We start from the raw sequence: 223,945 nt of genomic DNA, 5'->3' as shown, positions 1-223,945 counted from the left end.
CTCTCTTGCGACAGAGGAGGTTGGCGCATTACGTCAGACGACCCCCTCTGTCGCCTTCGGCGACATCTCCCCCTCAAGGGGGGAGATCAGCAGCTTCGACTTCGCCCACACGCTGGTGATTGGCGAAGGCGCCGATGACGGCCAATCTCCCCCCTTGAGCGGGAGATGCCCGGCAAGGCAGAGGGGGTCGGTTCGACTGGGCGCGGCCTCCTGCGGCAGATCAAGGCTGGCGCTTTACGCGCGGCGACCCCCTCTGTCGCCTTCGGCGACATCTCCCCTCAAGGGGGGAGATCAGCAGCTTCGGCCTCGGCGAGCAGCGCCTCGACCTCTTGCAGCGTCGGCATCGACGGCGCCGTGCCCGGCCGGGTGACCGAGATGCCGGCGACGGCGCAGGCGAAGCGGACTGCTTGCAGCGGTTCCACGCCTCTCGCAAGTGCTGCGGCTAGGCCGCCATTGAAGGCGTCACCTGCGCCGGTTGTCTCGACGACGGTGCCGGCATTGATCGCGCCGACATGGTCGGATCGGCTGGCCGTGTGCAGCAGCGCGCCCTGTTCGCCGAGCGTCACGATAATCGCGCCGGCGCCTTTTCCAAGCAAACGATCGGCGGCGCGGCGGGCGTCGTCGATGGACGACACCTTGATGCCGGTCAGTTCCTCGGCCTCGGTCTCGTTGGGCGTGACATAGTCGCAGAGCGTGTAGATGCGCTCGGGCAGGCTTGCCGCGGGCGCCGGGTTGAGGATGGTCGTCACCCCTGCCCCGCGCGCGATCTCCAGCGCCCGCATCGCCGCCTCGATCGGCTGCTCGAGCTGGGTTACGAAAACGCCGGCCGAGCGGATCAGGCCGGCGTTAGCCTCGATGTCGTCGGGCGAAATCAGCATGGCCGCACCCGGGCTGACGATGATGGCGTTGTTGCCGCTCGTCTCCTCGACGAAGATATAGGCCGCACCCGTATAACTCTCCGGCGTGTCGATGACGTCGCTCTTCACCCCGGCCTGCGTCCAGGTTTGCCTGGCCATGTCGGCAAAGGGATCGACGCCAAGGCGCGTCAAAAAAGTGATGTCGGCGCCGAGACGGCCGGCCGCGACCGCCTGGTTGGAGCCCTTGCCGCCCGGGCCGAGGGTGAAGGATGTTCCAAGGATCGTCTCGCCCATGCGCGGCTGGCGGGCGGCGCGGTAGGCGGTGTCGGCGACGAAGACGCCCAATATGACGACAGGCTTGATGACGACAGGCTTGCCTGGCATCCCGCTACTCCGCGTCCGGCGGAACGACGCCCTTGCGGAAGGCAAAACAGCCATAGAAGCGGCGCTCGCCGGTCTGGATGACGCAATAGGCCTTTTTGGCACGTTCGTAGAAGGCGTAGCGCTCGACCGAAATCATCGGCCAGGCCTTGCCCTCCGCAGCATCGATCTCGCTTTGCACTTCTTGCTGCACGGCGGGGATCTCGTCCGGCTTGCCGACGATCTCCATGCGGGCGGCGGCATCGTCGACGAAAGTGTCCAGCGGATAGAGCGACAGCACCGCCTTGACCACGTCAGCGGCCGGCGCATCGATGCGCAGCAGCCGACCGAGCACCGTCTGGCGCGCCACCGAATCGGAGGGGAAGTTGGTGTCGGCGATGATCAAATCGTCGCCATGGCCCATCGCCCGCAACGCCTGGAGCACGTCGGCATTGAGCAGCGGATTGATCCCTTTGAGCATAGTTGCCTCCCGAACGGGCTTTTTGATGCGAAGCCTGGCGCATGATCCCGAAGCGCTGTCGGTTTTCGGACAAGATCATGCGCAATTCAAAGTGTTTTAGAGACGATTGCCGGTCTCTGCGTCGAAGAGATGGACCTGGTCGAGCCGCGGTTTCAGATGCAGCGTGTCGCCCGGCTTAAAGTCGTGGCGCTCGCGGAACAGCGCCACCATCTCGCCCTCGCCGAAACGCAGAAACACCAGCGTTTCGGAACCGGTCGGCTCGACGACGGAAATCTTCGCCGGCACGCCGCGGGGGTGGATTTCGAGATGCTCGGGCCGGACGCCGTAGACGACATTGCGCCCGTCCTCCACCTTGCTGCTCGCAGCCATCGGGAACGGCGTCCCTGCGATCTCGACGATGGGCTTGTCGCCCTTGCGCACCACGCCCTTGAGCAGGTTCATCGACGGCGAGCCGATGAAGCCGGCGACGAACAGATTGGCCGGCCGGTCGAACAGTTCCAGCGGCGCGCCGACCTGCTCGATGCGGCCGTCGCGCATCACGACGATCTTGTCGGCCATGGTCATGGCCTCGATCTGGTCGTGCGTGACATAGATGGTGGTGGTCTTCAGCCGCTGGTGCAGTTCCTTGATCTCGGTGCGCATCTGGACGCGCAGCTTGGCGTCGAGGTTAGACAGCGGCTCGTCGAACAAAAACACCTGCGGGTTGCGCACGATGGCGCGACCCATGGCGACGCGCTGGCGCTGGCCGCCCGAGAGCTGGCGCGGATAGCGCTTGAGATAGGGGTTGAGATCGAGGATATCGGCGGCGCGCTTGACCCGCTCGGCGACATCGGCCGGATCGGTCTTGCGCAGTTTTAGCGCAAAGGCCATGTTCTGCTCGACCGTCTTGTGCGGATAGAGCGCGTAGTTCTGGAACACCATGGCGATGTCGCGCTTGGCCGGCGGCAGATGGTTGACGACACGGTCGCCGATGGCGATCGTGCCGCCGGAAACGGTCTCCAGCCCCGCCACCATCCTGAGCAGCGTGGACTTGCCGCACCCCGAAGGGCCGACCAGCACCACGAACTGCCCGTCGGCGATATCGACGCTGACACCGTGCAGGACCTTGACGGTTCCGAACGCCTTGGCCACATTGCTGATCGCGACTTGAGCCATTGGCCCCCCTTTCGTTGCGGTGAAGCTAAACAACGCAAACAGCGAGGGCAAGTCAGTCTTTTATAGATAAAAAACTCTGTTCGCGTTTGACACGGCACCTGGTTGTGAGAATAGTGAAAGGGCTCGGGTTTTGACCCTGTTCCGGGCGCGCCGGCACGGTGGTCGGACCACGGAAGTCGAAGCGTTGCGGAGGAAAACTTGGGCCGCTATTTCTGGGAGCCGCTGTTGTTGGGGAACATTTCCAGCGCTCCAAACACCCGAACAATCACCATAGAGATTCTGGGAGGAACGAAATGAAAGTCAGCCTTTACAACCAATTCATGCGCGCGGGAGCCACGCGCCGCGATGTCCTCAAGGGCGCGGCCAGCATGGCCGCGGTCGCAGCGGCATCCGGCGCCGGGCTTGGCGCGCTGACGCGCCCGGCTTCCGCGGCAAGCGAATTGCGCGCGCAGATCCTGCAGATCCCCGGTGTCGGCAAGGGCCAGCCGACCGATGCCGACTTCCAGCAGGTCGGCGAGCTTTGCCTGGAGGCGACCAAGGCCAGCGTCAAGGAAGGCGAATTCGCCGGCGTCCAGCTCACCTTCATGGGGCTCAACAACCAGAACCTGCACAATGTGCTGTTTCGCGGCTTCCTGAAGCCGTGGGAGACCTATACCGGCGCCAAGATCAACTGGATCGACCTGGCGCAGGCGGACTACAACGCCCGCCTGCAGCAGTCGATCGCCACCGGCACCGTCGATTTCGACATCATCGAGATGGGCGCGCCGTTCGAAGGCGACGTCTGCGGCAAGGGCCTCACCTCCGAAATGCCGGACTGGGTCAAGGACCAGATCGACATGAAGGACGTCGTGGCCTATCTGCAGCCACCGGTCGGCACCTGGGACGGCAAGCAGTACCGCGTGACCGTCGACGGCGACGCGCACAATTTCAACTACCGCACCGACGTGTTTGCCGATGCCGACCTCGCCAAGGCGTGGAAGGACGGCGGCGGTGGCGGTGAATGGGGCGTGCCGAAGACCTGGCAGCAGGTGCAGGCGGTGACAAAGTTCCTCAAGGGCAAGCAGTTCCAGGGCCAGGACGTTTTTGGCTATCTCGACGCGCCCAAGGCGTGGGGCGGCTTCGGATTCTATTTCCTCGGCAGCCGGGCCAGCGCCTATGCCAAGCATCCCGACGACAAGGCCTGGCTGTTCGATGCCGATACGATGAAGCCGCGCATCAACAATCCGGCCTGGGTGCGGGCGATCCAGGACGTGATCGACGCGCTGCCGTCCGAGCCTGCCGACCAGATCAACGCCGACCCGAACACCACCGCCTTCCAGCAGTTCCTGGCCGGCACCGGTTCGATGGTCACCTGGTGGGGCGACGTCGGCTCCAACGTCAAGACCAACGACAGTTCTGTCGTCGGCGACGTCACCGGCTTCTCGATCCTGCCTGGCTCGGACGACGTCTACAATTCCAAGACCGGCCAGTGGGACAAGCTCGCAAGCGGCCCGAATTATTCGCCGAACTGCGCCTATCTCGGCTGGGGCGTCTACGTCATGGCACGGGTCGACAGCGACGAAAAGAAGAAGAAGGCGGCCTGGTCTGCCGCTGCCCATCTCGGCGGCAAGGACCTGTCGCTCTGGTGCGCAGCATATCCGTCCGGCTTCCAACCCTACCGCAACTCGCATTTCGACATTCCGGAATGGGTGGCGGCCGGTTACGACGAGGCTTTCATCACCTCGTATCTGAAATCGGAGGCCGACAGTTACAACCATCCGAACGCCGCGATCGAGCCGCGTATCCCCGGCATCTTCCAATATTACAGCGCCGCCGAAGACATCCTGGCCAACACCTTTGCCGGAAAGATGACGGCGCAAGAAGGCGCTGACGCCATCGCAGCCGCCTGGGAGAAGCTGACCGACCAGATCGGTCGCGACAACCAAATCAAGCTCTACAAGGCCTCGCTCGGCATGTAGGTTGAGATTTTGGGAACCGCGGTCCGGCGACGCAAAGCCGCCGGACCCTAGTTTGATCGGCCAGCCGGTCATAACAGTTTGACCGGCCAGCCGGTCATAACAACTTGACCGGCCAGCCGGTCATAGCAGCCTTCAGTGAACGGACGAGACGCGTGGCAGACCAGACTTTGCCCACCAGTGCGTGGCCGGCAAACGCCGCTCCATCCGATCTGATATCGCCGGGCCGCAGGCGGCTCGGCCGGGCGTTGATGGCCGTTGCGACGCTCGGCCTTCTGGCCGTGATCGCAGTTCAGATCCTTTACAAGTCAGAGGTCAACACGATCGGCTTCGAGACCTGGCGGCCGGTCGTCTATGCCTACGTGCTGTGGGGTATAGCACTCGGCATCGGCCAGGTGCTGACGCGCGGCGAAGACGGCCAGCGCGCGCTGTTCCTGCTGCCGGCGCTGCTGTTCACCATCGCCATGGTGATCTTCCCGACGCTGTTCGGCTTCTACATCGCGCTGACCGACTGGAATCTCAGTTCCTTCTCCGGCCGCAAGTTCAACGGGCTCGACAATTTCTGGCAGATGCTGGCCGATCCCTATTACCGCAACGCGCTGTTCAACATGGTGCTCTATGTGCTGGCGGTGCTGGTCGAATACGTCATCGCCTTCGGCCTCGCTTTGCTGCTCAACGCACAGATCCGCGCGCGTAAATTCTTCCGTGTCGTCTTCCTCATGCCGTTGATGCTGTCGCCGGTCGCGGTGTCGTGGATGATCGGCAAGTCGCTGATGGAATACCGCTTCGGGCCGGCCGCCGCGCTGGCGCGCCAGCTCGGCTGGGAAAACCCCGCCTTCTTCTCAAACCCGATCACCGCCCGCATCTCGATCATGGTGCTGGATGCCTGGACGTTCATCCCGTTCATGATGATCATGCTGCTCGCCGGGCTTCAGGCAATGTCGCGCGAGGTGCTCGAGGCGGCCAGGGTCGACGGCGCCAATGCCTGGCAGACGTTCTGGCAGGTCACGTTTCCGCTGATGCTGCCGGTATCGGTGACGGCGATCATCCTGCGCATCATCTTCAAGCTGAAGCTGGCCGACATCATCATCACCGTCACCTCGGGCGGCCCGGGCGGCGCGACCGATTCCGTGTCGAGCTTCATCTACCGCGAGTATCGCGACCGCTCGAATGTCGGCTACGGCACCATGCTGGCGATGGCCTACCTCATCATCATCATCGTGTTCGTGACGTGGCTGTTGAAATTCGCCAATCGCTTCGTGCGCAACGTCAATTGACAGGCGGCCAGATGAGCGTCCAGACCACCGACTATGCCGCTTCCGAAATCCGCTCGCCGGCGAGCTTTTTCGCCAACCGCGTCTTCATCTATGGCGCGCTGGTGTTCTGGGCCTTCATCTGCCTGTTCCCGATCTACTGGACGATAACCACCTCGTTCAAGACCGCGGTCGACGTCACCCAGGGCCATCTCATCCCGTTCGTCGACTTCCGGCCGGACTGGAAGGGCTGGCGCTCGCTCGGCCTGTCGCCGGATGCGATCTTCCGGACCTCGACGGTGCGCGACGAGTTCATCAAGCGCTTCATGAATTCGGTCATCACCTCGGTCGGCGCATCGAGCCTCGCTATCGTCATTGGCAGCCTCGCCGCCTACGGCCTCACCCGCTTCCGCTATCACTTCGCCTGGTTCAAGAACGAGGACATCTCCTTCTTCTTCCTGTCGCAGTTGATCCTGCCGCCGGTGGTGCTCGCCCTGCCCTTTCTCGTGCTGTACCGGGAAGTCGGCATGCTCGACACGCGCATCGGGCTGATCCTGCTCTACACGCTGATGGTGCTGCCGATCGTTATCTGGATCATGCGCGACCAGTTCAACTCGATCCCGGTCGAACTGGAGGAAGCAGCCCTCGTCGACGGCCTGTCGATCTGGGGCGCCTTCTTCCGCATCGTCATGCCGATCGCGCTGCCGGGCATGGTCGCGGCGTTCATCCTGGCGATGGTGCTGTGCTGGAACGAGTATTTCTTCGCCGCACTGCTGACCTCGACCGACGCAAAAACCATTCCCGTGATGGTGGCGAGCCAGACCGGCTCGCAGGGCATCAACTGGTGGTCGATGGCCGCACTCGCCACCGCCGCGATAACACCGCTCGCCGTCATCGGCATCGCGCTGGAGCGCTACCTCATCATGGGCATGACCGCAGGCGCGGTGAAGTAGCGGTTGCTTCTTCCCTTCTCCCCTTGTGGGAGAAGGTGGATCGGCGCGCAGCGCCGAGACGGATGAGGGGTGCTGGAAGAAATGAGGCGTTGGCGTTCCCTGGAACACCCCTCATCCGTCCGCTTCGCGGCCACCTTCTCCCACAAGGAGGGTTTTGCACAGAGATTCTGTTCACGAGACGTCTCAGAATCAGACGCGAACAAACCAGAATCGAAGACGGAACCTTGTTCTTCTGTGCAAAGCCCTCACAAGGGGAGAAGGAAGAACCGCGCTAGAAATAAGGAAACGGCAGCATATGAAGACACGGCATTTCGACCGCATCGGCAATGGCGGCATCAGTTTCACGGAACTCGGCTTCGGCACGGCGCCGCTCGGCAATCTCTATCGTGCCGTCTCCGACGAGGATGCCAACGCCACCCTGGAGGCTGCATGGCGGGTCGGCTGCCGCTACTACGACACCGCACCGCTCTACGGGCTTGGCCTGTCGGAAACGCGGCTCAATCCGTTCCTGCGCTCGAAAAGGCGCGACGACTATGTGCTGTCGAGCAAGGTCGGCCGCATCATGCGCGCCTGCCCGCCGGACCAGCGCACCGGCATCGGCAAGTTCTTCGACACGCCGTCGCGCCGCGAGGTCTACGACTACAGCTATGACGGGGTCATGCGCTCCTTCGAAGCCTCGCTGGAACGCCTCGGCGTGGACCGCATTGACATCCTTTTCGTGCATGACGTCGACGTCTTCACGCATGGCAGCAAGGAGGCCGCGGACCAGCGCATCGAGGAGTTCATGCGCTCGGGCTATTACGGGCTGCTGTCCCTGCGTGACCAGGGCATCATCAAGGCGTTCGGCGGCGGCATCAACGAATGGCAGGTTGCCCAGACGCTAGCCGAGCGCGGTGACTTCGACCTGTTCCTGCTTGCCGGGCGCTATACGCTGCTGGAGCAGGAGGCGCTGCAATCCTTCCTGCCGCTATGCCAGAAGCGCGGCATCGGCATCGTTCTCGGCGGGCCGTATAATTCCGGCATCCTGGCAACCGGTCCGAAGCCCGGCGCCTACTACGATTATACCGAGGCGCCGCAGGACATCATCGACCGCGTCACGCGCATCGAGGCTGTCTGCAAGCGCCACGGTGTGCGCCTGATCGAGGCGGCACTGCAATTTCCGCTGCTGCACCCTTCGGTCGTGTCGGTGATCCCCGGCGGCCAGCGGCCGAGCGAGGTCGAAAGCAATCGGTCGCTGCTCGACGCGAAGCTGCCATCGGCACTCTGGGCCGATCTCAAGCAGGAAGGGCTGATGCGCGCCGATGCACCGACGGCATAGAGCCCGCCAAAGTGGGCGCGAAAGAAAAGCCGGGCATGCCCGGCTTTTCTGGTCTCTGAAAAGGGTACGAAGGCGCTTAGTTGACTGCGTCCTTGAGGCCCTTGCCGGCTGAAAACTTCGGCACGGTGCGCGCCGGAATCTGCACTTCGGCGCCGGTCTGCGGATTGCGGCCGGTCGAGGCAGCGCGTTTTGACACGGTGAAATTTCCGAAGCCGACAAGCCGGACATCGCCGCCCTTCTTCAGTTCGCCGGTGATGACGGAGAACACCGCATCGACCGCCGACTGCGCGTCACCCTTCGAAATACTCGCGGCGTCGGCGACAGCGGACACCAGTTCGTTCTTGTTCATAAAAATTCCCTTCCATGAGAAACCGGAACATACGACTCATCCGGCAGGAAACGGACTTTAGAAAGAAGCGCTTCCGCAACCAAGTCGAAAAGCGTCAAAAGAGTCGAAAAAACCCCGGAATTCCGGGGTTTTTCACATGAAAGAGCCGGGCTCTAGGCCCGGCTCTCCGTTGTGCATTGCAACTTTAGCACGAGCTAATGCGTGACCCCGAAAACCGGTTTCGGTTTTCGGAAAGGATCACGCATAGACTCAATAGCGTTAGAGCGTCCTTTGCGCGTCCAATTGGACGCGCGGCGCTCTAATGAGCTAGCGACTTGCCGGCGTCGTCTCCGGCATCCACCGCAGCCGGCGCATTGACCGGCTCGACCCACTCGATCGCCTCCGGCATACGCACAAGCGCATGGCGCAAGACTTCACCGACCCGCCCGACCGGAACGATCTCCATACCGTTCTTCACGTTGTCCGGAATCTCCGCTAGATCCTTGGCGTTGTCTTCCGGGATCAGCACCTTCTTGATGCCGCCGCGCAGTGCTGCAAGCAGCTTCTCCTTGAGCCCGCCGATCGGCAGCACTCTGCCGCGCAGCGTGATCTCGCCGGTCATTGCCACGTCGGCCCTGACCGGGATGCCGGTCAGCACCGAGACGATCGCCGTCGCCATCGCCACGCCCGCCGACGGTCCGTCCTTGGGCGTTGCGCCTTCGGGCACGTGGACGTGGATGTCGCGCTTGTCGAACAGCGGCGGCTCGACGCCGAAATCGAGAGCCCGCGAGCGGACGTAGGAGGCCGCCGCCGAGATCGATTCCTTCATCACGTCGCGCAGATTGCCGGTCACCGTCATGCGGCCCTTGCCGGGCATCATGACGCCTTCGATCGTCAGCAGCTCGCCGCCGACTTCCGTCCAGGCGAGCCCGGTGACGACGCCGACCTGATCGTCGGCCTCGACCTGGCCGAAGCGGAAGCGCGGAACACCAAGGTAATCGGCGAGATTGTCCGCCGTGATGTCGACCGTCTTCTTCTTCGTCTTCAGGATCTCGGTCACCGCCTTGCGGCCGAGCTTCATCAGCTCGCGCTCCAGACTCCTGACGCCCGCCTCACGGGTGTAGGTCTGGATGATGCCGCGGATCGCGTCCTCGCCGACGGAGAACTCCTTCGGCTGCAGCGCGTGATCGCGGATCACCTTCGGCATCAGGTGGCGCTTGGCGATCTCGATCTTCTCGTCCTCGGTGTAGCCGGCGATACGGATGATCTCCATGCGGTCCATCAAGGGCGCAGGGATGTTCAGCGTGTTCGCCGTCGTCACGAACATCACGCTCGACAGGTCGTATTCGACCTCGAGATAATGGTCCATGAACGTCGAGTTCTGCTCGGGATCGAGCACCTCGAGCAACGCCGACGACGGGTCGCCGCGGAAATCCTGGCCCATCTTGTCGATCTCGTCGAGCAGGAAGAGCGGGTTGGACTTCTTCGCCTTCTTCATCGACTGGATGACCTTGCCAGGCATCGAGCCGATATAGGTGCGCCGGTGACCGCGGATCTCGGCCTCGTCGCGCACGCCGCCCAGCGCCATGCGGATGAACTCGCGGCCGGTCGCCTTGGCGATCGACTTGCCGAGCGAGGTCTTGCCGACGCCGGGAGGTCCGACGAGGCACAGGATCGGCCCCTTCAGCTTCTTCTGGCGGCTCTGCACGGCGAGATATTCGACGATGCGGTCCTTGACCTTGTCGAGGCCGAAATGGTCGGTGTCGAGCACGTTCTGCGCGAAGGCCAGATCCTGCTTGACCTTGGAGTTCTTGCCCCACGGTATCGACAGGATCCAGTCGAGATAGTTGCGCACGACGGTCGATTCAGCCGACATCGGCGACATCGTCCGCAGCTTCTTCAGTTCGGCTTCCGCCTTTTCGCGGGCCTCCTTGGAGAGCTTGGTCTTCTTGATGCGCGCCTCGATCTCGGCGGCCTCGTCGCGGCCGTCCTCGCCCTCGCCGAGTTCCTTCTGGATCGCCTTCATCTGCTCGTTGAGATAGTATTCGCGCTGCGTCTTCTCCATCTGGCGCTTGACGCGCGAGCGGATGCGCTTCTCGACCTGCAGGACGGAGATTTCGGCTTCCATGAAGCCCATCGCCTTTTCCAGCCGCTCCTTGACCGAAAGCGTGGCCAGCATCTCCTGCTTCTCGGGGATCTTGATGGCAAGATGCGAGGCGACCGTATCGGCGAGCTTGGAATAGTCGTCGATCTGGCTGGCGGCACCGACCACTTCGGGCGAGATCTTCTTGTTCAGCTTGACGTAGTTCTCGAAGTCGGTGACGACGGAACGGGCCAGCGCCTCGACCTCGACCTCTTCCTCATCCGGTTCGACCAGTGCTGCGGCGCGGGCCTCGTGGAAGTCGGGACGGTCGGTGAACGAAACGATTTTCGCGCGCGAGGCGCCTTCGACCAGCACCTTGACGGTGCCGTCCGGCAGCTTCAGCAACTGCAGCACATTGGCGAGCGTGCCGATGTCGAAGATCGCATCGGACTCGGGATCGTCATCGGCGGCATTCATCTGGGTCGCAAGCAGGATCTGCTTTTCCTGACCCATCACCTCTTCCAGCGCCTTGATCGACTTTTCACGCCCGACAAAGAGCGGAACGATCATGTGCGGGAACACCACGATGTCGCGCAGTGGGAGGACTGCGAAGACGCCGTCGCTGGGAGCCTTGGATATTTTGGCCATTGTCCAACCTTTCATGTCGCGACCGCCAATCGGCCAACCGCGATTCTCATATTAACGACCGGGGATGGTTCCGCCTACCACCGTTTGTGACGGGAGTTTTACAGCACAGAATTCGGCGCCACGGCCTTCTTCCGTTAGTTGGAGGCACGCGAGGCAAAGATCAAGGGTCGACACGAAACCGTTCATCCAATCCGTCATAATTCATTCATCACAAGTCGGGCCGTTCATCATAGCCTGCCCATCCGCAAACGGCAAAACGGCGCCTTGCGGCGCCGTTTGAAGAACTCCACTACAGGACTGACGTCAGGCGCTGACGTTGCCCTTCTTTTCCTTCTGCTCGGAATAGATGTAGAGCGGCCTGGCGTTGCCGGACACCACCTCTTCCGAAATAACCACTTCGCGCACGCCTTCCAGCGCCGGCAGTTCGAACATCGTGTCGAGCAGGATCGCTTCCATAATCGAGCGCAGGCCGCGCGCGCCGGTCTTGCGCTCGATGGCGCGCTTGGCGATCGCCGACAGCGCATTCTCGTGGAAGGTCAGGTCGACATTCTCCATCTCGAACAGCCGCTGGTACTGCTTGACCAGCGCGTTCTTCGGCTCGGTCAGGATCTGGATCAGCGCCGGCTCGTCGAGATCCTCCAGCGTTGCCAGGACCGGCAGACGGCCGACGAACTCGGGAATGAGGCCGAACTTCAACAGATCTTCCGGCTCGACCAGACGGAAAACGTCGCCGGTGCGGCGATCCTCGGGCGACGCGACGGTGGCGCCGAAGCCGATCGAGGTCTTGCGGCCGCGATCCGAGATGATCTTGTCCAGCCCGGCGAAGGCGCCGCCGCAGATGAACAGGATGTTGGCCGTGTCGACCTGCAGGAATTCCTGTTGCGGATGCTTCCTGCCGCCCTGCGGCGGCACGGAAGCGACCGTGCCTTCCATGATCTTCAACAGCGCCTGCTGGACGCCCTCGCCCGACACGTCGCGGGTTATCGAGGGATTGTCCGACTTGCGCGAAATCTTGTCGATCTCGTCGATGTAGACGATGCCGCGCTGGGCGCGCTCGACATTATAGTCGGCCGACTGCAACAGCTTGAGGATGATGTTCTCGACGTCCTCGCCGACATAGCCGGCCTCGGTCAGCGTCGTCGCATCGGCCATGGTGAACGGCACGTCGATGATGCGGGCCAGCGTCTGCGCGAGCAGCGTCTTGCCGCAGCCGGTCGGGCCGATCAGCAAGATGTTGGACTTCGCCAGTTCGACGTCGTTGTTCTTGCCGGCATGCGCGAGGCGCTTGTAGTGGTTGTGGACGGCCACCGACAGCACGCGCTTGGCGTAGGGCTGGCCGATGACGTAGTCGTCGAGAACCTTGAGGATCTCCTGCGGGGTCGGCACACCCTCGCGCGACTTCACCATCGAGGTCTTGTTCTCCTCGCGGATGATGTCCATGCAGAGCTCGACGCATTCGTCGCAGATGAACACCGTCGGGCCGGCGATCAGCTTGCGCACTTCGTGCTGGCTTTTGCCGCAAAACGAGCAATAAAGCGTGTTCTTGGAATCACCGCCGCTGTTGCCGACCTTGCTCATTTTCATGTCCTTTCATAGCCGCCCGCCGATGGTCTGGTTGAAAGGGCGCATAACTCAATCTATCGCGGGAAATCGCCGCCGCCAGTAGTCCGGCTCCCGCAACGCATTCCATACGAAACACATATCAGAAAACGTCGCAATGATTCGCATCAACCCCGCACAAAGCTAAGCCGTCGAAAATCAACATAGGCTTAACGTAGGCAATCGCTCCCGTCGAGGGAACAGCCAATTGTGGCCGAAATGCCGCAAGCGGCATCAAAAGCGTGTTTTCCCGCTATCCAACTGCCACCGGGCTTATGTGGCAAGACCCTCGATCGGCTCACGCGACGAAATGACCTTGTCGATGAGGCCGAAATCCCTGGCCTCGTCGGAGGTCATGAAATGGTCGCGGTCGAGCGTCCTTTCAATCTCGTCGTAGCTCTTGCCGGTGTGCTTGACATAGACCTCGTTGAGACGGCGCTTCAGCTTGATGATGTCCTGGGCGTGGCGCTCGATGTCGGAAGCCTGGCCCTGAAAACCACCGGAAGGCTGGTGGACCATGATGCGGGCGTTCGGCGTGGCGAAGCGCATGCCCTTCTCGCCGGCGGTGAGAAGGAGGGAGCCCATCGAGGCGGCCTGGCCGATGCACAGCGTCGCTACCGCCGGCTTGATGAACTGCATGGTGTCGTAGATCGCCATGCCCGAGGTGACGACGCCGCCGGGCGAATTGATGTAGAGGTTGATTTCCTTCTTCGGATTCTCCGCTTCGAGGAACAGGAGCTGCGCGCAGACCAGCGTCGCCATGCCGTCCTCGACCGGACCGGTGATGAAAATGATGCGCTCTTTCAGGAGCCGCGAGAAAATGTCGTAGGCCCGCTCGCCGCGATTGGTCTGCTCGACCACCATCGGAACGAGGTTCATGTAGGTTTCGACGGGGTTCTTCATGGACTATCCCTTATTGAAGATGGGATTCCGGCGCCGGAGATGAGCAAGTCGGGCAGAATCGGTTCTGGATCGTTATCCCTGTAAATAGGATGTCGGCTCACCCTAGCGCAAGGCCGCCCGTCCTAGCCATCCGGTTAAGTCGAATCAAGGTTTCTGCACAGAATTCGCCCGAAGCTGCGCCGGCTGCTGTTGAAGCGGTGCGGCTGCGCTGCCGGGTAACAGTTTCTTAACCGCGTCGCTTAACGAAATGTGCCGAAACTGCTTTCCCGGGACACGGCTTCCCCTACAATTCAACGTTGAGCTTGCGTGGAAAGTTCAAACTGGGGGGAGTGCAATGATCGGGAAAACGGCTTCCTCGGCCATCGCCAGCCTCGCCGTCCTCGGCATGGTGTCCGAAACGGCTGCCGGCGGGCGCCCCGTCGAGTGCTACGAGCAGGTCAACAGGCCGGCCGTCTACGAGACCGTCTACGAAAACGTGCTCGTCAGCCCGGCCGGTCAGCAGGTGGAATCCGTTCCGGCGATCTACGGAACGCGCGAGCGGGTGGTGCAGATCGCACCGGCGCGTGTCGGCTACGAGATCGTGCCTGCCATCACCCGCACCATCTACCGCACGGTGAAGGTCGATGACGGCGGCTACTCCTGGGAATGGCGCGTCATCAACGGCCGCAAGGTGCTGTGCAAGGTCAGGCACAAGGCGCGCTATCAACGGGTGGCCGAGACCGTGGTGGTGCAGCCGGAGCGCCAACGGCGCGTCGTCAGCCCCGCCGAGTACGAGAGCGTCGCCGAAGAGGTTCTGGTGCAGCCGGAGCAGCGGCGGATCGTCAATTTTCCCGCCACCTACCAGACAGTGGCGCGCCGGGTTCTGGTCCGCGAGGGCTCGTCGCGCTGGCGGCAGGTGCGTATTGCGCGGCACTGCCGGTTTTAGGCTTCCGCCCGCAGCCACGCTTTCAAGCCGCCGACATCGCCATTGCCGACGGTCGCTGCGACACGCCTGCCGACCGCCGCGCCGAACTTGTAGCCGTGGCCGGAGCAGGCCGAGACGACAAGGCATTTGCCCTTCTCATGCGCCAGGAACTTTTCGTCGGCGGTGAAGGTGTAGGCACAGGTGACGACCTCGGTGACCTTGTATTCTTCGACACGGGCGATCGGCGGCGAAAACAGGTCGCGGATCGCCTCGCCCTCGCCCGCCACCGGCTGGCGGTTCCAGTCGGCATCGCTGGTCGGCACCCTGTGCAGCCCTGAGCCGAATTTCATGCCGGCACCGCCGGACGGCGGGATCACGTAGCCGTCGACGACGCCGCCGACATCGAGGATGACCGGGGCTGAATGCCATGCTGCTTGCAGATCCGCCGGCGGTTCGACATAGGCTAGCGCGGTGCGCCAGGTCTTCAGGTCGCCGCCCAGCTCCGGAAACAGTTTCAGCACCCAGGCGCCTGCGGCGACGACGATGCGGTCGGCCTGCATCGTCTCGCCGCTTTCAAGCACGAGGCGGCCAGCCTCGGCGTCGACCTCCGTCACCTTGCTGTTTTCGTAGACATTGGCGCCGGTTCTCCGCAGCCATTCGGCGAGGCGGGATGCAATCTTGCGACAATGCAGCGCACCACCCTCCGGCGAAAAATACGCGTAGCGGAACGAGCCGGGCTGCAGGAAGCGCCAGCGCTTGGCCGCGGCGTCCGGCTCGAACAGCTCGATCGGGTAGTTCCCGGCTTCCATGCCCTCGCGGTATTCCTCGGCTTCGTCTCCCGGCTCGCGCGAAATGCAGATGAAGCCGCGCGGGTCGAGATGGTTCTCGCCGAGATCGGCCCACATCTCGTCCCAGGCCGCATAGGCTTCGGTGATCAGCCGGCCATAACCCGAGGCTGTGCCATAGGCGCGGCGGATGACGCGGTGATGGTCGCCCGAGGCGGCAAGCGGATTGGGAATCGGTCCCTGCTCGACAATCGAGACCCGGTGCCCGGCCTTGACCAGCGACCAGGCCGTCGACAGCCCTGCAATGCCTGCGCCAACCACGATCACATTCATCAAGTCAGTCTTTCCGCAGCCGCGCCGGCTGGCCAACACGAAGGATCACCGGGCGCCAACATACGGTCTGGCGTCAAGCTGGCAAGCCGCGCTAATGATCCACAATGACCGATTTGGTGCCACCGACTTACCTGGCCTTCAATCCGGCCACCCGCCATGTGCGGCTCGATCCGCACGAGGCGGCTTTCTTCCAGAACCCCTACGCGGCCTATGCCTTCATGCATGGCGCATCGAATGTCTTCTTCTGGGAAGAGTTCGGCTTCTGGTGCTTTGGCGGCTTCGACGACGTCAGCCGGCTGCTGCGCGACCGGCGCTTCGGCCGCTACAACCCGGTCGGCATCCCTGACAGAAGCGCCGTCGGCGAGGATCGCAGCCATCTCGGCAGCTTCGACGGCATCGAGGCCAATTCGATGCTGGAGCTGGAACCGCCCGTTCACACTAGGCTCAGAACGCTGGTCACCCGCGCCTTCGTCTCGCGCCAGGTCGAGCGGCTGAGGCCGCGCGTCGAGGCTCTGGCCAACGAGCTGATCGACCGTTTCGAGCCGGGCCAGGTCGACCTGCTGCCAGCCTTCGCATCGCCTTTGCCGATCACCATCATTGCCGAAATGCTCGGCGTGCCGGTCGAGATGGGACCGCAACTCCTCGACTGGTCGCATCGGATGGTCGCCATGTACATGCACGGCCGCACCCGCGAAACGGAAGAGACGGCCAATCGCGCAGCACATGATTTTTCGGATTTCCTGCGCGGCCATGTTGCCGAGCGGCGCAAAAAACCCGGCGACGATCTGCTGTCGCTGCTGATCTCGGCGCAAGACGATGGCCAAAGACTCTCTGAGGACGAGCTGGTGTCCTCGGCGATCCTGCTGCTCAATGCCGGCCACGAGGCGACCGTCCACCAGACCGGCAATGCGGTGCGCGCTATACTCGCGCAAGGCGGCGACCCGCGCCGCTTCTTCACCTCGCCGCAAACGACCACTGCCACGGTCGAGGAATGCCTGCGCTTCGACGCGCCGCTGCACATGTTCACGCGTTATGCCTATGAAGAGATCGAGGTCGGTCCCGGTATCATCGTGCGGCCGGGCGAGACGATCGGCCTGCTGCTCGGCATGGCCAATCACGACCCGGCGGCCTTTGCCGAACCCCTCGCCTTCCGGCCGGATCGCGCCGACCAGAAGAACGTCTCGTTCGGCGCCGGCATTCATTTCTGCATCGGCGCGCCGCTCGCCCGGCTCGAATTGCAGGTATCGCTGAAAACCTTGTTCGACCGGCTGCCGCGGCTGCATCTGGCCGAACAGCCGCGTTTTCGCGACACCTATCATTTCCACGGGCTGGAAAGGCTCGTCGTGCACACCGGGCAATGATCAAAGCTTGATCACATACTCCTTGCGTGTCGTTTCAAGCACTTCCCAGCTTCCCTTAAAGCCTGGCCTGAGCACGAAACTGTCGCCGGCCCTGACGGTGCGCGCCTCGCCGGCGTCGTCTGAAATCACCGAGACGCCCGACAGGATGTGGCAGAACTCCCACTCGTCATATTCGATGCGCCATTTGCCCGGCGTCGCCTCCCAGATGCCGGCATAGAGGCCACCGTCGCGTTCCTCGACATTCCAGGTGCGGAACTTTGGATCGCCTGAAATCAGGCGATCCGGCGCCGGCGCGCCAGGTTCCGGCTCGGCGCTTTCAATATCGACGGAGAGAAATTTCGGCGCGGTCATGGAAACTCCTTGCAGCGGGGATCAGACGTTGGCGAGAGCCTGTTCCAGATCGGCGACGATGTCGTTGACATCCTCGATGCCGACCGACAGCCTGACCGTATCCGGCCCAGCGCCGGCCGCGACCTTCTGCTCGTCGGACAGTTGCCGATGCGTGGTCGATGCCGGATGGATGACCAGCGACTTGGTGTCGCCGACATTGGCGAGGTGCGAGAACAGTTCGAGCGCCTCGACGAATTTGATGCCCGCCGCATAGCCGCCCTTCAGGCCGAAGGTGAACACGGCACCGGCGCCAAGCGGCGAGTACTTCTTCTGCAGCGCATTGTTGTTGTCGCTGGGCAGGCCGGGATAGGACACCCAGGCGATTTTTGGGTGGTTGGACAGCCACGCGGCGACGGTGACCGCATTGTCGCAATGGCGCTGCATCCTGAGCGGCAGGGTTTCCAGGCCGGTCAGGATCAAGAACGCATTGAAGGGCGAGATCGCCGGGCCCATGTCGCGCAGGCCGAGCACGCGCGCGGCAATGGCGAAAGCGAAATTGCCAAATGTTTCGTGCAGGACGAGGCCGCCATATTCGGGGCGCGGCTCAGACAGCATCGGATATTTGCCGGATTTCGACCAGTCGAAGGTACCGCCGTCGACAATGGCGCCGCCGATCGAATTGCCGTGGCCGCCGATGAACTTGGTCAGCGAATGCACGACAATGTCGGCGCCATGCTCGATCGGCCGCACCAGATAGGGAGAGGCCAGCGTGTTGTCGACGATCAGCGGCAGGCCATGCTTGCGGGCGATGTCGCCGATCTTTTCGATGTCGACGAAGACACCGCCCGGATTGGCCAGGCTCTCGATGAAGATGGCCTTGGTCTTTTCGTCGATCTGGCTTTCGAAGGTCGAGATGTCGTTGGTGTCGGCCCAGCGCACCTGCCAGCCGAAATTCTTGAAGGCGTGGCCGAACTGGTTGATCGAGCCGCCGTAAAGCCTTGTCGCGGCGACGAAATTGTCGCCGGGCTGCATCAGGTTGTGGAACACGAGCACCTGCGCGGCATGGCCCGACGCGACGGCCAAACCCGCGGTGCCGCCTTCGAGTGCCGCGATACGCTCTTCCAGCACCGCCTGCGTCGGGTTCATGATCCGGGTGTAGATGTTGCCGAAGGCTTTTAGCCCGAACAGCGAAGCGGCATGGTCGGCATCATCGAAGACAAAGGAGGTCGTCTGGTAGATCGGCGTGGCACGCGCGCCGGTCGCCGGATCGGGCTTGGCGCCGGCATGGACGGCGAGCGTGTTGAAACCGGGCGTGCGGGTCATGGATTACCTCCCCTGAATGCTGAATGCTGAATGCTGAATGGTGAATGGTGAATGGTGAATGGTGAATGGTGAATGGTGAAGGCAAGGTCGGCCAGCCCCATCCTGATTGCAAGCGGCTCATATGCCGCTGTGGCCGCCTTCCGGAAAAATCCTTCTATTCACCATTCACTATTCACTATCACCATTCACCACCTACTTCCGGCGGACGCCAAAACTCTGGAATCCCGGCCGCATCAGCGGCTTCTTCGACGACAGCACGCCTGAGTTGACGCCGGTCCAGCCGATTTCGCCCGACAGCTTGCCATATTCGATCTTGGGGCAGCGGTTCATCACCACCTTGATGCCGGCGGCCTCGGCGCGTGCGGCTGCCTCGTCATGGCGCACGCCAAGCTGCATCCAGATGACGTTCGGCAACGGATCGAGCCGCAAGACCTCGTCGACAACGCCCGGCACCGCCGCCGAGCCGCGAAACACGTCGACCATGTCGATCGGCTCGGGAACATCGGCGAGCCTGGCATAGGTCATCCGGCCAAGGATTTCCTTGCCGGCCTGGCCGGGATTGATCGGGAACACCGAAAAGCCCTTGCCCAGCAGGTATTTCAGCACGAAATAGCTCGGCCGCACATCGTTGGCGGACGCGCCGACCATGGCGATGGTCTTCACCGAATTGAGGATTCCGGCGATATAGGCATTGTCGTAGGCGTCATGGTTCATGCCTCTTCCTCATACAGAGCCTCGGCGAGAAAACCATCCGGATCGTTGCAGAAAACTGCGCATCATGCGGAAATGATCGGTATCGTCGAAAGCGGTGGGAAACGCGCTCAACCCGGCAGCGAGATGCTGCCGTCTTCCGCGATCGGAAAAGCCGGATTGTGCGCCACTTCCCAGACATGCCCTTCGGTGTCGGCGAAATAGCCATACCAGCCGCCCCAGAAGGCGCGGCCGGCCGGCTTGACGATGCGGCCGCCGGCCTTCTCGGCCATCGTCAGCACGTCATCGACCTCCGCGTCGGAGCGGGTGTTGTAGGCGAGGTAGATCGCCGACGGCGCCGTGCCGAAGGTGATGCCCGAATCCTCTTCGGCGCTTGCGCGCGGGAACAGGCCGAGAATGACGCCGCCCATCTGGAAGAAGGCGACGCCGTCGGTGATGCCGGCATGGCGGGTCAGGCCCATCGCCTCGTAGAAGCGTGTGGCGCGCTCGAGATCGTCGACGGCGATGGTGATGATGGAGATGCGGGCTTCCATATCTAGTCGTCCGTCCATTCGGGCTTGCGCTTGCCGATGAAGGCGCCGATGCCTTCTTCTGCGTCGCGCGCCAGCATGTTGTCGACCATGACGCGGCCGGTATAGGCGTAGGCCTCGGCCAGCCCCATCTCGGCCTGCGCGTAAAAGGCTTCCTTGCCGGTCTTGACCACCAAAGACGATTTGGCAGCAATGGTTTGCGCATATTTGGTGACAATCTGATTCAGATATTCGCGCGGCACCACGCGATTGGTGAGACCGAATTCCTTGGCCGTCGCTGCATCGATGGTCTCGCCGGTCAAAAGCATCTCCATCGCATGCTTGCGCGAGACGTTGCGTGACAGCGCCACCATCGGCGTCGAGCAGAACAGGCCGATATTGACGCCCGGCGTGCAGAAGGTCGCCTCGTGCGAGGCGATGGCGAGATCGCAGCTCGCCACCAGTTGCGCCCCGGCCGCCGTTGCCAGACCGTCGACCTCGGCGATGACCGGCCTCGGATGGCGCACGATCGCCTGCATCAGTGCCGCGCAAGCGGAAAACGTCTCCTCGAAGAATGCCTTGCCACGATCGGCGTCGGCGCGGCGCGCGGTCATTTCCTTGAGGTCGTGTCCGGCGCAAAACACCTTTCCGGCCGCAGCCAGAATGATGACGCGGACGGATCTGTCTGATTTCGCGCGGTCGAGTTCCGCCATCAGCGCCGCCATGACCGCCAGCGACAGGGCATTGGCCGGCGGATTGGCGAGCGTCAGGCGCAGGATGCCCTCGTCCAGTCTCGCGATAACAGGACCTTCGGCAACAGCCGGCTTGATGGCGACGATTTCGGCCATGGTCTCCAACCTCTTCATCGGCCGGCGGCATCGGATTCGCCGGCCATGGAACAAAAGAACTAGCACGGTGCCGATTGAAGAACAGCCTTAGGACGTGTTTTCTCGGCGGTGCAGCCTCGGCCAAGCGCCCTCGCCTTGAAAACCGCCGGCTATGCCGACGCCACAAACAGGAAACCGCTTATGCCTGCCCAAAACAATCTCAAGCCGGTGCTGACAGCAGAGCAAGTCAACGCGCTGATGGAGACCGTCTACCCGCAGCTCAACGACCAGTTCACCATCTACGAGGCGATCGAGGTGTTTGCGGGCGGCTGCACGGTGCGCCTGAATGCCGACGAGCGGCATTTGCGCCCCGGCGGAACCGTTTCCGGCCCGTCGCTGTTCACTTTGGCCGACATTGGCGGCTATGTCTGCGTACTTTCGCATGCCGGGCCGGATGCGCTTTCGGTCACCACCAATCTCAATATCAATTTCGTCCGCAAAGCCGAGGCAGGCCCGATCGACGGCCATTGCCGCATCCTGAAGCTGGGTAAGAGCCTGATGGTGTTCGATATCGACATCATCGCTGGAGCGGACGGACACACGGTAGCGCACGCGACGGGAACCTATTCGATCCCGCCGAAGAAGAGCTTTCAATCGCAGGCCTGATTTGCAGGACGGATACGTGTTTCCGCTCGTTCCAACGGAACGAAATGTCGGACAACACGTTCGCAGGTCCAATCAGGTCTGCAAAAACATGCCCGAACTTCCCACTTATTTGGCATTCCTGGTCGCTGTGCTCGGCTACCAACTGTCCGGTCCGGGGCCGGACATGCTTCTGGTGATCAGCCGCGGTATCGGACAGGGTTGGCGGGCAGCACTGGCAACGGCGACCGGCTGCGTTTTCGCGGGCGTGATCCAGATTCCGCTGTTGGCAATGGGACTTGCATCGCTGGTCACGTCCTCGCCTGTCGCGTATGGCCTGCTGCAACTGCTCGGAGCGGCGTACTTGATCGCAATCGGGACGAAGTTCTTGCTCACGCGCAAGAGGGCCGAAACAACCAACATCGTCGCAGCCAAAGAGGGAGGTTTGGCAGGTGCCTTTCGGCAAGGCATGATCTGCAACCTGACTAACCCTACCGCACTGGTTTTCATGCTCGCAGTACTGCCGCAGTTCGTTCATTCCTCCACAGGATCGCCGGCGATGCAATTTATCGTGCTCGGGGCCACCATGAAGGCTACGGGCCTTCTGGTCCTGGGAGCTGTAGCCTTGGCCTCAGGCGCGGTCGGCCACTGGCTGGCACGCTACGCCGGTTTTCTTGTCTGGCAAGAACGCCTGGCTGGTACGATCATGATTGCTGTCGGGATCAAACTGCTGCTGGCTGCGATTATTCCGGGACGGCGCTAGTCAAATTGTCGGAGTCATACGTGGTATAATAATACCTCAAAACTAACCTCTTGTTTTAGCAAGGCAATCCTTCCGAGGTGGCCAGATATGCAACTTGACTGGCTAATTCCCCTCGCCTATAAGCCCTCACGGAACAGCGGCCCGCCAAAGGCCGCCGTTTTGTTATTGGCGGCGGGCGAGCGCCCGGCGTCAAGTCAAGCAACAAGAAACGCCTTCCCTTTTCGTTCGTGAATGGGGGAAGGTCCGAACCGAAAGCAACAAATCCATGACAACCTTTTCGCAGAAGCCTGCGGATGTGGTGAAGAAGTGGGTGCTGATCGACGCCGAGGGTCTCGTCGTCGGCCGTCTCGCCACTGTCATCGCCAACCATCTTCGCGGCAAACACAAGCCCACCTTCACCCCGCATGTCGACGACGGCGACAACGTCATCGTCATCAATGCCGACAAGGTGGTGTTCACCGGCAAGAAATTCACCGACAAGGTCTATTACTGGCACACCGGCCACCCCGGCGGCATCAAGGAGCGCACCGCGCGCCAGCTGCTCGAGGGCCGTTTCCCCGAGCGTGTCGTCGAGAAGGCCGTCGAACGCATGATCCCGCGTGGTCCGCTCGGCCGTCGCCAGATGAAGAATCTCCGCGTCTATGCAGGCACGGAACATCCGCATGTCGCCCAGCAGCCCGTCACGCTCGACGTGGCCAAGCTGAACGCCAAGAACAAGAAGGTTTCGTAAAATGGCTGAGCTTTCCTCGCTCGCAGAACTCGGAACTGCCACCGGCAACACCAACACGCAGCCGGCTGCACCCGTCCACGTCCAGAAGCTCGACAAGTCGGGCCGCGCCTATGCCACCGGCAAGCGCAAGAACGCCATCGCGCGTGTCTGGGTGAAGCCCGGCTCCGGCAAGATCGTCGTCAACGACAAGGTGTTCGCCGAATACTTCGCGCGCCCGGTCCTGCAGATGATCCTCAACCAGCCGATCATCGCCGCCAACCGCGCCGGCCAGTACGATATCGTCGCCACCGTCATCGGCGGCGGCCTTTCCGGCCAGGCCGGTGCCGTGCGCCACGGCATCTCCAAGGCGCTGACCTATTACGAGCCGGCGCTGCGCGGCGTGCTCAAGAAGGGCGGCTTCCTGACCCGCGACAGCCGCGTCGTCGAGCGCAAGAAGTACGGCAAGGCGAAGGCCCGCCGTTCGTTCCAGTTCTCGAAGCGCTAAGCACTGCTTCAGCTTCAGACAGTCGAAAAGGCCGCCTCCGGGCGGCCTTTTCTTTTGGTGCCGAGCCCACCCGCGCCTGCGGCGCGACCTCCCCATCAAGGGCCATCAAGGGCAGGTAGAAGGTCGGGGCAGCTTCCCGCCCCTTGAGTCTTCTAGGGCCCGACGGGCGCCGGAACGATGGTCTGAGTAGGGCGCGATGAAGCCGGGCACCGTGGAACAGGATTGCTGGCAGACGATACACGCATTCGAGAACTGTCCGAGGAGCGGGAAAGACAACCCGGCTCGCGCCTACAAGGCAGAAAGTCGCAAGGCCGCCGATTGCCGAGGTCGGCGTCACGGCCTGTTCCCCGGAACGCGCCGGCTTTCGCGCGGTGTTCAAGGATCTGGTCGTCGGGCCGCCTATCGCGCGCAATCTGCAGGCGGACTGAGGAGGCCTGGAGTCTCGCTCGCAAAAGCGAATGGTGCCCAGAGCATGAACCCGACAGGTTGCAGGCCCTTTCAGGAAGGCATCCTTACTCAAACTCAAGCACCATGCTGGGGGGGGCGTCGAACTCGGTCACGTCATGCCACTCCCTTGCGTCCACCTTCGACATGTCGACCCTTCCCAGCTTATCCCCGAGGTACGTACCCCACTGTCTATGTGGGGTATACTCGCCTGGTTGTCCCTCCCCCCAGTTGGTGAATTTCAGTTTCTCGCCGTTCTGCCAGCCCCAGCCGCCACGGGGCTCGCGCGCTCCCTCAGCCTGCTCAAGTCCTATCCACGGGCCGATCTTCCAGCTGTAGCCGCTCCTGGTGTCGAAGCCTGATATGAACATCCGGTCATCCGCGGCGAAAAGATCATAAACGAAGTCGTTCTCAGCCTTGGAGCCGATCGCGACGAGGTAAGCCTCGCACCCCTTTGCCAGTTGCTTGGCGGCATCGATCCGTATGCTGCGGGTGTAGGCTGCGACGTAGAGGTGTCCTTCGAATTCCCCATAGATGATTTCTTTTCCGGCCAGGCATTGCGCCGCGCGAATGACCCGCTCATCCGTTTCGAGACCCTTCAGATCGTTGGGATCGAACGATCTGGCTTCATCGGACGAGATGACGGAATCGGATGAGGAAATGCCGACGAGCTCGAGGCGATTTGCCATCACACGGTTGATGTAGCCGGTCTCCGACAGACCCATCGCCTTCTGGTACCGGGCGATCTCACGCCGTGTCTTGAGGCCAATCGTTCCGTCGGCCGATCCGATGTCGTAGCCAAGGTCGGCAAGCGCGAGCTGGATTTCCTTGCGTTGTGCCTGAGTGAGCTTCAGCTTCGCTTCCGCTTCCTTCGGCGACACCAACTCCTCCGATCCTCCCTGAAGCAGTCGCAGGGCGTCGCGCGCGCTGTCGGCGAATGCGCCGCTCTGGTATTTCGCCAGGTATAGCTGCCACCCGCGAGCGGTCGAGATCCGCTCCGCCTTCTCGAAATCGATCTGGGCAAGCATGAGCGAAGCCGCTTCGTCGCTAGGGGCGCTTTCGTTGAAATAGAATTCGGCCGCCAGATTGGAGACGATCTGCGGCGACTGTTCGTTGCCGGTCTTGACGCGCACATCCCGAATGACCCGCTTGAAGGCCGTTCCGACCTCCAGTGAAGGACTTGCCAGATGCTCGATCAGGGCCATGGTGAAAGGCGAGTTCGTGCCGCCGCCATCATAGGCAACCTGACCGGGCGAGGCCGCGAAGGCGATCATGGTGCCTGATCCCGTCGAACTGACCGGCGCCAGGCCTTTCACGGTTCCGCCGCGGGTCGCGCCCTCCACCGCTATGTTCAGCCGATCCGCGATCGGATTGTTTCGGCAGGCATCGATGAAGATCAACGACAGCGACGCCTTTCTCTCCATCGTCTCGATAATGGAATTGAGCGAGACCGTTTCGGCATCGACGTCGAATTCGGACTGCAACTCGGCATCCAGGCCGAGCAGGAAGTTCTCGCCCTTCAACTGCATGCCGTGTCCGGCAAAATAGAAGAGCGCCGTGTCCTCGGGGCTGAGCTTTTTCGAGAAGTTGGACAACCCCTTGGCGAATTCCGCGCGGCCGACATTCACCAGATTGTCGACCTCGAACCCGTTTTCGGCCAGAAATTTGGCGAACTCCCTTGCGTCGTTCGCGGCATTGAGCAGCGGGGTCACAGACAGATAGGACGAATTGCCGATGACCAGTGCGACCCGCTTTCCGCCGGCGGCAGAGGCGGATCCCGCAGCGACCGAAAGGCAAAATAGCGTCACGGCGAACATGCGAGGCACTATCGGCGGCATGATATCCCCCAAATACTCCTACTCCGCGATCTTGGGCCCGGAAGGACGTTAGGTCAATCGGGCGTCCGGGTGAGCGGCATCGAGAAGAAGGGGAACCTGAAGCGAACTCTTATGTCAGACAGGTACCGCGAGTTGCCCTGGCCGGATGATGCTGGTTCTCCACGTCGCCCCCTCTGTCCTGCCGCCCCCCAAGTGGTCCTCAAGGGGGAGATTGGCCGTCATTGGCGCTTTCACTCCATCGCGGACGCTCGAAAATATGGCCGATTGCGGCGAAGCTGCCGATCCCCCGCTTGAGGACCGCTTGAGGGGGGAGATGTCGGCAAGACAGTGGGGGCGACGTGGAGAAACGCAATCTTCGCTACGCGCTAGGCGCTCGCCGTCATCGCCGCATAAGGCCGGGACGAGTTCCGCACGACCAGCCTGCCCTGCAGCACCAGTCGACGCGGCGCGGGGTCGGCGTTGCCGCAGAGACGGCTGAGCATGAGATTGGCCGCCTGCTCGCCGATCGCCTGCACCGGCTGCGCGACGGTCGTGAGTTGCGGGCGAAAAACGTCCGCCCACGGAAGTCGTCGAAGCAGGGCGACCAAAATGTCTTCCGGGCATGACAGGCCGAGGTCGCGGATCGCCTTCATGGCGCCGACCACCATTGGTTGCTAGCCGAGAAGATGGCGGTCGGGCGATCATGCAGCGACAATAGCTGCATGGCGGCCTTATAGCTGCCCTACCTCCCCTCGATGGGCCTCGATGGGAAGGTCGGCGCGCAGCGCCGGTGGGGTGACGGTGCCGGGCACAGTTCATGCCTGACGCAGGCCTCAGGTCCGGCTGTCCCTGATGAAATCGATAAACGCCCGCAACGGCGCCGGCACGAGACGCCGGCCGGGATAATAGAGGAACGGCCCGGGGAAGCTCTGCCACCAAGGTTCGAGGACGGGTTCGAGCGCACCGCTCTTAAAGTGAGGGCGAAGCCAGTCCTCGAACAGGCTGACAATGCCGGTACCGGCGATGGCAGCATCGACGGCGAGATCGGCCGCTCCGCCCAGGGTCACAAGAAGCGGCCCCGTCGGATCGACCCGCACCACCTCGCTGTCGCGCTCGAATTCCCATGGCGGCATCGCCCCGCTGGCGAAGCGGCCGCGCAGGCAGGCGTGGCCGAGCAGATCGCGCGGGTGTTGCGGCCGGCCATGGCGATCAAGGTAGGCAGGGCTGGCGGCGGTGGCAAAGCGCTGCAGGCGCGGTCCGATCGGCACCGCGATCATGTCCTGTTCCAGCCGCTCGTCGTAACGGATGCCGGCATCGCAGCCTGCCGCCAGGACGTCGACAAAGCTCTCCTCGGCGATCACATCCAGCCGGATGCCGGGATAGGCAGCGAGAAATCCCGGGACGATGCTGGGCAGCACCAGCCGCGCCGCGCTGACCGGCACGTTGAGGCGCAACGTACCTGTCGGCCTGTCGCGGAAGCCATTCACAACGTCGAGGGCCGATTCCACCTCGGTCAAGGCAGGGCCGAGCCGGGCCAGCAAGCTCGCGCCCGCTTCGGTCAGGACGACGCTGCGGGTCGTCCGGTTGAGCAGCCTGACACCGAGCTGCGTCTCGAGGCGGCGCACCGCCTCGCTCAAGCCCGACGCACTGCCGCCGCTGGCGCGGGCGCCATCGCGAAAACCCTTGGCCCGCGCTACGGCGACGAAGGCGTTGAGGTCTCCGAGGTCGATCTTCATTGTTCGACGTTCCGTACAGCCCGTGCGGAATGTACCCAATTATCGTGAGATCGGACAGCGCCTCTCAACCTCATCCTGAACGGAGATAGACCATGTCCAGCATTGACCTTTCCGGCACGTTCACTCTCGGCGACCGCACCGTGAAGCGGCTCGGCTACGGCGCCATGCAGCTCGCAGGACCCGGCGTCTTTGGTCCGCCCAAGGACCATGGCGCGGCATTGGCCGTGCTGCGCGAAGCTGTTGCGCTTGGGGTCAATCACATAGACACCAGCGATTTCTACGGCCCGCACGTCACCAATCTACTCATCCGTGAAGCGCTCGCGGCCTATTCCGACGATCTGACGATCGTCACCAAGATCGGTGCCCGTCGCGGCGCGGATGGCTCGTGGCTCCCGGCCTTCTCGCCCGAAGCGCTGACGGAGGCGGTGCACGAAAATCTGCGCAATCTCGGGCTCGACGTGCTCGACGTCGTCAATCTCAGGATTGTGTTCGACGCGCATGGCCCCGCCGAAGGGTCGATCGAGGCGCCGTTCACTGTGCTGGCCGAGCTTCAGCGACAGGGCCTGGTGCGTCATATCGGGCTCAGCAGTGTCACGCCGGCACAGATCGAAGAGGCGCGACGGATCGCCCGGATCGTCTGCGTGCAGAACCAATACAATCTGGCGCACAGGGGCGACGATGCCTTGATCGACAAACTCGCCCGCGACGGCATCGCCTATGTGCCGTTCTTTCCGCTCGGCGGCTTCAACCCGCTGCAGTCGTCTACCCTGTCCCGCGTCGCTCAGCGCCTGGACGCCACGCCGATGCAGGTCGCGCTCGCCTGGCTGCTTGATCGCGCGCCCAACATCCTGCTCATCCCCGGCACGTCTTCCGTTGCGCATTTGCGGGAGAACCTCGCCGCGGCCGAACTCGATCTGCCGGAGGACGTCGTCAGGGAGCTGGACGGCGTGGCGATGGCTGCATGAGGATTGGCGAAAGCGGCAACGAGCCAATCTCCCCCTGATCGAAAGGCTGGCGGGACAGCGCCCCCCTCTGCCCTGCCGGGCATCTCCCCCACAAGGGGGGAGATTGACAGCTTCGCGGACAGCGCCCTTTTTGCAAGGTTGGTGGTTGGCGAAACCAGTGATGAAGGCCAATCTCCCCCCAAGTGGGGGAGATGCCCGGCAGGGCAGAGGGGGGCGCGAAGGATCGCTACAGAGCGCTTTTATTCTGAGCCGCTGCATTCTTCGGCGGATGTCACCGAATGGATCCCAGGGTCTGCGCCGCGTCGCTTCGCTCCTTGCTCCGCCTTGGGATGACGAAGGCGCGGGGGCTTACGGCTAATCGCAGACTTTGGAGATTGGCAGTTGCAGGCCGGCCGGCAGCGCGACCGCCGGTCAAAGAACCAAATCCACGGTGCAGAGGAACTAATTGATGCTCGCCGTATTCGCCGGGCGCGCCTCATCAGAATAGGGCACGCGGTAGCCGTTTGCCGCCAGCCAGTCGATCGCCGCTTTCGGCTCGTCGGTCTGGATGATGGTGGCGCCGCGTTCGGCCCAGAAGCCGTAGGTCTCGCGCGGCAGGCTGGCGAACACCGCCAGTTCATCGCCGCGACCGCCGGCAAGGAAGCCGCCCGGCTTGTTGACGATGGCGTAGGTATTGGCCCAGATGTGCCAGCCGCCCCTTATCGCCGCGGCGCGCATGCGCGGGCTGAACAGCGGACCGCCGGTCTCGGTCAGCGTCTCGGCGCCGTCCCGCCAGTTGATCATCTCGACCGCGCGCGGCGAAAAGGCGCCGCTGACCTTCTCGGCAAAACCGGCGTCGCGAACCGCGTCGTCGGCAATGATCGGCATGAATTGGAAACCGCTGCCGATCGCGCCCATGGCTGCCTTGACAGTGGTGATCCTGGCCGGGTTCCACAGGTTCTCCTTGACGATCACCTGTTCGGCCATGCCAAGGTCACGCGCCACCGCGATCATGCCGGCCAGGCTGTCGACGTCGAGCTTGTTGTCGATGTTGACGAGGATTCTGTCCCTGGTCGCCATCAGCATCTCGCGCAGCGTCGAAACCGGCTCGTCGGTGACGGCGCCGGTGCCTTCGATCACCAGCCTGCAGGTTTTGAGTTCGGCCAGCGTGCGCTTGACCACCTCGCCCTTGCAGTTCGTCGTGCGGTCGAGCCAGCTGTCATGCATGACGACGAACTGGCCGTCCTTCGAGCGCCTGACATCGACCTCGACGATTTCGGCGCCAAGCGCGATCGATGCCTCGAGGGCGGCGATCGAGTTCTCCGCAAACAGCGTCTTGCGGGCCTGCAGGCTGCCGGCGCGGTGCGCCGCCACCATGACATGGTCGCGCCATTGGTTGGCGTGTTCGAAACGGTCAAGAATCTGCCTGGCGCGTGTTTCGCCAGCCAATGCCGAGCCAGTGAACAGCACCGAGGCGGCGGCAAGCACAAGGTTCAGCCAGGTCGTTCGCATGAGAATCGCTCCTACCGGATGCAAACCCGGATAAGCGACGCGCGTGACAGCCCAGTGAACGAAGCCGGCTTCGCAAATGCCGGAAAGTCAGGTCAATGCCGGCTGAAGCGGCTGTTCTTCAATCTCGACTTGCCGAGATCGATGCCGCCGTCCTGGCGGTCGGTGGCCGGCTTGGCGTGCTGAAATCTGCTGCGTTCCCCGGCTGACAACCATCCCGTGCAAGGACGGCTGGCTACTGTCGGTTGTATTCATGCATATCTACGCAAATTCCGGGTTGGCCATTCGGGCTCACCTGGCAAGCAAGAAGTTGTGACCGAGTTCGAACGGCCATGGCCCTCGGAAGGGGTCGCATTTGTTGCAATTATATCCAATAAGGTTGCGCCTCGACGCACAGGAGACCGCTTCATGCCGAACACCAACATCGATCACGCCTTCACCGCCCGAGCCAGGACGGGTGCGTCCTTCGAGCCGACCTATGCCGGCGCGCTGTCGTTCATGCGACGCAAATACTCGAAGGACGTGAAGGGCGCGGACGCGGTGGTGTGGGGCATCCCCTTCGACGCCGCCGTCACCAACCGGCCGGGCGCGCGTTTCGGACCGCAGGCAATTCGCCGCGCCTCGACCATTCTCGACAACGACCCGCAATACCCGTTCTCGCGCGATCTGTTCGAACATCTCGCCGTGGTCGACTATGGCGATTGCCTGCTCGACAGCGGCAACCACCAGAAAACGCCGGGGACGATCGAGCGCGAGGCGGCAAAGATCCTGAAATCCGGCGCCTTCCTGCTATCGCTCGGCGGCGACCATTTCGTCACCTGGCCGCTGCTCAAGGCGCATGCCGCCATCCACGGTCCGCTGGCCCTGGTGCAGTTCGACGCCCACCAGGACACCTGGCCGGACGACGGCAAGCGCATCGATCACGGCTCCTTCGTCGGCCGCGCGGTCAAGGAGGGGATTATCGACCCCGACCGTTCGATCCAGATCGGCATCCGCACCCATGCGCCCGACAGCTTCGGCATCAAGATCCTGTACGGCCACGAAATCGAGGACATGCGCGCGTCCGATATCGCCTATGCCATCGTCGACCGCACCGGCGGCAAGAAGGCCTACGTCACCTTCGACATCGATTGCCTCGACCCGGCCTTCGCCCCCGGCACCGGCACACCGGTCGCCGGCGGGCCGTCCTCGGCAAAAATCCTGTCGGTGCTGCGCCAGATCAATCAGCTCGACATCGTCGGCGCCGATGTCGTCGAGGTTGCGCCGGCCTATGATCACGCCGAGATAACGGCAATTGCCGGGTCGACGGTGGCCATGCACTATCTCGGGCTGCTGGCGGAACGAAAGGCCCGGCTCGAAGAGCTGAACAACGGCAATCACATTGTTGCCGGATTGAACCAGGCAAGTGGCATATAATTTCGAACTATCAGGGAATTCAGGCAGGCAAATGAAACCGAAAATCTTCATCGACGGCGAGCACGGCACCACCGGTCTCCAGATCAGGGCGCTGCTTGCCGAGCGCGGCGACCTGGAGATCATCTCGATTCCGACCGAGCGCCGCAAGGAACCGGCAGCCAGAGCCGAGTACCTCAACGCCGCCGATGTCGCGATCCTGTGCCTGCCGGACGCAGCCGCGAAAGAAAGCGTCTCGCTGATCAGCAACGACACGACAAGGGTTATCGACGCCTCGACCGCGCATCGCGTGGCAGAAGGTTGGGAATATGGTTTTGCCGAAATGGACAAGGCTCAGGCGCGCAAGATCGCTTCGGCGAAGCGCGTCACCAATCCAGGCTGCTGGCCGCAAGGGCCGATCGCGACACTGAGGCCGCTGGTCGCGGCCGGGCTGTTGCCGCCGGATTTTCCGGTCACCGTCAACGGCATTACGGGCTATTCGGGCGGCGGCCGGCCGATGATCGAGGACTATGTCGCCAAGGGCGAGGAAGCGTCGGAATTCCTGCCCTACGGGCTGACCCTGCAGCACAAGCATGTGCCGGAGCTCAGGACCTATGCGAAGCTGTCGCATGATCCGATCATGCAGCCGGCGGTCGGCAATTTCGCGCAAGGCATGATCACGGTGGTGCCGCTGCAGCTCGGCGGCCTCGACTATGTGCCGACCGGCGCCGAGCTTCATGCGGCGATCGCCGACCATTTCGCCGCCATCGATGGCGGCGTGGTCGAGGTGGCGCCCTATGCGCATCTCGAGCGCGTGCCGGAGATCGATCCCGAAGTCTACAACGGCACCAACCGGATGATGCTCCATGTCTTCGCCAACGACGACAGGGCCCAGGCGCTGCTGTTCGCCGTCTACGACAATCTCGGCAAGGGCGCCTCGGGTGCTGCCGTGCAGAACATGGATCTGATGCTCGGCCTCAAGCACTGAATGGACGCTCCGGCATTCCCAGGCCGCTGGAAGGTCAGCGCGCCAGAACTGATTGCCGAGACGTTCAGCAGCCGCATCTGGAAGGTTGTTCGCGAGGACGGTTCGCCGGCGGTCGTCAAGGCCCTCAAGGCTTTCGACGACGTCGAAGACGAGTTGCGCGGCGAGCATTTCCTCGCCTGGCGGCGCGGCGAAGGCGCGGTACGGCTGCTCGGCCGCGACGGCCACTGCATGCTGCTCGAATATGCCGGTGAAACCTTGCTGTCACAGGTTCTCGCCGAGCAGGGCGACAATGCCGCTACAGCCATCGCGGCCGAAGTGATGGCAAGACTGTTCTCGCCATCCGACCACCCTGCCCCACCAGACCTTCAGCCGCTGCGGGTGCGGTTTTCCAGTCTGTTCAACAAGGCGAAGATCGATCGCGACGCCGGCGAAAAGAGCTTTTACGTCGAAGCGGCTGCGACCGCGGAACGGCTGTTGGCCAATCCTGTCGAGGTGCTGCCGCTGCATGGCGACCTGCATCACGACAACATCATGCTGGGAGCGCGCGGCTGGCTGGCGATCGACCCGAAGGGCGTTCTCGGCGATCCCGGCTTCGACGCGGCGAACATGTTCTACAATCCGCTCGGCCGCGACGAGCTTTGCCGTGATCCCCGGCGGATTGCCGACATGGCCGAGATTTTCGCCAGAACGCTCGGCCAGACGCCGCCAGCCATTCTGGATCACGCCTTCGCCTATGGCTGCCTGTCGGCGTCATGGCATCATGAAGACGGCAATGCGGTCGAGAAAAGCCGCGAATTGTCCATTGCCACTGATATCAGGGCGGTGCGGCTCAGCCTCTGACGGCGATCTGGTTGGGCATGGGATAGGCGCCTTTGGTGCCGCGCCAATGCGCTGCGGCAAAGCCCAGCAGGACAAGCGCGAAAGCCTGATGCATCAGCGCCATGTGCAGCGGCACCTGCATCAGCAGCGTGCCGATGCCGATCAGGGCCTGCAGCAGCACCAGCACAAACAGCAGCGTCGCGCGGCGCGCATGGGTGGTGCCGGGCTGGCGCCGGTGGGTCGCGATCATGTGCCAAAGTGCTGCGACTGACATAGCGTAGGCGCCGAGCCGGTGGATGAACTGGACCGTCTTCGGGCTCTCGAAGAAGTTGCGCCATGCCGGCTCGAGGATTAACAGGTCGCCGGGGATGAGCTTGCCGTCCATCAGCGGCCAGGTGTTGTAGCTCAGGCCGGCATCGAGCCCGGCGACCAGCCCGCCGAAATAGATCTGGATCAGCGCCAGCAGCACCAGAAAGCCGGCCAGACGCTGGGTCGAGCGGTCGGCCGCGGGCTCGGAGTGCGGCGCCAATCCACGCGCGACCACCATGGTCGCGGTGAAGATCAGCGCGGCCAGCGTCAGATGCGTCGCCAGCCGGTATTGGCTGACGGAGACCCGGTCGACCAGCCCGGACGCCACCATCCACCAGCCGATCGCGCCCTGCAGGCCGCCGAGAAGAAGAATGCCCAATAATTTCGGACCAAGACCGCGTTCGATGCGGCGCGTCGCCCAGAAAAACACCAGCGGCACGGCAAAAACCAAGCCGACACCGCGCGCCAGGATCCTGTGCAGCCATTCCCACCAGAAGATCGACTTGAACGCTTCGATGCTCATGCCCTTGTTGAGTTCGGCATATTGCGGGATCTGCTGGTAGCGCTGGAATTCCTCCTGCCATTCGGCGTCGTTGAGCGGCGGGATGACGCCGTGGATCGGCTTCCATTCGGTGATCGAAAGCCCGGATTCGGTGAGCCTGGTGGCGCCGCCGACCAGCACCAGCACAAACAGCACCAGGAGCACGACGTAGAGCCAGCCGCGTACCAGCGCCCGGTTGCGCAGGTCGCGGTCGCGGGCCACGAAAGGCGCGGCAGCTGATATGGCAGCCATGGTCTTGTCCCGGCAGGTTGCAGTCGCGGATTGGTGAACCATCGCAATCCAACTGGCAAGACCGGACAGCGCGGCACGCCGTCGCGCCGCTTCTTGGCTGTTGCGTGCCTCTTCCGTTGGGCCTAAGCGATAGGCATCAACCGGATCGCGAAATGCCCATTCGCCTGAAAAAGCTGATCGGAACAATCCTGCTGGTGGCGCTGGTCATCGTCTATGCGCTGGTCGCATCGATCGTGGCGGTTGCCCAACTGGCGGAATCGGGACCGTGGGCGCATTTCCTGTTCTTCCTGCTCAGCGGCATGCTCTGGGTGCTGCCGGCCATGGGCATCATCAAATGGCTGATCCTGGAGCCGCCGCGGCCGAAGAACTGAGGCTCGCTCGCCGCCGCGGTGAAAGCCTGACGCTTGCTACCCGAGGTGTAGGGCAGCTCAGGTGGTTTTCTGCCTTCCGTGTCGCCGATCGGAACGCGCCGGCGGCGCCAGAAGCGGCAGTTCGCCCCGGTCGGGTTGCTCGTCTGCTAAGCGTCCATGAGCCGACCATCAGACTCAGATCCGCATAACAAAGCCGGTGCTAGCTAGGCAGCTAAACAACGGGACTGGGTAGCACCTGAGCTGTGGAATCATCGGACGCGGGATAAAGGACCGAATGGCCAAGCTTCTCCAAAGTTCGGGTTGAGGTCACTTGGAATGAGGAACTCACGGACGATAACGATCATCGCCTTGGATTCTCTTCCATGATCCAGTGGCCGGATTCGGGAACCACTCCTTCAGTCACGTCGCTGGCGGCAAAGCGCATGACGGTCGCCATCATCGGCCCAAGCAGACCGAGCGCCGCCGCGGGCAGATGAGCCGTTTCCCCACCATCACCAAGACTGCAGGCCGGTTCATTTGGCGCATTCCGCGAAGCAACGAAAAGAGCCAGCAGTCTTCTCACTTGGGATACTGTGCGTCGCTTACATGTTCAGCCACTCGACGGCCTTGCCGTCCAGTGCCTCGGCAACGGCAACATGCGTCATGCCGGCCGTGCGACTAGCACCATGCCAGTGCTTCACGCCGGGCGGGATCCAAACGACATCGCCGGGCTCGATCTCTTCAATCGGCTCTCCCCATTGTTGGACAAGACCCTTGCCGGCGGTGACGATTAGCGTCTGGCCCAAGGGGTGGGTATGCCACGCGGTTCTGGCACCGGCCTCGAAATGAACCGTTCCGCCGCCGACGCGCGCCGTCTCGTCAGCCTTGAACGACGACTCAACTCGAACCGAGCCGGTAAAGTGATCTGACGATCCCGTCGTTGACTTGGCGGGATCATATTTCTGCACACGGATTGCTGCGCCGGAAGACCCGCGGGCAGCCTGCTCCGCGAAGGCCGTGCGCAAGGCAGGCATCGCTGCCATCGCCTTCGGCCACCCTGCATAGAAGGCCAGGTGGGTGGGAACCTCAGCGATTTCCGTCTGCGTCAGGCCATTGTCCAGCGCTTGCTTGACCTGGAATGGCAACTGGTCAACGTCCCCTGAAGCGAGAAGCGCGGCTATGGTGGCAAGACTGCGATCCCGCCCGGAAAGGCCCGGCCGGCGCCAAAGATCGCCAAACAGCACCCGATTGGTGTAGGCCGCCAGTGCGGGAGCCACCGGCGCCACCGTGTCGTCAACAGTAGCGGCTCGCGCCGCTTCGGCGGCGGCGTTGGGCTCAAGTGGTCCGGCCGTGCTTGCCTCAACTTCGCCGATGCCGCGCCGGTCGAACACGTCCTTTGTCGCCTGAACTGCGGAAATTGCGTTCGGCCAGCCCGAGTAGAAGGCGAGATGGGTGATGATCTCGCCAATCTCCCCTGGCGTGACTCTGTTGTCCAGCGCCCGGCTGACATGTCCGCCCACCTGCGCGATGCGACCTGAGGCGATCAGCGCCAATACCGTAACAATGCTCCGGTCCCGGGGCGCGAGCTCCTTACGCAGCCAGACATCGCCGAACAGGAGATTGTCGGTGTAGTCCCCAAGACCGGGTGCTACGACATAGACGTCCGGGGGTGCAATCCGACCTGCAGGACGTTCCTGTGCGTCTGCGGCCGAGGCCGCGAGTGTTGCCGCCACCAGGGAGGCTGAAAGGCTTTTCATGTTGCGCGTCTCTCTGTAGCTGGATGAAGTCAGAGCTCTTGGCCGGTCGGCCGGAACAGGATTTCGTTGACGTCCACGTCCTCCGGCTGGCTCATGGCGAAGGCCACCATGCGGGCAAAGCTGTCGGCAGGGATCGCAACGGCCTCATAGAACTGCTTGATGCCCTGGGCGACATCAGCTTCCGTGATGCTCTGGGGCAGCTCAGTGGCGACAGCTCCAGGCGAGATGACAGTGGTCCGGATGTTGTAGGGTTTGACCTCCTGGCGCAGCCCCTCCGAGATCACCCGCACGGCGTGCTTGGTGGCGGAGTAAACGGCACCGCCCTTTCCAACCTTGTGGCCGGCAACGGAGGACACATTGATGATGTGGCCGCTCTTTTGCTTGGTCATATGCGGCAGTGCCGCCGCGATGCCGTAGAGAACGCCCTTGATGTTGACGTCGATCATGCGGTCCCAGTCGTCGACCTTGCCGCGCTCCAGCGGCGAATGCGGCATGAGCCCCGCATTGTTGATGATGACGTCGAGACGGCCATGCGTTTGCACCGCGTGGTCAACGAGGCTCCTAACCTGATCGACCTGGGTGACGTCGATCTGGACGACCGCCTCCCTATCTAGACCAAGCTCTGTTGCGAGCGCCTGGAGACGATTGATGCGGCGAGCGCCAAGCACCAGCTTGGCTCCATCTGCGGCAAGCCGCCGTGCTGCCGCTTCACCGAGGCCGCTGCTGGCGCCGGTGATGACGACGACTTTGCCTTGAATCCCTTGGGTCATGTTGTTCAGTCCTTATCTGGTCGGTGCCTCGGATCGCGACGCCCAGGGTTTGCAGCCAAGGCTACCGGCGTATCTCGACGCTCCCGAGCCACTGTGTGACCTCTCGAAGCGTCTCGCGCTCCTGGTCGCATTCTTTGGAAAACCCTTCGATCGGACGAGCGCCGGGTGCATGCTCGGCGACCACGGCAAGGCTGTTGCCGAGCCCATAGCCACCATGCGTGATGAACGGCACCAGCGTCTTGCCCGAAAGGTCGTGCTGCGACAGGAACGAGCGGATGACGGAAGGCGCGGTCATCCCCCAGATCGGAAAGCCCAGAAACACGGTCTTATAGGAGCTCAGATCCGGCACCGTCGCCTGCAACGGCGGCTCGTAGCCGCGCTGCCGTTCGTCCTCTGCCTGCGCGACCTGTGCCTCGTAGTCTTCCGGATAGGCCGCCGCCGGCACGATCTGAAACTGCGTTGCTTCGAGTGCGCGGGCGATCTGGGTGGCGATCAGGCGCGTGTTGCCGGTCCGGGTAAAGTAGGCCACCAGGACCGTGGCGCTGCGACCGGCCGCAGCAGGTTCAGCGCTTGCCGCCGCCGAACTCACTCCCGCCACCAAAGGCAGCAGGAGTGAGCGTTGCAGGGCCTGCCGGCGCGAGATGGTTGTAGTCGAAATCATCCAGGGCTCTCGTTATGGCCAGTGAATGCGATCAGACTTTCGGAGGCGCTTCCACGCCCGAGAAGACCAGCACTTGGTCAGGAAGGCGCGCGCCCCTGATCTCGATCGTGGCCACGGCTGCATTGAGCTCCGCCACTTCTGCGGGCGTGAACTGGACTTCGGCCGCGCCGATGTTCTCGATCATGTGCGGCATCTGTGTCGACCCGGGGATCGGCACGATCCACGGCTTCTGCGCCAGCAGCCAGGCAAGCGTGATCTGGGCCGGTGTGGCCTGCTTCCGTTCGGCCCAGCTCTTCACCAGCTCCACCAGTGCCAGATTGTGTGGCAAGTTGTCCGGCGAGAAACGGGACTCGATCCCGCGGATGTCGCCTTCGGCAAATCGGGTCCTGGCATCGATGGCGCCGGCCAGGAATCCTACCCCAAGCGGGCTCCAGGGCACGAAGCCGATGCCTAGCTCTTCGCAAAGTGGAATGACTTCCTTCTCAGGCCCGCGCCACAGCATCGAGTATTCGTTCTGAACTGCGGTGACAGGTAATGCGGCATGAGCACGACGCAGCGTCTTAAGGCCCATCTCGGAAAGGCCCCAATGCAGAACCTTCCCCTCCGTCATCAGGTCCTTGATCGCGCCGGCGACGTCCTCGATCGGCACTTCAGGGTCGACGCGGTGCTGATAAAGGAGATCGATGCGGTCGGTGCGAAGGCGCTTGAGCATGCCCCCGACCACGCGTTTGATGTGGTCCGGGCGGCTGATGAGCCCCGGCCGACGTTCGCCCGTCTCCTGATCGATGTTCCAGCCAAACTTCGAGGTAATCACAACTTGGTCGCGAAACGGCGCGATGGCTTCGCCGAGGATCCGCTCGCACTCATGCGGCCCGTAGGCCTCGGCGGTGTCGAAGAAGGTGACGCCATGGTCGTGGGCAGCTCGGATGATGTTCAGCATCTCGGGTCGGGTGGGGACCGTCGTCTGGTAGGTCCGGCGCATGTTCTGGACACCGAGGCCGACGCTCGAGACTTCCAGCTGGCCCAGCTTTCGCCGCCCGCTCGCCCGGGCTGCGCTCTCGCTGCCAGAACCAGTTGCCTGAGCGAAGGCCTGCGAACCCGTTCCTGCGAGCAGTGGCGCAGCGGCGAGAGTTGCCGCTGCTCCCAGAAAACCACGTCGTCTCAATGTTATGCGTTCGGTTGTCATCTCAATCGTCCTTTCTTCGGGGCTCGGATTCGTCTCGATCCGAGGGGGATTTCTTATCGATGGTCTCGCTTAGCTTTGGGTATCAGGCGCGGTTCAGCGGTTGACGAAGCGCTGAAGCGAGGCGGGGTAGCGATCGCCCTTCACGTCGACGCTGGCGAGCGTCCGCTCGATGCGGGCGAGATCGTCAGCCGTCAGTTCCACGTCCGCGGCGCCGAGATTCTCCTCCAGCCGGTGGAGCTTCGTGGTGCCGGGGATCGGCGCGATCCAGGGACGCTGGGCGAGTAGCCAAGCGAGAGCGATCTGCGCGGGGGTCACACCTTTGGCCGAAGCGATCGATTCGATGAGATCGACGAGTGCCTGGTTCGCCTTGAGCGCCTCGGGCGAGAAGCGTGGCACGATGCGGCGGAAATCACTTTCACCGAAGGCGGTGTTCGGGTCGATCTTGCCGGTCAGGAAGCCCTTGCCGAGAGGACTGAACGGCACAAAGCCGATGCCAAGCGCTTCGAGCGTCGGCAGGATTTCTTTCTCGGGCTCGCGCCACCATAGCGAATATTCGCTCTGAAGCGCGGCGACCGGCTGAACCGCATGGGCGCGGCGGATCGACTCGGCGCCGGCCTCCGACAGACCGAAGTGTCGGACCTTGCCTTGGGCGATGAGATCGCGAACGGTGCCGGCGACATCCTCGATCGGCACAGTCGGGTCGACCCGGTGTTGATAGAATAGGTCAATCACATTAGTTCGCAGACGCTTCAGCGCCTCGTCCGCGACCTGTCGGATTCGCTCAGGTTGGCTGTCGAGACCATTCGCCGGAATGCCGTCCTTGAAGCCGAACTTGGTCGCGATTACCACCTGGTCACGAACAGGCTCAAGCGCCTCGCCCACAACCTCCTCATTGATGCCAGGGCCATAGGCCTCGGCGGTGTCAAAGAACGTGACGCCTCGATCATGGGCAGCGCGGATGAGCTTGATGGCCTCACCGCGATCGGTGGCCGGCCCGTAGCCGTAGCTCAGGCCCATGCAGCCGAGACCAATTGCTGATACGCTCAGACCGTTCCGCCCTAATGTTCGTTTCTGCATGATCGTCCTCTCGCTGGTGGTCGGCATCGCAGCGCCTTCGATCCGGAGAAGATATGCCCTCCGTGTCCTAGCGATTAGACAGGGCAAGTCGCATGGGCTTATGACTCCGTGTCATCAATAGCGGAGTGACCGGCATGCGACGTGAGGATCTGGGCAGTTTGGCAATGTTCCTGGCGGTCGCCGAAGAACAGAGCTTCACCAGAGCAGCTGCAAAGCTTGGCATCTCCCAGTCGGCGCTCAGCCACGCGATGCGGCGGCTGGAAGCCAAGCTGGGCCTGCGCCTGCTGACCCGCACGACGCGCAGTGTTGCGCCGACCGAGGCTGGCGAGCGGCTGGTCGAGACCCTCCGGCCTGCGCTGGACGACATCGACGCCAAGCTTGCCGCGCTGACAGAACTGCGCGAGCGACCGGCCGGCACAATCCGGATCACCACGTCGGAACTCGCTGCTCAAACGGTCCTCTGGCCGGTGGTCAATCGGCTTACAGCCGCGCATCCCGATATTCAGGTCGAACTCAACATCGAGTCGGGCCTGACCGACATCGTCGCCGAGCGCTACGACGCGGGCGTTCGCCTTGGCGAACGATTAGAGAAGGACATGATCGCGGTTCGGATCGGACCCAGGTTGCGGATGGCCGCAGTTGGCTCTCCGGCCTACTTTGCGCAGCACGGGCGGCCGCTGACGCCTCACGATCTGGCGAAGCATCCCTGCATCAATCTCCGCATGGTGAGCGGGAGCATCTACGCTTGGGAGTTCGAGAAGGACGGGCGCGAGCTGAAGGTCAAAGTCGAGGGTCAGCTGACGTTCAATAACGTCGAACTTATCCTTGCTGCCGCCGTCGCAGGGCATGGCATTGCTTTGTTGGTCGAGGACCGCGCAGCAGCGTTGCTGGCCGAGGGAGCTTTGGTCCGTGTCCTTGAAGACTGGTGCGAGCCGTTCGACGGCTACTATCTTTACTACCCCAGCCGGCGGCAGCCATCGCCGGCCTTCAGCCTGCTTCTGGAAGGTCTACGCTTCAGAGATTAGGACGAGCTACGTCGTGCCCCCCGGGGATGCGTGTGTGTCTCATGCCGACGGGCCGAAGCAGCGAACGAGTGAAGATGCCGCGAACGACCGGAATTGGCCGAAGCCGCCATTCGTCCTGCGGGAGACGAAGGCCGCCTTGGGTCACGACGTTCCCTTGACCTCCCATCAGGGATGGTCCGCAAAGGGTTTGCCGTCCACCGGAGTGTCAGACCACTAGATGGTGACGAGCATCTTGCCGGCGTTGGCCAGCGGCGTCGTCACGCCCGACAGCATCGTGCGGATATGGGCAACGCTCTGATAGCGACCGTTGATCGAAATGCGCGGCAGCGCGTGCAGGAAGCCGGCATGTTCGGCGCGCAGCACGCCGTGGCGTGTCGTCACCGCCGAGACATAGCCGGCGTCGCGGGCAAAGCCGACTTCGCGGTCACCAACGGCGCTGGCATAGCCATAGGGATAGGCGAAATGGCGCGGCGCCTCGCCGAGTTCGGCCTGCAATATGCGCCTGACGTCGTCGACCTCGTGCCGCGCATCGGCTTCGGAAAGCCGCTTCAGATTGCGATGATTGACGGTGTGCGCGCCGATCGTCACCAGCGGATGCCCTGCCATGGCGCGGATCTCGTCCCAGTTCATCAACAGGTTCTGGCGCGCGCCCAACTCGATACCGTTCGACCGCGCCAATTCGCGCAGCACCGCGCGCTGGTCCTCCTCGCGGACCTCCAGCGTCAGATAATCGTGCAGGCGCGCAAAGGCCTGGATTTTCTTGCCCGGGGTCGAGCAGTCGATCGTCACCGGACCGTTCGGTGTCGTCAAAACCAGCCGGTTGCGCGCGCTGACGATGTCCTCGACCACCTCCCACCATAGATCGGCGGCGCCGTTTATCAGCCCCGGCGCGACATAGATGGTGATCGGCGCGCCGTGCTTTTCCAGCACCGGCAGCGCCTCGGTCATGTTGTCGCGGTAGGCGTCGTCGGCGGTGATTGCCGCGAACTGGCCAACCTTGCCGCCGGCCTTGATGCGCTTGATCGCCTCGTCCAGGGTGACGAATGCATAGCCGTGCGCCTTCATGTCGGCGATGACAGCGTCGAGGAACTCAGGCGCGATGTTGAGATGCCGGTTGACGCTATCAGGCTTTTCCGGCGTGGCGGTTACCCGATGCAGCATCAGGATGGCGCCGATGCCGCCGACGAACGGTTTGGCCAGCGGGGCAAGACCGGTATAGCGCACGACGTTGAGCGCCAGCTTCCGGATTGCCTCACCCCCGTCGATCATTCATTCACCTTTTGCGCCTAGGCTCATCCAAGCACGAAATGCGCCTATGCGCGCCCCAATCGCGGTGAATACGCCCTAAAGGATTGAGGTATGGTTGACGCCACCGCGTCATTTGACGGCAATCGGCTCGAGGCCATGCAGGCGGCGCCGCGCGCGGTGCCTGCGGATCATGCCGGCCTGTCGGTGTCGGTCGCCGACGGTGCGGCACTTGCGGCTTATGCCGAGTTCTGCGGTTCGGCGCTGTTCGCGCCGGCGCAGAGCCCGGCCTGGATCCTGAACTGGGCCAGACATGCCGAAGCGGACACCGTCTTGGCGACGCTGAGCGCTGACGGCCGGCCGGTTTTTTGGTTGGCGCTGGAAGTCACCAGCCGCGGTCCGTTACGCGTCGCCCGTTTCATGGGCGGCCGCCATGCCAACGGCAATTTCGCCGCCGCCGACCCGTCCTGGCTGACCAGGGCGGATGGCGCGGCGATCCGCTCGATGCTGGCGGCGATCGCCAGGGCGCGGCCGGACATCGACCTCGTCTCGCTGGAACGGCTGCTGCCCGATCTCGACCGCGTTGCCAATCCGCTTCTGTCCCTCCCGCATTTTCCCAGCCCCAACCTGTCGCTGGCCGTCGACCTGGCGGGAGGTTTTGATGCCCTGCTCTCCCGCGCCAGCGGCAAGCGCAGGCGCAAGAGGCACCGCTCGCAGGCGCGCAAGTTTGGGGCCGTCGGCAGCCACCGCCGCATCGAGGCCCGGACGGCGGACGAGGTGAACAGGCTGCTCGATGCGTTTTTCGAGATGAAGGAGTTCCGCTTCCGCAAGATGGGCATCGCCAACGTCTTCGGCGAGCCACAGGTTCGTGCTTTCTTCCGCGCCTTGTTCGTCGAAGCGCTCTCCGACGACACGCCGTCCTTCGTGCTGCATGGGCTCGAAGTCGCCGGCAAGCTTCGCGCCGTCACCGGATCGAGCCGCTCGGGAAAACGCCTGATCTGCGAATTCGGAGCGATCGCCGACGACGACCTCGCCCATGCCAGCCCCGGCGACTTCCTGTTCTTCGACAATATCGAGGAAGCCTGCGAGAAGGGGTTCGATGTCTACGATTTCTCGGTCGGCGACGAACCCTACAAGCGGCTGTGGTGCGATATCGAAACCCGGCATTTCGAGGTCCTGGTTCCGCTGACGACAAAAGGCCGCGCGCTGGTGTTTGTCCTGCGGCAGGGCGCACGCCTGAAAGCCTTCGTCAAGAACAGCCCGACGATCTGGAAGCTGACCAAGATGCTGCGCCGCAAGACGGCCGGACAGGCTGTGCCAGCAGAGGACGACAGCTGAACGCTGCCGAGATTCCGGGAAGTAAGTGATTTAGCTCCCCTAGGGGCGACGGGCTGATGCGGCATCGGGCGAGATCACCCGGCGTTGGCGCTCCGTCCAGCACCATCGTCACGCAAATCGCTGACGTTCGCGATTGGCTCCCCCTTCTCCCCTTGTGGGAGAAGGTGGCCGAGCGAAGCTCGGCCGGATGAGGGGTGTTCCAGCTTGGCACCAACAGCGATCCGGCCAACACCCCTCAACGGTCTCGGCGCTGCGCGCCGATCCACCTTCTCCCACAAGGGGACCCACAGGGGGAGAAGCAAGAGCGCGCTATTGCCGCCACTGCTGCAAACTCTGGTCGACAACGTTCAAGAGAATTATCGAACTGTCTCAGGCGGCGGAGCGCCGTCCGGGTAGCGGCGTCCCTGGCGTCTGATGGCCGACCGGCGTCACCAGCGTCAGGTCGGGATAGCCGCTCTCGATCAGCTCGACCGCGGCCTGCGCCACCTCGTCGTTCGGCTCCAGCAGCGACAGGAAGACTTCTGTGCCCTCGCCGACAAGGCGGCTGATGCCTTGCGCGTCGGTGGGTCCGCATTCGACCACGACCAGATCGTAGGCGGTGGTCAACGACTGCATGATGATCGGCAGCCGGTCGGCGGCGCGCATGGCGCGAACCGGATCGGCGTTGCCGACGGGAATGACGTGGCAGTCCGAATAGAGATCGGCATGGATCACGTCGCTGAACTGCGCTTCGGAGGCGAGCAGATCGGTGATGCCCGGGAAAAGCCTGCTGTCCAGCGTCGGTCGCGAGGCGGCGCCCGAAGCGGTGAGATCGAGCAGGAGCACGCGCAGGCCGGTGTCGGAAACCTCACGCGCCACCAGCACCGCCGAGGCGGCCGCCTCGTCGCCTTCCGGCGACACGAATATGGCGCGTGCCGCACCGCTTGTGATCAGTTTCTCCACCGCCTTGTCGATTTCGACCTCGCCAAGGCTGCGGCGCGCCGGCCCGACGTCGTCACCAGTTGCCGGGCCAGTTGCTGGCGCCGCGGCAGCCGCTTGCGGCTCTGCCTGGACTTCCGCCGTCCGGTCCCCAAAGTCTTCGATATCGGCCGGTTCCTGATTGGGCGGCTCGTGATCGGGCGGTTCGTGATCGGACGGTTCGTGATTGGGCGGTTCGTGGGCAACCGGCATCGCGACCTGTTCGATCCGCTCGAAGCGGGCGCCGGCGGCCGGCCGCATGGCGCGACCCGAAAACAGCTCTTGCAGAAGCGTCACGATCGCCATGACCAGCAGCGAGCCGACGAAGGCCGCACCGATGATCGGCAGGATTTTTGGATAGTAGGGTTGGGACGGCGCCACCGCGCGGGAAAAGACACGGGCGTCGACCGGCGGATAGTTGCTGTCCTTGCGCGAAGACGCCTCACGATAACGGGTCAGATAGGTTTCGAGCAGCTGGCGCTGGGCGGTCGCTTCGCGCTGCAGCGCGTCCAGTTCGACCTGCTGGTCGCCGGCGCGCGCCGATGCGGCCTTCAGCGTGTTGACGTCGGCGACAAGCTGGTTTTCGCGGGCCTGGGCGGTCTGCGCCTGCGTCATCAGCCCTGTCATGATCTTTTCCGCCTCGTTGCGGATCTGGCGGTCGAGATCGGCAAGCTGCGACCTCAGCGCCCGGATTCGCGGATGATTGTCGAGCAAGGAGGTGGAAAGGTCGGCGATGTTGGTCTTGAGCTCGACCTGCCGCTCGCGCAGCCGCTGGATCAGTCCGGACGACAGCACCTCCGGTACCGCATCCAGCGAGCCGCCATTCTGCAGCGCCCTGCGCACGCTGTCGGCAGTCGCTGCCGCCGAGGCGCGATTGGCCCGCACCCGCGACAATTCGCTGGACAGTTCGGAAAGCTGTTGCGTGGCGAGCACCGAATTGTTGCCGCCCATCAAAAGATCGGACTGGGCGCGGTAGCTTGCCACCTTGGCCTCGGCATCCTTCACCCGCTTCGACAGGTCGGCGATCTCCGGCGCAAGCCAGTCGGTTGCGGCGGAATTCGATTCGATATTGGCATTGCCCTGGACGGCGATGTAGGCGTCGGCGATGGCGTTCGGGATTGCGGCGGCGAGCCGGGGATCTTCCGAGGAGAATTCGATGACGATAACGCGAGATTTTTCAACGCGATAGACGTTGAGCTTCTCACGCATCTTCGTCAGCACGCGTTCTTCCGGCGGAATCTCGTTGGGGTCGCTCTTCAGGCCGGCGACGACAAGCAGACGGCTCAACGCCGGCATATCCGCCGTCTCATCGAACTCGGGCAGGCGCGACAAATCAAGCTTCTGCGCCACCTGCTTGAGGATGTCGGTCGAGGAAATGACCTCGACCTGGCTGGTCACGCCTTCCTCGTCGAGTATAGGCTTGTCGTTGTCATTGGTGCCGTCAGGGCGCGTGTAGACCGATTCGCGGGTTTCGATCAAAAGCCGGGTTTCGGCCCGGTAATGCGGCGTGGCGAGCCAGGTGAGCGCGAACGCCAGACCGGTTACGACAAGCGCGACGACAAGAATGCGCAGCCAATTCCTCGCAAGGCTGGCGAAGAGCTGCCTGAGATCGACGTCGACATCTGCGGCCGCGGATTGAACGGACATGCATCCTGCTCCGGTATTTTAGTCAGTATACACCGTAAACAAATATGGTAACTCAGCCGTTAATATTGCGGTAAGCAACCTGTCAGGTTTTACGCGCACGCGGCAGCTAAAAGCACCGGAACCGGCCGCCTGTTGTCGGTTGCCGTCGCTTCGGCCGCCCGCCTTTACCGGCCATTAACCCTAACCGGATGATAACGGGCCTCGATCTCCAGCGTTTGCCGCGGTGCAGCGGCGGCCAGTCGAAGGTACATGTCCGGTCATGAAAAGCACTGCTTCCCTGTTCCGTGCGCTGCTCGCCGTGTCATTGCTTGCCGGTTGCTCCAGCTACCGGCCGGCGCCGGCGGCCTTTCATAAAATGCTCGATCAGCCCTATCGCCTCGGCGCCGGCGACCGGGTCCGCGTCACCGTATTCGAGCAGGAAGGATTGACCAACGTCTACAGTGTCGACCAATCCGGCTATCTGTCCATCCCGCTGGTCGGCGCCGTGCCGGCGCGCGGCCACACCGCACAGCAACTCGAAGGCGAGATCGCCGACAAACTACGCCAGGGTTATCTCCGTGATCCGGACGTTTCGGTCGAGATCGACCGCTACCGGCCGATCTTCATCATGGGCGAAGTCGGTGCTGCGGGCCAGTACTCCTATGTTCCCGGCCTGACCGTGCAAAAGGCGATTGCCATCGCCGGCGGTTTCAGCCCGCGCGCCAACCAGGGAAGCGTCGACATCACCCGCGACATCAACGGCAAGGTCATGACCGGCCGCGTTGCCACCTCCGACCCGCTTCTGCCCGGCGACACGGTCTATGTTCGCGAACGCCTGTTCTAGACCACGTGGCGGACACACTCAGGATCGTCCACTGCTTTCGCTCACCTGTCGGAGGGATTTTTCGTCACGTGCGCGACCTGACCGAGGCGCAGGTCGCCGCCGGGCATGCCGTCGGCATCGTCTGCGATTCGACGACGGGCGGCGACTTCGAGGAACATCTGTTCGAACAGATGAAGGGCATAATGGCGCTCGGCATCCATCGCACGCCGATGCAGCGGCATGTCGGACCCGGCGACCTCGCCTCGGCCTGGCGCACATTTGAGATCATCAAGGAATTGCGGCCGGACGTGCTCCACGGGCACGGCGCCAAGGGTGGCGCCTATGCCCGCCTGTTCGGCTCATTGTTGCGGGCATCAAGGTCTCGCGTAGCCCGCCTTTATTCGCCGCACGGCGGCTCTCTTCACTATGACGAGACCACCGCCACGGGGAAGCTGTTCTTCGCGCTCGAGCGGTTCATGGCGCGCTTCACCGACTATCTTCTGTTTGTCTCCGACTATGAAAGGCAGACCTATCGCAGGAAGGTCGGCGAACCACCGATCCCGAACAACCTTGTCTACAATGGACTGAGCGCCGCCGAGTTCGAGCCGGTGCGAACCGAGCCGAATGCGGCCGATGCCCTCTATATCGGCATGATGCGCGACCTCAAGGGACCGGACATCTTCATCGATGCGCTGGTTCTTGCCGGAACACGGCTCGGCCGCCCGGTGAATGCGGTGATGGTCGGCGACGGCGACGACCTGCCGCGCTACCATGCGCAAGTGAAGCGGCTCGGGCTCGAAGGCCATATGCGCTTCCTGCCGCCGATGCCGGCGCGCAAGGCCTTCGAGTTGGCCGAACTGGTTGTCGTGCCCTCGCGCGCGGAAGCCATGCCCTACATCGTGCTGGAGACGCTCGCCGCCGGCAAATCGATGATCGCCACCGGCGTCGGCGGCATCCCGGAAATTCTTGGCGCCGGCTCCCCCGCCCTGATCCGGCCCGATCCGCGCGAGCTCGCCGACAAGATGAGCGCGGCGCTGGCCGACCCCGACGCCTATGGCAGGCTGATGCCCGATACCGCCGACCTCAAGGCGCGATTCGGCGCCGACGTGATGGCCGCCGCGATCGAGACGGCCTATTTCGCGGCGCTCAAGCGCTAACCCGAAATGGGCGCTAACCCCAAAACGGCGCTGACCTCAAAGCTTCTCCAAAACCTATTTGTTGTTTCAAGGGTTTCTTAGCTCTATTTCGCTATTCACTTGCGTGAAGCTTTGCGGATGCATCATGAGCGACTTCGATCCCAAACGCCGCTTTTCGAAAGACGCGGTGCGCAATTTCAACGGCCCGGCCGCTGACGATAGCCCCGGCGGCATGAACGACGTCGCCCGTCAGGTCGCGTCGCAATACCGGCGCGACACCATGTCGCCGATCATGGTCAGCGGCGTCTTGCGGATGGTCGAATTCGCACTGCTGTTCCTGTCGGGCCTGTGCATCTATTTTTACTATGTCGGCTTCTTCAACCATCTCGCCTGGCAATATCCGCTGGCGATCGCCGCCGCTTCGTCCCTCGCCGTGGTGCTGCTCGACCTCACCGACTGCTACCAGATCGTCTCGTTTATGCGGCCGCTCGCCAATTTCGGCCGTCTGCTGATGGCCTGGGCCGGCACCTTCGCCTTGATGGCGCTGACGGCATTCGCCATGAAGATGTCGCAGGACTATTCGCGCCTGGTTTTCGGCACCTGGTTCGTCGTCGGCTTCATGCTGATCTTCGGCCTGAGACTGCTGATGTCGAAGCTGATCCGGCGCTGGGCGCGCGACGGGCGCATGGAGCGCCGCGCCGTCATCGTCGGCGGCGGCACGGCCGCGGAAGTCCTGATCCGCTCCGTCGAAAAGCAGCCCTACAACGACATCCGCATCTGCGGCATCTTCGACGACCGCGGCGACAAGCGCTCGCCGCCCATCGTCGCCGGTTACCCAAAGCTCGGCACCGTTTCCGAGCTCATCGAGTTCGCCCGCATCGCCCGTATCGACATGCTGATCGTATCGCTGCCGCTGACCGCCGAAACGCGCGTCCTGCAGCTTTTGAAGAAGCTGTGGGTGCTGCCTGTCGACATCCGGCTCTCGGCGCATTCGAACGCGCTGCAATTTCGGCCGCGCGCCTATTCCTACATCGGCTCGGTGCCGATGCTCGATATTTTCGACAGGCCGATCAACGACTGGGATTCGGTCGCCAAGCGCGCCTTCGACATCGTCTTCTCGATCATCGGCATCATCGTGTTCTCGCCGGTCATGCTGGCGACCGCGATCGCCATCAAGCTCGACAGCAAGGGACCGGTGCTGTTCCACCAGAAGCGGCATGGCTTCAACAACGAGATCATCGAGGTCTACAAGTTCCGTTCGATGTACACCGACAAGGCCGACCCGACCGCCAAGCAGACGGTGACCAGGAACGACCCGCGCGTCACCCGCGTCGGCCGCTTCATCCGCAAGACCTCGATCGACGAGTTGCCGCAGTTTTTCAATTCGCTTTTCGGTTCGCTGTCGCTGGTTGGCCCGCGCCCGCACGCCATTGCCGCCCAGTCGCACAACCTTCTCTACAATGAGGTGGTCGACGGCTATTTCGCACGCCACAAGGTCAAACCCGGCGTCACCGGCTGGGCGCAGATCAATGGCTGGCGCGGCGAGATGGATACCAACGAGAAGATCCGCATGCGGACGGAATACGACCTCTATTATATCGAGAACTGGTCGCTGCTGTTCGATCTGAGGATCCTGTTCCTGACACCGATCCGGCTGCTCAATACGGAAAATGCCTATTGAGCGCAGTCGCGCATGAACTGTCGCCGGCTGCGGTCAACGCCAAGCTGATCGCGCTGATTGCGTCGGGCGCGGTTTTCCTCGGCGTCTTCCTGTCCGGCTTCGTCATCGCCGAGCCGGCGCCATACGACCTCTATATGGTCGCGCTGATGGCGGTGTGGGCCCTGTTCGGCCTGCGCATATCGCGCGCGGCGGCGCCGCTGCTGGTGCTGCTGGTGGTCATGAACATCGGCGGCATGATCGCGATGACCCAGATGTCGGATATTGCCGGCACCCCGCTCTATCTCGCCGTGTCGCTGTTCCTGGCGTTTACCGCGGTGTTCTTCGCCTCGGTGACATCGGTCCAGCCAAATCTCTACCGGGTGATCTTCCGGGCCTATGTGATGTCGGCGGTGCTGACCTCGCTGCTCGGGATCGCCGGCTATTTCCATGCCTTCCCGGGGGCGGAGATCTTCACCAGATACGACCGCGCCACCGGCGCCTTCCAGGATCCGAACGTGTTCGGGCCGTTCCTGGTGCTGCCCGGCATCTACCTGCTCCATCTCCTGCTGACCGGCCCCGTCTCACGCATGCCGTTGCTGGCGATGCCGCTGCTGATCATCACCGCCGGGATTTTCTTCTCGTTTTCGCGCGGCGCCTGGGGCATGTTCGGCGTTTCGGCGATCCTGCTCACCGGCGCCCTGTTCCTGCAGAGCGCCAGCGGAAAATTCCGGCTGCGTGTCGTCGTCATGACCATCGCCGCCATTTCGCTGCTGGTCATCGCGATGCTCGTCATCCTGCAGCTGCCGGGCGTCTCGGAAATGTTCTCCAGCCGCGCCCAGCTGGAACAGAGCTACGATACCGCCCGCCTCGGCCGTTTCGCCCGCTATATCTTCGGTTTCCAGATGGCGCTGGAGCATCCGCTCGGCATCGGCCCGCTCGTCTTCGGCACGATTTTCGGCGAGGATACGCACAACATCTGGCTGAAAATGCTGCTGGACTATGGCTGGCTCGGCTTCGTCTCGTTCCTGACGCTGACCTGCTGGACGATGGCAGCCGGCTTCCGCATTCTCCTGCGCGACAGGCCGTGGCAGCCCTACCTTCTGTGCGCCTATGTCGCCTTCATCGGCAATATCGCGCTGGGCACCTTCATCGACATCGATCACTGGCGCCACGTCTATCTGCTGCTCGGGCTGATCTGGGGCGCGATCGCTCTCGAATATCGCCATCAGCGGCAGTTGCGGCCGGCGGCGCTGTGTTCGCCGGCGGCTGGGGCATGATGGATTTCTGGGGGCAAGTCTAAGTCCCTTGAAAATGGTCGGAGGTCCAGCACGTGGGCGTAGCGAGTGGTGGTCTTAGCCACTGCCGTCGAATATGGCGGGAACTCGCTGCAGGGCTGGTGATGGGCATAGGCATAGCCGTCGGCATGGCGCTGGCCGGATGAACTTAGGCGAGCGTGGCGCAATCTAACGTATGGGCGGCAACGCCATCACTACGACCGCGGCAACGGCCGTATCCGGGGGCGAAACGTTGATCGTCATCTAAGCAACCCACCAACGATGGCTGCACACAGCAAAAACACGAGCGTGGCACACGCGATGAACATACCTCTTCGCGTTCGCCACCTTGGCGGCTCAGCCGGCACAAGCCTGAACCGCTGGGCATGCTCCGTTGCGATTTTCAGTAGGGCTGCAGCCGTTTCGCGCGGCGTCCACCCCTTCGCTTCCGAGGCAGTCACCAAGGCTGCAAATGCGGCTTCCAAGGCGACTTCACAGTTGACGTCCCGATCTGGGCTACCCTTTGGCAATATGGGTGGTTGCACGGCTTGGGACATGCAAACAAAGCGGCTCGCGGATGAAAGGTTCCCGCGTTTCGAGCCCTTCACTTTCGAAGGTCGGCTTCCAGGTGCAGTTCGAGGCGTAGTGGGTGGCGCCACCGGGCGCCCTGCGCCGATGCGTCGGCGAAGTTTGAGGCCACTGATAACCTGCCGTACGTGCGGCATGGGCAACCAAGCCCCTCGCGCTACGGTGTCGATGACATCGCGCGCCGAGATGCGGCGGTCTTTCATTTCATGGGAATCCTGAATTGAAGGTCGTCAAAGGAGCCGCTCGCCCGAAGGCGGCGGCTTTTGAATTGGTCCCGCCCGGCCTACTTAGCCGAAGACGGGTTGCGCACGATGATAACGAGGCGTCGAGCGCAAAACATAAGGGACGCCGAAGCGCCCCGATCGTTGCTGTTGCCCTATAGGTTTTTGCGGCCACGATTTGGCACCAGGCCTCTAGGCACATCTCGGCTATAGGCTATGACTAAAACTGATGGGTAACCTGGACGAAGCTAACATGCCTGCTGTGACTTCATCGCTCGTACGGCACGATCATCGCGCGATTGTGATCTTTGCGTTCCTGTGGGTCGGGGGGTTGGTCTGGATCGGTGTCAACACACTTCTTAATCGCCAAGATGCGGGCACCGTTATCTACTCGAGTACCGAATACCGATGCATCGCCGCAGTCACCGGCAAAAAGGTAAGGGTGCGTTGGAGCACCCTTAAAAATCTACGGGATCCCAGCACCGGTTTTACTGTTGGGACGATCATCGAAAAATCGGGCATGAACTGCATCTCTGATGGAGATGCAGTCTCGTATGCAATGCTTCCTTTGAGCGGCGGTACTTCACTCTCCGCCATCCGCATAAAGGGCGAAGAGGTGAAAGCTGAGTTCCGGCAACCCGGCTTGTGGGCCGATATCACGGACGCCACAGGGACCGAGCGATGGCGAAATGACGGGAACGGCTATCGCATGATCAGCCCCTAAAAGGCTGCTAAGCTGCCCTTATCCGGTGACCATCATTCGCCACCGCCAACTTTGCCCATCTGCCGGCAGCGAGTAGTTCTGCGCTCCCGCGCCGGTCGGCGTATCCGCCCTTTGCCCCAAAGGCCTTGCCAACGTCGGCAACGTTGCCTCCCGAAAGGATCACCTCGATGACCGTCTCAACGTCGCCGGGTGGGGCAGACGGAACTGATCCGGCAACCATCCGAACATCACCGCGGCTGAAGCGCGTTGCGCCTGTGAAAACGGCGTCCGGATATAACCAGTCCTGTGATTTTATACTGACGCCGCGCGAGACCGCATCCCAATTGCCTGTTCTCGCCGGCTCTGGTTCCGGGTCGCCTAGCCGGGGTTTTACGGCAGGCAATGCCAGGTACGCATCTAATGATGCGCGGATCCGGATTCTTGCCTCTCGGCCTTCCGTCCTTTCGGCTTCGGTCGATGTTGAGGCCAGCTTCAGTTGGCAGGTTGTCGTTGGCGGCCTGCGGCAACCGTTGCCGAGCAATCAGCCACAGGCAGGCGGCGCCTTTCTGGTCATGCTTCCTTAGCCAGTTCCAGGCCGGACGGCCGCCACGGTATCGAATGCGCGTTGTCGTGCTTTTCTCAGGGTTGGCTTTCAGAATGGCGTCGGCTGCAGCAAGCATTTCCTTGCGGGTAGTCATGGTCATGGGTGGTCATCCCATCTTGAGAAACCGGCTTGGCCGGGCAGTGCCGAACCGCAATGTGCGGGGCGGTAGAAAAATCAAAGATAATCAAAAAATGTCTGAGTGAGATTGCAGCGGGTGCGCCTGAATGCCCCCGGCTGGAGATCGAAAGCCCCCCTTAGTCGTCTTTTTTTAAGTCCTTGGCCTCGTCTTTGATCTTCGCCCAATCGTTGCCGTGCTTGCGTAGGAGGCCTCGCGCCTGGTTGGGCGACAAATCCGTAACTTCCGTCAGGTGTTCAACCTCTAGCTCTGCACCCTTCTTAACTCGGCTGGTGTCGCTGTTCTTTTTGACTGCCATGTGTTGCGTCCTTCTTGGCCCACGGTCTGTGGCAACGAGTGTTGAACGTTGAGGTTCCGCCCATGTGGAACAAACCGCATGCCGTGCGGTTTCTACCGCCGAAGGGAGACCACACTATGCTTAGATTCTTGATCGGCCTTGGCGCGCTGTTCGCAGCATTTCAAATCGGCCGTGAGTTCGGTCGCACCGAGGCGGAGGCCATGCAGCTTCCGCCTGTCGATGACGAGCGTCGGCTGGCGGCAAGAAACGAGGCAGAGTTCGGTGAGCCGACTTAGGCGTTTGCTCATTATCGTTCGCCGGCCGCAGGTCGGGCCGCAGGCGATAAAACTCGGCCCAACTGATGCGGCGTACCTGTACCGTTTCGGCGCCAATGGTGACGGTACGGGCTGTGGTCATATGGCGTCTTCAGGAAAGGGCGCTCGAGACGCGGTTTCAGCTAGTCGTTGCTAGCGCGTCGCCACATTGGGTCGACGTCGAGAGCCATGCAGTCGCAAGACTCGAATAACCCAACTTATAGGCGTTTTCGCCTTGTGTGTCAAGATGATGCGGTCAAGAGGCGCTGGATCTCCATATCTTGTGTTGAAATTTCTAAATGCCTGCGGCGGAGCGAAAAGAAAAAGGGCACCCCGTTTCCGAGATGCCCTTCCTTCATCAGAACAGTCTGGCGAAAACTGCTAACCACGAAACCAAGGGCAAGGTAATGCCCATGGCCAGGCGGCGTGTAGTCCCGTTCGACTGGCTGGTTTCGATAGCGAGGAAGACCGTCATGTGGCGGCTTCTCCTTCTACCTTGCACGGGCCTCTTGATGAGCCGAACGCCGCGCACAAGACCAGCAGTGGGATCGTTTCAGACCTTAAATCAGCGGTGCGGTGATCCCAAGCCTTCGGCTGACCCGAGTTGAACAGGAGATGGTTGTGCCGACGCACCACTGCAAGGGAAAGGCTAGAAAAAACTAGATTCTCGTGCGTCGCTCCTTTTATGGCTAGCCCCGCGCAATGACTACCAACTCAAATTACGATAGGCAGCTACGTCGTCACTTTCGCCATCACGAACCAGATTGTCATTCGCTGCGTCCGGAAAGCGATACCATTTATCCGTCTCTGTGCCGTCGTCGGCGATGTGAAAATTGGCGAGCACGCGGCGGTACAGAATATCGTCAGCGCAACTGGCGTCTAGGTCGCGCAACATTTACTCGAACGCAGCCTTTGACATGGCGAGGGCACTTTGTTTTTTCTCACCCACCCGCGCATCGTTCCACCTGAACGTAACTAGATAAAGCCGTCCGTCAAACTCCACGTCTTCAATTTCCGCATCCCGCCTGGTGGCGCCCGGCCTCTTGCGAGGCATCTTGACGACTGTCGGGATCTTACGATCGGCTTCGTCGTACTTCTCATCGGCCAACCATTTTTCGAAGGGCATGCGCTTCTGGCCAGGTCTTGCTGAGGCGCACCACGAGGCAGCACGCGCCGCTATCTGGTCCACATCCGGATTCTGGATGGTTGCCCACGCGGCTTTAGAGGCAACCTTGCTGCCGTACTTGCCATAAGAGCACCAGCATTTGTCAAATCCCGCGGCGGCGCCCGGCGCGACAGCAGCCGGTGCGTCCGCAGCCGCGGATACTTCATTACTGTTTACTTCTAACCCGGTCTTTAGCCGGGTAGAAGTAAACAGGTCTTCGTCACCTGCAGGGTGAACGCTATCGAGGCTTGCGTCACCTACAGGGTGAACGCTAGATTCAATTTCGCTAGCGTCACCCTGTAGGTGAACACTAGGCGGGAAGCGGCCAGATGCCGCCAGCGCCAGCAAATCCCAATTTATGGAAAAACGAGAGGCTTTGGTGCCTTTGCCTTTTTCAAGCTCGCGCATGTATCCCCACGCGCACAGGTCGCGATTGCCTTCGTTGATATGCTGAATCGACATGGTCTTGCCGAATGGGCTTCGCTCTTTGAACGTGTCCCGGATCCTCCGCACGCTTGCCAGCGACGTATGTTCGTAATCGGCATGCGACCAGCCAAGATGGAATTCCCAGAGCATCTTGTACTTATAGGTCGCCCTCGCGTCGTAGTTCATTAGGTCGGAGAGCTTGATTTTGCCGACGGGATCTCGTGGGTCTTTCACGTTCTTGGTCCAGTAGGAGAGACCGGTTCAGATTCCGACATTGGCTGCACGGCCTCCGTGAAAAGCCGCAGTCGCTGCGGCCGTGATAGCCTTGGCAAAGCCGGGAGAGAATGTGGCGCACCTTTTCGCTCCGGCGGACGGAGCGTAGGTGAGGTATCTCCCGTCTGGAGAGTCGCATTCCGTACATTCGGATGTCGGCTGTTATCTCTGCATCGAATTTGGCGGCGCACGGAAAGCGTCCATCGCCAAGGTCTACGGTGGGCACAATGGAAAGGATACGCATCGCGGGTTCCTTTAGAGAGGGTTTGGTACCGAATCCGGAATCGCCGAGGCGCACGAATGCAGAACATTCGCGCGTCCGCTTCGGGGCTTTTTCGGGACTCCGGGTTCCGAAACGGGCGATTTGAGCGCCTTTCATTCCGAAAATGGAAAAAGGCGCCAGAGGGCGCCTTCAATAAGACGTAGGGATTTCAAGGAATTAATGGTCGGAGTGGCCGGATTCGAACCGACGACCCCTTGACCCCCAGTCAAGTGCGCTACCGGGCTGCGCTACACTCCGGACCGGTCGCGATGTATCGTGATAACGCGGTTCGGGTCAACCGAATTCGGCGGCCATCACGCCGATGCCCGGCATGGTGGATTTGAAGTTCCTGCTCTGGTGGATGTCGTCAGCATTCAGGAACTTCAAATCCAGAACACACCTCGCTTGTTGGCTTGATCCTCTGGCGTCGCTGCTATGAGACGGGTCTTGGATTTTCCACGGATTGTGTCAGCGCGGCCGTATCGATCAGCGCGCTTTCCGGAAGCCGGAGCGCAGAGGCTATTCGCCTGAGCTTCGACAAATCGGCATTCCTGCCGTTCTCGATGTCGGCGATCTCATCGACCGACAGTCCGCACGTCAGGGACAGCTCTTCCATGCTGTATCCCCTGGTTTCTCGGATGGCCTTAAGGGCGCTGTGGTCGGGCGCAGCTTCGGTCGCCGACAGTTCGGAAAAAGCTTCGCTTGTTGCTATTTGGGGCATTTGGCAACTCCGTGGATTTAAAGAGTTTGATCAAATCAAGAAGTTGCCTGAGACGGCGCAGAGAATGCCCTCTCGATAGTGATTTGCCAAGCGCCAAAAACGCCGTCACGGCATCGTGATTCCGATCGGCGCAGCCCGGCACAGGCCTCGGCGGCACCGGCACGGGACCGTCATCTCGATCGGGGTCTTTGACTGGCCGATCGCCGAATTGTTCGACGGTTCTGAGCCGCTCCCTTGTCAAGCGGCTGTAGGATCGAATCTCAGCAGCGGGAGCCGGAGCACGCAGAACGCGTCAGGGGCTGCGAATTTTCTTGAACCGACGCGTGAACCTTTTCTCTCCGGGCCGCACCAACACGGCATGGACGCCACAAAGGCCGTCCCAACCGGAAGGACGCCCTGACGGCGATCCTCGATCAAGAGAAGGAAATGCTCAAATGACCAACATCTCGAACTTCAAGCGCCTGTCGCTCACCGCTGCCATCGTCGTCTCGGCCTTCGGCTCGATTTCACTGCCGGGCTCGGCCTTCGCCAACGGCACGCATCCGAGCGGCGGCGGCGCGGTTTGCAAGGGCGCGGGTCACTGCCTGGTGCTGCAGCTCGACTGCAAGGGTACTTATACGGACGCCACCGACTCCAACGGCACCGTCTACGGCAAATGCAGCCAGACCGCGCAGGTCAGCCCGAAGAACAAGCTCAAGCTCGCGCGCTGATCGACCTTTTGGTCAACGAAAATGGCGGCCGTCCGCGCCGCCATTTTCTTGTCTCAACGTGCCGATCTCGATCTCGTTCGCGACGTTTTCTGCTGGCGGCTGAGGAACAGGCTGGCGACGAGCCCGACCACAACCAGACCGACTGCGGCCGCTGTCGCGGGATGATCGCGCGCCGTCTTCTCTATCACCCTGCCATGCCTCCTGATCGCAGGCAGAGCGTCACTAAAACGCTCGGCGAGGTCCGAGTAATAGTCCGACGCGGTGTCACGCCCGTCCTCGTAATAGGCGCTGCCGCGCCTGGAAACGGCTTTCCTCAGCGCCGCCAGTTCCCTGGAGAGGGCCGCGACCTGTTTTTCAAGATCGATGTCGGAGAGGGTCGAAAATGATACCATGACAGGCTTCCTTCTTTTGCGAAGGAACGCACGATCGCAAAACCGGTTCCGGTTTTGCCGCGACCGATCGGGCCCCAGAGCGCGTCGCGTCAGAAGCGATTCATGCGACCCGCGTGAAGTTCTATGCAGTCGCTATCCCGGGGCCATGCGCTAGCGCACCTGATCGAGCAGGCGCTTGCATTCCAGAAGGTCGAACAGCGCCTCCTGCAGCAAAGCGCGATTGTCGCGCGAGAGTTTCGACGTGCCCGGCTGCACCGGGCCTTCGTCGTCGGTCTTGCCCAGGCCGAAGAAGCGCCGGCTGGGTTTCACCTTGGGCTCGCCGACCAGCATCTCGTCATCGGCGCCGCGCGGCTGGGCCGCCGGCGTCAACGGCACCGCATCGGCCTGCCGGCGCTGCGAGATCGCCTCGACGGCCGCCATGTCGCCATTGCCGATGGCGACCAGGAAATGATTGCCGTTCTCGCGCAACAGCTTCTGCACGCCCTTGATCGTGTATCCCTGATCGTAGAGCATGTGGCGGATGCCCTTGATCAGTTCGACATCCTGGGGCCGGTAGTAGCGGCGGCCGCCGCCGCGCTTCATCGGCTTGATCTGGTTGAAACGCGTTTCCCAAAAACGCAGCACATGCTGCGGCAGGTCGAGATCTTCTGCGACCTCACTGATGGTGCGGAAAGCGTCGGGGCTCTTGTCCATGGGCGAAATCCTCACGCTGGAGCATGGTCCCGAAAAGTGGGAAAACGGTTTTCGGCCAGGATCATGCTCAACAAAGAGTCATTCCGATCCGGCTTGTTGTGCCGAATCGAGCCTTATTTCAGCGGTTTATGAAACAATATTCAAGCCCGGCGTCAAAGCAGGCGACCGTTTTCAACCGGGCTTAGAAGCGCAGGCGCTATTTGCTGCCCTTGGCCTTGCTGATCTGGTGCGCGCGCAGGATGCGGTTCTTCAGCACATTCGACGATTTGAAGGTCATCACGCGGCGCGGCAGGATCGGCACTTCCTCGCCGGTTTTGGGGTTGCGCCCGATGCGCTCGTTCTTGGAGCGGACATGGAAGGTTGCGAACGACGACAATTTCACCGTCTCGCCGCGAACGATCGCCTCGCAGATCTCGTCCAGAACCGCTTCGACGAGCTCGGCCGATTCAGTACGCGACAGGCCAACCTTGCGATAAACGGCTTCAGCAAGATCGGCGCGCGTAAGTGTCTTTCCCCCCATGCGAACCGTCCCCATCAGCTCAAAAAACATAACTCTATATAAGCAAAGATAGAGCCTAAGTAATTGATCCGGCAAGGTCAAGGACCGAACCGGTCCGTTCGGCACTTACCAGCGAACCAGGACCGCGCCCCAGGTGAAGCCGCCGCCCATCGCCTCGATCAGCACCAGATCGCCCTTCTTGATGCGGCCGTCGGCGACCGCCACCGACAGCGCCAGCGGCACCGAGGCAGCCGAGGTGTTACCGTGCAAATCGACGGTAACCACCACCTTTTGTTCCGCTATCCCGAGCTTCCTGGCGGAAGCGTCGATAATCCGCTTGTTGGCCTGATGCGGCACGAACCAGTCGAGATCTTCAGCGGTGATCCCGGCAGCTGAGAACGTCGCTTCGATGACGTCGGTGATCATGCCGACCGCGTGCTTGAACACTTCGCGGCCTTCCATCCTGAGATGGCCCACCGTTCCGGTGGTCGAAGCTCCACCGTCGACGAACAGCTTGTCCTTGTGAGCCCCGTCGGAGCGCAGGCTGGCAGCCAGCACGCCGTGGTCGGCAATGCCGCCCGCCCCCTCGCCTGCTTCCAGCACCATCGCGCCGGCGCCGTCGCCAAACAGCACGCAGGTCGAGCGATCGCTCCAGTCGAGGATGCGCGAAAAGGTTTCGGAGCCGATCACCAGCACGCGTTTGGCGAGGCCGCCGCGGATATAGAGGTCGGCCGTCGTCACCGCGTAGACGAAGCCCGAGCACACCGCCTGCATGTCGAAGGCGAAGCCGTGATGCATGCCGAGCCGGTTCTGGATGTCGACGGCGGTCGCCGGAAAGGTGTTGTTGGGAGTCGAGGTCGCCAGCACGATCAGGTCGATATCGGCCGGCGTCAGGCCGGCATTGTCGAGGGCTGCGCGCGCCGCCGCCTCGCCGAGCGAAGCCGTCGTCTCGTCGTCGGCCGCGATATGGCGCTGGCGGATGCCGGTGCGCTGGGCAATCCATGCGTCTGACGTCTCCACCATGCCTTCGAAATCGGCATTCTTCATGATGCGGCGGGGCAGCGCGGAGCCTGTGCCGCGCACGACTGATCTGATCAAGGCTCTTTCCTATTCCTCTGCGTCGGCAACGACGTCGGATTTCCTGGATGTCTGGGCATGCGGATTGCGCGCATGGAACAGATCAAGATCGGCTTCGATGCGATCGAGCAGATTGTTGCGCACCATGTCGTAGCCAAGCTCGATCGCCGCCGCGAAGCCGTCCGAATCGGCGCCGCCATGGCTTTTCACCACGACGCCGTTCAGACCCAGGAAAACCCCGCCGTTGGAGCGGCCGACATCCATCTTTTCGCGCAGGCGATCGAAGGCGCCCTTGGCGAATACATAGCCGATCCTGGCCATCAACGTGCGGTCCATCGCGGCGCGCAGGTAACCGGCGATCTGCCGTACCGTGCCTTCCGCCGTTTTCAGCGCGATGTTGCCGGCAAATCCTTCGGTGACGACCACGTCGACCGTGCCCTTGCCGATGTCGTCGCCCTCGACGAAACCATGGTAGTTCATCGAGGCCATGTTGGCCTCGCGCAACATGCGGCCCGCCTCCTTGACCTCTTCCTGGCCCTTGATCTCCTCGACGCCGACATTGAGCAGACCGACGCTCGGCCGTTCGATGCCGAAAACCGAGCGCGCCATGCCAGTGCCCAGAATGGCAAAATCAACCAGTTGATGCGCATCCGCGCCGATGGTGGCGCCGACGTCCAGCACCACGCTTTCGCCACGCAATGTCGGCCACAGCGCCGCGATCGCCGGACGGTCGATGGTCGCCATGGTGCGGAGGCAGAATCTCGACATCGCCATCAGCGCGCCGGTGTTGCCGGCCGAGATGCAGGCGTCGGCAGTGCCTGCCTTGACCGCCTCGACCGCTTTCCACATCGACGACTTCCAGCGGCCATGGCGCAGCGCCTGGCTCGGCTTGTCGTCCATCCGGACTGCTATCTCGCAGTGGATGAACTCGCTGACTTCCGCCAGCTTGGGCAGCTTTGCGAGTTCGGGGCGCACTGCCTCCTCGCGACCATAGATGACGAAGCGGATGTCGGGACGCCGGGTCGCGACCGTCATGAGCGCCGGGATGACCACGCTTGGTCCGTGATCGCCGCCCATGGCATCGATGGAAATCCTGATCACGCGGTGTTCATCTCACAGTTTGCTTGAGCGAGCGCCTGGCGCCGGCAACGGGTTTGGGGCTCGCGAAGGTTCGGCGAAAATAGCGTTTTTGGGCTGCCGCACAACCGGCTTTCTCCGATTGGGTCGGGTTTTCAGGATTTCCCCAGCAGGGAACGCAGCTTTTGCTGAAATTCGCTTTCCGCAGTCCCGGCATCGTCGGCAGCCTCCATCGAAACGCCTTGCTTGCGCGGATAGGGATCGATCGCCAGTCCAAAGAACTGTTCGGCGAGCGCCCCGACATCGATTGAATTGCCGGAAAATGTTTCCGGGCTGTCCGGCCCTTCGGCATCCAGCATTATCTCGCCACCGCCCTCGAAACCCTGCCGCCCGAGCTTCGACTGCTCCGGCAGGAACAGTGCGTCGACCGCCTCGTCGATATGCGCCTCGATCGGGTCCAGGGTGACGATGCAGGCCTGGGTGATATCGGCCTCGACGCGGCCGCTGACCTTGACGCCGTTGCGCTTCCATGGCGCCACCAGCAGTTCGGCGCGATAGTTCTCGACCGACAGCAACTCGTGCTCGCCTGCCAGCGCGGCGCGCTGCGCGGCGTCGGCCTCGATCAGCACCGGCAGTCCCTTTTGCGGCAGCCGGGCGACGTTGGCCACGAAGGACACGGAGCTCTGGCGATCGGGGCTCTGGGAATCGGCGTGTTTCATATTTTCCTTTAAATAGGCTTGTTTTCTTAAATAGGTTTGGCCGCGGGGAATGCCACAGTGCCGGAAACAATCGATTCGGTCGGCTGTTCCGCGAGTCGCCTGGAGACATCGGCGACGTAGCCGGCCAGATGCGTCGCCTGCGGCCAGGTGCCGGCATCTGGCCTGACATTGCGGGCAAGCGCCGCGACGAGTGCGTCATGGTCGTTTCGTTCCAGCGCATCGTCATACGCGGCGGTGCGGCCATAAAACATCTTCGCCAGTTTCTTCATGCGCTTCGGCACGCCGACGTCGCCGATGCCGAGTTCGCGCAGCGAATGCTCGATATCCATGAAGAACTCGTCGATCAGCACCTGCGCGACCTCCCCGGCAACACCACCCTCGCCGCGCAGCCGGTGCTGGAACAGGAACATGTGCAGCGACAGCATCTCGAAGCGGCCAAGCGGCGTGTCCGGTACATCCCAGTCGGAATAAAACACGGTTTGCCGCGCCGCTGCCACGATTTGTGCGTAAAGCGCCTCGGTGATAGCGCGGTTGGCGTGACGTTCGCGACCAAAAAGGCGCTGGAACATTGAGGGTGGTCTCCCGGGGACCGTTTGTTGAATTGGCCTTGTTGCATCGGCGAGCAAGCTGGTTTACCGGTTTTGCGGCCCAGCGCAAGTTGCGGCCAGCTAATGGAGTTGTAGTTGCGCGCGCTGAAAATCAAGTCGACTTTTCTGCCCAGGTCCGCTTTTCCGAGATCCGCCGGCGCGATCTCGCTGCTGGTGGCAGCTTCGGTGCTTTGCGGCTGCAACTCGTCAAAGATGATCGGTGATCTCAATCCGAGCGAGACGCTGACGCAGGGCTACGTCATCGACCAGCAGGCGATCGACCTGGTGCCGGTCGGCTCGAGCCGCGAACAGGTGCTTCTGGCGCTCGGCACCCCGTCGACCAAGGCGACTTTCGACAACGAGGCCTTCTACTACATCTCACAGACGCGCAAGCGTTACGTCGCCTTCGACAAGCCGAGGCTGGTCGACCAGAAGGTGCTGGCCGTCTATTTCGGCGAGGACGGGCGCGTTACCCAGATCGCCAATTACGGCCTGAAGGACGGCAAGGTGTTCGACTTCATCTCGCGGACCACGCCGACCGGCGGCAAGGACCAGAACTTCCTCAGCCAGATCATGGGTGGCGCCAGCAAGCTGGCGCCCGGCCTCCCCGGCGGCGGCGGCGCCTCGCCCGGCACCTGATCAATCCCGGCAGAATCGGCTTCTCATCCTTTTTTGCTTCCCTTCTTTTAACTTCGAGGGGAAGCAGCAACATCTCAGGCGACCGAAAACCCGCGGGAGCGATCCCGCGGGTTTTTGTTTTGAGACAGAAAGCCATTGTCGCAGGCTGCGGGCCGCAGACGACTTGAACGCGAGCTTTTGGAGTTGTCACGGGCGTCAATTCCCTGATGCCGGACGTCCAAAATAGACGAACCCGCGGGATCGCTCCCGCGGGTTCGGTTGTGGATCTCGGCCTCGGAAGGCCAAGCCGCCTCAGCCGTGCGCGAGCACGGCCAGCAGCAGCAGGGCGACGATGTTGGTGATCTTGATCGCCGGGTTGACTGCCGGACCGGCGGTGTCCTTGTAGGGATCGCCGACCGTGTCGCCGGTCACCGAGGCCTTGTGCGCCTCGGAGCCCTTGAGATGCTTGACGCCGTCCTTGTCGGTAAAGCCGTCCTCGAACGATTTTTTCGCATTGTCCCAGGCGCCGCCGCCGGAGGTCATCGAGATGGCGACGAACAGGCCGTTGACGATGACGCCGAGCAGCGAGGCGCCAAGGGCTGCAAAGGCGGACGCCTTCGAGCCCGAGATCAGCAGCACGCCGAAATAGACGACCAGCGGCGCCAGCACCGGCAGCAGCGACGGAATGATCATTTCCCGGATCGCCGCCTTGGTCAGAAGATCGACCGCACGCGCATAGTTCGGCTTCGAGGTGCCGGCCATGATGCCCGGATCCTCGCGGAACTGCTTGCGCACCTCCTCGACGATGGCGCCCGCCGCACGGCCGACAGCCGTCATGGCGATGCCGCCGAACAGATACGGAATCAGGCCGCCGAAGATCAGACCGGCGACGACGTAAGGGTTGGACAGGTCGAAAGAGACGTCGCCCATGCCCTGGAAGTAAGGATATTTGTCGCTATTGGCGGCAAAGAACTTCAGGTCGTTGGAGTAGGCCGCAAACAGCACCAGAGCACCGAGACCGGCCGAACCGATGGCGTAACCCTTGGTCACCGCCTTGGTGGTGTTGCCGACGGCGTCGAGCGCATCGGTCGACTGGCGCACTTCCTTGGGCAAGCCGGCCATTTCGGCAATGCCGCCGGCATTGTCGGTGACCGGGCCGAAGGCGTCGAGCGCGACGATCATGCCGGCGAGGCCGAGCATCGTGGTGACCGCGATCGCCGTGCCGTAGAGGCCGGCGAACTGGTAGGTCGATATGATGCCGCCGACGATGACGATCGCCGGAAGTGCCGTCGATTCCAGCGAGACCGCAAGGCCCTGGATGACGTTGGTGCCGTGACCGGTGACCGAGGCCTGGGCGATGGAGTTCACCGGGCGCTTGTCGGTGCCGGTGTAGTATTCGGTGATCACCACGATGAGGCCGGTCACCGCGAGACCGATCAGGCCGCAGATGAACAGGTTGGTGCCGGTGATGACCATGCCGGCGACCGTGCCGATTTCGCCCCAGCCCAGCGTTGCCGAGGTGGCGATGCCGAGGCCGACGATCGACAGCAGGCCGGTGACGATCAGGCCCTTATAGAGCGCGCCCATGATCGAGCCGTTGGAGCCGAGCTTGACGAAGAAGGTGCCGACGATGGAGGTCAGGATGCAGGCGCCGCAGATGGCCAGCGGATAGAGCATCGTGGCGCTGAGAACGGCGGTGCCGCCGAAGAAGATGGCGGCGAGTACCATGGTGGCGACCACGGTCACCGCATAGGTCTCGAACAGGTCGGCGGCCATGCCGGCGCAGTCGCCGACATTGTCGCCGACATTGTCGGCGATGGTGGCCGGGTTGCGCGGATCGTCTTCGGGAATGCCGGCTTCGACCTTGCCGACGAGATCGCCGCCGACGTCGGCGCCCTTGGTGAAGATGCCGCCGCCGAGACGGGCGAAGATCGAGATCAGCGAGGCGCCGAAGCCGAGCGAAACCAGCGAGTCGATGACGACGCGGTCGTTGGGCTGGAGGCCGATGAATTGGGTGAGGATCAGATAATAGATCGAGACGCCGAGGAGGGCCAGGCCAGCGACCAGCATGCCGGTGATGGCGCCCGATTTGAAGGCGATCTCGAGGCCGGCTGCGAGGCTGTTGGAAGCCGCTTGCGCGGTGCGCACATTGGCGCGCACCGAGACGTGCATGCCGATGAAGCCGGCGGCGCCCGACAGAACGGCGCCGATCAGGAAGCCGATGGCGGCGGTGATTGAAAGCAGCCACCAGGCGAGCAGCAGGACCACGACGCCGACGATGGCGATGGTGGTGTACTGGCGCGCCAGATAGGCCTGCGCGCCTTCGCGGATGGCCGCGGAAATTTCCTGCATGCGTGCATTGCCCTGATCGGCCGCGAGGACCGATTTTGTCGCCCAGATGGCGTAAAGGACTGAAAGCAGACCGCAGGCGATGACAGCTAAAATTATGGTCATTGCCGGATTTTCCTCGATTGATGACCCAAAAGAACCCCTCCCTGGGCCGTTGAGACGGGGAGCGGATTCCGCGCGCCGAATCCGCTCCCCTCGCATCGGCTTATGCGAAACAGGGCTGCGAACGTCAAGATATTGTTCGGTTTTTGCCCGGCTTTCGCCCAAAAGCCCCCGGCTTTCGCGCAAAAGCAATGGCGGCAACACGCTCGCCAGCGCCGCCACCCGATCAGATCGATTGAAATCGGCTGACGGTCGTCAGCCTCCGCGCAGGTCGCCGTCCAGTTCGACCACGAAGGGCAGCACCGCCCGCATGGTCATGGAGAACATGAAAGCCTTCTGCTGGCCGTTGCAGACGTTGGACTGCCAGTGCCGGCAATTCCCGGCTGCGCGACCCAGGGTGAAGCCTTGGACGAACTTGTCGAGAACTTGCGTGAAGCAATCGAAGGCTGCCTCTCGGCAGAGCCGCTGTCTTTCACTTCAGAACCCGGCCGGGTCATGGAAATCGCTGTTTGAAGTCCATTTCCGGCAAGGAGCTTGCGCGTGCCATCGAGCGGCAAGGCTGGAGGCTTTTGCGTGTTGCCGGCAGTCATCACATCTACGGCAAGGAAGGCAGCATCGTGCGCCTTTCGATCCCGATTCACGGCAACAGGCCGCTCAAACAGGACTCTTGCGACATCTCTTGGCGCTGGCCGAGACGAGCGAAGGCGATATCTGAGTTTTGCTAATTACGCCGTCTCCTGCCCCATGCGGCGTGCGGTGTAGCGCTCGATCGCCGACAGCGCGTCATAGATCAGCACGGCAAGCGCGGCGACGATCAGCCCGCCCTGCAGGACAAAGGCGAGATTGTTGGACAACAGACCGGCGATGATCACCTCGCCGAGCGTCCTGGCCGCCACGGTCGAGCCGATCGTCGCAGTGGCGAGGCTGATGACCACCGAAAGCCGGATACCGCCGAGAATGATCGGCGCGCTGAGCGGCAGCTCGACCTTGACCAGCCTTTGCCAGCCGGTCATGCCGGCGCCGCGCGCCGCCTCGACCACATTGGCCGGCAGCGTCGTCAGCCCGGTCAGCGCGTTCTCGAAGATCGGCAGCAGGCCGTAGAGAAACAGCGCGATCAGTGTCGGCTTCTCGCCAAAGCCGACGGCCGGCACGGCCAGCGCCAGCACCGCCACCGGCGGAAAGGTCTGGCCGATATTGACCAGGCTGCGCGACAGCGGCAGGAATTCGACGCCGGCCGGCCGGGTGACCAGGATGGCGAGCGCCACGGCAACGATGGTTGCCGCCACCGTCGCGATCAGCACGGTCCTCAGGTGCAGCAGCATCAGCGTCAACAGGCTGCCCTGGTTGTAGATTGCCGGCGCGTTGCTCTCGGTCAGCGGCTTCAGCAGCGGCTCGAACCAACCCGGATTGGTCACGAACGCAATGAGCAGCACCACCAGGGCAAGCCTGAGCAGTGACGGAAGCCAGGCTTTTACACCGGCCTCTTTCATGCCGGCCTCGCCGCGCGTTTCACCAGCCCATCCACAGTCACGCGGCCGAGCGGCTTGCCATCCGCGCCTGTCACCGGCAACGCCGGGCGTCCCGACCACAACAGTTCGGCCAGCGCATCGCGCTGGCTGGCGTCGGCGGGGATCGCCTCGCCTTCGGCGGTGCCCGTCTCCACGGCGTCGCGCACCCGGCCGAGCGACAGCAGCCTGAACGGTTTTTCGCTGGCGCCGACCAGGGTCTCGACGAAGGCGCTGGCCGGCTTCGCCAGGATCTCGGCGGGCCTGGCATATTGCACCAGCTTGCCGGCATCCATCACCGCGATCTTGTCGCCCATACGCACCGCCTCCTCCATGTCATGGGTGACGAGGATGATGGTGGTGCCGAAGCGCTTCTGGATCGCCCGAAGGTCCTCCTGCGCCTTGTTGCGGATGATCGGGTCGAGCGCGCCGAACGGCTCGTCCATCAACAGCACGTTCGGCTCCGCGGCAAGTGCCCTGGCGACGCCGACGCGCTGCTGCTGGCCGCCGGAGAGCTCGTGCGGATAGCGTGGCCCGAACGCCTGGGGATCGAGCTGGTAGAGCGTCATCAACTCGTCGACACGGCGCTTGATGCGGGCCGCGTCCCAGCCGAGCAGCACCGGCACGGTGGCGATGTTCTGCGCCACGGTGCGATGCGGAAACAGTCCATGGCCCTGGATGGCGTAGCCGATGCTGCGGCGCAGTTCGTAGCCGGGCAGCGAGCGGTTGTCGGCGCCGTCGAGCCTGATCACGCCGGCGGTCGGCTCGACCAGCCGGTTGATCATGCGCAGCAGCGTCGTCTTGCCGGAGCCGGAGGTGCCGACGATGACGGCGATGGTGCGCGGCTCGATCACCATCGACACGTCGTCGACGACGGTCGTCGCGTCATAGCGCTTGGTAATGCCTTCGATCTCGATCATGCCGGTTGTGCCTCGCGTCGCCTGGTGGAGGTCATTTCGATCACCGCGTCGAGAATGATGGCGGCAGCAAAGGCCAGCGCCACCGTCGGCACGGCGCCGAGCAGCACCAGGTCCATCGCCGTCTGGCCAACGCCCTGGAACACGAACACGCCAAAACCGCCGCCGCCGATCAGCGCGGCAATGGTGGCAAGGCCGATGTTCTGGACCAGCACGATGCGGATGCCGGTGAGGATCACCGGGAAGGCCAGTGGAAATTCGACGCCGAACAGGCGCTGGCGCTCGGTCATGCCCATGCCGCGCGCGGCGTCGTTGGCGGCGCGCGGCACACCGGCAAGGCCGACCACGGTGTTGGCCACCACCGGCAGCAGCGAATAGAGGAACAGGGCGACGAAGGCGGGCGCGGTGCCGATGCCGCGAATGCCGAGGGAGGCCGCGCCGGGCACATGCGTGGCGACCCAGCCGAGCGGCGCGATCAACAGTCCGAACAGCGCGATCGAGGGAATGGTCTGGATGATGTTCAGCACGTTGAGCACGCCGGCCCGCAATTTTTCGACGCGGTGGCAGAGGATGCCGAGCGGCAGGCCGACTAACACCGCTGCTGCCAGCGAGCCCAACGCCAGCGTCACATGTTTGGAGCCTTCGGCCCAAAAACTGTCGGCACGGTTGGCATATTCCTTGAGGATCGACAGACTGTTCCAACTGCCCGAGACCAGCAGCATGCCGATCGCCGCTGCCGCGACGACGAGCACGCCGATCCGCGCCGATGGCGACAGGTTCAGCCTCGTCAGCCCATCGGCGAGCAAAAGCGTAAAGGCGAAGATGAGCAGCCAGAAACCCGAAGCCGGCGAGATGCGGGCAAAGCTGTTGCCCTCAGGCGTCAGGAAGCTGCCGGCGACGCCGATCAGCAGCGCCAGTGCGGCAAGCGCGACCACGCTGGCGGCCAGGCGCGGTACCAGCGGCGTTTTCAGCAAGGCGACGACCGCCGCAACGACGACGACTGCAAGCAGCAGTGGCCCCAGCGTCGGCGGCAGCGCTTCAAGAATCGAGCGCGCCTCGCCCGGCACGATGCGATTGGCGCGCAAGGTGGCAAAGGGCGCCGCGAAGGCGGCATAGGCAACGATCGCGGCGATGACCACGCCGAGCTTGTCGAAGCGGGTGGTCATGGCGCGCCTCGCACCGGCGTCATTTCCAAACGGGCTGACTACTTCAAAAACCCGTTCTTCCTCAAAAAGTCTTCGGCGACGCCTTTGACCGGCTCGCCGCCGACCTGAACGCGGCCGTTCAGTTCCTGCAGGGTGACGAGGTCGAGCTTGGCGAAGACCGGCTTCAGCAGCGTCTCGATTTCGGGATGCTCCTTCAGCACCGCCTCGCGGATGATCGGCGCCGGCTGGTAGACCGGCTGCACGCCCTTGTCGTCTTCGAGCACGATCAGGCCGGACGGCGCGATGCCGCCGTCGGTGCCGTAGACCATGGCGGCGTTGGCGCCGTTGGTCTGGTTCGCCGCGGCGGCGATGGTCGCCGCCGTATCGCCGCCGGAGAGCGTGATCAGCTGGTCCGGCTTAAGCGTGAAGCCATAGGTGGTCTGGAAAGCCGGCAGCGCGGCAGCCGAATTGACGAATTCGGCCGAGGCCGCCAGCACCACCTGGCCGCCCCCGGAGACATATTTGCCGAAGTCGGACAGCGTCGCCAGCTTGTTGGTCTCGGCGACATCCTTGCGCAGCGCAATCGCCCAGGTGTTGTTGGCCGGCGACGGCGACAGCCAGACGATCTTGTTGGCGTCGTAGTCGAGCTTCTTGGCCGTTTCATAGCCCTTGGCGGCATCCTTCCACACCGGATCGTCGGCCTTTTCGAAGAAGAAGGCGGCATTGCCGGTGTATTCCGGATAGATGTCGATCTCGCCGGCGGTGATCGCCTTGCGCACCACAGGAGTGCCGCCGAGCTGGATGCGGTCGGTGGTCTGGATGTTGTTGGCGTTCAGCACCAGCTGGATGATGTTGCCGAGCACGCCGCCTTCGGTGTCAATCTTCGACGACACGACCACCTGAGCGCTCGCCGAGGCCGCGGTGATGCCGAGCGCCAGTGCCGCGCCGGCCAGAACCTTGACTGAAAACATTTCACAAATCCCTTGCTGAGAACCGGACTGCGGCTGCCGCATATGAGCATGGCTTCAATGCCCCGTCGGGGCACACGGTTTCATAAGAAGGGGGATGGGGGCAATAATTTTGTTCGGATGCGGGTGAGTCCGCTGCTGTCTGATCCCGACAGCGTCATGTCACTACAGAACTTTTGATTTGCGCATGATCCTTTCCGAACCTTCGGTTCGGGGTCATGAGCTGGTCGGCCGCGCGGTCATCTTCAGCACGCCCAGCGCCACGAAGCACAGCACCGTCACCGGGAAGATGATCCAGTTCAGCATCTCCCAGCCCCAGGCGTTGTAGACCGCGCCCGACATCAGCGAGGCGAAGGCGACGGAGCCGAACAGGACGAAGTCGTGAAAACCCTGGACCTTGGCCTTTTCCGATGGCCGGTAGCTGTCGGCGACCATGGCGGTGGCGCCGATGAAGCCGAAATTCCAGCCAAGGCCGAGCAGGATCAGCGCCGTCCAGAACTGCCACAGCGCCAGGCCCGACAGCGCCACCACGGCGCAGCCGATCAGCAGCACAAGGCCGGTTGCGACAATCCGTTCGGCGCCGAAGCGATAGATCAGCGAGCCGGTGAAGAAACTCGGCGCGAACATCGCCATGACATGCCAGGAAATGCCGAGCGTGGCGTCGTCCGTCGACAGGCCGCAGCCGACCATGGCGAGCGGCGCGCCGGTCATGACGAAGCTCATCAGCGCATAGCTGCCAACGGCGCAAAACAGCGCCGCAACGAAACGCGGCCTGGTGACGATCTCGGCGAGCGGCCGCGCGTCGCTGTCGGCGATTTCCGCTTTGCCCGTCGCCTTGGCCGGGATGCGCAGCAACGACAGGATGGCAGCGCCGACCGCCGCCAGCACCAGGATGGAGGCAAACGAGCCGGCAAACATCACAGGAGCAAACAATTCGCGGGTGAAGATGACGATCTGCGGCCCAAGGATGGCGGTGACGATGCCGCCGGCCAGCACGAAGGAGATGGCGCGCGCCTTGAATTCAGGCGGTGCGTTGTCGGCGGCGGCGAAGCGGAATTGCTGGACGAAGGCGCCGCCGATGCCGATCACCAGCAGGCCGAAGGCGAAAAGCCAGAAGCTGGCGTAAAATAGCGCCAGCGTCGCGACCAGACCGCCGAGCGCAGTGACGATCGTCCCGGTCATGAAGCCGTCGCGCTGGCCGAGCCAGCGGATGATGGCTGCTGCCGGCAGGGCGCCGAGCGCCACGCCGACGTTGAAGCCGGTGATCGGCGCCGTCGCCAGCGATTTGTCGGAGCCGAGCAGATAATATCCGGCCAACCCACCCACGGAAATGGCGATGGGTGCGGCCGAGCCGATGATCGCCTGCGAAGCGGCAAGGATGAGCGCCGTGCGGCGCGCTTCCCTGCCGGCCTCGGCGATAGCGACGGCCGTCATGAAGCGTCCTTGCCGCGCCCTTCGCCGCGCACCCGGCGCGACACGCGATCGAGCACTGCGTTGACCAGCTTCGGCTCGTCTTCTTCGTAGAACGCCTTGGCGATATCGACATATTCCGAGACGATGACAGCCACCGGCACGTCCTCGCGCTTCATCAGCTCGTAGACGCCGGCGCGCAATATGGCGCGCAGCGTCGAATCGAGCCTGGACAACGGCCAGTCCTCGGTCAGCGCCTGGCGGATGATCGGGTCGATGGTCTTCTGGTTCTCGACGACGCCGGCGAGGATGGCGCGAAACCATTGCGCGTCGGCCTCGCGATAGAGCGCGCCGTCGACTTCCTTGCCGAGCCTGAACGCCTCGTATTCGGCGGTGATCTCGAAGACGCCGCTGCCGGCCACATCCATCTGGTAGAGCGCCTGCACGGCGGCCAGACGGGCTGCACCGCGCTTGTTGGCGTGGCGCACCGCGGGCTGGCCGGGCGATGCGGGTTCGCTCACGACCGCTCTCCCAACTGTTGCTTGAGGGCGATCATGGTCAGCGCCGCACGCGCGGCAAAGCCGCCCTTGTCGCCTTCCGAACGCCTGGCCCGCGTCCAGGCCTGCTCGTCATTTTCGGTGGTCAGGATGCCGTTGCCGATGCAGACCGCTTCCTGCACGGACAGGTCCATCAGGGCACGGCTCGATTCATTGGCGACGATGTCGAAATGATAGGTATCGCCGCGCACGACGGTGCCGAGGGCGACAAAGCCGTCATAGCTCAGCCCGCCTTCGGCGGCGCCGTCGAGCGCGAAGGAAATCACTGCGGGAATTTCGAGCGAGCCCGGAACAGTGACGACGTCGTATGTCGCGCCCGCTTCCTCGAGCGCGCTTGTCGCGCCTTCGAGCAGCGCGTCGGCAAGGTCGTCATGGAAGCGTGCCTCGATGACAAGAAGGTGGGCCTTCTTCTTCGGGCGAATGAACGCTTTGCCGTGTTGGGATGTGCCAGCCATAGATGTCTCCGGGATCGCCGGTGACTTAGGCCGAAGCCGGTTTGATCGCAAGCAGAAGATTGGTGGAGATGCGGACGTGCCTGATTATTGGTTTCCTCCGAAGCCGGCGCTGCCCCTCATTGCCCTGCCGGGCATTTCTCCCCGTAAACGGGGCGAAAGAGGCTGGCCGCATCGCCGGCGCCCTTCTTGCAACGCTGATGATTGGCGAAACCATCGATGACAGCGCCCCTCGCCCCGTTTACGGGGAGAGGTCGCCGGCAGGCGGGTGAGGGGCAGCGCTAACGAAACGGAACAAGGCGCCAATCAGATCCGAGGTGCTCGTCCTGTTCGGACAACCGTATGAGACCACGCCGCTCTCCGGCAGGGCCATCAAAGCCCCTCTTTCGCGGCCTCCGCCAGGCGCGCCGCGTAGCGGGCCATGGTGTCGATCTCCAGATTGACGCGGTCGCCGACATCGCGTTCGCCCCAGGTGGTCACCGTCAGCGAGTGATGGATCAAGAGCACGTCGAAGCGCGTGCCTTCGACCTTGTTGACGGTGAGCGAGGTGCCGTCGAGCGCGACGGAGCCCTTGGGTGCGATGAATTTGGCCAGATCGCGCGGCGCTTCCAGCGTGAAGCGCACGGCATCACCCTCCTCCTTGCGCGCAACGATCTCGGCCATGCCGTCGACATGGCCTGAAACGATGTGGCCACCGAGTTCGTCGCCGATCTTCAGCGCCCGCTCCAGATTGATCCTGGTGCCGGATTTCCAGCCGATCGCCGTCGTCAGCCTGAGCGCCTCCTCCCAGGCCTCGACCTCGAACCAGCGCGCATTGGCGCCGTTTTCCGGCAGCGCCGTCACCGTCAGGCAGACGCCGCCGCAGGAAATCGAAGCCCCAATGGCGATCGTCTGCGGGTCATAGGCGGTGTCGATGCGCAAGCCGACGCCCTCTCTCAACGGCTTCACGGCAGCGACGGTACCAACATCGGTGACAATCCCGGTAAACATCAGATGTCCCTTATCCATTCCGCGTAGCTGTCTTCGCCGAAACGCATGTCGCGCAATTTGCGAAATCCTGCCGGGATATGGTTGGCGTCGATGGGCGATACAATGCCGCTCCTGCCGATCGGCTCCTGCCCCTGGAACAGCACGATGCGGTCGACCAGCCCTTCGGCGAGGAAAGCCTTGGCCACCTTGGCGCCGCCCTCGACCAGCACGCTCGCCATGCCGAGTGCGGCAAGATCCTCAAGCAGTTCCGGCAGCGCAATATCGCCTTCATACGTCTCGGTGCCGATGAAGCGCACGCCGGCGCGTTCGAGCGCGGCGCGCCGGTGCGGATCGGCTTCGGCACAGGCGGCGACATAGAGCGGAACCCGGTCGAGGCCGGCGACCAGTTTCGACGTCTCCGGCAGCCTGATCTGGCGGTCGAGCACGATGCGCGCCGGCGAGCGGTTCTCCAGCCCCGGCAACCGCACCGTCAGCGCCGGATCGTCCTCCAGCGCCGTGCCGATGCCGATCAACACGCCGTCGGCTTCGGCGCGCATCAGATAGACTTCGCGCCGGGCGATGTCGCCGGTTATCGAGACCTGCCCCGCGCCTTCCATGCCGATCTTGCCATCGCTGGAAATCGCAAGTTTCAGGATCACTTCCGGACGTTTTTTCAGAGATCGAATGAGATAGCCGGCCATCTGCTCGGCGGCTTCTGCCACGAGCACCTTTTCGACCACTTCGACACCGGCGGCACGCAGGATCGCATAGCCGTTGCCGGACACGCGTGGATCGGGATCGCTCGCAGCCCCAACCACCCGCGCGACGCCGGCATTGACCAGTGCACTGGCGCAAGGCGGGGTGCGGCCATGGTGGGCGCAGGGCTCCAATGTGACATAGGCGGTGGCGCCGCGTGCGAGCTCGCCGGCCTCCGCCAGCGCCTCGGTCTCGGCATGCGGCCGGCCGCCGACAGCGGTGACGCCGGTGCCGACGATCATCGGCCCGGCGCCGTCGTCGCGCACGATCAGCGTGCCGACGGAAGGGTTGGTCGAGGTCCGCCCGGCGTTTTTCCGCGACAGCCTCAGTGCCGCCGCCATGAAGCGGCGATCAAGAACCTCTTGCTCGGCTTGGCTGCGCCTTGCCATGCTCAGCCGGCGTCCTCTTCCTTGAGCTCGTCACCTTTAAGCTCACCCAGCACGTCGTGAAAATCCTTGGCCTCGCGGAAATTGCGATAGACCGAGGCGAAGCGCACATAGGCGACGTCGTCGAGCGACTTCAGTGCCTCCATCACCAGGCGGCCGACCTCGCCCGAGGCGACCTCGGTCTCGCCGGAGCTTTCGAGCTGGCGCACGATGCCGGTCACCGCGCGGTCGATGCGCTCGGGATCGACATTGCGCTTGCGCACGGCGATCTCGACCGAGCGCAGCAGCTTGTCGCGGTCGAACGGCACCTTGCGTCCGGACTTCTTCACCACAACGAGGTCGCGCAACTGCACCCGTTCGAAGGTGGTGAAGCGGCCGCCGCAATCGGGGCAGACGCGCCGCCTGCGGATCGCCGCGCCGTCTTCGGCGGGGCGCGAATCCTTCACCTGCGTATCTTCGGACTGGCAGTAGGGACAGCGCATGGGCAGCCTTGTGTTCGCGAATCTCGTAGAGCGAAGGCTTAGAGGTTTTTGCCGCGATGGCAAAGTATCGGGTCGCGCCTCAGAGATAGCGAGGCGCGGGGAAAATTGCCAGCATCAACGGCAATACCGGCCGATTACGGCGCGATGTCAGCAGTCGGGAACCCACATGACACGCCGAGGCTGCGATAGGCCTTGGTGAAGCCGTCCATCGATACGGTCGCGACCGGCGTGTCGGCGAATATGACGTCGAGCGCGCTGGCGCGGCGCATGGCACGCAGCAGCGCCAGGCTGATCTCGGGCTTGTTGTTCAACATCCATTTTCCGCCGCCGGCCATGGCATCGACGGTCGCCTTGACCTTGCCGTCGCCATCGCCGAACACCGCCGGAATGTTCTCGCCAGTCGGCAAGTCCTTGTTCTTCATGGCGATGACGAGGGTCGGATAGCCATTGGGCGGCAGTGCATCGCCGTTCGAGATGGCAAGCGTGAGCGTGCCGCTGGTACCGCTCGCGTCGAGAAAGGCGGTCGAGGCGACGCAGGTCTTGCGCAGATCCCCACCGGTATCGATCTCGTCCACAGTGGTGGACCAGTTGCCGAAGGTTTCGGTCTTCGGTGCGGCTGGGGTGGGCGCAGACTGTGCCTGGGCGGCGGACGGCAAGGTGGTCAATGTGACCAACAACACGCCAAGCGCGCCAAAGCCAGCGACACGGAAAATCTGCATCATCGTCAAGGCTCCTGTCCGGACTCCGTCCCCGCTGAAAAAGTGCTTCTCGTCCGGCGATAACGGACGACACCTTGCGTGAGCTCAACCGAGATAGGGATAGAGCGGAAAACGATCCGTCAACGCGGCCACCTTCGCCTTCACCGCTGCTTCGACGGCTGCATTGCCCTCATCGGAATTCGCGGCCTTGAGCCCGTCCAGCACTTCGGCGATCAGCTTGCCGATCTCGCGGAACTCGGCCTGGCCGAAACCGCGCGTGGTGCCAGCCGGCGTGCCGAGGCGCACGCCCGAGGTGACGAACGGCTTTTCGGGATCGAACGGGATGCCGTTCTTGTTGCAGGTGATGTTGGCACGGCCAAGCGCTGCCTCGGCACGCTTGCCGGTGGCGTTCTTCGGCCTGAGGTCAACCAGCATAAGATGGTTGTCGGTGCCGCCGGAGACGATGTCGAGGCCGGTTTCCTGCAGGCTGGAGGCCAGCGCCTTGGCGTTGGCGGCAACGCTCTCGGCATAGATCTTGAAGCTTGGCTTCAGCGCTTCGCCGAAGGCCACAGCCTTGGCGGCGATGACATGCATCAGCGGACCACCCTGCAGTCCTGGAAACACCGCCGAGTTCATCTTCTTGGCGATGTCCTCGTCATTGCACAGGATCATGCCGCCGCGCGGGCCACGCAGCGACTTGTGCGTGGTGGTGGTGACCACATGGGCGTATGGCAGCGGCGACGGATGCACGCCGCCGGCGACCAGGCCGGCGATGTGGGCCATGTCGACCATCAGATAGGCGCCGATCGAATCGGCGATCTCGCGAAAACGCTTCCAGTCCCAGACGCGCGAATAGGCAGTGCCGCCGGCCAGGATCAGCTTCGGCCTGGTCTCGTGGGCGGTCTTCTCGATCGCGTCCATGTCGAGCAGGTGATCGTCCCTGCGGACGCCGTAGGAAACGACCTTGAACCATTTGCCGCTCATGTTGACCGGCGAACCGTGCGTCAGGTGGCCACCGGAATTCAGGTCGAGCCCCATGAAGGTGTCGCCGGGCTGCAGCAGCGCCAAAAAGACCGCCTGGTTCATCTGGCTGCCGGAATTCGGCTGGACGTTGGCGAAGTTGCAGCCGAACAGTTTTTTGGCGCGCTCGATGGCCAGGTCCTCGGCCACGTCGACGAACTGGCAACCGCCATAGTAGCGCTTGCCCGGATAGCCCTCGGCGTATTTGTTGGTCATGACCGACCCCTGCGCTTCCAGAACGGCGCGGGAGACGATGTTTTCCGAAGCGATCAGCTCGATCTCGTGGCGCTGGCGGCCGAGTTCGTTGCGGATCGCGCCGAAAATCTCCGGATCGGCATCGGCAAGCGTGGTTTCGAAGAAGGATTCGAATTTGTTCGACACTGCCGCTGCTGTTGCCATGCTTGAGATCCTTGTCGTCCGGGGGGTCTGCCGCGCCATTAACACAGTTGCTTTCGCCCCGCCACGTTTGCGGCGCGAAATTTGCTGGTCGGATTGCGGCAGCGAGGCGAAGAGCCACCTATTTCCTCGCCTGCCGGCCGTTCAGCAAGCTCGCGCACCACGCGCCATGCGTGGCGCACGTCAAAAAGGCCGCCTCGATGGCGGCCTTTCATCAATTCAATAACATCAATGGCTTAGAGCGCAGAGGTGATCTGCAGCTCGTTGGCTCCGTCGAGCCCGTAGATGTCGTCGCGGAACTGCACGACGCCAGTCCCTGTCGACCAGGCCGAGATGTAGAGGAAAAAGACCGGCACCGGATTGGTGACCTGCACCGGGATGTTCTCGCCGCTCTTGATCGACGCCTCGAAATGCTGGCGGCTCCAGCCCGGCGTGTCCCGCAGGATCCAGGTGACGAGGTCGCGCACGTTCTGGACGCGCACGCAGCCTGAGGAATCGAAGCGCATCATTTTGCCGAACAGGCTCTGCTGCGGGGTGTCGTGCATGTAGACGCCGTCCGGACTCGGGAAATTGATCTTGACCGAGGCCATCGCATTGCCGGCGCCCGGATCCTGGCGAAAGCGGTATTTCTCCGCGTCGTCGGTCGACCAGTCGACGGTCAGTGGATCGACCTCGCTGCCATCCGGTGCGAACAGCCGGATCTTGCTGTCCTTGAGATAATTGGGGTCCTTCCGCATCAGCGGAATGATGTCCTTGCGCACGATCGAGACCGGCGCGTTCCAGTAAGGATTGACGATGATCTCGTTGATCTTGGAATCGACGATCGGCGTCTGGCGATCGATCTTGCCGACAACGGCGGTGTGGCGCAGCACGACGCGGTCGTTCTCGACCGCTTCGATCTGGGCGCCAGGGATATCGACCAGTACATAGCGGTTGCCCAGCGTACCGGCGCGTTCGTTCAGCCGCTGCAGATTGGTCTGCAGCTGGCCAAGCCGGACCTGCGCCGAGACATTCATCGCCGCATAGCTATATTGGCCCAGGGTCCCGTCGGAAGGCAGTCCATGACGCGCCTGGAAGCGCTTGACCGCCGCATCTACATAGGAATCGAAGGCCTCTGAAAGGCCGGCGCTCTGCGCCAGGTCGCCCGAAACCATCAAGCGCCTGCGCAATGGCACCACGTCGGGATCGATGACGCCGAGTTGCAATTTCTTGGTGTCCGGGACCTGCTCCCAGCCGCCTTGCGCGACAATGTTCTGATACTGCACGATAGCCTGCTCGGTGTACGCAACGGTCTGCAGGCTGACGATCGGCAGCGTCGAGGCCACCTTGCCGCCCTCGCTGGCGCGGGCGTCGAACTGGTCGTTCCAGTTGCCGCGGCCCGAGGATTTCAGGATGTCCGCGATCACGTCCTGCGCGCTGGCGCCACCGGCAACCATCGTCGCGGCCAACGCGGAGGCTCCGGAAAGGAAGAAACGGCGACTGGTTCTCATGTACGCTCCAGATAGTCCTGTAACAGTTTTTTCACCGGGCGATCCGCCCGCATGCTAGGCCCGGCCCACTCTAAGGTTGGCGCCCTTAACAATTAGCCAACCATGCCCCACTCGCTTCTGTGCGAGAACGCGCCGGGCGCGACGCGCCTTCACTGAGGCGGTTGGCGGGGAGACGGATTGGCTCGCGCCGCAACATCACCCGCGTTCTCGCTTCCACCGGGAATATGGCGGCAACGTGACCCTGACCGCGATTTGGATCGGCTGGCCTCACGAAACGCAAAGACCGATGCTTTTCGGCACCGGTCTTTTGGATCGCTCTCCGACCGCGCCTGTGGCGCGGTTGCATGCGATGGACATGCTTTACATGCGATAGGCGATGGTGTCGTTCCAGAAGCGGTCGAGGCGCTGCAGGGCGCGGTTCATTTGCTTGAATTCTTCCGTGTTGATGCCACCGACCTGCTCGATCGAGCCGACATGGCGCTCGTAGAGGCCGGCGACGACTTCCGCCACCTCACTGCCCTTCGGCGTCAGCGAGACCCGCACCGAACGGCGGTCGATGCGCGAGCGCTGGTGGTTGATGAAGCCGAGATCGACCAGCTTCTTCAGATTATAGGAGACGTTCGAGCCGAGATAATAGCCGCGCGAGCGCAACTCGCCGGCGGTCAGTTCCGAATTGCCGATATTGAAGAGCAGCAGCGCCTGGATGGCGTTGATATCGGAACGGCCGTTGCGGTCGAATTCGTCCTTGATCACGTCAAGCAGGCGGCGGTGCAGCCGTTCCACCAGCTGCAGCGATTCCATGTACAGCGAACGGATCGCCTCGCGGCGGTCGTCGGATACGTTGGCGGTCTTCGCCGCCGGACGGGAATTGATCATTGTCTTTGCCTCTCGTTTGTCGCCTGGTGATTTTTTGTTTTTCACCTTGATCACGACACTATCGAATACTCATAAAATTCGACTTAAACGCTAGGGCTAACAAGAGCTTACCGGTAATAGGTTTCGAAAGACGCTTAACGAAGGGTCACCCGAACAAGGACGATTAACCTAAAGATTTAGCCAATGAATCCGGGCGGTAATTTGCCCGTCCAACCGGACGCGTGGGTTATTCTTGTTGAGCATCGATCCGATGCTCTATTGCCGGCTCCGGCGCTTCTGCATCCAGATCACCACGCGAAAGACGATGTAGAGCAGCGCCACCGCCGCATGCGAGGCGAGGATCAGCGGCCGGTGGCCGAAGAGCTCGGGAAAGCCGGCATGCATGACGGTCTCAGTCGCCGCGCAGATGAACCAGATCACCGGCCCCCAGGAGGCCAGCATCCACAGACCGGCTGCGGCGAAGGGAAAGAACACGGCGAGCGTCACCGCCGCCACCTGCCAATGCACGGGCATCAAGTCGAAGCGCCACAACGAGCCGGGATAGAAGCCGATCAGCCGGATCCAGTACAAAATCCCGAACAACAGACAGTAGGCTGAGATGACACGCTGAAACCAGGCGAAGGTGACCTCGACCGTCGAGGGCTGGAGCACGACGCGTCTCGACGTGACCTCGCTCACAGCTTGAGTTCCCGTTCGCCGAGCGGAGCGAAATAGGCATCGACGTCGGCAGCACTGACGTCGTCGATGCCTGCCGGCCGCCATTGCGGCGACGAGCCCTTGTCGATGATGGCGGCGCGGATGCCTTCGTAGAAATCGTGGCCGGCAAGCATGCGGTTGAGGATGCGGAACTCCATCCGCATGCACTCGTCCATCGACAGCGTCAGCCCGGCGCTGATCTCGCGCCAGGCAACATGCAGGCTGGTCGGCGAGCGGGTGCGGATCGTCGCCAGTGTCTTTGCCGCGAACGCGTCTGCGGGTGCGGCGCGCTCCAGGCTGCCGATGATGTCGCTCAGCGACGGCTGCGCGAAATGGCGAGCGATGGCTTCCAGTGTCGGACTGTCCGTTTCGCGCCGGGCCGGGACGGAAAAGCCGCGCAGCGCCGCTTCCGGGTCGCCGCTCGCAACCAGCCGGTCGAGAAAGCCGGCCTTGTCCTGCGCCTTGATCGTGTGCGTCGCCAGGCCCGACCACAAAGCGTCGCCATAGCGGATGCGGTTTCCGGTCAGGGCCAGATACATGCCGAAGCTGCCGCCGAGGCCCGGCAGCAGGTGACTGGCGCCGACATCCGGGAAGAAGCCGATGCCGACTTCCGGCATGGCGAACTGGGCGTTCTCGGTCAGCAGCCGATGCGAGCCGTGGAACGAGATGCCGACACCGCCGCCCATGACGATGCCGTCGATCAGCGCGACATAGGGTTTTTCGAACCGCGCGATGCGGGCGTTCAACCGGTATTCGTCGGCGAAGAAATCGACCGGCGGCTTTCCCGCCCGGCCGGCCTCGTAGATGTGGAGGATGTCGCCGCCGGCCGAAAACGCCCTGCCCTCGGCCTTGACGACGACAACATCGACGCCGTCGTCGCGCTCCCAGGCGCGCAGCGCCTTGTCGAGCGCCTTGACCATGCGATGGGTGACGGCATTGAGCGCCTGCGGCCGCGTCAGCGTGACGACGCCGGCGCTGCCCAGTCGTTCGAAGCGGATCTCGTTGCCGCCGCCAAAATCCATCGCCTAAAGAATCCCTCGCCCAATGCCGCCGGGACTGAAGTGCTAAAGCGTGGCGCATGGCTGCGTCAATGCCAAGACGCAATCCTGTCGGGCAACAACGGTCGGGAACTCGTATACCGGTATCCAGCTTGTGCCTGGCACTATCGTGCCGCATTGGTCAGCGGCGGAGGCTCGTGTTAAAAGCCGCCAATCCGGAGTTTTGGCGATGAACAAATTCACCCCAGCAAAGCCTGCCGGCGCGCGCAGCGTCGACGAGATCACCGGCAGTCGCCGTTTGCGCCGCATGCGCAAGGCCGACTGGTCGCGCCGCCTCGTGCAGGAGAACCGGCTCTCCGTCGACGATCTGATCTGGCCGATCTTCGTCGTCGATGGGAACAATATCCGCGAACCGATCGCCGCCATGCCTAATGTCTTCCGCCTGTCGCTCGACCTTGCCGTCAAGGAGGCCGAGCGCGCGGCAAAGCTCGGCATTCCGGCGATCGCCACCTTCCCCAATGTCGAGCTCGGCCTGCGCGACCAGACCGGCTCGCACATCCTCGATCCGGAAAACGTCATCAACCGCGCCACGCGCGCCATCAAGCGCGCAGTGCCCGAGATCGGCATCATCACCGATGCGGCGCTCGATCCCTTCACCTCGCACGGCCACGACGGCATCTTGCGTGACGGCATCATCGTCAACGACCAGACCGTGGAGCAGGTGACGGCGGCTGCCGTCATCCAGGCTTCTGCCGGCGCCGATATCATTGCCCCTTCCGACATGATGGACGGCCGCATCGGCGCCATCCGCGATGCGCTCGACGCCAATGGTTTTCAGGATGTGGCGATCATGTCCTACGCGACGAAATTCGCCTCCGCCTTCTACGGACCCTATCGCGAGGCGGTCGGCACCGCCGGCCTGCTCAAGGGCGATAAGAAGACCTACTATCTCGACCATGCCAATTCCGACGAGGCCGTGCGCGAGGCCGAGCAGGACCTCGCCGAGGGCGCCGACATGCTGATGGTCAAGCCCGGCCTGCCCTATCTCGACATCATCCGCAGGCTGAAGGACGAATTCCGGATGCCGACCTTCGCCTATCAGGTGTCGGGCGAATATTCGATGATCAAGGCGGCCGCCGCCAATGGCTGGATCGACGGCGACAAGGCGATGCTGGAATCGCTGCTCGCCTTCAAGCGCGCCGGCTGCGACGGCATTCTCACCTATTTCGCGCCTGAAGTGGCGGCGATGCTGAAGGGGTGATGCGCATCTGTTGCGCCTGGTCCAAGCGCGCCATGGCCGCCGCAGGGCAAGCGTTTCAGGTTTGCGCTGCCCCTCATTGCCCTGCCGGGCATTTCTCCCCGTATAGTGACGGGGAGAAAGACGCCTTCGCAGAGGATTTCGCCAATCTCCAACATTGCAGAAGGCGAGCCGAGGTTGCGGCCAGCCCCTTCGCCCCGTCACTATACGGGGAGAAGGTGCCGGCAGGCGGATGAGGGGCGGCACCGACATCGACAATTGCTCATTCCAACACGAGTCGAAGCTTCTTTTACTGAATCCCTAACGGCCGCCGGCCACCTCCACTCCTAAAATACCGCTTGCAAAATGCAATCAGTCTGGCTAATTACAACCGCTTGCATTTCACAACTGGATTAGAGGGAGGTCCTCATGTCAAAGCTTCGCGTCAACGCTTTCACCGTATCTATCGACGGCTTCGGCGCCGGTCCCGACCAGGACCTGAAAGAGCCGCTGGGCGTCGGCGGGGAAGCCCTGCACACATGGATGTTCGGCACCCGAACCTTCCGCAACATGTCCGGCGAAGATGGCGGGACCACGGATACCGACGACGCGTTCGTAACGCGCAGCTTCGAAAACACCGGCGCGTGGATCATGGGCCGCAACATGTTCGGGCCGGTTCGCGGCGCTTGGCCCGATTACACCTGGAAGGGCTGGTGGGGAGACAATCCGCCCTACCATGTGCCGGTCTTCGTGCTCACCCACCATCCGCGGGATCCTATCGTCATGGAGGGCGGCACGACCTTCCATTTCGTGACCGACGGCATTCACTCGGCGCTGGAAAAGGCGAAAGCCGCGGCTGACGGCAAGGATGTCCGGCTCGGCGGCGGCGTCGCCACGATCCGGCAATATCTGAGGGAAAAGCTCATCGACGACATGCATCTGGCGATATCGCCGATGCTGCTCGGCTCAGGCGAGAACCTTTTTGCCGGCATCGACATGGTCAAACTCGGCTACCGCTGCAGCGAGCAGGTGGGCACGCCGAATGCCATGCATGTCACCATCGAGCGGGCGTGAGCCTGGTTAAGTTCCCCCTTCTCCCCTTGTGGGAGAAGGTGGCCGAGCGAAGCTCGGTCGGATGAGGGGTGTTCCAGCTTGGCGCACACCTACGTTCAAATCGGGCGCACAGCGCCAGGATCACCAGCGCCTCATTTCTTCCAACACCCCTCTTCCGTCTCGGCGCTGCGCGCCGATCCACCTTCTCCCACAAGGGGAGAAGGAAGAGGCGCGCTCCTCAATACTTCTCCGGAACATACAGCTCGCGCGGCAGCACCTGGCGCTCGTATTCTGGATTGAAGACGCGATCGGGCAGCGTGATCTCTTCGTGCGGCACTTCCTCATAAGGCATCTGCTTGAGGAGATGATCGATGCAGTTCAGCCGCGCCCGCTTCTTGTCGTTGCCCTCGACGATGAACCAGGGGGCTTCGGGAATGTTGGTGCGGGCGAAGGTCTCTTCCTTGGCCTTGGTATACTGTTCCCAGCGCACGCGCGACTGCAGGTCCATCGGCGACAGCTTCCACTGCTTCATCGGATCATGGATGCGCATCTGAAAGCGCATCTGCTGCTCCTCGTCGGTGATGGAGAACCAGTATTTGACCAAGGTGATGCCGGAGCGGACCAGCATGCGCTCGAACTCCGGCACGTCGCGAAAAAACTCCTCGACCTGGTCCGGCTCGGCGAAGCCCATCACACGTTCGACGCCGGAGCGGTTATACCAGGAGCGGTCGAACAGCACGATCTCGCCGCCTGCCGGCAGATGCGGCACGTAGCGCTGGAAATACCATTGCGATTTCTCGCGCTCGGTCGGCGCCGGAAGTGCGACGACGCGGCAGATGCGCGGATTGAGCCGCTGGGTGATGCGCTTGATGACGCCCCCCTTGCCGGCCGAATCGCGGCCCTCGAAAACCACCACCAGCTTCTTCCTGGTGTAAGCCACCCAGGACTGCAGCTTGATCAATTCGGATTGCAGCGTGATCAGGTCGCGAAAATATTGCAGGCGATCCATCGAGGGCGGATGCGCGTTCTTGTAGATCCTGGCGATTTCCAGCGACAGCGCCGGTTCCGACATCTCCAGCTCGTAGTCCTCGTCGAGCGTGTCGGCGAGTTCCGCTTCCAGCCAGTCCCTGGCGGGAGAATTCTGTTTTGCTTCGGTCATTTATGCTGCTCCGCGTGCACGCCCGCGTCGGCCTCGGCCTGCCGGCCGAGATCGGACACCTTGAGCCGACTTGCATATAGGCCCGCAATGACGGTTTTATTGCAGCCGGCCCGCACGCCGGTAGCCCAACTCCGCGAGATGTGATCGATCAGCCTGCCTGGCACGCACGACAAGCGGCTCGAATTGTCCTACAAATGCCAGGTTTCCCCGAGCAACCTTCAAAGCACCCTTTTCAACGCAATCGCGAGGATCTGACATGGAATACCGCACACTCGGCCGTTCCGGGCTGAAGGTTTCGACGCTGACCATGGGCACCATGACTTTTGGCGGCGCTGGCGCATTTTCGGCGGTCGGCAAGACCGATCTCGACGAGGCACGCCGGATGATCGACCTCTGCATCGATGCCGGCATCAATCTCATCGACACCGCCAATGTCTATTCGAACGGGCTTTCGGAAGAGATCATCGGCGAAGCGCTCGGCGGCAAACGCAAGGGCGATGTGCTGATCGCCTCCAAGGCGCGCATGCGGATCGGCGACGGTCCCAACGATGAGGGCCTGTCGCGCTATCATCTGATCCGCGAGTGCGAGAAGAGCCTGAAGCGCCTCAGGACCGACGTCATCGACATCTATTTCCTGCACGAATGGGACGGCACGACGCCGCTCGAAGAGACCATCGCCGCGCTCGACACGCTCGTCAGCCAGGGCAAGATCCGCTATGTCGGCTGCTCCAACTATTCCGGCTGGCAAGTGATGAAGGCGCTGGGGATCAGCGACCGCCAGCACCAGCCGCGCTTCGTCACCCAGCAGATCCACTACACGCTGGAAGCGCGCGAAGCCGAATACGAACTGCTGCCGATCTCGGTCGACCAGGGGCTTGGCGTGCTGGTATGGAGCCCGCTCGCCGGTGGACTGCTGTCCGGCAAATACCACCGCGACCAGGCCACCGCCCGCCAGATCAGCGGCTGGACCGAACCGCCGATCCGCGACGAGGACCGGCTGTGGCGGATCGTCGACGTGCTTTCCCATATTGGCGAGAACCATGGCGTTTCGGCGGCGCAGGTGGCGCTTGCCTGGCTGCTCGGCCGGCCCGCGGTCAGTTCGCTGGTGATCGGCGGACGGACCGAAGCGCAGTTCAAGGACAATATCGCCGCAGCCGGCCTGGTGCTGACCAGCGATGAGCGCGCACGCCTCGACGCTGTGAGCCGCCCGCCCGTTCTCTACCCCTATTGGCACCAGCAATTCACGGCAAAAGACCGGTTTGGTCCGGCCGATCTGGTTCTTGACCGGGAGGACATCTGACAACGATCCGGATCAGGTCGAAGTCGCCGCGGGCTTAGCCTGAAATAAAACGCCAGATCTCGGGATCAGGCTCGATCTGGCCGCTGAGCACGAAATATTTGTAGAGCACGAGCAAGCAGATCGCCTGCTCGGCCCGCTCGTCGGCGAACTTGCGGCAATAGGCGTTGGCGGCGGCAACGATGCGTTCGGCCTCAGTCGGATGGCGTTCGAGATATTGCACCCGCTCGGCAAGATCCGTGAAATCAGGTTCGAGCGGCACATAGTGAACACCAGCCACGAGTTCGCTTTCGGCGAACCATGTCTCATATGTCGGCGGTGGCATCAGGCACAGCGAATTCGAACTCATGACCCATTTCAAGTTGGTCGCCACATCGTTGCCTTCGAGCGAAATGATGTAGCGACAGCGCCGCTGCTGGTCGATGCTCAGATAAGACTTGCGAAATTCCGGCGCTGCCGTCGGTTTGGGCGTTCCGACATCGCAAAAGGGCAGATCGCGCGCAACCTCCAGAAGCAAGGTCCTTATCGGGTTGTTGAGCTCGCCGCGCCACACTGCAACCGGAAGCTTGTCCGCGAAGGCTACATCGTCGGCGGGCATGTGGAAGTGGCGGAACTTGTTGAGCTTGAACAGCACCCCATTGCTGTTGTCGCCGGCGATCGGCCGATCCTTGACGATCGACGGCATCGCAGGCACGTCGACGACGTCGCCGAATTCGAGATCGATGCGCAAATCGGGATCGAAGTAGCGGGTAAATTCCTTCAGATCGTAGTAATACATGCTCCGGCCTCTCGGTGGCCGGCTGACCGGCACGGCCCCGCCGCTCGGCGCGAAAGCGTCCTGCAATCTGTTGTAGCAGTTGAGACGCGCGCGGACCGATCCGTCCGAAAGCCTGGCCTGATCGAGCAACCCGGCGAGCCTGCGGCGGAACAGCGCCTGCGGTGCGATATCGCGCACGGCATTGCGCGCATAGTAGAATAGCTTCTGTGCGTTTCTTTGAAGGGTGGCCATCGGTCACTTGGTGAAAAATCGGCTTGTGATTTGCCCCCCGGTCCCCCCTACACCATTGTGCCGGCTATCTTGCAAGCCACGGAACCGTGTTCAGCCGGCCTGCCTGGCTGTCCATGGAGCCGATCGCTCTTTGCAGTGTTGTGTTTGTAGCCCAATGCTCCTAGGCAGGGCTAAGAACCTTTGGGATTGTGAAAGGAAGAGATATGGCGCGAGCACCGAATTACGGCCAGGAACGCAAGGAACGCGACCGGCAGAAGGCTGCCAAGAAGGCGGAAAAGCAAGCGGCCAAGGTCGCAGCCAAGGAACGTTCGAAGCCGGAAGACGAGACCACGTCCGATACCGAAACGGAAACCGCAGAGTAAACTGCAGGGCAATCGCTTCATAGTGACGGCGAGAAGGGAACTGGCCGCAACTTTGGCGCGCTTTCTGCAACGTCGGAGATTGGCGAAACCCTTGGTGCAGGCCGCTTTCTCCCGTCCGGTGAGAAATACCCGGTCCACCCTCCGTAGCTGCAGCGCAGCTGCTGCGGAGGACGGGCAGGGCAAGAGGGGCAGCGCAAGCTGAAGCGATTGCCCCTCAGTAAAAGCGCACCCGGCCCGCGAGGCGGATCAGATCAGATTTCGCTGCGTCTTCAGACCGGCGCCTTGTCGCTGACGAAAACGTTCACTTCGCGGGCGGCGGCGATGAAGGCACGCCTTGCGATCATTGCCGGTTTGTCGCCGGCCAGCGCATCATGGCAGGCCTGCAGCGCTTCGCGATGCTTTGGACTGCGCTTGCCGGGCCAGTTGTTGAGGAGGTAGTCGGAAGCCTCGCGGGCCGTGCGCAAGAGCTGAGTGGTTCCCGCCGCGCCCTTGACGGTCACGGGTGTTTCAAATCGGTTGTTTTCCATCGCCGCTCTTACGCCATCGCCGCTCGCGAAGCGAGCGCGAAAGTGGTTGCCACCGCAATCACGCCGCGAAGCTGCTAATCCCCTGGCAGGCAGGCCGCGCCAGTTGTTGTGCAATGATGCCGTCGAGAGGCTGCCGGACAGGACAGACATGCCGCAAGACCCTGCCACCCAAGGCGCCCACAATATCCATTGGCGCCGCAATCTCGCCGTGTGCTTTGCCGGCTCGTTCAGCACGCTTGTCGCCATGACTCTGCTGTTGCCCTTCCTGCCGCTCTACGTCGAGCAGCTGGGCGCCGAGGGCCACGCGGCTGTTGTGCAGTGGTCCGGCATCGCCTATGGCGCGACCTTCTTCGCCGCCGCGCTGGTCGCACCGCTGTGGGGACGGCTTGGCGACCGCTACGGCCGCAAGCTGATGCTGGTGCGCGCCAGTTTCGGCATGGCCGTCTGCATGTCGCTGACCGGCATGGTGGAGACCGTCTGGCAATTGGTGCTGCTACGCCTGCTGATCGGTTTCGCCGGTGGCTATTCCTCGGGCTCGACCATTCTCGTCGCCATGCAGACGCCGAAGGAGCGGTCGGGCTGGGCGCTCGGCGTGCTGTCGGCCGGCATCACCGGCGGCAGCCTCGTCGGTCCCTTGCTCGGTGGCGCGCTGCCGCCCTTGATCGGCATCCGCGCAACCTTCCTGGTCGCCGGCGGCGTCATTTTCCTGGCGTTCCTGGCAACGACTTTTCTCATCAAGGAGAACCCTCGCCCGGCAGCCGACAAATCGGCATCGACTGAGAATCTGAAAGGCGGATGGTCGCAAATCCCGGATAAGCGCCCGGTCGTCGCCATGCTGGTGACCGGCATGCTGCTGAGCTTCGCCACCATGTCGATCGAGCCGATCATCGCGGTCTATGTGCAGCAGATCATCGAGGATCAAAGCCGGGTCACGCTGATGTCCGGCGTGGTCATGTCGGCGGCGGCACTTGGCGCCATCCTGTCGGCCTCGCGTCTCGGCAAGCTCGCCGACCGCGTTGGCCATTGGAACGTCATCATTGCGGCGCTTGCCGTCTCGGCGCTGCTGCTGATCCCGCAGGCTTTCGTCACCCAGGGCTGGCAGCTCGTCGGCCTGCGTTTCCTGATGGGACTGGCGCTTGGCGGCCTCCTGCCCTGCATCACCAGCGTCATCCGCCATAATGTCCCGGACGGCGTCGGCGGCAATGTGCTCGGTCTGTCGATCTCGGCGCAGTATGTCGGACAGGTTGCCGGGCCGCTGCTCGGCGGCTTCGTCGGCGGTCATTTCGGCATGCGCGCGGTGTTTCTCGGCACATCCGTGCTGATGGCGGGCGGAGCGGCGTATAATTGGCTGGTCCAGTCGCGCCGCGCACGCGACATGCTGGTGCAGGCGGGCAAATCCTGACACGGTTTGCGGGCCACTTCACGGAGTCCAAGACATGAGCACAGCCGACCACCCAGCAAGCGGCATCGGCCGCATCCTCGTTTTCGTCGGCGGTCTGTGCGGCGCGGCCGGTGTGGCGCTTTTTGCCGCGGCGGCACATCTGGGCGGCGCTTTCGTCGGCACGGTCGCGTCGTTCCTGCTCACGCATGCACCGGTCTTCCTGGCCGTCGGCCTCGTCGGCGCAAACCGGATCATGCGTACCGCAAGCCTTATTCTTCTCGTCGGGCTTGTCCTGTTCTGCGGCGACCTGCTCGCCCGCGACTTCCTCGGCTCGCGGCTTTTTTCGATGTCGGCGCCGATCGGCGGCACCTTGCTCATTGCCGGTTGGCTGGCGGTTGCGGCCTCGGCGCTGGTGCGCCCGCGCTCCTGAGGCAGCCGGCTTCGGTTTCCGCCAAACGACGGTCAGTCAGACGACGGCCACTCCTGCCGGCGCTCAGGCCGAACCGGCAGGTCGCGATTGCGCGCCGCCGGCTTGGCCAGGCGCCGCCGCTCCGGCCTGTCGATGGCCGGCGAGATGCCCCAATAATTGCGATAGATCTCTTCGAACAGGTGATTGATCGGGTGCATGGCTTGGTTTCCTCTTCGATTTTTAGAATTGAATCGATCCAATCGACAGGCATGAAAAAACGCTGCCGATCAGCTCCGCTTGCGCTCCACGAGAAAACGCAGATCGCGGATCCAAGGGCCGGCGCTGCCGCGACGCGTCCGGGTCACCGCCTTCGAAATCATGCTCCAGTCGTTGCGATAGGTGTCTTCGAACAGGTAATTGACGGGGTGCATGGCTCACTCCTTGCTGATAACTCAATTGGATCGATTCAAAACTAGGCTTGGACCGCGCTGATGTCAAGCAAAATTTGAATCGATCCAACAAAGGTGCTAGATAGCAGGCTGGAGCAGAAAAATGGCATCATCCAGCGAAAGCAATACCAGACCCATCCGGCTGGCCGACATCGCCAAGGCCGCCGGGGTTTCGCACGGCACCGCCTCCAACGTCTTCAGCCGTCCCGAGATCGTGCGCGAGGAAGTCCGCGAACGGGTCAAGGCGGCGGCCGAGGCGATGGGCTATGCCGGTCCCGACCCCAAGGGCCGGCTGCTGCGCGCCGGCAAGGTCAACGCGATCGGCGTCGCCACGACCGAGCCGCTGTCCTATTTCTTCGATGATCCCTTTGCCCGCGCGATGATGGCCGGCATTTCCGAGGCCTGTGACGCCACCGGCGCGGGAATAGCGCTGGTATCGGCCGGCAACCAGGAAAAACTTGCCTGGAACATCCAGAGCGCGCTGGTCGACGGCTTCATCCTGTTCTGCATCGAGGGCGGTTCACGGCTTGTCGAACTGACGCGCGAACGCAAACTCCCCTTTGTCGCGCTTGAGCTCGGCTTCGACGACGACACTGTTTCGGCAATCGGCGTCGACAATGTCGCCGGCGCCCGCCTGGCGGCGCAGCATCTCGCCGAGCTTGGCCATCGGCGCTTTGCCGTGCTGGCGCTGCCCTTCGCCGACGGCAGCACCGGCCTTGTCTCGCCGGAGAAGGTCCGGACGGCCCTCTACACCGGCACGCGCGATCGCCTCGTCGGCTATTTCGAGGCGTTTTCCCGGTATGGCGTCGATACCGCCGGGATACCGGTATACGAGACCGAAAACGACGAAGCCAGCACAAGGGCCGGCCTCGAAACGATCTTCGCCTCGGCAGCGCGGCCGACCGCCATCCTGGCGATGTCGGACCGGATCGCCATGGTCGCGATCGAATGGTTGGCCGCGCGTGGCATTGCGGTTCCCGGCGACGTCTCCGTCGTCGGCTTCGACGGCGTGCCTGACGCGGCACTTTGCGATCCTCCGCTGACCACGGTCGCGCAGCCGATCGCCGAGATCGGCCGCCGTGCGGCGCGAACGATCCTCGATTTCGACGGCACAGTGCGGCGCGAGACGCTTGGCGTCGAGCTTGTCGTCAGGGCATCGTCGGGGCCGCCGCCCAAGACAGCCTGAGCCCGACGCTATCGATTCATGCCTGCTGCCATGGTCCCCACGCCGAAGGACGCATGGATCGGCGGCGCCTGGCTGCGGACCGGCTTGCCGTTGCCGCCAATAGAAGACAGCCATTCGAGATAATAGGCGAGCGCGAACTGCATGGCGATGCCGGCGGCGATCAGCAGGCTGTCATAGGCAAATCCGCCCGGGTTGATCAGCTTCATCACCTGCGCCGCCATGGCGATCAGCGTGCCGGCGATGAAAACCGGCAGCGATCGCTTGCCCAATATGGCGAGCGGATGATCGCGGCTGGTGCGGAACAGGTTGGAGACAGAAGGAAACGCCACGATCAGATAGCTCACCGCCAGGATGTGCAGCAGCCTCGGCAGCGACAGGAAGGTCTTGTCGAAGCCGGTCAGCACCACCGGCAGGTTCAGCCACGACACGTGCCCCCATAGCGGGCTGTGCACCCAGACCAACGCCGTCGCGACATAGGCCGCCGACGCGCCGACCAGCCAGCGATTGACCGGAATGGCGCCGCCGCGCCTGATGTGCAGCATGCTCGCCAGGCCGATGTTGAAGAGGAACTGCCACGACATCGGATTGAGGAACCAGAAGCCGGGCTCAGGGTAATTCGGCGGGGCGATCTGGTAGATCCCGGCAACCAGCCACAGAGTTCCGGACAGGGCGAGCGCCGTGAAAGGCCGGTAGCTGATCGACAGCAGGAAGGTTGGCGCCATCAGCAGCAGCACCGCATAGACCGGCAGGATATTGTTGTAGCCAAGCTGATGGCCAAGCATGACGATGCCGACCAGCACATGTTGCGGGTCCCTGATCAATGGCTCGATGTTGATCAGGGTCAGCATGTCCGGCCGCTTCGCGAACATCGCCGCCGCGCAGAAGATGGCCAGCACCGCCATCGTCGTGACGATGTGGGCGACATAGAGCACTCCGGCGCGGCGCCACAATTTCAGTGTCGCCAGGAGCCGGTCTCCGGACTGGAATTTAGCGCCGTAGGCGAGCGCGACGGACATGCCGGAGATCAGAACGAAGGCCTCGGCGGCATCCGAAAAGCCGAAATTCTTGTAGGTCAGGGTTTCGAAAACCGTGCCCGGGACATGATCGACGAATATGATCAGCAGAGCGAGAGCGCGGAACACATCGATGCGCGTATCGCGCTCCGGGATACGCGGCCCGCGATCCGGTGAAATTGGCATGGTCATCGATAAAAGGCCTCAAAGCTGGTTGTTCATGCCGCGATCGATGCGACCGCCGGACGCACCGCTTCGATTCCTCCCGCAGGAGCGTATCGGCAAACAAACGGACTGAAATGCGCCCGGTTCAATCAACTTTGAAGGAGCTCGAAAATATTCCGTTTTGAAGCCGGCAAATGAATAAAAACCACACGAAATCAAAAGGATGCAATATGGCCGAAAAAACTCCGGAAGACGGCTTTTTGCGGCGCGAGCTGCCGTTTTTCTATCGACTTTACCGGCCCGTGGATGCAAGCGGCGAATGCCTTTTCCTGCTGCACGGATCCGGCGTCGACGAGACGATGCTGGTGGCGCTGGCGCGGCAAACCGCACCGCGAGCCGTGCTGGTGACGGTGCGTGGCCGTATCGCCCAGGAGGACGGTTTCCGCTGGTTCGCGCGGATCACGCCGACGCGCTTCGAACAGGACAGTATCCGCACCGAGGCCGACGCTTTCGCCGGCTTCATCACCGAGGCCGCGAAGCGCCACGGTCTCGATCTCGCCCGGACGAGTTTCCTCGGCTATTCAAACGGCGCCAATCTGGTTTCGAGCGTGATGCTTTTGCATTCCGGCCACATCGAACGGGCAGCGTTGCTGCGCCCGATGCCGGTGCTCGACGACGTGCCCCCGGCCGATCTGTCCAAAGCGCGCGTGCTGATCATCGCCGGCGCAGATGACCTGACCTACGCGCCCTTCGCGCCGGCGTTGGTCGCATTGTTCGAATCGCATGGCGCCGCGGTCGAGGCCCACACCATCGGCTCCGGCCATGAAATCGGCGACCGGGATGCTGAAATCGTCAGGCAGTGGCTGGCGGGCCCGGCAGCCGCCATCGCGCAGGCGAATTGATGAGTCCGTCGCCCTATGCCCGCCCCATCCGGTTCCAGGCATCCAGCCCGGCGATCTTGTAGGCTTCGGCCAGCGTCGGATAGTTGAAGGTGTTGTTGACGAAGAAATCGACGGTGCCACCGAGATTGATCACCGCCTGGCCGATATGGATCAGTTCGGTTGCGCCCTCGCCGACGATATGCGCGCCGAGCAACCGGCGTGTTTCGATCGAGAACAGAAGCTTCAGGAAGCCGGTGTTGACGCCCATAATATGGCCGCGCGAGGTTTCGCGGAAGCGCGCCACGCCGACCTCATAGGCGCCGCCGCCCTCGCGCACCTGCTCCTCGGACTGGCCGACGGTCGAGATTTCCGGCACGGCGTAGATGCCGTAGGGAAAGGTTTCCGGCGGCGGTGGCAACGGCACGCCGAAGGCATGGCAGGCGGCCACCCTGCCCTGCTCCATCGAGGTCGAGGCGAGGCTCGGAAAGCCGATGACGTCACCGGCGGCATAGATGTTCGGCGCACTGGTCCGGAAGCTCTGCGGGTCGACCTTGATGCGGCCCCGGGAGTCGGCCTCGATGCCGACCACATCGAGGCCGAGCGCGCCGACATTGCCGGTGCGCCCCGCCGCATAAAGCACCATCTCCGAGCGTATGCTGCGGCCGTCGGCAAGCGTCACCTCGGCATAGTCTGGTTTCGAGGCGATCTCCTTGATCGCACTGCCGAGCCGGATCGTCATGCCGCGGTCGCGCATCTGATGGATGAAATCGTCGACGATCTCACGGTCGACGAAATCGAGGATGCTGTCGCGCGGCTCGACCAGCGTCACCGGCACGTCGAGCGCCGAAAAGATCGTCGCGTATTCGACGCCGATGACGCCGGCGCCGATCACCGTTAGCGTCCGCGGCAGGCGCTCGAGTTCCAGCATTTCGTCGCTGTCGAAGACACGGATCTTGTCGAAGGGCACGTCGCGCGGCCGGTGCGGGCGGGTGCCGACCGCGATCAGCGCATGCGCAAAACCGACCTCGCTGTAGTCGCCGGTGTCCGTCGTCAGGCTGGCTCTGTTGGGACCGAGAAACTTGACTGTGGCGCGCGCGCTCTTGACCGTGTTGCGCATGAACTGGTGCTGCAGCACCTCGACCTCGTGATCGAGCGTCTTGTGCAGGCGTTCGATCAGATCACCGACCGATATATCCTGCTTGACCCGGTAGCCGCGCCCGTAGAAGCCGCGCTCGCGCCAGCCCGAGAGGTTGAGCACGGTTTCCCGCAGGGTCTTCGACGGGATGGTGCCGGTATGCACGGACACGCCGCCAAGGCGCCGGCCCCTGTCGGCCACCAGCACGGATTTGCCGAGCTTGGCCGACTGCACCGCGGCGCGGCGCCCTGAGGGCCCGCTGCCGATGACCAGCATGTCGTAGTCCATATTGGCCCTGTCCCTCGCCCCTTGGGCGCATTTGCCGTATTTGTTGCGCTGCAGCAAACTAACGTCATCCGTGCTGCAAATTCAACCGATCCAGTCTACATTCGGCGTTGCCTCCGGTAGCAGGGCCGAAAAAAGGCTCGATCTTGATTCCGCCGCAGGACTTCACCATTTCAACACCAGGCGGTCCGCACCCTATGCCGGGCCTGATTGCGAGGAAATGACATGAACGCGCGCGTTCTCGACGGCGAAATCAGCAGGCTCGATGATGTCAGGGCCTATGATGGCGTGCGCACGCGGCGTGTCCTCGCCTTCATCATCGATTATTGCATCGTCGCGCTGCTCACCATTCCGTTCGCGATCCTGGTGTTCTTCCTCGGGATTTTGACGCTTGGCCTTGGCTGGATGCTGTTTTCCATCCTCGTGCCGGCCGTCGCCATCCTTTACATCTGGAACACGCTCGGCAGCGCCGACCAGGCCACGACGGGCATGAAGATGATGGGGATCCGGCTCGACCGTCTGGACGGCACCCGTATCGACGGGCTGACGGCGGTGGTGCATTCGGTTCTGTTCTGGGCCGGCAACGTCATCCTGACGCCGCTGGTCCTTGTGGTGTCGCTGTTTGCCGACCGCAAGCGCACGCTGCACGACCTGCTGCTCGGCACGGTGGTCAGCCGCAGTGACCGCTGAAACAGCTTTTCACCAGTCCCAGCGAGCATTTATGTGCAAAGTGAAGGCGTCCGGTAGCCACACTTTCACAATCCTGTTGAATTTTTCGCCGTGCGCGCCAAAGGTATGATGATTCGCAGGAGTGTTTCCAAGGGTCGATGACGCAGCATCCAACCCAGTCGCCGCAGTTCTTCCTGACCGCGCCGTCGCCATGCCCGTATCTTGAGGGCCAGTTCGAGCGCAAGGTGTTCACGCATCTGGTCGGCGACAAGGCATCGGAGATGAACGACCTGTTGACGCAAGGCGGCTTCCGGCGATCGCAGAACATCGCTTACCGGCCGGCCTGCGAGACTTGCCGCGCCTGCGTTTCGGTGCGCATCCTGGCGCAGGAATTCACTGCCAGCCGCAATATGAAGCGGGTGATACAGCACAATTCAGACCTCATCGGCGCGATGCACGACGCGCAACCGTCGACCGAGCAGTATTCGCTGTTCCGCAGCTATCTCGATGCCCGCCATCGCCGCGGCGGCATGTCCGACATGACGGTGCTCGACTACGCCATGATGGTCGAGGACACGCATGTCGACACCAAGGTCATCGAATACCGGCGCCGCGGCCCCGACAGCTTTATCACCGGCAAGGGCCAGGGCGAGCTGATCGCAGTCGCCCTCACCGACAAGATGGCCGATGGCCTATCGATGGTCTATTCCTACTTCAACCCGGACTTCGAGGACCGCTCGCTCGGCACCTTCATGATCCTCGACCACATCGCTCGCGCCAGGGCGATGGGCTTGCCCCATGTCTATCTTGGCTACTGGGTCAACGGCTCGCGCAAGATGAACTATAAGATGCGCTTCATGCCGCAGGAGCATCTCGGCCCGAAAGGCTGGGAACGCTACGACCACGAAGCGGTTTCGCGCTGATCCGCTCTTTCGCCAACCATCCTTAAACTGCTTCAAGGAGGATGCTTCTGGTTTTCGGCTGTCTGGCTGAAACGCCAGACGCTGGGCCAATTTTGCGCCTGCCTCCAAATTCATTGCGGGAACTGCCATGTCGTCCCACAACGATCATCAAAAAGGCCTTCTCATCACCGCCATCGGCGGGCTGACGCTGACCATCGACATTCCATTGATCCGGCTCGCCGACGGCGGCGCATGGACGATCCTCCTGCTGCGCACCGGCACCACCCTGGTCGCGGCGCTGATCATCTGGGCTGTGTGGCGCTCGCTGAGCCGTAACGCGCCCCAGCTCATCCCCGGCTGGTCAGGGCTCGTCGTCGCCCTGTGCTACGGCCTGACCTCGGTTACCTTCGTCATCAGTATCTATCACACCACGACCGCCAACCTGGTCTTCATCCTGGCCTTCAACACCGTGTTCGCGGCGCTGCTGTCCTGGCTGTTCCTGAAGGAGCGACCGCGACTGGTCACCGTGATGGCGATGCTGGCCATGATCGTCGGCGTCGCGATCATCGTCGGCGATTCGATCGGCACCGGCCACCTGTTCGGTGACCTCATGGCGCTGTGCTCGGCTTTCTTCATCGCGCTGGCCATCACCATCTCGCGCGCCAGCGGCAAGGACATGGGGTTCGCTTCGCTGATCGGCGTGATCCTGCCCCTGGCCGTCGCGGTGTTCATGGTTTCGGGCGAAGGGTTTCAGGTAAACGCGCCATGGTGGATCATCTTCAACGGCGCCGTCATCATGCCGATCTCGTTCTTCTGCCTCGCCAACGGACCGAAATATATTTCGGGACCGGAAGTGGCGATGTTCTATCTGCTCGAAACCGTGCTGGCGCCGGTCTGGATGTGGATGATCTTTGCCGAGACGCCGTCGCGCAACAGCCTGATCGGCGGCGCGATCCTGATCGTCACGCTGGTTGTCCATTCTCTATGGCAGCTGCTTGAGGGGCGAAAACGCCGCGCCAGCCTTGCAGTCCGTCACCCGGCCTGAGACTTCTTCTCGGCAACGATTTCGATTTGCGGCGGCGCCCCTTCGAGTTCCGCCGGCGCTGCGGGGGCAAGCTCGTCGGCCAATTCCACCTCGCGCAGCCATTCGCGCCAGATCGCGACCAGCAACGCCATCAGCACCGGACCGATGAACAGGCCAAGAAAGCCCATCGTCTTGACGCCGCCGACCAGGCCGAAAAAGGTCGGCAGGAACGGCAGCTTTATCGGGCCGCCGACCAGCTTCGGCCGCAATGTCTTGTCGACGATGAACAGTTCGACGCTTCCCCAGATGAACAGCGCCAAACCGGCCATCGGCGAGCCGCTGGCGGCGAGATAGATCGAAACAAGCGTGAAGGACAGCGGTGCGCCGCCGGGGATCAGCGCCATGATGCCGGTCAGGGCGCCCAGCGTCACCGGCGACGGCACGCCGGCCAGCCAGTAGGCCACGCCCAGCACCACCCCCTCGCCGATGGCGATAATGGTCATGCCGGTCACCGTCGAGGAAATCGTCGCCGGCACGACGCGTGAAATCCGCTCCCACCTGGTCGGCAGGATGCGTTCGCCGAGACGGTCGACCTGGCCGGCGAAATGCTCGCCGTCGCGATAGGCAAAGAACAGCGCGATCATCATGAACAGCAGCGCCAGCAGAAGGCCGAAGGCGCTGCCGCCGGCGGCCAGCACGCCGCGGTAGATGCTGCCGATGTTGGCGCCGCTGATCAGCTGGATCAGTTCGCCGATGCCGCCGGGATGGCCGAGATTGCGCGTCCACTGCTCGTTCAGCCAGTCGCCGACCACCGGCAGCGTGGCGATCCAGTGCGGCGTCACCGCGCCATGGCGGTTGGTCTCGATCGCCCAGCCAACCCATTCGCGGACTTCGTTGCTGGCGTAGGCGCCGGCGAGCGCGATCGGAACCACCAGGAAGGTCAGGATGAACAGGATCGCCAATGTCGCGGCGACCGTGCGGTTGCCGCCGACGGCAGCAAGCAACCGCCGATAGAGCGGCCAGCTGGCAAAGGCGATGACCAGAGCAGCCAGCACCGGGACCAGGAAACCATGAAAGAAATAGACCCCGGCGGCAACGATCAGCACCAGGAGCCACCGCGCCGCCGACAGCGGCGGAATGACCGCGGATCTGACCGGCGTCGACAGGCCGAAGAGGCGCTGCTGCCCTTCCGGCTTCCGAACCCTCGTTTCCTTCAAGTGCCCATTTCTCCCAAACGCGTGTGTCCGCGCTCTATGTAGCGATGCTTATGCACCATGATAGTGCAGCAATCGTGACGACATTCCAAATGCTGCTAATCTCCCTCCTCGAGGGGGAGACGTCGCCGAAGGCGACAGAGGGGGTCGCCGCGCGTGAAGCTCCAGCCTCCTCTGTCGCAATAAGAGGTCGCGTCGCGCCTGAACGTTCCGACCCCCTCTGTCGCCTTCGGCGACATCTCCCCCTCAAGGGGGGAGATTAACTAAATTTCCCCGTCCTCGGGAATCCCTTCGGCACCATGCGTCCGGCCGAGGCTCGGGCGCCAATCCATTCGACCAGCTCTTCACGTGATTTGATGAAGGTGCGGTCGGCAGAATCCTGCCAGGAGAGACCGCTTGCGAGCGTGAAGGTCTTGAGGTCGAGGACGCCGCCATCCTTGTATTTCTGCAGGCGAACGCCCTTGCCGCGCCCCATCTCCGGGATTTCGGCGAGCGGGAAGACCAGCATCTTGCGGTTCTCGCCGACGATGGCGAGATGGTCACCGGCGACCGGCATACAGCGTTGGGCCTCGTCGGGCGCCTTGACATTCATCACCTGCTTGCCCTTGCGGGTGTTGGCGACGACTTCCTCTTCCGGCACGATGAAGCCGTTACCGTCGTGCGACACCAACAGCAGCTTGCGCTTGGGATCATGGACAAAGGCGGTGACGATGTCCTGGTCGTTGTCCATGTCGACGATGATGCGGATCGGTTCGCCATGGCCGCGCCCGCCCGGCAGCCGGTCGGCGCCGATCGTGTAGAACTTGCCGCCGGTGGTGAAGACCAGCACCTTATCGGTGGTCTGGGCATGGAAGGCCAGCTTGAGGCTGTCGCCCTCCTTGAAGGTCAGCAACGAATGGTCGATCAGATGACCTTTCATCGCCCTGAGCCAGCCCTTTTCCGAAACGACCACGGTGACCGGCTCGCGCTCGATCATGGCATGGGCGATGTCGGTCAGGTCATGTTCGGGTGCGTCGGCAAACTGGGTGCGGCGCTTGCCGAGCGCGGTTTCCGGTCCGAATTTCTCGCGGATGCTGGAGACCTCCCACTTGATCATCGACCACTGCCGGGCGTCGGACGCGAGCAGCGCCTCGATCTGCTTCTTCTCGGTGGTGAGACCGTCGAATTCCTTGCGGATCTCGAATTCCTCGAGCTTGCGCAGGGCACGCAGCCGCATGTTGAGGATGGCTTCGGCCTGGTTGTCGGTGAGCGACCAGCGCGCCATCATCACTTGCTTGGGCTCGTCCTCCTCGCGGATGATCCTGATCACCTCGTCGATGTTGAGATAGGCGATCAGATAGCCGGCGAGGATCTCCAGCCGCCTTTCGATCTCGCCGAGGCGATGCCTGGAGCGGCGGATCAGCACCTCGCGGCGGTGCTCCAGCCATTCCTTGAGCACGCCTTTCAGCGACAGCACGTTGGGTATCTTGCCGCGCGACAGGACGTTCATGTTGAGCGGAAAGCGGCTTTCGAGCTCGGTCAGCTTGAACAGCGATTCCATCAGGATGCCGGGATCGACCGAACGGCTCTTCGGCACCAGCACGACGCGGACGTCTTCGGCACTCTCGTCGCGGATGTCCTCGAGCAGCGGCAATTTGCGCGCCATCAGCAGCTCGGCGATCTTTTCGATCAGCCGCGCCTTCTGGACGCCATAGGGGATTTCGGTGACGACGATGCTCCAGGTGCCCCTGCCCTGGTCCTCCTGGCTCCATTTCGCCCTGACGCGGAAACCACCGCGACCGGTCTCATAGGCTTCGAGGATCGAAGCGCGGCTGTCGACGATGATGCCGCCGGTCGGGAAATCCGGGCCTTGGACGAAATCCATCAACGCCGTCACCGGCGCATTGGGGTGCTCGATCAGGTGCAGGGCGGCGTCGCAGAGCTCGGCGGCATTGTGCGGCGGGATCGAGGTCGCCATGCCGACGGCGATGCCGGACGAGCCGTTGGCGAGCAGGTTGGGGAAGGCGCCGGGCAGCACGACCGGCTCCTCGTCCTCCTCATTGTAGGTCGGCCGGTAGTCGACCGCATCCTCGGTGATGCCGGACAGCAGCTCGGTCGCCACCTCGGTCATGCGCGCTTCGGTGTAGCGCATGGCGGCGGCGTTATCGCCGTCGATATTGCCGAAATTGCCCTGGCCGTCGACCAGGGGATAGCGCACCGAAAAATCCTGCGCCAGCCGCACCAGCGCGTCGTAGATCGACTGGTCGCCATGCGGATGGAACTTGCCCATCACCTCGCCGACGATGCGGGCGCATTTGGCGAAGCCCTGGTCGGGGTTGAGCCTGAGCAACCGCATGGCATGCATGATGCGGCGATGGACCGGCTTCAGCCCGTCGCGCACATCCGGCAGCGCCCGGTGCATGATGGTCGACAGCGCATAGGCGAGATAGCGCTCTTCCAGCGCTTTCTTCAGATCGACCGGCTCGATGTTGTCGCCACCGCCATCGCCAGGCGGCAAAAGCCTTTTTCCCATAGGTTGGGACTAGCCGAGCGGGTGATTCGCGGCAAGAGGCGCCTGAATGGGGCAGCCTCTTGCGCAATACGAACTGGATGCCAGCAACATCACTCGGTTACATCCCGCTTCTATGGCAATGGATCGGATTTGCCTTTCGCCGTGGTTTTCGACCATTGTGCGGCGGAACGCCTTTTTCCCGTCCAGTTCGTCACGGAAGGGTGACGGCGCAACAAATTGAAAAATCTTCAGCACACTCTCAGGGAACCGCGATGACGATCAGACGCTCGACACTCAACAAACTCGCTTTTTCGACCTTGCTGCTGACGCTGCCGCTGAATGCGGCCCTCGCGCAGGATGCGGCGGTCGCCGACCGGCTGAAGGCGGCTCTCGCCGCGCAGGGCGTCGACATCTCCTGGACCGGGGTGACGGGCGATGCCTCCAGCATGGTGCTGCAGGGCGTGGCCCTCAAACCGGCGGCCGAAAAGGAAGCGCTCAAGATCGGCGACATCAAGCTCGAAGGCGTGACCGAAGCCAATGGCGGTTATGAAATCGAAACCGTCTCGACTTCGGCATTCCAGCACAGCGAAAACGGCGTCACGCTCGACCTCAGCCCCTTCATCATCCACGACATGACGGTTCCGGCCGACGGCGCCACAGGCCCGCTCGGTTCAATGATGATGTATGAATCGGCCGAGCTCGACAACATGACGGTCAAGATCGCCGACAAGACCGCCTTCTCGATGGACGGGCTCGCCATCGAAATCACCCCGCCGGACGACGGCAAGGCGATGGCGTTTTCCGGCACCACCGAAAAGTTCAATGCCGACCTGACGCTGGTCGAGGACCCGAAATCCAAGGAGGTGATCAACGCGCTTGGTTACCAGAACATCACCGGAAACCTTGCGATGGAGGGCACCTGGCAGCCTGCGGACGGCAAGATGGAGCTGTCGAAGTACGACATCGCTGTCGACAATGCCGGAACGCTCGGCATGACCTTCGGTTTCGGCGGCTACACGCTCGACGTCATCAAGTCGCTGCAGGAGATGCAGAAGAAGATGGCGGCGCAGCCCGAAGGCGCCGACAATTCGGCGCAAGGCATGGCCATGCTTGGCGTTTTGCAGCAGCTTTCGTTCAACAGCGCTTCGATCCGCTTTGACGACGATTCTCTGACCAACAAGGTGCTGGACTATGTCGGCAAGCAGCAAGGCATGTCCGGCAAGGACGTCGCCAACCAGGCCAAGGCGGTCGTGCCTTTCGGCATGGCGCAGCTCAACAATCCGGAATTGACGGCGCAGGTGTCGGCTGCGGTCGGCAAATATCTCGACGATCCGCAGAGCATTGAGATCCTGGCCGAGCCGCCGGCAGCGGTGCCGTTCGCGCTGATCATGGCAGGCGCCATGTCCAACCCGGCGGACCTGACGAAGACGCTTGGCGTGACGGTCAAGGCGAACGAAGACTGATTGGGGCGGGGCGTCAGCGCCGCCCCTCATCCGCTTAACGGCACCTTCTCCCCGTAAGTGACGGGGAGAAGGGAAATGGCCGCGACGTTGGCGCCTGTCTTGCAACGCTGGCAGTTGGCGAAATCATTTGTGACAGTGTCTTTCTCCCCGTCACTATACCGGGAGAAATGCCCTGCAGGGCAATGAGGGGCAGCGCAAAACGACAGCGTTTAGAGTCGGTTGCGGGAGGTTATTAACCCTCTTTCTTGGTCACTGCGACGCGCAGCGACAATTCGCGAAGCTGTTGCGGGCTGGCTTCCGCCGGCGCGCTCATCAGCAGATCATAGGCCTGCTGGTTCATCGGGAACATCGTCACTTCACGCAGGTTCCTGGCGCCGACCAGCAGCATGACGACGCGGTCGATGCCGGCCGCCATGCCGCCATGCGGCGGTGCGCCGTACTGGAAGGCGCGGTAGAGACCGCCGAAGCGCTCCTCGACCGTCTCGCGGTTGAGCCCGACAGTCTCGAATGCCTTGACCATGGTTTCCGGCAGATGGTTGCGGATGCCTCCGCTGGCGATTTCGAAACCATTGCAGACCATGTCATACTGGAACGCTTTGATGCCGAGCAGATCCTCACCGTTGAGCGCATCGATGCCGCCCTGCGGCATCGAGAACGGGTTGTGGGCGAAATCGATTTTTTTCTCGTCCTCGTTCCATTCGAAGAAGGGAAAGTCGACGATCCAGCACAGTTCGAAACGGTCGCGATCGACCAGGTTCAGTTCCTCGCCGGCGCGGGTGCGCGCCGCGCCCGCGAAAGAGACGAACTTTTTCGGGTCGCCGGCGACGAAAAAGGCGGCGTCGCCATCGGCAAGGCCGAGTTGGAGGCGGATTGCCTCGGTGCGCTCCTCGCCGATGTTCTTGGCGAGCGGACCGGCGCCTTCGAGCTTTTCGCCCTCCTTGCGCCAGAAGATGTAGCCGAGGCCCGGCTGGCCCTCGCCTTGCGCCCAGGAATTCATCCGGTCGCAGAAAGCGCGGGAACCACCGGTCCTGGCCGGAATGGCCCAGACCTCGGCCTTCGGGTCGTTGGCAAGGATGTTGGCGAACACCTTGAAGCCGGACTCGCGGAAATGTTCGGAGACCGCCTGCATCTCGATCGGGTTGCGCAGGTCCGGCTTGTCGGTGCCGTATTTGCGCATGGCGACGTCATAGGCGATGCGCGGAAACTCCTGCGTCACCGGCTTGCCGGCGGCAAAGGTCTCGAACACGCCCCGCATCACCGGCTCCATTGTCGCCAGAACGTCGTCCTGCTCGACGAAGCTCATCTCCAGGTCGAGCTGGTAGAATTCACCCGGCAGCCGGTCGGCGCGCGGGTCCTCGTCGCGGAAGCAAGGCGCTATCTGGAAGTAACGGTCGAAGCCCGACACCATGATCAATTGCTTGTATATTTGCGGCGCCTGCGGCAGCGCGTAGAAGGTGCCGGGATGGATACGTGACGGCACCAGGAAATCGCGCGCCCCTTCGGGCGACGAAGCGGTCAGGATCGGCGTCGAGAATTCGGTGAAGCCGACCTCGCCCATGCGCTTGCGCATCTCGGCGATGATCTTCGTGCGCGCCACGATGTTCTTGTGCAGCGTGTCGCGGCGCAAATCGAGGAAGCGGTATTTGAGACGGATGTCCTCGGGATAGTCCGGCTCGCCGAACACCGGCAGCGGCAGTTCCTTGGCCGCCGACAGCACTTCGATCTCGCGCGCGAAAACCTCGATTTCGCCGGTCGGCAAATTGGCGTTCGCGGTCTCGGCCAGACGGGCCTTGACCTCGCCGTCGACGCGGACGACCCATTCGCCGCGCACGGTCTCGGCAATCCTGAAAGCCGGCGAATCCGGGTCGGCGACGATCTGCGTCAGGCCATAGTGGTCGCGCAAATCGATGAACAGCAGGCCGCCGTGATCGCGTACGCGATGCACCCAGCCCGAAAGGCGAACGGAAGAGCCGACGTCGCTTTTCCTCAACTGGGCACAGGTATGGCTGCGGTAACGATGCATTGTCATGGGTAAGTCCGGATGTCTGATTGCGGCCAAGGCATGATGGCCCGGCCCGAAAATTTGCGCGAAAAGCACATGAGAGGCCGCCTTTGTCAAGGCAGGCGTCGCCCGGGCAGCATCTTGATTCGAACTTCGGCATTCGTCCGTGGCTGTGTGAAAACTCCGCACCACAGTCAAAGTGTAGAATTTCCTCCGCCTGATCGTGATCAGCGTGGCCGAGCCGTGTACAATGGCCGTCACATTGGCGGGAGGACTACCATGCGCATTCGCACATTGACTGTCCTGGTGATGCTGCTTGTCGGCACCTGCGCATTTGCACACGCACAGACAAAGCCGATGTCCATCGAGGTGTTTCCTTTCGAATTGGAAGACAAGAGCGCTGGCGCAGGCATAATTCCGCCGGATGAACATGATAGGCGCTATCTGTCCGAGTCGGCACAAATGGCGAAGGACATGCTCTCCCAGTCAGGGCGTTTTACAGTGCTTGATGTGCCAGCCGGGGATGAGCAGGCGGTGGCGCCGCACGGATTGCGCAATTGCGGCGGCTGTGAAAGCAAGATCGCCAAAGAGCACGGCGCGTCTCTTGCCTTGCTGGGCGTCGTAACGCGCGTCAGCCGAACAGAGCATACGATGTTCATTCGCATCCTCGACGCTGATACCGGGCAACCTGTTTCGCAGGGTTTTACCGATCTGCGGATGGGTGCGAATTACGCGTGGCCCCGCTCCGTCAAATGGCTGATGACAAACAGAATTCTTCGGTAGGGCGGCAAGCCACCCGAGTGCGCCATCGGCAGCGCGAAGGATTCCCAGCTAAAATCAAACTGATACGTTGATAGTCGGCGCTGGCCTGCTAACCGCCGGCAATTGCCGCTGGCATTGACGTGGGCGATGGTTCAAGAAGGATCAACGACAGGCCCTCCTTCATGTCCTCCATGCGCCCGCTGATCCCGCTCCTTATTGCCGCCGGCATCCTGCTCGGCGGCAACGGCCTGCAGAGCACCTTGATCGCATTGCGCGGGGCGCAGGAGGGGTTTTCGGCCTCGACCATCGGCTTGATGGGGACGTTCTATTTCGCCGGCTTCCTGCTCGGCTGCCTCGCCGTCACCCACATCATGAAGGCCGTCGGCCATGTCCGCGCGTTTTCCGCGCTGGCGGCGATCGCTTCGGCCGGGACATTGCTTTTGGTGCTGGTCGTCGACCCGGTCATGTGGTGCGCGTTGCGTCTCGCCGGCGGCTTCTGCTTCGCCGGCCTGTTCACCATCATGGAAGCCTGGCTCAATTCCGGGGCCGCCAACAAGGACCGCGCGCGGGTGCTGGCCATCTACCGGATGGTCGACATCGGTTCGGTCACCGGCGCACAGTTCCTGATCCCGATCGTCGGCGCCGGCGGTTTCGCCATCTTCGCCGTCATGTCGATCATGATCACGCTCTCGCTGGTGCCGGTGTCGCTCGGCGATCGCTCCAACCCGACCCCGCCCGAAGACGTCAAGCTCGACCTCGCCCGCGTCTGGCGGATCTCGCCGCTCGGCTGCTTCGGCTGCATTGCCGTCGGCGTCACCAACAGCGCTTTTCGCACCTTGTCGCCGGTCTATGCCGAACAGATCGGCATGTCGGTCACCGACGTCGTCACCTTCGTCAGCGTCGGCATATTCGGCGGCGCCATCATCCAATATCCGCTCGGCTATCTGTCCGACCGCTGGGACCGTCGTTCGGTGCTGCTGATAACGACGTGCTGCGCGCTGCTGGCGTCGCTGGCGCTGGTGTTCTGGGCGCGCAGCGATCCGTCCCTCAACTTCGTGATCGTCTTCATCTTCGGCTGCTTCGCCATGCCGCTCTATTCGCTGTCGGCGGCGCACTCCAACGACCGCGCCGACAAGGGCGAGTTCGTGCTGATCAACGCGGCGCTGATGCTGTTCTATTCCTTCGGCGCCATTGGCGGGCCGTTCGCCGCCTCGACGGCGATGCAGTATTTCGGGCCAAGCGCGCTGTTCGTGTTCACCGCCACAGTCTATGCCATCTTCGTCGTCGTCATCCTGTACCGGATGCAGGTGCGATCGGGCGTGCCGGCCGGCCATCGCAGTCGTTTCATCGGCCTTTTGCGCACATCGACGGTGTTCGCCCGGCTGGCCAAGCGCAACGATGATTCCGACGGGCCTGCCAGGCGATGATGACGGCCCGTCAGGTCTTGAAACCCCGACAGCGGCTTGACGAAAGCCCGCGCGGCTGAAATTGAAGGAGACCTTACACTTTGCCAAAAGCGATTTGATGCACGTCATCACCACCCAAAAAGAACTCGAGACCGCTCTCGCCACGTTCGAAAAGTCGGATTTCGTCACCGTCGACACCGAATTCATTCGCGAGACGACCTTTTGGCCGATTCTCTGCCTGATCCAGATGGCGGCGCCCGGGGTGACGGCGCTGATCGACCCGCTGTCACCCGATATCGACCTGAAGCCGTTCTTTAGGCTGATGGCCAACGAGGCGGTCGTCAAAGTCTTCCATGCGGCGCGCCAGGACATCGAAATCATCGTTCATCTCGGCGATCTGGTGCCGCATCCGGTGTTCGACACCCAGGTGGCGGCGATGGTTTGCGGCTTTGGCGACAGCGTCTCCTATGACCAGCTCGTCCAGAAGGTCACCGGCGCCCGGCTCGACAAGTCCTCACGTTTCACCGACTGGCGCCACCGGCCGCTTTCCGAGAAACAACTCGACTACGCGCTTGCCGATGTCACCCATCTGATCGAGGTCTACCAGCACCTCAGCGCCGAGTTGGTGCGGGAAAACCGCGCCCACTGGCTGAACGAGGAGATGGACGTGCTGACCGCACGCGAAACCTACGATCCGCATCCGGAGGACGCCTGGAAGCGGCTGAAGATGCGGCTGCGCAAGCCGCAGGAGCTGGCGATCGTGCAAGCGGTGGCGGCGTGGCGCGAGCGTGAGGCGCGCGAACGCGACGTGCCGCGCGGCCGGGTGCTCAAGGACGACGCCATCTACGAGGTGGCGCAGCAGGCGCCGCGCGATGCGGCAGCACTCGGCAAGCTGCGCACCACGCCGAAAGGCTGGGAACGCTCGGCGACGGCAACGGCGCTGCTTGGCGCGGTCAACAGCGCGCTTGCCTTGCCCAGGGAAGAGATGCCGAAGCTGCCGAAGAGTTTTCAGCCGCCCGAAGGCTCCAATGCCGCCGCTGAATTGCTGAAAGTGCTGTTGCGGATCGTCGCCGAAAAGGAGGGCGTCGCTTCGAAGGTGCTGGCCTCAAGCGACGACATCGACCGCATCGCCGCCGAGGGCGAGGACGCCGACGTGCCGGCCTTGCAAGGCTGGCGACGCGCCGTGTTCGGCGAGGCGGCGCTCAAACTGGTGCGCGGCGAGCTCGCCATCAAGTTCGACAAGCGCAAGATCGCGCTGTTCGATTTGTAGCATTCGCCAGACTTTCTCCCCTTGTGGGAGAAGGGCAGTCAGCGCTGTTTCTGAGCGGCCAGGTGGAAAACCGCGATGACGATCACCGGTATCGCCAGAAGCGCGAATTTGATGACGATCAGCGCCGAGGCGAAGGACAGCGAGTCCGGATTGGCCGACAGGAAATCGGACAGCATGCGGGCCACCGCGATGTTCTGCGCATAATCGGCAAGCGTGTAGGGCAGCACCAGGACGAGCGCGAACAGCGACTGGAGCTGGGCGGACAGAGCCCGGAAGTTCTTCAGCCGTCGCCCGGCGGCAAGGATCAGGCTGACCAATGTCAGCGACAGCAGCGCCGGGAACAGCAGGTCGAAGGTCAGGTAGTGCCAGACCAGGATGATCTCGCTGCCGCGACGCCCGAGTGCCGTCAGCCAGGCCATGCCCTCGTCCGGGGTGAACCCGGCAAAGCGCAAATCGAGCGACGGCAGGCCGCCGCTCAGCTGGCGGAAATAGAGGAACTCCATCGCCGTCATGGCGACGAAAACCCCCGCGCAGACAAAACAGAGCGCGGCAGCGTGGCGCGACAGCCTTAGCATCATTGCCGTCAGGCTTCGTGCGAACTGGTTAGGCTCCGCCGGGGTAATTCGGGCTTTCGCGGGTGATCGTGACGTCATGGGCGTGGCTTTCACGAAGTCCGGCGTTGGATATGCGTACAAAGGTGGCGCGGTCGCGGAAATCGGCAAGGTCGCGCCCGCCAACATAACCCATAGCGGCTTTCAGGCCGCCGGCAAGCTGGTGCAGCACGCCGGACACAGGTCCTTTGTAAGGCACCTGCCCTTCGATGCCTTCCGGCACCAGTTTCAGCGTGTCGCGAACCTCGGCCTGGAAATAGCGGTCGGCGGAGCCACGCGCCATGGCGCCGACCGAGCCCATGCCGCGATAGGCTTTGAACGAGCGGCCCTGGTGCAGATAGACTTCGCCCGGGCTCTCGTCGGTGCCGGCCAGCAGCGACCCGATCATGGCGGCACTGGCGCCGGCGGCGAGCGCCTTGGCGAGATCGCCGGAATATTTTATGCCGCCATCGGCGATGACGGAGACGCCCGATTTCTGCGCCGTCTCGACCGCCGACATGATCGCAGAAAGCTGCGGCATGCCGACGCCGGCGACGATGCGGGTGGTGCAGATGGAACCCGGCCCGATGCCGACCTTGACGGCATCGGCGCCGGCATCGATCAACGCCAGCGTGCCTTCTGAAGTGGCGACGTTGCCGGCCAGGATGCGGACCGAATTGGCCAGTTTCTTGGCCCGCGTCACCGCATCGAGCACGCGTTGCGAGTGACCATGCGCGGTGTCGATCACCAAAAGGTCGACGCCGGCGTCGATGAGCCGCTCGGCGCGCTCAAAACCGTCATCGCCGACGCTGGTGGCGGCCGCCGCGCGCAGGCGCCCCTGCACGTCCTTGGTGGCGTGCGGGTTGAGCTGCGACTTCTCGATGTCCTTGACGGTGATCAATCCGACGCAATTGCCGCCGCTATCGACCACGACCAGCTTCTCGATGCGGTGCTGGTGCAGGAGCCGCTTGGCCTCGTCCTGATCGACATTTTCCTTGACCGTGATCAGGTTCTCACGGGTCATCAGCTCGTAGACTTTCTGGCCCGGGTCGGAAGCGAAGCGCACGTCGCGGTTGGTCAGTATGCCGACCAGCCGTCCGACCGTGTGCCCGCCAGCGCCGCCATTCTCGACCACCGGAATGCCCGAGATGCTGTAGGTGCGCATCAGCCCCAGGGCGTCGGCGAGCGTCGCATCGGGGCCGATGGTGACGGGGTTCACCACCATGCCGGATTCGAATTTCTTGACTTGCCGCACCTGCTCGGCCTGCTCGGCCGGCGAGAAATTGCGGTGGATGACGCCGATGCCGCCGGCCTGGGCCATGGCGATGGCGAGACGCGCCTCGGTGACGGTATCCATGGCGGCGGACAGGATCGGCACGTTGAGGTCGATGTCGCCGGCAATGCGGGCGCGGATATCGGTTTCGCCGGGCATGACCTCGGAATGACCCGGCTGCAGCAGCACATCGTCAAAGGTCAGCGCCAATGCGCCCGTGGACGTTTCGATAATCTTTGCCATGGCCAGCCCTCGGAATGCATGAAAAGCGCTGGACCGGATGGACAGCGCCGACTCGTCTTCTTCCCTTTCAGGATTGGCGCTGGCTCGTAACACGTCCCGTCGCCGTTGAAAAGCCGATTGCTTGTGCACGACAGCGCTGCAACTCAGCTTAATGCCTTTCGCGGTGACGGATGGCGACCGGCATTCACCGCTGCTCTGCTCTGATTGACTGTTGCCTGGGCAGGCCGCGGGCAATCGCTTCAGGTTTGCGCCGCCCCTCACCTGCCTGCCGGCATCCTCTCCCCGTATAGTGACGGCGAGAGGGACGCCTTCGCTAAGGATTTCGCCAATCTCCAGCGTCGCAGAAAGAACGCCGAGGTCCGGACAGCCCCTTCTCCCCGTCACTATACGGGGAGAAGTGCCCGGCAGGGCGATGAGGGGCGGTGCCGACGTCGAGAATTGGCTGATTTGCGCCAGCGACCCGCCGCCGAGGCGTTTTTATTTGGGTGCCATTCTTTGCCGGCTTCGAGCATGCCCGCTGCCAGGTCGCACAAATGTGACAGCAAGTTAAGGCGACATCCAACGCAACCCGTGGTAACCGCCCTGCCTGTCGGCTTGCCCCGGTCGGCAACAATCGAATCCGGACGCGCTCCATGAACCGCACCATTCCGCTTATCCTGGCGGTCGCCCTTTTCATGGAAAACATGGATTCGACCGTTATCGCAACGTCGCTGCCGGCGATCGCCGTCGACCTCCAGACCAGCCCGGTGGCGCTCAAGCTGGCGCTGACCGCCTATCTGGTGTCGCTGGCGGTGTTCATTCCGATCAGCGGCTGGATGGCCGACCATTTTGGCGCCAAGGCCGTGTTTCGCGCCGCGATTGCCGTGTTCATCGTCGGATCGGTCGCTTGCGCGGTGTCGAATTCGCTGCCGGCCTTCGTGGTCTCACGCTTCCTGCAAGGCATTGGCGGCGCCATGATGACGCCAGTGGGACGCTTGGTGCTGGTGCGCGCCACGCCGAAGAGCGAGCTCGTCGCCGCGATGTCGTGGCTGACCGTTCCGGCATTGGTCGGGCCGCTCGTCGGGCCGCCGGTTGGCGGTTTCATCACCACCTATTTCAGCTGGCACTGGATCTTCCTGATCAACGTGCCGATCGGGCTGATCGGCATCTGGCTGGCCACGCGCTTCCTGCCGGAGACCGAAGCGGCGCCGACGCCGCCGCTCGATTTCATCGGCTTCGTGCTGAGCGGGCTGGCGGCATCGGGCATCGTTTTCGGCCTGTCGGTGGTCAGCCTGCCGGCCTTGCCGCCGATTGCCGGCTTCCTCACCGTGGCTGTCGGACTGATGTCGGCCGTGCTTTACCTCCTGCATGCGCGCCGCGCCAAAAATCCGCTGCTGGCGCTCGAACTGTTCCGCAACCAGGTGTTCCGCGCCTCGGTCCTCGGCGGCGGGCTGTTTCGCATCGGCATCGGCGCCGTGCCCTTCCTTTTGCCGCTGATGTTCCAGATCGGCTTCGGGCTGACGCCGTTCCAGTCGGGAATGATCACCTTCGTGGCGGCGATCGGCGCCATCGGCATGAAATTCGTCACCGCGCTGATCTTCCGGGTCGCCGGCTTCCGCCGCGTGCTGATCTTCGGCTCGCTGATCGCGGCGGCGTCGATTGCCATCAACGGCCTGCTGACGCCCGAGACGCCGTATCTGCTGATCCTCGCCGCCTTGCTCGCCGGCGGCTTCATCCGCTCGATGTTCTTCACCGGCATCAACGCGCTAGCCTATGCCGAGATTTCGACCGCCGACACCAGCAGGGCAACGCCGATCGCCGCAGTGTTCCAGCAACTGTCGATCGCGCTCGGCGTGGCGCTGGCCGGCGGCATTCTGGAAGTGTCGACGACAATTCATGGCGGGGCGCTGACGCTGAGCGACTTCCACATCGCGTTCTTCATTGTCGCGGCGGTGTCGGCCGCCGCATCGCTGTCATTCATGCGGCTGGCGCCCGATGCCGGCAACGCCGTATCGGGACATGGCGGGCTGACGGCGCCCAAGACGCTGGGGGTGTCTGGTCCGCAGGGCGGTTGAGGCTCTTCCCTTCTCCCACAAGGGGAGAAGGAAAAGGCGCTAGCCCTTAAAATCCTTCGCCAACAAATAAAGCTCCACCGACTCATCGCGCGAGGCCGGCGGTTTGACGTGGTGGACCGAGCGGAAGTTCTGCTTGAGCCTGGCGAGCAATTCGTTCTCGGCGCCGCCCTGGAAAGTCTTGGCGAGGAAATGGCCGCCCGGCTTCAGCACCGAGAGGGCGAAATCGGCGGCCACCTCGCACAGATACATGGTGCGGATGTGATCGGTCCGGCGATGGCCGGTGGTGGGTGCGGCCATGTCGGACAAAACGATGTCCGGTTGGCCGCCGAGCGTTTCGGCGAGCTTTTGCGGCGCCTGCGGGTCGAGAAAATCCATCAACAGCACCGGCGCGCCGGGCACCGCGTCCATTTCCAGATAGTCGATGCCGACGACATGCGGGTGTTCGGCCGTCGATTTCGTGCGCGCGGCGGCAACCTGGCACCAGCCGCCGGGAGCCGCGCCAAGGTCGATGACCTTCATGCCGGGTTTGAGCAGATGGTGCTTATCGTCGATCTCGATCAGCTTGTAGGCCGCGCGCGAGCGGTAGCCGTCGGCCTTGGAGCGCTGGACATAGGGATCGTTGATGTGGCGCTGCAGCCAGCGGCGCGACGATTCCTTCAGGCCGCTTTTCTTCTTGATCCGCGTCTTCAGCACGCGAATGCCGGCAGAGCCTGGTTTTTCCGGTTTCCTGGTCATTGCCTGACTTCTTGTTTGAGCATGATATTTTCCGAAAACCGGTTGCCACTTTTCGCTGACGCGATCCTGCGGTTCGGGATCATGCATTCTGGTCTGAGCATGATCTTTTCCGAAAACCGGCCGCCACTTTTCGGGATCATGCTCTGCCCCGCCCATTGTTTCGCCAGACACCGTCGTCGGCCATCAATTCGCTCAATATGCCCTCGCGCAGGCCGCGGTCGGCGACGCGCAGCCGCTCCGACGGCCACACCGCGCGGATCGCTTCCAGGATGGCGCAGCCGGCCAGCACCAGATCGGCGCGATCGGCGCCGATGCAGGGATTGGCGACGCGCTGCTGAAAATCCCAGCCGACCAGTTTTTCGACCATGCGGTCGACGCTGTCGCGGTCCATCCACAGCCCGTCGACGCGGCGGCGGTCGTAGCGGTCCAGGTCGAGGTGGACGCCGGCCAGCGTCGTCACCGTGCCCGAGGTGCCGAGCAGGTGGAATTTCGGGCTGGCGAGCACATGGCTCAGCCGGTCGCGCCCGTCGAAGGCGTGCAGGCGCACTGCCACATCCTCGACCATGGCGGCAAAGATCTCACGGGTGACGGCGCGGCCGCCAAAACGCTCGGCCAGCGAGACGACGCCGACCGGCAGCGACGTCCAGGAGACGATGTGGTTGGCGAGCCTCGGCGAGCGGTGGCCGGTGAGATCGATCAGCGCGATTTCCGAGGAGCCGCCGCCGATGTCGAACAGGACGACGCCTTGCGTGTCGCGGTCGACCAGCGAGCCGCAGCCCGACACCGCCAGCCGCGCTTCGGTCTGGCGGTCGATGATCTCGAGTTTCAACCCCGCCTCGCGCTCGACGCGGTCGAGGAACTCGGCGCCGTTGGCGGCCGTGCGGCAGGCTTCGGTGGCGATCAGCCGGGCCTTCCTGATCTTGCGGCCGCGCAATTTGTCACCGCAGATTTTTAGCGCCTCGACCGCACGGTCCATCGCCGGCTGCCCGAGCCGGCCATTGGCGGTGAGGCCCTCACCCAGCCTGACGATGCGCGAGAAAGCGTCGATGACGCGGAACTGGCCGTGGCGCGTCGGCACCGCCACCAGCAGCCGGCAATTGTTGGTGCCGAGATCGAGTGCCGCAAACACCGGCAGTTCCTGCAGCGGCGGGCGGCGAGCAGCCGGCTCCGGCCGGCCTGGCGCAACCAAAGGCAAGGGCGCGACGATCGCCGCGGGCGGGCGGCTGGCTGGAGCGCTGACAGCAGCCACCGCCACTCCGGCCGCAGCGAGGCGAACGTCGTCGCGCGCGAAAACCTTGCGGCCGCGCCGACGTTTGCGCCGCTTCCTGGTCTTGGCCTTCTGGCCATTCTGATGCTGGGACGCGTCGCCTGCCTGTCCGTGACCGGACCAAGGCTGCACCGGGCGGCCATTGTGCCGGCCGGCGGATGGGCTTGCCTGGCCCGAAGGCGGCGGCGAAGCCCTGGACACGCCCACTTCCGGCGCGCCGGCGCCGGTGTCGTGGTCTTCCACTTCAGTTCCTTCCGGCGCCGCGCGAACCGGAGACCGGACGCAGCAGGCGCTTTCATGTGTTCCAAGTTGCCACCAGACTAGCAGCGCCGGGCCGGATCACCAAGAGCGCAGGGGTCGAATTTGTCGGCGGCATTGTCTCGCCGCTCCGCTCGGCCCGATGATGGCGGGACAGAGGGGGGCGCGAAGGATCGCCAGCCTTTCCTTCTCCCGCTGCAACGCGCCTTCGCAGTTGAATAGCCGGCTTCGATAAGGCATTTCTGAAATGGCGGGGATGAAACATTCGAAATCGCGGGCAGAGTTCCTGACGCGAACCGAACGGGCAACGGGGCTGCAACGCATGATCGTCACGCCATGAACTGGAGGCGTTATTTCTGGCCGGTCGTCGGCGTTGCGGCGGTCGTCTTCTCGCTATGGCTGCTGCTGCACGAACTGCGTGGCATCTCGCTCGACGACGTCTGGGACGGCATCGTCGCCATGCCTGCCCGCGGCTGGGTGCTCGCCGCTTTGAGCTCAGTCATCGCCTATGCGTCGCTGGCCGGCTACGATCACATCGCGCTCCTGCATATCGGCAAGAAAGTGTCGTGGCTGTTCGTCACCCTGTGCTCCTTCACCACCTACGCGCTGTCGCACAATATCGGCGGCTCGGTATTTTCAGGCGCGGTGATCCGCTACCGCGCTTACGGAACCAGGGGGCTGACCGGACAGGACGTCGGCATTCTGGTGGCGATCTGCTGGATCACCTTCGTGCTGTCGACGGTGTTGGTTTCAGGCATCGTGCTGGTGCTCGCACCGGAGATCGTCGACCGGTTTTCCGGCACGCCGCATCATCGGCTTTCGCAGGCGGCGGGGCTCGCGATGCTGCTCGTGGTGGCGGCCTATGTCTTCGGCAGCTGGCTGCATCTCAGGCCGCTGAAGATCGGAAGGTTCCAAGTCCATTATCCGGCGCTGCCGATCGTCGCGCGGCAATTGCTGATCGGCCCGATCGAGCTGCTGGCGGCGGCGGCGATCATCTTCTTCGCCCTGCCCGAAGCTGGCAATCCCGGATATTTCGTCGTGCTCGGCGTCTTCCTGGTGTCGTTCTCGGTCGCCCAGATCTCGCATGCGCCGGGCGGGCTCGGCGTGTTCGAGGTCGTCTTCCTGACCGGCCTGTCGCATATGGACCCGGTCGGCGTGCTGGCAGCACTGCTGGTGTTCCGGCTGTTCTACCTGATCATCCCGCTGGTGATGGCGCTCGGCGTCGTGCTGTATTTCGAGCACTCGCAGCTCGGGCGAAGGGAGAATTGAGGGGCGGCTTTGAACCACGCCCTTATGAAACGTGCCGATTAAAATGCCTTCGGCCGGCTTGACTATTTTCCGACGGCGGCTACAAGGCACGCGCGGCGCCATCGTCGCCCTGCCCGCGCGGTTTTCTGCGCCCTGCTGGGGAATAGGTTAACGGTAGACCCACGGACTCTGACTCCGTTAGTCCTGGTTCGAATCCAGGTTCCCCAGCCAAACAAAATCAAACACTTAGCTGCCATAATGGCGAAAAGCCATGTTGCTAGCACCAAATGCGTAGCAACATAAGTCCTTGATTTGTAAGGCTTGGGAATGAGCGGAGGCTGCGAATAGCAACATGGATAGCAACATGGGGGGCCTGTGGGGCACCTTCTCGGCCCGCGCCAACGGGTGCTAAATCGCCTGCTCGACTGTTTTGGGGGATTCGGATGCCAATACCATCTTTGCCGACTGACAATCTCTACAAGTTCATGACTACGCTGGGCGTCCTCTTGTTCGCTTTTTCGATGTGGAGTTGGATGGCGGTAAACGAGAAAGCCGGCGACACATTGACCAACATAGAAGCCACAAGGGATGCAATGGATGCGCGGGTTCAAACTTTTGAGAACCACTTCGACCAACTAGACAGGCGAGCCAATACGGCAAATTCCGATTTAGCCGAATTACAGCGGCGAGTTGATGAGCCAAATGCCAATCCGGCCGAATTAGAGCAGCGTGTCAATGCACTAAAGTCGGTCAACGCCGATTTAAGCAAGCATCTCGAAGGTATGCGGGCTGAGGGGGAGGCAATATTTGCTGAGTTGCAAAAGAACCTGAAGGAGTCGCAGATTGGAATGGCGAAGGTCAAGTCTGGGTTGGCCTCTGCATCGCTTTTCAAATTCGGTTACTGGTTTGGTCTGCTAGTTGCGTTGGTGGGTGGAGGGCTTTGGTACTGGAATTTTCAGCGGCATCAGGATTTGATTGTTCGGCGGCAGGCGACTGAATCTGAGTCAAAGAAGGCTGGCTAGTCTTCGCTCACAAACCAACAAAACCCCGCCGAAGCGGGGCCTTTGTCGTTGCGAGGCGGAACGGTCAGGCGGGCAGTAGCACCTCGCCCAAGATCATCAGGTCGCGCACCTCGCAATCGTCCAGACGGCGCACGCCGTAGACTTCTCCTAGTCGGCCCGCCCGTTGTCGGGTCATAACTCGCGATGGCATTGGCTGTTCACGGTGAGTGACCAGCGCTCCGATTTCAAATTGCCAGTCGGCGTCGATGCTGGCAGCGTTTACGTGGACGTTCATTTTTGCAAGTCTCCAGGTTTCGGCTCTCACAAAGCCAAGCCGGAAGAGGCACCGGCAGCCGGGGTGTGAGACGACCTGGAAATCGCCGGCAAGCTTTTAGGTCTCGACCTTGGACATAGCTATGCCACCCCGGCCAAGGTCTGGTCCGCCGCCGCGTCGACCATGTGCCCTTTTTTCCCTTGCAAGAAAGCATGGCCGAGAATCGGAATAAGCGCAACAGAATTGTTCGCTAAATAGCTGAAATCATTATGCGTTTTCGCCTTAAAACTCAAGCCGTGATATGCGAAAGCGCCTACTTGCTGATTGTGCTTGTGAATTCGCGGCGGCACCTTGTGCCAGCTCTGCGATGATGCTGCGCGCCCTATTGCGAACGCTCGACCGCAAAGGTTGGCGCGTCATCTCCCTTGCCGGCCTGGAGAAATTCAACGACAGCAGAAAGAAGTCGCTCGGCGACGATCCTATTCATCGCCAGTTCGATCGTGCCGGTGTCGGTCTCCAGTTCGAGGAGTCCGATCAAGGGCTCGGCCGATAGGAGTTGTTGAAACCGGATCTACTGGGCTTGCGTTTCATAGAGCCTCCATCGGGGGCGGTTAGATCGCCAAGCCTTCGTCATGGTGGACGATCGCATCTAGGATCACTTCGTAGACGCTCCCTATGTCTTCCTCGATCTCGACTTCGCCAATGCCTAGAGCTTTTGCATCCGCGAGCAGCTTCTGGACCGCTTCCCTGACTGAAATCACGTCCGCGCTCATAAGGCCATCGAGGTTGCTGCTCAGCCATTTGTGCAAGAAGTCCGTACCGCGGGTGCTCATTCCGTCACAAGCTGGCGGAGCGCTTTAAGTTCCTTCGTCCTGAACCCTCGACATTATTGTAGCCGTAGGGGTCGATCGGTCTCGATGTTGACCGAAGGGTGAAACCAATGGAGAGACTAACGGTTTCCAGCAAAGGACGCGCGGCGTGGTATACCATCACTATCCGGGGAAACATTGGATACGCAGCCGCTCAGAGCCATCAAAATCAACACCAAAAATAGTCGCATCTTTCCCTCCGAATTGGGGGCACTTAGCACGGATGTCATGCTGGTGCCTGGCCGCCGACCGAAAGCGAGGCCCGTTCAGATTTATGGAGACCGACATTCCCCGGATGAACCCGGTTTCTGGCGACACAGTAGCCGTCATGGCCGCCCCAGGCAATGTTGAGCGCGGTGCGGGAGGGTATTCGCCTTGCGGTGCTGCCAACCGAGCCAAGCCTTCCCAGGCAGCTGTCCTGATGCTCTACGGTCCCGAGCCGGTCCATGAGGGCGAAGCGCTTGCGAAGGCCATAATTGAGACGGTCGAAAGGTTGACTCGATGACCCTAGCCGCCACTCATAGGCGCCGCATGCGGGCGCTCCCAATCGGCCGGTCGACCGTTCAGCAGATTCAGCGCCCGGGTTATGTCCCGGTGCAGTTGGTCGAGCACCTCCCAGTGCTCGCGAAATGGCTTCAGCGACAACTGCGCATCCCGCAGTTCCCGCTGTAGAAGCGAAGCCTGCCACTCGATTTTGGCAAGATGGAATTCGGAAATGGCTTCATGTCGGCGATAGCGTGGCATGCCGGATGATAGGAATATATTCCGCAGGCAGTCAACGGAAGAACACACAGGGAACAAAAACCTTGTGGGAAAAAGCAGCCACATCGGGCGGGAGAATTTGATTGCCTGTAGATTAGCCAGTGCTGGATGGGGTTTGCGGTGTCCCTAACAAGTGACAAGTTCCGCAAACCCCGGATGCCAGTTGGCTCCCCGGAGGCGGGAGGTGGCTGTAACCCACCTCCCGTTTCGGGTTTAGCCACGCTAACATTGGGCCGAAGTGGCATATTCCGCAACTGGATTTTGGCTGCCCGTCGCGGCTTCCACAGATCGTTCAGCGGCGCCCCGACGGAGCGGTGCCAAGACTAGGACCTAAGCCTCAATCCATTCCGCATCCCGCTTCATGGGCGACCCGACCAAGTCGGGCCAGCCGCCCTTCGTCTCAAAGGTCACTCCGCCAAGCTTGACCGTTGCTAACATCACAGTTCCGCCGACAGCCACAAGAGGCTTGCCGTCCCACATTAGGTCCTTGGTCCGAACCTCCTTGAAGAGGCGAACCCCGTGGTGGTGCAGGCCATACCGGAAATCATCCACATAAAAACCGGCAATGTCGAAATCGTCATTGGTGAGGACTGATGCGGCAAAGAATTCGGGTGCGTCGACCATTTGTCACGGCTCTGCGCCAAGCGAGTTTGAGCCTGCAGCAACCACATATTTTAGGCGCGGACCCGCTGTTTCCGACCAGCCAGCCAGGATGAAATCCTGATCCGCATCGAACGACACACCGGCAGCGCGGTCGCGGTGCAGCAACGTCTGGAAGGCTTCTACTGCGCCGTCGACTGCGAATGGCGCAAGTTGCGCTAGACGCAGGGCGTATTGCATGAAGGCCGTCATACCGCCGCGACCAACCATCACGAGAGGCAGGCTTCCGATTCTAACCATCTTGTTGGCAATTCCGTCGGCCGCAAGAGTCTCTCGACACCACAATCGCATCTCCGCAATCGTGGCCCGCGTGGCATCAACCTGCAACCGCGACCTCTCTACGTACACGTTATCGATTTACACGGGTCCATTGCCGTAACTCACTGCGACTAGCGTTTTCGAGGCGACTAGCGTTTTCGAGTTAGAAATCGGGCTTCCCGCATAAGTGACGGCCAGTCGGACCCCAGAAGAGCGATAAGCTCGCGAGCCTGCTCTTCGGTTATATTCGCCTCTTTAACCAAGCGCTGAACGACAGAGTCGTCAGGGGCCCCGCTGGGTGTTCTGTCCCTATCGTCAGCCATCGGAAAAAATCCTTAGGTAGCATAACGCGACCATTTGGACTGAGTTCCTCCACAATGACTTCCGCGATCACGGGATTACTCGGATCTCCCCAAGCTCGGTAGTATCAAGGCGGCGGACGCCAATCCGCTAGGCCGGCGCCCGACAAGGCAATCTACCCCAACGCCCCCCCAAGTGGCGCCGGCCACTTTCAGCCCCCTCGTTCGAAAGTTGGCTTCCAGTCGCGATTGCGCGCCCGCTGCTGGCTTTCGTAGTGAAGAACACCTGCCGTCGATCACCACCGGCAGCCTTGCAGTTTGAGCAGATAAAGAGCCCGACCAGGTCGTCGTGCATCGGGCCGTGGTCACGGCCGAGCCTGTCAATCAGCGCCTGGATGTCGAGCTTCGTCGATTTGCAGCACATCGGGTGCGCACAATTGACATAGATGGTCTCGCGGGCGGCCAGGGTGTCGGCGAGGGTCTTTTTGGGCATGGCGATCTCCGTTGAGGGCTCGCCGCAACGGGGAGGAATATAATCCTGAAAACGAGGGCGTCGGCAATAGGGGACGCCCACTCTTTGACATTGGGTTGATATTAGCTCAGGGGCCTCATTTCTTTCGGCCGGACTCTTTGCAACCTTCTCGCTATCGTGTGCGGCAACGGCGCGGCGTCTTGAAGCATCCGCTTCATCGGCTCGTTGCGTTTTTCGTCAGTGTGAGCACGATAATGGAACGTCCAAAATCCGTATCGGAGATGATCGAGCGCCACGACAGCGATTTTTACGAGCCGATAGGGCGCTTGATAATGCAGTTTGGATTTCTGGAATTCCATATCGATCATTGGCTGTCCGCGCTTGGCGCCGACCAACCGAAGCTGCGGAAAGCGAACAACTTGAATAACAAAATCACTCTGTATGGTCAGATCATCGACCAACACACCACCGAACCGAATGACCTTGCCGAGCGCGATCGCCTCGTCCAGCAGATGCGCGAACTCAACACGTTTCGCAATCGTGTCGTTCACGGTCCGTGGAGCGCATACCTCGGAGAAAAGAAGGCTTGGCAGAAACTCTCAGGCAACCGGCAAAATGCAACACACCAATTTTTTGAGGTGACTGCCGATGTAATTCGGGCGGCTGCTAGCGACCTCGCGAAAATCCAGGTAGAGGCGTCTCACTTTGCCTTTGGCTTTCTAGTACCGAAAAAGGCATAGCAACGAGCGTGGCAGGCGACGAAAGACTAACGGCTGGGTAGCTCTGGCTACTTGCGCACGATCCATTCCAGCAAGTCAGGATCGACGTCATCGCTCCCGGTAGAGTCGCTGATCAAAAGCGCGGCAACCGACCGCCATTTGTCTTCGGGGATATTCTCTTCGATCACGGTTTTTATGAAGGCGCTGCGCAGGATATCGCAGTCAAAAACCGATACCTGGGCGCCTGCCTGGGTTTTCGCCATCTCAGCCCTCCTGCCTCTAGGGCGGAAGCACTGCCAGCTCCCGAGCGTCCGCGATGCCTCTATTCGGTACGGACGACGTTGGGATTGTACGCCTTATTGCGAATTTCGCGAGTCCGGCCTCGCTCAATCTGGCGCGGCCTTCAATCCTCATCCCAGAAATCCTGCAGCGAGGCGTGCCGAAGGTCTTCCTCGCCCCTTAATGCTTCACGCGGGCCTTGATACCCGGCTTTACCCACTGCGTTGCCGGCCGCTTTGGCATGTCCTTGGGCGGTGGCCCGGCATGTTCCTGAACCCTTTTCCAAAGCCGCTCCCGCATCTGGCGATTGACGCTGACGAAAGCACTGCCGACATATTTGCGCGTCACCGGGTCAGCCATCAGAGCAAACGCCGGCTTGCCCCTCTCGCGTTCAACTCCGAGAGTCTCAAACTCGCTTTCGGTGAAGGATTTTGTCTTCAGCCAATTGGTTGTCGGCCCGCTGCGATATTTGCTGTCTCGACGCTTCGATACCATTCCCTCCAGGCCGGCAGCGTCGATTAGATGATAGATCGCATTAGCCTCGCCGGCATTGTCTCACTGAACTGGATGCGGCTATCAGACCCTATAAGGCCGGCAGGATTTCCCGCCTGTCCTCCAGCACCATGTCGCGCAAGTCATGGCCGTTGAGATGCAGGAGATCGAACGCGACGAAATAGAGGTCGTGCTGGCGCCTAGTGATTGCCTTGCGCAGCGCGGCAAAATCCGAAAGGCCAGCCTCATTTAAGACGACGACCTCGCCGTCGATGATGGCATTCTCGACGTCCAGCGTTCGCGCCGCCGCAGCTAGGTCGCGGTATTTGGATGTCCAGTCGAGGCCGCGGCGGGTGAAAATCCGCGCGCCGCCGGCGTCGATAATAATTGGGAGCGATAGCCGTCGAATTTGGCTTCATACATCCAGTCATCGCCTTGGGGCGGCTTGGCAACCAAGGTAGGCATCATCGGCGGAATGAACTCAAGCCGGCCGGCGCCGGTACTTACAATTTTACGCACTTATTCGATTCTAGGCGGACGGCTTATATTAGCCAGAGTGAACGGAACGTGATTCCGCAGGGCTGCAGCAACAAAGTCCCGTGTCCGGCGTTGCCCATCGACCGAAGCTTATCAGGAGAACGACATGGCCGACGACAAGAGCAAGCGTGACTTCCGCGACCGCGACCGTGTGTCCGCCGGTGACGACTACGAGATCGAATATTTTGCCCAGCAGAACGGCGTTTCGGCAGACCAGGTCCGCCAGCTTATCAAAAGCAAGGGCAACGACCGGGCCACTCTGGCGGAAGCCGCGAGAGCATTGCGGGAGCGGAAATGAGATGTCGGACCAAAAACAAGGCACGGGATATCGAGGCAAGGACCACGACCAGCCAATCAAGCCCGAGGTGGAGCGTTTCGAGCATTGTCCAGTGTGCGGACAGGACTTCGACAAGCGCGATCTTGGCCAGGTGCTTCATTCGTGCCGAGCCAGGAACATCCACCTCTATCGTTTGTGAATTGAAAGCCCGCGCCCATGAGGAAAGGACGCGGGCCGATCGGTGCATCGCCGATCTGCAGCCCATCGTTGGGAGGAACAAGATTGCTGCACTTCCCGAACTTTCATCTCAAGCATGTGTTCCAGAGAAAGCGAAAATGCCTGGAAAGTTTCGATCCATTGATCGCAACAAAACCCTTCCGCCTGGCGTTCCGGTTTCAATCTAAGGGCTGAAAAGGTTCACTATGGGCGAGGAAGAAAAGTCCGACCGCGACCGAATGATGGATTTCCAGGCGCAGTTCCTCGCCAAGGAAGCCGGAATAACTGAAGCTCAAGCGCGCGAGCTGATCGAGTTGATTGGCACCGATCGGGCATCACTACTTCGTGAAGCTCGGCTACTGAAAAGCCGGCTGAAGCCGCCGGACGCTTAGGAGCATCCACTGTGCTATCCATATGGGACAATTTTGAAATGGAAGCCGCTCGATTGAATGAGAGTCGCGCGCGCGCAGATATCGATAATCTTCGCCAGACGATAAACGATACCCGCCGCCTGATACTGGAATCCCGTAAGCTGTTGGATCGCATTGCCGCAGACGCCTACTCTGAGCAAGTAATCAACCGCTCAAAATCCCGCACCATATTCCACGCTCGACCTTTGCACATCGGCCGTCGAAATTGAACCCGGCGTGGCCTTGCGGAGAGGATCGCGTCTGATCGGAGGGCCCGTGCAGCATCCGACGTGCGCTCCTGTCTGTCGTGCTTTTCTTTATCACTTAACCCTTGCCTTTCCTGCATTATCCTCGACCTGACCGGACGGCGGTTTTGTTGCCGACCAGAACCATTGTCGCCAGTTCGTGTGCCCCCAGACACAACAAAAAAGCTCGCCGCACCTTTCGGCACGGCGGGCTGTCCTCCCAGTCGCTTACGTCATTCGATGATTTTGATGATCTTGCGCGTGCCCGGATCAACGACAACGGTCCGGTTGTCGACGACAACGGTGCGGTATTTGGTGTCGGGGACTTCATGGAGCTCGACCGTCTCGGGTAGGGTTGAGCCGATATTGAGCTCCACTCCAGGGAGGTTCACCGATGCGAGCGGCTGCTTTTTCACGTATTCCCTGATGACCGTCTCCTGTTCAGGCTCGATGATGACGTCCTGAGCGGCAGCGACGCCGATACTTGCCAGCAGCAGAAGTCCCGCGGCTGCAGTGGAAAGATGCATTCTCATAGCTGTCCCCTTCGTGAGGGCTGATGCGCTGAACGGGATCGCCTTAGCGCCAGCCACCAAACCTCAGGCAGCTGCATTTGTTCCCCTTGAGGGACTTCGGTCTGATGCGCGACAGGACTAGTCTCGCTTGTTTTGGCGCAATAAGCCGGACATAGCGCCACCCCGGAACCCGCCGCTGCGCATAGTCGTTGCTCCCTGCAAGTTCAAGGGAAGGAGCCCATGGAAAATAGTGTCCACCAAGCTCGCTGGTTACTCGCTCCGGTCTTCGCAGTTTCGATCACATTCCTGGCGATTGGAATAATCGTTAGTTGGGGATCGTTCTAGGAACGACCGGACTTGACGATTGGACGGAGCGACGAATCTGCGCAGCTAAGTCCCTTCCTGCGCTGATAAAGGACCATCCGCCATTCCTCGATTTGGCGGGTGGTCCGCAATCCGGCTGACCAAGTCCGCCCAGGCATCACCTCACAGCAGGTCTTCAGCGACCCCGTCGAATTTCCTGAGGCCTACGCTTAGAGGCTTTCGCTTTAGAAGCCCCTGTTCACTTGCGGCCACCTTGAAGGCATCGAACGCGGCTTGTTGGGTGCAGTGTCCGGCCAAGCATTCCTCGATCATTCGAATGGCTTCAAGTCGGGATGGCTTGTCCATGAATGGCCATGGTTGTTGAAGCGCCGTCTCAGCATCAGGGATCGACGCAACCAGCATCGATCTGCCATTCAGGTAGATTGTAATCGGAATAAACGCCGGCATCCTTGTCGCTCTCCAGAATTGAAGTGGCTAAACGCGAAGACATGGCGGTGGTTGCATGAATGTTCGTCGGGGCAGTGGTGCTCTGATTTAGCCGGCCTAGGCCGCATTGCTCAGCGCCAGAGCTGGACGTCCGAAGAGCCTTGATCGTTTCGGTTCCCTGAACGGAGAACCCCGCGCCTCACGGAGGGGGGCGCGGGCTGATCGGAGCATCGCCCGACCGGATCAGCAAGTTGGTGACAAGTTGCGCCGAGTGCTCGCGCAACCAGGTCTCAACCGTATTGCGCGCATCCCAACGAAGAACGACGTGAAAGCCGCTCGGATCGCGCAGCGCCGGCATCTGTTCGACCGTGGCGATACCGCCGCCGTTGTAGGCCTGCCGGATGGCTTCTTCCAGCGGCCGAAACGCGGCCTCGTCGAGGTTCATGGCTGCAATGGCGCCGTCGACGTCGCCGCGCTCCAAGCTCTCCACCACACGGCGCAGAACGATGTTGGAGCGGATGTCGTCGATCGCCTCGAAAAACGCGGTCCGCAGCATTCGGCTCATAGGTCGAGACAAGCTGTTCGAAACGATCACGGGGGGATAGGCGTTTGAGCATTCGTTCCGGACCTTAAAAGGAGACTGGTATGGATGTCTTGGCCCATCATTCGACGGAGCTTGTGGTGCTTCGCATCGCACTCATGGCAATTGCATCAATGGTTGCTGAGCAATCGGATGACCCAGATCGGGCATTGGCTGACATGGAAGAGCAGGCACTGTCCACGTTCGATCATATGGAGATCGATTTTTCCGGTTTCGAAGGGGACATCGCTGTTGCCAAGTCTCACATGCGGTCGTCGCTGGCGTCGCTCTTTTCTGGGATATCGCTCGGCGGCTAACCCGCCACGAAAGCGATATACGCGACCGGCGTCCCGGCCGGCGGGATCGGCCGTAGGTCCTTCATGACCAACTCGACGCCGTCGATGACGAGTGTGTCGGTCATGGCGGGGACGATCGAGGGTACTGCGAAAGTGATCTGGTTGTCGGTCGCCACAGTGAGGGTGCCGTCGACGTATTTCTGAGACACGCGGCGCATCACCGCATCGAGTGGATAGACCGTCGTCACTGGCTCGCCCGGTATCCATGGCGTCGACGGATCTGGCGCGCTGTGACCGTGCGGGTTAGCATGACAACGCCCTGCTTGAACTCGCCGAGCATCTCGCTCGCGAACTCCTGATGCATCTCGTCATAAAAACCGGGCCATCAGACGACCAGAATATTGGGCAGGCCATACATCGCGCCGATCAGCGGCGCCAACAGCCCGTCTATGATGGTCGAGACGCATCCGGGGCAAAAATGTTGCCGCTGTCGCCGGGGTCAAAGAACTCCCGCTCGATGCCCTCAATACCTTCAGAGCCGAAGCGGTGTGTTTGCGGACTCTGACGCGTTAAGGCTTTCGTACTCCAGCAGCCATTCTACTTCGGCTTTGATCTCAGCTCGGGTCATGCGGCCTTCCGCTTCTGCGCTTCCCGCGGCCAGTGCTTGGCAGCCGCTGGCGTAATTAGGCGCCAGGGACTCCCTCGTGCTTAGCTTCTTGATCAGCCGCCGCTGCTTCCAATTCAAGCCGCGCCAAATGGGCTTTGATCTCCTCAGGCTCGGCGTGCTCCAGCCCGACGACATTGTTCCTCGTTTCCTTCAATGCAACGATGATCTCGTCGAGCTTCGCATGGATGGCAGCGGTGTCGCGGTAACCCTGGATCAGTACGACTCCGGTAATCACTATCGCAGCTACAGAAAGCGCATAGGTGATTACGTTTGTTAGCCCAAACGGAACCATCGCAGTGCAGGCTATCATCGCGGCGAGCAGCACATAAAAGCCGGGCGGACGGGACAGAAAGTCGGCGATCACAAAGAGAAATCGGTTCATGCGAATCCCCAATAAACCACGTAATCCCGATTGGGGCGGCATTTCGGGTGCTCGTCAATGGCGCAAATCACACAGCTTGATTGCGCCGCCTCGCCTCTTGCTGGCATCGGCGCTCATTGCGCTTGGCAGCCCAAGAGAAGTCGTCATGTTCCGATGAAAGGATCTTGGCGAACGCGCCGTCGGCGATCCACGAATTCAGGCTGTCCCGTTCGCCCGCATCTTCCGTGATCGTAGCCGAAACACCCCTGATTTCATGATGCAACAGCCTGATTTCGGCGCTTTCGCTATTCTGCGAGGCCCTGCGGGCGAGAATGATCGCGATTTGCTGCAAAGCCCGGTTTTTTCTATCCCGTCCGGTGTTCGGGTGGATGCCCTCCACCTTGAAGCACCAGCTGCGGAATGACTTGCCGCCGACCTTGGATCTGGCCCGGGCGAGGACGCTCGGCGTTCCTTCTCATTGCCAATGGCGAGCAGCCATTCGTTGCAGCGCCTCGAGCTCGCTGATCTCTTGTCCCGACGGCAGGGTGCCGATCCGGTTCCAGAACGCCCTTCGCTCCTACGCTAGCGGGTCTGCCTTAGGGTCGAGCTTGTCGCCCACCTCTTTGCACCACCCGAGCTTATCGGTGTATGTGTGGACATAGGGCAGCTGCTGGGCCGGCCGGCCCGACATGTTCATGGCTGGCGCGCTCGATCTCGGCCGCGCGGATGAAGCGCTCCGCGATTTCACCGATGTTCATGGCGCGCCTCTTTTTCCTGGCTGTTCTGCTCCTCGCCGCCGTCCGTCCGGTTGATTGTCACCGTGCACGTAATCAGGGTGTTCCAGTCCGGGCCGTGTTCAATGACGTTATGGAGCTCGGAAATTTCTTCCAAAAAGTGCTCGATCGTGATGGGGCCGTTCTGGTGGTCGTAGACGAGAACAGCTTTCCAGCGCTTGTCGCCATGAAGCGATACGACGTTACTCATGCCGAATTTCTCCTGCGGTCATCGAACAAATCCGGCTGGATGCTCGCGGGCCAAATGCCTTGACCACCCGCTCGTATAGCATACCGACAAATGCAAATATTAGTGGCACGACGCCGCGCAGATCCTGGGCAATGAACTGCAGCTCGCCGAGCGGGCAAACATCCCACATCGTCAGCCAGTCGCCGGCGTGGCGCTCGAGTATCTCAGGGCACGCCCGCACCATGTCGGATGCGGCCCAAAATAGAACCTCGTCTAGTTGGCCCTTGTTGTTGTCGGTCTCCGTCAAGGTCGAAAGCACCAGGCGCAAGTGCCCTTCCCCGTGCCGGCGTATGATGCGAGCCAGCGTCTCGACCGCGCGCGCCTCTCCCGGCTCCGGATAGCGATGCCGGTCGACAATCTTGATGCCGAGCTCATCACATAGGGCTTGGACGCGCGGGTCGGTCAAAGCATCCCCGCTTCCTGAGCGCATGTTGCACCGTCGACGGATCACGATTGAACAGCAACCCTATCTGCCCCCTAGGCAAGCTCGGCTTCAGCACCATCACGGCGCACATGGCCGCGTCTCGCGTTGCCACGATACTATACTGACGCGACGGTCCTCTCATCTCGGCATACGTGCAGCCGTGCATGGCATACGTGCAGCCGTGCATGCGGGCCACGAGGTCGATGACATGCCGAGCCGTCACCAGCTTGACCACCGTTGCAAATCTCAGGCGTGGCCCCTGGAGCGGGTTCTGGCTTCGGCGGCTTGGGAAACGGCGCAGACCTTCATGCCCGCACCTTCCTGCGCTCGACGGCCACCTGCTTACCTTTGACAATGTCGGAGAACGCTTAAAAAGGACGCTCACAACGGAACACGAAATCCGCCGCATCCCGGGTGACTACTTAGTTGTTGCCTTGTCGGTTTTTCTTCGGTTTCGCTATCAATGCAGCAGGAGGAGCGGTTTCAGCCTTAAGTCGTTGCTCTCGCAGCCGAGCAGTCTTTGCATCTCGTGCTGCGCGCTCAATATCTGTTAATGCCCTTGCAGCATCCGACGTGCGCTCCTGCCTATCGTATTTTTCTTGATGGGTTAAGCCTTGTCTTTCCCGCATTTCCTGTCCTCGATCTGACGGTATGGCGCTCTGTTGGCGACCCGAACGATCGTCGCGAGATCGTGTTCCCCCAGACAACGAAAAAGCCCGCGCCTCTGGCGGAGCGCGGGCCCGATGTTCCGGCAGCCGAGTGCTATTCTTCGAAATGCGGGCCACGTGACACCCACCAGGAACTTAAGTGGGTGTCCCAGCATTGAGGGAGACCTGAAGCCGCCCCCTCCTTTTCAAGGAATTCAAGCATGGCCAAGCCAACCAGACAGTCGTCGGGCAAGCCCGCGACGATCCATGATCAAAAGCTCGTGCGGGGGAACGGAGGCGAGCTTCACCAGATCGCCGAAGGCGACAGCGAGATCCTGACGACCGCCCAAGGCGGCCCAGTGGCCGATGACCAGAATACTTTAAGGATTGGCCAGCGCGGACCGTCACTAATCGAAGACTTCCACTTCCGTGAGAAGATTTTTCATTTCGATCACGAGCGCATTCCCGAGCGCGTCGTGCATGCACGCGGCTATGGCGCGCACGGCTTCTTCGAGACCTATGAATCGCTAGCGGCTTACACCCGCGCGGATATCTTCCAGCGTGCCGGCGAGAAGACGCCGGCCTTCGTGCGGTTCTCCACGGTGGCCGGTTCGAAAGGCTCGTTCGACCTGGCGCGGGACGTGCGTGGGTTCGCCGTCAAATTCTACACCAACGAAGGCAATTGGGATCTCGTCGGCAACAACATCCCAGTTTTCTTTATTCAGGACGCAATCAAGTTTCCCGACGTCATTCATTCAGTGAAGCCGGAGCCTGATCGTGCCTTCCCGCAGGCGCAATCGGCACACGACAATTTCTGGGACTTCATCAGCCTGACGCCCGAATCGATGCATATGGTCATGTGGGTCATGTCGGATCGGGCGATACCTCGGTCCTTCCGGTTCATGCAGGGATTCGGCGTTCACACGTTCCGGCTGGTCAATGCGAAGGACGAATCCACCTTCGTCAAATTCATCTGGAAGCCGAAGCTCGGCATGCAGTCGGTCGTTTGGAACGAAGCGGTCAAGATCAACGGCGCTGACCCCGATTTTCATCGACGCGACCTCTGGAATGCCATCCAGTCTGGTGATTTCCCGGAATGGGAGCTCAACCTCCAGCTCTTCGATCAGGAGTTCGCGGACAGTTTTGACTTCGACGTTCTGGATCCGACCAAGATCATTCCGGAAGAAATCCTCGCGCCGGTCCCGGTCGGCCGCTTGGTGCTCGATCGTATGCCCGACAATTTCTTCGCCGAGACCGAGCAGGTCGCGTTCATGACGCAGAACGTACCGCCCGGCGTCGACTTTTCCAACGATCCCCTGCTGCAGGGTCGAAACTTCTCCTACCTGGACACGCAACTGAAGCGTCTCGGCAGCCCCAATTTCACCCATATCCCGATCAACGCACCCAAATGCCCGTTCCACCACTTCCAGCAGGATGGCCTCATGGCGATGCGCAATCCGGTCGGCCGCGTGAACTACCAGCCGAATTCATTCGGCGAAGGCCCGCGGGAATCGCCGCAGCACGGTTTCCGGTCGTTCGCCGAGGCGGAGGAAGGCCAGAAAGTCCGTCTGCGCGCAGAGAGCTTCGCCGACCACTACAGCCAGGCGCGACAGTTCTTCAACAGTCAGACCGCGCCTGAGCAGAAGCATATCGCCATGGCGCTGTCCTTCGAGCTCTCCAAGGTCGAGACAACGGTTATCCGCGAGCGCATGGTGTCGCATCTCCTCAACATTGATGAAGGCTTGGCAGAAACTGTCGCTGACAAGCTTGGCATGAAGCAATTGCCCAAGCCCGCGGATGCGGCGGTCGCGCCGAGGGACGATCTCGAACCATCGCCGGCGCTCAGCATCATCCGGAACGGGCCTGACAGTTTTGCTGGCCGCAAGGTCGGTGTGCTTGTCAGTCCCGGCGCCGACGCAGCGCTGCTGAAGAACCTCCAGGCAGCGATCGAGAAGGAAGGCGCAGTGATGGAGGTCATAGCGCCCAAGGTGGGCGGCGTCGAGGCGGCGGATGGAAGTCTCATCGCTGCAAAGCACATGATCGACGGCGGGCCATCGGTCCTGTTCGACGCAGTAGCGCTGATCCTCTCCGAGGAAGGAGCGGAGCGCCTGACGGGCGAGGCCGCCGCGCGCGATTTCGTTGCCGACGCTTTTGCTCATTGCAAATTCATCGGCTTCACGTCGGGTGCCGTCCCGCTGCTGCAGAAGGCCGGCGTCGATCCGGAAGCCGATGAAGGCATGATTGGTCTCGATGATCCCAAGGCGATTACCGGTTTTATCGAGGGCTGCCGCAAGCTGCGTCTCTGGAGCCGGGAAATGTCCGTCAAACTCTAGCGATGGTGACGGAGTTTCTCATGCAGATCATTCGAACCGAAGTTACCCAGGCAACCGCCCCGACCGGACAGCCCATCCTGCGCGTGATCTTCTGCGGCGAAGGCGGTGACTGCGTTGCCGTCGACCTGGCACGCGTTGACGGCGGAAACAACGAGGCCGCTATCAATCGAGCGAAGGCGGTCCTGGTCCAGATCGCGACCTTCGATTTGGCTGTGAACGACTATGATGCCCGAAGCAATGGCAATTTTGACGAAGTCGCCGTCACAGCGGCGAATGACGAAAACGGCGGGCTCTATATCTTCGAGTATCGGCGGACGCGGCCGTCAGGTTCTTCCCTCCAGGATGCCAAGTTTAGAGGCTGCGCGGGAGGAAGCGGTTCGATGCGCTATCGATCTTCTGGTCGACCTTCAGCCGGGCACGGACGATCTTTCAGGTTGGCTCGTGCGCCTGCGCGACGAGAACGGCGAACTGCTGTACGCCATCGACGTGCAGGAGGCGCAAGCGGCCCGCCTGACAAGACCATGAACCGGCAACGGCTAAAGGCGGATTGGCAGAGATGCGAGGCTACGGCGGGACCTCCCAGGCTACGCCCGCGCTCAGATAGAGACTATGCATCACCCCACCGCGGCCGCGGCTGATCATGGCCGCCCTAGGCCTGGTACACGGTCCGCTTGGTGAGAATTCCCTACATCTTTGCGTTGACATGCAGCGCCTGTTCGCGCCGGGCGGGCCTTGGGCCGTGCCGTGGGCGCAAAACGTGCTGCCGGTCATCGAGGAATTGACCGCAAGACATCCGCAGCAAACGCTGTTCACACGTTTTGTTCCGGCCGCTCGGCCTGGCGAAGGACCGGGCATGTGGGCGCGGTATTATCAGCGTTGGGCCGAGGTCACCCTTGCCAACATCGATGCCGGCCTCGTCGATCTGATGCCTTCTCTGGCGCGGTTCGTGCCGCCGGCAAGAACGCTCGACAAGCATGTCTATTCGCCGTGGACTGAAGGCCGGCTCGACGCGATGCTCAATGGGTCAGGGATCGACACGCTGGTCATCACCGGCGGCGAAACCGACGTCTGCGTGCTTGCCACGGTCCTCGGCGCCATCGACCGTGGTTTTCGTGTCGTCCTTGCGACCGATGCCATTTGCAGTTCGGTTGATCAGACGCATGAGGCACTGTTGGAGCTCTACCGCTCTCGCTTCAGCGAGCAAGTCGAGGCGGTGATGATCGAAGAGGTTCTGGAGAACTGGCGTTAGCCGGAGCTGCCGAGGGAGACGACCATGAAAAGCTTTTTCCGGGACAATGGACTGACGATCGCCCTGGTGGCGATGTTCTTGTTCAGTGCGATTGGCATGATCTGGTCGGGTCATACGGCCTACAATGAAGAGCTTCAGAACCACGGTTCGGCATCGATTGGGCTGCTCTCCTATCTTGCGAGCGGCGACTTCCTCTCGGCGCTGTTCGAGAACTGGGAAAGCGAATTCCTGCAGATGTCGGCCTATGTCATGCTGACTGCAATGCTGTTCCAGCGCGGTTCCGCCGAGTCTCGTGATCCCGATGATCCCAACCGGCCCGAGGACGAACTTCCGACCGCCACCCGCAGGCGCAACCCGATCCTGTCGTGGCTCTATTCATACTCGCTGGGCTTGGCGCTGGCCCTGCTGTTCATCATCTCATTTGCCTTGCATTGGTGGGCGAGCCTGGCGGCCGCGAACGAGGAGGCGCTTCGGCACGGCGGCGAGGTTCAATCCCTGGGAGACTATCTTCTCGACGCCCAGCTATGGTTCGAGTCCTTTCAGAACTGGCAGTCGGAATTCATGTCGACGGCCGTCCTGGTCCTGCTGTCGATTTTCCTACGCCACAAGGGCTCCCCGGAATCAAAGCCAGCCGCCGCGTCAAACTCCGAAACCGGCGCATGAGTCTCCGCGTGCAGGCAACGCTCGCTATGCTTCGGCAATCGGGCGGTGCCGGCAACGGTCGCGAAAGTGGTCGTTGAAGAACCGGCCCTTTACGAAGGCGTTTCGGAACGCCGCATAGGTCTCCGGCGGCACAGCCTCGTAGTCATAACGCGTGCCGCTCGCGACGAACCACACCGAGAGAACCCTTGTCTCCGGATCGTACTCGGTCTTGCGGATTGACGTTGATGGCATGATATCGGCGCTCTATACGAGCGCCATTGGCATGTAGCGGGCGATCACCGTGTCCTGCCGGAACCGCCGTTCTAGCTCGGCGCGCCGTTTGCGCCAGTCCGGCAGATCGACATCATCCACCATCACTTCGAAGATGACGATTTCATCTGTGCTGGACTGCTCGCCATCCTGCCACTGACCTTCCGCGGGCGCCTGCAGGTAGGCTGTGACGCCGTCGAAACGGCTGGCCAGGTCTTCCTTCACACGGTCGAAATCTTCCCGGCCAAATGGGCGACCGGTGTTGTCCGCGCGGGGAAGCAGGATCTGGCCGAGGTGCATGGCGACCGCTCAATGAAAAGCGGTCACCGATTCCAAAGAACGACGCGTTCCCTTGCCTGGTCGGAGCCGCTTGACCTTCGCGGGCCGGCGAGACAGTCGGCGAGCGATTCGCGCCGTCCGCCTAGCGCATCAGGCCCGCCGCCCGCAGGGCATCTTCAATGATCTTCTTCACGCCGGGCTGGCGCCATTGATGGATGGCAGTCGGCTGCGGGGGCTTCGTCTTCGCATTTTGTATACTTGGCGCCGGTGACTGGGGTAGTTGCCGTTGGCTGGCGGGCAATTGCCGCCTCGATTTCCGGGAGGCGCTATCCTCGGTTGCCGCGATCCCCCAAAACTGCGCGATCTCGCGTGTGGAGGCGATGCCGACATCAAGCATATAAGGTCCCGGAGCGCCGAGGCCGTTGCCGAGCGGCGTGCCGTGGCCCATCCCGGCGATCATGTTGATTTCGATCAAGGCATCTCCCGCCCCGTTACGCCAGACCTGCTTTGCGTGCGGTCCGGCAGCTTCCCGACGCGTCGGCGCTTTCTCAAGCCGGTGGACTCCCCGCCACTGGCCTGCGATCGCTTCCGCGTTGGAAGGCGAAACCGTGTGGTCAGCGGCACCGTGCCAAATCGAAATCCTCGGCCACGGTCCCCGATGATCCGATGCGCCGCGGAGGGCCCGTTGCAGATCCTGTTCCGAAGGACCGCCGTGGCCGCGCATGCGATCGAAGGCCTCCGGGATTGTGGTTGCGCTGCCGTAGGGCAGGCCGGCAATTAACGCACCGCCGGCAAACACTTCCGGATAGGTCGCCAGCATGGCCGCTGCCATTGCGCCTCCGGCCGAGAGGCCGGTGATGAAGACTCGCCTTCGGTCGAGACCGCGGGTGACGACCATCGTCTCGATCATCTGGCGAATCGAAAGCGCCTCGCCCGAACCACGCTTGGTGTCGCCAGGCTGGAACCAGTTGAAACAGAGGTTCGGATTGTTGCCGCGTTGCTGTTCGGGAAAGAGCAGCGCGAAGCCAGCCTGGTCGGCGAGTTGGGACCAGCCGGAATGATGGTTATAGCCGGCCGCGTTCTGTGTGCAGCCATGCAGCACGACGACGAGCGGGGCGCGCCTGGATAGGTCATTGGGAATGTAGAACTTCACTCCCAACCCGCCGGGATTGGTACCGAAGTCGGCCAGCGTCCGGAGATGGACTGACGCACCGAGGTCGGCGGGATGTGCGGCATGTCGCGCCCGCAGCGCGGCGAGGCGGACGATGGTATCGGAGATTTTTCGCAATGGAGCCGTCCCTGTTGTGACGCCCGGAATGGACGGCCATCTGTGCAACGCACGTACAGCAATATCGTTGCTGCGTTGCACAAAAACAAAGGAGCGCGGCGGGAGATGAAGTCCGGCCGATCGTCTCGGTCGGCCGGGAGTAGACGTCTTCAGCTTCGACTGGCTGTGAGATGGAGCGCGTCTTCTTCGTCGTCGCGCTGCTTGCCGCCTAACGCTGCCGCTGCGCTGGCGATGAACGCGCCGATCATGAGAGAAAGCGCGCCAACCAGCGCGAAGCTGGCGCCGGCTTTTCTAGCTGTGTCGGCTGCTTCCTGTGCTTGGACTTTGGCCGCCTCGACCTGAGCAAGCACCGCATCAACCCGGGCAGTAGCATCCGCTTGCGACAAGCCAGTGCGAGCGGCCACGAGTTGGCCCAGATAAGTCTTGTCGTCGGCCGAGACTTCGCCGGCCGCCGCACTCGTAATGAGGATGCGGGAGGCTTGTGCGGCTGCTGTCGCATCGCCCTCCGCGCCCGGCGCCGCCAGCCTGGAAGGATCGTTCGGGCGGAACAGCGCATCGACGAAATACGACGCCGCGCCGCTGCCTCCGTCGTTCCCGGCGTTTGCGGTCGCCCCTGCCGAGGCACCCATTGCTGCTCCCGAGGCCACGGTCGAGGCCGCCTTGACGCCGGTGTCGATTGCCGCGGACAGCGCCGAACCGAGCACGAACACGACCAGAAGCGTCGCCAGCGCCCAGGCCATGAATCCGTGCGCGGTATCCCGGAAGAACGTCTCGTCCGTATGAATGCCGACCCATTTGGTGCGAAGGCGCCCGGTCAGGTAACCCCCGAGCCCGGATGACAACCATTGCACGATGACCAGCCAGATCGCAGTGGACACAGCGAAGGTGGTGACGCTGGCGCTTTCGTTGGACCATGGAGACACCATCGTGAGCCCGAGGCCGGACCCGAGAAGCATCAGGATGAACGTCAGGGTCGAGGCAGCGAAGGCGCCGGCGATGATCGGTCCCCAGTTGACTGCGGATGACGAGGACTCGACCGGCGCGGCGCCGTCGGTCGCCAGGATGGTTGATGCCATGGATTCCTCCTACCGCATGAACAGCGCGAGAAGGATGATGATCGGAATAGGAACTCCGAGCAGCCAGAGTAGAATGCCACGACCCATGATTGCCTCCTATCGAAAGACGGATGTTGGAAGTAAAACAGCCACCCCAACACAGTTGGGGTGGCTGGTGTGTGATCAGGCGGCCTTGGCCATTTCGTTGGCCGAGGCGTCCGCCAATCCGGTGAGCGCCTCGTCTGTCATAGACTCTTCGCCGAGCGTCTGTTCGATCAGCTTGGCGGCGTCGCTCATGCCCAAAACCTCGGCCCAGCGCTTCAGCGTGCCATAGCGGGTGATCTCGTAGTGCTCGACAGCCTGGGCAGCGGAGATCAGACCGGCGTCCAGTGCGGGAGTTCCCTTGAACTCCTCCATAATCTCCTCGCCCTCCTCGATGATGCCGTCGATCGCGGGACACGTCTTGCCCTGTGCCCGCTTGCCAAGGAGCTCGAAAACCTGCTGCAGGCGCTCGACATGACCGTCGGTTTCGTCCTTGTGCTTCTCGAAGGCTGCCTTCAGATCGGCCGATGAGGCGGCGCGCGCCATCTTGGGAAGCGCCTTCAGGATCTTCTTTTCCGCGTAATAGATATCTTTGAGCGTATCGAGGAAGAGATCATCCAATGTCTTTTCTTTCGCCATGGCGGATTTCCTTTTGGTTCCAGCGTTTTTTGTTGTCGCTCACGGGGTTGTGAAACGCATGCTCAACAAGCGCACAACGCCGGAAAGGTTCCCTTGAGACATCTCGCTGCACGTCACTCTGACTTCGTGGGGTCAACCCCTGGTTCAATTCACTTCCCGCTCCGCCAGGCATTTCGCTATCGAGGGATCGCATCATGCTCTGATACTTGGCGTCTCTATCTGTCGAGCTTCTTGAGAATATTTTTGTCGGCGCAGCCATGAACGAGCGCGCCTGACCTTGGGGATGCTGCTCGCCAAAGTCGCCGGCGGCGAGACTAGCCCTTCCACCTAAAAGAATTCTCTGCGAGAACGATGCCTCCCGCCAATCGTGACACCGCCTGGCCTCCGATCCGGTTGCTCCTGGCGGCCAACAATGCCCACGGCGAAATAGACGTCCGGTCGCTTTTCGAATTGGCGCGCTGGGAAGACCAAGGAACAACGTCCAGCGGTGATGTCTGCGGGTCAACCGCGCGGTGGGCGCTCGCCGTCGCTTTCGCACAGGTAGTTGTGAATGTCGGTTGCAGCGACCGCTGCGTGCCCGAATGCGACCGCGAGCTGGTTGAAAGACACAGGAGGCGAATGGGCTTCGCTTTGGATAGTGAGGGCGCATCGCCTGGCTTGATCCGGCGACGCGAGTCCGACGGCGAGGGATATCTATGAGGAAGCCTGGATGATCAGACCGCCAAGACGACAGGGCGAATACGCGGATCGGGAGATCGATTGCCAAGAGGCCATGGAGCCCGGCTTTCAGGCTATCGTCGGTTGCATGCTGGAGGCGGCTGGACGCCGAGAGGCACAGCTCTCGATCGCCCACGCCAGAATCCCCGCCGGCCGGCCGCGCCATTGTTAAAAGGCAATCAGCCGACCACCGCGATTCGCTGAGATGGTGGAAGCTGGCTATTCTCGGTGGTCGCTCCAACAAGCCACTGAGGTCCTGGGCAGGGCAGTATCGCTATCACATCGACTCGTCGCATGGGGATGTCGCAGTATTTCTGCAGGCGGCGGATTTTTATTTGTGAGCGCAGGTCTGCCACCTGCATCCTTTGGCGTTATTACACGTTTGCCCCCCGGAGAGGATGCTCCGGACCGGCAGCCATGTCGAAGAAAACAGCCGAGGACACTTACGAAGGTCGAGTGCAACCTGAGCGGGGCGCTGAGGGCCGCGGACGCAATGCCGAATGGCCGTCACAGATTCCCAGCCGTGGCTGGAAGGACGTGCTGTGGCGGGTCTTTGCTGAAGTAAACGAGGACCGCGTTATGCTGATCGCGGCCGGAGCCGCATTCTATCTGCTCCTTGCCCTCTTTCCCGCGCTTGCCGCGTTCGTGTCCATCTACGGTTTTGTCGCCGATCCTCAGACCATCGCTGAGCACATTGCATTCCTTGGCGGCGTACTTCCTTCGGGCGGTCTGGACATTATCAGATCACAGCTTAGGTCCTTGGCCGCCCAGGACACTGGCGCGCTCAGCTTCGGCTTCATCTTCGGCCTTGCCGTCGCACTGTGGAGCGCCAGCAACGGCATCAAGACGCTTTTCGAAGCCATGAACATCGCCTACGAGGAGAGTGAAAAGCGCGGCTTTATCCATCTGAATCTTCTGGCCTTGGGCTTCACACTTGGCGCCATCCTCATCGCTATCGGCTTTATCGTCTCGGTGGGGATCGTGCCGGCCATGCTTGCGCTGCTGAACCTCGGCGGTTGGACCGAAGCCCTTGTGCGGATCTTTCGGTGGCCGATGATGCTGATCCTGGTCGGCCTCGGGATCACGCTGATCTACCGCTACGGCCCCAGCCGCGAAAGGGCAAAGTGGCAATGGGCGACATGGGGCGCCTTCCTCGCGGCTGGGGTGTGGATCGCGGTCTCGATAGGGTTTTCCTATTATCTTGAGAACTTCGCCGACTACAACGCGACGTATGGAGCCCTGGGGGCAGTCATCGGCTTGATGATGTGGACCTGGATCTCTGTGATTGTCCTGATTGTGGGGGCGGAGCTGAATGCCGAGATGGAGCACCAGACAGCCAAGGACACCACCACAGGTGCGCAGCAGCCGATGGGTGCGCGAGGTGCCACGGTCGCGGACACGCTGGGCGGATCGGCCGATGCCGCCAACGAGCAGTCGCGTTCGGGCGAGCGCAACACCTAGCGCGCAGATCTCGTGAGATCTCCGCGCAACTTCGCTTGGTGCAGACCACTGACATCGGCATTGGCGACGAAGTTACAAAGACCTTGGGCAATGACAAGGCAGATCAGCGAGCAAATGAATACCTTCAGGCGCAGTCTCCATCCTGCTCAGGTTCGGCGAATGGCAAGCGCGACATCGGCAGAGAACGGCGGCACGTCAAGTTTCAGCCAGCCGTCGGAATTCGCTTGCCATTCCGCCGTTTGCCTGCCGGCCGCGGTATCCCACGCGATGACCCGATAGGTCCCGCGAGCGAACCCGTGCAACTCCAAGACGGCCGGAACCGGCGCAGCATACCGTTTCGCCCGATCGTGTCGCGGCGAACCAGCCAGACCTGGGTGAGCACATGCGGGGTGCGGTTTGGCCACCGCATGCCGCCACCGGCGCCGCCGCTGCCAGGTGAGCCCATTGCAAATGGCGGAAATATTCTGTCGGGAGTTCCGGCGACGTGCAGATCGTCAATTTCGATTGGCAGAGACGGGATTTTGGCACAACGCTGTTGGAAAAAGGTCGTGGCCGTGCAAAATGACGCAAGGTTGACTGAACTCTCAGCAAGACGGGCCTGTGTTGCCCATGGCTCTGCCGCTCCGTGACGCGGGCTCGTCCTACTCCTGACATCGCGCAGCCGCTTCCAGCGTTGGCGGTGTCGAGCAAAGTGCATGACTGAGACTGAGGCTCCCACGCAAAGCACAGGCGACCAAGATGACATCCGATTCAGACAAGGCTGAGGCAGTTGAGCAATTGCTCGATACACCGGACCTTGCCACCGCGCTGGAAAGTGAGCAGTTCAAAAAATTTCTTGACCAGGTGCCGATCGCTATCGCCGTGTCGGACTTAGGCGCGAAGGAGCGCGTCGTCTATGCTAATCCAGAATTCGAAAAAGTGTCAGGCCTGAAGGCAGCCGAGCTTACCCGGCAAAACTGGGGAGCACTTTCCGGCATTGGCATCCACCAGCAGAAGGGCCGGCCTCTGCCCGAGGCCTTGGTCGAGGAAACCGATTTCGTCGGCACCTTCCGGCTGGAGCGCGTCGGGGCCAACCCGGCTCTTGTCGACGTTTATTCAAACATCATCGTGGACGATAACGGCACGAACTGCTTCCGACTGGTGGCTCTGGTCGACGTCTCATCCCATGGCGAATCTGAAGAAGCGCGCTTGGTGGAGGAGCGCGTCCGCGAGAAGGACACCCTGCTGCGCGAACTGCAGCACCGGGTGAAGAACAACTTACAGATGATCACCGCATTGATCCGTCTAGAAACCCGTAACGCGACCGAGCCCGACCAGAAAAGATTTGAGAGGCTCGCCGGCCGCGTCGACGCTCTGGCGATCCTCTACCAGACGCTATCGGCAGACGAGCAGAAGGATGAGGTCGATCTCGGCGTTTATCTTAGCCAGATCGCCTCCGCGGTGATGGGGTCGCATGCAGTTGAGGGGATCCGCCTCGACATGAAGGTGGATACCTATCCGGTGTCGATCAACGTAGCCATGCCAACGGGACTGGTCGTGAACGAATTGCTCACAAATGCACTCAAGCATGCCTTCCAAGGGCGTGAAGGCGGGACGATAAAGCTGCACAGCATCGCCGATGGCGACGGCTGCCTGGTCATAGTTGCGGACGACGGGATCGGCCTGCCGGAAGGGGAGACATGGCCCAAGCCCGGCAAGCTCGGCGCGCTGATCGCGCACTCGCTGACAGAGAACGCCAAGGCAAAGTTCAACGTCGCCTCGAGCGCCAGCGAAGGGACGAAAGTCACCATCGTCTTCACGCGATCGGCGGCAGCAAGCTGACAATTGCCAGAGGGCGGATGCTTCATACTCCCGGCCTTTCCGCCGCGGCCCCGGGCGCTGTGCTTGGCACATTCACGTCGCCGTTCTTCAGGTATGCCGTACCCGGCGCGGCGAGAAATCCCAAAAACGCCGCGTCGATCCCGCCGTTAGCACCTATGCTATCTTAGTGGGTCTGGCTAAAGCTGAGACTCAACTGGAAGGTGGCGGACCAGGGCCGCCAGAACCCGGCGAAATATTCCGGCCTCTGGTTCGTGTGTGTATTCTTGGAGTTTGCCTTCGTCGCATCCATGCCAGTGCAGCACATTGTTCTTTAGTTCCAGCCGATAGCTGGTTTCTAGTGATATCTCCGCTTGAAAAAAGCGCCGAAGTTCACTGACTAATTCGGCATCCTCAAAGAGCACGCCCATCTCCGAGTTCAAAGACACTGACCGGGGATCAAAATTGAAGGAACCGACGAACCCAGCCCTGTCGTCAACCGTGAACGATTTGGTGTGCAGACTGGCACCCTTGGAGCCAAACACCGAAATTCCCTGACCGCGATTGAAGGGCTGGAGCTCGAACAGTCTTACGCCATTCCTCAGCAATCGCTTGCGATAGTTTGCATAAGCCCCATGAACCGCGGCGACGTCTGTAGCGGCCAAGGAATTGGTCAAAACGGAAACGTCAACCCCATTGCTGACGAGGTCCATCAGGACCGCGGAGCCCCTTTTGCCAGGGATGAAATAGGGAGATACAATTTCCAGACTGTTGCGCGCCGACTTAATGAGGGGAAGCAACTCCTTGGTAAGCCAGCTGCGACGTCTCCAACCTCTCACCTTCTCTGGAGGATCGGAAATCACCCGAACTCGATCCACCCAATGCACGTCGTTGCTGGCCGCGATGAACTCTGCGATGGACCCTCGATCACCGATCCCGTTCAAAAGCATTGATTCGGTTTCGAGATCGCTTCCTGAAAACAAATCGGAATGCTCGTTCCCCGCGGCTGGACCCAGGACACTGATTGATTTCGCGTCCTCGCAAGCCCAGAATGCCTCAAATATTTCGACGGTTTGCTGCACGGCAGGACCGAGGAGCAGCACGTCTAAGTCGCGAAAATTGGTTTCTGCTGCGTCGAAATAGGCATCGCCAACGTTGCGCCCGCCTACGATAGCAACGTTGTCGTCAGCGATCCATGCCTTGTTGTGCATCCTCCGGGTCAACGCAAATAGTCGCCATACAATTTCCACAGCGCGCATGACGCTGCGTTGCCTGACGCCGCTCGGATTAAACAACTTCAACTCGATGTTTGGATGATTGCTCAAGGCCAGACAGGCCGCATCGTTTTTTCGCGGATTGGCGTCATCAAGGAGCATGCGAACTCGCACGCCGCGCTCAGCGGCCCGGAAAACTTCCTGCAAGAGCAAGCGGCCAGTGTGGTCATCGTGCCAAAGGTAGTACATGAGATCGAGACTGCGAACGGCACTCCTTGCCGCCAGAACGCGCCCGGCGAAGGCGTCATAATTGTCCGGGACCAGCAGCAAGCCGCTCTTGCCTGCTTTGATGTTGTCCTGTGCAATCCGCGTAATGGGTACTTCCATAAAATTTTCTACCCTTCAGCGATAGAAACCCGGCCTTGCTCAAAATCGTAGCAAGAACCCTTCAAAGGTAATCTGGTTGCAAATGTAGCTGTCGAATCCCCTGGAGATTTAATCGTGCCATGATCGGTAGATGATCGGAGGCGATCCGAGATAGCGATGTATGGTGCACTTCGAGGCTGGAGATCAGACTTGGTGGTTTGGCCAGGATCCGATCGAGCGCAAGCAAAGGGAAACGCGAAGGGAAACTGGACAGCACGGTGTGAATTGGACCAAAATGCGGCAGTAGCGCCAGCAACGAGGATCTGCTGTGCACCCGTCATTCGTTGAGATCGCCAAGCAAAAATGGTTGGCCTTAAGACCGAACGCGTCGCCTCAAGCAGTGCGTTGGCTTGCTTGGTGCGCGACCGCCGGAGTGCCGAACCGATCGTCCTATATGCCCGAGGCGGCACGTCGACGGGCCGGATCAACCCGTGCGAACTCCGTCAGCGCTGGTGGGATCGATCTTCGTCAACCGCGATCTGGCCTCAATTACGCGCTGTTGCGCAGCCCGTATCCTGCTGCACAGCGCGATGTTGATGCCGACACCGCAGTCATCATCCAGCATCTCGTTCGCACGCTCAAGGGAGCGCTCGGCCCGATTAAGCCGCTGTCGGGCTCGCGCCAGTTCCATATATAAAAGTTCCATTATTCCGAATCCATTGCGGTCCCTTTGATTGGTAAACTGCTTATGGTCGCCGTTGGTTCCGGCTGTTCGCGAGCGTGCAGCCCAGACGTAGATGTGGTTGGCAAAGTTCTGGAGCGAGAGTGGTGGCGCCGGTGTCCTGAAGGGCGCGACGAATCAAACGCCGGCCCAGTTCAACCCGCGCGACGTCCTTCAAAGCTGGGGGGATCGATCTTCACCAAGCGGTCTGCGGCCTCGACCGCAGTTCGTATCCTGTTGCGCAGCGCGAGGTTCTCGGCCAGCATTTCTTCAGTACGTTGAAGCGCGAGCTCGGTCCGGTGGATGCGCTGCCTGGCATTGGCAACTTCCGATGTCAAAATGTCGGCCACCGTCCCGTGGCCCTGGGGTTCCAAAGTGTCCATGGATGTCTAACACATGGGGGCCGATATCGTTCCCTGGTCAGTGACAAGTGCACTTCGGCCTGCTTCGCCGGCCGCTGCCGATTGCGGTGCGATCGGCAACGACGTCCTGCAGAAGAGCCGGACATTTCACATCCCCCTAATGATGAAGGACAGCGCCCCTTCGCAACCGGCGAGCAGCATCGCGACAAGTCCCCAGTCAATCCGATAAACAATCGATCGTCTGCGACATATCCGCGCCATTGCCTGGACAACCGCCAAGGCTGCCATTGTGCGTTTCGTACTGCCTCCGTGCCGGGCCGATGCCGAGATAGGGATCGCCGATCAGCTTGTCCGGGGCCAGGTCTCATCGGGTGCATAGGCCCCCAGAACTTCGCTGCCGTGATCGGCCAATCTCCAAATCCCAAGACTCAAGCGTAGCGCTACTCTATGACGTGAGGCGTATGCGCTTATACTCTACCCAACCGGAGCGGTTCATCCAAAACCCGTTCCGTGCGCAGACGCCGAGATCGAACGAAGGCCTTTAGTCCGTCGGCATCCAACGCATGCCCGAAGGCATAACCCTGCAGTATGTCGCAGCCCAAGCTCTTGAGTGTCTGTGCGTGCTCCATCGTCTCGACACCCTCGGCTACGACCTCGATACCCAGGGATTTGCCGATTTCAATGATCGATGAGACGACCTGCCTTCGTTGCGGCGATTTGACAATAGGAATGACCAATTGGCGATCTATCTTCAACCGGCGAGGCTGCAGCTTGAGCAAGCTGACTATAGAGGCGTAGCCAGTGCCAAAATCGTCTATTTCTATGTCAATGCCGAGCTCTTTTATCTGTTCAAGATTCCAGGTGACAAAATCATCATTTTCGTCGAGGAAAATTGACTCAACGAGCTCGAAGGCAACTGTTCCCTTCTTGATATTTAGTTCCCGAAGACTCTTTATGAGTTCCTCATCCTGAAGGCGGCGTGCCGAAACGTTGACTGACACCCGCGGAATGTGAAGATTCGCAGCAGTCCACCCTTCGAGATCCAAAAGCGATTGCTCCAATATGTTTCGATCGATGATCGAGACGACATTCAATTCTTCCGCAATCCTGAGGAAGACGTCGGGCGCCAAAATGCCCTTCTCCGGATGCCGCCATCGCGCCAGCGCCTCAACCCCAACAATTTCAAGGGTTTTTGCGTCAAATTGCGGCTGGTAGAAGGGAATGAACTCGTTGCGCTCAAGGCCGCCGAGAATTTCGTCGGCAATCCGTTTTGTCTCGACGATCTCGCTTTGCATCGCCTCGGTGAAGAACTCGTATCGATTGCGCCCACGACTCTTTGCTCGGTAAAGCGCGATGTCAGCGTTGACCAGCAGGTGTTTGGCTTCGACATCTTTTCCGTTGTCGACTGCAATTCCCACGCTCACGCCAAAACGGCATCGATGGCCCTGATAGTAGACCGGTTCCCGCATCTGGCTGATGACGCGGTCAGCCAGCAGCGCCAGTTGCTCGATATCGTCATGCACCACGCACAGGACGATGAATTCGTCTCCTCCGATCCGAGCGACGAATCCCTCGCCATCGACCTTGGATCGGAGGACGGTCGAGGCGTGAACAAGCATTGCGTCGCCTGCGGCGTGGCCAAGCGTATCGTTGATATGCTTGAACCGATCCAGATCTATGTGAAGCAGTGCCGCATACCCGCCGGTCCGCCTGGCGTTTGCCGCGTAATCTTCCAGCACCTGGTCAAGGTAACGCCGGTTGGGCAAACCGGTCAGCGAATCGTGGAGCGCAATGTGCTCTATGCGCTCCTTGGCCGACTCGAGTTCTGCATTTTTCGACTCGGAAAGCTGTTTTGCGCGAACCAGGTCCTTGTTCAACAGGACATCGGCTGTCACATCCCATTCGGCGCCAATCATTTTTGGGGTGTCGTCTGCGGCCCGGTAAATTATCGCCTTGGATCGGACATGGCGAATCTCACCATCCGGCCGAATAATCCGGTATTCCGACAAATATGGCCCGCCGTCGGCCATCGCGCGGTCGAAATCGGCGTTGGCGCCAGCCAAATCATCCGGGTGGATTGCTCCCGCCCAGTCCAGGTAGCCGCGGTGCTCCCCAGCTGGTTTGCCGTATATTTCATTGACGCGTTCGTCCCACGCCAGTTCGTTGGTCGCGAGATCGTGTTCCCAAACGCCAATAGCCGATGCTTCCAGAGCGAGCTCCAGGCGCCTCGACAATCGACTCAGTTCCGCATAGTTGCGCTGTCTCTCGCCAATCAGGCGACCCGTAACCAGGAATGGGATCACAACCAGCGCCCCGGCCACCGCCATGATGGCGCGCAAGAACCACGCGTTGTCGGGCGTCGAAGGCCAGCCGTTTTTGGGAATGGCTGCGATCCGCCACGAACCGGACGGAAGCAGGACGTCGGCTGTCACCGGATTGCTTTTGGCGACGCGCTCATTGCCGAAGAATTGCTCTCCGCCTGGACCGAGGGCGTCCTTACCGATCAGCGCTACGTCAATCCCGAGATCATCGTCAAGCAGGCCGCTCGCCTTATAAAGGCGCTGAACGTCGACAACGGCCGAAATGATGCCCCAGAACCTTTCGGTGTTGCCCGCACTGCGTACAAAGACCGGAATTCGGCCGACGAAGCCCTGCCCTCCCTGCCTCAAGTCGACGGGACCGGCAAGAACTAGCTCGCGCTCGTCTCGCGCCCTTAGCGCGGCCAGACGCTGCCGCTCGTCCTTGCGGTAATCGAGGCCTATCGCCTTGTCGTTGCCCTTCATCGGGTACATCAGAGAAATGACCAGATCGGGCGCGCCGGCAATATTCTTCAATTGCGAGCCCCTGCCAAACAGGTTGCTCGCCAGCGAGGCGAAGCGCTGCTGTCCCATATAGGGCTCAGTCACGACCGCCGCGACCAGTCCCTGCACCAGTTGAAGGTTTCCGTTGATGTTGCCTTCAAGCTTGGCGCGGATAAGATTGACCTTGGCCAGGACATCCGCTCGGGCGGCTTGATCCGAGACGACTTTGTTCTGGTGGTCCGCGAACGCTGCGCCAACGGCAATAACGATCACCGCCATTGCCGCCGGGATATTTGCCGACGAGAAAACGGCCTTCTTGATACCGCCGAACCTAGCGCGGAAAGGAGCCAATAGGCGATTCCTCAGATACTATTCAGGTTCTGGGCCAACCCGACCAAGGTATATTAGCTATCAATGTTTAATTTTGACCTTCACGGGTCCTAAAAATTTTGCACCCTCCAACCGCCAGAGGTGGCCGGAGTGGCTGACACGGACCTGCGGCTCCGGCTGACGCCTTAAAGCGCGTCGCGGCTGAATGGATTGATGCGACGCGCTTCAGGTTTTGTTTGATGCATGTCGTTATCGCAAAACCTCCGCACATCCTCGGTTCAAGCCCGAGGGCATGCTTTTGCGCGACATGCATTAGTGGCCCTCAATCGCCTTGGCGGTAACCAGGTAGGGTATCTTGCCGACGCTACGTTTCGTCGCGCCAATGGAATAGGCCATTGGGATCTTGGGAGAGTTCTCCGGCAGGCCGTACATATCCTTGCCGGCCCTCACGGCAAATGAAAAGTGCTGCCACGAAACCGTGTCATGCTCATTGAGAAAATCCAGCGTCAGCCCAGCTGAAATCAGCGCGTTCACCACGTCGCTGACCGGATGAATCCACTCATAGTAGCGCGGATGTTTCAAGATGCGGTCGTCGCCGGTATAGGTGAGTTCCTCGTTCCATGCGAGTGGTCGAGCTATCGGCGTTCGCCAGTCATGCTTGAACTCCAGCGCCGCAGCCTTGCGGTCACACTGGAACATCAACGGATGGCCCTCGGCGAGATAGAGCCGGCCGCCGGGCCGCAGCAGATCGGCAACCACCCGCGCCCAGCGGAACACGTCGTCAAGCCAGTTTACCGAACCCCAGGTAACGTAAGCGATGTCAAAGGTTCGGCCAAGCGCTTCGACTGCTTCGAACAGTGGCGCCTCCACGAAGCGCACGTCAGTGCCTGCCTTTGCAGCGAAATCCCGCGCTGCTGCGATCGCCGTCGGTGAAAAGTCGAGGCCGGTCACGCTGCCCGCGCCCAGATTCTTCAAGCTGATCGTGTCGAGCCCGATATGGCATTGCAGATGGACGATATCCTTGCCGACAATGTCACCGACCTCGCGCGTTTCCAGCTCATAGAGATTGGATCCGCCAGCCAGTACATTTTCTATGTGGTAGCTGCCCGTTGTGTCGGTCGAATGCAGCTCGGCTCGATCATCCCAATTAAGGCGGTTCGCGCCCAGAAACGGTTCCAAATTGCCCCCTCAAGTCCCTGCCGAGACCAATATATATGGTAAACAGAACGTTAATATACCTTGCAGCTAAAGTGTCGCGCGTCAATCCGTGGCGGTACGGTGCACCACCGGGACTGATCGATTGGTCAGCGAATTCGGCAAGCCTCTTGGCGAGGTCGGTCGACGGGCAGCGCCGGAAGAAATTTGTTGTCGTGCGAAACGTCCGCGCAGCTACGACTGAAACTCCGGCTGTGCCTGCATTGTCCGGAGATCGATCGGCATGGATATGTGTTCGTGCGTGATCATCCAGCGGTCGCTCATCTTGCGCAAACCCGACGTCACCCGCACCCAATAGTCGGATTTCTCGCCGTTGGTTCTTTTGCTTCTGACGTGGCACAGACCATGGCAGAACGCCACGTTGTCCCTGACCGTGACGAGCAACTCGTGCACCTCATAATCAATCGGGCCGTCAACCGAGGCAAACCACGCCTCGAAATTCTTTCGGTAGGCATCGGCGCTCTCGATCCGGAGCGGCGGCCTGATGTCGAATACGACAGTAGCCGCGGCATAGTGTGCCATCAGAGCTCCTTTGTTTTTGGCCCGCAATGCCTGCACCAGGTCATCCAGGCCTTTGCGGATTTCCATTTCTTCTGCAGTCGGTGTCTGCATAGGGCTCTCCTTTCATCGCATGATGAGCGGGCGAGGCCGTTGCTCTCGAAGCGACGCACCTGGCCATCGACCGCGATGCCAGGTCAAAGCTGCTGCCTTACTGCGCCGCTTCGGCGAAGGGGGTCGGCACATAGTTGAGTATAGGGCCGAGCCAGCGCTCGACCTCGGCGAGCGGCATGGCCTTGCGGCGCGCATAGTCCTCGACCTGGTCGCGCTCGACCTTGGCCACGCCGAAATAATAGCTTTCGGGATGCGACAGGTAGATGCCGGACACGGAGGAGCCCGGCCACATCGCAAAGCTCTCGGTCAGGCTGACGCCGGCGTTGCGCTCGCCGTCGAGCAGGCGGAACAGCGTCGCTTTCTCGGTGTGGTCGGGCTGCGCCGGATAGCCGGGCGCCGGGCGAATGCCGCGATAGGGTTCGCCGATCAGCTCGTCCGGCGCCAGATACTCATCCGGGGCATAGGCCCAGAACTCCTTGCGCACCTTCTCGTGCAGGCGCTCGGCGAAGGCCTCGGCGAAACGGTCGGCAAGCGCCTTGACCATGATCGACGAGTAGTCGTCGTTGGCCCGTTCGAAGCGCTCGGCGATCGCCGATTCCTCGATGCCGGCGGTGACGATGAAGCCGCCGAGATAGTCGGCCCTGCCGCTGTCCAATGGCGCGACGAAATCCGCTAGCGCGACGTTCGCCTTGCCGTCCCGCTTGGTCAGCTGCTGGCGCAGCGTGAAGAAGGTCGCCAGTTCCTGCGACCTGGCATCATCGGTGAACAGCCTGATGTCGTCGCCGACGGTACTCGCTGGCCAGAAGCCGATGACGCCCCTCGGCGCGAACCATTTTTCCGCGATGATCATTTTCAGCATCGCCTGGGCGTCCTCGAAGAGCTGGCGTGCCGCCGGCCCTTGCGCCTCGTCGTCGAGGATTTTGGGAAAACGCCCCTTCAGCTCCCAGGTCTGGAAGAAGGGCGTCCAGTCGATATAGCGCGCGAGCTCGGCCAAATCCCAGGCTTCGAAGGTTTTCAGGCCGAGGAAGGACGGTTTTGGCGGCGCGTAGGCCGACCAGTCGATCCGGTGGGCGTTGGCACGCGCCTTGGCCAGCGGCAGGCGCTGCTTGTCGGCTTCGCTGCGCGCATGCGCATCGGCGACCTTCTTGTATTCGGCGCGAACGTTGTCGACATAACCGCCCCTGGTCTCGTTCGACAAAAGTGCCGACACCACGCCGACCGCGCGGCTGGCATCGGCGACATAGACGGTCTGCCCACTGATATAGCGCGGATGGATCTTTACTGCGGTATGCACGCGGCTGGTCGTAGCACCGCCGATCAACAGCGGAATGTCAAAACCCTCGCGCTCCATCTCGGCGGCCATGTGCGCCATCTCGTCGAGCGAGGGCGTGATCAGGCCGGACAGGCCGATGATGTCGACCTTTAGCTCGCGCGCCGTCTGCAGGATCTTTGCCGCCGGCACCATGACGCCGAGGTCGATGATCTCGTAATTGTTGCAGGCCAGAACCACGCCGACGATGTTCTTGCCGATGTCGTGGACATCGCCCTTCACCGTCGCCATCAGGATCTTGCCGGCGGTCTGGCGCTCGCCGGTGTCGACGCCTTTGGCGGCATTCGCCAGCTTCTCCGCCTCCATGTGCGGCAGCAGGCCGGCGACGGCCTGCTTCATGACGCGGGCGGATTTCACCACTTGCGGCAGGAACATCTTTCCCGCGCCGAACAGATCGCCGACGACATTCATGCCGGCCATCAGCGGACCTTCGATGACATGCAGCGGACGCTCGGCGGCGCGCCGCGCCTCGTCTGTGTCCTGGTCGATGAATTCGGTGATGCCGTTGACCAGTGCGTGCGAAATGCGCTGCTCGACCGGCCAGTCGCGCCAGGCGAGATCGCGTTCCTGCGCTTCCTTGCCCGCCGTGCCCCTAAAACGTTCGGCGAGTTCCAGCAGGCGTTCGGTCGCGCTGCCGCCGCCCTTCGGCTGGCGGTTGTTGACGACGTCCTCGCAGGCTTCGCGCAGTTCGGGATCGATGGTGTCATAGACGGCAAGCTGTCCGGCGTTGACGATGCCCATGTCCATGCCGGCCTGGATGGCATGGTAGAGGAACACGGCATGCATGGCCTCGCGCACCGGCTCGTTGCCGCGAAACGAGAAGGAGAGGTTCGACACGCCGCCCGATATGTGGACATGGGGAAGCGTCGCGGTGATCTGCCTGGCGGCTTCGATGAAGTCGACGCCGTAATTGTTGTGCTCGTCGATGCCGGTGGCGATGGCAAAGATGTTCGGGTCGAAAACGATGTCCTCGGGCGGGAATCCGGCCTGCTCAGTCAACAGTCTGTAGGCGCGGGTGCAGATTTCGACCTTGCGCGCCTGGGTATCGGCCTGACCGTCCTCGTCGAAGGCCATGACGACCACCGCCGCGCCGTACGCGCGGACGAGCTTCGCATGGTGCAGAAAAGCCTCCTCGCCCTCCTTCATCGAGATGGAATTGACCAGCGGCTTGCCCTGCACGCATTTCAGGCCGGCTTCGATGATCTCCCATTTGGAGCTGTCGATCATCACCGGTACACGGGCGATGTCCGGCTCGGCGGCGATCAGGTTGAGATAACAGACCATTGCCTGCTTCGAATCGATCAGGCCTTCGTCCATGTTGATGTCGATGATCTGCGCGCCGTTGGCGACCTGGTCGCGGGCGATTTCGAGCGCGGCGGCATAGTCGCCCGCGGTGATCAGCTTCCTGAATTTCGCCGAGCCGGTGACGTTGGTGCGCTCGCCGACATTGACGAACGGAATCTCGTCGGTCAGCGTGAACGGCTCGAGCCCCGAAAGGCGCATCTTCGGCTCGATGTCGGGAACAGCGCGCGGCGGATATTTCTTCACGGCCTGTGCGATGGCGCGGATGTGGTCGGGCGTCGAGCCGCAGCAGCCACCGACGATATTGACCAGGCCGTCGCGCGCGAAATCCTCGATCTGCGCGGCCATGAACTCCGGGCTTTCGTCATATTGGCCGAATTCGTTGGGCAGACCGGCATTCGGATAGGCGCACACAAAGGTGTCGGCGACGCCGGATAATTCGTCCAGATGCGCGCGCATGGCTTTGGCGCCCAGCGCGCAATTGAGGCCTATCGTGAACGGGTTGGCGTGGCGGACCGAATGCCAGAAAGCCGTCGGCGTCTGGCCCGACAGCGTGCGGCCCGACAGGTCGGTGATCGTGCCGGAAATCATCACCGGCAGATGCACGCCCTTCTCGATGAAGATCTCGTTGCAGGCGAAGATTGCCGCCTTGGCATTCAGCGTATCAAAAATGGTCTCTATCAGAATGATGTCGGCACCGCCGTCAATGAGACCGCGCAGCTGCTCGCCATAGGCAAGGCGCAATTCGTCGAATGTCACGGCGCGGTAGCCGGGATTGTTGACGTCGGGCGACATCGAGGCGGTGCGGTTGGTCGGTCCCAGCGCACCGGCGACGAAACGACGCTTGCCGTCCTCCTGCTCGGCCCTTGCCGCTGCCCTGCGCACCAGCCGTGCACCGTCGCGGTTCAGAGCGTAGACCAGGTCCTCCATGCCGTAATCAGCTTGGGCGATGGAGGTCGAGGAGAAGGTGTTGGTTTCAAGAATGTCCGCCCCGGCGATGGCGTATTGATAGTGAATCTCCTCGATCGCCTTGGGCTGCGTCAGGATCAGCAGGTCGTTGTTGCCCTGCTGATGGCAGGCGCACTCGGCGAATTTGTCGCCACGGAAATGGTTCTCGTCGAAGCCCAGGCCCTGGATCTGCGTGCCCATGGCGCCATCGAGGATGAGGATGCGTTCGCGCGCCGCCGCCGTCAGTGCAGCAAGCACTTCCGAACCGTCGGGCTTGGCCGCAACGGGGCCGAACAGTTCGTCCAGCGATGTTGGGTTTTGCGACATATTTCGTCCTCAGGGCGACGGTCGCGCTTAAGCGACATAAAGACATCTTTATGTGAGTATACGGGATTTGTCTGCTGCTGTCACCCCTGGGGCGGGGAAGGCTCAGGGGTGGCTCGACGTTTGCGCTGCCGGCCGGCGCTACGACGCCACCTGCGCGGTCTTCGCAGCCGCCGCTCTCAACAGCATCCCGAACAGGTCGCGCGGCTCGTCTGGGTCGGCCAGCATGTCGAGTTGCTGGTAGAGGCCGGTCGACGGCAACTGGTCCCTGATATAGCGCAGCGCCGAAAAATCCTCGATGGCGAAGCCGACGGAATCGAACAGCGTGATCTGGCTGGCATCGCGGCGGCCTTCAGCCAAGCCGGTGATGACCCGCCACAGCTCGGTCACCGGATGATCGGGTGCAAGCTGCTGGACCTCGCCCTCGATGCGGGTCTGCGGCGGATATTCGACGAAGATATCGGAGCGCAGCAGGATGTCGCGATGCAGTTCGGTTTTGCCAGGACAATCGCCGCCGACGGCGTTGATGTGGACGCCCGAGCCGACCATGTTGTCGGTGAGGATGGTGGCATACTGCTTGTCGGCGGTGACGGTGGTGATGATCCCGGCTCCCTCGACGGCCTCTTCGGTAGAGCGGCAGGCGACCATGTCGAAGCCCAGCCCGGCGAGATTGCGGATGCATTTTTCCGTCGCCGTGCGGTCGATGTCGTAGAAGCGCAACTCGCGCACACCGAGCAAGGCCTTGAAGGCCAGTGCCTGGAATTCGGCCTGGGCGCCATTGCCGATCAGTGCCATGCAGTCGGCATCTTTCGGCGCCAGGTGCCTGGCCGCCAGCGCCGACATCGCCGCGGTGCGCAGCGCGGTCAGGATCGTCATTTCCGACAAAAGCACCGGGTAGCCGTTGTGGACATCGGCGAGCATGCCGAAAGCGGTCACCGTCTGGCGGCCTTCGCGCATGTTCTTCGGATGGCCGTTGACATATTTGAAGCCATAGACGTCGCCGTCGCTGGTCGGCATCAGCTCGATGACGCCCTCGGCGCTGTGCGAAGCGAGGCGCGGCGACTTGTCGAAGGCCTCCCAGCGGCGGAAATCGTCCTCGATATAGAAGGCGAGCTCCGTGAGGAAACGCTCGACGCCGATCCTCAGCACCAGCTTCATCATGTGGTCGACGCTGACGAAGGGGACGATGTTGAGATTGGGGATCATTTTGTCCTTGCCCGCATTGCTGCAACGGTCAGTCCTTGCGATGCGCGTTGTGCATCTTCATCATCGTCGCCAGCGCCGGATCGCTTTCCTCAAGCCTGCCAATCGCGGCATTGGTATCGTAGAGCCGTTCGTCCTGGCCCATCTTGAACTTGGCCTCGAGCCGTTCGATCGGCAGGTCGAAACCCAGAATATGCGGGATGCGCCGCTGCATGCCGCCCGGCCCGAGTTCGCGCATGCGCCAGCGATCGTCGCGGTCCTTTTCCAGCACGTCGACAAGCCGCTGCAGATGCCGGGCGGTGGCGTGATCGTCGAGCTGAAACGGCCGGCCATGGCAATGGACGACGGCGAAATTCCAGGTCGGCGCGCTGTCGCGCACCGGGTTGCGCGGATACCAGGATGGCGAGATATAGCCATGCGGTCCGTGGAAGATTGCCATCGTCTCCCTGCCCTCGGCGATCAGCGCGCTGTGCGGGTTCTGCCGGGCCAGATGCGACACCAGCGTGCCGTTCGCTCCCCGCTCGCGGTCGAGCACGAAGGGCAGATGCGATGCGACGATCCCCTGTGGTCCCGATGTCACCACCGTGGCGAAGGCCGCCGCCTCGAACAGGCCAAACACCTCGTCCAGCGACAGCGGTGCGAATTCGGGTTTCGTGTACATAGTACCTTCTTATTGTTGCATGATCTTTTCCGAAAACCGGTTCCCACTTTTCGGGATCATGCTCTAGCTCCGCTGCACGCGAACCGCCGGGATCAGGCCTTGCGGCCGCACCAGCAGCACGGCGATGACGCCCGACAGCACGATGGCGTCGCGGTAGGGTGCGACCGCCGCCGGCAGCGTCGCCTGCAGCAACACTTCGATGATGCCGAGCAGGAAGCCGCCAGCGACAGCACCGGGCAGGCTGCCCAGCCCGCCGACGACGGCGGCGATGAACGCCTTCAGCACTGGGGTAAAGCCCATCAGCGGGTCGACGGAGGCGCGCTGCGCCACCCACAGCATCGCCGCCAGCCCGGCGAGCAGGCCGGAAAGCAAAAAGGCGGTGGCGATGATGCGGCTGGCCGGGATGCCCATCAGGCGGACGACGTTGAAATCCTCGGCCGCGGCGCGCATGGCGGTGCCAGTCACCGTGCGGCGCAGGAAGAGTTCCAGCGCAATCAAGGCCAGGGCCGAGACAACGATGGAGATGCTCGGGCCGACGCCGATGGTGAAGTCGCCGAACGAGAAGGCGCCGGTCATCCAGCCGGGCATGGCGACCGGCTGCGGCCGAGCCGAGATGCCGTTCTGGAAGACGACCTTCAGCAGGCTCGAAACGGCGAAGCTGGTCAGAAGCAGGCTGGTGACGCTGGCGCCGCGCATCGGGCGAAAGGCAACACGCTCCATGGCAACCGCTGCGAGCGCGCCGCAGGAGACGGCGACGAGCACCGCCGCTGGAAACGGCAGACCGAAAACCAGCGCGGCAAGCAAGGCATAGCCCGACAATGTCATCAGCTCGCCATGGGCGAAATTGATCAGGCCGACGATGGAAAAGACGATCGCCAAACCAAGTGCCAGCAGCGCATAGACGCCGCCGAGGCTCACCGCATTGATGATCTGCTGCGCGATCATGGCTCAGGCTCCGAGATAGGCTTGGCGGACGAGGTCCGAGGTGGCGAGTTCCTTGGCGGTGCCCGATAGCACCACCTCGCCATTGGCAAGCACGATGGCGCGGTCGGCGACCTCCAGCGCCAGCGCCACGTTCTGCTCGACGAGAAGGATGGTCAGCCCGCTGCGGCGCAGTTCGGCGATCAGGTCGAAGACCGTGTCGATCAATTGCGGGGCAAGACCGAGCGACGGTTCGTCGAGCAGCACCATGCGCGGCTTGCCCATCAATGCGCGAGCGATCGCCAGCATCTGCTGCTCGCCGCCGGAGAGATTGCCGCCCTTGACGCGGTGGTAGCGCCGCAGGATCGGAAACAGCTCCAGCATCTCCTCTTCGCGCACCCTCGCCTCCACCGCCGGCAGGTGCATCGCACCGCCGAGACGCAGATTGTCGGCCACGGTCAGGCCGGCAAAGATGCGCCGGCCTTCCGGCACCAACGACACCCCCTTGCGGGCGATCGCCTCAGGCGCCAGGCCGGTGATGTCGACGCCGTCGAAGACCACTTTCCCCGAGACGGCCGGGACCAGCCCGGCAATGGCGCCAAGCGTCGAGCTCTTGCCGGCGCCATTGGCGCCGACCAGCGCGATGATCTCGCCGCTGTCGACGGCGAGATCGACGCGGCGCACCGCCTCGACCTCGCCGTAGCGGATCCTAAGGGCTTCGACGCTCAGCATGATGTCACGGCGCCGGAACGTCGGCGGCGTCGGGAATCATGGTCTGGATATGCTTGCCCTCGCCGCCTTCATAACGCATCAGCGCCACCGGCCGCAGCGGCATGCCGTCGGTGCCGGCATAGGTGATCTTGCCGGTGATGCCGTCAAAGTCCTTGAGGCCGGCAATGGCGTCGCGGATCGCCTTCGGATCGTCCGAGCCGGCCGTCTTGACCGCCTGGTCGAGGATCAGCCCGATCTCGTAGCCGTTCACCTCATAGGTCGATTCCGGCGCGTGGCCGGCATATTTGGCGAAGGCGGTGTTGAAAGCCTCCAGCTTGCTGCCCGGCTCGGCATAGCCGGCTGCCGTATAGACGACGCCGTCGACCAGCTTGCCCAACCCCTTGACGGTCGGCGTGCCGATGGCGTCGGCGCCATAGACCGGAACGGTGACGCCGGCACCGCGCAATTGCTGGATGAAGGCCGGAAAATCAGGCTCATAGGCGGCGGTCATGATCAGGTCCGGCTGGTCGGCAAGGCTCTTGATGTTGGTGATCTCGGCGGAAAAGTCCGGCTGGCCCATGGTGAAAGTACCGCGGCCAACGACGGCGCCGCCTTTCTTCTCAAACACCTTGCCGAAATACTCGGGCAGGTTGGCGGTGTAGGTGGAGTCCGGCGAGGTCAGGAGATAGACCTTCTTCTTGCCTTCGGCGATGGCGAAGTTGGCGACCGCGGTCGCCTGCACATTGTCGGCTGGATAGGTGCCGAACATGACGTCGCCGACCGCGGCGGTGAGCACCGGGGCGGAGCCGCAAAGCGTCAATGTCGGAATACCGAGCGGCTGGGTGAGCTGGCCGGCCGAGATCGAGGGATCGGCGTCGCAAGGCGTGATCATGATCTTGGCGCCGGCGTCGATCAATTCCTGGGCGACGGTGGCGGTCTGCGCCGTATCGGATCGGGTGTCCTTGATGATCAGCTTGGCGGTGTATTTGCCGCCAAGCCCACCCATGGCGTTGAGTTCGTCGAGCGCCATGCGCAGGCCGGCGAGTGCCGGCTGGTCGTAGGGAGCAAGACCACCGGTCTGCGCCGTCGCGGCGCCAATGATGATCTCCTCGGCTGAAGCCTTGGAAACGAGGGCGAGGGTCATGCCGAACACCGCCGCATAGAGGGCGGCGCGGCGGAGGCGATAGAGCTTTGGCATGTCGGTTCTCCTTCTGGATTTATTGTCGTTGGCTACACGGTTCATGCGGTTTCACTTGCGGGCGTTTCGCTGGCGGGCGTCTCTTGTCCTGTCTTGGCGCGGGCGGTGCGGCTGCCGAGATAGGCGGCGACGACGGCAGGGTTGTTCTGCACCTCGGCCGGCGTGCCGTCGGCGATGACGCGGCCATGGTCGATGACGACGATGCGTTCGCACAGGTTCATCACCAGCCGCATGTCGTGCTCGATCAGGACGACGCCGATGCGGCGCTCGGCGCGGACGGCCGAGAGGATGGAAACCAGCTCGGCGGTCTCGACCGCGTTCATGCCGGCGGCGGGCTCGTCGAGCAGCAGGAAGCGCGGCTTCAGCGCCAGCGCACGCGCCACCTCCAGCCGGCGGCGCTGGCCGTAGGCGAGCCTGGCGGCGGGTTGATCGGCAAATTTCTCCAGCCCCATGCGCGAAAGCTCGCGCATCGCCGCCGCCTCGGCATTGGCAAGATCGGGCTCGACCGAGCGGGCGGCGACCACAACATTTTCCAGCACGATCATTTGCGCGAAGACGCGGATGTTCTGGAAAGTGCGGGCAACGCCGGAGCGGGCGAAGCGAAAGGCCGAGGCCTGCCTCACCAAACCGCCGATAGACACCATGCCGGCGCTCGGCTTGACGTCGCCGGCCAGCATGTTGAGCAGTGTGGTCTTGCCGGCGCCGTTCGGGCCGATGATGCCGGTGATGCTGTCGGTGTCGAAGGCGAGCGTGACGTCGTCGACGGCGATGACACCGGCATAGCGCCGCGACAGATGGTCGGCGACCAGCCGGTCGCGCTCGGCATGAAGCAGCGGCGCAGCAGGAACCGTGGCGGCCTTGCGGCCGGGCCGGCGCAAAAGGTTCAGCTCGCGCTCGCCGAACAGGCCGGTTGGCCGCCGCCAGATGACCAGGATCATGGCAATGGCAAGCACACCCTGGGTCAGGCCGAACAGCACCGGCAGATGCAGGCCGAACACCTCGCCGCCGCCTTCGAAACGACGCACCACCTCGATCACCACGATGGTGACGACGACGCCGGCAAAGGCGCCGAGCGAGGAGTTCATGCCGCCGACGATGAGCATGGCCAACAAGGTGAAGCCGAGGTCGAAATAGAAATCGCGCGGCGAAAACGCGCCGAGGAACTGCGCCATCATGGCGCCGGCGGCCATGGCGGCGACCGCGCCCACCACCCAGGCGGCCAGCCGCGAGGTGCGCTGGTCGACGCCGACGGCAGCCGCACCACGCTCGTCATTGGCGGCGGCGCGGGTGGCAAGGCCGAAGGCGGTTTCCCGAAAGAGCCTCGCCATCACCAGTGCCACCGAAGCGACGCCGATGGCGGTCCACAGACCGACCTCGCGCGGCACGCCGTAAAAGGGCTGGCTGCCGCGGGTGATCTCGCGCCCGGCAACCAGCAGCGTGTAGACGATGATCAACATGGCGAGCGTGGCGATAGATGCGCTCGATCCGGACAACCTGAGCAGCGGCGTGCCGGTCAGCAGGCCGATGACGACCGCAAGGATCAGCACGACGGCCAGCGCCGCGAAGAAAGAGAGTTCATAACCAGCGAGGAACTGCGGCAGGTCGCGCAACGCAGTGCGCTGCAGCGCCGCCGGCATGGTCAGGATGCCGGTGGCATAGGCGCCGAGGCCGACAAAGGCGGCGTGGCCGAAGGAGACGATGCCGCTGTTGCCGGAAAAGATCTGCAGGCCGAGCACCGCCGTCAGCATGATCGCGGCATAGGTGACGACGCGCTGCATGGCGGCGCCACCGAAGAAGAAGACAATAAACGCTGCCAGCAGCAGCACCGTCACCATGCAGAGCGCATCGGCGCTGGCGTTGCGGAACGCGGCCGGCATGAACGACCACGCGCTTGTCTCGCCCCTCGCCGCCGATGCCATCAGGCGACCTTGAAGCGGCTGGGCGAAAACGGCGCCAGCATCGGCTGGGCGCCTTCGGTGACCAGCCTGGCCACCGCTTCGCCGACCGCCGGACCAGTCTTGAAACCATGGCCGGAGGAGCCGGCAGAGACGAACAGACCATCGACGCCGGGCATGGCTCCGATCACCGGCAGGTCGTCGGGGCTCATGTCGTATAGCCCGGCATAGCCGGGACGGATGCCCAGCTCGGCCATCGCCGGCACGCGCGCCGCGAAGGTCTCGAGGATCTCGACCGATTCTGATTCCTCGACGCCTTCCATGTAGTCGTCGGGATTGTCGACGAAACGCGGACGACCGGCCTGTTCGTGGCGCACGCCAGTGCCGCCGCCGGCCCAGCTGCCGGCAAGGATGACACCGTCACCGTCGGGCCGCGCATAATTGCAGGAGATGTCGTCACACCAGGCAAAAGGCATGACCTGGCGCGCCTTTCCGGCTGCGTCGAGCACGGCCATCGGATGACGCTCGACATGCAGTGGCAGGTCGAGGCCGACCGTCGCCAGCAGGCGGCGTGTCCACGGCCCGGCGGCGAGCACCACGGCGTCGGCCTTCAGCACCGTTCCATCGGCGAGCACGACGCCGCTGATGCGGTCGCCCTCTTTCACAAGCCGTTCGACGAGGGTGTCCCGCATGATCCTGGCACCGCGTGCCTTGGCGGCGCGGGCAATTGCATTGGTTGCGCCGAAGGCGTCGGCATAGCCGTATTCCGGCTCCCATAGCGCCAGCGCGACATTAGCCAGTGCAAAGCCCGGCGCGGCGTTGGCGAAAGCTTGCGGCGACAGCGTCTCGATCAATGCGCCCTCGCCGCGAATCCGTTCGGCGGCGGCCTTCCAGCTCGCTTCATTGTCGTTGCCGCAGACCCACATCATGCCGATTTCGGTGACGAAAGGGCCCTCGCCCGATATCTCCGGCAATGATACGAGGATCTCGCGGCCACGAATGGCAAGCTGTGACAGTTCCGGCAAGAGATAGAAGGCGTGCAGCAGGGCCGAGGACTTGCCGGACGGTCCGCCGGCGGGATGCGTTTGCTCGACAAGCGTCACCGTCACGCCGGACGCAGCCAGGTAATAGGTCGCGCTCGATCCAACGATACCCGCGCCGACGACAATGACGTCGCTTCCAGTCCGCATGGGCTGTTCCCCACAGTCTCTTGGCTGCTTTGTGACAAAGCTAAGACCAGTCGTCCCGCTATGTCAATATCTCTTCATTGTTGACCGAAATTAAAATCTCTGTAATAAACTCGACACAACGAGGCAGAGCAAGCCCAGCGCGAATTTTGGGGAGGTCAATGGCGATACGCGATGTTCTGATGCGCGGGCACCTTGCGCTGACGCCGTCTGAGGAAAAGATCGTCCGGCTGCTTCTGACCGACTATCCGACCTCTGGCCTCGGCACCGCTTCGTCACTCGCCCGGCGCGCGGGCGTCAGTGACCCAACCGTGGTCAGGCTGGTGGTGAAGCTCGGCTATGATGGCTTTCCGGACTTCCAGGCCAAGCTTCTGGCCGAAGTCGAGGCCAGACTGCATTCGCCGCTGCTGATGATGGAGGCCAAGCGGCCGACAGGCGCGGAAGACAGCGCCATCCTCGCCTATCTCGGCTCCGTCGGTGCCGCGCTCGAGAAATCCGTCAGCCTGACCCCGCTGCAGAGCTATGAGCGCGCCGCTCGTTTGCTGATGGAGACCAAGGGCGAGGTGGTCATGCTTGGCGGCCGTTTCAGCCGCCACATCGCCGGCATGCTCGCCGGCTACATGCTGCAATTCAGGCCGGGTGTGCGCGACCTCGGCACGCTGTCGGCACAGGCCTTCGACACGCTGGCCGACCTTGGCCGCCGCGACGTGCTCGTCGTTTTCGATTATCGCCGCTACCAGTTCGACGTCATCGACTACACCAGGCAGGCGGCGGCGCGCGACGTGCGCATCGTGCTGTTCACCGACCAATGGCTGTCGCCGACCGCCGATCTCGCCGAGGTCACCATCGTCAGCCCGCTGGAAGTCGCCTCCCCCTATGACACGCTGGCGCCGGCGATGGCGCAGATGGAGGCGCTGGTCGCCCAGATCGTCGCCTCGCTGAGTGATGTCGCCCGCGAACGCATCGAAAAATTGGAGGAGGTACGGCATGCCAATGCCGTGACCCTCGACAGTGCCGGCCCCGAAGAAAACGCGGCGCGCAGGATGCCCGGGCCCAAATCAGCCCAACCCAGATCAGCCCAGGCCAAATCAGTAAACCAGGACCAGAAAGCATGACGCAGGCATTGCCAAAACGAAACGAGCCGTTCCGGGCCGGCGAAACCGCGCTGCTGCTGGTGGACATGCAACGTGTCTGGCTGGAGCCCGGCGCCGATCCGGCGCATCCGGAGCGTGGCCCCGACCACTATTTCTACCGGCAGACGGCGTCGCAGACGATCCCCAACCAGCAGCGGCTGCTGGCGGCTGCCCGTGCCAATGGCGTCGAGGTGATCCACACCATCATACAGAGCCTGACGGAAGACGGCCGCGATCGCTCGCTCGACCACAAGCTGACGCCGATCCATATCGCGCCCAGCTGGCCGGCAGGCCTGCCGGTGCCGTCGCTGGCGCCGGTCGGCGACGAGATCATGCTGCCGAAGACCTCGTCGGGCGTCTTCAACTCGACCAACATCGATTATGTCCTGAAAAACCTCGGCGTGCGTTATCTCATCGTTGCCGGCATCATGACCGACCAGTGCGTCGACATGGCGGTGCGCGACGCCGCCGATCGCGGCTATCTCGTCACCTGCGTGTCGGATGCTTGTGCCGCCGCCACGCAAGAGCGCCACGACGATGCGCTGAAAGCCTTCGGCGGCTATTGCTGGATCACCGACACCGCTACCGTCGCCGCCCGCTTCGAAGCCTTGGGAAAAGCCGCATGACATCGACCGTCGAACCGCTCGTTGCCGTCGTCACCACCGATCTCTCAGCGATCACGCGCGGCCGCTCCGTCGTCGAAAGCAGGCTGCAGAAGATCGCTGCCACCGGCGTCGGCTGGCTGCAAGCCAATTTGTCGCTGACCCCGTTCAATTCTATCGTCGATCCCAATCCCTGGGGTTCGTCCGGCGATGTGCGACTGGTGCCTGACCTCAACGCACGTTTTCGCACGGCGCTGACCGGGTCGGTGACGCCGTTCGACATGGTCGCGGGAAACATTGTCGAACTCGACGGCAGCCCCTGGGTCGGCTGCACGCGAACCATGCTCAGCGATGCGCTGGCGGAGTTGAAGGCGGCAACCGGGCTTTCCGTCATCGCCGCCTTCGAACATGAATTCCACATCGCCGATGCCGGCTTCGTGCCGGGTCATTCACTGTCGTTCGCCGCATTGCGCCGCGCCGATCCCTTTGCGCCAAATCTGATGGCGGCGCTGGAGGAAGCGGGCGTCGCGCCCGAAGTGGTCATCGCCGAGTTCGGCAACGAGCAGTTCGAGGTGACGCACGAGCCAACCAATGCGCTTGCCGCAGCCGACCGCGCCGTCGCTATCCGCGAGATCACCCGCGAAGTCGCGCGCAATGCCGGGTGGCGCGCCAGCTTCACACCCAAACCCGCGCCCGATGCTGTCGGCAACGGCGTCCACATCCATTTCAGCTTCGTCGACGAGGCCGGCAAGCCGGTGACCTACGATCCGGCGCGACCGGGCGGTCTTTCCAGCCCGGCCGGCGCCTTCTGCGCCGGCGTGCTGCGCCATCTGCCTGGGATCACCGCCATGACGGCGGCGAGCGTGTCGTCCTATTACCGGCTGAAGCCGCATAGCTGGAGTTCGTCCTACACCTGGCTTGCCGATCGCGACCGCGAGGCTAGCCTGCGCATCTGCCCGACGGTGACGATCGGCGGGCGCGATCCGGCGCCGCAATACAACATCGAATATCGGGCCGCCGACGCCACCGGCAATCCCTATCTGTCGCTGGCCGCAATCGTGCGCGCGGGGCTGGAAGGGCTGAAGGCCAAGCTACCGACGCCGCCGCTGGTCACCGGCGACCCGACGCTGATGAGCCAGGCGGAACGCAAGAAGCTCGGTCTGGTGCGCCTGCCGGAAACCCTGCCGGCGGCGCTCGACGCGCTCACCGCCGACAGCACCGTCACCGGGTGGTTCGCGCCGGTGTTCGTCGAGACCTTCGTCGGGCTCAAGCGACACGAGACCGAGCGCCTTGCCGGCCTCGATCCGGTGGCTGTTTGCGACCTCTACCGGACGCTTTATTGATGGCTGCGAAGCTTGCGAATGAGTGGCCGGCTGCCGTCGACGTGCTCACCGAAAATGGACGCTCTGACATCGTGCTGTTGTGCGAGCATGCGTCCAACCACATTCCGGCGGAGTATGCAAAGCTGGGGCTCGATATCAGCCATCTGCAACGTCACATCGCCTGGGATATCGGCGCCGCCGAAGTGACGCGCCGTCTGTCGGTGCTGCTCGATGCACCTGCCTTCCTCGGCGGCTATTCACGGCTGCTGATCGACCTCAACCGGCCGCTGGGCACGAGCGGCAGCATTCCTGACCTGTCCGAAGACACCGACATTCCCGGCAATGTCGGGCTCGACCCGGGGGAGCGGGCACGGCGCGCCGAAATCATGTTCGCGCCTTTCCATGACCGGGTGGCCGCCCACCTCGACCGCCGGGCGAAGGGCGGCAGGCCGACACGGATCGCGACGATCCATAGTTTTACGCCGGTCTTCCTCGGGGTTCCCAGGCCCTGGCATGCCGGCGTGCTTTACGATCGCGCCGGCGATTTCGGTGAAACGATCCTTGCCGGCCTGCGCCACGACGAAGCGCTCAATGTCGCGGCGAACGTGCCTTACGTGATCAGCCGCGACGCCGACTACGCCGTGCCCATCCACGGCGACGACCGCGGCATTGCCGCCGTCCTCATCGAGATCCGGCAGGATCTGTTGTCGAGCCGCTCCGGCATCGAGGCATGGGCGAACCGCCTGGCCGCCGTCTTGCCCGCGCAGCAGAAGGAGAAGGCGTCATGAGCAATCTGCGCGAGCGCGATGCGGTAACCATCGCCCAGATCGGCAAGCTGCGTTTCTCGCCGCTGAGCGTCGTCGGCGGCCGGGGCAACCGGCTGATCGAGGAAGGCGGCCGCTCGCTGCTCGACCTGTCCGGCTCAGCCGGTCCGGCAATCCTCGGTTACGGCCATCCGGGCATCGTCGCGGCGGTAGAGGCGGCGATCCGCGACATGGCCGGCGCCAGCCTCTTGCTCTACCCCAACGAACCAGCGGTTTCGCTGGCCGAGCGGCTGCTGGCGATCACGCCGGGCGACGGTGAGCGGCGTGTCTGGTTCGGCCATTCCGGATCGGACGCCAATGACTGCGCGGTGCGTGTGCTGCAGGCTGCCACAGGCCGCTCGCGCTTCATCTCCTTCATCGGCTCCTATCACGGCAATCTCTCCGGCTCGATGGGCATCAGCGGCCATACCGCCATGACCCACACGCTGCCAAGGCCGGGCCTGCTGCTGCTCCCCTACCCCGATCCGTTCCGGCCGCAGTTTAGTGCCGAGGCCGTACTTTCGCTGCTCGACTACCAGTTCGAGACCACCTGTCCGTCGCATCAGGTCGCGGCAGTATTCATCGAGCCGCTGATGTCGGATGGCGGGCTGATCGTGCCGCCGCCCGGCTTCCTCAAGGCGTTGCAGGAACGTTGCCGCAGGCATGGCATCAAGATTGTCGTCGACGAGGTCAAGGTCGGGCTGGCCCGCAGCGGCATGATGCACTGTTTCCAGCACGAAGGATTGACGCCCGATCTCGTCGTCTTCGGTAAAGGTATCGGCGGCGGCCTGCCGCTTTCGGCCGTTGTCGGCCCAAAGGAGATCATGGACCACGCGCCGGCCTTCGCGCTGCAGACGACCGCCGGCAACCCGGTTGCGACGGCTGCCGGCAACGCCGTGCTGAAGACGATCGAGGCGGACGGACTGGTCGCACGCTCGGCGCGCGTCGGCACGCTGTTTTCAGACGCACTGCGGGCGCTCCGCGCAAAACATGAGATCATCGGCGACGTGCGCGGGCGTGGCCTAGCCGTCGGCGTCGACCTGGTCACGGACCGCAAGACACGCGAGCCGGTCGCGGCAACGACGACGGCCAAGATCATCTATCGCGGCTACGAACTGGGTGCTGCCTTCACCTATGTCGGACTGAAGGCCAATGTGCTCGAATTCATGCCGCCGCTGACGCTGACCGAGGACGAGGTTGCCGAGGGCGCGGCAATCGTCGACCAGGCGATCGCCGACGTGGCCGCGGGCAAGGTCTCCGACGCGGACGTCGCTTCGTTCATGATGTGGTAGGCGACCTCTCGCATCAGGAGAAGATCTCCGCCAGTTCGTCGACGCCGGTGCCTTCCTTGACTTGCCGCAGTTCGACGTAGCTGACCGCGATGGCAACCGACATCAAAGTAGACACGACTGTCGAAACAAGCGCGCTTCCGATTGCGCCGACAACAAGGCCAACGGTCGAGAGGCTGCCGGTAATGGCGAAAGTAAATCCAAACAACAATGCAAACGCCATTTGGATGGCAATCGCCGCCAAGAACAGAACCAGCAAAAGACCGAATAATGACCAGCGGCTGCCCTTCGTCAGAGCACGGCTACGCGACATCGAACCAAACACGCCAAGCCGCTCCTGGATCAGCACGGGCACGGAAACCGATATACCGAGGAACAACATGATGCCTGGAACCACCAACGCGATGAACGCGATGAACACAATGATGTTTCCAAAAACGGGGATAAGCATGCCAGCCACGAACATCGTCACCCCTAACGCGAGGATCATGGTGAGGAAGACAACCAGACCCATCCCGAGCGTCGGGAACATGCAACGCAAGGCGATCTGGATGCAGTCACCGATTGCCGGGCGCTTGCCGTTCAAGTCTTCTATCGTCGCCCTTACCAGTGACGACTGAAACAACAAAGCCAGCACAAAATAGATCAAGCCAAAAGCCATCGATATTAGCGAGTTGCCTAGAACCGCCGATGGATCGGCAACCGCCATGCTTTCGGGATCGGCAAAATCAAGGTTGGCAAGATTTCTGTAATTCCAAAGGTTGAGCACCAGTGCCGGAAGGGCGGAAAAAAGAGCCGCCAGTCCGACCAACAGACCCGGATTGCGGCCGATGACCGCAAAACTACTGCTGAAAACCCTGCCGATGCGAAACTTGTCCGGTCGTTCCAGTGTCGTTGAAACCATGACGTCGATCCTGATGCGGCCTTGCCGCTATGAGAAGATCTCCGCCAGTTCGTCGACGCTGGTGCCTTCCTTGACCTGCCGCAACTCGACATAGCTGACCGCCGGCGCAACCGAGGTCACCACGGATACGACGGATGTCACCAGAGCATCCAGGATGAGAGCCGTTGTCACGCCAAAGACCATGACGACTTGGCTCAAGACAAGCTGGATGACGATCACTGCTATGATCAGGACAATCCAGAATCCGAACAGCGCCCAGCGGCTCCCTTTGGTCAGCTCGCGGCTGCGCTTCATGCTGCCGAACACCCCCCGCCGTTCCTGAACCAGAACCGGCACGGCGACCGACCAGCGGAGCCATAAGATGATGCCGGGGACGATGAGCAGCATGAAGCCCAATCCCGCGCCAAGAGAGACCAGTACTGCGATGCCTATCACCGGCAGCAGGAGGGAGATTGCCATCTTGAGGCTGTCGCCCATTGATGGCCGCTTGCCGTTCAGATCCTCGATGGCCGCGCGCACCAGCGTCGCCTGCAAGATCGCTGCCAACACCATGGAAGCCAGCACGACAAGGATTGTAACGATAACGCGTTGGGCCGAGAACTCCGGAGTGCCTGTCTCGGTGCCGCTTGCCCATTTCCAGAGCCAAAGCTGGTAGAGCAACGTCGGCAAGCCTGAAAACAACACCGCCAGCCCGAGGCAAAGCACGATATTGCGGCTGATGACAGCAAAGCTGTCGTTGAAAACCCTGCCGATGCGAAACTTGTCCGGTCGTTCCAGTGTCGTTGAAACCATGATGCGTCCCCTCGCTCAATCGCCGCATATCGGCTGGTGATCCCCGCATCAAATGTGCCAACATTGGAGATCGACGTCTAGCCCACTTGCAATTGCCGCTGTGCATTGCCAGTGTCGACTTGGAACCACAGGTTGCAGGGGACGGTTGGCAGTGGCACAGCCAGGCACAGCGGAAGCCGAATGGCTGGCAAAAGCGCATCAGCAGTTGATCTCGGATAAGTCGATCCAGTTCGGCCTGCCGGCCTATGTGCCGCCGCAGCCGCCTGACTGGCTGAAGCCGCTGCTGGACCTGTTGTCGTCGCTCGGTCCCTACATGATCTATCTGTTCTGGGGGGCGGTGATATCAGGTGCCGCGATCATCCTGCTCCTGGTCTTTCTCGAGATGAAAGGTCTCGCCTGGCGCCTGCCATGGCAGCGCGCGCGGCGCGAAACCGAGGCGGAGGAAGCATGGCGTCCCGACGCCGGCGCCGCGCAGATCCTGCTGTCGGAAGCCGACTCGCTGGCCGCGCGAGGCGATTATGACGAAGCGGTTCATCTCCTGCTTCGGCGCAGCGTCGCCGATATTGCCGGCCGGCTGCCGGATTTTTTGCGCCCGTCGCTCACGGCGCGCGACATCGCCGCTGCTGCTTCGGTTCCCGCCAAGGCCCGCGCGGCGTTTACCGAGATCGCACGCATCGTCGAAGCCGCATTGTTCGCGCGCAGGCCGGTCGGCGCCGAAGGCTGGCGGCAAGCACGCGGCGCCTATGAGCGGTTCGTCTTCCGGGATGCCTGGATATGAGCGCTGCGACGATCGAACCAACCGCGCAGGAACCATTCAATCGAAGAACGCTGTTTTGGGGCATTTTCGCCAGCCTGCTTGCGGCAGCGGGTTTCTTCCTGCTGTCCACCTATGCGCCCGACTTCCGGCAACCCGGCAATGGCAGCGCCACGCCGCTGTCGAAAAGCGGCGTTGGCTATGCCGGCCTGACCGAATGGTTGCGGCTCACCGGCGAGCCGCCAGCCATGGCACGAACCGAGGACGATCTCGGCACCGACATGCTGCTGATCGTCACCATTTCACCCGAGAGCGATCCCGCCGCGCTCGACCGCATCCTCGAACTTCGGCAGGACCTGAATACCCTTTTCGTGCTGCCCAAATGGCAGACCCTGCCGCTGGAGGAGCACGAAGGATGGAAGATGAAATTCGGGCGATTGCCCGATGCCGTGGTGAACCAATGGCTCGGCCGGATCGCCGAGGGAAAGATCGGTGTTGGCAAAAGCACGGTCGAGCAACTCGACATCGAGGGCCGGGTCATTGATGCCCCTGATGAATTGCAATGGGTAGCGGATGACCACCCATTGATAGCGGCGGGCAACGGCAGCGCCGTCCTTACCAAACTCGACGACAAGCCGTTTTACATTCTGAGCGACCCCGACCTGATCAACAATGCGTCACTCAAGGACTCGGACAAGGCTGCGGCGGCGCTCGACCTGATCGCCTCGGTGCGCGCCGGCCCGGTCATGTTCGATCTCACGCTGCATGGCGCGGGGCGAAAATACGACCTTGCCAAGCTCCTGGTCGAACCGCCGTTCCTGGCGCTGACGCTGACGATCCTGGCCGCGGCGGCGCTGGCTTTCCTGCGCGGCCTCGGCCGTTTCGGCCCGCCGCGCGCCGAGCAGCGCGCCATTGCCTTCGGCAAGCGTGCGCTGGTGGATACGACGGCGATGCTGCTGCGACGCGCCGGGCGGCTCGAAGAACTTGGAGGCCGCTATGCGGCCTTGATGCGGGTGCGCGCCGGCGCACTACTGGGAGCGCCGCAGGGGCTGCATGGCGAAGCGCTCGACCGCTGGCTCGATTCTCGCGATAAGGACGAAGTCAGCGGATTCACCGCGCGGGCGCAAGCCGCCGGCGAGGCGAAAAACCTGACGCAAATGCACGAGGCAGCCGAGCGGCTGCACGATTGGACGGCAAGGAGGCTCGGTGAACGTCGATGATGTAAAGGCCCTGGCGACACGGATCAGGGAAGAAGTGGCCAAGGCGATCACCGGACAGCACGACACGGTCGACCTGATGCTGACCGCCCTGTTCGCTGGCGGGCATATCCTGCTGGAAGGCCCTCCGGGCACGGCCAAGACAATGACCGCGCGCTGCTTCGCGCAGGCTCTGGGTGTCGCCTACGGGCGCATCCAGTTCACGCCGGACCTGATGCCTGGCGATATCGTCGGATCGAACATCTACAATTTCCAAACTGGACAGTTCACGCTGACGCGCGGTCCGATCTTCTGCGAACTTTTGCTTGCCGACGAGATCAACCGCACGCCGCCCAAGACACAGGCAGCACTTCTGGAGGCGATGCAGGAGCATGCGGTCACCTTCGACGGCACCACGCATTCGCTGGGCCGCAACTTCATGGTGGTCGCGACCCAGAACCCGATCGAGCATCAGGGTGTCTATCCCCTGCCCGAAGCACAGCTCGACCGCTTCCTGTTCAAGCACCGGGTCAGCTATCCCGGTCCCGAGGAGGAACGGGCCATCATCATCCATCACGGCGGCGGCTCCGCCTCGCACGACATCGCGCAATACGGCATCAAGGCCCAGACGGATCGCAAGACGCTGGAGAAGGCACTCGAAACCGTCGGCTCCGTCACCCTCGTCGACGATGTCGTCGGCTACATCGCGGCGCTGGTGCGCGCCACACGCGACACCGCCGATTTGGAGGTTGGCGCCAGCCCACGCGCGGGCGCCATGCTGGCCAGGGCGGCGCGGGCGCGGGCAGCGCTCGACGGGCGCGCCTATGTGATCCCCGACGACGTCAAGGCACTGGCGGTGCCGGCGCTGCGCCATCGCGTTGTCCTGTCGCCGGCCGCGCAGATCGATGGCCGACTGGTCGAGCAGATCGTCTCCGACCTGGTCGACCAGACGGAAGCGCCGCGTTGATCTATCCCAGCGGCCGAGCGGTGTGGGCGGCTGCGGCGGGCGCGGTGCCGGCCTTCCTGGTCGCGCTGGCGCTGCCGTCATTGTGGTATCTCGGATTGCTGTGGATCTGCCTGCTGCTGGCCTTCCTGGCGGTGGACGCCGCGGCCGGACGCGGGCGGAAATCGCTGGCCGCCAGCCTCCACGCGCCGCCGCAGGTCGGCGTCGGCGGCCAGTTCACCGTCCATGTCGCCGCCCGTCTTTCAGGCCGGACGCCGACCCTGGAGGCGCGCGTCGGTCATGATGAGCGCCTGGCGCCGATCGGCGGAACCGGCGGTCCCCTGGCTGCCACGAAGGATGGCGGATCGCTCGACCTGCGGTTCCAGGCGCTGCGGCGCGGCATCGCCAGCTTCGATCGTCTGTGGCTGCGCTGGCGCGGGCCGTTCGGATTGGTCTGGAACCAGGTCGTCCTGCCGATGGAAAGCAAGGTGGCAGTGTTGCCCGACATCCGCAGCGCCCGCGACCAGGCGATCACGCTGCTGCAGCGCAACGCCCTGCCCGACGGGCATGCGCAGCGCCGGGCCGGCCAGGGCCGGGAATTCGAGGCGCTCAAGGATTATCAGCCCGGCATGGGCCGGCGGATGATCGACTGGAAGCGCAGCGCCCGCCACGGCAGGCTTCTGGCGCGCGAGTTCCGTATCGAGGAGAACAACAACATCGTGCTGGCCATCGACAGCGGACGCCTGATGTGCGAGCCGGTCGACGGCCTGCCAAAGGTGGACCGGGCGGTGGCTGCCGCCTTGCTGTCGGCGTTCATTGCGCTCAAGGGCGGCGACATGGTCAGCCTGTTCAGCTTCGATGCGCGGCCGCGCGTCGCCAGCGGCGCGGTGCGCGGCTCGGCCAGCTTCGCGATGATCCAGAAGCGGGCGGTTGAGATCGACTATTCCAACGAGGAAACCAATTTCACCCTGGCGCTGACCACGCTTGCGGCGCGGCTCGACCGGCGCTCGCTGGTGATCATCTTCACCGACTTCGTCGATCCGATCAGCGCGGAATTGATGCTGCGCACCGTCGGCCGGCTCACGGAGCGGCATCTGGTGCTGTTCATGATGATCAGGGATGTCGAATTGGAGAGTTTGGCCGACATGCCGCCTTCATCAGGCGAGAATGTCGCCCGCGCCGTCGTCGCCGGCGGGCTTTTGCGCGAAAGGCAGGTTGTCATCGGCCGGTTGCGGCTGCTCGGCGCGCATGTGATCGAAGCCGACCATCAAAGGCTGGGGCCGGCGCTGGTCGAGCGCTACCTGCAGTTCAAGCGCGAGGATTTGTTGTGACTGCGCCAGTACCCGGCGATGCTCGACGCGGCGATGCCGTACGCCAGTCGCTGGCCAGCTTCCGTCGGGAGCGCGAGGCCGACTGGAAGGCGTTCGAGGCGCTTCTCACCCGCGTCGAGAAACGCGCGCCGCGAACACTGTCGGAAGAAGAGCTGCTGTCGCTGCCGCTGCTCTACCGGTCGGCATTGTCTTCGCTTTCGGTGGCGAGAGCGACATCCCTCGACAGCGCACTGATCGCCTATCTCGAATCCCTGTCGCTGCGGGGATATTTTTATCTCTATGGGGCACGCCGCGGACTACCGCAGCGTGTTGGCGATTTCTTCCTGCACGACTGGCCCGGTGCCATCCGCGATTTGTGGCGCGAGACGCTGGTGTCGGTGGCGCTGATGTTTGTCGGCATCGGCGCCGGCGCCTGGCTGGTAGCGTCCGACAAGGGCTGGTTCGACGCGATCATCCCGTCGGGCCTGGCCGCCGGCCGTGGCCCCGACGCTTCGGCCGAGATGCTGCGCAGCATGCTTTATGGTGGCGACAATGGCTTTCTCTCAGGCTTTGCCGCTTATCTTTTCACCCACAACGTCCAGGTCGCAATCCTCGCCTTCGCGCTTGGGTTTGCTTTCGCCGTGCCGACGGTGCTGCTGATGCTGTTCAACGGCTGCATGCTGGGAGCGATGTTCCAGGTCTACTGGGCAAAGGGGCTTGGCATGGAACTTGGCGGCTGGCTGGCCATTCACGGCACCACCGAATTGTTCGCCATCGCACTGGCCGGCGCAGCCGGCATGCGGATAGGGACGCGCATCGCCTTTCCCGGCGAGTTGCCCCGCATGACGGCAGCCGCCCATGCCGGACGCATCGCAGCGACCGCGATGGTCGGCGTTTCGGTCATGCTGCTGTTTGCCGGACTGCTCGAGGGCATCGGCAGGCAGACGATCACCAGCGACGTCACCCGCTATGCCATTGGCACCGGCATGCTCGCACTGTGGATCGGCTACTTCTATCTGTTCCAGGTGGTGCGCAATGGCGACCGCTAGACGCGCCGCGCTGGCGACAATGCGCTCGCTGATCACGCCTGAAGGTGTCGACCTCCAGATAAAGCTGGCCGACGCCGGCACACGGGCTGCCGCTTTCCTGCTCGATGTCGTGTTTATCGCCACGGCTGCAATCGCCGTCACGATTGTTGCGCTGTTCGGGGTAACAGGTTTCGGCACTGATAAATTGCAGCCGCTTTTCATCGTCTGGATCATCGCGATCTTTTTTCTGCGAAACGTCTATTTCATCGCCTTCGAGGCGGGCCGGCGCGCGTCGACCCCCGGCAAGCGGATCATCGGCATCAGGGTGGCGTCACGCAACGGAGCCGGCCTGTCGGTCGATCAGGTCATCGCCCGCAATCTGATGCGCGAGATCGAGGTCTTTCTGCCGCTGTCGATTATCGCCGGACGCAGTGGGATGGGCGTCGCCGATACGCTGACGACAGTTTTTGGACTGGTATGGACCCTGCTGTTCGCCTTGTTCCCGCTTTTCAATCGCGACCGGTTGCGGATTGGCGACCTCCTGGCGGGAACCTGGGTCGTCGAGGCGCCTAAGCGCACGCTGATGGAGGATTTGTCGGCACGAAAAGATCCGGTCGCCAGGACTTTTCAGTTCAGCCACGCCCAGCTCGATGCCTATGGCATCGCCGAACTGCACAAGCTGGAGGAGGTGCTGCGCCGCGACGACTATTTCGCGCTGCGGGCGGTGGCTGAGACGATCGGACGCAAGATCGGCTCAACGCCGCAGGCGCATGATGCCCGCCCGTTCCTGACCGCGTATTACGGCGACCTGCGAGCCCATCTCGAGCGAAAGCTGCTGCTGGGCAAGCGAAAGGAAGACAAGCATCAGCGTTAGGAACGAAAGGCCGTCTTACCCCACCCACTTCTCGTAGTCCGACACCAGGAGGTGCAGCGGCGCGACGTCCTCGTCGACGTCGGCGAAGCGGCCGATCGGTTCGCGGAAGACATTGTCGGTGAGATCGTCGTTGACGGTCGAAACCTCGCCGATCAGCACATCCTTGCCCTCGGCCCAGAAGGCATGCCAGACCCCCGGCAGCAGCGTCACGCTCTCGCCCGGATCGAGCTTCAGGAGCCCGCCCGCCGGCAGCCGGTGGATAGTCCCGTCGACCGGCACCGATACTTCCGCCTTCGGGTCGATGCCGCCGTCGCGATCGTGCATGAACAGCTCCAGCACCAGCTTGCCGCCGCCGCGGTTGATGATGTCCTCGGCCTTGATGTTATGGCGATGCATCGGCGACAGCTGATCCTTGCGCGAGATCATGATCTTCTCGGCATAGAGCATGCCCATGCCCTTCTTCATGTCCTCGTAGCGACCGTTGCGAACGGTGAACAGGAAGAGGCCGAGCTCGTCGAACTTGCCCTGGCCGTAATCGGTGATGTCCCAGCCGAGCCGCGAGGAGAAGATGGCCGACGAATCCTGCCGGCGCGCCTTCATCTGTTCCGGGGTCCAATAGGCGAAGGGCGGCATGATGTAGCCGAACGAACGGATGAAGGCATCGGCGTCGCGGATGATGTCGTTGATAGCGGAGCGTTTCATGGTTGTGGTTCCTTCCCATCGGCTTGGGCGATCTCCAACCGAATAGCCGAACACCGATCCGGTGTCGACGTAAACCGCGTGCTGGCCTCATGACATCCGGGCCGATCAAGGCCATAAGTCCAGGCAAATCCCAGGGTGAAAATCCATGCTGAGCATAGACGACCTCGATACACCGGCGATCCTGATCGATGTCGACCGCGCCGAAGCCAACATCGCGCGGGCGCAGGCCCACGCCGACCGCCACGGGCTGAAGCTCAGGCCGCACATCAAGACCCACAAACTGCCTTACTGGGCAAAGAAGCAGATCGCAGCCGGTGCGGTCGGCATCACCTGCCAGAAGATCGGTGAAGCCGAGGTGATGGCCGATGCCGGCCTCACCGACATTTTTCTGCCTTACAACATTGTTGGCCGCGCCAAGCTGGAGCGTCTCAAGGCGCTGCACGGCCGCGTGACACTGTCGGTGACATCAGACAGCATGGAGACGCTTGCGGGTCTCGGCGCCACCTTCACCGATCCAGGCCAGCCGCTACAGGTGCTGGTGGAGTGCGATACCGGTATGGGCCGCTGCGGCGTCCAGTCGGCCAGCGAGGCTGTCGCGCTGGCCAGGGAGATCGACAAGGCCAGGGGGCTCGCCTTCGGCGGGCTGATGACCTATCCGGCGGCAGGCCGCGCCGCCGAGGCCGAGACTTGGCTGGCCGATGCGCGCCAGGCGCTCGCCGCGTCCGGCCTTGCCTGCCAACGCATCTCCAGCGGCGGCACGCCGGATATGTGGCGCGCAGGCGAGGCTTCCGTCGTCACCGAGTACCGCCCCGGCACCTACATCTACCTCGACCGCTACCAGGTCGCCAAGGGCGTCGGAAGCCTCGACGATTGCGCGCTGACGGTGCTGTCGACGGTGGTCAGCCATCCGACGCCGACACGGGCCATCCTTGATGCCGGCAGCAAGGCCTTGTCCAGCGACACGCTGGGGCTGCCCGATTTCGGCGAATTGCTGGGTATTCCGGGCGCCACCGTCACCAGCCTCAGCGAGGAGCACGGCAACGTCACGCTTTCCGGCGGCGCCAGGCTGCGTATCGGCGAGCGCGTGCGCATCGTGCCCGACCATTGCTGCGTCGTCACCAATCTGTTCGACGAAGTTCACTTGATCGCCGGAGAACGGGTGCTGGAGACGCTGCCGGTGGCGGCGCGCGGCCGCATGGGGTGAGAAGCGGTCCCCGGAGCGGACGGAAAGCCAATTGCTTGGCTTTCGAGCTTTGACCCCCTGAGCCTGCGAGGGGGCAAAGCTGAAGGGAGTCAGGCTGATTGCCGTTCGGCCTGCCGTGCTGCGACGCGGCGCATGGCAATGACCCGGCGACGCAGGATTTCCGCGCGCATCGCCATCAGATGCAGCGCGAAGAACAGCACGGTAAAGCCCAGAGCCATCACCAGCAACGGCCGCAACAGGCTGGGATCGATGGTCGGCCCACCGAGCCGGATCACCGAAGCCGGCTGATGCAGCGTGTTCCACCAGTCGACGGAGAATTTGATGATCGGGATGTTGATGAATCCAACCAGGGTGATGACTGCAGCGGCCCAGGCGGCGCGGGCGGCATCGTCGAGGGCCCGCGTCAGCGCAATGATGCCGAGATACATCAGGAACAGCACGAACACCGAGGTCAGCCGCGCATCCCACACCCACCAGGTGCCCCACATCGGCTTGCCCCAGATCGAACCGGTGATCAGCGCGAGCGCTGTAAAGACGGCGCCGATGGGTGCCGCCGATTTGAGCGCGACGTCGGCCAGCGGATGGCGCCACACCAGCGTGCCCAACGCGGAAACCGCCATCAGCGTAAAACACATCATGGCCAGCCAGGCGAACGGCACATGGATGTACATGATACGTACGGTGATGCCTTGCTGGAAATCCTCCGGCGCCGTGAAGCTCATGTAGAGCCCGGCGGCCAGAAGGAGTGTGGCGATGGTTGCCAGCCACGGCACCACCTTGTCGGCCAACCCGACAAACCGCGTCGGGTTGGCGAAATCCATCCAGCCGCTGAGGCGCGAAGTCATGTCACTCATGCAGCTTTACATAAACCGGTGACAGGCTTGGGGCAACTACAGCACCGTGTCGCAGGCGCGGCCTTGCCTTCTCCCCTTGTGGGAGAAGGTGGATTGGCGCGCAGCGCCAAGACGGTTGACGGGTGCTGGCCGGAGCGAGGCCGGCGCTAAGCTGGACCACCCCTCATCCGTTGCCTTCGGCGACACCTTCTCCCACAAGGGGAGAAGGGAAGAACTCAGGCGGCCGCGTCCGTGATGGTCCGGCTGAGGCGGCGGACTTCCTCGTCGTTGAGCAGGCCGCCGGCGCGCAACAGGCTGGCGAAGCGGCCATTGCGCATCGACAATTCGGCGAAGCCACCCATTTCGACCACCTTGCCCTTGTCCATGAAGACGACCAGATCGGCATCGCGAACAGTGGTCAGGCGGTGCGCGATGATGAAGGTGGTGCGGCCGCGCCGCAATTCGTCGATCGCTTCCTTGACGCGGTCTTCCGTCTCGACGTCAAGCGCGCTGGTCGCTTCGTCGAGCACCAGGATGGGTGAATCCTTCAGCACGGCGCGCGCGATTGCGATACGCTGGCGCTCGCCGCCCGAAAGCTGTCCACCGCGTTCGCCGACGACCGTATCGTAGCCGTTGCTCTTCGACAGGATGAAATCCTGCGCGGCAGCGGCGTTGGCGGCGGCGTGGACCTCATCATAGGTCGCCTCGGCGCGCCCGACGCGGATATTGTCCTCGATCGAGCGGTTGAGCAGGCCCGCATCCTGGAACACGGTGGCGATCGAGTGGCGCAGCGACTTGCGGGTCACCGTGCGGGTATCGATGCCATCGATCAGGATACGGCCGCTGGACGGCGAAAAGACCCGCTGCAGGAGATTGATCAGCGTGGTCTTGCCTGCGCCGGTCGGGCCGACGATGGCCACGGTCTGGCCGGCATGGACCTCGAACGACACGTCGTTCACGCCCTGCCCCGAATTGGCGAATTCGAAGTTGACGTTTTCGAAACGCACATGACCAGTGACGTTGACCAGGTCACGCAACCCGTCCGGCTCGGCGGCCTCGGCCGCGGAGTCCTCAAGGCGATAAAATTCCTCGAGCTTGGCCCTGGCTTCCGAAATCTGGTTGGCGAAGGCCGACATCTGGTCGAGCCGGGCGATCAGCAGCGTGGCAAAGCCGGTAAACGCGATGACGTCACCGATACGCAATTGGCCATGCATGACCAGATAGGAGCCGATCAACAGCACGACCATCATCGAAATGGTTGACGACAGACGGTGCAGGGCGTTGGCCAACGCCCACCAGTCGAGCACCGGATACTGGGCATCAAGCAGATTCTTGACATAGCGCTTCAAGGCGTCGGTCTCGTGGCCGATGCGATTGTAGCTCTGCAGCACGGCGACATTGCTGACCGAGTCGCTCACATGCGCGAACACCTGGTGAAAATGCCGCTCCACGGACGCCTGGCCTTCCCTGGTGCGACGCATCACCAGCCGGCCAATTCCGACGTAGAGCGCGCCCAGCGCCAGCAGGACCATCGACATGCGAATATCCATGCTGAGCGCCGTCGGCACCAGCAGAACCAGCGCGACAACTGTCGACAAATGCTGCCTCATGAACTCGAGCCAGAGGCTGAACAAGGTCTCGACCGCGCGCAGCAGCGTATGCAGGGAATTGGAGGTGCCGCGCTGATGATGCCAGGCAAGAGGCATGGTGATCACGCGCTCGAATGACTGGCAAAGAACCTCGCTGCGCCGCGCATGGGCAAAACGGTCCGCGCCGCGCGCCACCAGAACGAAGGCGATGACGTTGAAGACGCCGATACCGGCCCATAGGCCGAGCGTCGAAAAGACCGAGCCGCTATCCGAAATGGCATCGATCACCCGTCCGAACATGATCGGCTCAAGGATGGCGATAATCGCAAGCGCGACATTCGCCCCACAGATAAACGCGACGCGTTTTCTGTCGGCAGCGAGATAACCGAGCGCTCTCCAGTAGATTTGCAGAAGGGACACTTCAGCTACTCCGGCAAATTGTTATTGTGCACTGCATCATTTTCTGACTCGTACTCGTTGACGTGTCGCGAAACAATGCCCTCGTACCCCTTCAGTTCCCAATTCGCGAACAAAAGATGGCGACGCTGCGAAATCTGTCGTGATCACCTAACGGTTTGAGAAGAAAGGTAAAATGTCAGCCTTGCGGCAAAATCGTGGCAGGCAGGAAGCACTGCCGAAATTTTAATCAGCAACTTGGCATGTACGAATCCCAAAAGCCTGCATCGGCTTTTGGGATATCTCATGCGCAATAGAATTGCTCGAGCAACTTTAAATAACGCACATCCTCAAGATGTACAAAGACGCTCCAAATCCTTGAAGCTACGCCGGTATCCTGACGACCAGATCGGCCTTGTCGCCGGCTTTCGGTTCGAAAGACGAAGCCTTCGTCTTTTTACCATTTACCTCGAGCGAGACGGCTTTGGCCTTCTTGTCGCGGACAACCTGAACCCTGAGCTCGGCTCCCAGCACCTTGAGCGTTGCCGCATAGCCATCCCAATGGCTGGGCAGTTTCGGCCTGAACTGGATGCGCTCGCCCCTGCGCTCGATGCCGAGGATGCCTTCGACCGCCGCGCGATAAAGCCAGCCGGCCGAGCCGGTATACCAGGTCCAGCCGCCGCGGCCGCCCTTGCCTTGCCCGGCGTAGACGTCCGCCGCGACGACATAAGGCTCGACGCGGTAGTGCTCGGCAGCGGCTTCGTCGGGTGCATGGTTGACCGGGTTGAGCATCGAGAAGCAGCGGTAGGCGTCGTCGACGCGCCCCATTTCGGCGAGCGCAATGACGAACCATGTCGCCGCGTGGGTGTACTGGCCGCCGTTTTCACGGACACCCGGCGGGTAGCTCTTGATGTAGCCTGGGTTCTGTTCCGTCCTGGAGAAGGGCGGCGTGAAAAGCTTGACGATGTTGAGCTCGTCGTCGACGAGCATTTTCATCGCCTGCTGCATCGCCGTCGTCGATCGCGCCGGATCGCCCTCGCCCGACAGCACGCTCCACGACTGGGCAATCGAGTCGATCTTGCATTCCTGCGAGCTGCGCGACCCCAGCGGCGTGCCGTCGTCGAAGCTGCCGCGACGGTACCATTCACCGTCCCAGGCCGTGCTTTCCAGCGCCCGCTTCAGCACGCCCGCGTGTTTTGTCCAGGCTTGCGCACGCTTGGCGTCGCCTTCCGCCTTGGCGACAGCTGCAAAGTCGCCCAGCGTCTTCAGCAGGAACCAACCCAGCCAGACGCTCTCGCCCTTACCGTGCTCGCCGACGCGGTTCATGCCGTCGTTCCAGTCACCGCCGAGGATCAGCGGCAGTCCGGCGGGGCTGCTGCGCTTGATGGCAAGGTCAAGTGCGCGCGCACAATGATCATAGAGTGAAGCGGTCTTCTTCGATATCTCCGGCGTGAAAAAGGCGTCGTGCTCACCTTCTTCCAGCGACGGCCCTTCGATGAAGGGCAATTGTTCCCTGAGGATCGCGGTATCGCCGGTCACCAGCAAGTAGTGTGCCGTGGCGTGGGCGAGCCAGACCACGTCGTCGGAAATCATGGTGCGGACGCCTGCCTCGGTTCGCGGCAGCCACCAATGCTGCACGTCGCCTTCGGGGAATTGCCGCCGCGCCGCGTTGAGGATCTGGTCGCGCGCCAGTTTCGGATCATGGAGAAGCAGGGCCAGCGTGTCCTGCAACTGATCGCGAAAGCCAAAGGCGCCGCTCGCCTGGTAAAACGCCGAGCGGGCGCGGATGCGGCAGGCAAGGCTCTGATAGGGCAGCCAGTGGTTGACCATCGCGTTGAGCGCCCTGTCCGGCGTCTCGACCTGGATGGTGTCGAGAAACCCTCGCCAGGTGCGTTCATTGTCAGTCAGCCGCTGATCGAAATCCTTGCTGCAATGATGCTGTACCAGCGCGCTGGCTTCCTCGGCAGAGGCTGCATCGCCGAGCAGCCAGAGCAGCGTCACGTCGCCGCCGGCAGGGATATCGACGTCGCGTGCAATTGCCGCACAAGGATCGTCGCCCGCCTCGACGCGGCCCGACAGGCTTGCGCCGCTGAGCACGGCTTGCGGGAGTTCGCTGGTACCGTGGCGGCCAATGAACTCGCCGCGGTCGGCCGTCACCGAGTGTGCCGCGCCGTCGGCGGCCAGGAAGGCGACCCGCTCGCTGAAATCGAGCCCGTAGGGATTTTGCGCCAGCAACGCGCCCGTCGCGGCATCCCTGGACGGAACGATGGTCGCCGCGGTGCGCGAACGATGGCTGCCAAGAACCCATTCCGCATAGGCATAGACGCGCAGTCGCGCCGGCGCCGAACCGGAATTCTGGATGCGCAACCTGGAGATTTTCACCGGATCGACGGAATCCACCACATGGGTAAGGTCCATCGACAGCGGCCCGCGCTTCGAACGGAAGGTCGAAAACCCCTGCCCGTGCCATGTTTCGTAGGTCATGGCGGGATCGCGGACGACGGCGGCCAGCGGCGAGAACGCCCGGCCGCTGGCATGATCGTAGATATAGATGCCCTCGCCTGGCCGGTTGGTGACCGGGTCGTTCGCCCACGGCGTCAGTTGATAGTCGCGGCTGTTTCGGCTCCAGCTGAAGGCAGCGCCCTCAGCCGAAACGTGGAAACCGAACGAGGCGTTGGAGACGACGTTGATCCAGGGCTGCGGCGTCGTGCGCCGGCCAGCAAGGCGCACGACATAGTGGCGTCCGTCGCCCTCGAAACCGCCAAAACCGTTCCACTGGTTGAGCCCGCTGCCGTCGGCACTGCCGTCGAACGAGGCTTGGGCCCACGTCTGTGGCGCCGGCGGAGACGGTTCACGAAGCGCTGCTGCACCCGCCGGCTGCAAGGCGTCCCGCGCTTGCAGCGCAGCGGCCTCGGCGCGCTCGATCTGATCGAAGATGGTGCCGTTGCGCGTGTGCAGAACGACGCGAGCAGTGGCCAGCAGCGTCTTGTAGGTCGCCTCGTCCATGAGGTCGCGGCGCACCGCGAAGATGTGCTGGCGGGGTCCTAGCTCCTTGCCGCGCAGGCGGCTGTTTTCGCACAGTGTCTCGACCGCCCGTTGCAGGTCCTGCACGTAGGACGAAGCCTGCTCGTTGATGACGACAAAGTCGATCATCATGCCTCGGGCGCGCATGTATTCCTGGAAGCGGAGTGCCTGCGCAACGATTTCGAGATCGGCGACATCGCCGATCCTGACCAGGAAAATCGGAAAGTCGCCGGATATGCTGGTCGGCCATAGGCCCGATTGCCTACCGAGCCCGGAAGCGATCGATTCGGCCGGAAGCCGCAGGAACGGATCCGGATAAATCAGGTAGCGCGCCAGATTCTGCACATTGGCGGCATCGGCAAGGCTGAGACCGAGATGCCGGGTCTGCACCTGTGAGCGGGTCCAGGCGAGCATCGCCTGGCGCGCGAAGGCTTCCGGATGATCAAGCCGCGCAATGGCTTCTTCGAGTTCGGCACGGTTGGCGCCGACGGCAGTCCAGAAAGTCAGCGCTATCTTCTTGTTGGCCGGCACGCGCACTTGTCGGCGAAGTGCCGCGACCGGATCCAGCGTGAAGCCGGAATGGCCGCCAAGCTTGGCGCCGGGATCGAAGGCGGCGGCCTCGGTAATGGTGCGGCCGCGGCCTATGAAGGCGCGCCGGTCGGTTTCGGCCTCGGCGTCGCGCGTCGACCCAGACGGGTCGGTGACGAAATGCACCATGGCGACATCAGGCTCGTCCGTTTCCCGCTTACGTCTGGTGGCGAAGATCGCTGCGTTATTCGCAGCGATTTCGGTTTCCACGAACATTTTCGAGAACGCCGGATGCGCGTTGTCGGATGCTTCGGAGCCCAGCACCAGTTCAGCGAACGAGGTCACTTCGATATGCCGGTCGACCGGGCCGTCATTGTAGAGCGTCACCCGCCGGCCTTCGCCATTTCCTTCCGAAATGACGATGCATTCGACCTCCGAACGCAGTGATCCCACTGACTTGACGAAGCTCGCCTTGTCGTCGGAGAACAGCGTCCGCACCTCTTCGTGGGCGGCACGCTTCGGCTCGGCGGTGGCCGACCACCAGTCGCCGGTGCCGGAGTCGCGCAGGAAGATGTAGGAGCCAAGCCGATCCTCGGTCGGGTCCGGCTGCCAGCGCGTGACGGCAAGCTCGGCCCAGCGACTATAGCCGGAGCCGGTCGCGGTAACCATGACCGAGTAGCGGCCATTGGACATGACGCTGGTCGAACGCAGCGCCTTGAGCGGGTTGAGCACGATGCGCGTATCGGGGCTTTCGGCTTCCGTTTCGTCCTTCGACCGTTCGTCGGCCTCTGTCCTGACGGTGGCGGTCGGGATGTCGCGCGGCGCTCTTTCCTGCAGCAGCAACTCGGCCGACTCGATCACCGGATCGCTGTGGAAGCGGTCGCGCAGGCGTCCTTCGAAGATGGCGTCGGCGACGGCGGCGATCGACATGCCGGAATGGTGGGCCATGTAGTTCAGCACGACGACATGGTCGGTGCCCTCCGGCACGCGTTGCGGCGTGAAATCGACCGCATCGTAGAAGCCGTGCCGGCCAAGGGCACCGAGCCGCCTCAGCCTGGCCAGGTTCTGCACCGATTCACGCGGGGTGAACTGCGCCGCCAGCACGGTCGCATAGGGGGCAATCACCGTGTTCTGGCCAAGACCTCGCTTCAGGCCCAGCCCAGGCACGCCGAAATTGGTGTACTGGTAGGTCAGTTCGCGATCGCGGGCGTTGTAGGCCGCTTCCGAAATGCCCCAAGGCACGTTCTTCGAGCGGCCGTACTGGATCTGGCGCTTGATGATGAGCTTGCTGGTCTGGTTGAGGATGCTGCCTTGCGGCTCCTTCATCACCAGCGGCGGCATCAAATACTCGAACATCGAGCCGGACCAGGACATCAGCGCGCCCTTGAACCCGATCTCGACGATCGGCCGGCCGAGGTGGAACCAGTGCTCCGTCGGCAGATCGCCCTTGGCTATGGCGAACAGACTGGTCAGCCGCGCCTCGGAAGCCAGCAGGTCGTAGCAGCTCTCGTCGAGCTGATGCTCCTCGACCCGGTAGCCGATCGACAGAAGCTTGCGTTCCTTGCGCATGAGGAAGGAGAAATCCATCTCGAAGGCAAAGCGGCGCGTGCGCTCGCGCAACGACAGAAGCTTGGCCCGCAGCGCCTCGACTGCAGTGTCGTCGCTATGCGCGTCATGGACATGCGCTTCGCAGGTGGCTTCCAGTCTCGCCGCCCAGTCGGCGATGGTGTCGCTCTGCGTCGATGCGGCCTCAGTATGGATGGCGATGGCGAGCTTGCGGATCTCACCGGCCAGAACGGCCAGGTTGATGGTGCGGATCGACGCCATCTCGGGCTGTGCCTTGATCGATTCGACCGCGCGTCGCATGCCATCGAGGCGATCGGCAAGTCGCTGGCGCAACGGCCGCAACTGGCGGCGGTCGTCAGGCAACTCGGCCAGGCTTTCGTCGAGGATCGTCACCGTATCGAGGATACCCTCGAAGTCGCCCTGAAGGTGGACTGCAGGCGCTTCCGCCCATTCGGCACAGGCTGCCGCCACCGCCACCAGATGGCCGGCGAGATTGCCGCTATCGACGGCGGAAATGTACAGCGGATAGAGCGGCTTCAGCGTCGTCGTGTCATACCAGTTGAAGAGATGGCCGCGCTCACGCGGCATGCTCTCGATCGTCGACATTGTCGCGTCGATGCGGGTGGCGGCGTCGGACAGGCTGATCCAGCCGAAATCGCGCGCCGAAACCACTGACAGGAGATAGACGCCGATATTGGTCGGCGAGGTGCGGGGGGCCACGACAGGCGCCGGACTTTCCTGGAAATTGTCGGGCGGCAGATTGTGATGCTCGGCCGTCACGAAGGTCTCGAAATAATGCCATGTGCGCCGCGCAATCGTGCGCAGCACATGGATGTCCGCCGCCGATATGCGCAAACGGTCCTCGGTTTCGGCCGAGCGGCTGATAAAGAAGGCGAAGGCCGGCGAGCCGATCCAGAACAGCGCGAAGAAGAAGGCGACGAAAGCTCCGGTGGAATCGGCCACAACAGGGATGGCGAGGCCGACGACGCCGACGATCACAGCACCGTACATCATGCCGTAATAGGAGCCGAGATCGTTGTCGCCGATCTTGTGAGCCTGCGAGGCAGTGCGCCATTCGAGCAGGTTCTTCCGGCTGACGAACAGGCGGTAGAGCGTGCGAATGATGGCATCGCCCATCATCCAGGCCAGATGCGCCATCAGCACGATCTTCAGAGCCACCAGGGCGGTGCCGAAGACGACGTCGCGCGCCAGCGCCGAGAAATGACCGCGCGGCGTCTGGTCGCCGCTTTTCGGCAGAATGGCGTGGACGATGTCGAACGTCGGCGCCATGAAAAGTGTGAGGATCAGCAGCGCCTGCCATTGCGCGGCCTGGGTGAAGGGCAGCAGCGTCCAGCCGGCGATCGCGGCCATCACCCAGAAGATCGGCGTCAGCGACCGGCGCAGATTGTCGACCATCTTCCAGCGCGACAGCGCCGGCACGTCGGAACGCGGATTGAGAATGAAGCCCAGAAGCTGCCAGTCGCCCCGCGCCCAGCGATGGTGGCGCGACGCGTCGACCGAATAGCGGGTCGGATAGTCCTCGACCAGTTCGACGTCGGTGACCAGTGCCGCGCGCGCCAACGCGCCTTCGAGCAGATCGTGGCTAAGCACGGTGTTTTCTTCGATGCGGCCCTTCAGCGCCGCCTCGAAGGAGTCGACGTGATAGAGCCCCTTGCCGGTGAAGGAGCCGTCGCCGAAGACGTCCTGGTAGATGTCCGACACGGCAAATACGTAGGGATCGAGGCCGCGATTGGCAGAAAAGACCCGCTGGAAGAAGGATGCGTCGTCGCCGCTGGTCAGCGACGCGGTGATGCGCGGCTGCAGGATGGTATAGCCGGCAGTGACGACGCGCTTTGCCGCATCGTAATGCGGGCGGTTGAGCGGATGGCAAAGCTTTCCAGCCAAACTGGCGACGGCATCGCGGGTGGTGCGCGTATCGGCATCCAGCGTCATCACATGGATGACGTTTTCCGGCAACGGCACGTCCAGCGGCAGAAAGGTGGTGTCGCTGTCGCCACGCAGCAGAAGATTCAGTTCGTGGAGCTTGCCGCGCTTGCGTTCCCAGCCCATCCAGGCGCCCTGGGATTCATTGTAGAGCCGCCGGCGGTGCAGGACGTAGAAACGCGGCGCGCCTTCGCTGGGATAGCGGGCGTTCAGCCGCGCGATCTCGTCGCGAGCATATTGGAGGATCTCGATATCCGCCGCATCGATTTCGGTTTTGCTGTCCGGCCAGTCCGAAAGCAGAGCGAAATGGATTTCGTCCGCCGTGTTGGCCAGGTGGTGCACTTCGATGTTGCGGATGTTCTCCTCGACGTCGTCGCGCGAGCCGATCAGCGACGGCACCACCACCAGCGTGCGCGCCTCGGGCGGCATGCCGTGTTTATAGTCGTAGCCGACGAGGCGCGTCGGCTTCAGGAACAACGATACGACGGTGTTGAAGAAGGCAAGCGCGCCTTCGCTGGCCGGCACGGCAAACAGCGCCAGCATCAGGACGATCGACGGTATGGACAGGCCGAGACTGGCAAGGGCGTTGCCGGAGAGGACAAGAAGCAGGACCGTCAGCGCGAACACCGGCACGACAATGCCCAGCCATCCGGTCTTGCGGAACGCCCGTTTGATCGTGACGCTGACCGTCGGCCGATAGCCGATCGCCTTTTCCAGTTCCAGCCGGCGCGGGCCGACCAGAAAAAACCCGACGTCGGTGTGAGCGGTCGGACCGGTGACGGTGGTATCGGCGACAGCGGCATGGCCGGCGAGTTCGATCGCCTTTTCAGCAACGCGGAATTCGGAACGATCGGAGCGGCGCGCCATTTCCTCGATCGCGGTCCGGTACTGGTCGCGCGAGAAGAAATCGAGCGCGGCAAAATCGGTGCGCTCGCGCAGCAAGGTGTCGATGCGGCTGACATCTTCGAACCAAACCGTCCAGTCGATATCGTTGATGAGCCTGAGGCCGCGGATGATGTTGCCGGTGGTTACGTTGCCGCTGGACAACGTGCGATGCTCGCTGATGATGATTTCCTCGGCATCGGAGCCGGACCTTTCAAGCTCGCCCTCCAGCCATTCCAGCGCCCTGCCGGCATTTTGCGACCCGTCGCGCAGACGGTAGAGCAATTGGGTGGCAAAGGTGGTGTCTTGTGCATGGGCGACGTAGTTCGACAGGATCGCCTGACGGTCGGCGGTTTCATCGAGTGCCAGCACGCGGTCTGCGACCTCGTTGGCAATCTGGCGCATCTGCCGGGTACGACTGACCCGGACCGCGATCCGGCGAAGATTTTCGATCAGAACGAAGCGCAGCAGCGATGGCAGCGCCCAGAGCTCGCCGATCTTCAGCGGCTCGACGGCCTGAAAGCCTTCGACGATCGCCTTGAACATGGTCGCCGAGACCGAACTGTCCGAATGGGCGACATAGGTCCAGGCCAGCGCAAGGGCGCGCGGCACGCTGGCGCCGTCGGACAGTTTCAGGGTCGGCAACTGACGATAGAAGCGGCGTGGCAGGTCACGCTTTACCTGGAAGATGGTTTCCTCGACCAGATAGTTGTTGTCGAGCAGCCATTGCGCCGCCGGCGTGATCGTCTCGCCTCTCGCCTGCGCGGCATTGGTCGAACGGTAGACCTCGAGGATCTTGCTGGCGCTGTCGCGGACGCGTGGCTGGAAATCGAACGGCTCCAGGCCGAACAGATCCTTGACGTCACCCTTGGCGAGGCTTGTACCCAGCGTGCGCAGGCGCTCTTCCGGCAGGAAATTGGAGCGTATTGGCTCTTCCGTGATGGCCGGAAAGCTCGCGCTCGTCTTTTCCAATTGGGTGGGGTCTGTCTGTATATTCATTGAAAATTCCGCATGGGGGACGCGCTAGCGGCGTCACCGCCACGGCAATGTCCCTAGAACCGATTGAAATGGAATTGGTTGCATCGAAACAAGGGCCGAAAGTTTATTTTCGCACCAGACCTGCAGACGAACCACCTCCCTCCCGCCGGGAGTTGATCGACGGAAGGATTCGGGCTTTTTCGTGATCTGGGCTTGAGCTTACGGCATATTTCGCCGGTGTTGTGATCATGTTTCGAAACAGGCGTTAATCGTTTGCCGCAACGCGATCGATGCGGATCACGAACAGCGTCGCTGGTCGCGCAGGCTCGACGCGCTGTGACAGAGCGTCGTCCGGCCCGAGCAACAGCGCGTCGCGCGGTCCGATGCGGACAAGCGCCGCGCCGGCCACCGTGACCTCGCCGTCAACACACAGGATGAGGGTCGCATCGGCGGCTGACTGGATGTCCGTCGGAGCTGAAATAACCAGGCGATCGACGGCATGGGTCATCCGTCCACGCCGCATCATGACGTTGAGATCGGTAATCGGACCGGCGATCAGCGCCGCTTGCGTCGGCACATCGGCCGCAAACGAAAGCGGGGCGGATGTTTTGGTCAGCGTAGTCGTCGGGCCGCCGGCGATATCGAGGACAATCCCCTCACCTTCCAGCACGGCCAAGCTTCGGTCCACTCCGGCAAACTCGGAGAATGGCCCGCCGCTTTCGACGCGCGCCATGGAGACGCGCCAGTCGAAATCGTCGAGCGCAGCACCTGTGGGCGAGACGGCGATTTCCGTCGTCATTCCGCCGCCGTTCTTCCACGGCATGGACCGGTATTCGGCTGCTCGCAGGATGCACAAGGCGCGGTTCAGCCGAGGATGCCTGGCAGGTTGAGCTGGTGCTCCCTGGCGCAGTCGATGGCGAGGTCATAGCCGGCATCGGCGTGGCGCATGACGCCGGTTGCGGGGTCGTTCCATAGCACCCGCTCGAGGCGTTTGGCCGCTTCGCGTGTGCCGTCGGCAACGATGACCATGCCGGCATGTTGCGAAAACCCCATGCCGACGCCACCGCCATGATGCAGCGATACCCAGGTTGCGCCGGAGGCGGTGTTGAGCAGCGCATTGAGCAGCGGCCAGTCGGACACGGCGTCCGAGCCGTCCTTCATCGATTCCGTCTCGCGGTTCGGCGAGGCAACCGAGCCTGAATCGAGATGATCGCGGCCGATGACCACCGGCGCCTTGAGCTCGCCTTTCGCCACCATCTCGTTGAAGGCGAGGCCGAGCCGGTGGCGGTCGCCGAGACCGACCCAGCAGATGCGGGCCGGCAGACCCTGGAAGGCGATGCGCTCACGCGCCATGTCGAGCCAGTTGTGCAGGTGGGTGTTGCCGGGCGTCAGCTCGCGCACCTTGGCGTCGGTCTTGTAGATGTCCTCGGCATCGCCGGAGAGGGCTGCCCAGCGAAACGGACCGATGCCGCGACAAAACAGTGGCCGGATATAGGCCGGCACGAAACCCGGGAAGGCAAAGGCATTGTCGAGCCCTTCCTCCTTCGCCACCTGGCGGATGTTGTTGCCATAGTCGAGCGTCGGCACGCCGGCATTCCAGAACGCCACCATCGCCTCGACATGTTCGCGCATCGACGCGCGCGCCGCCTTTTCGACCGCCTTCGGGTCGCTGGTGCGCTTCTCGCGCCATTCGGCGAGCGACCAGCCCTTGGGGAGATAGCCGTTGAGCGGATCATGCGCCGACGTCTGGTCAGTGACCAGGTCGGGGCGCACGCCACGCCGCACCAGTTCCGGCACGATGTCTGCGGTGTTGCCGACCAGGCCGACCGATTTCGCCTCGCCGGCCCTGGTCCAGCGCTCGATCCTTTCCAGCGCCTCGTCGAGCGTGTCGGCGCGTTCGTCGACATAGCGAGTGCGCAGCCGGAAATCGATGCGGTCGGGATCGCATTCGACCGCCAGGCAGCAGGCGCCGGCCATGACCGCGGCCAGCGGCTGGGCGCCGCCCATGCCGCCGAGGCCGCCGGTCAAGATCCATTTGCCCCTGAGGTTGCCGTCGTAATGCTGGCGGCCGGCCTCGACGAAGGTCTCGTAGGTGCCCTGCACGATGCCTTGGGTGCCGATGTAGATCCACGAGCCGGCCGTCATCTGGCCGTACATCATCAGGCCCTTCTTATCGAGCTCGTTGAATTTCTCCCATGTCGCCCAGTGCGGCACGAGGTTGGAATTGGCGATCAGCACGCGCGGCGCATCGGTGTGGGTACGAAACACGCCGACCGGCTTGCCCGACTGCACCAGCAGCGTCTCATCGTCTCCAAGCGTCTTCAGAGAGGCGACGATGCGATCAAAGTCGTTCCAGGTGCGCGCCGCGCGGCCGATGCCGCCATAGACGACCAGTTCGTTGGGGTTTTCGGCGACGTCGGGATCGAGATTGTTCATCAGCATGCGCAACGGCGCTTCAGTCAGCCATGTGCGGGCATTGAGCTCGGTGCCGCGCGGGCTGCGGACTTCGCGGATGTTGTGGCGAGGATCGGTCATGGCGTCACTTTTCCTTTCGAATGAGCTGCGCGGCGATGCGTCAGCGCCCGGCCCAGGCAATCGCGCTTTCCAGGATCCGCTTCAGCGTGGCGCGGATCGGCGCGGCGAATGCCGGGTCGTAAGGCACCGGCCAATTGTCGGGCGTACCTTTGCCCTCGGGCTCGCGCATATAGCCGCGGTTGGACAGTTCCATCTGCAGCGCATGAACGCCGTTTTGCGGCTGGCCGAAATGGCGCGTGATCCAGCCGCCTTTGAAGCGGCCGTTGACGACAAAACTCTCGCCGGTCTCGGCGAGGATCTGGCCGACCATTGCCTGCAAGCCCGGATCGGCGCTTTTGCCGTCATTGGTGCCGAGGTTGAATACCGGCAGAGTGCCTTCGAACAGCCGCGGCAGCATCGAGCGGATCGAATGGCAGTCATAGAGGACGATCTTCCGGTGCACGGCGCGCAGCCTGTCGATCTCGGCCTGCATGGCGGCATGGTAAGGCACAAAGTACTTTTCGCGGCGCTCGTCGACCTCCGAGGCATCAGGCTCTTCCCAGACACGATAGAGCGGATCGCCGTCGAAGGTCTCGGTCGGGCACAGGCCGGTGGTTGCCTGGCCGGGATAGAGCGAGACGCCGGAGGGATCGCGATTGACGTCGATGACGGTGCGCGAGATCGCGGTATGCACCACCGTCGCGCCGAGGTCTTCGGCAAACTCATACAGCTTGTCGATCCACCAGTCGGCGTCGCGGCGGCCGAGCCAAGGCGACACCAGCCGGTTCTCAAGGCCGGCGAGATCGATGCCGGTGTGCGGGATCGAGACCAGCAGGGGGGCGGTGCCGCGCTTTACAGTGAGCCAGGAGGGCGCGTTCATGAATGGTCTCCCTGCGCTGGCGCTTTGCGGCGACCTATAGAGGCGCACATCCTCACGACGCGATTCCCGGCAGCGCCACCGCGCCCGCTGCCTTCACGACAGCGCCGCTGCGCACCATGGCGATGGCCTTTTCCATGTCGGGGTGGAAATGCCGGTCATTGTCGAGATGCGGCACTTCGGCCCTGACCAGTCTGCGCACCGCTTCGAGCGGCGCACTCGATGCCAGCGGCGCATGGAAATCGCAGCCCTGCGTGGCGGCCAGCAATTCGATGCCGATGACGGCCGTCGCATTCTCGATCATGCCGATCAGCCGGCGCGCGCCATGTGCCGCCATCGAGACGTGGTCTTCCTGATTGGCCGAGGTCGGGATCGAATCGACACTGGCCGGATAGGCCTTTTGCTTGTTTTCCGAGACGAGTGCCGCCGCCGTCACTTGCGGGATCATGAAGCCGGAATTCAAGCCTGGCTTCGGGGTCAGGAAGGCCGGCATGCCCGACAGCGCCGGATCGACCAGCATGGCGATGCGCCGTTCCGACAGCGAGCCGATCTCGCAGACGGCGAGCGCGATCATGTCGGCGGCGAAGGCGACTGGCTCGGCGTGGAAATTGCCACCGGAAAGTGCTGTGTCGTCCTCGGCGAAGATCAGCGGATTGTCGGTGACGCCGTTGGCCTCGGTGCCTAGCGTGCCGGCGGCCTGGCGCAGCACGCTGAGCGCTGCACCCATCACCTGCGGCTGGCAGCGCAAGCAGTACGGGTCCTGCACGCGTTCGTCTCCGACCCGGTGCGATTCACGGATGGCACTGCCGGCCATCAGGTTGCGCAGCGCCTCTGCCGTCTCGATCTGGCCAGGATGCCTCCTGAGCAGGTGGATGCGCGGATCGAAGGGGGCGTCGGAACCCTTGGCGGCATCGGTCGAGAGCGCACCGGCGACCAGCGTCGACTGGTAGAGCACTTCGGCGTCGAACAAGGCGGCCAACGCATAGGCGGACGAAAACTGTGTGCCGTTGAGCAGCGCCAACCCTTCCTTGGCGCCAAGCGTGACCGGCTCCAGCCCGTGCGAGACAAAGGCGACCTTGGCCGGGAACCGGCCATGCGGGGTAAAACATTCGCCGACGCCGATCATCACCGCCGTCATGTGCGACAGTGGCGCAAGGTCGCCGGATGCGCCGACCGAGCCTTGCGCCGGCACCACCGGAATGACGTCGTTGGCGAGCATCGCTTCGAGCAGCTCAATGGTCTGCGGTCGCACGCCGGAGGCGCCCTGCGCCAAGCTGGCCAGCTTCAGTGCCATCATCAGCCGGCAAACAGCGACCGGCATCGGTTCGCCGACACCGGCGGCATGCGACAGCACGATGTTGCGTTGCAGCGTCTCGAGATCGGCGGCGGGGATACGGACGCTGGCCAATTTGCCGAAACCGGTGTTGATGCCATAGACCGGCTCACCCTTGGCGACGATGCGGGCAACGGCCTCGGCGCTGGCCTTGATCTTTGGCCAGCAGGCCGCGTCCAGCTTCGGCATCGCGCCACGATAGATTTCGCGCCAGTCGGCCAGCGTCGTGTTGCCCGGCTTGAGTTTGAATTCACTCATTGTCCCCTCCAGATGCGGGCATGCAGCGGGTTGAAGCCCATGCGGTAGACGAGCTCGGCCGGGCGCTCGATGTCCCAGATCGCCAGGTCGGCCGATTTCCCAGCCTCCAGCGTGCCGGTTCGTCCGAGCAGTCCGAGCGCGCGGGCGGCCTCGCGGGTGACACCGGCAAGGCATTCGTCAACAGTCAGACCAAACAAAGTCGCCGCCATGTTCATGGTCAGCAGCAGCGAGGTCAGCGGCGAGGTGCCGGGATTGCAGTCGGTGGCGACCGCCATTTTGACGCCGTGCTGGCGAAACAGGCCGATCGGCGGCTTCTTGGTCTCACGGATGAAATAGTAGGCGCCGGGCAGGATCGTCGCCACGGTCCCGGCCCTCGCCATCGCCGCCGCACCCGCCTCGTCAGTGTATTCGAGATGGTCGGCCGACAGGGCGCCATAGCGCGCCGCAAGTTCTGCGCCGTGCAGGTTGGACAATTGGTCAGCGTGGAGTTTTACCGGCAGGCCTGCTGCTTTCGCCGCGTCGAACACGCGAGCAATCTGCTCGGGCGAAAAGGCGATACCTTCGCAAAAACCATCGACCGCGTCGGCCAGGCCCTCGGCGGTGACGGCCGGCAAAATCTCGTTTGCGACCAGATCGATAAACGCGTCCTTGTCGCCTTTCGCTTCAGGCGGCAGGGCATGCGCGCCGAGGAAGCTCGTTGTTACCGTTACTGGACGGTTTTCGCCCAGGAGCCGCGCGGCGCGCAGCGATTTCTTCTCGTTTTCGAGATCGAGCCCGTAGCCCGACTTGACCTCTATGGTGGTGAGGCCTTCAGCGATCAGCGCGTCGAGGCGCGGCAGCGACTGCGCAACCAATTCCTGCTGGCTGGCAGCGCGCAGCGCCTTGACCGACGAGACGATGCCGCCGCCGGCCCTGGTGACCTCTTCATAGGTGGCGCCGGCCAGCCGCATCTCGAATTCGTTGGCGCGATTGCCGGCGTGGATCAGATGAGTATGGCAGTCGATCAGGCCGGGTGTGATCCAGCGGCCTTCGCAATCGTCAATCTCGGCGTTCTGGCTGAACGCTGCCGGCATGTCGGCTTCCTGGCCGGCATAGACGATCAGACCATCGCGCGCGACGATCGCGCCGTCTTCGACGATACCCAGTCCGACGGCGCTGTCGGCCATGGTCGCCAGTCGCGCATTGCGCCAGAGGCGGATCTCCCCTGCCCGGCTTTTGCTCTCTCCAGCCATCATCTTTTCCGTTTCAATCGGCGGTGGTTATGTATATACATATTGAAACGCACTGCAAGTGGTATCATTGCACGGGACACTGGGAATCGGAGAGAAAAACGTGACGGCGATCTTTGCGGAACAGGCGCTTCTGCCCGACGGCTGGCATTCCAATGCCCGGATCGTCCTCAGTGATGGCCACATCACCACGGTCGAGCAGAACACCGCATCCCAGCCCGGCGACGAACGCCATGCCATTCTGCTGCCAGGCATGCCGAACCTGCACAGCCACGCCTTCCAGCGCGGCATGGCCGGTCTAGCCGAGCTGCGCGGCCCTTCAGCCGACAGTTTCTGGAGCTGGCGCGAGGTGATGTATCGCTTCGCGCTGTCGATGACGCCGGATCAGGTCGAGGCGGTCGCCGCGCAGCTCTATGTCGAGATGCTGGAGGCTGGGTTCTCACGCGTCGGCGAGTTTCACTATCTGCATCACGACCGCGACGGCCAGCCCTACGCCAACGTCGCCGAAATGGCCGACCGCATCACCGCCGCGGCTGCCGACACCGGCATCGGGCTGACGCTGCTGCCGGTCTTCTATGCACATTCCTCTTTCGGCGGCGCAGCGCCGAACGAAGGCCAGCGGCGATTCATCAACGACATGAATCGGTTCTCGCGGCTTGTTGAGAAATGTCACGAAACCGTTCGCACCTTAAATCACGCGGTCGTCGGCATAGCCCCGCACAGTCTGCGCGCCGTGACACCGGAGCAGTTGGAAAACATCGCGACAATGGCACCCGGCGGACCGATCCACATCCACATTGCCGAGCAAGTGAAGGAGGTCGAGGACTGCCTTGCCTGGTCCGGGGCGCGGCCGGTCGAATGGCTGCTCGCCAATGCCAGGGTCGATAGTCGCTGGTGCCTGATCCACGCCACCCACATGACCGAGACCGAGACGGCGGCCATGGCGAAAAGCGGAGCAATCGCCGGCCTCTGCCCGATCACCGAGGCTAATCTCGGCGACGGCACCTTTGCAGCACCTTTGTTCAAACAGCATGGCGGCCGCTTCGGCGTCGGCTCCGACTCCAACGTGCTGATCGGCCTGCCGGACGAATTGCGGCAGCTCGAATATTCGCAGCGCCTCGCCCACCGTGCCCGCAACCTGCTGGCGGTCGCCGGCGGTTCGACCGGGCGCGCACTGTTCGATGCCGCGCTCGACGGCGGCAGCGCAGCGCTCGGCGCAAGTCCCTCGCGGATCGCCGCTGGCGCCCCAGCCGATTTCATCTCGCTCGATGGCAAGCACCCGTCGCTTGCCGGCAAGACGGGCGATGCAGTTCTCGACACCTGGATCTTCGCCAACGGTTCCAAGGTCGATTGTGTCTGGGTGCATGGCAAGAAACTGGTCAGCAGTGGCAGGCACGCAAGGCGCGATTTTATTGCCGAGCGTTTTCGCAAGGTGATGGCGGCGCTTTCGCCATGAGCATGATCCAGACAATGGATGCGAACGGCGGGGATGCGGACGGCGGCGAGCCCCTCTCGCTGCATCAACGCATCCTGTCCGACATCAGCGAACGAATCCTGTCCGGCGCCTGGGCGCCCGGCCACCGCATCCCGTTCGAGCACGAACTGACGGCCGAGTACAAATGTTCGCGCATGACGGTGAACAAGGCGCTGTCGCAGCTTGCCAAGGCGGGGCTGATAGAGCGCCGCCGCCGCTCTGGCAGCTTTGTCCGGCGGCCGCAGTCGCAAGCCGCGGTGTTGGAAATCCATGACATCAGGATCGAGGTCGAGGCGCTCGGCCTGCCCTATCGCTACGAGCGTGTCGCGCGGCATAAAAGGCGCAGCAGCGCCGAGGATCGCGCCTTGCTGGAACTCGACTCCAACGGGCCGGTGCTGGCGCTGGAATGCCGGCATTTCGCCGGCAAGCGGCCGTTCGCCCACGAACAGCGGCTGATCAACCTGGCCGCTGTGGCCGAGGCTACCAACGAGGAATTTTTTGCCGTCGCGCCCGGGCCGTGGCTGATCGCCCGCGTGCCATGGAGTGCCGCCGAGCACCGCATCCGCGCCGTCGCCGCCGACAGACACATTGCGACCGCACTCGAAATCGAGTCCGGCGCCCCCTGCCTGGTGGTCGAGCGACGGACATGGAGCGCCGAGCACCCGGTCACCCATGTCCGTTTCACCTATGCGGCCGACAGCCACACGCTGGTCGCGCGGTTCACGCCGTCGCAGGGGTAACCCTCCCTCTCAGGGGGAGGGTCGGCGAGCAGTCGGAGCGCAGCGGAGATTGCGAGACGGGGTGGGGTCGGCGAAGTTGCACCGACCCCACCCCGAGTCACTAAATGCCGCCATGCGGCATTTGCTCCGCGACCCTCCCCTCAAGGGGGAGGGTTAAGAGCCGCATCTCAAATCGCTGCAGTAATAATAATCTCGACCAGATATTCCGGCCCGGCAAGCTTGGCCTCGCCGGTGGCGCGGGCCGGGGTATGGCCCTGTGGCACCCACTTGTCCCATTCCGCGTTCATCTCGGCAAAGGTGCTCATGTCGGCCAGCCAGATGATCGCCTGCAGGATCTTGGTCTTGTCGGTGCCGGCCTTGGCCAGCAATTCGTCGATGGCCGCTAGGATGTCCCTGGTCTGGGTGCCGACGTTTCCGCCTGGTTCGCCGACCTGACCAGCCAGATAGACGGTGTTGCCGTGGATGACGATCTGGCTCATGCGTGGGCCAACATCGATGCGACGAATGCTCATTGGACGTTTCCTTCCTTTGTGGGTCGCGCCTCTTTAGAGTCGCGGTTCGCTGGGGGCAAGGTTGCATGAGCGAATCCTCTTGAGCCAGCAGGCGTGGGGCGAAAATAGGCACACGCAAATTGCTCCGGTCGCCGCAATTCCGCCGGATTGACTTGTTGACTAATGTAATAACATCACATATCCACCGCCGCTGCCGTATTAGTGGTGTCCCACGGATCGTCACATGACCAAAACCTGCCTGACATTCCGCGACCTGACGCTGGGCTACAACAGCCATCCGGCGATCCATCATCTCGATGGCACGATCCGCCGCGGGTCGCTGACTGCCGTCGTCGGCGCCAATGGCTCGGGTAAGTCGACCCTGATGAAGGGTATCGTCGGCGTGTTGAAGCCGATGGCCGGCACGGTTGTCCGGGCGCCCGGCGTGCGCGCAGCTTATCTGCCGCAACAGTCGGAACTCGACCGCTCCTTTCCCGCCCGTGTCGTTGATCTGGTTTCGCTCGGCCTGTGGCCACGGCGCGGGCTGCTCGGCCGCTACACCAGGGAAGATCGCGATTCGGTCAGCCAGGCGCTGATGGCCGTCGGCCTCGGCGGCTTCGAGAAACGCCCGATCGACACGCTGTCGGGCGGCCAGCTGCAGCGCACGCTTTTCGCCCGCGTGCTGCTGCAGGACGCCGATCTCATTCTGCTCGACGAACCGTTCAACGCCGTCGATACCAAGACCGTCGGCGACCTGATCGCACTGATCAAGCGCTGGCATGGCGAGGAACGTACGATCCTGGTTGTCGTCCACGATCTGGAACTGGTGCGCCAGAATTTCCCCGAGACGCTGCTGCTGGCGCGCCAGCCAATCGCCTGGGGCGAAACCAGGGAAACGCTGCGCCCGGAAAACCTGTTGCGCGCGCGCCGCTTCCACGAAGCCTGGGAGGAGAACGCGCCCTGGTGCGAGCCCGACAAGCACGGTGATCACGGTCACGGCCCCGGGCACAACCACGCGCACGACCATCATCACGGCTCCGGGCCGCGGGCAGCATGATGGACACGCTCTACGGTTTTCTCATCGCTCCGTTCGCCGAATTCGCCTTCATGCAGCGGGCGCTTGCCGGTTCGCTGATGCTGTCGCTCGGCGCCTGCCCGGTCGGCGTGTTCCTGATGCTGCGGCGCATGAGCCTTTCCGGCGACGCCATGGCCCACGCCATCCTGCCGGGTGCTGCCGCCGGGTTCCTGTTTTATGGGCTGGAAATCCTGCCGATGACCATCGGCGGGCTGATTGCCGGCATCATCGTCGCGCTCGGCGCCGGCGCCGTCTCGCGCTTCACCATCCAGCGCGAGGACGCTTCGATGGCGGCCTTCTACCTGATTTCGCTGGCGATCGGCGTGCTGATGGTGTCGATCCGCGGCTCCAGCGTCGATCTCATGCACGTGCTGTTCGGCACCGTGCTTGCGCTCAACAATGAAGCGCTGACGCTGATCGGCGGCATCGTGCTGGTCACGCTGGTCAGCCTCGCCATCTTCTGGCGGGCGCTCGTCGCCGAATGTCTCGACCCGCTGTTCCTGCGTTCGGTCAGCCGGCTGGGCAGCCCGGTGCATTTCATCTTCCTCGGCCTCGTCGTGCTCAACCTGGTCGGCGGCTTCCAGGCACTCGGCACGCTGCTATCGGTCGGGCTGATGATGCTGCCTGCGGCTGCCGCCCGCTTCTGGACCATGCGCGTCGAGCCGATGTGCGTGCTGGCGGTGCTGATCGGCTTTGCCTCCTGCGTCGCCGGGCTGCTTTTGTCCTACCACGTGTCGCTGCCTTCCGGCCCGGCCATCATCCTGTCGGCCGGCGTGGTCTATTTTGCCTCGATCCTGTTCGGCACGCGCGGCATCCTGCGCGCCCGCATTATCCATCACCGCCACAGAACCGCCTGATCCCAAAGGAGTGCTGTCCATGCTGAAATCGATCCGCGCCGCCCTGGCAGTGGGCGTTATGACATTGTCAGCCTTTGGCGCGTCGTCGGCCCTCGCGGAGCCGTTGAAAGTGGTCGCCAGCTTCACGATCATTGCCGATTTCGCGAAAAATGTCGGCGGCGACCGGATCAACCTGACCACCATCGTCGGGCCGGATGGCGATGCCCATGTCTACGAGCCGAGCCCGGCTGACGCGGTGGCGATGGCGGGTGCGGATGTGGTGCTGGTCAACGGCCTGCATTTCGAAGGCTTCTTGCAGCGCCTGGTCGACGCCAGCGCCACCAAGGCGACGATCGCCGTTTTGACCAAGGGTGTCACGCCGATCAACTTCAAACCCGAATTCGCCGATGCCGATGCCGAAGATACCGATCCGCATGCCTTCCAATCGGTCGCCAATGCCAAGATCTATGTGAAGAACATCGCCGACGCCTTCTGCACCGCCGACGCCGAGGGTTGCGACAGCTACAAGGCCAATGCCGCCGCCTATACCGAGAAACTCGACGTGCTTGAGGGCGAAGTTCAGACGGCGATCCAGTCGATCCCGAAGGAGAAACGCGTCGTCATCACCTCGCATGACGCCTTCGGCTATTTCGAGAAGGCCTATGGCCTCACCTTCCTGGCGCCCGAGGGGGTGTCGACCGAGTCGGAGCCGTCCGCTGCCGACGTCGCCAAGCTGGTCAGCCAGGTGAAGCAGGACAAGGCGGCGGCGGTCTTCATCGAGAACATCGCCAACGCGCGGCTGATCGAGCAGATCGCCAGCGAGACCGGCACCAAGGTTGGCGGCACGCTTTATTCGGATGCGCTGTCGCAACCCGACGGCCCGGCCTCGACCTATATCGACCTGATGCACAACAACATCGCCCAGATCAAAGGCGCGATCCTCGGAAGCTGATGCATTCCTAGCCAGCCGGGCCGCGTCGGCTCGGTTGGATTCTCCGTCGAAAATAACTATCTGCGCAGTGGGATTTCATTCTGCGCGGATTGCCGATCTCGTCGGGGAGTCTTAAGACTGCGGCCAAACCAGTTTTGCGAGGAAACATGGAATATCGTCAGATCACCGAGGACTATTCGGTCTCCGGCCAGATCCAGCCCGAAGAAGTCGCCGCCATCAAGGCCGCCGGCTTCAAGAGCGTCATCTGCAACCGGCCTGATGACGAGCAGCCCGGCCAGCCTTCGGCGGACACCGTCAAAGCGGCAGTCGAAGCCGCCGGGCTTACCTTTCGCTACATCCCGGTCATCAGCGGCCAGATCACCGCCCAAAATGTCGAGGACCAGGCTGAGGCGCTCGATGCTCTCGAAGGCCCGGTGTTCGCCTATTGCCGTTCCGGCGCACGCTGCACCAACCTTTTTGGGCTGATCCAGCAGTCGAAGGGCTAAATCGGCAGCGCGCCGGTTTCCTTCAGCGTTTCCAGCACGATCGCCGTCTTCACATGCTGCACGGATTCGTGCGGCAGGAGCACGCCGTTGACGAATTCCGAAAGCGATTTCAGGTCGGGCGTCACCACTTTCAGGATGTAATCCATCTCGCCGGTCAGCGCGTGCGCCTCCTGCACTTCCGGCAGCCGCGCCACCAACTCGCCGAAGCGCCGCGCATTGTCACGGTTGTGGGTGGCGAGCGTCACCGAGATGACGTTGACCAGTGAGAAGCCGAGCTTGTCGCGGTCGAGCACCGCGCGATAGCCCCTGATATAGCCGTCCTCCTCCAGCCTCTGGCGGCGGCGCGAACATTGCGACGCCGACAGGTTCACCCGTTCCGACAAATCGTTGTTGGTCAGCCGTGCGTCGCCCTGCAAGAGAGCCATTATCTTGCGGTCAAACTGGTCTATGCGCGCCTCATCCATGATTTTTTCATCCACCATGCACAATTCCCGCATGATCTATTCGTTTAAAGCGTTTGAATGCAAGCACCATGCGCCTGCTCCGCGCTATAGTAGCGTCAAAATGGCCCTTTGCGGCCAAGCAGCTTTTGGAGGACAACACCATGGGTCCCTTCCCGCACGATGCGCCGCCCGCAACGATCAGCAAGGCCAATCCCGCCGGCACCGACGGCTTCGAATTCGTCGAGTTCGCGCATCCCGAACCGGAAAAGCTCGCCGAGCTTTTTACCCGCATGGGCTATGTACCGGTAGCCAAGCACCGCACCAAGAACATCACCGTCTGGCGGCAGGGCGACATCAACTATGTCGTCAATGCCGAACCCGGCTCCCATGCGATGAAATTCGTCGACAAGCACGGCCCCTGCGCGTCCTCGATGGCCTGGCGGGTGGTCGATGCCAAGCACGCGTTCGACCATGCTGTCGCCGAGGGCGCCACACCCTATGAAGGCGTCGACAAGGCGCTCAATGTGCCGGCGATATCAGGCATTGGCGGCTCGCTGCTTTATTTCATCGAGGTCTACGGCGACAAAGGCTCGGCCTACGAAGCCGAATTCGACTGGCTGGGCGAGCGCGACCCGAAGCCGGAAGGCGTCGGCTTCTATTATCTCGACCACCTCACCCACAATGTCTATCGCGGCAATATGGACAAATGGTGGGATTTCTATCGTGACCTGTTCGGCTTCAAGCAGATCCATTTCTTCGACATCGACGGCAAGATCACCGGCCTGGTCAGCCGCGCGATCACCTCGCCCTGCGGCAAGATCCGCATCCCGCTCAACGAGTCCAAGGACGAGACCAGCCAGATCGCCGAATATCTGAAGAAGTACAATGGCGAAGGTATCCAGCACATCGCCGTCGGCACGGACGAGATCTACGGCGCCACCGACAGGCTGGCAGCCAACGGGCTGAAGTTCATGCCCGGCCCGCCGGAAACCTATTACGAGATGTCTCATGCCCGCGTGCACGGCCATGACGAGCCGATCGAGAGGATGAAAAAGCACGGCATCCTGATCGACGGCGAAGGCGTGGTTGACGGCGGCACGACCAAGATCCTGCTGCAGATCTTCTCGAAAACCGTAATCGGCCCGATCTTCTTCGAATTCATCCAGAGGAAGGGCGACGAAGGTTTTGGCGAGGGCAATTTCCGTGCGCTGTTCGAATCGATCGAGCAGGACCAGATCAAGCGCGGGGTGCTGAAGGTGCAGGCGGCGGAGTGAGGTGCGCCTTCAAATTCCTTGCGGTTCGATCAATTATGACCTAAATTCTGGTCATAAGAGGTCTGACCATGAATGTTCCGATGGCAAAAGCGAAGGCCCAACTCTCCGAGTTGGTGAAACGTGCGCAGGCCGGTGAAGAGATCCATCTGACGCGGCATGGCGAGGTTGTGGCAACCTTGAGCGCTCCCGCCCGGGCTGGCGGGAGCAAGGGCCTTTTTGGAGCCCTGAAAGGCCAAATTCGGATATCGGATGATTTTGATGAACTCAGTCCCGAATGGGACGAGTACATTAAATGAGCCACCAATATCTGGTGGATACTCATATTCTGCTTTGGGTACTGAACGCAGACTCGCGCCTTTCGGACCACCATCGCGACATCTTTCTTGCGGGCGAGGATGTGGTTGTCAGCGCCGTTTCGGTAGCAGAGATCGCCATCAAGAAATCGCTCGGCAAAGTCACGCTCACAGGCAACATAGTGGAAATCTTGCGATCGAACGGCATTCCGATCCTCAGTGTGAATGAACTACACGCGGCGAGGCTTGAGCATTTGCCGCTCCATCACCACGATCCTTTCGACCGTCTGCTCATCGCACAGGCTAAAATTGAAGGCCTGACGTTGGTCACTGCGGATCGGCATTTTTCAGCCTATGACGTTGCGTTGGTCTGATCACAGATTCAGCCGCTCAACCTCCGCCTTTCTCAACTTCAAATCATAGTTGAGCAAAAACTCATCGAGTTGCGGCGGCTTTACCGAGGTGCCGGACATCATCGCATGCACCTGGCCGCGATGATGGATCCCATGGATGAAGAGATGGGCGAGCAGATCGCCGATGCGCTCCGGTATTTTTCCGTCCTCGCGCCGGTCGGTGATGACATGGCGGTCGAGATCGGCCGCCGACAAATGATCGCAAAAGGCGATCAATCGCCGGTCGGATGCGCCCTGGGCGTCAAACAGCGCTTGTGGTTCATCGAACGGCACGAAATCGTCATGGGCCGCGGCGCCAACGCCGCCCTCTTCGAGAAAATCGAGGTAGAGATGATCGACCGCGAGGATGTGGTTGAGCGTTGCCTTGATGGACGGAAAGAAGCTGGTTCGCTTGGCTTCGAATTCGCCGGGCTCAAGCTGCAGCACAGCGCTATACAGCCGGTCGTTCGACCAGAGATTGTTGCGCGCCATGCGGCGCAGATGGTCGAGCAGGTCCACGTCACACACCAGTCCAGGCAATCAATTTCACAGCGATACCGATAGCCCCTATGGCTAGCAGACGAGCGATCATACGACGGCGTAGCGCTTGCGTTTCAACATCGCTCGCAACGTCCCGATTTATAGCGACGTTAACAAGCTTCGGCAGACGCGCCACGCTACTGAAGTTACGCAGTCTTTCAGATCGATCCTCGATCTGGCGGCAGAGACGGATCGCCGAAATCAAAAGCCAGGCAGTAGCGATGCTACAAATTCCCACGAACCAAAGGTAAGCAGCGGTGTAAGGCATCTTGGGTCCCCCCGCGTTTGGAACGATTAAGCTAGATCACTCCGCTGACTGGACCAAGGATACGCCCGCCCAGAGAAGTGCGAATCCGGCGAGAACGATCAGCAGCAGCCGGTTCATGCGCCGGCGCATGGCTTGCGTCTCCTCGTCCCGCGCGACGTTCGTGTTGGTCACCGTGTGGAAAATCATCGCGTTGCGCGGAAAGCCGCTGCGGTTGGTAAGCCCGGGCGAGCGCGCCTCGATGCGATAGCTCAGCCGGACCGCCTGGATGAAGATCGCCAGCATGAGAAGAGCCCAGACACCGCAAAGAAGATAGACAGTCTCGCCTGTCATTCTCCGTATTTCTCGACCTTCTGCTCGATCGCACCAAAAATCGAATGTCCGATCCTGTCCTTCATCTCGATGCGCACAATGTCGCCAAGGCCCAGGAACGGGGTTGTCGGTTCGCCGCCCTCGATGGTCTCGATCATGCGCAACTCGGCTATGCAGGAATAGCCGGCGCCGCCCGCCGAGACAGGCTTGCCAGGCCCGCCGTCGAGCTTGTTGGAGACCGTGCCCGAACCGATGATGGTGCCGGCGGCCAGCGGCCGGGTTTTCGCGGCATGCACAATCAGCGCCGGAAAATCGAATGTCATGTCCACGCCGGCGTTGGCGCGGCCAAACGGCTTGCCGTTGAGATCGACCAGCAGCGGCAGGTTGACCCTGCCGCCATCCCAGGCCTCGCCAAGTTCGTCCGGCGTCACCGCGACGGGCGAAAACGCCGAGGACGGCTTTGATTGGAAGAAGCCGAAGCCCTTGGCAAGCTCTGGCGCGGTGAGGGAGCGCAGCGTGACGTCATTGACCAGCATGACCAGCCGGATCGCGGCTCTTGCCGCATCGAGGCTTGCGCCTATCGGCACATCGTCGACGACGACAGCGACTTCCCCTTCCATGTCGACGCCAAGAGCCTCTTCGACCGTGCGGATCGGATCACGCGGCGCGATGAAACTGTCCGAACCACCCTGGTAGATCAGCGGATCGGTCCAGAAGCTTGCCGGCATCTCGGCACCGCGCGCCTTCCGCACCAGTTCGACATGATTCACATAGGCAGAGCCATCGGCCCACTGGTAGGCGCGCGGTAACGGCGAATGGGCATCATGCTCGTGAAAGCGCGCTGACGGCACCGCATTGTTCTCCAGCGATTCCGCTATTGTCGCCAGATGCGGCGCGATCCGGTTCCAGTCGTCGAGCGCCGACTGCAGCGTCGGCACCAGAAACGAGGCATCGGTGAACCGCGTCAGGTCGCGCGAGACGACGACCAGCTTTCCGTCGCGCGTCCCGTCCTTCAATGTGGCAAGCTTCATGCGGTTTCCTCTCCTGATGCGGCTTTGGTGCCGCTTGAATTTTGTTCTTATGATCTCTTCCGAAAACCGGTTCTCACTTTTCGCTAACGCGGTCCTTCGGTTCGGGATCATGCTCCAGTCCCACAACAAGGCCGTCGCGGGCGATCGTCAAGTCTCCGGCCCATGTTTTCCTGACGGCGGCGATCCAGTCGGCCTCGCCGATCTCGGGATCATCGGCCGGGATGAGGTGGTTGAGCACCAGTCTTTTGGCTCCTGCATCACTGGCGATGCGCCCCGCCTCCTCAGCAAAACTATGGCTGGCGAGCAGATGCTCCCTCAGCCGCGCGCCATTGCCGGTTTTCGCGACGAGCCGCTCGATGCCGTCTTCCAGCATGGCTTCATGGACGAGAATGTCGGCGCCTTTGGCGAAATCCGCCAATGGCGGAAAGAACGCCGTATCGGCGGAAAACACCACGCTCTGTCCGGCATGCTCGAAGCGCAGCGCAAAGCAGTCGTTCACCGGCGGATGGTCGACGCGTAGCGCCAAAACCTTCAGGCCGCGCTCCTCCATCACCCGGCCTTCGCAGAACTCGATGATCGAAACCAAATCTGCGATATCAGGCCGGCCTTCGTCGACTATGCGTATCTCGATGTCGAATTCCATCGCCTGGCAAAAGCACTGCCAGTAATGGCCGGTGCCGGGCGGGCCGAACACGGTGACCGGTGTCGCCAGACCCGCCGTCCAGGCGGTGTGGATCAGCGGACCGAGTTCCAGCACATGGTCGGAATGCAGATGCGTGATGAAGACCAGGTCGAGCGACTTCAGGCTGATGCCGGTCTCGGCCAGCCCGTGCGTCACGCCAAGCCCGCAATCCACGACGATGGTACGCCCGCCGAATTTCAGCAGCGACGAACTCGGCCACGGCCCGCCCGGCCGGAGCGCCGGGCCGCCCTTCGAGCCTAGCAGCACCAGCCGATCCCGCATTGGATCAGCGCTCAAGACCAGTCGCCCTCGGGCGTGCCGTTGAAGCGCTTCTTCAGATCGGCCCAGCAGTCGATGTAATTGTCCTGCCGGGTTTCAACCTCGGCGGCGTAGCGGGTCAGCATCTGTGGGAATCGCGTCTCGAACATGAAGGCCATGGTGTTGTCGAGCTTGACCGGTTTCAGATCCGCGTGGAAGGCTTTTTCAAAACCTGTTGCGTCAGGCCCGTGGGCCAGCATCAGATTGTGCAGGCTGATGCCACCGGGAACGAAACCCTCTTCCTTGGCGTCGTACTGGCCGTGGATCAGGCCCATGAACTCGCTCATGATGTTGCGGTGATACCAGGGCGGGCGAAACGTGTTTTCGGCCACCAGCCAGCGCGGCGGGAAGATGACGAAGTCGATGTTGGCGGTGCCCTCTTCGCCGCTCGGCGCGGTCAGCACCGTGAAGATCGACGGATCGGGATGGTCGAACAGGATCGCGCCGACCGGCGAAAACGTTGCAAGATCATATTTGTAGGGCGAGTAGTTGCCGTGCCACGCCACCACATCCAGCGGCGAATGATCGAGTTCAGTGACGTGAAACTGCCCGCACCATTTCACGATCAGCCGGCACGGCGTCTCCTTGTCCTCGAACCAGGCGCAAGGCGTCTTGAAATCGCGCGGATTGGCCAGGCAATTGGCGCCGATCGGGCCACGATCCGGCAACGTCAGCTTGGCGCCGTAGTTCTCGCAGACATAGCCGCGCACTGTTTCATCGACCAGTTCGACCTTGAACACGAGGCCGCGCGGCAGCACGGCGATCTCGCCCGGTCGCAATTCGATGACGCCCATCTCGGTGACGAAGCGCAGCGCCCCCACTTGCGGCACGATAAGCAACTCGCCGTCGGCGTTGAAGAAATGGTCGTCGGCCATCGAGCGGTTGGCAACGTAGACATGGGCGGCCATGCCGGTCTGGCCGAGCACGTCGCCGGCGGTGGAGATCGAGCGCATGCCGGCAATGAAGTCGGTCGGTTCCTTCGGCATCGGCACCGGGCTCCAGCGGTACTGGCCAAGCGCAAGTTCGTGATCGCCGACATTCGGCGCGCTTTTCCACAGCGGATAATTCGCCGCCTTGAAGCGGCCGGTGTGCCTGACGCTCGGCCTGATGCGATAAAGCCAGGAACGCTCGTTGGTGCCGCGCGGCGCGGTGAAGGGCGAGCCCGAAAGCTGCTCGGCATAAAGGCCGTAGGCCGGCCGCTGCGGCGAATTCCGCCCTTGCGGCAGCGAACCGGGCAAAGTCTCGGTTTCGAAGTCGTTGCCGAACCCCGGCATGTAGGAAAAGGCCATGGCATCCTCCCTGGATTGACCAAATTGGTTTCGTTTGTAACCATTGAAAATGTAACTATCAATCGTGATGGAGCAGACCATGGAGGCTGACACCCTCGAACTCGAAAGCTTCCTGCCCTACCGGCTCTATCGCCTTGCCGATGCTGTCAGCCGCGAATTTTCCAGGGTTTACAAGGACCGCCACGGCCTGACGCGGCCCGAATGGCGCACGCTGGCCGGTCTCGGCCAGCACGGCACGATGACGGCAACAGCGCTCGGCGAACAGTCGGCCATGCATAAGACCAAGGTTTCGCGCGCCGTCGCCGAGCTCGAACAACGCCGCTGGCTGACGCGAAAACCTGATGAAAAAGACCGCCGTGTCGAGCATCTGACGCTGACCGGAGCGGGCCTTGCCGCCTATCGCGAGATGGTGCCGTTGGCAAAAGCGTTCGAGCGGGACTTGCTGGGAAGGCTGACCGCGAGCGAGCGAGCGGCGGTCACGGAAGGGATGGCGGCACTTAAGGGGGCATTGGATAGATCAACGACGCAGCTATGAAACTGCTACGCAGCGATCATTCCCACCCCTCCAACGTTTCCGGAACGGCACCCGGCCAACATCTCACCAATCCATCACCACCTTGCCGGAATTGCCGCTCTTCATCGCATCGAACCCGGTCTGGAAGTCGTCCACGCCGATGCGGTGGGTGATCAGCCCACTGACATCGAGCGGACCCTGCACCAGCGCGATCATCTTGTACCAGGTCTCGAATATCTCGCGGCCATAGATGCCCTTGAGATGCAGCATCTTGAAGATGACCTTGTTCCAGTCGATCTCGAAGCCGGTCGGCGCGATGCCCAGAATGGCGATCTTGCCGCCATTGTTCATGGTGTCGATCATGTCGCGGAAGGCGGGTGCGGCACCCGACATTTCGAGGCCGACGTCAAAACCTTCGGTCATGCCGAGCGCCGGCATGATATCGCGCAGCTTTTCCTTCGACGCGTCGACCACATGCTGGACGCCGAGTTTTTTCGCCAGCGCCAGCCGCACCGGGTTGATGTCGGTGATGACCACCTTTCGCGCGCCGACGCACTGCGCCACCAGCGCACCCATGATGCCGATCGGCCCGGCGCCGGTGACCAGCACGTCCTCGCCGACCAGATCAAAGGACAGTGCGGTGTGAACCGCATTGCCCAGCGGATCGAAGATTGCGGCGATCTCGTCGGGCACGTCGTCGGGGATCGGCACGACGTTGTGCTGCGGGATCGCCAGATATTCACCGAAGGCGCCCGGCCGGTTGACGCCGACGCCGAGCGTGTTGCGGCACAGATGCCCCCTGCCCGCCCGGCAATTGCGGCAATGGCCGCAGACGATGTGGCCTTCGCCCGAAACACGCTGGCCGATCTTGTATTCGGTGACCGCCGCGCCGAAGTCGGCGACGGTGCCGACGAATTCGTGGCCGGTCACCATCGGCACCGGCACGGTCTTCTGCGCCCACTGGTCCCAATTGTAGATGTGGACGTCGGTACCGCAGATCGCGGTCTTCCTGATCTTGATCAGAACGTCGTTCGGGCCGATTTCCGGCACCGGCACTTCTTCCATCCAGATGCCCGGCTCGGCCTTGGCCTTGACCAGCGCCTTCATCATGTTCGACATTCTTTTGTCCCTTGAAACTCTTGATCCGGAATCGCTTTTCGGTTCCGGCCGTTCAGGAAATCACACCAAGTTCGCGCCCGACCGCGCCGAACGCAGCCACCGCCCGGTCGATGTCGGCGCTGGAATGGGCGGCCGACATTTGCGTGCGGATGCGCGCCTGGCCCTTCGGTACCACCGGAAACGAGAAGCCGATAACATAGATGCCGCGCTGCAGCATGCGCGCCGCCATCTCCTGCGCCAGCGTCGCATCGCCGAGCATGACCGGAACGATCGGATGATCGGCGCCGGCCAGCGTAAAGCCGAGCTTACCCATTTCAGACCGGAACCGCGCCGCATTGGCATAGAGGCGCTGGCGCAGCGCATCGCCATTTTGGATCAGTTCGAAAACCCGGATCGAGGCGCCGGCGATCGCCGGCATCAGCGTGTTGGAAAATAGATAGGGACGCGAGCGCTGGCGCAGCCAGTCGACCACCTGGCTCTTGCCCGATGTGTAGCCGCCCGACGCGCCGCCCAATGCCTTGCCGAGCGTGCCGGTGATGATGTCCACCCTGCCCTCGACGCCGCAATGCTCGGCCGAGCCGCGCCCGTTCCTGCCGACGAAGCCGACTGCGTGGCTGTCGTCGACCATCACCATTGCATCGTACTTGTCGGCGAGATCGCAGACGCCCTTCAGATTGGCGATGATGCCGTCCATGGAAAATACACCATCGGTGGCGATCAGCCGAAAACGGCAATCCATCGCCTCCTTCAGCCGCGCTTCCAGATCGGCCATGTCGTTGTTGGCGTAACGGAAACGCTTCGCCTTCGACAGCCGCACGCCGTCGATGATCGAGGCATGGTTCAGCGCGTCGGAAATGACCGCATCCTCCTCGCCGAGCAGCGTCTCGAACAGCCCGCCATTAGCATCGAAGCAGGAGCCGTAGAGGATCGTGTCCTCCATGCCGAGAAAGCCAGAAATCGTCGCCTCGAGCTGCTTGTGCTCTTCCTGCGTGCCGCAGATGAAACGCACCGACGCCATGCCGTAGCCATAGCGGTCGAGTGCCTGCTTGGCCGCATCGCGCAAGTCGGCGCTATCGGCGAGGCCAAGATAATTGTTGGCGCAGAAATTCAGCACCCTCTCGCCGCCCACCTCGATCTTAGCCGATTGCGTCGAGGTGATCACCCGCTCGGATTTGTAGAGGCCGGCCGATTTCAGCCCTTGGAGCTCGCTGTCGATATGGGAGAGGAATGCCGCGCTCATGATCTGGCCCTGTTGAGATTGAATGGACTGTCGCCCCGCGCGGGCGAAAAATCCACCGCAAAAGCGACGGCTTCGGTGACCCGACGGTCAGTGGTCAGAATGCCGCCCCGGAATGCCGCCAAATGGCAGATGTTCAAATGCAGCTGCGGCGCGAAAGAAGGCGATAACCATTTTGCGAGCTTTCCACCGCTGCTGCTGTGTCGACTTCCGGAGCTGTTAACCTTTCAAGCCAATGGTTCTCATACCCAACAATCTGTCGGCGAGAGGGACCGCCCCAGAAAATGTCGCAGCAACCGATGCAAACCATTTCGGGCAAGCTCATATTGCTGATCAAGGCAGGCTATTGGCTGGCGCTGCTGATCATTGCAGCCATGGTGATGGCCTCCTTCATCCTTCTCCAGCAGATGATGGCTGGCCATCGGCACGACGACACGCTGCTCGATATTGTCGGCATGCAAAAGGTGCTGTCGCAACGCATTGTCTTCCTTGCCAACGCGGCAGGAGCAGCTACGCCCAATCAACAACCGGCTCTGGTCACCGCATTCAAACAGGCCACGGCCGACTTCGAGAGGAACTACGACCTTCTGCTCGAGCGCGTGGTCGGCGACCCGGCGTCACCGGCAAGGGTCGATCCAAAATCAGTCGAGAACGTCCTTTTCGCCAAGCCGTTTCATCTCGATTACTTCTCGGTCGGGCTTATCGCCAACGGCGAACGCCTGGTTTCGGCGTTTGAATCGCAACTCGGCATGGCCGACAATGGCGGCTACAAGGGTGGCGGCGAACGCGTCAACCTCGACGCTTCCGTCGCCAATGCGGCCCTGTCGGGCTATGCGGCACTCGGCCAGCGCATCAGCGCCCAAGCCGACGCGCGATCTGAGGGCCTTCTCGCTCTCCATCGAACGCTGTTCTACTCCACCCTCGGCGTCATCGTGCTGGTGGCACTTTTCATCTTCAGGCCGATGTCGAACACCATCCTGCGCAAGACGCGTGAACTGATCGATACCCGCAATTCCATGGCCTTCATCGCCGTGCATGACGGCCTTACCGGCCTGCACAACCGCACCTTCCTGACCGACCATTTCGATACGCTGATCAAGGGCGCGCAGCGCCGGCGGGAGCGGCTTGCGGCGGTCCACCTCGACCTCGACCGGTTCAAGCAGATCAACGACACGCTTGGGCACGCCGCCGGCGACTATGTGCTGGTGGTGACGGCGCAGCGCATGCGTGATTCTTGCCGGGCGTCGGATCTCTGCGTGCGTCTCGGCAGCGACGAGTTCGTGATGATCCTCAACGGTGCCGGCGGCACCGAGGACATCAACACGGTCGCCGGGCGCGTCCTGTCGCAGATCAACGAACCGATCGTCTATCGGGGCGCGACCATCCTTCCGGGCGCCAGCGCCGGCGTCGCCGTCTATCCGGTCGACGCCGACAATGCGCAAGATCTGCTCGTCCACGCCGACCTCGCGCTCCACGCCGCCAAGAAGCAGGGTGGCGGCAGTCTCTCATTCTTCTCCGAGGCGTTGCGGCATGAACTCGACTACCGCAAGCGGCTCGAGCATGACATCAGGATCGCTATCGCGGAGAAGACGTTCCAGGTCTATTTCCAGCCACAGGTTTCGTTGTCGAACGGCACGATCGGCGGCATCGAGGCGCTGGTTCGCTGGAGACATGCCGAGCGCGGCATGATCGCACCGGGCGAGTTCATTCCCATCGCCGAGAAATGCGGACTCATGCCGGCGATCGGCCGCATCGTCATCGCCAAGGCAATCAGCGAGGCGGCGGAGTGGAACCGTGCCGGCATTGCCTTCGGACGGCTCGCCGTCAACGTCTCCGGCTCCGAATTGCGTGAGGCCGATTTCGACGCCTTCCTCTTCGGTGCGCTGGAAAAGTCTGGGCTGCCGCCACAAAAACTGTCGCTCGAGATCGTCGAATCCGTCATTCTCGACGACGAGAAGACCGGCATCGCGGCAAAGCTGCGGCACATCCGCGCCGCCGGCGTCCATCTTGAACTCGATGATTTCGGCACCGGCTACGCGTCGCTCAGCCACGTCAACCCGAACGAGATCGACAGGCTGAAGATCGATCGCCGCTTCGTCCAGAACATCAATGAGAACGGCGACAACACCAAGATCGTGCGTGCCATCACCGAACTCGCCCGCGGCCTTGGCATCTCGATCGTCGCCGAGGGCGCCGAAACCGAGGCTGAGCTCGATTCGCTGATGGCGATCGGCTGCGACCAGGTGCAGGGCTACTCGATCGCCTTCCCGATGCCGCAGGACCAGGTACGCGAATGGCTGGTCGCGCGGGCGCCGAAGAGAGCCAGGCTGACGGTGCTGCAGGGAAGGCTGGCGTAAGGCGCCAACCTGACACGCCGCTTCGGAAATGTCGGCCTGATGGGGTTACGGCCGGTCTGTAGCTGGCTACCGCTACATCTTGGGCTCGCTGAAACAATGCGTTCGGCGGTTGGGATCAATCGACATTCGCCCGCAGCGTCGCCAAGACTTCCGCGAACTCCGCCAGCCTGTCGTCCGACAACCCGGTCCGCAGCCGCTTGTCGAAGGCAATGGCTGCCGTGCGCAATTTCAGGAACAGCGCCTCTCCCGCTTCGGTCAGTTCGACCTGATGGACGCGGCGGTTTTCCGGATCGCGGCGCCGGGTCAGCAAACCTTGCGTCTCCATCGCGTTCAGGTGGTGGGTCAGCGTCGCGCCTTGGATTCCGATCATGCCAGCGAGCTCACGCTGGTTGGCCAGTTCGCGCGACTTGATCGACAACAGCGTGACCCAGACCGGCAGCGTGCCGCCCGCCTCGACCAACGTGGCGTCAAAGGCCTGGGCGACAAGTTTTGCGGTGCGGGCGAGATTCATCCCGACTGGCGGGCGGTCAAAAAGCGTCATGATCCGACACTAGAGTAAGGGAAAGGCCGATGGAACTGGCCCTTGACTTTACATTGACATCTAATCATTTGATATCTAACTTTATGGCTGGCGGTAGGAAAGGAGGAATGCGGTCATGCAGTATGTCTACATCATCGTCCTCGGCCTTCACGTATTGGCCGGTGTGTTCTGGGCTGGAACGACCATCGCTGTCGCCCGCGATCCGGAGATTCGGATCGAACGGTTTTTCCGGCCGCAAATGAACGCGGCCGGCATGGTTTTCCTGACCGGCGCCCTGCTCTGGTATTTCTTCCACAGCGGCTCTTTCGGTTCGATGGAAATGGTTCTGGCCCTGGGCATCGCGACGGCCTTGATTGCCGCCGGTGTTCAGGGAGCGCTGGTCGGCTCTGCCAGCAGGCGGCTTGCCGGCACTGACTCGGCGACGGAAACGCAGTTGCGCGCGAAAATGACAAGGGGCGAACGCATCGCTGGTGGGCTGCTGGTCATCACCGTGCTCTGCATGGCCACCGCCAGAATGTTTTGAGCGGCCAGCCGCTATCGCGGTTTAAGAGATCGTACGGTGTCTGGCTGCAAGCCGGCGGCGTGCGCAGCGCGCAGATCGGACCGACGTGCCTGGTGGCTCTCCGTGCGGAGGTTCGGCTGCGCGCCACCAAATCAAATCCGAAGTGATCTTCAGATCCATACCGTCCTCGGAAATAGGCCGGCTCGTGGCTGGTCGACATGACCCGGTTCTTCAGCGTCAAATGTTTGAGCTGATAGGGCTGGAGAAGCGGATCGCTGGTGGTCATCGTCTTCCTGTTTCAAATTGTGCTAATGAGCGGCAAATTTTTGTTTTTGCGCATGTCGTACCCAAGTCCGCGCACCCTCGGGTCGGGCCCGTGGGCAGGCTTTTGGGCAACATGCAGTAAGGAACCCGCCGATGACCGATACGAAAAACCTTACCCAACTCGGCACCAACGTCGAGGCGCCAAAGAACCCTGACGCAGCAGTCCTGGAGACCGTGCCGTTTTCGCGCGGCGACGGGCCGCCAGCCATCGTTCGCTTCACCTGCCCGGAATTCACTTCGCTCTGCCCGGTCACCGGCCAGCCGGACTTCGCCCACATCGTCATCGACTATGCACCCGACACGCAGCTGGTGGAATCGAAGTCGCTGAAGCTGTTCATGACCTCGTTTCGCAACCATGGCGCCTTCCATGAAGAGTGCACCATCATGATCGGCCGCCGCATCATCGCTGCGACCAAACCACTGTGGTTGCGGATTGGCGGCTATTGGTATCCGCGCGGCGGCATTCCGATCGACGTATTCTGGCAGACCGGCGCGCCGCCGGAAGGCGCATGGCTGCCCGACACCGGTGTTGCGCCCTATCGCGGACGCGGCTGAATTCTGCTGCGAGATGTCCGGCGGGACAGCAGGATCGCCAACTCTGGTTTTCAATCGCCATGAGGCGATCAACTCATCGGTCCGTTCTCACTCACACTGATATTGGCTGAGCGCCCATTCGCCGGTCAGCGACAGAAGGTCCGATATCTTCCAGTCGCCGTCGACCTTCTTGAACTTCCATTCCAGCCGGTGCGGATTGCCGGCAACGATAAAGGCGACGACGACCTTGGCCTCATCGCCTTTGACCGCTTCAACTGTCTTCAGGCTGTTGTCGATCTCGGCCCTGTCGTACGCCGCATTGTCGAGCGCCATGTTGGGATCGAGGCATTCGCCCTGCCCCGATTTCCGCAGCGCATCGCTTTTGTCGAGCACCGACTTCGCGGGATCGACGAAATGGCTGCGCTGAGCCGGATCGAGCTCGAGCCCGACATGCTCGTAAAACGGTTTCACCAAGGCCGTCGGCGTACCCGGCCGCAGCGGAGCTGCCCGTGCATCTTCTGCTGAGAGCGGCGCGCCGAACAGGCCCTGGCCGGCAGTGCTGCACAAGCCCGCGGCCAGCAGGCACACAGTCGCCAGGGCCAGGACGCGGGCCATGGCATCACTCCGGAGTCTGGCCAGCCAGGCATTCGAGCGCACTCAGCGTCCAGCCGCTGGTCTTCGAGGTGATGTCGGCCACCTTCCACTGGCCGTCGACCTTCTTCAGCGACCAGACCATTTCGCGTTTGGATTCATCGCCTTCCGGGAAAAGGTTGAAGGTCACGGTCACGTTGGCGCTGTCGCCATCCACTGCTTCTGACAGCTTCAACGTCTTGGCGACTGTCTTCTCGTCAAAGTCCTGCGCGTCGAGACCGGGGGCGAAGTCGATGCAAGGCACCTCGTCCGGCTTGTTCTTCTGCGCCTGGTCGTTGAGGTCGAACAGCTTTGTCACCGGCTCGGTGAAACGGTCGCGGTATTTCGCGTCGGCCTCGAACTTGACCTCGGGCATGTAGAAGAACTTCACCGCATTGGAGGCCGGCCCGGCCAGGGCGGCCGCAGGCGCCGCGATCGAGAGAGCGGCGGCAAGCACAATCAGTCTCATCCGATAATCTCCAGGCTTTCGTGGTGGGTACCCGTTCAATACCACGAATCCATAGCGAGCGCGGTGACGTGAGGCCGCCCGAAGAAGTCAGCGAGCAAGAGAGCAGCTGCTCAAGCGCTTTTGGCGAGCCAGCTCGCAAAAAGCCGCGCTTTCGAACCTGCCCTGGGATGGATTTTCAGATAAAATGCCCTGGGTGAGGGAATGTTGTCGGGTACAAGTGTGACCAGCCGGCCCTGTTCCATCAGGCTTTTGACCAATCCATCCCACCCCAAGACCGCCCCGATATCATCCTGGGCGGCCTGGAGGGCAATCATGTAGTTGTTCACGGAAAACCTGCGGCCTTTTGGGATGGTGTGTCCAAGCGCTTGAAACCACTCCGGCCAGTTCGTCCAGTCGGTTTCCTCGTTGTTCATATGAATCAAAGGCGCTTTGAGCAGATCCTCAACTCGGCCAATGCCGTGCTCGGCGGCGAATTTTGGAGTTCCAAGCGCGACAATGCGATCTTGAAAAAGTTTGTGACACTCCTCGGGACTTTCCTGCGCATCACCGTAATGAATACTTAGATCACAGCGGATCGCTGTTGCGGGCACGTCGCTGACGATCTGCGAGACAGTGATGGTGGGATGGCTCTTCCAGAAGGCTGAAATCTTCGGTGTAAGCCATAGCGAGCTGACGGCCGTCGTTGTCCGGATGGTCACGTCGGCGGTTTCCGGGCGATCGCGCATGTGAGTGACGGCGTCGGAAATCGTCTCAAGCCCGCGCTGCACGGCAACGAACAGGAACGCACCTTTCTCAGTCAATTCGACGCCGCGGCTCAAGCGCAGGAACAGGTTGCATCCCAAGTCACCCTCAAGCGCCTTGATCTGGTGGCTGATCGCCGCGGGCGTCACATTCAATTCCTGGGCGGCGTTTTTGAAACTCGCATTTCGGGCGGCTGCCTCGAAGCAGATGAGAGCCGTCACCGAGGAGAGATCGTACGGTCTTGGCATCAACGCTTCTTCGGACCCGTTTTTTGGATGGCTCGCTGAGTGCAACAGATTAGCTGAACTAAATCGTTCTGAAAATTAGTGCTGTTGCGCAAAAGGCCTTCAGGCAAGAAAATTTCATCTCAAATGTGCACGCCATCTATGGAATTCCGCATGAACGCCCCCTCGCCCTCGATCCAAGAGTTGCTAGCGCGCCGCGTCTCGGGCTATGCCCTTGAGCAGCCCTTTTACACTTCGCCAACGATTTACCAGCTCGATCTCGAGCACATCTTCTACCAGGAATGGCTCTACGCGGCCCCGGCGTGCCAGCTTGCGAAAGCTGGTAGCTACGTGACGATGCGCGTGGGTGCCTATGAGGTGGTCATCGTGCGCGCCCGCGATGGTGAAATCCGCGCCTTCCACAATTCCTGCCGCCATCGCGGCTCGATGATTTGCAAGGCGCGCGAAGGCCAAGTGGCCAAACTCGTCTGCCCCTATCACCAGTGGACCTATGAGCTTGACGGCAAGCTCATCTGGGCAAATGACATGGGGCCCGACTTCGACATGTCCAAACACGGGCTGAAGCCGGTCCATCTGCGCAATCTTGCCGGCCTGATCTACGTCTGTCTGTCCGCTACGCCCCCAGACTTCGAACCGTTTGCCGACCTGGCCCTTCCATATCTAGAGGTCCATGACCTCAACAATGCGAAGGTCGCGCATACGTCGACTATCATCGAGAAGGCCAACTGGAAGCTTGTGTGGGAAAACAACCGCGAATGCTACCACTGCAGCAGCAACCACCCGTCGCTCTGCCGCTCCTTCTCGCTCGACCCGGAAGTGGCCGGGGTGTCTACCGACGGGTCGGTCTCGGCGACCCTCCAGGCGCATTTTGACAGTTGCGAAGCCTCAGGCGCGCCGGCGCAGTTCCGCCTTGGCGGCAGCGGCCAATTTCGCCTGGCGCGGATGCCGCTGCAGCAAAAGGCGGTGAGCTACACGCTCGACGGCAAGACTGCCGTTCGCAAGAATCTTGGCCGGGTGGCGCTGCCCGAAGCAGGCTCGCTGTTGATGTTCCATTATCCAACGACCTGGAGCCACTTCCTGCCGGATCACTCCTTGACCTTCCGGGTCACGCCAATCAGCGCCACGGAGACCGAGGTCACCACCACCTGGCTGGTGAACAAAGATGCCGTCGAAGGGCTCGACTACGACCTCAGGCGCCTGACCGAGGTCTGGATTTCTACCAATGATGAAGACCGTGAGATCGTCGAAACCAACCAGCAAGGGATCTTCTCTCCTGCCTACGTTCCCGGACCATATTCGCCGGTTCAGGAAAGCGGTGTGAGCCAATTCGTCGATTGGTATGCGAACTGGCTTGAGCGTTCTCAGGCCTCGATGCAATTGGCCGCGGAGTGAACCAATGAACGTGGTGGCAAAACCCAGGCTGGTTTTCTGGACCGACGCGGAAGAACTCGAATGTGCCTCCTTTCTTCCGGAGGCGCCGAACGTCCTGACCTTTTGTTTCCGGTCGCCGTCCGGAGCGCTGTTCAATTTTGATCCGGGACAGTTCCTCACTTTGGAACTGCCCACTCCCGGCGGTCCGGTCTACCGGACGTACACGATATCCTCATCTCCGTCGCGGCCGACCTCGCTGACCATTACCGTAAAGGCGCAGGCCGACTCTGTCGGAACGCAGTGGATGTTTGACAGCCTCCGTCCGGGCATGCGCCTGCGGGCAATTGGTCCGGGGGGCACCTTCTCGATGGCACATCAGCCAGCCGAAAAGTTTCTTTTCATATCGGCCGGCTCGGGCATCACACCGATGATGTCCATGACCACCCATCTGTATGATTCCGGGGTTGATCCGGACATCGTCTTCGTCCACTGCGCGCGCCGTCCTTCTGAGATCATCTTCCGTGAACGGCTGGAGCATATGGCATCGCGCGTAACCGGCATCGACCTGAAATGGGTGGTTGAACAGACCGATCCATACAGGCCGTGGACCGGCTACAGAGGCATGTTCAACCAGTTGATGCTCGGACTGATGGCGCAGGATTATCTTGATCGCGAGGTGTTCTGCTGTGGGCCCGAGCCCTTCATGCAAGCCGTGCGCGAGGCGCTGGCCGGTCTCGGTTTCGACATGGCGCATTATCATCAGGAAAGCTTCCGCGCGCCGCTTCCTGAGGCCGAGAAGGTCCCGGATGACTTCGTTCCCGCCGAGAACAACGAGGCCGAGATCGAATTTGTCCTATCCGGCGTCTCGGCGAAATGCGTCGAGACGGATACGATCCTGGCTGCGGCACGGGCTGCCGGTCTGGTGATCCGATCGGGTTGCAGTATGGGGATATGCGGGACATGCAAGGTTCGCAGAACCGAAGGCGATGTGCATATGGTCCACAATGGCGGCATCACCGACGAAGAGATTGCCGACGGCTATTTCCTTGCTTGCTGTTCTAATCCGGTTGGCCGTGTGAAAGTCGAGATATAGCAACCTTTTCGCGATCTTTGATCAAGGCGCTTCTTCGAAATCGGCAGCGCCTTGACGGTCCGCGGCGAACCGACGTCGATGACGAAGCTATTGATGAGCCACGCGCTTCACCCGCAAGGCGGTCTTGGCTCTTCCCTCGACCGGTAGCCGGGCTTCGGGCAAGTTCAGTGATGCGTCTGGTCCACCAACAGCGCCCAAAATGCGAACAGCGGCCGATCCAGCGATCTCATTGCGTGTTTGATGCCTGGCGGATTGTAGAGTGATCCACCGATGCCGGGCGAAAACCAGTCCCTGTCAGCCTGCTTGAACTCGCCATGCGAGAGCACGAGGTAGGTTTCTTCCGGCGGATGATCGTGGTCGGGATACCGGACGTGAGGAGCCATCAAAGTGACGCCGAGCCACAGATCGTTTCTGTCCTCGAGGCCGCCCGGGCCAAGGATCATCGCGTTGGCGTGACCGTCGCGGAAATTGCTGCTGGCAGACGGGGCGGGATTTGATTTCAGCCGCCATTCGAGCAGCGGCTCGATCGCCTTGAAGCGCTCAATCAAGTTGCGGAGCGTAGACGGGATCGCCTCTTCCGCCAACGCCGGGCCGAGATAGGAACAGACCGGCAAACGGCTCCCGGCCCTGGTCTTTTCAGGCCCGGGAACCTCCGATTGGGCGAAGAGCTGGACGATCGATCTGCGCGATCGCAGGTCGTGTGAGAACTGGTCAAAGGCCACGAACGCTGTGTCTACAAAATATCGCAGGGCCTCACTTCTGTTCATCTTTCAGCCCTTGTTGTGAGCGGACGCTATGGTCCGTTGCCGGATGTTAGATATCTTTCGCCAGTCGCAGTGCATCGTAGATCGCGGCGTGGGTGTTGCGAGCTGAAACGGCGTCGCCGATACGAAAGAGTTGGAATTGGCCCTGCGCATTCCGCACCACCGACTGCGGCTGCCCGGCGATGAGCTCATCTTGCGAAATCTCTCCGTGATTGGTCGATTTCGGTTTCAGTTCGAAATAGATGTCGTCCAGCGGAATGGTGCCGTGATTGACGACAACCTGATCCACGACGCGCTGTTTGGATATGCCGCCGTAGTCACTGCCGACATTTGCAATGAGCTGATTGCCATTCTTTTCAACTGACTCGAGCCGATAGGTAACGGTGAAGGTCACATCGAGTTTTTGAAGAGACCTCATGTAGGGCACGAGGTTCATAGCCATGACCTCGGGTGAGAATGACCGGTCCGGTGTCATGATTTCAACCTTCGCTCCGGCGCCGGCGAGGAATTCCGCGGCCTGGAGTGCCGCGTGGTCACCCGCGTCGTCGAAGATGAGGACATTGGTTCCCGGCTTTGCGTCTCCGGAGATGATGTCCCAAGACGACACCACGAACTCGTTGCCCTTGGAAAGGACGTCGGTGTGCGCCACACCGCCCGTTGCGACGATGACAACGTCCGGATTTTCCGCCTCGATAGTTTCGGCTTCCGCCCAGGCATTGAACCTGATGGTCACTCCATGTTTTTCGCACTGGGCCATGCGCCAATCGATGATGCTCATCATCTCCTTGCGGCGCGGGCTCAGCGCTGTCAGCCGGATCTGCCCGCCAGGGTCGCTGGCGGCCTCGAAGACCACGACCTCGTGTCCCCGCTCACCCGCCACGCGGGCGGCCTCGAGGCCAGCCGGACCTGCACCGACCACGACAACTTTCTTGCGGCTGTCGGCCTTGGCGACAATATGCGGCATGGTCAGCTCACGGCCAGTCGCGGCGTTGTGAATGCAGTATGCCGCCCCGCCCTGATAGATACGGTCAAGGCAATAGTTTGCGCCCACGCATGGCCTGATTTCGTCTTCGCGCTTTTCTATGATCTTGCGCACGATGTAAGGGTCGGTCATGTGCGCGCGCGTCATGCCGATCATGTCGACCTTACCCGACGCAATCGCGTGGCGCGCTGTCGCCACATCCGGTATTTTCGCTGCATGGAAAGTTGGAAAGTTGGTCGCGGCACGAATCTCGCCGGCAAAATCAAGATGCGGCGCATTCGCCATTCCCTGAATTGGAATGACGTCCGTCAGGCCCGCATCGGTATCGATGTGCCCGCGGATCACGTTGAGGTAATCGATCAGTCCGCTTTGCTTGAGACGCTTGGAGATTTCCATGCCCTCGGACTTGCCAGTGCCACCGGGGAGACGTTCATCCGCGGTGTATCGTACGCCCAGGATGAAGTCCTCGCCGACCCGTGACCGGATCGCCTTCAAGACATCCATGCAGAAGCGCATGCGGTTATCAAGCGAACCGCCATAAGGGCCGTCAAGTTCGTTCGTGAGAGGAGACGTGAACTGGTCGAGCAGGTGGCCGTAAGCCTCCAACTCGACGCCATCCATCCCGCCCGCCTTCATCCGCTCAGCGGCATCCGCAAAGTCCTTGATGATGCGCTCGATATCCCAGTCTTCAATTTTCTTGGGAAACGCGCGGTGGGAGGCTTCACGATGATGGGACGGCGCCAGAACGGGAAGCCAGTCACCTTTGTCCCAGCGTGTACGCCGTCCAAGATGGGTTAGCTGGATCATGATGGCGGCGCCCTCTTCGTGCACCGCATCTGTCATCTGCCTGATCCACGGCACGATCTCGTCCTTGTAGGCGAGCAGGTTGTTGAAAACCGGGGGGCTGTCCCTCGAGACCGCAGCGGACCCGGCTGTCATCGTCATCGCCACACCGCCCTTCGCCCTTTCAACCGTATAGGCGAGATAGCGCTCCTTCGGCATCCCGTCCTCCGGATAAGCCGGCTCGTGGGAGGTCACGATGATGCGATTGCGCAGGGTCAAATGCTTGAGTTTGTACGGCTGCAGGAGGGGATCGCTCGACATCTGACGGACTCCGGGCTGAGATGGCAAGTGCGAACGCTATCGAAAATGTACATGCATGTCAAGTTTAGCTTCTGAGAAGTCGATAGAGTCGACATGTGTGTACATTTTTCTGGTTTTCACTTTGATATTTTGTTAGGCTGATCACTCATGGAGCAAATTTCGAACGATAGCGGATGGCGCGGATCGCCGGAGGGGTGGCTTGAAGCCGCCTACGACCTGCTTCTTGAATCCGGCGTCGACACGGTGAGAATATCGCCACTGGCCAAGAAATTGGGCCTGTCGCGCACCAGCTTCTATTGGTTCTTCAAGGATAGAGAAGAACTGTTGGCTGCCCTCGTGACCCGTTGGCGGGACAAGAACACCGGCAACCTCGTCAAGCAGGCTGAGGCATATGCCGAGACGGTCGCCGAAGCGATGCTGAACGTTTTCGACTGCTGGCTCGACAAATCCTTGTTCGATTCCCAGTTCGAGTTCGCAGTCAGAAGCTGGGCGCTTCAATCCCCTGACATCCTGGCGGAGGTGCAGAAAGCCGACCAGACGCGTCTCGATGCGTTGAGCCAGATGTTTGTCCGCTTTGGTTACGACGAAGGCTCAGCCGACGTTCGAGCGCGCACCATCTACCTCGTGCAGATCGGCTACATCTCAATGCAGACCAGCGAAGATCTCGCGGACCGCATGAAGCGCATTCCCGGGTACGTGGAGATTTTTACAGGTAAGGCCCCGCGGAAGCGCGAACTCGACCGGTTCTTCGCCAGACACGGCCATTCGGCGGGCTGAGGAAGCGTTTCGACAATGGGTGAACCCTTGAGCATCGGAATAATCGGCGGAGGTGGCTGGCTTGGACGCGCTATCGCCGAGGCCATTATTGATGCGCAAATAGTCGCCGCAGAGCACCTCACGCTCTCTCATAGAACTGGGCAACCCGACTTTCTGCCAAACGCTACATGGACCAGGGACAACCAGGAACTGGTGGATCGATCTGATGTCATCATCGTCTCGGTCCGGCCCCACGATTGGCCTGCCATCGACATTACTGCGTCCGGCAAGCTCGCCATGTCGGTTATGGCCGGGATCACTCTCGACCAACTGGCGGGACGTCTTAAAACCGACCGCGTCGTCCGCACGCTTCCGAATGCAGCGGCAGAGGTGCGGAATTCCTATACTCCCTGGATAAGCTCTCAGAGCGTCACTGCGGATGACCGCAATGTCGTTCGCCGGATTCTGGAGGCCTGTGGCGCGGCCGATGAAGTCAAAAGCGAAGCAGATATCGATTATCTGACGGGCCTGACTGGATCCGGCCCGGCGTGTCCGGCGCTCTTGGCGGCAGCGATGGTGGACGATGCCGTCAGCCGAGGAATGGATCCAGATATTGCCCGGCGGAGCGTCAGCGCGGTGCTTGTTGGAACCGGAAAACTCCTCGAGGCTCGTCCAGACAATCCCCAAGATATCGTCCAGACCTTCCTCGACTACCGCGGCACCACCGCGGCAGCGATCGAGGCCATGCGCGCAGCCGGGTTTGAATCTGCCGTGGCAGACGGCCTTGCCGCGGCGCTCCAGAAATCCGTGACTATGGGACAAGCCACCTGACTGCCGCCCGAGGCCTTCCTCCGACCGCTGGTGCGAACTATGTCAAAACTCTTTCCGCATCTGTTTTCACCTGCAAAGCTAGGCAGCCGCACGCTCAGAAACCGGATCGTGTTCGGGGCTCATACCGCCAACATGGCCGAAACTGGCGTGCCGACCGAACGGCACGTTGCCTACTATGCCGAGCGAGCGCTCGGTGGGGCCGGCATGATTGTTGTCGAACCCATGCCCGTCCATCGGGCCGCCGTATTGACACGCGGCAATTTTCGACCGGGCGACGACAGCGTCATTCCTCATTTCCAGCAGGTCACACGCGCAATCAAGGACCATGGGGCGATCGCCATCCAGCAGCTCTATCACGTCGGAGCGCACGGGGATTCGGACAACTCATTTCATGCGCATTGGTCGCCCTCGGGCCTGCCGAGCTATCATGACAGCGACGGTTCCCACGCCATGTCCGAGGATGAGATTTGGGAAACCATCGACGGCTTCGTTCAGGCCGCGCGCCGCTGCCAGGAAGCCGGTTTCGATGGCGTCGAAGTCTGGGCTGCCTATCTCGGATTGGTCGATCAGTTCTGGACACCCTGGACAAACCAACGCGAGGACCAATGGGGAGGGTCGCTCGACAACCGCACGCGGATCTCGCGCGAAATCCTAACCCGCATCCGCGAAACATGCGGCCGAGATTTTATAGTTGGCCTCTCGGTCAGCGACGAACCCGACTACACAGTCGCGCTCAGTCGCCAGGAGCTGGCGGAAATCATTCGGCTGCATGATGAGCAGGGGCTGATCGATTACGTGACCTGCGGCACTGGCAGCTACCTCGATTTCTACAAAATAATGCCGACCTTTCTCTATCCGGAGAAGCTTGGCACTGATCTCGCAACGACCCTCAAGGCCGTGGTCAAGACGGCCCTCGTGGTCGCCGAAAGCCATATCAGGACGCCTGAAAACGCCGAAACCGTGCTCGGCGAGAAAGCTGCAGATCTGATCTCGATCGTCCGGGGCCAGATCGCCGATCCGCATCTGGCACGCAAAGCCGCGGCAGACCGGCCGGAAGATGTGCGCGGATGCATATCCTGCAACCAGATGTGCTGGGGCCGTCGTTCGCGCGACTACTGGATCAGCTGCCTTATCAATCCCTCTGCGGGGCGCGAGTTTGAATGGGGTGGTGACCGGTTCACGTCCGCTGCTATCAAGAAACGGGTGCTTGTCGTCGGCGGCGGTCCCGCCGGCCTGGAGACGGCTCGGGTTGCCGCCGAGCGGGGTCACGACGTGGTGCTGGCTGAAGCCTCCAGTAGGCTGGGCGGGAACTTTCTGCTCGCCGGACTGCAGCCGCGCCGCGGGCAAATCCTCGACCTTCTCGGGTGGTATGAACGCCAGCTCAGCAAACTGAATGTCGACGTACGACTGAACACCTACGTCGAGGCCTCGGAAATCGCCTCTTTCCAAGCTGATACCGTTATCCTGGCCACGGGGTCGGTGTCTCCCGAAACCGGCTTTCAGAAGGCTTTGCCGGCAGTGCCGAGCCTGCCCGGCATCGAAAGGGGCAATGTCTTCTCGATCGAGTCCGTCATGGCCCGCGTTGTGCGGCCGGGTAAGCACGTGCTTTTGCTCGACGAGGGCGGAGGCTGGCGCGGTTGTGGCACGGCCTGGAAACTTGCCGAGGATGGCCATCAAGTGACCATTCTCACGCCCGATCCGTTGGTCGGCAAGGAACTGCAGCGGACGGCTGCCGATTTCCCGCTGCGACGGACATTGCGCCAGCTTGGCGTCACATGGGTGTTGGATGTCAGCGTGCTGGAATGGCACGGGGACGGCGTGACGATCGTTGACCACAACACCCGTGAAGAAAACTTCGTGCCGGGCGATTGCCTTGTACTTGCAACCACCAATGTGGCGGCGAATGGGCTGGCGAAAGAGCTGGAAAAGACTCCCCGGCCGTTCATAGAGGTCGGCGATGCTGTTGCTCCGCGCCAGGCGCCCTACGCCTTCCACGAAGGACGGAAAGTTGCCTTGCGGCTATGATACGCGGACGTTGTGCTTGCGCTTCATGAAATCCTTGGCGGTCTCGACTGCCACGGCCGCGTCGCGGCAATAGGCGTCGGCGCCGACGGCCTTGCCGAATTCCTCGTTGAGCGGGGCACC

The 223,945-nt window shown here is 62.3% G+C and carries 217 protein-coding genes, 2 tRNA genes and 3 pseudogenes; 88 read left to right on the top strand and 134 right to left on the bottom strand.

All coding sequences use genetic code 11. The features are described from left to right. Window positions 1-278: 278 nt before the first annotated feature. The 3 genes from rbsK to AC0L2V_RS04330 form a co-directional block, all read right to left on the bottom strand. Entirely contained in the window at window positions 279-1,241 is a 963-nt protein-coding gene (rbsK, locus tag AC0L2V_RS04340; RefSeq protein WP_473519534.1) for a ribokinase, read from the bottom strand. Window positions 1,242-1,245: 4 nt separating this feature from the next. Beyond that, on the bottom strand, window positions 1,246-1,698 hold the full coding sequence (locus AC0L2V_RS04335; RefSeq protein WP_287330236.1) for an RbsD/FucU family protein: 453 nt from the start codon (window positions 1,696-1,698) through the stop codon (window positions 1,246-1,248). A 96-nt stretch (window positions 1,699-1,794) separates the two neighbouring features. Further along, complete coding sequence (locus AC0L2V_RS04330; RefSeq protein ID WP_473519533.1) at window positions 1,795-2,853, bottom strand: ABC transporter ATP-binding protein; 1,059 nt, start codon at window positions 2,851-2,853, stop codon at window positions 1,795-1,797. A 293-nt stretch (window positions 2,854-3,146) separates the two neighbouring features. On the opposite strand from AC0L2V_RS04330, the gene AC0L2V_RS04325 reads away from it, so the two are divergent. The 4 genes from AC0L2V_RS04325 to AC0L2V_RS04310 all read left to right on the top strand — a co-directional run bounded on the left by AC0L2V_RS04325 (window position 3,147) and on the right by AC0L2V_RS04310 (window position 8,332). Further along, complete coding sequence (locus AC0L2V_RS04325) at window positions 3,147-4,811, top strand: ABC transporter substrate-binding protein (RefSeq protein WP_473519532.1); 1,665 nt, start codon at window positions 3,147-3,149, stop codon at window positions 4,809-4,811. A gap of 152 nt (window positions 4,812-4,963) precedes the next feature. Further along, window positions 4,964-6,085 carry a carbohydrate ABC transporter permease gene (locus tag AC0L2V_RS04320; RefSeq protein ID WP_473493596.1) on the top strand — a complete coding sequence of 374 codons (1,122 nt, stop codon included), beginning with the start codon at window positions 4,964-4,966 and terminating at the stop codon, window positions 6,083-6,085. 11 nt (window positions 6,086-6,096) lie between these two features. After that, window positions 6,097-7,014 (top strand): carbohydrate ABC transporter permease, encoded by a 918-nt coding sequence (locus tag AC0L2V_RS04315; RefSeq protein ID WP_023798337.1) that lies wholly within the window; start codon window positions 6,097-6,099, stop codon window positions 7,012-7,014. 295 nt (window positions 7,015-7,309) lie between these two features. Continuing rightward, window positions 7,310-8,332: an aldo/keto reductase gene (locus tag AC0L2V_RS04310; protein WP_473519531.1), complete on the top strand. Its 1,023-nt coding sequence runs from the start codon at window positions 7,310-7,312 to the stop codon at window positions 8,330-8,332. 76 nt (window positions 8,333-8,408) lie between these two features. Here the strand turns inward: AC0L2V_RS04310 and AC0L2V_RS04305 are convergent, their stop codons facing one another. From AC0L2V_RS04305 to clpP, 4 genes are all read right to left on the bottom strand, one after another. Continuing rightward, window positions 8,409-8,681, bottom strand: a complete 273-nt coding sequence (locus AC0L2V_RS04305) for an HU family DNA-binding protein (RefSeq protein WP_023798342.1) — start codon at window positions 8,679-8,681, stop codon at window positions 8,409-8,411. A 298-nt stretch (window positions 8,682-8,979) separates the two neighbouring features. Beyond that, window positions 8,980-11,391, bottom strand: coding sequence for an endopeptidase La (gene lon, locus AC0L2V_RS04300; RefSeq protein ID WP_473493592.1), 2,412 nt, complete (start codon window positions 11,389-11,391; stop codon window positions 8,980-8,982). Window positions 11,392-11,694: 303 nt separating this feature from the next. Then, the gene (clpX, locus tag AC0L2V_RS04295; RefSeq protein WP_027155315.1) at window positions 11,695-12,969 is read right to left on the bottom strand and encodes an ATP-dependent Clp protease ATP-binding subunit ClpX; all 1,275 of its coding nucleotides are present in this window, start codon (window positions 12,967-12,969) and stop codon (window positions 11,695-11,697) included. A gap of 294 nt (window positions 12,970-13,263) precedes the next feature. Then, window positions 13,264-13,893, bottom strand: coding sequence for an ATP-dependent Clp endopeptidase proteolytic subunit ClpP (gene clpP, locus AC0L2V_RS04290; RefSeq protein ID WP_091591479.1), 630 nt, complete (start codon window positions 13,891-13,893; stop codon window positions 13,264-13,266). Window positions 13,894-14,227: 334 nt separating this feature from the next. Between clpP and AC0L2V_RS04285 the strand changes: the two genes are divergently transcribed. Next, window positions 14,228-14,818, top strand: a complete 591-nt coding sequence (locus tag AC0L2V_RS04285; protein ID WP_473507425.1) for a hypothetical protein — start codon at window positions 14,228-14,230, stop codon at window positions 14,816-14,818. Here AC0L2V_RS04285 and AC0L2V_RS04280 read toward each other — a convergent pair. After that, the gene (locus AC0L2V_RS04280; protein ID WP_473507728.1) at window positions 14,815-15,915 is read right to left on the bottom strand and encodes an NAD(P)/FAD-dependent oxidoreductase; all 1,101 of its coding nucleotides are present in this window, start codon (window positions 15,913-15,915) and stop codon (window positions 14,815-14,817) included. The genes AC0L2V_RS04285 and AC0L2V_RS04280 overlap by 4 nt on opposite strands. Before the next feature lie 104 nt (window positions 15,916-16,019). On the opposite strand from AC0L2V_RS04280, the gene AC0L2V_RS04275 reads away from it, so the two are divergent. Further along, a complete protein-coding gene (locus AC0L2V_RS04275; protein WP_473519530.1) occupies window positions 16,020-17,276 on the top strand; it encodes a cytochrome P450 in 1,257 nt (418 codons plus the stop codon). On the opposite strand, the gene AC0L2V_RS04270 is transcribed toward AC0L2V_RS04275, so the two are convergent. The 5 genes from AC0L2V_RS04270 to AC0L2V_RS04250 form a co-directional block, all read right to left on the bottom strand. Continuing rightward, a complete protein-coding gene (locus AC0L2V_RS04270; RefSeq protein WP_473507423.1) occupies window positions 17,277-17,627 on the bottom strand; it encodes a cupin domain-containing protein in 351 nt (116 codons plus the stop codon). A gap of 21 nt (window positions 17,628-17,648) precedes the next feature. Continuing rightward, window positions 17,649-18,929, bottom strand: a complete 1,281-nt coding sequence (locus tag AC0L2V_RS04265; protein WP_473507422.1) for an O-acetylhomoserine aminocarboxypropyltransferase — start codon at window positions 18,927-18,929, stop codon at window positions 17,649-17,651. 192 nt (window positions 18,930-19,121) lie between these two features. Further along, window positions 19,122-19,643, bottom strand: a complete 522-nt coding sequence (locus tag AC0L2V_RS04260) for a CoA-binding protein (protein ID WP_287120401.1) — start codon at window positions 19,641-19,643, stop codon at window positions 19,122-19,124. 107 nt (window positions 19,644-19,750) lie between these two features. Then, window positions 19,751-20,173 (bottom strand): VOC family protein, encoded by a 423-nt coding sequence (locus tag AC0L2V_RS04255; protein ID WP_287054895.1) that lies wholly within the window; start codon window positions 20,171-20,173, stop codon window positions 19,751-19,753. A 2-nt stretch (window positions 20,174-20,175) separates the two neighbouring features. Then, window positions 20,176-20,997 carry an enoyl-CoA hydratase gene (locus AC0L2V_RS04250; RefSeq protein WP_473507421.1) on the bottom strand — a complete coding sequence of 274 codons (822 nt, stop codon included), beginning with the start codon at window positions 20,995-20,997 and terminating at the stop codon, window positions 20,176-20,178. A gap of 180 nt (window positions 20,998-21,177) precedes the next feature. On the opposite strand from AC0L2V_RS04250, the gene AC0L2V_RS04245 reads away from it, so the two are divergent. The 5 genes and pseudogenes from AC0L2V_RS04245 to AC0L2V_RS04225 all read left to right on the top strand — a co-directional run. Continuing rightward, window positions 21,178-21,642: a PaaI family thioesterase gene (locus AC0L2V_RS04245; protein ID WP_473507420.1), complete on the top strand. Its 465-nt coding sequence runs from the start codon at window positions 21,178-21,180 to the stop codon at window positions 21,640-21,642. Window positions 21,643-21,730: 88 nt separating this feature from the next. Further along, window positions 21,731-22,381, top strand: a complete 651-nt coding sequence (locus AC0L2V_RS04240; RefSeq protein WP_473519529.1) for a LysE family translocator — start codon at window positions 21,731-21,733, stop codon at window positions 22,379-22,381. A gap of 265 nt (window positions 22,382-22,646) precedes the next feature. Then, window positions 22,647-23,111 (top strand): 50S ribosomal protein L13, encoded by a 465-nt coding sequence (gene rplM, locus AC0L2V_RS04235; protein ID WP_091591498.1) that lies wholly within the window; start codon window positions 22,647-22,649, stop codon window positions 23,109-23,111. A gap of 1 nt (window position 23,112) precedes the next feature. After that, window positions 23,113-23,595 carry a 30S ribosomal protein S9 gene (gene rpsI, locus AC0L2V_RS04230; protein ID WP_027155304.1) on the top strand — a complete coding sequence of 161 codons (483 nt, stop codon included), beginning with the start codon at window positions 23,113-23,115 and terminating at the stop codon, window positions 23,593-23,595. Between the two features lie 320 nt (window positions 23,596-23,915). Further along, window positions 23,916-24,023 (top strand): annotated as a pseudogene (locus AC0L2V_RS04225) (DUF1349 domain-containing protein); the annotation flags it as partial. 84 nt (window positions 24,024-24,107) lie between these two features. On the opposite strand, the gene AC0L2V_RS04220 reads toward AC0L2V_RS04225, so the two are convergent. The 3 genes and pseudogenes from AC0L2V_RS04220 to AC0L2V_RS04210 all read right to left on the bottom strand — a co-directional run bounded on the left by AC0L2V_RS04220 (window position 24,108) and on the right by AC0L2V_RS04210 (window position 27,592). Beyond that, window positions 24,108-25,877: a caspase family protein gene (locus AC0L2V_RS04220; RefSeq protein ID WP_473507418.1), complete on the bottom strand. Its 1,770-nt coding sequence runs from the start codon at window positions 25,875-25,877 to the stop codon at window positions 24,108-24,110. A gap of 365 nt (window positions 25,878-26,242) precedes the next feature. Further along, a pseudogene (locus AC0L2V_RS04215) lies at window positions 26,243-26,595 on the bottom strand (substrate-binding domain-containing protein); the annotation flags it as partial. Between the two features lie 94 nt (window positions 26,596-26,689). Next, a complete protein-coding gene (locus tag AC0L2V_RS04210) occupies window positions 26,690-27,592 on the bottom strand; it encodes a LysR family transcriptional regulator (protein ID WP_473507417.1) in 903 nt (300 codons plus the stop codon). Window positions 27,593-27,684: 92 nt separating this feature from the next. On the opposite strand from AC0L2V_RS04210, the gene AC0L2V_RS04205 reads away from it, so the two are divergent. Next, complete coding sequence (locus tag AC0L2V_RS04205) at window positions 27,685-28,557, top strand: aldo/keto reductase family oxidoreductase (RefSeq protein ID WP_473507416.1); 873 nt, start codon at window positions 27,685-27,687, stop codon at window positions 28,555-28,557. Window positions 28,558-28,998: 441 nt separating this feature from the next. Here the strand turns inward: AC0L2V_RS04205 and AC0L2V_RS04200 are convergent, their stop codons facing one another. Continuing rightward, the gene (locus tag AC0L2V_RS04200; protein ID WP_473507415.1) at window positions 28,999-30,048 is read right to left on the bottom strand and encodes a glycerophosphodiester phosphodiesterase family protein; all 1,050 of its coding nucleotides are present in this window, start codon (window positions 30,046-30,048) and stop codon (window positions 28,999-29,001) included. A 405-nt stretch (window positions 30,049-30,453) separates the two neighbouring features. Between AC0L2V_RS04200 and speB the strand changes: the two genes are divergently transcribed. Genes speB through AC0L2V_RS04185 form a run of 3 tightly spaced genes read left to right on the top strand, consistent with a single transcriptional unit; the run spans window position 30,454 to window position 33,265 of the window. Beyond that, window positions 30,454-31,461 carry an agmatinase gene (speB, locus tag AC0L2V_RS04195; RefSeq protein ID WP_473519528.1) on the top strand — a complete coding sequence of 336 codons (1,008 nt, stop codon included), beginning with the start codon at window positions 30,454-30,456 and terminating at the stop codon, window positions 31,459-31,461. Between the two features lie 31 nt (window positions 31,462-31,492). Next, window positions 31,493-32,425: an N-acetyl-gamma-glutamyl-phosphate reductase gene (gene argC, locus AC0L2V_RS04190; RefSeq protein WP_473507414.1), complete on the top strand. Its 933-nt coding sequence runs from the start codon at window positions 31,493-31,495 to the stop codon at window positions 32,423-32,425. Beyond that, window positions 32,426-33,265 (top strand): aminoglycoside phosphotransferase family protein, encoded by an 840-nt coding sequence (locus tag AC0L2V_RS04185; RefSeq protein WP_473507413.1) that lies wholly within the window; start codon window positions 32,426-32,428, stop codon window positions 33,263-33,265. On the opposite strand, the gene AC0L2V_RS04180 is transcribed toward AC0L2V_RS04185, so the two are convergent. Then, window positions 33,255-34,346 carry a COX15/CtaA family protein gene (locus AC0L2V_RS04180; RefSeq protein ID WP_473507412.1) on the bottom strand — a complete coding sequence of 364 codons (1,092 nt, stop codon included), beginning with the start codon at window positions 34,344-34,346 and terminating at the stop codon, window positions 33,255-33,257. The two genes, AC0L2V_RS04185 and AC0L2V_RS04180, sit on opposite strands and share 11 nt — an antisense overlap. Window positions 34,347-34,498: 152 nt before the next feature. Here AC0L2V_RS04180 and AC0L2V_RS04175 point away from each other — a divergent pair, with 152 nt between their 5' ends. Beyond that, complete coding sequence (locus AC0L2V_RS04175) at window positions 34,499-34,717, top strand: DUF2842 domain-containing protein (protein WP_023798362.1); 219 nt, start codon at window positions 34,499-34,501, stop codon at window positions 34,715-34,717. A 581-nt stretch (window positions 34,718-35,298) separates the two neighbouring features. On the opposite strand, the gene AC0L2V_RS04170 is transcribed toward AC0L2V_RS04175, so the two are convergent. The 5 genes from AC0L2V_RS04170 to AC0L2V_RS04150 form a co-directional block, all read right to left on the bottom strand. After that, window positions 35,299-36,453: a (R)-mandelonitrile lyase gene (locus AC0L2V_RS04170; protein ID WP_473519527.1), complete on the bottom strand. Its 1,155-nt coding sequence runs from the start codon at window positions 36,451-36,453 to the stop codon at window positions 35,299-35,301. 29 nt (window positions 36,454-36,482) lie between these two features. After that, entirely contained in the window at window positions 36,483-37,223 is a 741-nt protein-coding gene (locus tag AC0L2V_RS04165) for an SDR family oxidoreductase (RefSeq protein ID WP_473507411.1), read from the bottom strand. A 61-nt stretch (window positions 37,224-37,284) separates the two neighbouring features. Continuing rightward, entirely contained in the window at window positions 37,285-37,884 is a 600-nt protein-coding gene (locus tag AC0L2V_RS04160) for a flavodoxin (RefSeq protein ID WP_473507410.1), read from the bottom strand. Between the two features lie 31 nt (window positions 37,885-37,915). Then, window positions 37,916-39,070, bottom strand: a complete 1,155-nt coding sequence (locus tag AC0L2V_RS04155; protein ID WP_473519526.1) for an aldo/keto reductase — start codon at window positions 39,068-39,070, stop codon at window positions 37,916-37,918. 93 nt (window positions 39,071-39,163) lie between these two features. Continuing rightward, complete coding sequence (locus tag AC0L2V_RS04150; RefSeq protein ID WP_473519693.1) at window positions 39,164-40,147, bottom strand: aldo/keto reductase; 984 nt, start codon at window positions 40,145-40,147, stop codon at window positions 39,164-39,166. Window positions 40,148-40,281: 134 nt separating this feature from the next. On the opposite strand from AC0L2V_RS04150, the gene AC0L2V_RS04145 reads away from it, so the two are divergent. Next, window positions 40,282-41,172 carry a LysR family transcriptional regulator gene (locus AC0L2V_RS04145; RefSeq protein ID WP_473519525.1) on the top strand — a complete coding sequence of 297 codons (891 nt, stop codon included), beginning with the start codon at window positions 40,282-40,284 and terminating at the stop codon, window positions 41,170-41,172. Between the two features lie 213 nt (window positions 41,173-41,385). Here the strand turns inward: AC0L2V_RS04145 and AC0L2V_RS04140 are convergent, their stop codons facing one another. Then, entirely contained in the window at window positions 41,386-42,441 is a 1,056-nt protein-coding gene (locus AC0L2V_RS04140) for a polysaccharide deacetylase family protein (protein WP_473519524.1), read from the bottom strand. Between the two features lie 90 nt (window positions 42,442-42,531). On the opposite strand from AC0L2V_RS04140, the gene AC0L2V_RS04135 reads away from it, so the two are divergent. Continuing rightward, window positions 42,532-43,755 (top strand): GNAT family N-acetyltransferase, encoded by a 1,224-nt coding sequence (locus tag AC0L2V_RS04135; RefSeq protein ID WP_473519523.1) that lies wholly within the window; start codon window positions 42,532-42,534, stop codon window positions 43,753-43,755. Window positions 43,756-44,124: 369 nt separating this feature from the next. On the opposite strand, the gene AC0L2V_RS04130 is transcribed toward AC0L2V_RS04135, so the two are convergent. Further along, window positions 44,125-46,359 (bottom strand): GumC family protein, encoded by a 2,235-nt coding sequence (locus AC0L2V_RS04130; protein WP_473519522.1) that lies wholly within the window; start codon window positions 46,357-46,359, stop codon window positions 44,125-44,127. Between the two features lie 259 nt (window positions 46,360-46,618). Between AC0L2V_RS04130 and AC0L2V_RS04125 the strand changes: the two genes are divergently transcribed. The 5 genes from AC0L2V_RS04125 (at window position 46,619) to AC0L2V_RS04105 (ending at window position 52,764) form a co-directional block, all read left to right on the top strand. Further along, entirely contained in the window at window positions 46,619-47,182 is a 564-nt protein-coding gene (locus AC0L2V_RS04125; protein ID WP_287077118.1) for a polysaccharide biosynthesis/export family protein, read from the top strand. 5 nt (window positions 47,183-47,187) lie between these two features. After that, complete coding sequence (locus AC0L2V_RS04120) at window positions 47,188-48,318, top strand: glycosyltransferase family 4 protein (RefSeq protein WP_473519521.1); 1,131 nt, start codon at window positions 47,188-47,190, stop codon at window positions 48,316-48,318. Between the two features lie 124 nt (window positions 48,319-48,442). Continuing rightward, window positions 48,443-49,978, top strand: a complete 1,536-nt coding sequence (locus tag AC0L2V_RS04115; protein WP_473507403.1) for an undecaprenyl-phosphate glucose phosphotransferase — start codon at window positions 48,443-48,445, stop codon at window positions 49,976-49,978. Further along, on the top strand, window positions 49,975-51,234 hold the full coding sequence (locus tag AC0L2V_RS04110) for an O-antigen ligase family protein (protein WP_473519520.1): 1,260 nt from the start codon (window positions 49,975-49,977) through the stop codon (window positions 51,232-51,234). The genes AC0L2V_RS04115 and AC0L2V_RS04110 overlap by 4 nt, the downstream gene beginning before the upstream one ends. Before the next feature lie 1,035 nt (window positions 51,235-52,269). Continuing rightward, on the top strand, window positions 52,270-52,764 hold the full coding sequence (locus AC0L2V_RS04105; RefSeq protein ID WP_473519519.1) for a hypothetical protein: 495 nt from the start codon (window positions 52,270-52,272) through the stop codon (window positions 52,762-52,764). 227 nt (window positions 52,765-52,991) lie between these two features. On the opposite strand, the gene AC0L2V_RS04100 is transcribed toward AC0L2V_RS04105, so the two are convergent. Then, window positions 52,992-53,447, bottom strand: coding sequence for a hypothetical protein (locus tag AC0L2V_RS04100; protein ID WP_473519518.1), 456 nt, complete (start codon window positions 53,445-53,447; stop codon window positions 52,992-52,994). A gap of 154 nt (window positions 53,448-53,601) precedes the next feature. Next, entirely contained in the window at window positions 53,602-53,781 is a 180-nt protein-coding gene (locus AC0L2V_RS04095) for a hypothetical protein (RefSeq protein WP_091591545.1), read from the bottom strand. 116 nt (window positions 53,782-53,897) lie between these two features. On the opposite strand from AC0L2V_RS04095, the gene AC0L2V_RS04090 reads away from it, so the two are divergent. Beyond that, a complete protein-coding gene (locus tag AC0L2V_RS04090; RefSeq protein WP_473519517.1) occupies window positions 53,898-54,056 on the top strand; it encodes a hypothetical protein in 159 nt (52 codons plus the stop codon). Window positions 54,057-54,780: 724 nt separating this feature from the next. Here the strand turns inward: AC0L2V_RS04090 and AC0L2V_RS04085 are convergent. The 4 genes from AC0L2V_RS04085 to AC0L2V_RS04070 all read right to left on the bottom strand — a co-directional run bounded on the left by AC0L2V_RS04085 (window position 54,781) and on the right by AC0L2V_RS04070 (window position 56,921). Further along, window positions 54,781-54,969 carry a hypothetical protein gene (locus tag AC0L2V_RS04085; protein WP_473519516.1) on the bottom strand — a complete coding sequence of 63 codons (189 nt, stop codon included), beginning with the start codon at window positions 54,967-54,969 and terminating at the stop codon, window positions 54,781-54,783. After that, complete coding sequence (locus tag AC0L2V_RS04080) at window positions 54,970-55,899, bottom strand: hypothetical protein (RefSeq protein WP_473519515.1); 930 nt, start codon at window positions 55,897-55,899, stop codon at window positions 54,970-54,972. 482 nt (window positions 55,900-56,381) lie between these two features. Further along, window positions 56,382-56,458: transfer RNA gene (locus tag AC0L2V_RS04075), tRNA-Pro, on the bottom strand. A gap of 175 nt (window positions 56,459-56,633) precedes the next feature. Next, on the bottom strand, window positions 56,634-56,921 hold the full coding sequence (locus tag AC0L2V_RS04070) for a helix-turn-helix domain-containing protein (RefSeq protein WP_023798383.1): 288 nt from the start codon (window positions 56,919-56,921) through the stop codon (window positions 56,634-56,636). Window positions 56,922-57,355: 434 nt separating this feature from the next. Here AC0L2V_RS04070 and AC0L2V_RS04065 point away from each other — a divergent pair, with 434 nt between their 5' ends. Further along, the gene (locus AC0L2V_RS04065) at window positions 57,356-57,631 is read left to right on the top strand and encodes a hypothetical protein (RefSeq protein WP_473519514.1); all 276 of its coding nucleotides are present in this window, start codon (window positions 57,356-57,358) and stop codon (window positions 57,629-57,631) included. Window positions 57,632-57,684: 53 nt separating this feature from the next. Here the strand turns inward: AC0L2V_RS04065 and AC0L2V_RS04060 are convergent, their stop codons facing one another. The 7 genes from AC0L2V_RS04060 to AC0L2V_RS04030 all read right to left on the bottom strand — a co-directional run bounded on the left by AC0L2V_RS04060 (window position 57,685) and on the right by AC0L2V_RS04030 (window position 62,657). After that, window positions 57,685-58,023, bottom strand: coding sequence for a hypothetical protein (locus AC0L2V_RS04060; protein WP_023798385.1), 339 nt, complete (start codon window positions 58,021-58,023; stop codon window positions 57,685-57,687). A 150-nt stretch (window positions 58,024-58,173) separates the two neighbouring features. Further along, a complete protein-coding gene (locus AC0L2V_RS04055; RefSeq protein WP_095485784.1) occupies window positions 58,174-58,716 on the bottom strand; it encodes a MerR family transcriptional regulator in 543 nt (180 codons plus the stop codon). Window positions 58,717-58,912: 196 nt separating this feature from the next. Beyond that, entirely contained in the window at window positions 58,913-59,236 is a 324-nt protein-coding gene (locus AC0L2V_RS04050; protein WP_023798387.1) for an integration host factor subunit alpha, read from the bottom strand. Between the two features lie 105 nt (window positions 59,237-59,341). After that, window positions 59,342-60,313, bottom strand: coding sequence for a beta-ketoacyl-ACP synthase III (locus AC0L2V_RS04045; protein ID WP_023798388.1), 972 nt, complete (start codon window positions 60,311-60,313; stop codon window positions 59,342-59,344). A 9-nt stretch (window positions 60,314-60,322) separates the two neighbouring features. Beyond that, window positions 60,323-61,393 (bottom strand): phosphate acyltransferase PlsX, encoded by a 1,071-nt coding sequence (gene plsX / locus AC0L2V_RS04040; RefSeq protein WP_023798389.1) that lies wholly within the window; start codon window positions 61,391-61,393, stop codon window positions 60,323-60,325. Between the two features lie 131 nt (window positions 61,394-61,524). Then, window positions 61,525-62,088, bottom strand: a complete 564-nt coding sequence (locus AC0L2V_RS04035) for a YceD family protein (RefSeq protein WP_473519513.1) — start codon at window positions 62,086-62,088, stop codon at window positions 61,525-61,527. Between the two features lie 26 nt (window positions 62,089-62,114). Next, complete coding sequence (locus AC0L2V_RS04030) at window positions 62,115-62,657, bottom strand: ubiquinol-cytochrome C chaperone family protein (RefSeq protein ID WP_473519512.1); 543 nt, start codon at window positions 62,655-62,657, stop codon at window positions 62,115-62,117. 114 nt (window positions 62,658-62,771) lie between these two features. Here AC0L2V_RS04030 and AC0L2V_RS04025 point away from each other — a divergent pair, with 114 nt between their 5' ends. Then, on the top strand, window positions 62,772-63,314 hold the full coding sequence (locus AC0L2V_RS04025; protein ID WP_473519511.1) for an outer membrane protein assembly factor BamE: 543 nt from the start codon (window positions 62,772-62,774) through the stop codon (window positions 63,312-63,314). 291 nt (window positions 63,315-63,605) lie between these two features. Here AC0L2V_RS04025 and AC0L2V_RS04020 read toward each other — a convergent pair whose 3' ends face one another. Continuing rightward, complete coding sequence (locus AC0L2V_RS04020) at window positions 63,606-65,747, bottom strand: sodium-translocating pyrophosphatase (protein ID WP_473519510.1); 2,142 nt, start codon at window positions 65,745-65,747, stop codon at window positions 63,606-63,608. A 506-nt stretch (window positions 65,748-66,253) separates the two neighbouring features. On the opposite strand from AC0L2V_RS04020, the gene AC0L2V_RS04015 reads away from it, so the two are divergent. Then, window positions 66,254-66,469: a type II toxin-antitoxin system HicA family toxin gene (locus AC0L2V_RS04015; protein ID WP_473519509.1), complete on the top strand. Its 216-nt coding sequence runs from the start codon at window positions 66,254-66,256 to the stop codon at window positions 66,467-66,469. On the opposite strand, the gene AC0L2V_RS04010 is transcribed toward AC0L2V_RS04015, so the two are convergent. From AC0L2V_RS04010 to AC0L2V_RS03935, 16 genes are all read right to left on the bottom strand, one after another. Next, on the bottom strand, window positions 66,470-67,234 hold the full coding sequence (locus AC0L2V_RS04010) for an ABC transporter permease (RefSeq protein ID WP_473519508.1): 765 nt from the start codon (window positions 67,232-67,234) through the stop codon (window positions 66,470-66,472). Further along, a complete protein-coding gene (locus AC0L2V_RS04005) occupies window positions 67,231-68,169 on the bottom strand; it encodes an ABC transporter ATP-binding protein (protein ID WP_473519507.1) in 939 nt (312 codons plus the stop codon). The genes AC0L2V_RS04010 and AC0L2V_RS04005 overlap by 4 nt, the downstream gene beginning before the upstream one ends. Next, window positions 68,166-69,332: an ABC transporter permease gene (locus tag AC0L2V_RS04000; RefSeq protein ID WP_473519506.1), complete on the bottom strand. Its 1,167-nt coding sequence runs from the start codon at window positions 69,330-69,332 to the stop codon at window positions 68,166-68,168. Before AC0L2V_RS04000 ends, AC0L2V_RS04005 begins: the two co-directional genes overlap by 4 nt. A gap of 38 nt (window positions 69,333-69,370) precedes the next feature. Continuing rightward, a complete protein-coding gene (gene osmF, locus AC0L2V_RS03995) occupies window positions 69,371-70,282 on the bottom strand; it encodes a glycine betaine ABC transporter substrate-binding protein OsmF (protein ID WP_473519505.1) in 912 nt (303 codons plus the stop codon). A gap of 213 nt (window positions 70,283-70,495) precedes the next feature. Further along, window positions 70,496-71,713, bottom strand: a complete 1,218-nt coding sequence (locus tag AC0L2V_RS03990; RefSeq protein ID WP_473519504.1) for an MFS transporter — start codon at window positions 71,711-71,713, stop codon at window positions 70,496-70,498. Continuing rightward, window positions 71,710-72,210 (bottom strand): transcription antitermination factor NusB, encoded by a 501-nt coding sequence (nusB, locus tag AC0L2V_RS03985; RefSeq protein WP_023798402.1) that lies wholly within the window; start codon window positions 72,208-72,210, stop codon window positions 71,710-71,712. Before nusB ends, AC0L2V_RS03990 begins: the two co-directional genes overlap by 4 nt. Beyond that, window positions 72,207-72,701: a 6,7-dimethyl-8-ribityllumazine synthase gene (ribH, locus tag AC0L2V_RS03980; protein WP_473519503.1), complete on the bottom strand. Its 495-nt coding sequence runs from the start codon at window positions 72,699-72,701 to the stop codon at window positions 72,207-72,209. Before ribH ends, nusB begins: the two co-directional genes overlap by 4 nt. Before the next feature lie 369 nt (window positions 72,702-73,070). Next, the gene (locus AC0L2V_RS03975) at window positions 73,071-73,688 is read right to left on the bottom strand and encodes a riboflavin synthase (RefSeq protein WP_473519502.1); all 618 of its coding nucleotides are present in this window, start codon (window positions 73,686-73,688) and stop codon (window positions 73,071-73,073) included. Then, a complete protein-coding gene (gene ribD, locus AC0L2V_RS03970; protein ID WP_473519501.1) occupies window positions 73,688-74,812 on the bottom strand; it encodes a bifunctional diaminohydroxyphosphoribosylaminopyrimidine deaminase/5-amino-6-(5-phosphoribosylamino)uracil reductase RibD in 1,125 nt (374 codons plus the stop codon). The genes AC0L2V_RS03975 and ribD overlap by 1 nt, the downstream gene beginning before the upstream one ends. Window positions 74,813-74,814: 2 nt before the next feature. Further along, the gene (gene nrdR, locus AC0L2V_RS03965; RefSeq protein WP_023798407.1) at window positions 74,815-75,291 is read right to left on the bottom strand and encodes a transcriptional regulator NrdR; all 477 of its coding nucleotides are present in this window, start codon (window positions 75,289-75,291) and stop codon (window positions 74,815-74,817) included. 134 nt (window positions 75,292-75,425) lie between these two features. After that, the gene (locus tag AC0L2V_RS03960) at window positions 75,426-76,013 is read right to left on the bottom strand and encodes an invasion associated locus B family protein (RefSeq protein ID WP_473519500.1); all 588 of its coding nucleotides are present in this window, start codon (window positions 76,011-76,013) and stop codon (window positions 75,426-75,428) included. An 81-nt stretch (window positions 76,014-76,094) separates the two neighbouring features. Then, a complete protein-coding gene (gene glyA / locus AC0L2V_RS03955) occupies window positions 76,095-77,408 on the bottom strand; it encodes a serine hydroxymethyltransferase (RefSeq protein ID WP_128175989.1) in 1,314 nt (437 codons plus the stop codon). Window positions 77,409-77,641: 233 nt separating this feature from the next. Further along, a complete protein-coding gene (locus AC0L2V_RS03950; protein ID WP_473519499.1) occupies window positions 77,642-78,895 on the bottom strand; it encodes a L,D-transpeptidase family protein in 1,254 nt (417 codons plus the stop codon). Window positions 78,896-79,255: 360 nt separating this feature from the next. Next, a complete protein-coding gene (gene ldtR / locus AC0L2V_RS03945; protein WP_027154640.1) occupies window positions 79,256-79,771 on the bottom strand; it encodes a transcriptional regulator LdtR in 516 nt (171 codons plus the stop codon). 255 nt (window positions 79,772-80,026) lie between these two features. Then, window positions 80,027-80,449 carry a DUF6163 family protein gene (locus tag AC0L2V_RS03940; protein ID WP_473519498.1) on the bottom strand — a complete coding sequence of 141 codons (423 nt, stop codon included), beginning with the start codon at window positions 80,447-80,449 and terminating at the stop codon, window positions 80,027-80,029. Then, window positions 80,446-81,489 carry an enoyl-CoA hydratase/isomerase family protein gene (locus AC0L2V_RS03935; RefSeq protein ID WP_473519497.1) on the bottom strand — a complete coding sequence of 348 codons (1,044 nt, stop codon included), beginning with the start codon at window positions 81,487-81,489 and terminating at the stop codon, window positions 80,446-80,448. Before AC0L2V_RS03935 ends, AC0L2V_RS03940 begins: the two co-directional genes overlap by 4 nt. A 205-nt stretch (window positions 81,490-81,694) precedes the next feature. Between AC0L2V_RS03935 and hemB the strand changes: the two genes are divergently transcribed. Then, complete coding sequence (gene hemB, locus AC0L2V_RS03930) at window positions 81,695-82,726, top strand: porphobilinogen synthase (RefSeq protein WP_473519496.1); 1,032 nt, start codon at window positions 81,695-81,697, stop codon at window positions 82,724-82,726. 405 nt (window positions 82,727-83,131) lie between these two features. Further along, window positions 83,132-83,776, top strand: coding sequence for a dihydrofolate reductase family protein (locus AC0L2V_RS03925; protein ID WP_473519495.1), 645 nt, complete (start codon window positions 83,132-83,134; stop codon window positions 83,774-83,776). Window positions 83,777-83,993: 217 nt separating this feature from the next. Here AC0L2V_RS03925 and ppk2 read toward each other — a convergent pair whose 3' ends face one another. Next, entirely contained in the window at window positions 83,994-84,914 is a 921-nt protein-coding gene (gene ppk2 / locus AC0L2V_RS03920) for a polyphosphate kinase 2 (RefSeq protein ID WP_236389674.1), read from the bottom strand. A gap of 256 nt (window positions 84,915-85,170) precedes the next feature. Between ppk2 and AC0L2V_RS03915 the strand changes: the two genes are divergently transcribed. Then, entirely contained in the window at window positions 85,171-86,214 is a 1,044-nt protein-coding gene (locus tag AC0L2V_RS03915; protein ID WP_473519494.1) for an aldo/keto reductase, read from the top strand. Between the two features lie 34 nt (window positions 86,215-86,248). On the opposite strand, the gene AC0L2V_RS03910 is transcribed toward AC0L2V_RS03915, so the two are convergent. Next, on the bottom strand, window positions 86,249-87,220 hold the full coding sequence (locus AC0L2V_RS03910; protein ID WP_473519493.1) for a glycosyl transferase family 90: 972 nt from the start codon (window positions 87,218-87,220) through the stop codon (window positions 86,249-86,251). A gap of 203 nt (window positions 87,221-87,423) precedes the next feature. Between AC0L2V_RS03910 and AC0L2V_RS03905 the strand changes: the two genes are divergently transcribed. After that, entirely contained in the window at window positions 87,424-87,582 is a 159-nt protein-coding gene (locus AC0L2V_RS03905; RefSeq protein WP_473519492.1) for a hypothetical protein, read from the top strand. Window positions 87,583-87,851: 269 nt separating this feature from the next. Here AC0L2V_RS03905 and AC0L2V_RS03900 read toward each other — a convergent pair whose 3' ends face one another. After that, window positions 87,852-88,109 (bottom strand): DUF982 domain-containing protein, encoded by a 258-nt coding sequence (locus AC0L2V_RS03900; protein WP_023798420.1) that lies wholly within the window; start codon window positions 88,107-88,109, stop codon window positions 87,852-87,854. Window positions 88,110-88,257: 148 nt separating this feature from the next. Here AC0L2V_RS03900 and AC0L2V_RS03895 point away from each other — a divergent pair, with 148 nt between their 5' ends. Further along, window positions 88,258-89,511: a multidrug efflux MFS transporter gene (locus AC0L2V_RS03895; RefSeq protein ID WP_473519491.1), complete on the top strand. Its 1,254-nt coding sequence runs from the start codon at window positions 88,258-88,260 to the stop codon at window positions 89,509-89,511. A gap of 34 nt (window positions 89,512-89,545) precedes the next feature. Next, window positions 89,546-89,920 (top strand): DUF423 domain-containing protein, encoded by a 375-nt coding sequence (locus AC0L2V_RS03890; protein ID WP_473519490.1) that lies wholly within the window; start codon window positions 89,546-89,548, stop codon window positions 89,918-89,920. 32 nt (window positions 89,921-89,952) lie between these two features. On the opposite strand, the gene AC0L2V_RS03885 is transcribed toward AC0L2V_RS03890, so the two are convergent. After that, window positions 89,953-90,117, bottom strand: a complete 165-nt coding sequence (locus AC0L2V_RS03885; protein WP_091591593.1) for a hypothetical protein — start codon at window positions 90,115-90,117, stop codon at window positions 89,953-89,955. A gap of 69 nt (window positions 90,118-90,186) precedes the next feature. Further along, a complete protein-coding gene (locus AC0L2V_RS03880; protein WP_287241803.1) occupies window positions 90,187-90,330 on the bottom strand; it encodes a hypothetical protein in 144 nt (47 codons plus the stop codon). A gap of 121 nt (window positions 90,331-90,451) precedes the next feature. Between AC0L2V_RS03880 and AC0L2V_RS03875 the strand changes: the two genes are divergently transcribed. Next, a complete protein-coding gene (locus AC0L2V_RS03875; RefSeq protein WP_473519489.1) occupies window positions 90,452-91,534 on the top strand; it encodes a LacI family DNA-binding transcriptional regulator in 1,083 nt (360 codons plus the stop codon). 8 nt (window positions 91,535-91,542) lie between these two features. On the opposite strand, the gene AC0L2V_RS03870 is transcribed toward AC0L2V_RS03875, so the two are convergent. Next, window positions 91,543-92,739: an OpgC family protein gene (locus tag AC0L2V_RS03870; RefSeq protein WP_473519488.1), complete on the bottom strand. Its 1,197-nt coding sequence runs from the start codon at window positions 92,737-92,739 to the stop codon at window positions 91,543-91,545. 203 nt (window positions 92,740-92,942) lie between these two features. Here AC0L2V_RS03870 and AC0L2V_RS03865 point away from each other — a divergent pair, with 203 nt between their 5' ends. Beyond that, window positions 92,943-93,614 (top strand): alpha/beta hydrolase, encoded by a 672-nt coding sequence (locus AC0L2V_RS03865; RefSeq protein ID WP_473519487.1) that lies wholly within the window; start codon window positions 92,943-92,945, stop codon window positions 93,612-93,614. Between the two features lie 13 nt (window positions 93,615-93,627). On the opposite strand, the gene sthA is transcribed toward AC0L2V_RS03865, so the two are convergent. Further along, window positions 93,628-95,016: a Si-specific NAD(P)(+) transhydrogenase gene (gene sthA, locus AC0L2V_RS03860; RefSeq protein WP_091591857.1), complete on the bottom strand. Its 1,389-nt coding sequence runs from the start codon at window positions 95,014-95,016 to the stop codon at window positions 93,628-93,630. A 222-nt stretch (window positions 95,017-95,238) separates the two neighbouring features. On the opposite strand from sthA, the gene AC0L2V_RS03855 reads away from it, so the two are divergent. The 3 genes from AC0L2V_RS03855 (at window position 95,239) to AC0L2V_RS03845 (ending at window position 97,629) form a co-directional block, all read left to right on the top strand. Continuing rightward, window positions 95,239-95,703, top strand: coding sequence for an RDD family protein (locus AC0L2V_RS03855; RefSeq protein WP_473519486.1), 465 nt, complete (start codon window positions 95,239-95,241; stop codon window positions 95,701-95,703). Between the two features lie 137 nt (window positions 95,704-95,840). After that, a complete protein-coding gene (locus tag AC0L2V_RS03850; protein WP_027154654.1) occupies window positions 95,841-96,605 on the top strand; it encodes an arginyltransferase in 765 nt (254 codons plus the stop codon). A 127-nt stretch (window positions 96,606-96,732) separates the two neighbouring features. Further along, complete coding sequence (locus AC0L2V_RS03845; protein ID WP_473516409.1) at window positions 96,733-97,629, top strand: DMT family transporter; 897 nt, start codon at window positions 96,733-96,735, stop codon at window positions 97,627-97,629. Here AC0L2V_RS03845 and AC0L2V_RS03840 read toward each other — a convergent pair. Beyond that, a complete protein-coding gene (locus tag AC0L2V_RS03840) occupies window positions 97,617-98,825 on the bottom strand; it encodes an AI-2E family transporter (RefSeq protein ID WP_473493537.1) in 1,209 nt (402 codons plus the stop codon). The two genes, AC0L2V_RS03845 and AC0L2V_RS03840, sit on opposite strands and share 13 nt — an antisense overlap. 256 nt (window positions 98,826-99,081) lie before the next feature. Beyond that, window positions 99,082-101,334: a DNA topoisomerase IV subunit A gene (parC, locus tag AC0L2V_RS03835; RefSeq protein ID WP_473519485.1), complete on the bottom strand. Its 2,253-nt coding sequence runs from the start codon at window positions 101,332-101,334 to the stop codon at window positions 99,082-99,084. Between the two features lie 251 nt (window positions 101,335-101,585). Between parC and AC0L2V_RS03830 the strand changes: the two genes are divergently transcribed. Then, window positions 101,586-102,776, top strand: a complete 1,191-nt coding sequence (locus tag AC0L2V_RS03830) for a hypothetical protein (protein WP_473519484.1) — start codon at window positions 101,586-101,588, stop codon at window positions 102,774-102,776. Window positions 102,777-103,008: 232 nt separating this feature from the next. On the opposite strand, the gene aspS is transcribed toward AC0L2V_RS03830, so the two are convergent. Next, window positions 103,009-104,799, bottom strand: a complete 1,791-nt coding sequence (gene aspS / locus AC0L2V_RS03825; RefSeq protein ID WP_473519692.1) for an aspartate--tRNA ligase — start codon at window positions 104,797-104,799, stop codon at window positions 103,009-103,011. 258 nt (window positions 104,800-105,057) lie between these two features. Between aspS and AC0L2V_RS03820 the strand changes: the two genes are divergently transcribed. The 3 genes from AC0L2V_RS03820 to rnd all read left to right on the top strand — a co-directional run bounded on the left by AC0L2V_RS03820 (window position 105,058) and on the right by rnd (window position 108,216). Continuing rightward, the gene (locus AC0L2V_RS03820; protein WP_419696780.1) at window positions 105,058-105,561 is read left to right on the top strand and encodes a DUF3280 domain-containing protein; all 504 of its coding nucleotides are present in this window, start codon (window positions 105,058-105,060) and stop codon (window positions 105,559-105,561) included. Window positions 105,562-105,722: 161 nt separating this feature from the next. Continuing rightward, entirely contained in the window at window positions 105,723-106,967 is a 1,245-nt protein-coding gene (locus AC0L2V_RS03815) for an MFS transporter (RefSeq protein WP_473519483.1), read from the top strand. Window positions 106,968-107,064: 97 nt separating this feature from the next. After that, window positions 107,065-108,216 (top strand): ribonuclease D, encoded by a 1,152-nt coding sequence (gene rnd, locus AC0L2V_RS03810; RefSeq protein WP_287175941.1) that lies wholly within the window; start codon window positions 107,065-107,067, stop codon window positions 108,214-108,216. Between the two features lie 38 nt (window positions 108,217-108,254). Here the strand turns inward: rnd and AC0L2V_RS03805 are convergent, their stop codons facing one another. Beyond that, complete coding sequence (locus tag AC0L2V_RS03805) at window positions 108,255-108,794, bottom strand: hypothetical protein (RefSeq protein ID WP_031254642.1); 540 nt, start codon at window positions 108,792-108,794, stop codon at window positions 108,255-108,257. Window positions 108,795-108,819: 25 nt separating this feature from the next. After that, entirely contained in the window at window positions 108,820-110,322 is a 1,503-nt protein-coding gene (gene guaB / locus AC0L2V_RS03800; RefSeq protein WP_473519482.1) for an IMP dehydrogenase, read from the bottom strand. A 632-nt stretch (window positions 110,323-110,954) separates the two neighbouring features. Here guaB and AC0L2V_RS03795 point away from each other — a divergent pair. Further along, window positions 110,955-112,376: an MFS transporter gene (locus AC0L2V_RS03795; RefSeq protein ID WP_473519481.1), complete on the top strand. Its 1,422-nt coding sequence runs from the start codon at window positions 110,955-110,957 to the stop codon at window positions 112,374-112,376. 39 nt (window positions 112,377-112,415) lie between these two features. Here the strand turns inward: AC0L2V_RS03795 and AC0L2V_RS03790 are convergent, their stop codons facing one another. Together AC0L2V_RS03790 and AC0L2V_RS03785 are read right to left on the bottom strand one after the other, a co-directional pair. Then, window positions 112,416-113,111 carry an RlmE family RNA methyltransferase gene (locus tag AC0L2V_RS03790; RefSeq protein WP_027154665.1) on the bottom strand — a complete coding sequence of 232 codons (696 nt, stop codon included), beginning with the start codon at window positions 113,109-113,111 and terminating at the stop codon, window positions 112,416-112,418. Between the two features lie 136 nt (window positions 113,112-113,247). Next, window positions 113,248-114,621, bottom strand: coding sequence for a Ppx/GppA phosphatase family protein (locus AC0L2V_RS03785; protein ID WP_473519480.1), 1,374 nt, complete (start codon window positions 114,619-114,621; stop codon window positions 113,248-113,250). A gap of 351 nt (window positions 114,622-114,972) precedes the next feature. Here AC0L2V_RS03785 and AC0L2V_RS03780 point away from each other — a divergent pair, with 351 nt between their 5' ends. From AC0L2V_RS03780 to AC0L2V_RS03770, 3 genes are all read left to right on the top strand, one after another. Then, the gene (locus AC0L2V_RS03780; RefSeq protein WP_473519479.1) at window positions 114,973-115,905 is read left to right on the top strand and encodes a lysylphosphatidylglycerol synthase domain-containing protein; all 933 of its coding nucleotides are present in this window, start codon (window positions 114,973-114,975) and stop codon (window positions 115,903-115,905) included. 136 nt (window positions 115,906-116,041) lie between these two features. Further along, window positions 116,042-116,115, top strand: a tRNA-Gln gene (locus AC0L2V_RS03775). Window positions 116,116-116,327: 212 nt separating this feature from the next. Beyond that, the gene (locus AC0L2V_RS03770; protein WP_473519478.1) at window positions 116,328-116,906 is read left to right on the top strand and encodes a hypothetical protein; all 579 of its coding nucleotides are present in this window, start codon (window positions 116,328-116,330) and stop codon (window positions 116,904-116,906) included. A 64-nt stretch (window positions 116,907-116,970) separates the two neighbouring features. On the opposite strand, the gene AC0L2V_RS03765 is transcribed toward AC0L2V_RS03770, so the two are convergent. Continuing rightward, window positions 116,971-117,180: a hypothetical protein gene (locus tag AC0L2V_RS03765; protein WP_473519477.1), complete on the bottom strand. Its 210-nt coding sequence runs from the start codon at window positions 117,178-117,180 to the stop codon at window positions 116,971-116,973. Window positions 117,181-117,526: 346 nt separating this feature from the next. Between AC0L2V_RS03765 and AC0L2V_RS03760 the strand changes: the two genes are divergently transcribed. Next, window positions 117,527-117,712: a hypothetical protein gene (locus tag AC0L2V_RS03760; protein WP_473519476.1), complete on the top strand. Its 186-nt coding sequence runs from the start codon at window positions 117,527-117,529 to the stop codon at window positions 117,710-117,712. A 58-nt stretch (window positions 117,713-117,770) separates the two neighbouring features. Here AC0L2V_RS03760 and AC0L2V_RS03755 read toward each other — a convergent pair whose 3' ends face one another. The 5 genes from AC0L2V_RS03755 to AC0L2V_RS03735 all read right to left on the bottom strand — a co-directional run bounded on the left by AC0L2V_RS03755 (window position 117,771) and on the right by AC0L2V_RS03735 (window position 120,500). Continuing rightward, window positions 117,771-117,992, bottom strand: a complete 222-nt coding sequence (locus AC0L2V_RS03755; protein WP_473519475.1) for a DUF768 domain-containing protein — start codon at window positions 117,990-117,992, stop codon at window positions 117,771-117,773. Window positions 117,993-118,535: 543 nt separating this feature from the next. After that, on the bottom strand, window positions 118,536-118,772 hold the full coding sequence (locus AC0L2V_RS03750; RefSeq protein ID WP_473519474.1) for a hypothetical protein: 237 nt from the start codon (window positions 118,770-118,772) through the stop codon (window positions 118,536-118,538). 348 nt (window positions 118,773-119,120) lie between these two features. Next, window positions 119,121-119,414: a hypothetical protein gene (locus AC0L2V_RS03745; RefSeq protein WP_473519473.1), complete on the bottom strand. Its 294-nt coding sequence runs from the start codon at window positions 119,412-119,414 to the stop codon at window positions 119,121-119,123. Between the two features lie 3 nt (window positions 119,415-119,417). Continuing rightward, window positions 119,418-119,777, bottom strand: a complete 360-nt coding sequence (locus AC0L2V_RS03740; RefSeq protein WP_473519472.1) for a hypothetical protein — start codon at window positions 119,775-119,777, stop codon at window positions 119,418-119,420. A 381-nt stretch (window positions 119,778-120,158) separates the two neighbouring features. Then, window positions 120,159-120,500 carry a hypothetical protein gene (locus AC0L2V_RS03735; protein WP_473519471.1) on the bottom strand — a complete coding sequence of 114 codons (342 nt, stop codon included), beginning with the start codon at window positions 120,498-120,500 and terminating at the stop codon, window positions 120,159-120,161. Between the two features lie 233 nt (window positions 120,501-120,733). Here AC0L2V_RS03735 and AC0L2V_RS03730 point away from each other — a divergent pair, with 233 nt between their 5' ends. Beyond that, window positions 120,734-121,219: a hypothetical protein gene (locus tag AC0L2V_RS03730; protein ID WP_473519470.1), complete on the top strand. Its 486-nt coding sequence runs from the start codon at window positions 120,734-120,736 to the stop codon at window positions 121,217-121,219. A 47-nt stretch (window positions 121,220-121,266) separates the two neighbouring features. On the opposite strand, the gene AC0L2V_RS03725 is transcribed toward AC0L2V_RS03730, so the two are convergent. From AC0L2V_RS03725 to AC0L2V_RS03710, 4 genes are all read right to left on the bottom strand, one after another. After that, the gene (locus AC0L2V_RS03725; RefSeq protein WP_473519469.1) at window positions 121,267-121,461 is read right to left on the bottom strand and encodes a hypothetical protein; all 195 of its coding nucleotides are present in this window, start codon (window positions 121,459-121,461) and stop codon (window positions 121,267-121,269) included. A gap of 196 nt (window positions 121,462-121,657) precedes the next feature. Continuing rightward, window positions 121,658-121,972 (bottom strand): hypothetical protein, encoded by a 315-nt coding sequence (locus AC0L2V_RS03720; protein WP_473507353.1) that lies wholly within the window; start codon window positions 121,970-121,972, stop codon window positions 121,658-121,660. An 88-nt stretch (window positions 121,973-122,060) separates the two neighbouring features. Further along, a complete protein-coding gene (locus AC0L2V_RS03715) occupies window positions 122,061-122,330 on the bottom strand; it encodes an ATP-dependent DNA ligase (RefSeq protein ID WP_473507726.1) in 270 nt (89 codons plus the stop codon). Continuing rightward, window positions 122,282-122,488, bottom strand: a complete 207-nt coding sequence (locus AC0L2V_RS03710) for a hypothetical protein (RefSeq protein ID WP_473507352.1) — start codon at window positions 122,486-122,488, stop codon at window positions 122,282-122,284. The genes AC0L2V_RS03715 and AC0L2V_RS03710 overlap by 49 nt, the downstream gene beginning before the upstream one ends. A 124-nt stretch (window positions 122,489-122,612) precedes the next feature. Here AC0L2V_RS03710 and AC0L2V_RS03705 point away from each other — a divergent pair, with 124 nt between their 5' ends. The 3 genes from AC0L2V_RS03705 (at window position 122,613) to AC0L2V_RS03695 (ending at window position 123,391) form a co-directional block, all read left to right on the top strand. Further along, entirely contained in the window at window positions 122,613-122,804 is a 192-nt protein-coding gene (locus AC0L2V_RS03705; protein ID WP_287320759.1) for a DUF3606 domain-containing protein, read from the top strand. 1 nt (window position 122,805) lies between these two features. Continuing rightward, window positions 122,806-122,982 carry a hypothetical protein gene (locus AC0L2V_RS03700; protein WP_473507351.1) on the top strand — a complete coding sequence of 59 codons (177 nt, stop codon included), beginning with the start codon at window positions 122,806-122,808 and terminating at the stop codon, window positions 122,980-122,982. 223 nt (window positions 122,983-123,205) lie between these two features. After that, window positions 123,206-123,391 (top strand): hypothetical protein, encoded by a 186-nt coding sequence (locus AC0L2V_RS03695; RefSeq protein ID WP_473507350.1) that lies wholly within the window; start codon window positions 123,206-123,208, stop codon window positions 123,389-123,391. Window positions 123,392-123,887: 496 nt separating this feature from the next. Here AC0L2V_RS03695 and AC0L2V_RS03690 read toward each other — a convergent pair whose 3' ends face one another. The 3 genes from AC0L2V_RS03690 to AC0L2V_RS03680 form a co-directional block, all read right to left on the bottom strand. Beyond that, entirely contained in the window at window positions 123,888-124,187 is a 300-nt protein-coding gene (locus tag AC0L2V_RS03690) for a DUF1236 domain-containing protein (RefSeq protein WP_473507349.1), read from the bottom strand. Between the two features lie 465 nt (window positions 124,188-124,652). After that, complete coding sequence (locus AC0L2V_RS03685) at window positions 124,653-124,937, bottom strand: DUF982 domain-containing protein (protein ID WP_473519468.1); 285 nt, start codon at window positions 124,935-124,937, stop codon at window positions 124,653-124,655. Between the two features lie 178 nt (window positions 124,938-125,115). Further along, the gene (locus AC0L2V_RS03680) at window positions 125,116-125,472 is read right to left on the bottom strand and encodes a hypothetical protein (RefSeq protein WP_473519467.1); all 357 of its coding nucleotides are present in this window, start codon (window positions 125,470-125,472) and stop codon (window positions 125,116-125,118) included. Window positions 125,473-125,561: 89 nt separating this feature from the next. Here AC0L2V_RS03680 and AC0L2V_RS03675 point away from each other — a divergent pair, with 89 nt between their 5' ends. Next, window positions 125,562-125,813 carry a hypothetical protein gene (locus tag AC0L2V_RS03675; RefSeq protein ID WP_091591642.1) on the top strand — a complete coding sequence of 84 codons (252 nt, stop codon included), beginning with the start codon at window positions 125,562-125,564 and terminating at the stop codon, window positions 125,811-125,813. Here the strand turns inward: AC0L2V_RS03675 and AC0L2V_RS03670 are convergent. The 5 genes from AC0L2V_RS03670 to AC0L2V_RS03650 form a co-directional block, all read right to left on the bottom strand. Next, window positions 125,810-126,040 (bottom strand): hypothetical protein, encoded by a 231-nt coding sequence (locus AC0L2V_RS03670; protein ID WP_473516397.1) that lies wholly within the window; start codon window positions 126,038-126,040, stop codon window positions 125,810-125,812. The two genes, AC0L2V_RS03675 and AC0L2V_RS03670, sit on opposite strands and share 4 nt — an antisense overlap. A 435-nt stretch (window positions 126,041-126,475) precedes the next feature. Continuing rightward, entirely contained in the window at window positions 126,476-126,841 is a 366-nt protein-coding gene (locus tag AC0L2V_RS03665) for a low affinity iron permease family protein (RefSeq protein ID WP_023803164.1), read from the bottom strand. 67 nt (window positions 126,842-126,908) lie between these two features. Then, window positions 126,909-127,220 (bottom strand): hypothetical protein, encoded by a 312-nt coding sequence (locus AC0L2V_RS03660; protein WP_473519466.1) that lies wholly within the window; start codon window positions 127,218-127,220, stop codon window positions 126,909-126,911. Between the two features lie 344 nt (window positions 127,221-127,564). Continuing rightward, the gene (locus AC0L2V_RS03655) at window positions 127,565-127,804 is read right to left on the bottom strand and encodes a hypothetical protein (protein WP_023803165.1); all 240 of its coding nucleotides are present in this window, start codon (window positions 127,802-127,804) and stop codon (window positions 127,565-127,567) included. Then, window positions 127,797-128,249, bottom strand: a complete 453-nt coding sequence (locus tag AC0L2V_RS03650; RefSeq protein ID WP_473519465.1) for a hypothetical protein — start codon at window positions 128,247-128,249, stop codon at window positions 127,797-127,799. The genes AC0L2V_RS03655 and AC0L2V_RS03650 overlap by 8 nt, the downstream gene beginning before the upstream one ends. A gap of 886 nt (window positions 128,250-129,135) precedes the next feature. Between AC0L2V_RS03650 and katE the strand changes: the two genes are divergently transcribed. The 4 genes from katE (at window position 129,136) to AC0L2V_RS03630 (ending at window position 133,159) form a co-directional block, all read left to right on the top strand. Beyond that, window positions 129,136-131,247, top strand: a complete 2,112-nt coding sequence (gene katE / locus AC0L2V_RS03645; protein WP_473519464.1) for a catalase — start codon at window positions 129,136-129,138, stop codon at window positions 131,245-131,247. A 237-nt stretch (window positions 131,248-131,484) separates the two neighbouring features. Next, complete coding sequence (locus AC0L2V_RS03640; RefSeq protein WP_128170746.1) at window positions 131,485-131,772, top strand: DUF6894 family protein; 288 nt, start codon at window positions 131,485-131,487, stop codon at window positions 131,770-131,772. A gap of 115 nt (window positions 131,773-131,887) precedes the next feature. Beyond that, window positions 131,888-132,496 carry a cysteine hydrolase family protein gene (locus AC0L2V_RS03635; protein WP_027153947.1) on the top strand — a complete coding sequence of 203 codons (609 nt, stop codon included), beginning with the start codon at window positions 131,888-131,890 and terminating at the stop codon, window positions 132,494-132,496. 24 nt (window positions 132,497-132,520) lie between these two features. Continuing rightward, a complete protein-coding gene (locus AC0L2V_RS03630; protein WP_473519463.1) occupies window positions 132,521-133,159 on the top strand; it encodes a DUF6766 family protein in 639 nt (212 codons plus the stop codon). 24 nt (window positions 133,160-133,183) lie between these two features. On the opposite strand, the gene AC0L2V_RS03625 is transcribed toward AC0L2V_RS03630, so the two are convergent. The 5 genes from AC0L2V_RS03625 to AC0L2V_RS03605 form a co-directional block, all read right to left on the bottom strand. Then, window positions 133,184-133,390: a KTSC domain-containing protein gene (locus AC0L2V_RS03625; RefSeq protein ID WP_287066081.1), complete on the bottom strand. Its 207-nt coding sequence runs from the start codon at window positions 133,388-133,390 to the stop codon at window positions 133,184-133,186. Window positions 133,391-133,402: 12 nt separating this feature from the next. Beyond that, window positions 133,403-133,708 (bottom strand): hypothetical protein, encoded by a 306-nt coding sequence (locus AC0L2V_RS03620; RefSeq protein WP_473519462.1) that lies wholly within the window; start codon window positions 133,706-133,708, stop codon window positions 133,403-133,405. Window positions 133,709-133,829: 121 nt separating this feature from the next. Continuing rightward, the gene (locus AC0L2V_RS03615; RefSeq protein ID WP_473519461.1) at window positions 133,830-134,975 is read right to left on the bottom strand and encodes an extracellular catalytic domain type 1 short-chain-length polyhydroxyalkanoate depolymerase; all 1,146 of its coding nucleotides are present in this window, start codon (window positions 134,973-134,975) and stop codon (window positions 133,830-133,832) included. Window positions 134,976-135,124: 149 nt separating this feature from the next. Beyond that, on the bottom strand, window positions 135,125-136,051 hold the full coding sequence (locus tag AC0L2V_RS03610) for a hypothetical protein (protein ID WP_473519460.1): 927 nt from the start codon (window positions 136,049-136,051) through the stop codon (window positions 135,125-135,127). A gap of 162 nt (window positions 136,052-136,213) precedes the next feature. After that, a complete protein-coding gene (locus tag AC0L2V_RS03605) occupies window positions 136,214-136,711 on the bottom strand; it encodes a YciE/YciF ferroxidase family protein (RefSeq protein WP_027153941.1) in 498 nt (165 codons plus the stop codon). A 1,134-nt stretch (window positions 136,712-137,845) separates the two neighbouring features. On the opposite strand from AC0L2V_RS03605, the gene AC0L2V_RS03600 reads away from it, so the two are divergent. Both AC0L2V_RS03600 and AC0L2V_RS03595 read left to right on the top strand, forming a co-directional pair. Further along, window positions 137,846-138,889: a YihY/virulence factor BrkB family protein gene (locus tag AC0L2V_RS03600; RefSeq protein ID WP_473519459.1), complete on the top strand. Its 1,044-nt coding sequence runs from the start codon at window positions 137,846-137,848 to the stop codon at window positions 138,887-138,889. A 738-nt stretch (window positions 138,890-139,627) separates the two neighbouring features. Then, the gene (locus AC0L2V_RS03595; RefSeq protein ID WP_473519458.1) at window positions 139,628-140,710 is read left to right on the top strand and encodes a sensor histidine kinase; all 1,083 of its coding nucleotides are present in this window, start codon (window positions 139,628-139,630) and stop codon (window positions 140,708-140,710) included. Window positions 140,711-140,886: 176 nt separating this feature from the next. On the opposite strand, the gene AC0L2V_RS03590 is transcribed toward AC0L2V_RS03595, so the two are convergent. The 14 genes from AC0L2V_RS03590 to AC0L2V_RS03525 form a co-directional block, all read right to left on the bottom strand. Continuing rightward, the gene (locus AC0L2V_RS03590; protein ID WP_473519457.1) at window positions 140,887-142,287 is read right to left on the bottom strand and encodes a phospholipase D family protein; all 1,401 of its coding nucleotides are present in this window, start codon (window positions 142,285-142,287) and stop codon (window positions 140,887-140,889) included. 463 nt (window positions 142,288-142,750) lie between these two features. Next, window positions 142,751-142,972 carry a hypothetical protein gene (locus tag AC0L2V_RS03585; protein ID WP_473519456.1) on the bottom strand — a complete coding sequence of 74 codons (222 nt, stop codon included), beginning with the start codon at window positions 142,970-142,972 and terminating at the stop codon, window positions 142,751-142,753. A 170-nt stretch (window positions 142,973-143,142) separates the two neighbouring features. Continuing rightward, window positions 143,143-143,370, bottom strand: a complete 228-nt coding sequence (locus AC0L2V_RS03580) for a hypothetical protein (RefSeq protein ID WP_023803181.1) — start codon at window positions 143,368-143,370, stop codon at window positions 143,143-143,145. A 446-nt stretch (window positions 143,371-143,816) separates the two neighbouring features. Beyond that, the gene (locus AC0L2V_RS03575; protein WP_473519691.1) at window positions 143,817-146,429 is read right to left on the bottom strand and encodes a bifunctional diguanylate cyclase/phosphodiesterase; all 2,613 of its coding nucleotides are present in this window, start codon (window positions 146,427-146,429) and stop codon (window positions 143,817-143,819) included. Between the two features lie 363 nt (window positions 146,430-146,792). Further along, on the bottom strand, window positions 146,793-147,659 hold the full coding sequence (locus AC0L2V_RS03570; protein ID WP_023803186.1) for a class I SAM-dependent methyltransferase: 867 nt from the start codon (window positions 147,657-147,659) through the stop codon (window positions 146,793-146,795). A gap of 210 nt (window positions 147,660-147,869) precedes the next feature. Continuing rightward, complete coding sequence (locus tag AC0L2V_RS03565; RefSeq protein WP_473519455.1) at window positions 147,870-148,307, bottom strand: YybH family protein; 438 nt, start codon at window positions 148,305-148,307, stop codon at window positions 147,870-147,872. Window positions 148,308-148,404: 97 nt separating this feature from the next. Beyond that, window positions 148,405-152,214: a methionine synthase gene (gene metH / locus AC0L2V_RS03560; protein ID WP_473519454.1), complete on the bottom strand. Its 3,810-nt coding sequence runs from the start codon at window positions 152,212-152,214 to the stop codon at window positions 148,405-148,407. A 138-nt stretch (window positions 152,215-152,352) separates the two neighbouring features. Beyond that, window positions 152,353-153,417: an ornithine cyclodeaminase gene (locus AC0L2V_RS03555; RefSeq protein ID WP_473519453.1), complete on the bottom strand. Its 1,065-nt coding sequence runs from the start codon at window positions 153,415-153,417 to the stop codon at window positions 152,353-152,355. Between the two features lie 28 nt (window positions 153,418-153,445). Further along, window positions 153,446-154,075 (bottom strand): FMN-binding negative transcriptional regulator, encoded by a 630-nt coding sequence (locus AC0L2V_RS03550; RefSeq protein WP_473516382.1) that lies wholly within the window; start codon window positions 154,073-154,075, stop codon window positions 153,446-153,448. A gap of 63 nt (window positions 154,076-154,138) precedes the next feature. Then, entirely contained in the window at window positions 154,139-155,020 is an 882-nt protein-coding gene (locus tag AC0L2V_RS03545; protein WP_091591683.1) for a branched-chain amino acid ABC transporter permease, read from the bottom strand. Window positions 155,021-155,023: 3 nt separating this feature from the next. Continuing rightward, entirely contained in the window at window positions 155,024-155,728 is a 705-nt protein-coding gene (locus AC0L2V_RS03540) for an ABC transporter ATP-binding protein (RefSeq protein WP_473519452.1), read from the bottom strand. A gap of 4 nt (window positions 155,729-155,732) precedes the next feature. Further along, window positions 155,733-156,905 (bottom strand): ABC transporter substrate-binding protein, encoded by a 1,173-nt coding sequence (locus AC0L2V_RS03535; protein WP_473507326.1) that lies wholly within the window; start codon window positions 156,903-156,905, stop codon window positions 155,733-155,735. A 41-nt stretch (window positions 156,906-156,946) separates the two neighbouring features. After that, entirely contained in the window at window positions 156,947-158,824 is a 1,878-nt protein-coding gene (locus AC0L2V_RS03530) for a branched-chain amino acid ABC transporter ATP-binding protein/permease (RefSeq protein WP_473519451.1), read from the bottom strand. After that, window positions 158,824-159,990, bottom strand: coding sequence for an NAD(P)/FAD-dependent oxidoreductase (locus AC0L2V_RS03525; protein WP_473507324.1), 1,167 nt, complete (start codon window positions 159,988-159,990; stop codon window positions 158,824-158,826). The genes AC0L2V_RS03530 and AC0L2V_RS03525 overlap by 1 nt, the downstream gene beginning before the upstream one ends. A gap of 158 nt (window positions 159,991-160,148) precedes the next feature. On the opposite strand from AC0L2V_RS03525, the gene AC0L2V_RS03520 reads away from it, so the two are divergent. Genes AC0L2V_RS03520 through AC0L2V_RS03500 form a run of 5 tightly spaced genes read left to right on the top strand, consistent with a single transcriptional unit; the run spans window position 160,149 to window position 165,139 of the window. Beyond that, window positions 160,149-161,102, top strand: a complete 954-nt coding sequence (locus tag AC0L2V_RS03520; protein ID WP_473507323.1) for a MurR/RpiR family transcriptional regulator — start codon at window positions 160,149-160,151, stop codon at window positions 161,100-161,102. Further along, window positions 161,099-161,746: a cysteine hydrolase family protein gene (locus tag AC0L2V_RS03515; RefSeq protein WP_473507322.1), complete on the top strand. Its 648-nt coding sequence runs from the start codon at window positions 161,099-161,101 to the stop codon at window positions 161,744-161,746. Before AC0L2V_RS03520 ends, AC0L2V_RS03515 begins: the two co-directional genes overlap by 4 nt. Beyond that, window positions 161,743-163,065, top strand: a complete 1,323-nt coding sequence (locus AC0L2V_RS03510; RefSeq protein WP_473507321.1) for a type I glutamate--ammonia ligase — start codon at window positions 161,743-161,745, stop codon at window positions 163,063-163,065. The genes AC0L2V_RS03515 and AC0L2V_RS03510 overlap by 4 nt, the downstream gene beginning before the upstream one ends. After that, a complete protein-coding gene (locus AC0L2V_RS03505; protein ID WP_473507320.1) occupies window positions 163,065-163,832 on the top strand; it encodes an N-formylglutamate amidohydrolase in 768 nt (255 codons plus the stop codon). Before AC0L2V_RS03510 ends, AC0L2V_RS03505 begins: the two co-directional genes overlap by 1 nt. Then, complete coding sequence (locus AC0L2V_RS03500) at window positions 163,829-165,139, top strand: aspartate aminotransferase family protein (protein WP_473507319.1); 1,311 nt, start codon at window positions 163,829-163,831, stop codon at window positions 165,137-165,139. The genes AC0L2V_RS03505 and AC0L2V_RS03500 overlap by 4 nt, the downstream gene beginning before the upstream one ends. A 13-nt stretch (window positions 165,140-165,152) precedes the next feature. Here the strand turns inward: AC0L2V_RS03500 and AC0L2V_RS03495 are convergent, their stop codons facing one another. Both AC0L2V_RS03495 and AC0L2V_RS03490 read right to left on the bottom strand, forming a co-directional pair. Continuing rightward, window positions 165,153-166,040, bottom strand: a complete 888-nt coding sequence (locus tag AC0L2V_RS03495) for a DUF7847 domain-containing protein (protein ID WP_473519450.1) — start codon at window positions 166,038-166,040, stop codon at window positions 165,153-165,155. A gap of 27 nt (window positions 166,041-166,067) precedes the next feature. Continuing rightward, window positions 166,068-166,832, bottom strand: coding sequence for a glycerophosphoryl diester phosphodiesterase membrane domain-containing protein (locus AC0L2V_RS03490; protein ID WP_473507317.1), 765 nt, complete (start codon window positions 166,830-166,832; stop codon window positions 166,068-166,070). A 151-nt stretch (window positions 166,833-166,983) separates the two neighbouring features. Between AC0L2V_RS03490 and AC0L2V_RS03485 the strand changes: the two genes are divergently transcribed. Genes AC0L2V_RS03485 through AC0L2V_RS03460 form a run of 6 tightly spaced genes read left to right on the top strand, consistent with a single transcriptional unit; the run spans window position 166,984 to window position 172,937 of the window. After that, on the top strand, window positions 166,984-167,610 hold the full coding sequence (locus tag AC0L2V_RS03485) for a DUF4129 domain-containing protein (RefSeq protein WP_473519449.1): 627 nt from the start codon (window positions 166,984-166,986) through the stop codon (window positions 167,608-167,610). Beyond that, window positions 167,607-168,806 (top strand): DUF4350 domain-containing protein, encoded by a 1,200-nt coding sequence (locus tag AC0L2V_RS03480; protein WP_473507315.1) that lies wholly within the window; start codon window positions 167,607-167,609, stop codon window positions 168,804-168,806. The genes AC0L2V_RS03485 and AC0L2V_RS03480 overlap by 4 nt, the downstream gene beginning before the upstream one ends. After that, on the top strand, window positions 168,793-169,749 hold the full coding sequence (locus AC0L2V_RS03475) for an AAA family ATPase (RefSeq protein WP_473507314.1): 957 nt from the start codon (window positions 168,793-168,795) through the stop codon (window positions 169,747-169,749). The genes AC0L2V_RS03480 and AC0L2V_RS03475 overlap by 14 nt, the downstream gene beginning before the upstream one ends. Then, window positions 169,746-171,056, top strand: coding sequence for a DUF58 domain-containing protein (locus tag AC0L2V_RS03470; protein ID WP_473519448.1), 1,311 nt, complete (start codon window positions 169,746-169,748; stop codon window positions 171,054-171,056). The genes AC0L2V_RS03475 and AC0L2V_RS03470 overlap by 4 nt, the downstream gene beginning before the upstream one ends. Further along, window positions 171,053-172,084: a stage II sporulation protein M gene (locus AC0L2V_RS03465; protein ID WP_473507312.1), complete on the top strand. Its 1,032-nt coding sequence runs from the start codon at window positions 171,053-171,055 to the stop codon at window positions 172,082-172,084. The genes AC0L2V_RS03470 and AC0L2V_RS03465 overlap by 4 nt, the downstream gene beginning before the upstream one ends. Then, the gene (locus AC0L2V_RS03460; protein WP_473507311.1) at window positions 172,071-172,937 is read left to right on the top strand and encodes an RDD family protein; all 867 of its coding nucleotides are present in this window, start codon (window positions 172,071-172,073) and stop codon (window positions 172,935-172,937) included. The genes AC0L2V_RS03465 and AC0L2V_RS03460 overlap by 14 nt, the downstream gene beginning before the upstream one ends. A 15-nt stretch (window positions 172,938-172,952) precedes the next feature. On the opposite strand, the gene AC0L2V_RS03455 is transcribed toward AC0L2V_RS03460, so the two are convergent. Next, complete coding sequence (locus AC0L2V_RS03455; protein ID WP_287055365.1) at window positions 172,953-173,639, bottom strand: D-lyxose/D-mannose family sugar isomerase; 687 nt, start codon at window positions 173,637-173,639, stop codon at window positions 172,953-172,955. A 145-nt stretch (window positions 173,640-173,784) separates the two neighbouring features. Here AC0L2V_RS03455 and AC0L2V_RS03450 point away from each other — a divergent pair, with 145 nt between their 5' ends. Next, window positions 173,785-174,843, top strand: a complete 1,059-nt coding sequence (locus AC0L2V_RS03450; protein ID WP_473507309.1) for a D-TA family PLP-dependent enzyme — start codon at window positions 173,785-173,787, stop codon at window positions 174,841-174,843. 89 nt (window positions 174,844-174,932) lie between these two features. On the opposite strand, the gene AC0L2V_RS03445 is transcribed toward AC0L2V_RS03450, so the two are convergent. The 8 genes from AC0L2V_RS03445 to hutI form a co-directional block, all read right to left on the bottom strand. Beyond that, entirely contained in the window at window positions 174,933-175,697 is a 765-nt protein-coding gene (locus AC0L2V_RS03445) for a heme ABC transporter permease (RefSeq protein ID WP_473507308.1), read from the bottom strand. Between the two features lie 215 nt (window positions 175,698-175,912). Continuing rightward, window positions 175,913-177,685 (bottom strand): glucan ABC transporter ATP-binding protein/ permease, encoded by a 1,773-nt coding sequence (locus tag AC0L2V_RS03440; RefSeq protein WP_128170259.1) that lies wholly within the window; start codon window positions 177,683-177,685, stop codon window positions 175,913-175,915. A 360-nt stretch (window positions 177,686-178,045) separates the two neighbouring features. Further along, window positions 178,046-186,604 carry a glycoside hydrolase family 94 protein gene (locus AC0L2V_RS03435; protein WP_473519447.1) on the bottom strand — a complete coding sequence of 2,853 codons (8,559 nt, stop codon included), beginning with the start codon at window positions 186,602-186,604 and terminating at the stop codon, window positions 178,046-178,048. A gap of 244 nt (window positions 186,605-186,848) precedes the next feature. After that, window positions 186,849-187,439, bottom strand: a complete 591-nt coding sequence (locus tag AC0L2V_RS03430) for a HutD/Ves family protein (RefSeq protein WP_473519446.1) — start codon at window positions 187,437-187,439, stop codon at window positions 186,849-186,851. 8 nt (window positions 187,440-187,447) lie between these two features. Further along, window positions 187,448-189,118: a urocanate hydratase gene (hutU, locus tag AC0L2V_RS03425; protein ID WP_473519445.1), complete on the bottom strand. Its 1,671-nt coding sequence runs from the start codon at window positions 189,116-189,118 to the stop codon at window positions 187,448-187,450. A gap of 40 nt (window positions 189,119-189,158) precedes the next feature. After that, window positions 189,159-189,977: an N-formylglutamate deformylase gene (gene hutG / locus AC0L2V_RS03420; protein WP_473507302.1), complete on the bottom strand. Its 819-nt coding sequence runs from the start codon at window positions 189,975-189,977 to the stop codon at window positions 189,159-189,161. Window positions 189,978-190,029: 52 nt separating this feature from the next. After that, the gene (gene hutH / locus AC0L2V_RS03415) at window positions 190,030-191,565 is read right to left on the bottom strand and encodes a histidine ammonia-lyase (protein ID WP_473519444.1); all 1,536 of its coding nucleotides are present in this window, start codon (window positions 191,563-191,565) and stop codon (window positions 190,030-190,032) included. Continuing rightward, window positions 191,562-192,797, bottom strand: coding sequence for an imidazolonepropionase (gene hutI, locus AC0L2V_RS03410; RefSeq protein WP_473519443.1), 1,236 nt, complete (start codon window positions 192,795-192,797; stop codon window positions 191,562-191,564). Before hutI ends, hutH begins: the two co-directional genes overlap by 4 nt. A gap of 100 nt (window positions 192,798-192,897) precedes the next feature. Between hutI and AC0L2V_RS03405 the strand changes: the two genes are divergently transcribed. Both AC0L2V_RS03405 and hutC read left to right on the top strand, forming a co-directional pair. After that, window positions 192,898-194,250, top strand: coding sequence for a formimidoylglutamate deiminase (locus AC0L2V_RS03405; protein WP_473519442.1), 1,353 nt, complete (start codon window positions 192,898-192,900; stop codon window positions 194,248-194,250). Beyond that, window positions 194,247-195,008 (top strand): histidine utilization repressor, encoded by a 762-nt coding sequence (hutC, locus tag AC0L2V_RS03400; RefSeq protein WP_473519441.1) that lies wholly within the window; start codon window positions 194,247-194,249, stop codon window positions 195,006-195,008. The genes AC0L2V_RS03405 and hutC overlap by 4 nt, the downstream gene beginning before the upstream one ends. A 167-nt stretch (window positions 195,009-195,175) precedes the next feature. Here the strand turns inward: hutC and AC0L2V_RS03395 are convergent, their stop codons facing one another. Next, window positions 195,176-195,520, bottom strand: coding sequence for a RidA family protein (locus AC0L2V_RS03395; protein WP_027153903.1), 345 nt, complete (start codon window positions 195,518-195,520; stop codon window positions 195,176-195,178). A gap of 223 nt (window positions 195,521-195,743) precedes the next feature. Here AC0L2V_RS03395 and aztA point away from each other — a divergent pair, with 223 nt between their 5' ends. The 4 genes from aztA (at window position 195,744) to AC0L2V_RS03375 (ending at window position 198,847) form a co-directional block, all read left to right on the top strand. After that, on the top strand, window positions 195,744-196,556 hold the full coding sequence (aztA, locus tag AC0L2V_RS03390) for a zinc ABC transporter ATP-binding protein AztA (RefSeq protein WP_473519440.1): 813 nt from the start codon (window positions 195,744-195,746) through the stop codon (window positions 196,554-196,556). Further along, a complete protein-coding gene (gene aztB / locus AC0L2V_RS03385; RefSeq protein ID WP_473507724.1) occupies window positions 196,556-197,431 on the top strand; it encodes a zinc ABC transporter permease AztB in 876 nt (291 codons plus the stop codon). The genes aztA and aztB overlap by 1 nt, the downstream gene beginning before the upstream one ends. A gap of 19 nt (window positions 197,432-197,450) precedes the next feature. After that, entirely contained in the window at window positions 197,451-198,362 is a 912-nt protein-coding gene (aztC, locus tag AC0L2V_RS03380) for a zinc ABC transporter substrate-binding protein AztC (RefSeq protein ID WP_473519439.1), read from the top strand. 146 nt (window positions 198,363-198,508) lie between these two features. Further along, a complete protein-coding gene (locus AC0L2V_RS03375) occupies window positions 198,509-198,847 on the top strand; it encodes a protein tyrosine phosphatase family protein (protein ID WP_473519438.1) in 339 nt (112 codons plus the stop codon). Here the strand turns inward: AC0L2V_RS03375 and AC0L2V_RS03370 are convergent. Then, window positions 198,844-199,311 carry an Lrp/AsnC family transcriptional regulator gene (locus AC0L2V_RS03370; RefSeq protein ID WP_027153898.1) on the bottom strand — a complete coding sequence of 156 codons (468 nt, stop codon included), beginning with the start codon at window positions 199,309-199,311 and terminating at the stop codon, window positions 198,844-198,846. The genes AC0L2V_RS03375 and AC0L2V_RS03370 overlap by 4 nt on opposite strands. Before the next feature lie 140 nt (window positions 199,312-199,451). On the opposite strand from AC0L2V_RS03370, the gene hppD reads away from it, so the two are divergent. From hppD to AC0L2V_RS03355, 3 genes are all read left to right on the top strand, one after another. Next, window positions 199,452-200,564: a 4-hydroxyphenylpyruvate dioxygenase gene (gene hppD / locus AC0L2V_RS03365; RefSeq protein ID WP_473519437.1), complete on the top strand. Its 1,113-nt coding sequence runs from the start codon at window positions 199,452-199,454 to the stop codon at window positions 200,562-200,564. A gap of 80 nt (window positions 200,565-200,644) precedes the next feature. Then, entirely contained in the window at window positions 200,645-200,860 is a 216-nt protein-coding gene (locus AC0L2V_RS03360) for a type II toxin-antitoxin system Phd/YefM family antitoxin (RefSeq protein WP_473519436.1), read from the top strand. Then, window positions 200,857-201,231 carry a type II toxin-antitoxin system VapC family toxin gene (locus tag AC0L2V_RS03355; RefSeq protein ID WP_473519435.1) on the top strand — a complete coding sequence of 125 codons (375 nt, stop codon included), beginning with the start codon at window positions 200,857-200,859 and terminating at the stop codon, window positions 201,229-201,231. The genes AC0L2V_RS03360 and AC0L2V_RS03355 overlap by 4 nt, the downstream gene beginning before the upstream one ends. On the opposite strand, the gene AC0L2V_RS03350 is transcribed toward AC0L2V_RS03355, so the two are convergent. The 6 genes from AC0L2V_RS03350 to hmgA form a co-directional block, all read right to left on the bottom strand. Then, window positions 201,232-201,768, bottom strand: a complete 537-nt coding sequence (locus AC0L2V_RS03350; RefSeq protein ID WP_473519434.1) for a DinB family protein — start codon at window positions 201,766-201,768, stop codon at window positions 201,232-201,234. Window position 201,769: 1 nt separating this feature from the next. Beyond that, on the bottom strand, window positions 201,770-202,057 hold the full coding sequence (locus AC0L2V_RS03345) for a hypothetical protein (RefSeq protein WP_473519433.1): 288 nt from the start codon (window positions 202,055-202,057) through the stop codon (window positions 201,770-201,772). Window positions 202,058-202,093: 36 nt separating this feature from the next. Beyond that, window positions 202,094-202,387 carry a hypothetical protein gene (locus tag AC0L2V_RS03340; RefSeq protein ID WP_287329494.1) on the bottom strand — a complete coding sequence of 98 codons (294 nt, stop codon included), beginning with the start codon at window positions 202,385-202,387 and terminating at the stop codon, window positions 202,094-202,096. Next, complete coding sequence (locus AC0L2V_RS03335) at window positions 202,384-203,397, bottom strand: fumarylacetoacetate hydrolase family protein (protein ID WP_473519432.1); 1,014 nt, start codon at window positions 203,395-203,397, stop codon at window positions 202,384-202,386. The genes AC0L2V_RS03340 and AC0L2V_RS03335 overlap by 4 nt, the downstream gene beginning before the upstream one ends. 73 nt (window positions 203,398-203,470) lie before the next feature. Next, the gene (locus AC0L2V_RS03330; protein ID WP_473519690.1) at window positions 203,471-204,361 is read right to left on the bottom strand and encodes an MBL fold metallo-hydrolase; all 891 of its coding nucleotides are present in this window, start codon (window positions 204,359-204,361) and stop codon (window positions 203,471-203,473) included. An 11-nt stretch (window positions 204,362-204,372) separates the two neighbouring features. Next, complete coding sequence (hmgA, locus tag AC0L2V_RS03325) at window positions 204,373-205,686, bottom strand: homogentisate 1,2-dioxygenase (protein ID WP_473519431.1); 1,314 nt, start codon at window positions 205,684-205,686, stop codon at window positions 204,373-204,375. A 79-nt stretch (window positions 205,687-205,765) separates the two neighbouring features. On the opposite strand from hmgA, the gene AC0L2V_RS03320 reads away from it, so the two are divergent. Further along, a complete protein-coding gene (locus AC0L2V_RS03320) occupies window positions 205,766-206,221 on the top strand; it encodes a MarR family winged helix-turn-helix transcriptional regulator (protein WP_473495239.1) in 456 nt (151 codons plus the stop codon). A 63-nt stretch (window positions 206,222-206,284) separates the two neighbouring features. On the opposite strand, the gene tdh is transcribed toward AC0L2V_RS03320, so the two are convergent. Next, window positions 206,285-207,319 (bottom strand): L-threonine 3-dehydrogenase, encoded by a 1,035-nt coding sequence (gene tdh / locus AC0L2V_RS03315; protein ID WP_473519430.1) that lies wholly within the window; start codon window positions 207,317-207,319, stop codon window positions 206,285-206,287. A gap of 52 nt (window positions 207,320-207,371) precedes the next feature. Next, window positions 207,372-208,559: a glycine C-acetyltransferase gene (locus AC0L2V_RS03310; RefSeq protein ID WP_473519429.1), complete on the bottom strand. Its 1,188-nt coding sequence runs from the start codon at window positions 208,557-208,559 to the stop codon at window positions 207,372-207,374. A 281-nt stretch (window positions 208,560-208,840) separates the two neighbouring features. Here AC0L2V_RS03310 and AC0L2V_RS03305 point away from each other — a divergent pair, with 281 nt between their 5' ends. Next, window positions 208,841-210,913 (top strand): putative bifunctional diguanylate cyclase/phosphodiesterase, encoded by a 2,073-nt coding sequence (locus tag AC0L2V_RS03305; protein ID WP_473519428.1) that lies wholly within the window; start codon window positions 208,841-208,843, stop codon window positions 210,911-210,913. Window positions 210,914-211,028: 115 nt separating this feature from the next. Here AC0L2V_RS03305 and AC0L2V_RS03300 read toward each other — a convergent pair whose 3' ends face one another. Then, window positions 211,029-211,454, bottom strand: a complete 426-nt coding sequence (locus AC0L2V_RS03300) for a MarR family winged helix-turn-helix transcriptional regulator (protein WP_027153887.1) — start codon at window positions 211,452-211,454, stop codon at window positions 211,029-211,031. Window positions 211,455-211,569: 115 nt separating this feature from the next. Between AC0L2V_RS03300 and AC0L2V_RS03295 the strand changes: the two genes are divergently transcribed. Both AC0L2V_RS03295 and queF read left to right on the top strand, forming a co-directional pair. Continuing rightward, window positions 211,570-211,977: a hypothetical protein gene (locus AC0L2V_RS03295; RefSeq protein WP_091600611.1), complete on the top strand. Its 408-nt coding sequence runs from the start codon at window positions 211,570-211,572 to the stop codon at window positions 211,975-211,977. 396 nt (window positions 211,978-212,373) lie between these two features. Then, a complete protein-coding gene (queF, locus tag AC0L2V_RS03290; RefSeq protein ID WP_473519427.1) occupies window positions 212,374-212,835 on the top strand; it encodes a preQ(1) synthase in 462 nt (153 codons plus the stop codon). An 87-nt stretch (window positions 212,836-212,922) separates the two neighbouring features. On the opposite strand, the gene AC0L2V_RS03285 is transcribed toward queF, so the two are convergent. From AC0L2V_RS03285 to AC0L2V_RS03275, 3 genes are all read right to left on the bottom strand, one after another. Next, window positions 212,923-213,429, bottom strand: coding sequence for a hypothetical protein (locus AC0L2V_RS03285; protein ID WP_473519426.1), 507 nt, complete (start codon window positions 213,427-213,429; stop codon window positions 212,923-212,925). Between the two features lie 4 nt (window positions 213,430-213,433). Next, the gene (locus tag AC0L2V_RS03280; RefSeq protein ID WP_473519425.1) at window positions 213,434-213,913 is read right to left on the bottom strand and encodes a DUF3828 domain-containing protein; all 480 of its coding nucleotides are present in this window, start codon (window positions 213,911-213,913) and stop codon (window positions 213,434-213,436) included. Window positions 213,914-214,023: 110 nt separating this feature from the next. Further along, a complete protein-coding gene (locus AC0L2V_RS03275; RefSeq protein ID WP_473519424.1) occupies window positions 214,024-214,902 on the bottom strand; it encodes a LysR substrate-binding domain-containing protein in 879 nt (292 codons plus the stop codon). Window positions 214,903-215,052: 150 nt separating this feature from the next. On the opposite strand from AC0L2V_RS03275, the gene AC0L2V_RS03270 reads away from it, so the two are divergent. Continuing rightward, the gene (locus AC0L2V_RS03270) at window positions 215,053-216,291 is read left to right on the top strand and encodes an aromatic ring-hydroxylating oxygenase subunit alpha (protein ID WP_473519423.1); all 1,239 of its coding nucleotides are present in this window, start codon (window positions 215,053-215,055) and stop codon (window positions 216,289-216,291) included. 4 nt (window positions 216,292-216,295) lie between these two features. After that, window positions 216,296-217,363 carry an FAD-binding oxidoreductase gene (locus tag AC0L2V_RS03265; protein WP_473519422.1) on the top strand — a complete coding sequence of 356 codons (1,068 nt, stop codon included), beginning with the start codon at window positions 216,296-216,298 and terminating at the stop codon, window positions 217,361-217,363. A 164-nt stretch (window positions 217,364-217,527) separates the two neighbouring features. Here AC0L2V_RS03265 and AC0L2V_RS03260 read toward each other — a convergent pair whose 3' ends face one another. Beyond that, complete coding sequence (locus AC0L2V_RS03260; protein ID WP_473519421.1) at window positions 217,528-218,130, bottom strand: dimethylsulfoniopropionate lyase; 603 nt, start codon at window positions 218,128-218,130, stop codon at window positions 217,528-217,530. 46 nt (window positions 218,131-218,176) lie between these two features. Beyond that, window positions 218,177-220,213 (bottom strand): oxidoreductase, encoded by a 2,037-nt coding sequence (locus AC0L2V_RS03255; protein WP_473519420.1) that lies wholly within the window; start codon window positions 220,211-220,213, stop codon window positions 218,177-218,179. A 147-nt stretch (window positions 220,214-220,360) separates the two neighbouring features. Here AC0L2V_RS03255 and AC0L2V_RS03250 point away from each other — a divergent pair, with 147 nt between their 5' ends. From AC0L2V_RS03250 to AC0L2V_RS03240, 3 genes are read left to right on the top strand one after another with little or no spacing between them, the layout of a single operon-like run. After that, complete coding sequence (locus AC0L2V_RS03250) at window positions 220,361-220,990, top strand: TetR/AcrR family transcriptional regulator (protein WP_027153879.1); 630 nt, start codon at window positions 220,361-220,363, stop codon at window positions 220,988-220,990. Between the two features lie 15 nt (window positions 220,991-221,005). Then, window positions 221,006-221,800, top strand: coding sequence for a pyrroline-5-carboxylate reductase family protein (locus AC0L2V_RS03245; protein ID WP_473519419.1), 795 nt, complete (start codon window positions 221,006-221,008; stop codon window positions 221,798-221,800). Between the two features lie 39 nt (window positions 221,801-221,839). Further along, a complete protein-coding gene (locus AC0L2V_RS03240) occupies window positions 221,840-223,825 on the top strand; it encodes an oxidoreductase (RefSeq protein ID WP_473519418.1) in 1,986 nt (661 codons plus the stop codon). Here AC0L2V_RS03240 and AC0L2V_RS03235 read toward each other — a convergent pair. Next, window positions 223,820-223,945: pseudogene (locus AC0L2V_RS03235) on the bottom strand (cobalamin-binding protein); the annotation flags it as partial. The gene AC0L2V_RS03240 and the pseudogene AC0L2V_RS03235 sit on opposite strands and share 6 nt — an antisense overlap.

The organism is Mesorhizobium sp. WSM4814, from assembly GCF_055811595.1.
This window is presented reverse-complemented; position numbering and strand designations above follow the sequence as displayed.

Excerpts from the sequence above, each read along its gene's own strand:
- AC0L2V_RS04330 (WP_473519533.1), bottom strand. The coding sequence starts at position 2,853 with ATGGCTCAAGTCGCGATCAGCAATGTGGCCAAGGCGTTCGGAACCGTC.
- AC0L2V_RS03630 (WP_473519463.1), top strand. The coding sequence starts at position 132,521 with ATGAAAAGCTTTTTCCGGGACAATGGACTGACGATCGCCCTGGTGGCG.
- ribD (WP_473519501.1), bottom strand. The coding sequence starts at position 74,812 with ATGGCAAGGCGCAGCCAAGCCGAGCAAGAGGTTCTTGATCGCCGCTTC.
- AC0L2V_RS03790 (WP_027154665.1), bottom strand. The coding sequence starts at position 113,111 with ATGACCAGGAAACCGGAAAAACCAGGCTCTGCCGGCATTCGCGTGCTG.
- AC0L2V_RS03845 (WP_473516409.1), top strand. The coding sequence starts at position 96,733 with ATGTCGTCCCACAACGATCATCAAAAAGGCCTTCTCATCACCGCCATC.
- AC0L2V_RS04060 (WP_023798385.1), bottom strand. The coding sequence starts at position 58,023 with ATGGTATCATTTTCGACCCTCTCCGACATCGATCTTGAAAAACAGGTC.
- AC0L2V_RS03265 (WP_473519422.1), top strand. The coding sequence starts at position 216,296 with ATGAACGTGGTGGCAAAACCCAGGCTGGTTTTCTGGACCGACGCGGAA.
- aspS (WP_473519692.1), bottom strand. The coding sequence starts at position 104,799 with ATGCATCGTTACCGCAGCCATACCTGTGCCCAGTTGAGGAAAAGCGAC.
- AC0L2V_RS04245 (WP_473507420.1), top strand. The coding sequence starts at position 21,178 with ATGCCTGCCCAAAACAATCTCAAGCCGGTGCTGACAGCAGAGCAAGTC.
- AC0L2V_RS04055 (WP_095485784.1), bottom strand. The coding sequence starts at position 58,716 with ATGGACAAGAGCCCCGACGCTTTCCGCACCATCAGTGAGGTCGCAGAA.
- AC0L2V_RS03495 (WP_473519450.1), bottom strand. The coding sequence starts at position 166,040 with ATGGTTTCAACGACACTGGAACGACCGGACAAGTTTCGCATCGGCAGG.
- AC0L2V_RS04310 (WP_473519531.1), top strand. The coding sequence starts at position 7,310 with ATGAAGACACGGCATTTCGACCGCATCGGCAATGGCGGCATCAGTTTC.
- AC0L2V_RS04170 (WP_473519527.1), bottom strand. The coding sequence starts at position 36,453 with ATGAAAAGCCTTTCAGCCTCCCTGGTGGCGGCAACACTCGCGGCCTCG.
- AC0L2V_RS03990 (WP_473519504.1), bottom strand. The coding sequence starts at position 71,713 with ATGACGGCCGTCGCTATCGCCGAGGCCGGCAGGGAAGCGCGCCGCACG.
- AC0L2V_RS03565 (WP_473519455.1), bottom strand. The coding sequence starts at position 148,307 with ATGCAGACACCGACTGCAGAAGAAATGGAAATCCGCAAAGGCCTGGAT.
- AC0L2V_RS03245 (WP_473519419.1), top strand. The coding sequence starts at position 221,006 with ATGGGTGAACCCTTGAGCATCGGAATAATCGGCGGAGGTGGCTGGCTT.
- AC0L2V_RS03295 (WP_091600611.1), top strand. The coding sequence starts at position 211,570 with ATGCAGTATGTCTACATCATCGTCCTCGGCCTTCACGTATTGGCCGGT.
- AC0L2V_RS03520 (WP_473507323.1), top strand. The coding sequence starts at position 160,149 with ATGGCGATACGCGATGTTCTGATGCGCGGGCACCTTGCGCTGACGCCG.
- AC0L2V_RS03950 (WP_473519499.1), bottom strand. The coding sequence starts at position 78,895 with ATGAGAACCAGTCGCCGTTTCTTCCTTTCCGGAGCCTCCGCGTTGGCC.
- clpP (WP_091591479.1), bottom strand. The coding sequence starts at position 13,893 with ATGAAGAACCCCGTCGAAACCTACATGAACCTCGTTCCGATGGTGGTC.
- AC0L2V_RS04125 (WP_287077118.1), top strand. The coding sequence starts at position 46,619 with ATGAAAAGCACTGCTTCCCTGTTCCGTGCGCTGCTCGCCGTGTCATTG.
- AC0L2V_RS04255 (WP_287054895.1), bottom strand. The coding sequence starts at position 20,173 with ATGGAAGCCCGCATCTCCATCATCACCATCGCCGTCGACGATCTCGAG.
- AC0L2V_RS03530 (WP_473519451.1), bottom strand. The coding sequence starts at position 158,824 with ATGGCATCGGCGGCGAGGGGCGAGACAAGCGCGTGGTCGTTCATGCCG.
- AC0L2V_RS03690 (WP_473507349.1), bottom strand. The coding sequence starts at position 124,187 with ATGAGAATGCATCTTTCCACTGCAGCCGCGGGACTTCTGCTGCTGGCA.
- metH (WP_473519454.1), bottom strand. The coding sequence starts at position 152,214 with ATGTCGCAAAACCCAACATCGCTGGACGAACTGTTCGGCCCCGTTGCG.
- AC0L2V_RS03890 (WP_473519490.1), top strand. The coding sequence starts at position 89,546 with ATGAGCACAGCCGACCACCCAGCAAGCGGCATCGGCCGCATCCTCGTT.
- AC0L2V_RS04185 (WP_473507413.1), top strand. The coding sequence starts at position 32,426 with ATGGACGCTCCGGCATTCCCAGGCCGCTGGAAGGTCAGCGCGCCAGAA.
- AC0L2V_RS03875 (WP_473519489.1), top strand. The coding sequence starts at position 90,452 with ATGGCATCATCCAGCGAAAGCAATACCAGACCCATCCGGCTGGCCGAC.
- AC0L2V_RS03655 (WP_023803165.1), bottom strand. The coding sequence starts at position 127,804 with ATGAGTAACGTCGTATCGCTTCATGGCGACAAGCGCTGGAAAGCTGTT.
- AC0L2V_RS04155 (WP_473519526.1), bottom strand. The coding sequence starts at position 39,070 with ATGACAACCGAACGCATAACATTGAGACGACGTGGTTTTCTGGGAGCA.
- AC0L2V_RS03525 (WP_473507324.1), bottom strand. The coding sequence starts at position 159,990 with ATGCGGACTGGAAGCGACGTCATTGTCGTCGGCGCGGGTATCGTTGGA.
- hutI (WP_473519443.1), bottom strand. The coding sequence starts at position 192,797 with ATGGCTGGAGAGAGCAAAAGCCGGGCAGGGGAGATCCGCCTCTGGCGC.
- AC0L2V_RS04105 (WP_473519519.1), top strand. The coding sequence starts at position 52,270 with ATGGGTAACCTGGACGAAGCTAACATGCCTGCTGTGACTTCATCGCTC.
- AC0L2V_RS03500 (WP_473507319.1), top strand. The coding sequence starts at position 163,829 with ATGAGCAATCTGCGCGAGCGCGATGCGGTAACCATCGCCCAGATCGGC.
- AC0L2V_RS03360 (WP_473519436.1), top strand. The coding sequence starts at position 200,645 with ATGGCAAAAGCGAAGGCCCAACTCTCCGAGTTGGTGAAACGTGCGCAG.
- rbsK (WP_473519534.1), bottom strand. The coding sequence starts at position 1,241 with ATGCCAGGCAAGCCTGTCGTCATCAAGCCTGTCGTCATATTGGGCGTC.
- AC0L2V_RS03535 (WP_473507326.1), bottom strand. The coding sequence starts at position 156,905 with ATGCCAAAGCTCTATCGCCTCCGCCGCGCCGCCCTCTATGCGGCGGTG.
- rpsI (WP_027155304.1), top strand. The coding sequence starts at position 23,113 with ATGGCTGAGCTTTCCTCGCTCGCAGAACTCGGAACTGCCACCGGCAAC.
- ribH (WP_473519503.1), bottom strand. The coding sequence starts at position 72,701 with ATGGCTGGCACATCCCAACACGGCAAAGCGTTCATTCGCCCGAAGAAG.
- AC0L2V_RS03395 (WP_027153903.1), bottom strand. The coding sequence starts at position 195,520 with ATGAGCATTCGTCGCATCGATGTTGGCCCACGCATGAGCCAGATCGTC.
- AC0L2V_RS03345 (WP_473519433.1), bottom strand. The coding sequence starts at position 202,057 with ATGCCTTACACCGCTGCTTACCTTTGGTTCGTGGGAATTTGTAGCATC.
- AC0L2V_RS04065 (WP_473519514.1), top strand. The coding sequence starts at position 57,356 with ATGACCAACATCTCGAACTTCAAGCGCCTGTCGCTCACCGCTGCCATC.
- AC0L2V_RS04285 (WP_473507425.1), top strand. The coding sequence starts at position 14,228 with ATGATCGGGAAAACGGCTTCCTCGGCCATCGCCAGCCTCGCCGTCCTC.
- AC0L2V_RS03805 (WP_031254642.1), bottom strand. The coding sequence starts at position 108,794 with ATGATGCTAAGGCTGTCGCGCCACGCTGCCGCGCTCTGTTTTGTCTGC.
- ldtR (WP_027154640.1), bottom strand. The coding sequence starts at position 79,771 with ATGATCAATTCCCGTCCGGCGGCGAAGACCGCCAACGTATCCGACGAC.
- AC0L2V_RS03510 (WP_473507321.1), top strand. The coding sequence starts at position 161,743 with ATGACATCGACCGTCGAACCGCTCGTTGCCGTCGTCACCACCGATCTC.
- AC0L2V_RS03505 (WP_473507320.1), top strand. The coding sequence starts at position 163,065 with ATGGCTGCGAAGCTTGCGAATGAGTGGCCGGCTGCCGTCGACGTGCTC.
- AC0L2V_RS03595 (WP_473519458.1), top strand. The coding sequence starts at position 139,628 with ATGACATCCGATTCAGACAAGGCTGAGGCAGTTGAGCAATTGCTCGAT.
- AC0L2V_RS04010 (WP_473519508.1), bottom strand. The coding sequence starts at position 67,234 with ATGAAAGAGGCCGGTGTAAAAGCCTGGCTTCCGTCACTGCTCAGGCTT.
- AC0L2V_RS04210 (WP_473507417.1), bottom strand. The coding sequence starts at position 27,592 with ATGAAGATCGACCTCGGAGACCTCAACGCCTTCGTCGCCGTAGCGCGG.
- AC0L2V_RS04240 (WP_473519529.1), top strand. The coding sequence starts at position 21,731 with ATGCCCGAACTTCCCACTTATTTGGCATTCCTGGTCGCTGTGCTCGGC.
- AC0L2V_RS04070 (WP_023798383.1), bottom strand. The coding sequence starts at position 56,921 with ATGCCCCAAATAGCAACAAGCGAAGCTTTTTCCGAACTGTCGGCGACC.
- AC0L2V_RS04005 (WP_473519507.1), bottom strand. The coding sequence starts at position 68,169 with ATGATCGAGATCGAAGGCATTACCAAGCGCTATGACGCGACGACCGTC.
- AC0L2V_RS03435 (WP_473519447.1), bottom strand. The coding sequence starts at position 186,604 with ATGAATATACAGACAGACCCCACCCAATTGGAAAAGACGAGCGCGAGC.
- AC0L2V_RS03585 (WP_473519456.1), bottom strand. The coding sequence starts at position 142,972 with ATGGAACTTTTATATATGGAACTGGCGCGAGCCCGACAGCGGCTTAAT.
- AC0L2V_RS03285 (WP_473519426.1), bottom strand. The coding sequence starts at position 213,429 with ATGGCCCGCGTCCTGGCCCTGGCGACTGTGTGCCTGCTGGCCGCGGGC.
- AC0L2V_RS03705 (WP_287320759.1), top strand. The coding sequence starts at position 122,613 with ATGGCCGACGACAAGAGCAAGCGTGACTTCCGCGACCGCGACCGTGTG.
- AC0L2V_RS03515 (WP_473507322.1), top strand. The coding sequence starts at position 161,099 with ATGACGCAGGCATTGCCAAAACGAAACGAGCCGTTCCGGGCCGGCGAA.
- AC0L2V_RS03850 (WP_027154654.1), top strand. The coding sequence starts at position 95,841 with ATGACGCAGCATCCAACCCAGTCGCCGCAGTTCTTCCTGACCGCGCCG.
- AC0L2V_RS03870 (WP_473519488.1), bottom strand. The coding sequence starts at position 92,739 with ATGACCATGCCAATTTCACCGGATCGCGGGCCGCGTATCCCGGAGCGC.
- clpX (WP_027155315.1), bottom strand. The coding sequence starts at position 12,969 with ATGAGCAAGGTCGGCAACAGCGGCGGTGATTCCAAGAACACGCTTTAT.
- AC0L2V_RS03745 (WP_473519473.1), bottom strand. The coding sequence starts at position 119,414 with ATGGTCGACGCACCCGAATTCTTTGCCGCATCAGTCCTCACCAATGAC.
- AC0L2V_RS03935 (WP_473519497.1), bottom strand. The coding sequence starts at position 81,489 with ATGGATTTTGGCGGCGGCAACGAGATCCGCTTCGAACGACTGGGCAGC.
- AC0L2V_RS03545 (WP_091591683.1), bottom strand. The coding sequence starts at position 155,020 with ATGATCGCGCAGCAGATCATCAATGCGGTGAGCCTCGGCGGCGTCTAT.
- AC0L2V_RS04100 (WP_473519518.1), bottom strand. The coding sequence starts at position 53,447 with ATGACCATGACTACCCGCAAGGAAATGCTTGCTGCAGCCGACGCCATT.
- guaB (WP_473519482.1), bottom strand. The coding sequence starts at position 110,322 with ATGGCAAAGATTATCGAAACGTCCACGGGCGCATTGGCGCTGACCTTT.
- AC0L2V_RS03575 (WP_473519691.1), bottom strand. The coding sequence starts at position 146,429 with ATGGCGGTGATCGTTATTGCCGTTGGCGCAGCGTTCGCGGACCACCAG.
- AC0L2V_RS03370 (WP_027153898.1), bottom strand. The coding sequence starts at position 199,311 with ATGGATGAGGCGCGCATAGACCAGTTTGACCGCAAGATAATGGCTCTC.
- AC0L2V_RS04000 (WP_473519506.1), bottom strand. The coding sequence starts at position 69,332 with ATGACCACCCGCTTCGACAAGCTCGGCGTGGTCATCGCCGCGATCGTT.
- AC0L2V_RS03340 (WP_287329494.1), bottom strand. The coding sequence starts at position 202,387 with ATGACAGGCGAGACTGTCTATCTTCTTTGCGGTGTCTGGGCTCTTCTC.
- AC0L2V_RS04145 (WP_473519525.1), top strand. The coding sequence starts at position 40,282 with ATGCGACGTGAGGATCTGGGCAGTTTGGCAATGTTCCTGGCGGTCGCC.
- AC0L2V_RS03880 (WP_287241803.1), bottom strand. The coding sequence starts at position 90,330 with ATGCACCCCGTCAATTACCTGTTCGAAGACACCTATCGCAACGACTGG.
- AC0L2V_RS04325 (WP_473519532.1), top strand. The coding sequence starts at position 3,147 with ATGAAAGTCAGCCTTTACAACCAATTCATGCGCGCGGGAGCCACGCGC.
- AC0L2V_RS04130 (WP_473519522.1), bottom strand. The coding sequence starts at position 46,359 with ATGTCCGTTCAATCCGCGGCCGCAGATGTCGACGTCGATCTCAGGCAG.
- AC0L2V_RS03915 (WP_473519494.1), top strand. The coding sequence starts at position 85,171 with ATGGAATACCGCACACTCGGCCGTTCCGGGCTGAAGGTTTCGACGCTG.
- AC0L2V_RS03610 (WP_473519460.1), bottom strand. The coding sequence starts at position 136,051 with ATGGCATCAACCATCCTGGCGACCGACGGCGCCGCGCCGGTCGAGTCC.
- AC0L2V_RS03255 (WP_473519420.1), bottom strand. The coding sequence starts at position 220,213 with ATGTCGAGCGATCCCCTCCTGCAGCCGTACAAACTCAAGCATTTGACC.
- AC0L2V_RS04220 (WP_473507418.1), bottom strand. The coding sequence starts at position 25,877 with ATGCCGCCGATAGTGCCTCGCATGTTCGCCGTGACGCTATTTTGCCTT.
- AC0L2V_RS04265 (WP_473507422.1), bottom strand. The coding sequence starts at position 18,929 with ATGACCCGCACGCCCGGTTTCAACACGCTCGCCGTCCATGCCGGCGCC.
- AC0L2V_RS04260 (WP_287120401.1), bottom strand. The coding sequence starts at position 19,643 with ATGAACCATGACGCCTACGACAATGCCTATATCGCCGGAATCCTCAAT.
- AC0L2V_RS03755 (WP_473519475.1), bottom strand. The coding sequence starts at position 117,992 with ATGAGCACCCGCGGTACGGACTTCTTGCACAAATGGCTGAGCAGCAAC.
- AC0L2V_RS03795 (WP_473519481.1), top strand. The coding sequence starts at position 110,955 with ATGAACCGCACCATTCCGCTTATCCTGGCGGTCGCCCTTTTCATGGAA.
- AC0L2V_RS04090 (WP_473519517.1), top strand. The coding sequence starts at position 53,898 with ATGCTTAGATTCTTGATCGGCCTTGGCGCGCTGTTCGCAGCATTTCAA.
- AC0L2V_RS03620 (WP_473519462.1), bottom strand. The coding sequence starts at position 133,708 with ATGCACCTCGGCCAGATCCTGCTTCCCCGCGCGGACAACACCGGTCGC.
- AC0L2V_RS03885 (WP_091591593.1), bottom strand. The coding sequence starts at position 90,117 with ATGCACCCGATCAATCACCTGTTCGAAGAGATCTATCGCAATTATTGG.
- AC0L2V_RS03580 (WP_023803181.1), bottom strand. The coding sequence starts at position 143,370 with ATGGACACTTTGGAACCCCAGGGCCACGGGACGGTGGCCGACATTTTG.
- AC0L2V_RS04115 (WP_473507403.1), top strand. The coding sequence starts at position 48,443 with ATGAGCGACTTCGATCCCAAACGCCGCTTTTCGAAAGACGCGGTGCGC.
- hutG (WP_473507302.1), bottom strand. The coding sequence starts at position 189,977 with ATGAACGCGCCCTCCTGGCTCACTGTAAAGCGCGGCACCGCCCCCCTG.
- AC0L2V_RS03855 (WP_473519486.1), top strand. The coding sequence starts at position 95,239 with ATGAACGCGCGCGTTCTCGACGGCGAAATCAGCAGGCTCGATGATGTC.
- AC0L2V_RS03830 (WP_473519484.1), top strand. The coding sequence starts at position 101,586 with ATGACGATCAGACGCTCGACACTCAACAAACTCGCTTTTTCGACCTTG.
- AC0L2V_RS04030 (WP_473519512.1), bottom strand. The coding sequence starts at position 62,657 with ATGTTCCAGCGCCTTTTTGGTCGCGAACGTCACGCCAACCGCGCTATC.
- AC0L2V_RS04305 (WP_023798342.1), bottom strand. The coding sequence starts at position 8,681 with ATGAACAAGAACGAACTGGTGTCCGCTGTCGCCGACGCCGCGAGTATT.
- AC0L2V_RS03725 (WP_473519469.1), bottom strand. The coding sequence starts at position 121,461 with ATGGCGAAAACCCAGGCAGGCGCCCAGGTATCGGTTTTTGACTGCGAT.
- AC0L2V_RS03780 (WP_473519479.1), top strand. The coding sequence starts at position 114,973 with ATGAACTGGAGGCGTTATTTCTGGCCGGTCGTCGGCGTTGCGGCGGTC.
- hutU (WP_473519445.1), bottom strand. The coding sequence starts at position 189,118 with ATGACCGATCCTCGCCACAACATCCGCGAAGTCCGCAGCCCGCGCGGC.
- AC0L2V_RS03590 (WP_473519457.1), bottom strand. The coding sequence starts at position 142,287 with ATGGAAGTACCCATTACGCGGATTGCACAGGACAACATCAAAGCAGGC.
- AC0L2V_RS03480 (WP_473507315.1), top strand. The coding sequence starts at position 167,607 with ATGAGCGCTGCGACGATCGAACCAACCGCGCAGGAACCATTCAATCGA.
- AC0L2V_RS03300 (WP_027153887.1), bottom strand. The coding sequence starts at position 211,454 with ATGACGCTTTTTGACCGCCCGCCAGTCGGGATGAATCTCGCCCGCACC.
- AC0L2V_RS03770 (WP_473519478.1), top strand. The coding sequence starts at position 116,328 with ATGCCAATACCATCTTTGCCGACTGACAATCTCTACAAGTTCATGACT.
- AC0L2V_RS03270 (WP_473519423.1), top strand. The coding sequence starts at position 215,053 with ATGAACGCCCCCTCGCCCTCGATCCAAGAGTTGCTAGCGCGCCGCGTC.
- katE (WP_473519464.1), top strand. The coding sequence starts at position 129,136 with ATGGCCAAGCCAACCAGACAGTCGTCGGGCAAGCCCGCGACGATCCAT.
- AC0L2V_RS03700 (WP_473507351.1), top strand. The coding sequence starts at position 122,806 with ATGTCGGACCAAAAACAAGGCACGGGATATCGAGGCAAGGACCACGAC.
- AC0L2V_RS03685 (WP_473519468.1), bottom strand. The coding sequence starts at position 124,937 with ATGCCGGCGTTTATTCCGATTACAATCTACCTGAATGGCAGATCGATG.
- AC0L2V_RS03730 (WP_473519470.1), top strand. The coding sequence starts at position 120,734 with ATGGAACGTCCAAAATCCGTATCGGAGATGATCGAGCGCCACGACAGC.
- AC0L2V_RS03280 (WP_473519425.1), bottom strand. The coding sequence starts at position 213,913 with ATGAGACTGATTGTGCTTGCCGCCGCTCTCTCGATCGCGGCGCCTGCG.
- AC0L2V_RS03750 (WP_473519474.1), bottom strand. The coding sequence starts at position 118,772 with ATGCCACGCTATCGCCGACATGAAGCCATTTCCGAATTCCATCTTGCC.
- AC0L2V_RS03640 (WP_128170746.1), top strand. The coding sequence starts at position 131,485 with ATGGCAATTTTGACGAAGTCGCCGTCACAGCGGCGAATGACGAAAACG.
- AC0L2V_RS03335 (WP_473519432.1), bottom strand. The coding sequence starts at position 203,397 with ATGAAGCTTGCCACATTGAAGGACGGGACGCGCGACGGAAAGCTGGTC.
- hutH (WP_473519444.1), bottom strand. The coding sequence starts at position 191,565 with ATGAGTGAATTCAAACTCAAGCCGGGCAACACGACGCTGGCCGACTGG.
- AC0L2V_RS04095 (WP_091591545.1), bottom strand. The coding sequence starts at position 53,781 with ATGGCAGTCAAAAAGAACAGCGACACCAGCCGAGTTAAGAAGGGTGCA.
- hppD (WP_473519437.1), top strand. The coding sequence starts at position 199,452 with ATGGGTCCCTTCCCGCACGATGCGCCGCCCGCAACGATCAGCAAGGCC.
- AC0L2V_RS04165 (WP_473507411.1), bottom strand. The coding sequence starts at position 37,223 with ATGACCCAAGGGATTCAAGGCAAAGTCGTCGTCATCACCGGCGCCAGC.
- hutC (WP_473519441.1), top strand. The coding sequence starts at position 194,247 with ATGAGCATGATCCAGACAATGGATGCGAACGGCGGGGATGCGGACGGC.
- AC0L2V_RS03330 (WP_473519690.1), bottom strand. The coding sequence starts at position 204,361 with ATGCGGGATCGGCTGGTGCTGCTAGGCTCGAAGGGCGGCCCGGCGCTC.
- aztA (WP_473519440.1), top strand. The coding sequence starts at position 195,744 with ATGACCAAAACCTGCCTGACATTCCGCGACCTGACGCTGGGCTACAAC.
- AC0L2V_RS04315 (WP_023798337.1), top strand. The coding sequence starts at position 6,097 with ATGAGCGTCCAGACCACCGACTATGCCGCTTCCGAAATCCGCTCGCCG.
- lon (WP_473493592.1), bottom strand. The coding sequence starts at position 11,391 with ATGGCCAAAATATCCAAGGCTCCCAGCGACGGCGTCTTCGCAGTCCTC.
- AC0L2V_RS03865 (WP_473519487.1), top strand. The coding sequence starts at position 92,943 with ATGGCCGAAAAAACTCCGGAAGACGGCTTTTTGCGGCGCGAGCTGCCG.
- AC0L2V_RS03815 (WP_473519483.1), top strand. The coding sequence starts at position 105,723 with ATGTCCTCCATGCGCCCGCTGATCCCGCTCCTTATTGCCGCCGGCATC.
- tdh (WP_473519430.1), bottom strand. The coding sequence starts at position 207,319 with ATGTCGAACATGATGAAGGCGCTGGTCAAGGCCAAGGCCGAGCCGGGC.
- AC0L2V_RS03680 (WP_473519467.1), bottom strand. The coding sequence starts at position 125,472 with ATGCTGCGGACCGCGTTTTTCGAGGCGATCGACGACATCCGCTCCAAC.
- AC0L2V_RS03320 (WP_473495239.1), top strand. The coding sequence starts at position 205,766 with ATGGAGGCTGACACCCTCGAACTCGAAAGCTTCCTGCCCTACCGGCTC.
- AC0L2V_RS03355 (WP_473519435.1), top strand. The coding sequence starts at position 200,857 with ATGAGCCACCAATATCTGGTGGATACTCATATTCTGCTTTGGGTACTG.
- AC0L2V_RS03900 (WP_023798420.1), bottom strand. The coding sequence starts at position 88,109 with ATGGAAAACAACCGATTTGAAACACCCGTGACCGTCAAGGGCGCGGCG.
- AC0L2V_RS04135 (WP_473519523.1), top strand. The coding sequence starts at position 42,532 with ATGGTTGACGCCACCGCGTCATTTGACGGCAATCGGCTCGAGGCCATG.
- AC0L2V_RS03635 (WP_027153947.1), top strand. The coding sequence starts at position 131,888 with ATGGCCGCCCTAGGCCTGGTACACGGTCCGCTTGGTGAGAATTCCCTA.
- AC0L2V_RS03275 (WP_473519424.1), bottom strand. The coding sequence starts at position 214,902 with ATGCCAAGACCGTACGATCTCTCCTCGGTGACGGCTCTCATCTGCTTC.
- AC0L2V_RS04020 (WP_473519510.1), bottom strand. The coding sequence starts at position 65,747 with ATGACCATAATTTTAGCTGTCATCGCCTGCGGTCTGCTTTCAGTCCTT.
- osmF (WP_473519505.1), bottom strand. The coding sequence starts at position 70,282 with ATGTTTTCAGTCAAGGTTCTGGCCGGCGCGGCACTGGCGCTCGGCATC.
- argC (WP_473507414.1), top strand. The coding sequence starts at position 31,493 with ATGAAACCGAAAATCTTCATCGACGGCGAGCACGGCACCACCGGTCTC.
- rplM (WP_091591498.1), top strand. The coding sequence starts at position 22,647 with ATGACAACCTTTTCGCAGAAGCCTGCGGATGTGGTGAAGAAGTGGGTG.
- glyA (WP_128175989.1), bottom strand. The coding sequence starts at position 77,408 with ATGGCAACAGCAGCGGCAGTGTCGAACAAATTCGAATCCTTCTTCGAA.
- sthA (WP_091591857.1), bottom strand. The coding sequence starts at position 95,016 with ATGGACTACGACATGCTGGTCATCGGCAGCGGGCCCTCAGGGCGCCGC.
- AC0L2V_RS03310 (WP_473519429.1), bottom strand. The coding sequence starts at position 208,559 with ATGAGCGCGGCATTCCTCTCCCATATCGACAGCGAGCTCCAAGGGCTG.
- AC0L2V_RS04275 (WP_473519530.1), top strand. The coding sequence starts at position 16,020 with ATGACCGATTTGGTGCCACCGACTTACCTGGCCTTCAATCCGGCCACC.
- AC0L2V_RS03450 (WP_473507309.1), top strand. The coding sequence starts at position 173,785 with ATGCTGAGCATAGACGACCTCGATACACCGGCGATCCTGATCGATGTC.
- hemB (WP_473519496.1), top strand. The coding sequence starts at position 81,695 with ATGAACAAATTCACCCCAGCAAAGCCTGCCGGCGCGCGCAGCGTCGAC.
- AC0L2V_RS03455 (WP_287055365.1), bottom strand. The coding sequence starts at position 173,639 with ATGAAACGCTCCGCTATCAACGACATCATCCGCGACGCCGATGCCTTC.
- AC0L2V_RS04035 (WP_473519513.1), bottom strand. The coding sequence starts at position 62,088 with ATGAAACACGCCGATTCCCAGAGCCCCGATCGCCAGAGCTCCGTGTCC.
- AC0L2V_RS04085 (WP_473519516.1), bottom strand. The coding sequence starts at position 54,969 with ATGTTGCGCGACCTAGACGCCAGTTGCGCTGACGATATTCTGTACCGC.
- parC (WP_473519485.1), bottom strand. The coding sequence starts at position 101,334 with ATGGGAAAAAGGCTTTTGCCGCCTGGCGATGGCGGTGGCGACAACATC.
- AC0L2V_RS03905 (WP_473519492.1), top strand. The coding sequence starts at position 87,424 with ATGGCGCGAGCACCGAATTACGGCCAGGAACGCAAGGAACGCGACCGG.
- AC0L2V_RS03735 (WP_473519471.1), bottom strand. The coding sequence starts at position 120,500 with ATGCCCAAAAAGACCCTCGCCGACACCCTGGCCGCCCGCGAGACCATC.
- AC0L2V_RS03260 (WP_473519421.1), bottom strand. The coding sequence starts at position 218,130 with ATGAACAGAAGTGAGGCCCTGCGATATTTTGTAGACACAGCGTTCGTG.
- AC0L2V_RS03765 (WP_473519477.1), bottom strand. The coding sequence starts at position 117,180 with ATGAACGTCCACGTAAACGCTGCCAGCATCGACGCCGACTGGCAATTT.
- queF (WP_473519427.1), top strand. The coding sequence starts at position 212,374 with ATGACCGATACGAAAAACCTTACCCAACTCGGCACCAACGTCGAGGCG.
- aztC (WP_473519439.1), top strand. The coding sequence starts at position 197,451 with ATGCTGAAATCGATCCGCGCCGCCCTGGCAGTGGGCGTTATGACATTG.
- AC0L2V_RS03925 (WP_473519495.1), top strand. The coding sequence starts at position 83,132 with ATGTCAAAGCTTCGCGTCAACGCTTTCACCGTATCTATCGACGGCTTC.
- AC0L2V_RS03250 (WP_027153879.1), top strand. The coding sequence starts at position 220,361 with ATGGAGCAAATTTCGAACGATAGCGGATGGCGCGGATCGCCGGAGGGG.
- AC0L2V_RS03625 (WP_287066081.1), bottom strand. The coding sequence starts at position 133,390 with ATGCCATCAACGTCAATCCGCAAGACCGAGTACGATCCGGAGACAAGG.
- speB (WP_473519528.1), top strand. The coding sequence starts at position 30,454 with ATGCCGAACACCAACATCGATCACGCCTTCACCGCCCGAGCCAGGACG.
- AC0L2V_RS04270 (WP_473507423.1), bottom strand. The coding sequence starts at position 17,627 with ATGACCGCGCCGAAATTTCTCTCCGTCGATATTGAAAGCGCCGAGCCG.
- AC0L2V_RS03675 (WP_091591642.1), top strand. The coding sequence starts at position 125,562 with ATGGATGTCTTGGCCCATCATTCGACGGAGCTTGTGGTGCTTCGCATC.
- AC0L2V_RS04140 (WP_473519524.1), bottom strand. The coding sequence starts at position 42,441 with ATGATCGACGGGGGTGAGGCAATCCGGAAGCTGGCGCTCAACGTCGTG.
- AC0L2V_RS03720 (WP_473507353.1), bottom strand. The coding sequence starts at position 121,972 with ATGGTATCGAAGCGTCGAGACAGCAAATATCGCAGCGGGCCGACAACC.
- AC0L2V_RS03550 (WP_473516382.1), bottom strand. The coding sequence starts at position 154,075 with ATGTACACGAAACCCGAATTCGCACCGCTGTCGCTGGACGAGGTGTTT.
- AC0L2V_RS03665 (WP_023803164.1), bottom strand. The coding sequence starts at position 126,841 with ATGAACCGATTTCTCTTTGTGATCGCCGACTTTCTGTCCCGTCCGCCC.
- AC0L2V_RS03375 (WP_473519438.1), top strand. The coding sequence starts at position 198,509 with ATGGAATATCGTCAGATCACCGAGGACTATTCGGTCTCCGGCCAGATC.
- AC0L2V_RS04280 (WP_473507728.1), bottom strand. The coding sequence starts at position 15,915 with ATGAATGTGATCGTGGTTGGCGCAGGCATTGCAGGGCTGTCGACGGCC.
- AC0L2V_RS04180 (WP_473507412.1), bottom strand. The coding sequence starts at position 34,346 with ATGGCTGCCATATCAGCTGCCGCGCCTTTCGTGGCCCGCGACCGCGAC.
- AC0L2V_RS04150 (WP_473519693.1), bottom strand. The coding sequence starts at position 40,147 with ATGCAGAAACGAACATTAGGGCGGAACGGTCTGAGCGTATCAGCAATT.
- ppk2 (WP_236389674.1), bottom strand. The coding sequence starts at position 84,914 with ATGACCGAAGCAAAACAGAATTCTCCCGCCAGGGACTGGCTGGAAGCG.
- AC0L2V_RS04200 (WP_473507415.1), bottom strand. The coding sequence starts at position 30,048 with ATGCGAACGACCTGGCTGAACCTTGTGCTTGCCGCCGCCTCGGTGCTG.
- AC0L2V_RS03760 (WP_473519476.1), top strand. The coding sequence starts at position 117,527 with ATGATGCTGCGCGCCCTATTGCGAACGCTCGACCGCAAAGGTTGGCGC.
- AC0L2V_RS03555 (WP_473519453.1), bottom strand. The coding sequence starts at position 153,417 with ATGATCCCCAATCTCAACATCGTCCCCTTCGTCAGCGTCGACCACATG.
- AC0L2V_RS03695 (WP_473507350.1), top strand. The coding sequence starts at position 123,206 with ATGGGCGAGGAAGAAAAGTCCGACCGCGACCGAATGATGGATTTCCAG.
- AC0L2V_RS03895 (WP_473519491.1), top strand. The coding sequence starts at position 88,258 with ATGCCGCAAGACCCTGCCACCCAAGGCGCCCACAATATCCATTGGCGC.
- nrdR (WP_023798407.1), bottom strand. The coding sequence starts at position 75,291 with ATGCGCTGTCCCTACTGCCAGTCCGAAGATACGCAGGTGAAGGATTCG.
- AC0L2V_RS04175 (WP_023798362.1), top strand. The coding sequence starts at position 34,499 with ATGCCCATTCGCCTGAAAAAGCTGATCGGAACAATCCTGCTGGTGGCG.
- AC0L2V_RS04160 (WP_473507410.1), bottom strand. The coding sequence starts at position 37,884 with ATGATTTCGACTACAACCATCTCGCGCCGGCAGGCCCTGCAACGCTCA.
- AC0L2V_RS03820 (WP_419696780.1), top strand. The coding sequence starts at position 105,058 with ATGCGCATTCGCACATTGACTGTCCTGGTGATGCTGCTTGTCGGCACC.
- AC0L2V_RS03240 (WP_473519418.1), top strand. The coding sequence starts at position 221,840 with ATGTCAAAACTCTTTCCGCATCTGTTTTCACCTGCAAAGCTAGGCAGC.
- AC0L2V_RS03445 (WP_473507308.1), bottom strand. The coding sequence starts at position 175,697 with ATGAGTGACATGACTTCGCGCCTCAGCGGCTGGATGGATTTCGCCAAC.
- rnd (WP_287175941.1), top strand. The coding sequence starts at position 107,065 with ATGCACGTCATCACCACCCAAAAAGAACTCGAGACCGCTCTCGCCACG.
- AC0L2V_RS04205 (WP_473507416.1), top strand. The coding sequence starts at position 27,685 with ATGTCCAGCATTGACCTTTCCGGCACGTTCACTCTCGGCGACCGCACC.
- hmgA (WP_473519431.1), bottom strand. The coding sequence starts at position 205,686 with ATGGCCTTTTCCTACATGCCGGGGTTCGGCAACGACTTCGAAACCGAG.
- AC0L2V_RS04250 (WP_473507421.1), bottom strand. The coding sequence starts at position 20,997 with ATGGCCGAAATCGTCGCCATCAAGCCGGCTGTTGCCGAAGGTCCTGTT.
- AC0L2V_RS03540 (WP_473519452.1), bottom strand. The coding sequence starts at position 155,728 with ATGCTGAGCGTCGAAGCCCTTAGGATCCGCTACGGCGAGGTCGAGGCG.
- aztB (WP_473507724.1), top strand. The coding sequence starts at position 196,556 with ATGGACACGCTCTACGGTTTTCTCATCGCTCCGTTCGCCGAATTCGCC.
- AC0L2V_RS03305 (WP_473519428.1), top strand. The coding sequence starts at position 208,841 with ATGTCGCAGCAACCGATGCAAACCATTTCGGGCAAGCTCATATTGCTG.
- AC0L2V_RS03490 (WP_473507317.1), bottom strand. The coding sequence starts at position 166,832 with ATGGTTTCAACGACACTGGAACGACCGGACAAGTTTCGCATCGGCAGG.
- AC0L2V_RS03460 (WP_473507311.1), top strand. The coding sequence starts at position 172,071 with ATGGCGACCGCTAGACGCGCCGCGCTGGCGACAATGCGCTCGCTGATC.
- AC0L2V_RS03960 (WP_473519500.1), bottom strand. The coding sequence starts at position 76,013 with ATGATGCAGATTTTCCGTGTCGCTGGCTTTGGCGCGCTTGGCGTGTTG.
- AC0L2V_RS04335 (WP_287330236.1), bottom strand. The coding sequence starts at position 1,698 with ATGCTCAAAGGGATCAATCCGCTGCTCAATGCCGACGTGCTCCAGGCG.
- AC0L2V_RS03600 (WP_473519459.1), top strand. The coding sequence starts at position 137,846 with ATGTCGAAGAAAACAGCCGAGGACACTTACGAAGGTCGAGTGCAACCT.
- AC0L2V_RS03605 (WP_027153941.1), bottom strand. The coding sequence starts at position 136,711 with ATGGCGAAAGAAAAGACATTGGATGATCTCTTCCTCGATACGCTCAAA.
- AC0L2V_RS04050 (WP_023798387.1), bottom strand. The coding sequence starts at position 59,236 with ATGGGGGGAAAGACACTTACGCGCGCCGATCTTGCTGAAGCCGTTTAT.
- AC0L2V_RS03975 (WP_473519502.1), bottom strand. The coding sequence starts at position 73,688 with ATGTTTACCGGGATTGTCACCGATGTTGGTACCGTCGCTGCCGTGAAG.
- AC0L2V_RS03910 (WP_473519493.1), bottom strand. The coding sequence starts at position 87,220 with ATGGCCACCCTTCAAAGAAACGCACAGAAGCTATTCTACTATGCGCGC.